General features: G+C 51.3%; 215 protein-coding genes, 4 tRNA genes, 1 rRNA gene, 1 other RNA gene, 2 pseudogenes and 1 riboswitch (1 of these 224 cut by a window edge). Of the genes and pseudogenes, 120 read left to right on the top strand and 103 right to left on the bottom strand.

The genetic code is table 11. From position 1 onward, the window contains the following. The 5 genes from A9180_RS16065 to dsbI all read left to right on the top strand — a co-directional run. Positions 1-497, top strand: partial view of a DUF1190 family protein gene (locus A9180_RS16065; protein ID WP_000831534.1) — the 3' portion only. 175 nt of this gene lie to the left of the window's left edge; only the last 497 of its 672 coding nucleotides appear in the window; its start codon lies off the left edge, out of view; it ends in the stop codon at positions 495-497. Positions 498-502: 5 nt separating this feature from the next. Further along, on the top strand, positions 503-1,663 hold the full coding sequence (locus A9180_RS16060; protein WP_000442852.1) for a glutathionylspermidine synthase family protein: 1,161 nt from the start codon (positions 503-505) through the stop codon (positions 1,661-1,663). A 485-nt stretch (positions 1,664-2,148) separates the two neighbouring features. Continuing rightward, positions 2,149-3,945: an aryl-sulfate sulfotransferase gene (locus A9180_RS16055; RefSeq protein WP_064529626.1), complete on the top strand. Its 1,797-nt coding sequence runs from the start codon at positions 2,149-2,151 to the stop codon at positions 3,943-3,945. Positions 3,946-3,963: 18 nt separating this feature from the next. Further along, a complete protein-coding gene (locus A9180_RS16050) occupies positions 3,964-4,632 on the top strand; it encodes a thiol:disulfide interchange protein DsbA/DsbL (RefSeq protein WP_064529625.1) in 669 nt (222 codons plus the stop codon). Between the two features lie 14 nt (positions 4,633-4,646). After that, positions 4,647-5,318: a protein-disulfide oxidoreductase DsbI gene (gene dsbI, locus A9180_RS16045; RefSeq protein WP_064529624.1), complete on the top strand. Its 672-nt coding sequence runs from the start codon at positions 4,647-4,649 to the stop codon at positions 5,316-5,318. Between the two features lie 47 nt (positions 5,319-5,365). On the opposite strand, the gene ygiD is transcribed toward dsbI, so the two are convergent. Continuing rightward, positions 5,366-6,154 carry a 4,5-DOPA dioxygenase extradiol gene (gene ygiD / locus A9180_RS16040; protein WP_064529623.1) on the bottom strand — a complete coding sequence of 263 codons (789 nt, stop codon included), beginning with the start codon at positions 6,152-6,154 and terminating at the stop codon, positions 5,366-5,368. Between the two features lie 142 nt (positions 6,155-6,296). Between ygiD and zupT the strand changes: the two genes are divergently transcribed. Further along, positions 6,297-7,070 carry a zinc transporter ZupT gene (zupT, locus tag A9180_RS16035; RefSeq protein ID WP_001295627.1) on the top strand — a complete coding sequence of 258 codons (774 nt, stop codon included), beginning with the start codon at positions 6,297-6,299 and terminating at the stop codon, positions 7,068-7,070. Positions 7,071-7,127: 57 nt separating this feature from the next. Here the strand turns inward: zupT and yqiD are convergent, their stop codons facing one another. Both yqiD and ribB read right to left on the bottom strand, forming a co-directional pair. Next, a complete protein-coding gene (yqiD, locus tag A9180_RS24555) occupies positions 7,128-7,298 on the bottom strand; it encodes a protein YqiD (protein WP_064529622.1) in 171 nt (56 codons plus the stop codon). Positions 7,299-7,561: 263 nt separating this feature from the next. Then, a complete protein-coding gene (gene ribB / locus A9180_RS16025; RefSeq protein WP_064529621.1) occupies positions 7,562-8,215 on the bottom strand; it encodes a 3,4-dihydroxy-2-butanone-4-phosphate synthase in 654 nt (217 codons plus the stop codon). Positions 8,216-8,318: 103 nt separating this feature from the next. Further along, positions 8,319-8,467: riboswitch (FMN riboswitch) on the bottom strand. Between the two features lie 121 nt (positions 8,468-8,588). Between ribB and ubiK the strand changes: the two genes are divergently transcribed. Beyond that, on the top strand, positions 8,589-8,888 hold the full coding sequence (gene ubiK / locus A9180_RS16020) for a ubiquinone biosynthesis accessory factor UbiK (protein ID WP_064529620.1): 300 nt from the start codon (positions 8,589-8,591) through the stop codon (positions 8,886-8,888). A gap of 34 nt (positions 8,889-8,922) precedes the next feature. On the opposite strand, the gene glgS is transcribed toward ubiK, so the two are convergent. Further along, positions 8,923-9,123, bottom strand: coding sequence for a cell surface composition regulator GlgS (gene glgS, locus A9180_RS16015; RefSeq protein ID WP_064529619.1), 201 nt, complete (start codon positions 9,121-9,123; stop codon positions 8,923-8,925). A gap of 266 nt (positions 9,124-9,389) precedes the next feature. Here glgS and A9180_RS16010 point away from each other — a divergent pair, with 266 nt between their 5' ends. The 4 genes from A9180_RS16010 (at position 9,390) to A9180_RS24325 (ending at position 12,371) form a co-directional block, all read left to right on the top strand. Beyond that, complete coding sequence (locus tag A9180_RS16010; protein ID WP_064529618.1) at positions 9,390-10,019, top strand: OB-fold-containig protein; 630 nt, start codon at positions 9,390-9,392, stop codon at positions 10,017-10,019. Between the two features lie 26 nt (positions 10,020-10,045). Then, positions 10,046-11,698, top strand: coding sequence for a flotillin family protein (locus tag A9180_RS16005; protein ID WP_064529617.1), 1,653 nt, complete (start codon positions 10,046-10,048; stop codon positions 11,696-11,698). 238 nt (positions 11,699-11,936) lie between these two features. Then, positions 11,937-11,996, top strand: a complete 60-nt coding sequence (locus A9180_RS24330) for a type I toxin-antitoxin system Ibs family toxin (RefSeq protein WP_001387081.1) — start codon at positions 11,937-11,939, stop codon at positions 11,994-11,996. Positions 11,997-12,311: 315 nt separating this feature from the next. After that, a complete protein-coding gene (locus A9180_RS24325; RefSeq protein ID WP_072272163.1) occupies positions 12,312-12,371 on the top strand; it encodes a type I toxin-antitoxin system Ibs family toxin in 60 nt (19 codons plus the stop codon). 119 nt (positions 12,372-12,490) lie between these two features. Here A9180_RS24325 and hldE read toward each other — a convergent pair whose 3' ends face one another. The 3 genes from hldE to ygiF are packed head-to-tail and all read right to left on the bottom strand — an operon-like array spanning position 12,491 to position 18,136. After that, a complete protein-coding gene (gene hldE, locus A9180_RS15995; RefSeq protein WP_064529616.1) occupies positions 12,491-13,924 on the bottom strand; it encodes a bifunctional D-glycero-beta-D-manno-heptose-7-phosphate kinase/D-glycero-beta-D-manno-heptose 1-phosphate adenylyltransferase HldE in 1,434 nt (477 codons plus the stop codon). A gap of 47 nt (positions 13,925-13,971) precedes the next feature. Continuing rightward, positions 13,972-16,812: a bifunctional [glutamate--ammonia ligase]-adenylyl-L-tyrosine phosphorylase/[glutamate--ammonia-ligase] adenylyltransferase gene (gene glnE / locus A9180_RS15990; protein WP_064529615.1), complete on the bottom strand. Its 2,841-nt coding sequence runs from the start codon at positions 16,810-16,812 to the stop codon at positions 13,972-13,974. A gap of 22 nt (positions 16,813-16,834) precedes the next feature. Next, positions 16,835-18,136, bottom strand: a complete 1,302-nt coding sequence (ygiF, locus tag A9180_RS15985) for an inorganic triphosphatase (RefSeq protein ID WP_064529614.1) — start codon at positions 18,134-18,136, stop codon at positions 16,835-16,837. Positions 18,137-18,378: 242 nt separating this feature from the next. On the opposite strand from ygiF, the gene A9180_RS15975 reads away from it, so the two are divergent. Together A9180_RS15975 and cca are read left to right on the top strand one after the other, a co-directional pair. Next, positions 18,379-18,999 carry a TIGR04211 family SH3 domain-containing protein gene (locus A9180_RS15975; RefSeq protein WP_001125317.1) on the top strand — a complete coding sequence of 207 codons (621 nt, stop codon included), beginning with the start codon at positions 18,379-18,381 and terminating at the stop codon, positions 18,997-18,999. A 63-nt stretch (positions 19,000-19,062) separates the two neighbouring features. Further along, entirely contained in the window at positions 19,063-20,301 is a 1,239-nt protein-coding gene (cca, locus tag A9180_RS15970) for a fused tRNA nucleotidyltransferase/2',3'-cyclic phosphodiesterase/2' nucleotidase/phosphatase Cca (protein ID WP_064529613.1), read from the top strand. A 182-nt stretch (positions 20,302-20,483) separates the two neighbouring features. On the opposite strand, the gene bacA is transcribed toward cca, so the two are convergent. Both bacA and folB read right to left on the bottom strand, forming a co-directional pair. After that, positions 20,484-21,305 carry an undecaprenyl-diphosphate phosphatase gene (gene bacA, locus A9180_RS15965; protein WP_064529612.1) on the bottom strand — a complete coding sequence of 274 codons (822 nt, stop codon included), beginning with the start codon at positions 21,303-21,305 and terminating at the stop codon, positions 20,484-20,486. 90 nt (positions 21,306-21,395) lie between these two features. Next, positions 21,396-21,764: a bifunctional dihydroneopterin aldolase/7,8-dihydroneopterin epimerase gene (folB, locus tag A9180_RS15960; protein WP_010347879.1), complete on the bottom strand. Its 369-nt coding sequence runs from the start codon at positions 21,762-21,764 to the stop codon at positions 21,396-21,398. A gap of 105 nt (positions 21,765-21,869) precedes the next feature. Here folB and plsY point away from each other — a divergent pair, with 105 nt between their 5' ends. After that, positions 21,870-22,487: a glycerol-3-phosphate 1-O-acyltransferase PlsY gene (gene plsY, locus A9180_RS15955; RefSeq protein WP_064529611.1), complete on the top strand. Its 618-nt coding sequence runs from the start codon at positions 21,870-21,872 to the stop codon at positions 22,485-22,487. A gap of 12 nt (positions 22,488-22,499) precedes the next feature. On the opposite strand, the gene ttdR is transcribed toward plsY, so the two are convergent. Continuing rightward, complete coding sequence (ttdR, locus tag A9180_RS15950) at positions 22,500-23,432, bottom strand: L-tartrate utilization transcriptional activator TtdR (RefSeq protein WP_064529861.1); 933 nt, start codon at positions 23,430-23,432, stop codon at positions 22,500-22,502. Positions 23,433-23,638: 206 nt separating this feature from the next. Here ttdR and ttdA point away from each other — a divergent pair, with 206 nt between their 5' ends. From ttdA to ttdT, 3 genes are read left to right on the top strand one after another with little or no spacing between them, the layout of a single operon-like run. Next, a complete protein-coding gene (gene ttdA / locus A9180_RS15945) occupies positions 23,639-24,550 on the top strand; it encodes a L(+)-tartrate dehydratase subunit alpha (protein ID WP_074399597.1) in 912 nt (303 codons plus the stop codon). Beyond that, positions 24,547-25,152, top strand: coding sequence for a L(+)-tartrate dehydratase subunit beta (gene ttdB, locus A9180_RS15940; protein ID WP_064529610.1), 606 nt, complete (start codon positions 24,547-24,549; stop codon positions 25,150-25,152). The genes ttdA and ttdB overlap by 4 nt, the downstream gene beginning before the upstream one ends. A gap of 48 nt (positions 25,153-25,200) precedes the next feature. Beyond that, on the top strand, positions 25,201-26,664 hold the full coding sequence (gene ttdT, locus A9180_RS15935; RefSeq protein WP_064529609.1) for an L-tartrate/succinate antiporter: 1,464 nt from the start codon (positions 25,201-25,203) through the stop codon (positions 26,662-26,664). Between the two features lie 41 nt (positions 26,665-26,705). On the opposite strand, the gene tsaD is transcribed toward ttdT, so the two are convergent. Further along, a complete protein-coding gene (gene tsaD, locus A9180_RS15930) occupies positions 26,706-27,719 on the bottom strand; it encodes a tRNA (adenosine(37)-N6)-threonylcarbamoyltransferase complex transferase subunit TsaD (RefSeq protein ID WP_064529608.1) in 1,014 nt (337 codons plus the stop codon). Between the two features lie 237 nt (positions 27,720-27,956). On the opposite strand from tsaD, the gene rpsU reads away from it, so the two are divergent. The 3 genes from rpsU (at position 27,957) to rpoD (ending at position 32,063) form a co-directional block, all read left to right on the top strand. After that, positions 27,957-28,172 (top strand): 30S ribosomal protein S21, encoded by a 216-nt coding sequence (gene rpsU / locus A9180_RS15925; RefSeq protein ID WP_001144069.1) that lies wholly within the window; start codon positions 27,957-27,959, stop codon positions 28,170-28,172. 110 nt (positions 28,173-28,282) lie between these two features. Further along, on the top strand, positions 28,283-30,028 hold the full coding sequence (gene dnaG, locus A9180_RS15920) for a DNA primase (protein ID WP_064529607.1): 1,746 nt from the start codon (positions 28,283-28,285) through the stop codon (positions 30,026-30,028). 193 nt (positions 30,029-30,221) lie between these two features. After that, entirely contained in the window at positions 30,222-32,063 is a 1,842-nt protein-coding gene (gene rpoD / locus A9180_RS15915) for an RNA polymerase sigma factor RpoD (protein ID WP_064529606.1), read from the top strand. A gap of 80 nt (positions 32,064-32,143) precedes the next feature. Here the strand turns inward: rpoD and mug are convergent, their stop codons facing one another. Further along, positions 32,144-32,650, bottom strand: a complete 507-nt coding sequence (gene mug, locus A9180_RS15910; RefSeq protein WP_064529605.1) for a G/U mismatch-specific DNA glycosylase — start codon at positions 32,648-32,650, stop codon at positions 32,144-32,146. Positions 32,651-32,775: 125 nt separating this feature from the next. On the opposite strand from mug, the gene A9180_RS15905 reads away from it, so the two are divergent. Further along, positions 32,776-32,851: transfer RNA gene (locus A9180_RS15905), tRNA-Ile, on the top strand. 53 nt (positions 32,852-32,904) lie between these two features. Here A9180_RS15905 and nfeF read toward each other — a convergent pair. After that, positions 32,905-33,669 carry an NADPH-dependent ferric chelate reductase NfeF gene (gene nfeF / locus A9180_RS15900; protein WP_064529604.1) on the bottom strand — a complete coding sequence of 255 codons (765 nt, stop codon included), beginning with the start codon at positions 33,667-33,669 and terminating at the stop codon, positions 32,905-32,907. 276 nt (positions 33,670-33,945) lie between these two features. On the opposite strand from nfeF, the gene nfeR reads away from it, so the two are divergent. Next, entirely contained in the window at positions 33,946-34,569 is a 624-nt protein-coding gene (gene nfeR / locus A9180_RS15895) for a DNA-binding transcriptional regulator NfeR (RefSeq protein WP_064529603.1), read from the top strand. Positions 34,570-34,689: 120 nt separating this feature from the next. On the opposite strand, the gene aer is transcribed toward nfeR, so the two are convergent. Then, the gene (gene aer / locus A9180_RS15890; RefSeq protein ID WP_064529602.1) at positions 34,690-36,210 is read right to left on the bottom strand and encodes an aerotaxis sensor receptor Aer; all 1,521 of its coding nucleotides are present in this window, start codon (positions 36,208-36,210) and stop codon (positions 34,690-34,692) included. A 417-nt stretch (positions 36,211-36,627) separates the two neighbouring features. Here aer and ygjG point away from each other — a divergent pair, with 417 nt between their 5' ends. Continuing rightward, complete coding sequence (gene ygjG, locus A9180_RS15885; protein WP_064529859.1) at positions 36,628-38,007, top strand: putrescine aminotransferase; 1,380 nt, start codon at positions 36,628-36,630, stop codon at positions 38,005-38,007. 44 nt (positions 38,008-38,051) lie between these two features. On the opposite strand, the gene A9180_RS15880 is transcribed toward ygjG, so the two are convergent. Continuing rightward, a complete protein-coding gene (locus tag A9180_RS15880) occupies positions 38,052-38,384 on the bottom strand; it encodes a tRNA-binding protein (RefSeq protein WP_000450588.1) in 333 nt (110 codons plus the stop codon). Between the two features lie 218 nt (positions 38,385-38,602). Here A9180_RS15880 and ebgR point away from each other — a divergent pair, with 218 nt between their 5' ends. From ebgR to fadH, 7 genes are all read left to right on the top strand, one after another. Beyond that, complete coding sequence (gene ebgR / locus A9180_RS15875; RefSeq protein WP_064529601.1) at positions 38,603-39,586, top strand: transcriptional regulator EbgR; 984 nt, start codon at positions 38,603-38,605, stop codon at positions 39,584-39,586. Between the two features lie 183 nt (positions 39,587-39,769). Next, positions 39,770-42,862, top strand: coding sequence for a beta-galactosidase subunit alpha (ebgA, locus tag A9180_RS15870; RefSeq protein ID WP_064529600.1), 3,093 nt, complete (start codon positions 39,770-39,772; stop codon positions 42,860-42,862). Next, positions 42,859-43,308: a beta-galactosidase subunit beta gene (locus tag A9180_RS15865; RefSeq protein ID WP_001219943.1), complete on the top strand. Its 450-nt coding sequence runs from the start codon at positions 42,859-42,861 to the stop codon at positions 43,306-43,308. Before ebgA ends, A9180_RS15865 begins: the two co-directional genes overlap by 4 nt. A gap of 62 nt (positions 43,309-43,370) precedes the next feature. Further along, a complete protein-coding gene (locus tag A9180_RS15860; RefSeq protein ID WP_064529599.1) occupies positions 43,371-44,804 on the top strand; it encodes an amino acid permease in 1,434 nt (477 codons plus the stop codon). Between the two features lie 142 nt (positions 44,805-44,946). Beyond that, positions 44,947-46,017, top strand: a complete 1,071-nt coding sequence (ygjJ, locus tag A9180_RS15855) for a protein YgjJ (RefSeq protein ID WP_064529598.1) — start codon at positions 44,947-44,949, stop codon at positions 46,015-46,017. A gap of 16 nt (positions 46,018-46,033) precedes the next feature. After that, positions 46,034-48,385: an alpha-glucosidase gene (ygjK, locus tag A9180_RS15850; protein ID WP_064529597.1), complete on the top strand. Its 2,352-nt coding sequence runs from the start codon at positions 46,034-46,036 to the stop codon at positions 48,383-48,385. 225 nt (positions 48,386-48,610) lie between these two features. Beyond that, the gene (gene fadH, locus A9180_RS15845; protein WP_064529596.1) at positions 48,611-50,629 is read left to right on the top strand and encodes an NADPH-dependent 2,4-dienoyl-CoA reductase; all 2,019 of its coding nucleotides are present in this window, start codon (positions 48,611-48,613) and stop codon (positions 50,627-50,629) included. A 105-nt stretch (positions 50,630-50,734) separates the two neighbouring features. On the opposite strand, the gene rlmG is transcribed toward fadH, so the two are convergent. Next, positions 50,735-51,871 carry a 23S rRNA (guanine(1835)-N(2))-methyltransferase RlmG gene (gene rlmG / locus A9180_RS15840; protein ID WP_064529595.1) on the bottom strand — a complete coding sequence of 379 codons (1,137 nt, stop codon included), beginning with the start codon at positions 51,869-51,871 and terminating at the stop codon, positions 50,735-50,737. An 84-nt stretch (positions 51,872-51,955) separates the two neighbouring features. On the opposite strand from rlmG, the gene A9180_RS15835 reads away from it, so the two are divergent. The 5 genes from A9180_RS15835 to sstT all read left to right on the top strand — a co-directional run bounded on the left by A9180_RS15835 (position 51,956) and on the right by sstT (position 57,543). Then, positions 51,956-52,459 (top strand): M48 family metallopeptidase, encoded by a 504-nt coding sequence (locus A9180_RS15835; protein WP_064529594.1) that lies wholly within the window; start codon positions 51,956-51,958, stop codon positions 52,457-52,459. 76 nt (positions 52,460-52,535) lie between these two features. After that, the gene (locus A9180_RS15830; RefSeq protein WP_064529593.1) at positions 52,536-53,228 is read left to right on the top strand and encodes a vancomycin high temperature exclusion protein; all 693 of its coding nucleotides are present in this window, start codon (positions 52,536-52,538) and stop codon (positions 53,226-53,228) included. A 78-nt stretch (positions 53,229-53,306) separates the two neighbouring features. Further along, a complete protein-coding gene (locus A9180_RS15825; RefSeq protein ID WP_064529858.1) occupies positions 53,307-54,293 on the top strand; it encodes a Gfo/Idh/MocA family protein in 987 nt (328 codons plus the stop codon). Positions 54,294-54,752: 459 nt separating this feature from the next. Continuing rightward, positions 54,753-55,718 (top strand): TerC family membrane protein Alx, encoded by a 966-nt coding sequence (gene alx / locus A9180_RS15820; RefSeq protein WP_064529592.1) that lies wholly within the window; start codon positions 54,753-54,755, stop codon positions 55,716-55,718. A 580-nt stretch (positions 55,719-56,298) separates the two neighbouring features. After that, positions 56,299-57,543, top strand: a complete 1,245-nt coding sequence (sstT, locus tag A9180_RS15815; protein ID WP_064529591.1) for a serine/threonine transporter SstT — start codon at positions 56,299-56,301, stop codon at positions 57,541-57,543. A gap of 3 nt (positions 57,544-57,546) precedes the next feature. Here the strand turns inward: sstT and A9180_RS15810 are convergent, their stop codons facing one another. From A9180_RS15810 to uxaC, 3 genes are all read right to left on the bottom strand, one after another. Next, positions 57,547-58,098, bottom strand: a complete 552-nt coding sequence (locus A9180_RS15810; protein WP_064529590.1) for a YgjV family protein — start codon at positions 58,096-58,098, stop codon at positions 57,547-57,549. A gap of 82 nt (positions 58,099-58,180) precedes the next feature. Further along, entirely contained in the window at positions 58,181-59,668 is a 1,488-nt protein-coding gene (gene uxaA / locus A9180_RS15805) for an altronate dehydratase (protein ID WP_064529589.1), read from the bottom strand. 14 nt (positions 59,669-59,682) lie between these two features. After that, positions 59,683-61,095, bottom strand: a complete 1,413-nt coding sequence (gene uxaC / locus A9180_RS15800; protein ID WP_000187442.1) for a glucuronate isomerase — start codon at positions 61,093-61,095, stop codon at positions 59,683-59,685. A 483-nt stretch (positions 61,096-61,578) separates the two neighbouring features. On the opposite strand from uxaC, the gene exuT reads away from it, so the two are divergent. The 11 genes from exuT (at position 61,579) to A9180_RS15745 (ending at position 69,205) form a co-directional block, all read left to right on the top strand. Continuing rightward, a complete protein-coding gene (gene exuT, locus A9180_RS15795) occupies positions 61,579-62,877 on the top strand; it encodes a hexuronate transporter ExuT (protein WP_064529588.1) in 1,299 nt (432 codons plus the stop codon). A 129-nt stretch (positions 62,878-63,006) separates the two neighbouring features. Continuing rightward, positions 63,007-63,783 (top strand): transcriptional regulator ExuR, encoded by a 777-nt coding sequence (gene exuR, locus A9180_RS15790; RefSeq protein WP_064529587.1) that lies wholly within the window; start codon positions 63,007-63,009, stop codon positions 63,781-63,783. A gap of 344 nt (positions 63,784-64,127) precedes the next feature. Continuing rightward, the gene (gene yqjA / locus A9180_RS15785; RefSeq protein WP_064529586.1) at positions 64,128-64,790 is read left to right on the top strand and encodes a DedA family general envelope maintenance protein YqjA; all 663 of its coding nucleotides are present in this window, start codon (positions 64,128-64,130) and stop codon (positions 64,788-64,790) included. A 3-nt stretch (positions 64,791-64,793) separates the two neighbouring features. Continuing rightward, on the top strand, positions 64,794-65,177 hold the full coding sequence (mzrA, locus tag A9180_RS15780) for an EnvZ/OmpR regulon moderator MzrA (protein ID WP_064529585.1): 384 nt from the start codon (positions 64,794-64,796) through the stop codon (positions 65,175-65,177). Positions 65,178-65,323: 146 nt separating this feature from the next. After that, positions 65,324-65,692, top strand: a complete 369-nt coding sequence (gene yqjC / locus A9180_RS15775; RefSeq protein WP_064529584.1) for a DUF1090 family protein YqjC — start codon at positions 65,324-65,326, stop codon at positions 65,690-65,692. A gap of 37 nt (positions 65,693-65,729) precedes the next feature. Continuing rightward, positions 65,730-66,035: a YqjD family protein gene (locus tag A9180_RS15770; protein WP_064529583.1), complete on the top strand. Its 306-nt coding sequence runs from the start codon at positions 65,730-65,732 to the stop codon at positions 66,033-66,035. Between the two features lie 2 nt (positions 66,036-66,037). Then, positions 66,038-66,442: a phage holin family protein gene (locus tag A9180_RS15765; RefSeq protein ID WP_064529582.1), complete on the top strand. Its 405-nt coding sequence runs from the start codon at positions 66,038-66,040 to the stop codon at positions 66,440-66,442. After that, positions 66,432-66,731: a YqjK-like family protein gene (locus A9180_RS15760; protein WP_064529581.1), complete on the top strand. Its 300-nt coding sequence runs from the start codon at positions 66,432-66,434 to the stop codon at positions 66,729-66,731. Before A9180_RS15765 ends, A9180_RS15760 begins: the two co-directional genes overlap by 11 nt. A 186-nt stretch (positions 66,732-66,917) precedes the next feature. Beyond that, on the top strand, positions 66,918-67,310 hold the full coding sequence (locus A9180_RS15755) for a DoxX family protein (RefSeq protein WP_064529580.1): 393 nt from the start codon (positions 66,918-66,920) through the stop codon (positions 67,308-67,310). Between the two features lie 247 nt (positions 67,311-67,557). Next, entirely contained in the window at positions 67,558-68,544 is a 987-nt protein-coding gene (gene yqjG, locus A9180_RS15750) for a glutathionyl-hydroquinone reductase YqjG (RefSeq protein ID WP_064529579.1), read from the top strand. A gap of 292 nt (positions 68,545-68,836) precedes the next feature. Beyond that, positions 68,837-69,205 carry a DUF805 domain-containing protein gene (locus A9180_RS15745; RefSeq protein WP_064529578.1) on the top strand — a complete coding sequence of 123 codons (369 nt, stop codon included), beginning with the start codon at positions 68,837-68,839 and terminating at the stop codon, positions 69,203-69,205. A 208-nt stretch (positions 69,206-69,413) separates the two neighbouring features. On the opposite strand, the gene yhaJ is transcribed toward A9180_RS15745, so the two are convergent. After that, a complete protein-coding gene (gene yhaJ, locus A9180_RS15740) occupies positions 69,414-70,310 on the bottom strand; it encodes a DNA-binding transcriptional regulator YhaJ (RefSeq protein ID WP_001041008.1) in 897 nt (298 codons plus the stop codon). Positions 70,311-70,414: 104 nt separating this feature from the next. Here yhaJ and A9180_RS15735 point away from each other — a divergent pair, with 104 nt between their 5' ends. Both A9180_RS15735 and yhaL read left to right on the top strand, forming a co-directional pair. After that, positions 70,415-71,116, top strand: coding sequence for a pirin family protein (locus tag A9180_RS15735; RefSeq protein WP_064529577.1), 702 nt, complete (start codon positions 70,415-70,417; stop codon positions 71,114-71,116). A 21-nt stretch (positions 71,117-71,137) separates the two neighbouring features. Further along, a complete protein-coding gene (gene yhaL / locus A9180_RS15730; RefSeq protein ID WP_074399591.1) occupies positions 71,138-71,302 on the top strand; it encodes a protein YhaL in 165 nt (54 codons plus the stop codon). 140 nt (positions 71,303-71,442) lie between these two features. Here yhaL and cyuA read toward each other — a convergent pair whose 3' ends face one another. The 9 genes from cyuA to tdcA all read right to left on the bottom strand — a co-directional run bounded on the left by cyuA (position 71,443) and on the right by tdcA (position 83,167). Next, positions 71,443-72,753, bottom strand: coding sequence for a cysteine desulfidase (gene cyuA / locus A9180_RS15725; RefSeq protein WP_064529575.1), 1,311 nt, complete (start codon positions 72,751-72,753; stop codon positions 71,443-71,445). A 27-nt stretch (positions 72,754-72,780) separates the two neighbouring features. After that, positions 72,781-74,112: an amino acid permease gene (locus tag A9180_RS15720; RefSeq protein WP_064529574.1), complete on the bottom strand. Its 1,332-nt coding sequence runs from the start codon at positions 74,110-74,112 to the stop codon at positions 72,781-72,783. 278 nt (positions 74,113-74,390) lie between these two features. Further along, positions 74,391-75,755 (bottom strand): L-serine ammonia-lyase, encoded by a 1,365-nt coding sequence (tdcG, locus tag A9180_RS15715; protein ID WP_064529573.1) that lies wholly within the window; start codon positions 75,753-75,755, stop codon positions 74,391-74,393. Between the two features lie 69 nt (positions 75,756-75,824). After that, complete coding sequence (locus tag A9180_RS15710) at positions 75,825-76,214, bottom strand: enamine/imine deaminase (RefSeq protein WP_064529572.1); 390 nt, start codon at positions 76,212-76,214, stop codon at positions 75,825-75,827. A 13-nt stretch (positions 76,215-76,227) separates the two neighbouring features. Beyond that, entirely contained in the window at positions 76,228-78,522 is a 2,295-nt protein-coding gene (tdcE, locus tag A9180_RS15705; RefSeq protein ID WP_064529571.1) for a 2-ketobutyrate formate-lyase/pyruvate formate-lyase, read from the bottom strand. A 33-nt stretch (positions 78,523-78,555) separates the two neighbouring features. Continuing rightward, positions 78,556-79,764, bottom strand: a complete 1,209-nt coding sequence (gene tdcD, locus A9180_RS15700; protein WP_064529570.1) for a propionate kinase — start codon at positions 79,762-79,764, stop codon at positions 78,556-78,558. Between the two features lie 25 nt (positions 79,765-79,789). Next, complete coding sequence (tdcC, locus tag A9180_RS15695) at positions 79,790-81,121, bottom strand: threonine/serine transporter TdcC (protein WP_064529569.1); 1,332 nt, start codon at positions 81,119-81,121, stop codon at positions 79,790-79,792. A 21-nt stretch (positions 81,122-81,142) separates the two neighbouring features. Further along, complete coding sequence (tdcB, locus tag A9180_RS15690; RefSeq protein WP_064529568.1) at positions 81,143-82,132, bottom strand: bifunctional threonine ammonia-lyase/L-serine ammonia-lyase TdcB; 990 nt, start codon at positions 82,130-82,132, stop codon at positions 81,143-81,145. A 96-nt stretch (positions 82,133-82,228) separates the two neighbouring features. Beyond that, complete coding sequence (gene tdcA / locus A9180_RS15685; protein WP_064529857.1) at positions 82,229-83,167, bottom strand: transcriptional regulator TdcA; 939 nt, start codon at positions 83,165-83,167, stop codon at positions 82,229-82,231. 314 nt (positions 83,168-83,481) lie between these two features. On the opposite strand from tdcA, the gene tdcR reads away from it, so the two are divergent. Then, entirely contained in the window at positions 83,482-83,700 is a 219-nt protein-coding gene (tdcR, locus tag A9180_RS15680) for a transcriptional activator TdcR (protein WP_064529567.1), read from the top strand. Between the two features lie 370 nt (positions 83,701-84,070). On the opposite strand, the gene rnpB is transcribed toward tdcR, so the two are convergent. The 5 genes from rnpB to garP all read right to left on the bottom strand — a co-directional run bounded on the left by rnpB (position 84,071) and on the right by garP (position 88,762). Beyond that, positions 84,071-84,447: RNase P RNA component class A (gene rnpB, locus A9180_RS15675), an RNA gene on the bottom strand. A gap of 32 nt (positions 84,448-84,479) precedes the next feature. Beyond that, entirely contained in the window at positions 84,480-85,625 is a 1,146-nt protein-coding gene (garK, locus tag A9180_RS15670) for a glycerate 2-kinase (RefSeq protein ID WP_064529566.1), read from the bottom strand. 96 nt (positions 85,626-85,721) lie between these two features. Continuing rightward, positions 85,722-86,612, bottom strand: coding sequence for a 2-hydroxy-3-oxopropionate reductase (garR, locus tag A9180_RS15665; RefSeq protein WP_001303675.1), 891 nt, complete (start codon positions 86,610-86,612; stop codon positions 85,722-85,724). A gap of 29 nt (positions 86,613-86,641) precedes the next feature. After that, complete coding sequence (garL, locus tag A9180_RS15660) at positions 86,642-87,412, bottom strand: 2-dehydro-3-deoxyglucarate aldolase (protein ID WP_064529565.1); 771 nt, start codon at positions 87,410-87,412, stop codon at positions 86,642-86,644. 15 nt (positions 87,413-87,427) lie between these two features. After that, positions 87,428-88,762 (bottom strand): galactarate/glucarate/glycerate transporter GarP, encoded by a 1,335-nt coding sequence (garP, locus tag A9180_RS15655; protein ID WP_064529564.1) that lies wholly within the window; start codon positions 88,760-88,762, stop codon positions 87,428-87,430. 375 nt (positions 88,763-89,137) lie between these two features. Between garP and garD the strand changes: the two genes are divergently transcribed. Continuing rightward, complete coding sequence (gene garD / locus A9180_RS15650) at positions 89,138-90,709, top strand: galactarate dehydratase (protein ID WP_064529563.1); 1,572 nt, start codon at positions 89,138-89,140, stop codon at positions 90,707-90,709. Between the two features lie 62 nt (positions 90,710-90,771). On the opposite strand, the gene agaR is transcribed toward garD, so the two are convergent. Next, on the bottom strand, positions 90,772-91,596 hold the full coding sequence (gene agaR / locus A9180_RS15645) for an aga operon transcriptional regulator AgaR (RefSeq protein WP_064529562.1): 825 nt from the start codon (positions 91,594-91,596) through the stop codon (positions 90,772-90,774). A gap of 248 nt (positions 91,597-91,844) precedes the next feature. On the opposite strand from agaR, the gene kbaZ reads away from it, so the two are divergent. The 16 genes and pseudogenes from kbaZ to A9180_RS15565 all read left to right on the top strand — a co-directional run bounded on the left by kbaZ (position 91,845) and on the right by A9180_RS15565 (position 107,031). Then, positions 91,845-93,125 (top strand): tagatose-bisphosphate aldolase subunit KbaZ, encoded by a 1,281-nt coding sequence (gene kbaZ, locus A9180_RS15640; protein ID WP_064529561.1) that lies wholly within the window; start codon positions 91,845-91,847, stop codon positions 93,123-93,125. 22 nt (positions 93,126-93,147) lie between these two features. After that, positions 93,148-93,621 carry a PTS N-acetylgalactosamine transporter subunit IIB gene (agaV, locus tag A9180_RS15635; protein ID WP_064529560.1) on the top strand — a complete coding sequence of 158 codons (474 nt, stop codon included), beginning with the start codon at positions 93,148-93,150 and terminating at the stop codon, positions 93,619-93,621. 10 nt (positions 93,622-93,631) lie between these two features. Next, positions 93,632-94,411, top strand: a complete 780-nt coding sequence (gene agaW, locus A9180_RS15630; protein ID WP_000406209.1) for a PTS N-acetylgalactosamine transporter subunit IIC — start codon at positions 93,632-93,634, stop codon at positions 94,409-94,411. Beyond that, on the top strand, positions 94,401-95,279 hold the full coding sequence (agaE, locus tag A9180_RS15625; RefSeq protein WP_001298758.1) for a PTS N-acetylgalactosamine transporter subunit IID: 879 nt from the start codon (positions 94,401-94,403) through the stop codon (positions 95,277-95,279). The genes agaW and agaE overlap by 11 nt, the downstream gene beginning before the upstream one ends. 17 nt (positions 95,280-95,296) lie before the next feature. Then, positions 95,297-95,731: a PTS galactosamine/N-acetylgalactosamine transporter subunit IIA gene (gene agaF / locus A9180_RS15620; protein ID WP_000948829.1), complete on the top strand. Its 435-nt coding sequence runs from the start codon at positions 95,297-95,299 to the stop codon at positions 95,729-95,731. Positions 95,732-95,769: 38 nt separating this feature from the next. Continuing rightward, positions 95,770-96,195: pseudogene (locus tag A9180_RS15615) on the top strand (amidohydrolase family protein); the annotation flags it as partial. Between the two features lie 350 nt (positions 96,196-96,545). Continuing rightward, positions 96,546-97,700 carry an AgaS family sugar isomerase gene (locus A9180_RS15610; protein ID WP_064529558.1) on the top strand — a complete coding sequence of 385 codons (1,155 nt, stop codon included), beginning with the start codon at positions 96,546-96,548 and terminating at the stop codon, positions 97,698-97,700. Positions 97,701-97,712: 12 nt separating this feature from the next. After that, entirely contained in the window at positions 97,713-98,573 is an 861-nt protein-coding gene (gene kbaY / locus A9180_RS15605; protein ID WP_064529557.1) for a tagatose-bisphosphate aldolase subunit KbaY, read from the top strand. Between the two features lie 167 nt (positions 98,574-98,740). Further along, on the top strand, positions 98,741-99,217 hold the full coding sequence (gene agaB / locus A9180_RS15600; RefSeq protein WP_064529556.1) for a PTS galactosamine transporter subunit IIB: 477 nt from the start codon (positions 98,741-98,743) through the stop codon (positions 99,215-99,217). Positions 99,218-99,255: 38 nt separating this feature from the next. Beyond that, positions 99,256-100,059, top strand: a complete 804-nt coding sequence (agaC, locus tag A9180_RS15595) for a PTS galactosamine transporter subunit IIC (RefSeq protein WP_064529555.1) — start codon at positions 99,256-99,258, stop codon at positions 100,057-100,059. Next, the gene (gene agaD / locus A9180_RS15590) at positions 100,049-100,840 is read left to right on the top strand and encodes a PTS galactosamine transporter subunit IID (RefSeq protein WP_000534360.1); all 792 of its coding nucleotides are present in this window, start codon (positions 100,049-100,051) and stop codon (positions 100,838-100,840) included. The genes agaC and agaD overlap by 11 nt, the downstream gene beginning before the upstream one ends. Continuing rightward, positions 100,841-101,605 (top strand): galactosamine-6-phosphate isomerase, encoded by a 765-nt coding sequence (locus A9180_RS15585; RefSeq protein ID WP_074399588.1) that lies wholly within the window; start codon positions 100,841-100,843, stop codon positions 101,603-101,605. A gap of 413 nt (positions 101,606-102,018) precedes the next feature. Continuing rightward, on the top strand, positions 102,019-102,603 hold the full coding sequence (locus A9180_RS15580) for a fimbrial protein (protein WP_064529553.1): 585 nt from the start codon (positions 102,019-102,021) through the stop codon (positions 102,601-102,603). 81 nt (positions 102,604-102,684) lie between these two features. Further along, positions 102,685-103,377, top strand: a complete 693-nt coding sequence (locus A9180_RS15575; protein ID WP_064529856.1) for a molecular chaperone — start codon at positions 102,685-102,687, stop codon at positions 103,375-103,377. A gap of 31 nt (positions 103,378-103,408) precedes the next feature. Then, entirely contained in the window at positions 103,409-105,928 is a 2,520-nt protein-coding gene (locus A9180_RS15570) for a fimbria/pilus outer membrane usher protein (RefSeq protein ID WP_064529552.1), read from the top strand. A 10-nt stretch (positions 105,929-105,938) separates the two neighbouring features. After that, positions 105,939-107,031 (top strand): annotated as a pseudogene (locus tag A9180_RS15565) (fimbrial protein). Positions 107,032-107,073: 42 nt separating this feature from the next. On the opposite strand, the gene rsmI reads toward A9180_RS15565, so the two are convergent. Further along, entirely contained in the window at positions 107,074-107,934 is an 861-nt protein-coding gene (gene rsmI / locus A9180_RS15560) for a 16S rRNA (cytidine(1402)-2'-O)-methyltransferase (protein WP_064529551.1), read from the bottom strand. A gap of 64 nt (positions 107,935-107,998) precedes the next feature. Between rsmI and lpoA the strand changes: the two genes are divergently transcribed. From lpoA to dolP, 4 genes are read left to right on the top strand one after another with little or no spacing between them, the layout of a single operon-like run. Further along, positions 107,999-110,035 carry a penicillin-binding protein activator LpoA gene (gene lpoA / locus A9180_RS15555; RefSeq protein ID WP_064529550.1) on the top strand — a complete coding sequence of 679 codons (2,037 nt, stop codon included), beginning with the start codon at positions 107,999-108,001 and terminating at the stop codon, positions 110,033-110,035. Next, positions 109,993-110,388, top strand: a complete 396-nt coding sequence (locus tag A9180_RS15550; protein ID WP_064529549.1) for a YraN family protein — start codon at positions 109,993-109,995, stop codon at positions 110,386-110,388. Before lpoA ends, A9180_RS15550 begins: the two co-directional genes overlap by 43 nt. Before the next feature lie 19 nt (positions 110,389-110,407). Next, complete coding sequence (gene diaA / locus A9180_RS15545) at positions 110,408-110,998, top strand: DnaA initiator-associating protein DiaA (protein WP_001158034.1); 591 nt, start codon at positions 110,408-110,410, stop codon at positions 110,996-110,998. Positions 110,999-111,007: 9 nt separating this feature from the next. Then, a complete protein-coding gene (dolP, locus tag A9180_RS15540) occupies positions 111,008-111,583 on the top strand; it encodes a division/outer membrane stress-associated lipid-binding lipoprotein (RefSeq protein ID WP_000646033.1) in 576 nt (191 codons plus the stop codon). Between the two features lie 204 nt (positions 111,584-111,787). Here the strand turns inward: dolP and A9180_RS15535 are convergent, their stop codons facing one another. From A9180_RS15535 to A9180_RS15525, 3 genes are all read right to left on the bottom strand, one after another. Next, on the bottom strand, positions 111,788-112,828 hold the full coding sequence (locus tag A9180_RS15535; protein ID WP_064529548.1) for a permease: 1,041 nt from the start codon (positions 112,826-112,828) through the stop codon (positions 111,788-111,790). Between the two features lie 72 nt (positions 112,829-112,900). Further along, entirely contained in the window at positions 112,901-113,536 is a 636-nt protein-coding gene (locus A9180_RS15530) for an NAD(P)H-binding protein (protein WP_064529547.1), read from the bottom strand. A gap of 42 nt (positions 113,537-113,578) precedes the next feature. After that, positions 113,579-114,001 (bottom strand): YhbP family protein, encoded by a 423-nt coding sequence (locus A9180_RS15525; RefSeq protein WP_064529546.1) that lies wholly within the window; start codon positions 113,999-114,001, stop codon positions 113,579-113,581. A gap of 50 nt (positions 114,002-114,051) precedes the next feature. Between A9180_RS15525 and yhbQ the strand changes: the two genes are divergently transcribed. Beyond that, on the top strand, positions 114,052-114,354 hold the full coding sequence (gene yhbQ, locus A9180_RS15520) for a DNA damage response exodeoxyribonuclease YhbQ (RefSeq protein ID WP_064529545.1): 303 nt from the start codon (positions 114,052-114,054) through the stop codon (positions 114,352-114,354). On the opposite strand, the gene A9180_RS15515 is transcribed toward yhbQ, so the two are convergent. Together A9180_RS15515 and A9180_RS15510 are read right to left on the bottom strand one after the other, a co-directional pair. Next, positions 114,341-114,844, bottom strand: a complete 504-nt coding sequence (locus tag A9180_RS15515) for a GNAT family N-acetyltransferase (protein WP_000908553.1) — start codon at positions 114,842-114,844, stop codon at positions 114,341-114,343. The genes yhbQ and A9180_RS15515 overlap by 14 nt on opposite strands. Further along, on the bottom strand, positions 114,838-115,362 hold the full coding sequence (locus A9180_RS15510; RefSeq protein WP_064529544.1) for an SCP2 domain-containing protein: 525 nt from the start codon (positions 115,360-115,362) through the stop codon (positions 114,838-114,840). The genes A9180_RS15515 and A9180_RS15510 overlap by 7 nt, the downstream gene beginning before the upstream one ends. Before the next feature lie 208 nt (positions 115,363-115,570). On the opposite strand from A9180_RS15510, the gene A9180_RS15505 reads away from it, so the two are divergent. From A9180_RS15505 to A9180_RS15495, 3 genes are all read left to right on the top strand, one after another. Beyond that, entirely contained in the window at positions 115,571-116,566 is a 996-nt protein-coding gene (locus A9180_RS15505) for a peptidase U32 family protein (protein WP_064529543.1), read from the top strand. Between the two features lie 8 nt (positions 116,567-116,574). Next, positions 116,575-117,453, top strand: a complete 879-nt coding sequence (locus tag A9180_RS15500) for a U32 family peptidase (RefSeq protein ID WP_064529855.1) — start codon at positions 116,575-116,577, stop codon at positions 117,451-117,453. Positions 117,454-117,736: 283 nt separating this feature from the next. Next, entirely contained in the window at positions 117,737-118,744 is a 1,008-nt protein-coding gene (locus A9180_RS15495; protein ID WP_064529542.1) for a luciferase-like monooxygenase, read from the top strand. A 117-nt stretch (positions 118,745-118,861) separates the two neighbouring features. Here the strand turns inward: A9180_RS15495 and mtr are convergent, their stop codons facing one another. The 12 genes from mtr to A9180_RS15435 form a co-directional block, all read right to left on the bottom strand. Next, positions 118,862-120,106 carry a tryptophan permease gene (mtr, locus tag A9180_RS15490; RefSeq protein ID WP_064529541.1) on the bottom strand — a complete coding sequence of 415 codons (1,245 nt, stop codon included), beginning with the start codon at positions 120,104-120,106 and terminating at the stop codon, positions 118,862-118,864. 153 nt (positions 120,107-120,259) lie between these two features. Further along, positions 120,260-122,149 (bottom strand): ATP-dependent RNA helicase DeaD, encoded by a 1,890-nt coding sequence (gene deaD / locus A9180_RS15480; protein ID WP_064529539.1) that lies wholly within the window; start codon positions 122,147-122,149, stop codon positions 120,260-120,262. Beyond that, positions 122,142-122,222 carry a protein YrbN gene (yrbN, locus tag A9180_RS23290; RefSeq protein ID WP_010723222.1) on the bottom strand — a complete coding sequence of 27 codons (81 nt, stop codon included), beginning with the start codon at positions 122,220-122,222 and terminating at the stop codon, positions 122,142-122,144. Before yrbN ends, deaD begins: the two co-directional genes overlap by 8 nt. A 106-nt stretch (positions 122,223-122,328) precedes the next feature. Next, entirely contained in the window at positions 122,329-123,213 is an 885-nt protein-coding gene (gene nlpI, locus A9180_RS15475) for a lipoprotein NlpI (protein WP_064529538.1), read from the bottom strand. Positions 123,214-123,321: 108 nt separating this feature from the next. Next, on the bottom strand, positions 123,322-125,457 hold the full coding sequence (gene pnp, locus A9180_RS15470; protein ID WP_064529854.1) for a polyribonucleotide nucleotidyltransferase: 2,136 nt from the start codon (positions 125,455-125,457) through the stop codon (positions 123,322-123,324). Positions 125,458-125,701: 244 nt separating this feature from the next. After that, positions 125,702-125,971 carry a 30S ribosomal protein S15 gene (rpsO, locus tag A9180_RS15465; RefSeq protein ID WP_000059470.1) on the bottom strand — a complete coding sequence of 90 codons (270 nt, stop codon included), beginning with the start codon at positions 125,969-125,971 and terminating at the stop codon, positions 125,702-125,704. A 149-nt stretch (positions 125,972-126,120) separates the two neighbouring features. Beyond that, the gene (gene truB, locus A9180_RS15460) at positions 126,121-127,065 is read right to left on the bottom strand and encodes a tRNA pseudouridine(55) synthase TruB (protein ID WP_000089698.1); all 945 of its coding nucleotides are present in this window, start codon (positions 127,063-127,065) and stop codon (positions 126,121-126,123) included. Then, positions 127,065-127,466, bottom strand: a complete 402-nt coding sequence (rbfA, locus tag A9180_RS15455; protein ID WP_001040205.1) for a 30S ribosome-binding factor RbfA — start codon at positions 127,464-127,466, stop codon at positions 127,065-127,067. The genes truB and rbfA overlap by 1 nt, the downstream gene beginning before the upstream one ends. A gap of 162 nt (positions 127,467-127,628) precedes the next feature. Then, positions 127,629-130,301 (bottom strand): translation initiation factor IF-2, encoded by a 2,673-nt coding sequence (infB, locus tag A9180_RS15450; protein ID WP_064529537.1) that lies wholly within the window; start codon positions 130,299-130,301, stop codon positions 127,629-127,631. A gap of 24 nt (positions 130,302-130,325) precedes the next feature. After that, complete coding sequence (gene nusA / locus A9180_RS15445; RefSeq protein ID WP_064529536.1) at positions 130,326-131,813, bottom strand: transcription termination factor NusA; 1,488 nt, start codon at positions 131,811-131,813, stop codon at positions 130,326-130,328. A gap of 27 nt (positions 131,814-131,840) precedes the next feature. After that, positions 131,841-132,293, bottom strand: coding sequence for a ribosome maturation factor RimP (rimP, locus tag A9180_RS15440; RefSeq protein WP_064529853.1), 453 nt, complete (start codon positions 132,291-132,293; stop codon positions 131,841-131,843). A 206-nt stretch (positions 132,294-132,499) separates the two neighbouring features. Then, a tRNA-Met gene (locus A9180_RS15435) sits at positions 132,500-132,576 on the bottom strand. 347 nt (positions 132,577-132,923) lie between these two features. Here A9180_RS15435 and argG point away from each other — a divergent pair. Continuing rightward, complete coding sequence (gene argG, locus A9180_RS15430; protein ID WP_064529535.1) at positions 132,924-134,267, top strand: argininosuccinate synthase; 1,344 nt, start codon at positions 132,924-132,926, stop codon at positions 134,265-134,267. A 362-nt stretch (positions 134,268-134,629) separates the two neighbouring features. On the opposite strand, the gene A9180_RS15420 is transcribed toward argG, so the two are convergent. The 6 genes from A9180_RS15420 to rlmE form a co-directional block, all read right to left on the bottom strand. Further along, positions 134,630-134,716: transfer RNA gene (locus A9180_RS15420), tRNA-Leu, on the bottom strand. A gap of 14 nt (positions 134,717-134,730) precedes the next feature. Continuing rightward, positions 134,731-135,063 (bottom strand): preprotein translocase subunit SecG, encoded by a 333-nt coding sequence (gene secG / locus A9180_RS15415; RefSeq protein WP_001517162.1) that lies wholly within the window; start codon positions 135,061-135,063, stop codon positions 134,731-134,733. Positions 135,064-135,290: 227 nt separating this feature from the next. Next, a complete protein-coding gene (glmM, locus tag A9180_RS15410) occupies positions 135,291-136,628 on the bottom strand; it encodes a phosphoglucosamine mutase (RefSeq protein ID WP_064529533.1) in 1,338 nt (445 codons plus the stop codon). Continuing rightward, positions 136,621-137,469: a dihydropteroate synthase gene (gene folP / locus A9180_RS15405; protein WP_064529532.1), complete on the bottom strand. Its 849-nt coding sequence runs from the start codon at positions 137,467-137,469 to the stop codon at positions 136,621-136,623. Before folP ends, glmM begins: the two co-directional genes overlap by 8 nt. A gap of 89 nt (positions 137,470-137,558) precedes the next feature. Next, on the bottom strand, positions 137,559-139,493 hold the full coding sequence (ftsH, locus tag A9180_RS15400) for an ATP-dependent zinc metalloprotease FtsH (protein ID WP_064529531.1): 1,935 nt from the start codon (positions 139,491-139,493) through the stop codon (positions 137,559-137,561). Positions 139,494-139,592: 99 nt separating this feature from the next. Next, a complete protein-coding gene (gene rlmE / locus A9180_RS15395; RefSeq protein ID WP_000145975.1) occupies positions 139,593-140,222 on the bottom strand; it encodes a 23S rRNA (uridine(2552)-2'-O)-methyltransferase RlmE in 630 nt (209 codons plus the stop codon). 126 nt (positions 140,223-140,348) lie between these two features. Here rlmE and yhbY point away from each other — a divergent pair, with 126 nt between their 5' ends. Next, the gene (gene yhbY / locus A9180_RS15390; RefSeq protein WP_001054420.1) at positions 140,349-140,642 is read left to right on the top strand and encodes a ribosome assembly RNA-binding protein YhbY; all 294 of its coding nucleotides are present in this window, start codon (positions 140,349-140,351) and stop codon (positions 140,640-140,642) included. A gap of 155 nt (positions 140,643-140,797) precedes the next feature. Here the strand turns inward: yhbY and greA are convergent, their stop codons facing one another. Further along, entirely contained in the window at positions 140,798-141,274 is a 477-nt protein-coding gene (gene greA / locus A9180_RS15385) for a transcription elongation factor GreA (protein WP_064529530.1), read from the bottom strand. Positions 141,275-141,521: 247 nt separating this feature from the next. On the opposite strand from greA, the gene dacB reads away from it, so the two are divergent. Continuing rightward, positions 141,522-142,955 (top strand): serine-type D-Ala-D-Ala carboxypeptidase, encoded by a 1,434-nt coding sequence (gene dacB, locus A9180_RS15380; RefSeq protein ID WP_064529529.1) that lies wholly within the window; start codon positions 141,522-141,524, stop codon positions 142,953-142,955. Between the two features lie 216 nt (positions 142,956-143,171). Here dacB and cgtA read toward each other — a convergent pair whose 3' ends face one another. The 4 genes from cgtA to rplU all read right to left on the bottom strand — a co-directional run bounded on the left by cgtA (position 143,172) and on the right by rplU (position 146,041). Further along, positions 143,172-144,344, bottom strand: a complete 1,173-nt coding sequence (cgtA, locus tag A9180_RS15375) for an Obg family GTPase CgtA (protein ID WP_000673561.1) — start codon at positions 144,342-144,344, stop codon at positions 143,172-143,174. Positions 144,345-144,359: 15 nt separating this feature from the next. Next, entirely contained in the window at positions 144,360-145,325 is a 966-nt protein-coding gene (locus tag A9180_RS15370) for a DMT family transporter (RefSeq protein WP_064529528.1), read from the bottom strand. Between the two features lie 126 nt (positions 145,326-145,451). Further along, the gene (gene rpmA, locus A9180_RS15365; RefSeq protein ID WP_000940596.1) at positions 145,452-145,709 is read right to left on the bottom strand and encodes a 50S ribosomal protein L27; all 258 of its coding nucleotides are present in this window, start codon (positions 145,707-145,709) and stop codon (positions 145,452-145,454) included. A gap of 20 nt (positions 145,710-145,729) precedes the next feature. After that, positions 145,730-146,041 (bottom strand): 50S ribosomal protein L21, encoded by a 312-nt coding sequence (rplU, locus tag A9180_RS15360; RefSeq protein ID WP_000271401.1) that lies wholly within the window; start codon positions 146,039-146,041, stop codon positions 145,730-145,732. Between the two features lie 258 nt (positions 146,042-146,299). On the opposite strand from rplU, the gene ispB reads away from it, so the two are divergent. Together ispB and sfsB are read left to right on the top strand one after the other, a co-directional pair. After that, positions 146,300-147,271, top strand: a complete 972-nt coding sequence (gene ispB, locus A9180_RS15355) for an octaprenyl diphosphate synthase (RefSeq protein WP_064529527.1) — start codon at positions 146,300-146,302, stop codon at positions 147,269-147,271. Between the two features lie 224 nt (positions 147,272-147,495). Then, positions 147,496-147,774, top strand: coding sequence for a DNA-binding transcriptional regulator SfsB (gene sfsB / locus A9180_RS15350; RefSeq protein ID WP_064529526.1), 279 nt, complete (start codon positions 147,496-147,498; stop codon positions 147,772-147,774). Positions 147,775-147,821: 47 nt separating this feature from the next. Here the strand turns inward: sfsB and murA are convergent, their stop codons facing one another. The 7 genes from murA to mlaF form a co-directional block, all read right to left on the bottom strand. Then, complete coding sequence (murA, locus tag A9180_RS15345; protein ID WP_064529525.1) at positions 147,822-149,081, bottom strand: UDP-N-acetylglucosamine 1-carboxyvinyltransferase; 1,260 nt, start codon at positions 149,079-149,081, stop codon at positions 147,822-147,824. 54 nt (positions 149,082-149,135) lie between these two features. Further along, complete coding sequence (gene ibaG / locus A9180_RS15340; RefSeq protein WP_010379217.1) at positions 149,136-149,390, bottom strand: BolA family iron metabolism protein IbaG; 255 nt, start codon at positions 149,388-149,390, stop codon at positions 149,136-149,138. 159 nt (positions 149,391-149,549) lie between these two features. Further along, positions 149,550-149,843 carry a lipid asymmetry maintenance protein MlaB gene (gene mlaB / locus A9180_RS15335; RefSeq protein WP_064529524.1) on the bottom strand — a complete coding sequence of 98 codons (294 nt, stop codon included), beginning with the start codon at positions 149,841-149,843 and terminating at the stop codon, positions 149,550-149,552. Further along, entirely contained in the window at positions 149,843-150,478 is a 636-nt protein-coding gene (gene mlaC, locus A9180_RS15330) for a phospholipid-binding protein MlaC (protein WP_064529523.1), read from the bottom strand. The genes mlaB and mlaC overlap by 1 nt, the downstream gene beginning before the upstream one ends. 18 nt (positions 150,479-150,496) lie before the next feature. Beyond that, the gene (mlaD, locus tag A9180_RS15325; protein WP_032185236.1) at positions 150,497-151,048 is read right to left on the bottom strand and encodes an outer membrane lipid asymmetry maintenance protein MlaD; all 552 of its coding nucleotides are present in this window, start codon (positions 151,046-151,048) and stop codon (positions 150,497-150,499) included. A 4-nt stretch (positions 151,049-151,052) separates the two neighbouring features. After that, entirely contained in the window at positions 151,053-151,835 is a 783-nt protein-coding gene (gene mlaE / locus A9180_RS15320; protein WP_000925795.1) for a lipid asymmetry maintenance ABC transporter permease subunit MlaE, read from the bottom strand. Positions 151,836-151,842: 7 nt separating this feature from the next. Further along, positions 151,843-152,652 carry a phospholipid ABC transporter ATP-binding protein MlaF gene (mlaF, locus tag A9180_RS15315; protein WP_064529522.1) on the bottom strand — a complete coding sequence of 270 codons (810 nt, stop codon included), beginning with the start codon at positions 152,650-152,652 and terminating at the stop codon, positions 151,843-151,845. Between the two features lie 208 nt (positions 152,653-152,860). Here mlaF and A9180_RS15310 point away from each other — a divergent pair, with 208 nt between their 5' ends. The 12 genes from A9180_RS15310 (at position 152,861) to yrbL (ending at position 161,679) form a co-directional block, all read left to right on the top strand. Beyond that, positions 152,861-153,838 (top strand): calcium/sodium antiporter, encoded by a 978-nt coding sequence (locus A9180_RS15310; protein WP_064529521.1) that lies wholly within the window; start codon positions 152,861-152,863, stop codon positions 153,836-153,838. 13 nt (positions 153,839-153,851) lie between these two features. After that, the gene (gene kdsD / locus A9180_RS15305; protein ID WP_064529520.1) at positions 153,852-154,838 is read left to right on the top strand and encodes an arabinose-5-phosphate isomerase KdsD; all 987 of its coding nucleotides are present in this window, start codon (positions 153,852-153,854) and stop codon (positions 154,836-154,838) included. A gap of 20 nt (positions 154,839-154,858) precedes the next feature. Then, on the top strand, positions 154,859-155,425 hold the full coding sequence (kdsC, locus tag A9180_RS15300) for a 3-deoxy-manno-octulosonate-8-phosphatase KdsC (RefSeq protein WP_064529519.1): 567 nt from the start codon (positions 154,859-154,861) through the stop codon (positions 155,423-155,425). Further along, positions 155,422-155,997 (top strand): LPS export ABC transporter periplasmic protein LptC, encoded by a 576-nt coding sequence (gene lptC / locus A9180_RS15295; protein ID WP_064529518.1) that lies wholly within the window; start codon positions 155,422-155,424, stop codon positions 155,995-155,997. Before kdsC ends, lptC begins: the two co-directional genes overlap by 4 nt. Beyond that, the gene (gene lptA / locus A9180_RS15290) at positions 155,966-156,523 is read left to right on the top strand and encodes a lipopolysaccharide ABC transporter substrate-binding protein LptA (protein WP_064529517.1); all 558 of its coding nucleotides are present in this window, start codon (positions 155,966-155,968) and stop codon (positions 156,521-156,523) included. Before lptC ends, lptA begins: the two co-directional genes overlap by 32 nt. A 6-nt stretch (positions 156,524-156,529) precedes the next feature. Then, on the top strand, positions 156,530-157,255 hold the full coding sequence (lptB, locus tag A9180_RS15285) for an LPS export ABC transporter ATP-binding protein (RefSeq protein WP_000224099.1): 726 nt from the start codon (positions 156,530-156,532) through the stop codon (positions 157,253-157,255). Between the two features lie 47 nt (positions 157,256-157,302). Then, positions 157,303-158,736: an RNA polymerase factor sigma-54 gene (gene rpoN, locus A9180_RS15280; protein WP_064529516.1), complete on the top strand. Its 1,434-nt coding sequence runs from the start codon at positions 157,303-157,305 to the stop codon at positions 158,734-158,736. A 22-nt stretch (positions 158,737-158,758) separates the two neighbouring features. After that, complete coding sequence (hpf, locus tag A9180_RS15275; RefSeq protein WP_001176602.1) at positions 158,759-159,046, top strand: ribosome hibernation promoting factor; 288 nt, start codon at positions 158,759-158,761, stop codon at positions 159,044-159,046. A 117-nt stretch (positions 159,047-159,163) separates the two neighbouring features. Further along, complete coding sequence (ptsN, locus tag A9180_RS15270) at positions 159,164-159,655, top strand: PTS IIA-like nitrogen regulatory protein PtsN (protein WP_064529515.1); 492 nt, start codon at positions 159,164-159,166, stop codon at positions 159,653-159,655. A gap of 45 nt (positions 159,656-159,700) precedes the next feature. After that, on the top strand, positions 159,701-160,555 hold the full coding sequence (gene rapZ, locus A9180_RS15265; RefSeq protein WP_000243741.1) for an RNase adapter RapZ: 855 nt from the start codon (positions 159,701-159,703) through the stop codon (positions 160,553-160,555). Beyond that, positions 160,552-160,824 carry a PTS phosphocarrier protein NPr gene (gene npr, locus A9180_RS15260; protein ID WP_000216792.1) on the top strand — a complete coding sequence of 91 codons (273 nt, stop codon included), beginning with the start codon at positions 160,552-160,554 and terminating at the stop codon, positions 160,822-160,824. The genes rapZ and npr overlap by 4 nt, the downstream gene beginning before the upstream one ends. Positions 160,825-161,046: 222 nt before the next feature. Next, positions 161,047-161,679, top strand: coding sequence for a PhoP regulatory network protein YrbL (yrbL, locus tag A9180_RS15255; protein WP_064529514.1), 633 nt, complete (start codon positions 161,047-161,049; stop codon positions 161,677-161,679). Here yrbL and mtgA read toward each other — a convergent pair. From mtgA to A9180_RS15235, 4 genes are all read right to left on the bottom strand, one after another. Further along, entirely contained in the window at positions 161,676-162,404 is a 729-nt protein-coding gene (mtgA, locus tag A9180_RS15250; RefSeq protein ID WP_064529513.1) for a monofunctional biosynthetic peptidoglycan transglycosylase, read from the bottom strand. The two genes, yrbL and mtgA, sit on opposite strands and share 4 nt — an antisense overlap. Next, positions 162,401-163,054, bottom strand: a complete 654-nt coding sequence (gene elbB / locus A9180_RS15245) for an isoprenoid biosynthesis glyoxalase ElbB (protein WP_064529512.1) — start codon at positions 163,052-163,054, stop codon at positions 162,401-162,403. The genes mtgA and elbB overlap by 4 nt, the downstream gene beginning before the upstream one ends. Before the next feature lie 229 nt (positions 163,055-163,283). Beyond that, on the bottom strand, positions 163,284-165,620 hold the full coding sequence (arcB, locus tag A9180_RS15240) for an aerobic respiration two-component sensor histidine kinase ArcB (protein ID WP_064529511.1): 2,337 nt from the start codon (positions 165,618-165,620) through the stop codon (positions 163,284-163,286). A 95-nt stretch (positions 165,621-165,715) separates the two neighbouring features. Further along, complete coding sequence (locus A9180_RS15235) at positions 165,716-166,645, bottom strand: TIGR01212 family radical SAM protein (RefSeq protein WP_064529852.1); 930 nt, start codon at positions 166,643-166,645, stop codon at positions 165,716-165,718. A gap of 675 nt (positions 166,646-167,320) precedes the next feature. Between A9180_RS15235 and gltB the strand changes: the two genes are divergently transcribed. The 3 genes from gltB (at position 167,321) to A9180_RS15220 (ending at position 174,509) form a co-directional block, all read left to right on the top strand. Continuing rightward, positions 167,321-171,781 (top strand): glutamate synthase large subunit, encoded by a 4,461-nt coding sequence (gltB, locus tag A9180_RS15230; RefSeq protein WP_064529851.1) that lies wholly within the window; start codon positions 167,321-167,323, stop codon positions 171,779-171,781. 12 nt (positions 171,782-171,793) lie between these two features. Then, positions 171,794-173,212 carry a glutamate synthase subunit GltD gene (gltD, locus tag A9180_RS15225; RefSeq protein WP_064529510.1) on the top strand — a complete coding sequence of 473 codons (1,419 nt, stop codon included), beginning with the start codon at positions 171,794-171,796 and terminating at the stop codon, positions 173,210-173,212. A 184-nt stretch (positions 173,213-173,396) separates the two neighbouring features. Beyond that, positions 173,397-174,509 (top strand): YhcG family protein, encoded by a 1,113-nt coding sequence (locus tag A9180_RS15220; RefSeq protein WP_064529509.1) that lies wholly within the window; start codon positions 173,397-173,399, stop codon positions 174,507-174,509. Between the two features lie 59 nt (positions 174,510-174,568). Here A9180_RS15220 and nanQ read toward each other — a convergent pair whose 3' ends face one another. The 6 genes from nanQ to nanR all read right to left on the bottom strand — a co-directional run bounded on the left by nanQ (position 174,569) and on the right by nanR (position 180,043). Continuing rightward, the gene (gene nanQ, locus A9180_RS15215; protein WP_064529508.1) at positions 174,569-175,033 is read right to left on the bottom strand and encodes an N-acetylneuraminate anomerase; all 465 of its coding nucleotides are present in this window, start codon (positions 175,031-175,033) and stop codon (positions 174,569-174,571) included. Next, positions 175,030-175,905, bottom strand: a complete 876-nt coding sequence (gene nanK / locus A9180_RS15210; protein ID WP_064529507.1) for an N-acetylmannosamine kinase — start codon at positions 175,903-175,905, stop codon at positions 175,030-175,032. The genes nanQ and nanK overlap by 4 nt, the downstream gene beginning before the upstream one ends. Then, positions 175,902-176,591: an N-acetylmannosamine-6-phosphate 2-epimerase gene (locus tag A9180_RS15205; protein WP_064529506.1), complete on the bottom strand. Its 690-nt coding sequence runs from the start codon at positions 176,589-176,591 to the stop codon at positions 175,902-175,904. The genes nanK and A9180_RS15205 overlap by 4 nt, the downstream gene beginning before the upstream one ends. A 46-nt stretch (positions 176,592-176,637) precedes the next feature. After that, the gene (nanT, locus tag A9180_RS15200) at positions 176,638-178,128 is read right to left on the bottom strand and encodes a sialic acid transporter NanT (protein ID WP_064529505.1); all 1,491 of its coding nucleotides are present in this window, start codon (positions 178,126-178,128) and stop codon (positions 176,638-176,640) included. Between the two features lie 108 nt (positions 178,129-178,236). After that, a complete protein-coding gene (gene nanA, locus A9180_RS15195) occupies positions 178,237-179,130 on the bottom strand; it encodes an N-acetylneuraminate lyase (RefSeq protein WP_064529504.1) in 894 nt (297 codons plus the stop codon). 121 nt (positions 179,131-179,251) lie between these two features. Continuing rightward, complete coding sequence (gene nanR, locus A9180_RS15190; protein ID WP_064529503.1) at positions 179,252-180,043, bottom strand: transcriptional regulator NanR; 792 nt, start codon at positions 180,041-180,043, stop codon at positions 179,252-179,254. A gap of 379 nt (positions 180,044-180,422) precedes the next feature. Here nanR and dcuC point away from each other — a divergent pair, with 379 nt between their 5' ends. Then, a complete protein-coding gene (dcuC, locus tag A9180_RS15180) occupies positions 180,423-181,790 on the top strand; it encodes an anaerobic C4-dicarboxylate transporter DcuC (protein ID WP_064529501.1) in 1,368 nt (455 codons plus the stop codon). 43 nt (positions 181,791-181,833) lie between these two features. On the opposite strand, the gene sspB is transcribed toward dcuC, so the two are convergent. The 6 genes from sspB to zapE all read right to left on the bottom strand — a co-directional run bounded on the left by sspB (position 181,834) and on the right by zapE (position 186,377). Beyond that, the gene (gene sspB / locus A9180_RS15175) at positions 181,834-182,331 is read right to left on the bottom strand and encodes a ClpXP protease specificity-enhancing factor (protein WP_064529500.1); all 498 of its coding nucleotides are present in this window, start codon (positions 182,329-182,331) and stop codon (positions 181,834-181,836) included. A gap of 5 nt (positions 182,332-182,336) precedes the next feature. Next, positions 182,337-182,975: a stringent starvation protein SspA gene (sspA, locus tag A9180_RS15170; RefSeq protein WP_000257293.1), complete on the bottom strand. Its 639-nt coding sequence runs from the start codon at positions 182,973-182,975 to the stop codon at positions 182,337-182,339. A 268-nt stretch (positions 182,976-183,243) separates the two neighbouring features. After that, complete coding sequence (locus A9180_RS15165; RefSeq protein ID WP_064529499.1) at positions 183,244-184,038, bottom strand: DUF695 domain-containing protein; 795 nt, start codon at positions 184,036-184,038, stop codon at positions 183,244-183,246. A gap of 155 nt (positions 184,039-184,193) precedes the next feature. Beyond that, positions 184,194-184,586: a 30S ribosomal protein S9 gene (gene rpsI, locus A9180_RS15160; RefSeq protein ID WP_000829818.1), complete on the bottom strand. Its 393-nt coding sequence runs from the start codon at positions 184,584-184,586 to the stop codon at positions 184,194-184,196. A gap of 15 nt (positions 184,587-184,601) precedes the next feature. Further along, positions 184,602-185,030 (bottom strand): 50S ribosomal protein L13, encoded by a 429-nt coding sequence (gene rplM / locus A9180_RS15155; RefSeq protein ID WP_001517180.1) that lies wholly within the window; start codon positions 185,028-185,030, stop codon positions 184,602-184,604. Between the two features lie 219 nt (positions 185,031-185,249). Further along, entirely contained in the window at positions 185,250-186,377 is a 1,128-nt protein-coding gene (gene zapE / locus A9180_RS15150) for a cell division protein ZapE (protein WP_064529498.1), read from the bottom strand. Between the two features lie 193 nt (positions 186,378-186,570). On the opposite strand from zapE, the gene zapG reads away from it, so the two are divergent. The 3 genes from zapG (at position 186,571) to degS (ending at position 189,648) form a co-directional block, all read left to right on the top strand. Then, a complete protein-coding gene (gene zapG / locus A9180_RS15145; protein ID WP_010345273.1) occupies positions 186,571-186,969 on the top strand; it encodes a Z-ring associated protein ZapG in 399 nt (132 codons plus the stop codon). 154 nt (positions 186,970-187,123) lie between these two features. Further along, the gene (gene degQ, locus A9180_RS15140; protein ID WP_064529497.1) at positions 187,124-188,491 is read left to right on the top strand and encodes a serine endoprotease DegQ; all 1,368 of its coding nucleotides are present in this window, start codon (positions 187,124-187,126) and stop codon (positions 188,489-188,491) included. Positions 188,492-188,580: 89 nt separating this feature from the next. Further along, positions 188,581-189,648, top strand: a complete 1,068-nt coding sequence (degS, locus tag A9180_RS15135; protein WP_064529496.1) for an outer membrane-stress sensor serine endopeptidase DegS — start codon at positions 188,581-188,583, stop codon at positions 189,646-189,648. A gap of 64 nt (positions 189,649-189,712) precedes the next feature. Here degS and mdh read toward each other — a convergent pair whose 3' ends face one another. Beyond that, positions 189,713-190,651, bottom strand: a complete 939-nt coding sequence (gene mdh, locus A9180_RS15130; protein ID WP_064529495.1) for a malate dehydrogenase — start codon at positions 190,649-190,651, stop codon at positions 189,713-189,715. Between the two features lie 434 nt (positions 190,652-191,085). On the opposite strand from mdh, the gene argR reads away from it, so the two are divergent. Continuing rightward, the gene (argR, locus tag A9180_RS15125) at positions 191,086-191,556 is read left to right on the top strand and encodes a transcriptional regulator ArgR (protein WP_064529494.1); all 471 of its coding nucleotides are present in this window, start codon (positions 191,086-191,088) and stop codon (positions 191,554-191,556) included. Positions 191,557-191,925: 369 nt separating this feature from the next. Beyond that, positions 191,926-192,189, top strand: a complete 264-nt coding sequence (gene yhcN, locus A9180_RS15120) for a peroxide/acid stress response protein YhcN (protein ID WP_064529493.1) — start codon at positions 191,926-191,928, stop codon at positions 192,187-192,189. 55 nt (positions 192,190-192,244) lie between these two features. Here the strand turns inward: yhcN and A9180_RS15115 are convergent, their stop codons facing one another. The 4 genes from A9180_RS15115 to aaeX form a co-directional block, all read right to left on the bottom strand. Beyond that, positions 192,245-192,517 carry a hypothetical protein gene (locus A9180_RS15115; RefSeq protein WP_064529492.1) on the bottom strand — a complete coding sequence of 91 codons (273 nt, stop codon included), beginning with the start codon at positions 192,515-192,517 and terminating at the stop codon, positions 192,245-192,247. A 91-nt stretch (positions 192,518-192,608) separates the two neighbouring features. Then, positions 192,609-194,576, bottom strand: coding sequence for a p-hydroxybenzoic acid efflux pump subunit AaeB (gene aaeB / locus A9180_RS15110; protein ID WP_064529491.1), 1,968 nt, complete (start codon positions 194,574-194,576; stop codon positions 192,609-192,611). 5 nt (positions 194,577-194,581) lie between these two features. Further along, the gene (gene aaeA, locus A9180_RS15105) at positions 194,582-195,514 is read right to left on the bottom strand and encodes a p-hydroxybenzoic acid efflux pump subunit AaeA (RefSeq protein ID WP_064529490.1); all 933 of its coding nucleotides are present in this window, start codon (positions 195,512-195,514) and stop codon (positions 194,582-194,584) included. Positions 195,515-195,521: 7 nt separating this feature from the next. Beyond that, a complete protein-coding gene (gene aaeX / locus A9180_RS15100; protein ID WP_000051841.1) occupies positions 195,522-195,725 on the bottom strand; it encodes a p-hydroxybenzoic acid efflux pump operon protein AaeX in 204 nt (67 codons plus the stop codon). Positions 195,726-195,907: 182 nt separating this feature from the next. Between aaeX and aaeR the strand changes: the two genes are divergently transcribed. Next, positions 195,908-196,837 (top strand): HTH-type transcriptional activator AaeR, encoded by a 930-nt coding sequence (gene aaeR / locus A9180_RS15095; protein ID WP_064529489.1) that lies wholly within the window; start codon positions 195,908-195,910, stop codon positions 196,835-196,837. A gap of 73 nt (positions 196,838-196,910) precedes the next feature. On the opposite strand, the gene tldD is transcribed toward aaeR, so the two are convergent. The 8 genes from tldD to csrD form a co-directional block, all read right to left on the bottom strand. Continuing rightward, entirely contained in the window at positions 196,911-198,356 is a 1,446-nt protein-coding gene (tldD, locus tag A9180_RS15090; RefSeq protein WP_064529488.1) for a metalloprotease TldD, read from the bottom strand. Between the two features lie 156 nt (positions 198,357-198,512). Then, entirely contained in the window at positions 198,513-202,313 is a 3,801-nt protein-coding gene (gene yhdP / locus A9180_RS15085) for an AsmA2 domain-containing protein YhdP (protein ID WP_064529487.1), read from the bottom strand. A gap of 67 nt (positions 202,314-202,380) precedes the next feature. Then, positions 202,381-203,850 (bottom strand): ribonuclease G, encoded by a 1,470-nt coding sequence (rng, locus tag A9180_RS15080; protein ID WP_064529486.1) that lies wholly within the window; start codon positions 203,848-203,850, stop codon positions 202,381-202,383. Then, positions 203,840-204,433, bottom strand: a complete 594-nt coding sequence (yhdE, locus tag A9180_RS15075; RefSeq protein WP_064529485.1) for a nucleoside triphosphate pyrophosphatase YhdE — start codon at positions 204,431-204,433, stop codon at positions 203,840-203,842. The genes rng and yhdE overlap by 11 nt, the downstream gene beginning before the upstream one ends. 8 nt (positions 204,434-204,441) lie before the next feature. Beyond that, positions 204,442-204,930 carry a rod shape-determining protein MreD gene (gene mreD / locus A9180_RS15070; RefSeq protein WP_064529484.1) on the bottom strand — a complete coding sequence of 163 codons (489 nt, stop codon included), beginning with the start codon at positions 204,928-204,930 and terminating at the stop codon, positions 204,442-204,444. Further along, complete coding sequence (gene mreC, locus A9180_RS15065; RefSeq protein WP_064529483.1) at positions 204,930-206,000, bottom strand: rod shape-determining protein MreC; 1,071 nt, start codon at positions 205,998-206,000, stop codon at positions 204,930-204,932. The genes mreD and mreC overlap by 1 nt, the downstream gene beginning before the upstream one ends. A gap of 65 nt (positions 206,001-206,065) precedes the next feature. Beyond that, positions 206,066-207,109: a rod shape-determining protein MreB gene (gene mreB, locus A9180_RS15060; protein WP_000913396.1), complete on the bottom strand. Its 1,044-nt coding sequence runs from the start codon at positions 207,107-207,109 to the stop codon at positions 206,066-206,068. 305 nt (positions 207,110-207,414) lie between these two features. Continuing rightward, positions 207,415-209,355 carry an RNase E specificity factor CsrD gene (gene csrD / locus A9180_RS15055; protein ID WP_064529482.1) on the bottom strand — a complete coding sequence of 647 codons (1,941 nt, stop codon included), beginning with the start codon at positions 209,353-209,355 and terminating at the stop codon, positions 207,415-207,417. Positions 209,356-209,506: 151 nt separating this feature from the next. Between csrD and A9180_RS15050 the strand changes: the two genes are divergently transcribed. The 12 genes from A9180_RS15050 (at position 209,507) to A9180_RS14995 (ending at position 219,942) form a co-directional block, all read left to right on the top strand. Beyond that, a complete protein-coding gene (locus A9180_RS15050) occupies positions 209,507-210,481 on the top strand; it encodes an MDR family oxidoreductase (protein ID WP_064529481.1) in 975 nt (324 codons plus the stop codon). A gap of 97 nt (positions 210,482-210,578) precedes the next feature. Then, positions 210,579-211,583 (top strand): protein-methionine-sulfoxide reductase catalytic subunit MsrP, encoded by a 1,005-nt coding sequence (gene msrP, locus A9180_RS15045; RefSeq protein WP_064529480.1) that lies wholly within the window; start codon positions 210,579-210,581, stop codon positions 211,581-211,583. Beyond that, complete coding sequence (gene msrQ / locus A9180_RS15040) at positions 211,584-212,183, top strand: protein-methionine-sulfoxide reductase heme-binding subunit MsrQ (protein ID WP_064529479.1); 600 nt, start codon at positions 211,584-211,586, stop codon at positions 212,181-212,183. A 395-nt stretch (positions 212,184-212,578) separates the two neighbouring features. Beyond that, entirely contained in the window at positions 212,579-213,049 is a 471-nt protein-coding gene (gene accB, locus A9180_RS15035) for an acetyl-CoA carboxylase biotin carboxyl carrier protein (RefSeq protein WP_000354618.1), read from the top strand. A 10-nt stretch (positions 213,050-213,059) separates the two neighbouring features. After that, on the top strand, positions 213,060-214,409 hold the full coding sequence (accC, locus tag A9180_RS15030) for an acetyl-CoA carboxylase biotin carboxylase subunit (protein WP_000884622.1): 1,350 nt from the start codon (positions 213,060-213,062) through the stop codon (positions 214,407-214,409). 108 nt (positions 214,410-214,517) lie between these two features. Beyond that, on the top strand, positions 214,518-214,760 hold the full coding sequence (locus A9180_RS15025; protein WP_000381171.1) for a YhdT family protein: 243 nt from the start codon (positions 214,518-214,520) through the stop codon (positions 214,758-214,760). Then, positions 214,750-216,201 carry a sodium/pantothenate symporter gene (gene panF, locus A9180_RS15020; protein ID WP_001175714.1) on the top strand — a complete coding sequence of 484 codons (1,452 nt, stop codon included), beginning with the start codon at positions 214,750-214,752 and terminating at the stop codon, positions 216,199-216,201. Before A9180_RS15025 ends, panF begins: the two co-directional genes overlap by 11 nt. 11 nt (positions 216,202-216,212) lie before the next feature. Continuing rightward, positions 216,213-217,094 (top strand): 50S ribosomal protein L11 methyltransferase, encoded by an 882-nt coding sequence (gene prmA / locus A9180_RS15015; RefSeq protein ID WP_064529478.1) that lies wholly within the window; start codon positions 216,213-216,215, stop codon positions 217,092-217,094. A 328-nt stretch (positions 217,095-217,422) separates the two neighbouring features. After that, positions 217,423-218,388, top strand: coding sequence for a tRNA dihydrouridine synthase DusB (gene dusB, locus A9180_RS15010; protein ID WP_032345182.1), 966 nt, complete (start codon positions 217,423-217,425; stop codon positions 218,386-218,388). Between the two features lie 25 nt (positions 218,389-218,413). Then, entirely contained in the window at positions 218,414-218,710 is a 297-nt protein-coding gene (gene fis / locus A9180_RS15005; protein ID WP_000462905.1) for a DNA-binding transcriptional regulator Fis, read from the top strand. 84 nt (positions 218,711-218,794) lie between these two features. Beyond that, on the top strand, positions 218,795-219,679 hold the full coding sequence (yhdJ, locus tag A9180_RS15000) for an adenine-specific DNA-methyltransferase (protein ID WP_064529477.1): 885 nt from the start codon (positions 218,795-218,797) through the stop codon (positions 219,677-219,679). 83 nt (positions 219,680-219,762) lie between these two features. Beyond that, the gene (locus A9180_RS14995; protein ID WP_064529476.1) at positions 219,763-219,942 is read left to right on the top strand and encodes a DUF2556 family protein; all 180 of its coding nucleotides are present in this window, start codon (positions 219,763-219,765) and stop codon (positions 219,940-219,942) included. Positions 219,943-219,944: 2 nt separating this feature from the next. On the opposite strand, the gene envR is transcribed toward A9180_RS14995, so the two are convergent. Further along, on the bottom strand, positions 219,945-220,607 hold the full coding sequence (gene envR, locus A9180_RS14990) for an acrEF/envCD operon transcriptional regulator (protein ID WP_064529475.1): 663 nt from the start codon (positions 220,605-220,607) through the stop codon (positions 219,945-219,947). Positions 220,608-221,005: 398 nt separating this feature from the next. On the opposite strand from envR, the gene acrE reads away from it, so the two are divergent. The 7 genes from acrE to A9180_RS14950 all read left to right on the top strand — a co-directional run bounded on the left by acrE (position 221,006) and on the right by A9180_RS14950 (position 230,323). Further along, a complete protein-coding gene (gene acrE / locus A9180_RS14985) occupies positions 221,006-222,163 on the top strand; it encodes a multidrug efflux RND transporter periplasmic adaptor subunit AcrE (protein ID WP_064529474.1) in 1,158 nt (385 codons plus the stop codon). 11 nt (positions 222,164-222,174) lie between these two features. Beyond that, positions 222,175-225,279: a multidrug efflux RND transporter permease subunit AcrF gene (gene acrF / locus A9180_RS14980; protein ID WP_064529473.1), complete on the top strand. Its 3,105-nt coding sequence runs from the start codon at positions 222,175-222,177 to the stop codon at positions 225,277-225,279. Positions 225,280-225,529: 250 nt separating this feature from the next. Next, positions 225,530-225,751, top strand: a complete 222-nt coding sequence (locus tag A9180_RS14975) for a membrane protein (RefSeq protein ID WP_000825639.1) — start codon at positions 225,530-225,532, stop codon at positions 225,749-225,751. Positions 225,752-226,169: 418 nt separating this feature from the next. Then, complete coding sequence (locus A9180_RS14965; protein ID WP_064529471.1) at positions 226,170-227,195, top strand: amino acid ABC transporter substrate-binding protein; 1,026 nt, start codon at positions 226,170-226,172, stop codon at positions 227,193-227,195. A gap of 67 nt (positions 227,196-227,262) precedes the next feature. Continuing rightward, positions 227,263-228,444 (top strand): amino acid ABC transporter permease, encoded by a 1,182-nt coding sequence (locus A9180_RS14960; protein WP_064529850.1) that lies wholly within the window; start codon positions 227,263-227,265, stop codon positions 228,442-228,444. A 9-nt stretch (positions 228,445-228,453) separates the two neighbouring features. Then, positions 228,454-229,557, top strand: a complete 1,104-nt coding sequence (locus A9180_RS14955; protein WP_064529470.1) for an amino acid ABC transporter permease — start codon at positions 228,454-228,456, stop codon at positions 229,555-229,557. A gap of 7 nt (positions 229,558-229,564) precedes the next feature. After that, positions 229,565-230,323, top strand: coding sequence for an amino acid ABC transporter ATP-binding protein (locus tag A9180_RS14950; RefSeq protein ID WP_064529469.1), 759 nt, complete (start codon positions 229,565-229,567; stop codon positions 230,321-230,323). 63 nt (positions 230,324-230,386) lie between these two features. Here A9180_RS14950 and rrf read toward each other — a convergent pair. Both rrf and A9180_RS14940 read right to left on the bottom strand, forming a co-directional pair. Further along, positions 230,387-230,502: ribosomal RNA gene (gene rrf, locus A9180_RS14945) — 5S ribosomal RNA — on the bottom strand. A gap of 39 nt (positions 230,503-230,541) precedes the next feature. Then, positions 230,542-230,617: transfer RNA gene (locus A9180_RS14940), tRNA-Thr, on the bottom strand. Between the last annotated feature and the right edge of the window lie 69 nt (positions 230,618-230,686).

The raw sequence follows: 230,686 nt of genomic DNA, 5'->3' as shown, positions 1-230,686 counted from the left end.
GCAAAAGCGCCGAATGTACCACCGCGTACAACAATGCGCTAAAAGAAGCAGAACGTACTGCGCCGAAATACGCCACTCGTGAAGACTGTATTGCCGAATTTGGCGAAGGTCAGTGCCAGCAAGCACCTGCCCAGGCGGGTATGGCACCAGAAAACCAGGCGCAGGCCCAGCAATCCAGCGGAAGTTTCTGGATGCCGCTGATGGCTGGTTACATGATGGGGCGCCTGATGGGCGGCGGCGCGGGCTTTGCGCAACAGCCGCTGTTCTCCTCGAAAAATCCAGCCAGCCCGGCTTACGGCAAATACACTGATGCCACCGGTAAAAACTATGGCGCTGCCCAGCCAGGCCGCACCATGACCGTACCTAAGACGGCAATGGCGCCGAAACCAGCCACCACTACCACCGTTACCCGCGGCGGCTTTGGTGAATCTGTTGCTAAACAAAGCACTATGCAGCGTAGCGCAACCGGTACCTCTTCTCGCTCAATGGGTGGCTGATACCGATGGAAAGAGTCAGTATTACCGAGCGCCCGGACTGGCGCGAAAAAGCCCACGAATACGGTTTCAATTTTCATACCATGTACGGTGAGCCGTACTGGTGTGAAGATGCCTACTACAAGCTGACCCTCGCCCAGGTTGAAAAACTCGAGGAAGTCACCGCCGAACTGCACCAGATGTGCCTGAAAGTGGTGGAAAAAGTGATCGCCAGCGATGAGCTGATGACCAAATTCCGCATTCCAAAGCACACGTGGAGTTTTGTGCGTCAGTCATGGCTGACGCACCAGCCGTCGCTTTATTCGCGCCTTGATCTGGCGTGGGATGGCACTGGCGAACCTAAGCTTCTGGAAAATAACGCTGATACGCCAACGTCACTATACGAAGCAGCGTTCTTTCAGTGGATCTGGCTGGAAGATCAGCTTAACGCGGGCAACCTGCCGGAAGGCAGCGACCAGTTTAACAGTCTGCAAGAAAAGCTGATCGATCGCTTTGTCGAGCTGCGTGAACAGTATGGCTTCCAGCTGCTGCATCTCACCTGCTGTCGCGATACGGTAGAAGATCGTGGCACCATTCAGTATTTGCAGGACTGCGCTACCGAAGCTGAAATCGCCACCGAGTTCCTCTACATCGACGATATCGGTTTAGGCGAAAAAGGCCAGTTTACGGATTTACAGGATCAGGTGATTGCCAACCTGTTCAAGTTGTATCCGTGGGAATTTATGCTGCGCGAAATGTTCTCCACCAAGCTGGAAGATGCTGGCGTACGCTGGCTGGAACCGGCGTGGAAGAGCATTATCTCCAACAAAGCGCTTCTGCCGCTGTTGTGGGAGATGTTTCCGAATCACCCTAACCTGCTGCCCGCTTATTTTGCGGAGGATGATCATCCGCAAATGGAAAAATATGTGGTTAAGCCGATCTTCTCACGTGAAGGCGCAAACGTGTCGATCATTGAGAACGGCAAAACCATTGAAGCGGCGGAAGGTCCATATGGCGAAGAAGGAATGATTGTTCAACAATTCCATCCGCTACCGAAGTTTGGCGACAGCTATATGCTGATTGGTAGTTGGCTGGTGAATGATCAACCTGCCGGAATTGGCATTCGTGAAGATCGCGCGTTAATCACTCAGGATATGTCACGCTTTTATCCGCATATTTTTGTAGAGTAATACTGTGCAATATTGCCCCGTTCACCGGGGCAATTTATTATAACCCGCTATTTATAATCCCCATCAATATATAAACCCATACATCTCCAACCTTTATTTAACATTAATAACCAATTTAATGCCAAATTGTCATATGCAAACGATACTGTAATTAAATTAACCAATAAAATCACATGATAACATGTTGTTTTATAAGTTTATTTATAGCCATCATTGCATCAAAAATAGATTTAATAATTAAAAAACAATGTCGCAGGGATCACACTACACAATATTGAATATTGTTATTGATATATTGCCACCCTAGTATCGACTAAAAGAAAATATTTGTTACAGAGAAATACAAAAAATCTAAAACCAGTAAAAAAACATTTATAAAAATTATTAGTAGTACATTTTAATTCATTAAATGAATTTATTAGCACCATCTCAACTGTCGATATTCATCATTATTATATATTTGCGTTATATAAGGAGATATATCCATGTTTGATAAATATAGAAAAACTCTGGTAGCCGGAGCTGTGGCGATAACTCTGGGTTTGTCAGCATCGGGGGTGATGGCAGCAGGTTTTAAACCTGCGCCACCTGCCGGGCAACTCGGGGCAGTCATCGTTGATCCCTACGGCAATGCGCCTCTGACCGCTGTGGTTGATTTAGATAGCCATGTCATTTCTGACGTCAAAGTTACCGTCCACGGGAAAGGCGAAAAAGGCGTTGAAATCAGCTATCACGTGGGTCAGGAGTCACTGAAAACTTACGATGGTGTACCGATTTTTGGTCTTTACCAGAAATTTGCTAACAAAGTGACCGTCGAGTGGAAAGAAAACGGCAAGGCCATGAAAGATGATTACGTGGTGCAGACTTCCGCCATCGTCAATAATTACATGGATAACCGCTCCATCTCCGATCTACAGCAAACCAAAGTTGTTAAAGTCGCGCCAGGTTTTGAAGACCGCCTCTATTTGGTTAATACCCATACCTTTACTGCGCAAGGTTCCGACCTCCACTGGCACGGTGAGAAAGATAAAAATGCCGGGATCCTCGATGCGGGTCCAGCAACCGGCGCACTGCCTTTTGATATCGCGCCCTTTACTTTCATTGTCGATACCGAAGGTGAATACCGCTGGTGGCTGGATCAAGACACCTTCTACGATGGCCGTGACCGCAATATCAACAAACGTGGTTATCTGATGGGTATCCGCGAAACGCCACGCGGCACCTTTACCGCAGTACAAGGCCAGCACTGGTACGAGTTCGACATGATGGGTCAGGTGCTGGAAGATCATAAGCTGCCGCGCGGATTCGCTGACGCCACCCATGAATCCATTGAGACGCCAAATGGCACGGTTCTGTTGCGCGTAGGTAAGAGCAACTACCGTCGCGATGACGGCATACACGTCACCACCATTCGTGACCATATCCTCGAAGTCGATAAATCTGGTCGCGTTGTCGATGTATGGGATCTGACGAAGATCCTCGATCCGAAACGTGATGCACTGCTCGGTGCACTGGATGCAGGCGCAGTTTGCGTTAACGTTGACCTTGCTCACGCCGGACAGCAGGCAAAACTGGAGCCAGATACACCGTTTGGCGACGCGCTGGGTGTAGGGCCAGGTCGTAACTGGGCGCACGTCAACTCCATCGCCTATGATGCAAAAGATGACTCAATCATTCTCTCCTCTCGCCACCAGGGCGTTGTGAAAATTGGTCGTGATAAACAAGTGAAGTGGATCCTTGCGCCCTCTAAAGGCTGGGAAAAACCGCTGGCCAGCAAGCTGCTGAAACCGGTTGATGCTAACGGTAAACCTATTACTTGTAACGAAAACGGTCTGTGTGAAAACTCGGACTTCGATTTTACCTACACCCAGCATACCGCATGGATTTCCAGTAAAGGTACGCTCACTATCTTTGATAATGGCGACGGTCGCCATCTGGAACAGCCAGCCTTACCAACCATGAAATATTCCCGCTTTGTGGAATATAAGATTGATGAGAAGAAAGGCACCGTTCAGCAAGTTTGGGAATACGGTAAAGAACGTGGCTACGATTTCTATAGTCCAATTACCTCCATCATCGAATACCAGGCCGACCGCAACACCATGTTCGGTTTCGGCGGTTCTATTCATCTGTTCGATGTCGGTCAGCCGACCGTCGGTAAGTTGAACGAAATCGACTACAAAACCAAAGAAGTGAAAGTAGAAATCGACGTGCTGTCTGATAAACCCAACCAGACTCACTATCGTGCGCTGTTAGTCCGTCCAGAGCAGATGTTTAAATAATTAGGAAGGGAATAAAAAATGTCGAAATTAGGGATCTCATCACTGTTTAAAAGCGTACTGCTTACTGCGGCTCTGGCGGTTTCATTTACTGCTTCTGCATTTACCGAAGGCACGGATTATATGGTCCTGGAAAAACCTATTCCGAATGCCGACAAAACACTGATTAAGGTATTCAGCTACGCCTGCCCGTTCTGTTACAAGTACGACAAAGCGGTTACCGGTCCGGTATCAGAAAAAGTGAAAGATGTCGTTGCTTTCACGCCGTTCCATCTGGAAACCAAAGGTGAATACGGCAAGCAGGCAAGCGAAGTCTTTGCTGTATTGATCAATAAAGATAAAGCCGCTGGTATTTCATTATTTGATGCTAACTCTCAGTTTAAGAAAGCCAAGTTTGCTTATTACGCGGCTTATCACGACAAAAAAGAACGCTGGTCTGACGGTAAAGATCCAGCTGCTTTTATCAAAACTGGCCTGGATGCCGCAGGTATGAGTCAGGCGGATTTTGAAGCTGCACTGAAAGAGCCAGCGGTACAGGAAACACTGGAAAAATGGAAAGCCTCTTATGAAGTTGCCAAAATCCAGGGTGTTCCGGCCTATGTTGTTAATGGTAAGTACTTGATCTACACCAAGAGCATCAAATCCATCGACGCTATGGCAGATCTTATCCATGAGTTAGCCAGTAAATAACAGGGAAACCAGCTATGGGTATTAAGGGAATGTGGAAAGACCTTCGCACATCACCAGTCGACACACTGGTCAGATGGCAGGAACAACGCTTTTTGTGGTTGTTAATGGCCGTTGCGATGGGCGCGTTAATTATCCTGGCGCACTCTTTCTTCCAGATCTATCTCTATATGGCGCCCTGCGAGCAATGTGTATACATTCGCTACGCCATGTTTGTGATGGTTATTGGAGGATTGGTTGCGGCGATCAACCCGAAGAACATCGTCCTTAAGCTGATTGGCTGCGTGATGGCATTTTACGGCAGCATTATGGGACTGAAGTTTTCGCTCAAACTGAACGATATCCACCATGCGGTACATAACCCGGATCCCGATTCACTGTTTGGCGTACAGGGTTGCTCTACCGATCCAACTTTCCCCTTTAACCTGCCGCTGGCACAGTGGGCGCCAAACTGGTTCAAACCGACCGGGGATTGCGGCTATGATGCACCAATCGTTCCCGATGGTGTCACACTGAGTAGTATGCAGCAGTGGTTTGTGGAGATGTATCAGCAATCTGAAGGCTGGTATCTGCTACCGCCGTGGCACTTTATGAACATGGCTCAGGCCTGTATGTTGGCTTTTGGTCTTTGCTTGCTGCTGCTGCTGGTGATGAGCGGCGCATGGGGACTCAAGCTGCTGAAAAAGTAAGGTAGTGCAAACCGAAGCCAGAAATTGGCTTCGGTTTTTTTCATCTATTAACCTACCTGCACCGATAGCATACTTAAACTGCCCATTTCTATACCATCGACCGGAATGGTAATCGGTTCCTGACCATCCCATGCACCTAAGACATACAACAGTGGCAGATAGTGATCCGGCGTTGGGTTCGATAACGCGCCGCCTTCATGGTCGAGATAATTCACCAATGGATGCTGTTCTACCGGCCCTTGCCACGTCAGATTCGCTTTCACATATTCATTAAACGACGTCGCCCACGGATACGGTGAACTATCACCGTGCCACTTCACCGTACGCAGGTTATGCACCACGTTACCGCTGGCGACCAGCATTATCCCTTCATCTCGCAGCGCCGCCAGTTTACGCCCCATCTCAAAGTGCCAGGCGGCGGGTTTGGTGCTATCAATACTTAACTGCACCATCGGGATATCCGCTTGCGGATACATCTTAATCAGTACGCCCCACGAGCCGTGGTCAAAGCCCCAGGCTTCTTTATCCAGCGTGACAGGTACTGGCGCTAACAGCTCAACCAACTGTTGTGCTAAAGCCGGTGAGCCAGGTGCCGGATAATGGGTGTCGTACAGCGCCTGCGGAAAGCCGCCAAAGTCATGAATCGTTGGTGGCGCTTCCATTGCAGTCACCCCCGTCCCCCGGGTAAACCAGTGAGCCGAAACCACAACAATCGCTTTCGGACGTGGCAATGTCATCCCCAACTTCTGCCAGCTACGGGTATACAAATTATCTTCCAGCACGTTCATCGGACTACCGTGACCTAAAAACAATGCTGGCATACGTGTTGAAGACATGATGATATCCTTAACTAAAGGTGTCATTTTGATATCCTCACAATACGCTTGTTCGGCGGAGTAAGAACCCGGATAACCATGATGATGATCATCAGTTATTTTGACGATCCGCCTGAAGGTGAAGATTTATAAGGAGTTGTCGATGTCAGTACCTCTCATTCTGACCATACTGGCGGGGGCAGCCACGTTTATTGGCGCGTTTCTCGGCGTTCTCGGGCAAAAACCCTCGAACCGACTGCTGGCGTTTTCGCTAGGATTTGCGGCGGGGATCATGTTGCTTATCTCATTGATGGAGATGCTCCCTGCCGCATTAGCCGCCGAAGGAATGTCCCCCGTTCTGGGCTACGGGATGTTTATCTTTGGTCTGCTGGGCTATTTCGGTCTGGACCGCATGTTGCCGCATGCGCATCCGCAGGATTTAATGCAAAAATCGGTGCAACCGTTGCCCAAATCGATCAAGCGCACTGCTATTCTGCTCACTCTTGGAATCAGTCTGCATAACTTCCCGGAAGGGATAGCGACCTTTGTCACAGCGAGCAGCAACCTGGAACTGGGCTTTGGCATCGCACTGGCCGTAGCGTTGCACAATATTCCTGAAGGTCTGGCGGTTGCGGGCCCGGTTTACGCGGCAACGGGGTCGAAACGCACCGCGATTCTGTGGGCGGGGATTTCTGGGCTGGCGGAAATTCTCGGCGGCGTTCTGGCGTGGTTAATCCTTGGTAGCATGATTTCCCCGGTGGTCATGGCGGCAATCATGGCGGCGGTTGCAGGAATTATGGTGGCGCTCTCCGTGGACGAATTAATGCCGCTCGCCAAAGAGATTGATCCCAATAATAATCCCAGCTATGGCGTACTGTGTGGGATGTCAGTAATGGGATTTAGTTTAGTGCTGTTACAAACGGCGGGAATTGGTTAAAAGAAATCTCAGATGTTGTCCAGCACATGGACAACATCTGCGGACATCGCAAAGGCCCTATTCCAGCTTTTTAGCCGTCTCTTCTCTCGTACTGTTTAAGTATTTGTTCCGCGCTTCCAGCAGTGCGTCTCTGTCCTGACGAAAAGCCCGACAATAACGTTTCAGATGCAGGAAATATCCCACTACAACCAGCGCAATTAATACAATCCAGTACCAGGCGATAAACATCCTTTTTACCCTTAATATTTAACAATACCAAACATTTAGCGCATAAATTTCACATATCCATTTTCGGATATTTTTATATGGTCGCATAATAACGTAACATTTATATGATTTTGATCATAATGAAAAAGATTGGCTGATATTAGTGAAATTTTTTCATATATAGAGAGTTAAGAATTACACCAGTCGGTGTGAAGACAAAATAAAACCGAAGCCTGCTACAGCTTCGGTTTCTTTGATTATTGCGCCAGTTTAAGCTACTGCTTTCAGCTAGCTTTACGCTCATGCGCCTGACGGTATGCAACCAGATCCTCAATAGTGACCAGCGCCATATTGTGTTTGTTGGCAAACTCAATGCACTCTGGCGCGCGGGCCATGGTGCCATCGTCATTAGTCAGTTCACACAGCACACCTGCAGGTTTAAAGCCTGCCAGCGTCATCAGATCAATAGTCGCTTCGGTATGACCACCACGAGTCAGTACACCACCCGCCTGCGCGCGCAGTGGGAAAACGTGGCCAGGACGATTCAAGTCTGAAGGTTTAGCACCATCAGCAATAGCCGCGCGAACAGTCGTGATACGGTCAGCGGCAGAAACACCGGTAGTCACACCTTCTGCAGCTTCAATGGTCACGGTAAAACCAGTGCCATAAGCGCTGGTATTATTTTCGACCATCATTGGCAGATCGAGTTGTTTACGGCGTTCATCGGTGATGCACAAGCAAACAATACCGCTACCGTGGCGAATGGTCAGCGCCATCTGCTCAACGGTCATGGTTTCTGCCGGGAAGATCATATCGCCTTCGTTTTCACGGTCTTCATCATCAAGCACCATCACACCGCGTCCTTCACGCAGCGCAACCAGTGCATTTTCAACACGTTCGAAAGGCGTACCAAAAGAGGAAAGTAGCGTCTGATTCATGGTAAAAAAACCTCACTAAAATTATGGTTACCAGAATCAGGGCAGTCTTAGGAGTGGCGGCATATAGCCAAAATAACGTGAGCGGGTCCATGCCCGACAGAATCGTTACTCTCTCCCATCCGGACTCTAACCGTCGGCCCCGGAATTACACCGGATCTGCTGTCCTTTGAGTTTGCACCCAAAGCGCTCGCGGGCTTTCAACTGAGTTGATTTACCGCCGGTGGGGAATTTCGCCCCGCCCTGAGAATAAGCGGATTCACTATAGCGCTAATGATTAGCGGCAGCAACGCACAGGTTCACATAATTCTGGTTTATGACTTACCCTTATCGCACTACAATGGCACTAAACACCTATCAGTACAGGGAAACTACAATGATTGACCCGAAAAAAATTGAGCAAATTGCTCGCCAGGTTCACGAATCAATGCCTAAAGGAATCAGGGAGTTCGGGGAAGATGTGGAGAAAAAAATCCGCCAAACCCTACAAGCACAGCTGACTCGCCTCGATTTGGTAAGCCGCGAAGAATTCGATGTGCAGACGCAGGTCCTGTTACGGACTCGTGAGAAACTGGCGTTACTGGAGCAGCGCATCAGTGAACTGGAAGCTCGTAGTAATCCGGCAGCAGAAGTTCAATCTCCTCCCGCGATCCCGCCAGTTGATAAAGCAGAATAAAGCGACACCAAAACGGGCCTGACGGCCCGTAATATCAATGTTCGAGTTCCAGTTCTCTTGACTGTGTCATTTGCTGGCAATACCAGGCATAACGAGCGCAAAACCAGGTTCTGTGTTCTTCATCCATATTACCAGTGACGGCCAGAATATCGACCGGTCGACCTTCAGCATGCATTCTGGCAAAACTACGCGCCAGGAAATCGAAATTATTTAAAGAATTAAGACCATGATCCATAAGCACATCCTCCGGTTATCGCATACCTTTTAAGGCCATATGCTTTTTCTGATTTCAGTATTCCTTAATCAGTGTAGTGCCTTTAAACATAACGTGCGTAAATATATTGTTTTGGATCACACTTTTTATTGAAAATAATTACAACGTTAATGGACTTTCTCTTTTAAAATTTTACTACCGCATGTTATTATTAGCAAAGATAAATGTAAGGAAGAAAATCATACCACAATAAACAATGCGTCACTGAATGGACGATGGAGTGACAGATGATTTTATTTGCCGACTATAACACACCTTATCTTTTCGCTATTTCCTTTGTACTTTTGATCGGCCTGTTAGAAATTATTGCTATTATATGTGGTCACATGCTCTCCGGTGCTCTTGATGCACATCTTGATCATTACGATTCCATAACCACAGGTAATATTAGTCAGGCACTTCATTATCTTAATATTGGAAGGCTACCAGCCCTCGTCATCGTCTGCCTGTTGGCCGGTTTGTTTGGCCTTATCGGCATTCTTCTACAGCATGCCTGCGTGACGGTCTGGCAAGCACCGCTCTCAAACCTGTTCGTGGTTCCGGTTTGTTTACTGCTCACTGTTATTGCAGTGCATTATATCGGTAAGGCAATCGCCCCCTGGATTCCTCGCGATCATAGTTCTGCTATTACAGAAGAAGAATATATTGGCTGCATGGCATTAATTACCGGTCATCAGGCAATATCCGGCAGACCCTGTGAAGGAAAACTTACCGATCAATTTGGTCAAATACACTATTTATTACTGGAACCTGAAGAAGGAAAAAACTTCACTAAAGGTGACAAAGTATTGATTATTTGCCGACTTTCTGCAACACGGTATTTGGCAGAAAAAAATCCCTGGCCAAATATATTGTAAACATTTAATCAAAAGGAAATTTAATAATGGATGATATTGTTAACTTAGTACCGTCATGGATGTTTATGGCGATTGTTGCCGTATGCGTTCTGTTTATTATCGGTATTATTTTCGCGCGGCTTTATCGTCGGGCATCTGCCGAGCAGGCATTTGTTCGTACCGGGTTAGGCGGGCAAAAAGTGGTAATGAGCGGCGGCGCAATCGTAATGCCGATCTTCCACGAAATCATTCCTATCAATATGAATACGCTCAAGCTGGAAGTCAGCCGTTCTACTATTGATAGCCTGATTACGAAAGATCGTATGCGTGTTGATGTTGTAGTGGCTTTCTTTGTACGGGTAAAACCGTCAGTAGAAGGCATCGCCACTGCGGCCCAGACGCTGGGGCAACGTACTCTATCGCCAGAAGATTTACGTATGCTGGTAGAGGATAAATTCGTCGATGCCCTACGCGCCACCGCTGCGCAAATGACCATGCATGAGTTACAGGATACCCGCGAGAACTTCGTGCAGGGTGTACAAAATACCGTGGCAGAAGACTTGTCGAAAAACGGACTGGAACTGGAAAGTGTTTCACTCACCAACTTTAACCAGACTTCGAAAGAGCATTTTAACCCGAACAACGCCTTTGACGCCGAAGGTCTGACCAAACTGACTCAGGAGACGGAACGCCGTCGTCGCGAGCGTAACGAAGTTGAACAGGATGTAGAAGTTGCGGTGCGAGAGAAAAATCGAGACGCTCTTTCGCGGAAGCTGGAGATTGAACAGCAAGAAGCGTTTATGACGCTTGAGCAGGAACAACAGGTTAAAACCCGTACCGCTGAACAAAATGCGAAAATTGCTGCTTTTGAGGCTGAACGTCGTCGTGAGGCAGAGCAGACGCGAATTCTGGCTGAACGACAAATTCAGGAAACGGAAATCGACCGCGAGCAGGCTGTACGCTCAAGAAAAGTTGAGGCTGAACGCGAGGTTCGCATTAAAGAGATCGAACAGCAACAGGTCACCGAAATCGCCAACCAGACGAAATCGATCGCCATTGCTGCAAAATCGGAACAACAATCGCAGGCGGAAGCGCGTGCAAACCTCGCACTTGCAGAAGCGGTAAGCGCCCAGCAGAACGTAGAAACCACGCGCCAGACAGCAGAAGCCGATCGAGCCAAACAGGTAGCGCTGATTGCCGCAGCGCAGGACGCAGAAACCAAAGCGGTCGAGCTGACCGTACGGGCAAAGGCAGAGAAAGAAGCGGCAGAAATGCAGGCGGCAGCTATTGTTGAGTTAGCTGAAGCTACGCGTAAAAAAGGTCTGGCGGAAGCAGAAGCGCAGCGCGCGCTGAACGACGCTATCAACGTACTTTCTGACGAGCAAACCAGCCTTAAATTCAAACTGGCGCTATTACAGTCGTTACCTGCGGTAATAGAGAAATCCGTTGAACCAATGAAGTCAATCGACGGCATTAAGATTATTCAGGTCGATGGATTGAACCGTGGTGGGGATGCGGCATCAGGCAGCGTTGTTGGCGGAAACCTGGCAGAACAGGCATTGTCTGCCGCCCTTTCTTACCGCACACAGGCACCGCTGATTGACTCCTTGCTCAATGAAATTGGCGTTTCAGGCGGCTCGCTGGCAGCATTGACTTCACCCTTAACCTCAACAACTCCTGTCGCAGAAAACGCAGAATAAATTTTCATCTATGAACATCCCCGGCCCAAAAAGCCGGGGATTTTTTATATCTGCGTTCCGTTAAAAAGTGCAAATGATCAGGTTGTTACAGCGTTTTGCGAGTCGACTCGGGGAAGAGAAAACTGCATCAGGGAAAGCGTTGCGCGGGGTCCGGCGCTAATCAACAATCGGGGAGTCAGCAAGGGGCTGAAACGGGAAAGCCCCTCCCGAAGAAGGGGCCTTACAGAAGGAAAGGGTTATGATGAAGCTTGTCATCATACTGATTGTGTTGTTACTCGTAAGTTTCGCAGCTTATTAACAGCCAATCAGAGGGGGGAGAAATCCTCCCTCACCCTTATTCCTTTACTTTAGGTTGAAAAAACAACAGCGTCAAGAAGGTTTCATTAACACACATCCCTGGCTCAAAAGCCGGGGATTTTTTATATCTGCGCTCCGCTAAAAAGTGCAAATACTCAGGTTGTTACAGCGTTTTGCGAGTCGACTCGGGGAAGAGAAAACTGCATCAGGGAAAGCGTTGCGCGGGGACTGGCGCTAATCAACAATCGGGGAGTCAGCAAGGGGCTGAAACGGGAAAGCCCCTCCCGAAGAAGGGGCCTTACAGAAGGAAAGGGTTATGATGAAGTTAGTCATCATACTGGTTGTGTTGTTACTCGTAAGTTTCCAGGCTTATTAACAACCAATTCAGAGGGGGAGAAATCCTCCCTTACCCTTGTTCCTTTACTCTAGGTTGAAAAAACAACAGCGTCAATAGACCCGCCTGGTATGAAGCGAAATCTGTGAACCGCTTTCCGGTTAGCCTTTTTTATCCTGTTGGATCTTCTTAATAATGTTGGTCGTTGAGCAACCATCTTCAAAGTTGAGCACCAGCACTTCACCGCCGTTGGCCCAAACTTCTTTACTCCCGGCAATCTCGTCCGGTTTATAGTCGCCGCCTTTCACCAGCAGATCTGGCAAGATCCCGGCGATCAGACGCTGCGGCGTGTCTTCTTCAAACGACACCACCCAGTCGACCGCTTCCAGTGCGCCCAGTACAATCATGCGTTGTTCAAGCGGGTTAACCGGGCGGGACTCCCCTTTCAGCCGCCTGGTGGATGCGTCACTGTTCACGGCGACAATTAAGCGGTCACCCAGTTTACGGGCGTTTGCCAGATAAGAGACGTGCCCGGCGTGGAGAATGTCGAAGACGCCGTTGGTCATCACCACTTTTTCGCCACGTTTACGCGCCGCCGCTACGGCCAGCTTCAGTTCCTCTTCGGTCATCACGCCAAAGCCAGTGTCTGCGCGCCCGCGCACTGCGTTTTCCAGCTCGATGGGAGAAACCGTAGAAGTCCCCAGTTTGCCGACGACTACTCCTGCCGCCGCATTGGCGAAGAAGCAGGCTTCTTCCAGCGAATTACCCGCTGCCAGCGTCGCCGCAAGCACACCAATCACCGTGTCGCCTGCACCGGTAACGTCATAGACTTCCTGCGCCTGGGTTGGCATATGCAGCGGCGCTTTACCCGGTTGCAGCAACGTCATCCCCTGCTCGGAACGGGTTACCAACAGCGCAGAGAGTTCGTAGTCGGCGATCAGTTTCATGCCGCGTTCAACAATCTCTTCTTCAGTTTTACATTTACCGGCAACAGCTTCAAATTCCAAGAGATTCGGCGTTAACAGCGTAGCGCCGCGGTAGCGTTCAAAATCGGTGCCTTTTGGATCAATCAGCACCGGAACACCCGCTTTACGCGCCAGTTGGATCATCTGCTGTACGCTTGCCAACGCACCTTTCGCATAGTCAGAAAGCACCAGCGCGCCAATCGTACCGAGGGCCTGATTAATCCGCTCATGCAGCGGCTGCGGATCAACGCCTTCGAAACCTTCTTCGAAATCCAGGCGAATCAACTGTTGGTTACGAGAAAGCACCCGCAGTTTGGTGATGGTTGGATGCGTCGGCACAGAAACGAAGTCGCATTTTACGTTCACGTCGGCCAGCGATTTACTGAGCGCGCGCGCCGCATCATCAATACCTGTCAGCCCCACCAGGCGTGCGTTTGCACCGAGAGAAGCGATGTTCATCGCCACGTTGGCTGCGCCGCCCGGACGTTCTTCAATGGTATTGACTTTAACCACGGGCACTGGCGCTTCCGGCGATATACGGCTGGTGGGACCGTACCAGTAACGATCCAGCATCACATCACCAACCACCATCACTCCTGCACGTTCAAACTCTGGCAGCGTTACTTTCATTCCTGTCTCCTGAGAGATTCAAAATTTGCGCGCGATAATACCATATTTCATTCCTCCACCAGCCACTTCTGCCAGCTTGCCCGCACCAGTTCACGCTCCGCGGTGAAGCAATCCTCCGGCACATGGCCCGGCAGCTCTTGTAATGCCAGATGATGAAGTTCATCGCGCAGCGTAGTATAAGCACGGGTCAGCGCCATCGCTTCCTGCTCTTCCATAATGTCGTTTTGCGCCAGCAGTTCCAGAATGCGCACGTTGTCTGACCAGCGCGTTAACTTCGGTTTTTCATGAGCGTAGCGCAACACCAGATATTGGGTAATAAATTCGATATCGGTAATTCCGCCTTCATCTGCTTTGATATCAAAGCGATCGCGATGTTTATTGCCGAGATGGGCGCGCATTTTCTCACGCATTTCCCGCACTTCTGTCTGTAAGGTTTTGCCTTCACGCGGCAGCGTCATAATCTCCCGGCGTACCGCGTCAAATTGCGCGGTCAATTGTGGATCACCATATACCACGCGAGCACGCACCAGCGCCTGATGCTCCCACGTCCAGGCCTCGTTTTTCTGATAATCGGCAAACGCTTCTGCGGAAGTCACCAGCATTCCCGCGGCCCCGGACGGACGCAATCGCGCATCCACTTCATACAAAATGCCGGAAGACGTGCGCGTACTAAACAGGTGCATAATGCGTTGCGCCAGACGCAGATAAAACTGCCGCCCGTCGATTTCCCGCTCGCCGTCGGTCATCGCATCCATCGGGCAGTCATGGAGGAAGATCAGGTCAAGATCAGAACTATATCCCAGTTCCCAGCCGCCCAGCTTACCGTAACCAACCACCGCAAAGCCGCGACCTTCACGTTCGTTCAGGTGAGTCGGTTTTCCGTAGCGAGCAACCATTTGTCCCCACGCTTGCTGGACCACAGCATCTATCATTGCCTCCGCCAGCCAGGTTAAGTGATCGCTCACTTTCATTACTGGCAGCGTACCGGCAATATCCGCCGCCGCAATACGTAACAGTTGTGCCTGTTTAAACTGACGCAGCGCCTCAAGTTGTTGTTCTTCATCATCTTCCGGCACGCGCAGCAAATACTGGCGCAATTCGTCGCGATAGGCATCCGTCGCTGTTGGCTGGTAGAGGGTGTTCGGATCGAGCAGTTCATCCAGCAATAATGGATAGCGCGCCAGCTGGCTGGCAATCATCGGCGATGCGGCACACAGTGAAATCAAATGCTTAAGCGCCGCAGGGAATTCACTAAGCAGTTCAAGATAGGTCGTACGGGTGACAATCCCCATCAGCAAGGCGGTAATGCGCGACAGCGTGACGACGGCATCGTTACGCGCACATACGTCACTTAGCAAATGAGGCATCAGATGGTCGAGCACCTGACGACCGCGCGGGCCAATGGTGCGCTTATCCAGTTCTTTGCGGAAATCGGCAATCAGCGTCAGCACCTGTTTGCGATCATCTTCACTAAGATGCGCCAGCACTGGCGTGGTGTCATCTTCCTGCAACGCATCCTGCCACAGCTCACGCCACTGCTCTGACAGAGTCTCTTCCTGGGTTTCGCTTTCGTCGTCACCAATCAGTTCGTTAAATACCCGACGCACATTGGCCATATGTCCGGTCAGCGCCCCGGTCAATTGCGGCCAGTCAGCAAAGTCCATCGCCCACGCCAGCCGCGCACGATTAAGCTCATCAGCCGGAAGCGTCTGGGTTTGTTCGTCATTAATGCTTTGCAGCAGGTTTTCCAGACGCCGCAGGAACAGATACGCCACTCGCAATTGTTCGGCATCATTCTCAGAGAGCAGATGCAATGCCGCAATGGCGTTGAGGGTAGGAAGTAATGAACGCGATTGCAGCGACGGCTCGCGCCCACCGCGAATAAGCTGGAACACCTGGACGATAAACTCAATTTCGCGAATACCGCCCGCGCCCAGTTTGATGTTGTCAGTGAGGCCGCGGCGACGCACTTCACGGGCAATCATCCCTTTCATGTTGCGCAGAGACTGAATCACGCTGAAATCGATGTAACGACGAAAAACAAACGGGCGCAGCATCGAACGCAATTCGTTAGCATAAGCACCGTCGCTATCGCCCATAATCCGCGCCTTGACCATCGCATAACGCTCCCAGTCGCGCCCCTGCTCCTGGTAATAATCCTCCAGCGCGGCGAAGCTCAACACCAGCGGGCCACTTTCGCCAAACGGACGCAGGCGCATATCCACGCGATAGACAAAGCCATCTTGCGTCGGTTGATCCAGCACTTTAATCAGCCGCTGCCCCATGCGGGTAAAAAACTGGCCGTTATCCAGTTCGCGGCGTCCGCCCTGAGTACAGCCATGTTCCGGCCAGGCAAAAATCAGGTCGATATCCGAGGAGAAATTCAGTTCCCCGCCGCCCAGCTTACCCATGCCTAAAATCAACAGCGGTTGCGCTTCGCCCTTCGCATTACATGGCGTTCCCCACTCACGACAGCAGGCGTCATACAGCCAGTCACGCGCCGCAACAATCAGCGTCTCAGCGAGATGACTAAGCTGCTGCAAAATGCTCTCTTCCGCGACCAGCGTCAGCGTTTGCGCCCAGGCGATGCGCACCATAATGCGCCGACGGAACAGCCGCAGTTCACGCATTAACCCAGCCTCGTCACTCACATTACTGAGCGCCGCCTGCAACCACTCGCCGTAATATTGCCATTCATCGGCTTGTGGCGGCTCGCTTTCCAGCTCCGTCAGCCACTCTGGATGCGCAATTACGCTATCCTGCACAAAATCACTGAAAGTAAGTACTGACTTCGCCTGTACACCAAGTGATTCCTCGGCTAAAGGCGCTGGCAGCCGCTCAACAACGGTCTGCCAGTACTGCTGTAATGGTGAAGAGAGCGGCTTCATAAGCGATTTTATCCTTGCCAGATTAACGTTTTCCGCTATGCAACCAGAACGGTTCCTGATTGTTTGCCTCATTGCGGAAATGTTCAATTTCAATGCGTTGCCCGGTCGCAATAGCGTGACGCAGCCCCTGCCAGTTCTCCAGCCAGGCTTGCGCGACGAGAGGATCGTAGTAACCCGCCAGCAGCAGTATTGAGTCAATACCACGTGTCAGGCGCGGTAACTGATCAGGGTAGCGATCGCCCAACGGCTGGCAAAAAACGCTCTTCAATTCAGCGGAATGGCGAGAGAGATGGATATCGGCAAAGCGTTTGAAGGAATCGCTGATTTTACCCTGCGCTTTGGCATCTAAAAACGGCTGCCAGGCTTTAGTCACCAGCCATTCGGTCAACGCCAGTTTCGCCATTGCCGTTTCAGTAGAATAGACCGCCGTCACGGCAGAAACCGCAGAAGCAATGGTCGCTTCGCATTGGGTCAGCAAATCACGTAAGTGAGTGCTCGCTTTACGTGGCACGATACCGCCGAACAGCATCAGCGTATGGCGAACCAGGCCGATGGCTGCCAGCACCTGCTCTTTCGCCGCCTCGTTGCCGCGTATCCACAACTCTTCATGGTACTGCCATTGCGATAACGCCAGTTCCATTGCCGCTTCCAGCCCCTGCTCTACATCTGCTTTTGCCGCAACATGCAGAATAGTGGTTGGTTTGATTTCACGCACCGGATTGCCCTGCGCCAGATGATAGCCACGCGCCGCCTTGCTCAGGCTGCCCTGGCGTAAACCAGTTTGCGATACCAGTTGGTTTGCCAGTTTCAGCACCGCGCGTGTTTCGCCACTGAGTAATTCCAGTTCCAGCTCGCAGATAGGTTCAACAAACTCACCTGCTTTTACTTCCCCCTGGTCGAGGGCGATTTCAATCTGACTGCCATCCACTTCAACCAGCCATTTTTCGCGGTAAAAATCGGTGCTGAACAGCGGCTGCACGCGTGACGCGAGATCGGCAGGTAACTCACCGTTTGGCCAGACTTCCGTTGGTAACTGCGCCAGATCGAGCGTCGGTTCACTCAACGCCACATTATATTCCGGGCGCTGGTGCAATCCGCCCGTTACCCGTCCGGCAACTTTCATGGTCATCTCATAGCGACCGTTTTCGCCACGAATACGCAGGCCCATATCGTGCCCACGCAGCCAGTTATCCGGCGTTTCGTAGTAAATATTCAGCAACTGCACGGGATCATGATGCTCGCCGCCCAGCGTATTGAGATGGTCACGCAACGCCTCAACGGCACTGTGATTAACAATAAACTTTAATTCGATTTCCTGAGCCATGGCCTCTACTTATCCGGTTATGTCACATAAGTGACGATGAACGGCGAACTAAATGCGATCTTTTTTGTCAGTAGATAGTATTTTGCGCCAAATTGCCATGCAACGAGCATTTTGACGGGCGTAAAAGTTTGAGACGGTGGCAAGACCTGACACAGAGGATTCCGATTGATAGCGAATGCTTTGCGTAGCGACACTGATGCCACTACTATCGTTCCACTTTCCATGACAATAACGACAGCCTGATGCCAAAATTACGCCTGATCGCACTAACTTTACTCGCACTTAGCGCCACTGCCGTCTCTCACGCGGAAGAAAAACGCTATGTTTCTGACGAACTGAACACCTGGGTTCGCAGTGGTCCGGGAGATCATTATCGCCTCGTGGGCACAGTGAACGCCGGTGAGGAAGTGACATTATTACAAACTGACGCCAACACCAATTATGCCCAGGTAAAAGACAGCTCTGGTCGAACCGCCTGGATCCCGTTGAAACAACTGAGCACTGAGCCAAGCCTGCGCTCCCGCGTGCCAGATCTGGAAAATCAGGTCAGAACTCTGACCGATAAGCTCACCAATATCGATAACACCTGGAATCAGCGCACCGCAGAAATGCAGCAAAAAGTGGCGCAGAGCGACAGTGTGATTAACGGGTTAAAAGAAGAAAATCAGAAGCTGAAAAACGAACTGATTGTCGCGCAGAAAAAGGTCGATGCCGCCAGCGTGCAGCTAGACGACAAACAGCGCACCATCATCATGCAATGGTTTATGTATGGCGGTGGCGTGCTGGGGCTTGGCTTGCTGCTCGGACTGGTATTACCGCACCTGATCCCAACGCGTAAACGCAAAGATCGCTGGATGAACTAAATCGCCTTCTTCGTTGCACTGTCTTATTATTAGGAATTGTGTATTTGACGAAGGGAAGATGGCGTGAAGATTTATCTGGTCGGTGGTGCGGTACGGGATGCATTGTTAGGGCTACCGGTCAAAGACAGAGATTGGGTAGTTGTCGGCAGCACGCCACAGGAGATGCTCGACGCGGGCTACCAGCAGGTAGGTCGCGATTTTCCTGTTTTTCTGCATCCGCAAACACATGAAGAGTATGCGCTGGCACGTACCGAACGGAAATCCGGCTCCGGTTATACCGGTTTTACCTGCTATGCCGCGCCGGATGTCACGCTGGAAGATGATCTCAAGCGTCGCGATCTGACCATTAATGCGCTGGCCCAGGACGATGACGGCAAGATTATCGACCCGTACAACGGTCTGGGCGATCTGCAAAATCGTCTGTTGCGCCATGTTTCCCCCGCCTTTGGCGAAGATCCGCTACGCGTATTGCGCGTAGCGCGTTTTGCTGCGCGTTATGCCCACCTCGGTTTTCGAATTGCCGATGAAACGATGACGTTGATGCGTGAGATGACTCACGTAGGCGAACTCGAACACCTGACGCCCGAACGCGTGTGGAAAGAGACTGAAAGCGCCCTCACCACACGCAACCCGCAAGTTTTCTTCCAGGTATTGCGTGATTGCGGCGCATTACGCGTTTTATTCCCGGAGATCGACGCATTGTTTGGTGTCCCCGCTCCGGCGAAATGGCACCCGGAAATCGACACTGGTATTCACACCTTAATGACGCTATCGATGGCGGCGATGCTGAGTCCGCAAGTAGATATCCGTTTCGCGACTTTATGCCACGATCTCGGTAAAGGGCTAACGCCGCCGGAGCTTTGGCCTCGTCATCACGGCCATGGCCCGGCGGGTGTAAAGTTAGTGGAACAATTGTGCCAGCGTCTGCGTGTGCCTAATGAAATTCGTGACTTAGCCAAACTGGTGGCTGAGTTTCACGATCTCATCCACACCTTCCCAATGCTGAACCCGAAAACCATCGTCAAATTATTTGATTCCATCGATGCCTGGCGTAAACCGCAGCGTGTAGAGCAACTGGCGCTGACCAGCGAGGCTGACGTGCGCGGCAGAACCGGTTTTGAATCAGCGGACTATCCGCAAGGACGCTGGTTACGTGAAGCCTGGGAAGTGGCGCAATCAGTGCCGACAAAAGCCGTCGTTGAAGCGGGATTTAAAGGCGTGGAGATCCGCGAAGAGCTGACCCGCCGCAGGATTGCGGCGGTAGCCAGCTGGAAGGAACAACGTTGCCCAAAGCCTGAGTAAGTATTGGGCATTTTGCCGGAGGCGGCGTAAACGCCTTATCCAGCCTAAATGTCAACGACGGTTGTAGGCCTGATAAGACGCGCGAGCGTCGCATCAGGCGTTGATTGCCGGATGCGGCGTGAACGCCTTATCCGGCCTACGCGATCGTGGACAATTCCCGGCATCCGACACTATTCTTCACATCAAAAGAACACTACGTACACCGCGGCCGCCACAATAAAACGATAAATGGCGAACGGGATAAACGAAATGCGCTTAATCAATTGCAGGAAGGTTTTAATTGCTATCAGCGCCACTACGAAAGCAGTGATAAACCCAACAGCAAACATCGGGATATCGCCGGTGGTCAGGAAGCCCCAGCTTTTGTAGAGATCGAGCGCCGTTGCGCCCATCATCATCGGCACCGCCAGCAGGAACGAGAACTCAGAAGCTGCGTAACGACTCACGCCCATCAGCATCCCACCAGAAATGGTCGCCCCGGAGCGAGAGAACCCCGGCCACAGCGCCAGACACTGGAAGCAGCCAATCATAAACGCCTGACGATACGTCATATCATCCAGACCCGGCGCGCGTGGCTCTTTCGGCTTCAGGCATTCGGCGGCAATCAGCAACAAACCGCCGACAACCAGCGCATACATGACATTTATCGGGTTAAACAATGATTTAATCATGTCATGGAACAACAGTCCCAACACCACCGCGGGGATCATCCCCAGCAAAATGTGGATCAGCGTTAAACGACCTTTGCTTTCTCCTTCGTGCTGCAACGGACGGCCAAAGTGAATGCCAATCAGGCCAAACAGACGCCGCCAGAACATCACTACCACAGCCAGAATCGAACCTAACTGGATAACGACTTCAAAGGTTTTTGCCGTGTCGCCTTCAAACCCCAACAAATGGCCCACAATAATCATGTGGCCCGTACTGGATACTGGCAAAAACTCTGTCAATCCTTCGACCACACCCAGGATTGCCGCCACCAGCAGCGAGTGCATATCGCTCATCAATAAACCCCTAAATTATAAAAATATACCGCTTGTCCGAACTACTGCAGTATGACCAGGTTATAACCGTTTGGTTTAACAGCTGTAAAATTAATTATTTTCTTTCAGATTATTGCCACGCTCGATGATGACGCCGACATTCGCCGCTCGTGCCACCGCGCCTGGCTTGCTAAGTTTGATGCGAACCCACGGCGAATTAAAGCGAGTTAACAGCAATTCCGCCACCTCCTCCGCCACGCGTTCCACCAGCGCAAAGCGCGCGCCCTCGACGTGGCTGACTACCGTTTCTGCGATGTCGGCGTAGCTAAGGCAATCTGCCACATCATCGCTTTTCGCCGCTTTGCGGTTATCCCACGCCATTTCGATATCGAACACCAGTTTCTGTTCGATGGTCTGTTCCCAGTCGTAAACACCAATAGTGGTGATTACCGAAAGTTGCTCTATAAATACAATATCCATCACGACCTGCTCGCTTTTTGGCTACCCCGGATACCACTTCCGGCGAAATGTGCGTATTATCCACAGATTCATCGTTGAACACGAATTTTCAAAACGGAACAGCTTATGAGTGCAATCGCGCCTGGAATGATCCTCATCGCGTACCTCTGCGGCTCCATTTCCAGTGCCATTCTGGTTTGCCGCCTTTGTGGCTTGCCCGACCCGCGAACCAGCGGCTCCGGCAATCCTGGCGCGACCAACGTTTTACGCATGGGTGGCAAAGGAGCAGCCGTAGCAGTGCTGATCTTTGACGTTCTAAAAGGTATGTTGCCTGTCTGGGGGGCATATGAATTAGGCGTCAGCCCCTTTTGGCTGGGATTAATTGCGATTGCCGCCTGTCTTGGACACATCTGGCCCATTTTCTTCGGTTTTAAAGGGGGAAAAGGCGTTGCCACCGCTTTTGGCGCTATTGCTCCGATCGGCTGGGATTTAACGGGTGTGATGGCGGGGACCTGGCTGCTTACCGTACTATTGAGTGGATATTCTTCGCTGGGGGCGATTGTCAGCGCACTGATTGCCCCGTTTTACGTCTGGTGGTTTAAGCCACAGTTCACCTTTCCGGTTTCTATGCTCTCTTGCCTGATCCTGCTGCGTCATCATGACAACATCCAGCGTCTGTGGCGTCGCCAGGAGACAAAAATCTGGACGAAATTCAAAAGAAAGCGCGAAAAAGATCCCGAGTGATTTCCGGCAGGTTTACAAAACCTGATAGCCTTCGGCGGGCTTGCCTAGCCGTTGCTGGCACCACGCTGCCAGAAACTCTACGCAAACGCGCAACTTCATGCTGCGATAGAGCGGCTCCCGATAAACAGCCCAGATATTGGCGCTTTGTGCATACTCCGGCAATACTCGCACCAGTTTACCACTCTCCAGAAACGGCAAAACATCCCACTCGGAACGCAGCATGATCCCTTTGCCCTCCAGCGCCCATTGCAGCACAATCTCGCCGCTATTGGAGGAAAGATGCCCGCTAACCTTCACCGATTTTTTCTCCTGACCGTTCCCCAACTCCCATATTCCGTGGGTCATATCGCGCTCTTTGGTCACCAGACAGTCATGACGACTTAATTCCTGTAATGATTGTGGCGGGGGATATTTTTGCAGATACTCAGGTGCAGCGCATAATATTCTTTTATTTTTCGTTAACAGATGCGCGATATAATAATCAGGGATTTCATCATTAATACGAATATCCAGATCAATATTATCCTGCACTAAATCAATTTGCCGATCGAACAATTCAAAATGCACCTGTAATTCAGGGTAATTGCGCATCAGTTCGGTAATGGCTGGCGCAATATAACTGCGCCCAAATCCAAAGCTGCAACCAATACGAATCATCCCCTCCGGGCGCGTTTTGATTTGCGTGACGTCATCGACCAGTCGCTGATATTGGGTGAGGATTTCCAGCGCATGTTCGTAACAACGTTGGCCGCTCTCAGTCAGTGCCACGCCACGTGCCGAGCGGTTCAGCAGCGTGGTTGCCAGCGTATTTTCAAGGATTTGGATCCGTTTAGTGACAAATGCGGGCGTCTGCCCAAGCGTTGCCGCTGCGGCGCTAAAGCTCCCGCTGTGGACGATTTCTACCAGTACCTGCAAGTCTTTGGCTAAAGGCCAGCTATTTAGCATCGTTAAATATCCGCAGTTTTGATAAACGCAGTGTATTTCGCAAAACATTGCCATTCCCTGCTCTGGCGCAATATTCATTCTTATTTTCGTGTTGATTAACGAACTGTTAATTACATATTCACGGCAGCAAAAAATATAAACCCACATTTTTAGTGGTAGTTTGTGGCGGTGAATTTTTCCAGACAAATAGAAAAACTGGAGTTGCCATGATGAGCGAATGTAATAAACAACAGGCAGTGAATAAGTTGACGGAGATTGTCACTAACTTTACCGCCATGATTTCTACCCGAATGCCCGATGACGTGGTGGATAAACTAAAACAGCTAAGAGATGCCGAAACGTCGTCGATGGGGAAAATCATCTACCACACGATGTTCGATAACATGCAAAAAGCGATCGACCTGAATCGTCCGGCCTGCCAGGACACCGGTGAAATCATGTTTTTCGTCAAGGTCGGTTCCCGTTTCCCGCTGCTTGGCGAGCTGCAAAGCATTCTTAAGCAAGCCGTGGAAGAGGCGACCATCAAAGCGCCACTGCGCCACAACGCGGTGGAAATTTTTGACGAAGTGAATACCGGCAAAAATACCGGCAGCGGCGTACCGTGGGTCACCTGGGATATTGTCCCTGACGGTGACGACGCGGAAATCGAAGTTTATATGGCTGGCGGTGGCTGCACGCTGCCTGGCCGCTCGAAAGTATTAATGCCTTCGGAAGGCTACGAAGGCGTGGTGAAATTCGTCTTCGAAAATATCTCCACTCTCGCCGTAAACGCCTGTCCGCCGGTACTGGTAGGTGTGGGCATCGCCACTTCGGTGGAAACCGCCGCTGTACTCTCGCGTAAAGCCATTTTGCGCCCAATAGGCAGCCGCCACCCCAATCCGAAAGCGGCAGAGCTGGAGCTACGCCTGGAGGAAGGACTCAACCGTCTGGGGATTGGCCCACAAGGGCTGACTGGCAACAGTTCAGTAATGGGCGTGCATATCGAATCTGCCGCTCGCCATCCGTCTACCATCGGCGTTGCTGTCTCTACCGGCTGCTGGGCGCATCGTCGCGGCACGCTGCTGGTTCATGCCGATCTCTCCTTTGAAAATCTGTCTCACACCCGGAGCGCGTTATGAAAAAGATCCTGACAACCCCGATCAAAGCTGAAGATCTGCAAGATATTCGCGTCGGCGATGTGATCTACCTGACCGGTACGCTGGTGACCTGCCGCGACGTTTGTCACCGCCGCTTGATCGAACTCAAACGCCCGATCCCTTACGATCTCAACGGCAAAGCGATTTTCCACGCAGGCCCCATCGTGCGTAAAAACGGTGACAAATGGGAGATGGTGTCCGTCGGCCCGACAACCAGTATGCGAATGGAAAGTTTTGAACGTGAGTTCATCGAGCAGACTGGCGTGAAACTGGTGGTCGGCAAAGGCGGAATGGGGCCGCTGACCGAAGAAGGCTGCCAGAAATTCAAGGCGCTGCATGTGATTTTCCCGGCAGGCTGCGCGGTACTGGCAGCAACGCAGGTGGAAGAGATTGAAGAGGTGCACTGGACAGAACTCGGGATGCCAGAGTCGCTGTGGGTCTGCCGGGTCAAAGAGTTTGGCCCACTGATTGTCTCTATCGATACCCACGGCAACAACCTGATAGCCGAAAACAAAAAGCTGTTCGCCGAACGCCGCGGCCCCATCGTGGAAGAAATCTGCGAGCACGTCCACTACATCAAATAACTCTCACGGAGAGGTTCGCCCCCTCTCCTTTTTCGCAGGCATAACACGATGAAACCTTCCACTGAATGGTGGCGATACCTTGCGCCACTGGCGGTCATCGCCATTATTGCTCTACTTCCGGTTCCTGCAGGGCTGGAGAGTCATACCTGGCTCTACTTTGCGGTTTTTACCGGCGTGATCGTTGGGCTTATCCTCGAACCCGTACCAGGTGCCGTGGTGGCGATGGTGGGTATCTCCATCATTGCCATTCTCTCGCCGTGGCTGCTGTTTAGCCCGGACCAACTCGCCCAGCCAGGCTTTAAGTTCACCGCTAAATCCCTCTCCTGGGCGGTTTCCGGTTTTTCTAATTCGGTTATCTGGCTGATTTTCGCCGCCTTTATGTTTGGTACGGGCTATGAAAAAACCGGACTTGGACGTCGCATCGCGCTGATTCTGGTAAAAAAGATGGGGCATCGCACGCTGTTTCTCGGTTATGCGGTGATGTTCTCCGAGTTGATCCTTGCGCCTGTAACACCGTCCAACTCGGCGCGTGGTGCGGGGATTATCTATCCCATCATCCGTAACCTGCCGCCGCTCTATCAATCACAACCAAACGACAGCAGCTCGCGCAGCATTGGCTCGTACATCATGTGGATGGGGATTGTTGCCGACTGCGTGACCAGCGCCATTTTTCTGACGGCGATGGCGCCTAACCTGCTGTTAATTGGACTGATGAAAAGCGCATCTCACGCCACGCTGAGTTGGGGCGACTGGTTTCTCGGCATGTTGCCGCTCAGTATATTACTGGTCCTGCTGGTTCCCTGGCTGGCTTATGTGCTGTATCCGCCAGTACTGAAGTCAGGCGATCAGGTGCCTCGCTGGGCAGAGACGGAACTACAGGCAATGGGCCCGCTCTGTTCGCGTGAAAAACGGATGCTGGGGCTAATGGTGGGCGCACTGGTGCTGTGGATTTTCGGCGGTGATTATATCGATGCCGCGATGGTCGGTTACAGCGTGGTGGCACTGATGCTGCTTCTGCGCATTATCTGCTGGGACGACATTGTCAGTAATAAAGCCGCGTGGAATGTTTTTTTCTGGCTGGCCTCGCTTATCACCCTCGCCACCGGACTCAATAACACTGGTTTTATTAGTTGGTTTGGCAAACTGTTAGCAGGCGGCTTAAGCGGTTATTCACCAACGATGGTGATGGTGGTGTTAATTGTGGTGTTTTATCTGCTGCGCTACTTCTTTGCCAGCGCCACGGCGTATACCTCCGCTCTCGCGCCGATGATGATTGCCGCCGCGCTGGCGATGCCGGAAATTCCGCTACCGGTGTTCTGCCTGATGGTTGGCGCAGCAATTGGTTTGGGGAGCATTCTTACGCCATACGCCACCGGACCCAGCCCGATTTACTACGGCAGTGGTTATCTGCCAACGGGGGATTACTGGCGACTGGGGGCGATTTTTGGGCTGATCTTCCTCGTGTTGCTGGTGATTATCGGCTTACTGTGGATGCCCGTGGTGTTGCTTTAAGTAAGGGCGGTGCCGGAAGAGACTCTCCGGCACCTGATATTTTACGCAGCCGGTAACTCTGCCAGCGGCCAGCGCGGACGCACGCTAACGCCGAGATCCGCCGTCGTGCCTGCTTTAAACCGTACCATTCCGGCATAGGCGATCATCGCGCCGTTATCGGTACAAAATTCCGGACGCGCGTAGAACACTTCGCCGCGACGCTTTTTCATCATTTCCGCCAGTTTCGCCCGCAGCGTGCGGTTAGCACTCACGCCGCCTGCCATTACCAGTCGCTTGAAGCCCGTCTGATCCAATGCCCGTTTGCACTTAATCATCAGTGTATCGACCACCGCATCTTCAAAAGCTCGGGCAATATCGGCACGCGTCTGGTCGTCGGTGCCGTTGTCACGAATCGTGTTCGCGGCGAAGGTTTTCAGGCCAGAGAAACTAAAATCCAGCCCCGGACGGTCGGTCATCGGGCGCGGGAAGACAAAGCGCCCGGCTGTACCCTGAGCGGCCATTTTTGACAGTAACGGCCCGCCCGGATAATCCAGCCCCAGCAGTTTCGCGGTTTTATCAAACGCTTCCCCGGCGGCATCATCGATAGACTCACCGAGCAACTCGTACTGACCAATGCCGGTTACGCTGATTAACTGCGTATGACCGCCGGAAACCAGCAATGCGACAAACGGAAATTCCGGTGGGTTATCTTCCAGCATCGGCGCTAACAGATGCCCTTCCATATGGTGTACCGGGATCGCCGGAACGTTCCAGGCAAACGCCAGAGAACGCCCTACCGTTGCGCCAACCAGCAGCGCGCCGACTAATCCTGGGCCTGCGGTATAGGCCACGGCGTCAATGTCTTTTGCCGTTAAACCGGATTCTTTCAGCGCCGCCTGGATCAACGGTACGGTTTTACGTACGTGATCGCGGGAGGCAAGTTCAGGCACCACGCCGCCGTAGTCAGCGTGCAATTTCACCTGACTATACAATTGGTTGGCTAACAAACCTTTTTCATCGTCGTAAATGGCGATGCCGGTTTCATCGCAGGAAGTTTCAATACCCAGTACACGCATGACTTGTTTTACCTCGCTTTATTACCGCGCAGTGTAGGACCAATGCGGGTTGATGTAAAACTTTGTTCGCCCCTGGAGAAAGCCTCGTGTATACTCCTCACCCTTATAAAAGTCCCTTTCAAAAAAGGCCGCGGTGCTTTACAAAGCAGCAGCAATTGCAGTAAAATTCCGCACCATTTTGAAATAAGCTGGCGTTGATGCCAGCGGCAAACCGAATTAATCAAAGGTGAGAGGCACATGCCGGTAATTAAAGTACGTGAAAACGAGCCGTTCGACGTAGCTCTGCGTCGCTTCAAGCGTTCCTGCGAAAAAGCAGGTGTTCTGGCGGAAGTTCGTCGTCGTGAGTTCTATGAAAAACCGACTACCGAACGTAAGCGCGCTAAAGCTTCTGCAGTGAAACGTCACGCGAAGAAACTGGCTCGCGAAAACGCACGCCGCACTCGTCTGTACTAATTCCCTGAGAGCGTTGCTCTCCGATCAGACCGAGTTGTAGTTGTAAGGCCGTGCTTCCGAAAGGAATGCGCGGCTTATTTTCGTTTATGAATTGCTAAAAATCGGGGCCTATGGCTGGACGAATCCCACGCGTATTCATTAATGATCTGCTGGCACGCACCGACATCGTCGATCTGATCGATGCCCGTGTGAAGCTGAAAAAGCAGGGCAAGAATTTCCACGCGTGTTGTCCATTCCACAACGAGAAAACCCCGTCATTCACCGTTAACGGTGAGAAACAGTTTTACCACTGCTTTGGATGTGGCGCGCACGGCAACGCGATCGATTTCCTGATGAACTACGACAAGCTCGAGTTCGTCGAAACGGTCGAAGAGCTGGCGGCAATGCACAATCTTGAAGTGCCATTTGAAGCAGGCAGCGGCCCCAGCCAGATCGAGCGCCATCAACGGCAAACGCTTTATCAGTTGATGGACGGTCTGAATACGTTTTACCAACAATCTTTACAGCAACCTGTTGCCATGTCTGCGCGCCAGTATCTGGAAAAACGCGGATTAAGCCACGAGGTCATCGCCCGTTTTGCGATTGGTTTTGCGCCCCCCGGCTGGGACAACGTCCTGAAACGGTTTGGCGGCAATCCAGAAAATCGCCAGTCATTGATTGATGCGGGCATGTTGGTAACTAACGATCAGGGCCGTAGTTACGATCGTTTCCGCGAGCGGGTAATGTTCCCTATTCGCGATAAACGCGGTCGGGTAATTGGTTTTGGCGGGCGCGTGCTGGGCAACGATACCCCCAAATACCTGAACTCGCCGGAAACCGATATTTTCCATAAAGGCCGCCAGCTTTACGGTCTTTATGAAGCGCAGCAGGATAACGCTGAACCCCAACGTTTACTTGTGGTCGAAGGCTATATGGACGTGGTGGCGCTGGCGCAATACGGTATTAATTACGCCGTTGCGTCGCTGGGTACGTCAACCACTGCCGATCACATTCAACTGTTGTTCCGCGCAACCAACAATGTCATTTGCTGTTATGACGGTGACCGCGCAGGTCGCGATGCTGCCTGGCGAGCGTTGGAAACGGCGTTGCCTTACATGACAGACGGCCGTCAGCTACGTTTTATGTTTTTGCCTGATGGTGAAGACCCTGACACGCTGGTGCGCAAAGAAGGTAAAGAGGCGTTTGAAGCGCGGATGGAGCAGGCAATGCCGCTCTCCGCATTTCTGTTTAACACTCTGATGCCGCAAGTTGATCTGAGCACCCCAGACGGGCGCGCGCGTTTGAGTACTTTGGCGCTGCCATTGATTTCGCAGGTACCAGGCGAAACGCTGCGAATATATCTTCGTCAGGAATTAGGCAACAAATTAGGCATACTTGATGACAGCCAGCTTGAACGATTAATGCCGAAAGCAGCAGAGAGCGGCGTTTCTCGTCCTGTTCCGCAGCTAAAACGCACGACCATGCGTATACTTATAGGGTTGCTGGTGCAAAATCCAGAATTAGCGACGTTAGTCCCGCCGCTTGAGAATCTGGCTGAAAATAAGCTTCCCGGACTTGGCTTATTCAGAGAACTGGTCAACACTTGTCTATCCCAGCCAGGTCTGACCACCGGGCAACTTTTAGAGCACTATCGTGGTACAAATAATGCTGCCACCCTTGAAAAACTGTCGATGTGGGACGATATAGCAGATAAGAATATTGCTGAACAAACCTTCACCGACTCACTCAACCATATGTTTGATTCGCTGCTTGAACTGCGTCAGGAAGAGTTAATCGCTCGTGAGCGCACGCATGGTTTAAGCAACGAAGAACGCCTGGAACTCTGGACATTGAACCAGGAACTGGCGAAAAAGTGATTTAACGGCTTAAGTGCCGAATAGCGATCGGGAAGCCCCCGACAGCCGCACTGAGAGGCAGCGGCAAAATATAAGTACGCCCTCGTAATTATCGTTGGCGGTAAACAGCCATTGGATTTCAGCGTTAACGCCTGAAGGACATCTGGTCAATCGCCCAACACCAACCTCATGAAATAAGTGTGGATACCGTCTTATGGAGCAAAACCCGCAGTCACAGCTGAAACTTCTTGTCACCCGTGGTAAGGAGCAAGGCTATCTGACCTATGCCGAGGTCAATGACCATCTGCCGGAAGATATCGTCGATTCCGATCAGATCGAAGACATCATCCAAATGATCAATGACATGGGCATTCAGGTGATGGAAGAAGCGCCGGATGCCGATGACCTGATGCTGGCTGAAAACACAGCAGACGAAGATGCTGCCGAAGCCGCCGCGCAGGTGCTTTCCAGCGTGGAATCTGAAATCGGGCGTACGACTGACCCGGTACGCATGTACATGCGTGAAATGGGCACCGTTGAACTGTTGACCCGCGAAGGCGAAATTGACATCGCTAAACGCATCGAAGATGGGATCAACCAGGTTCAATGCTCCGTTGCTGAATATCCGGAAGCGATCACCTATCTGCTGGAACAGTACGATCGTGTTGAAGCAGAAGAAGCGCGTCTGTCCGATCTGATCACCGGCTTTGTTGACCCGAACGCAGAAGAAGATCTGGCGCCAACCGCCACTCACGTCGGTTCTGAGCTTTCCCAGGAAGATCTGGACGATGACGAAGATGAAGACGAAGAAGATGGTGACGACGATACCGCCGACGATGACAACAGCATCGACCCGGAACTGGCTCGCGAAAAATTTGCTGAACTGCGCGCCCAGTACGTTGTAACGCGTGACACCATCAAAGCGAAAGGTCGCAGTCACGCAGCCGCCCAGGAAGAGATCCTGAAACTGTCTGAAGTGTTCAAACAGTTCCGCCTGGTGCCGAAGCAGTTTGACTACCTGGTCAACAGCATGCGCGTCATGATGGACCGCGTTCGTACGCAAGAACGTCTGATCATGAAGCTCTGCGTTGAGCAGTGCAAAATGCCGAAGAAAAACTTTATCACTCTGTTTACCGGCAATGAAACCAGCGATACCTGGTTCAACGCGGCAATTGCGATGAATAAGCCGTGGTCAGAAAAACTGCACGATGTCTCTGAAGAAGTGCATCGCGCCCTGCAGAAACTGCAACAGATTGAAGAAGAAACCGGCCTGACCATCGAGCAGGTTAAAGATATTAACCGTCGCATGTCCATCGGTGAAGCGAAAGCCCGCCGTGCGAAGAAAGAGATGGTTGAAGCGAACTTACGTCTGGTTATTTCTATCGCCAAGAAATATACCAACCGCGGTCTGCAGTTCCTGGATCTGATTCAGGAAGGCAACATCGGTCTGATGAAAGCGGTTGATAAGTTCGAATACCGCCGTGGTTACAAGTTCTCCACCTACGCAACCTGGTGGATCCGTCAGGCGATCACCCGCTCTATCGCGGATCAGGCGCGCACCATCCGTATTCCGGTGCATATGATTGAGACTATCAACAAACTCAACCGTATTTCTCGCCAGATGCTGCAAGAGATGGGCCGCGAGCCGACGCCGGAAGAGTTGGCTGAACGTATGCTGATGCCGGAAGACAAGATCCGCAAAGTGCTGAAGATCGCCAAAGAGCCAATCTCTATGGAAACGCCGATCGGTGATGATGAAGATTCGCATCTGGGGGATTTCATTGAGGACACCACCCTCGAGCTGCCGCTGGATTCTGCGACCACCGAAAGCCTGCGTGCAGCAACGCACGACGTGCTGGCTGGCCTGACCGCGCGTGAAGCGAAAGTTCTGCGTATGCGTTTTGGTATCGACATGAACACCGACCACACGCTGGAAGAAGTGGGTAAACAGTTCGACGTTACCCGCGAACGTATCCGTCAGATCGAAGCGAAGGCGCTGCGTAAACTGCGCCATCCGAGCCGCTCTGAAGTGCTGCGTAGCTTCCTGGACGATTAATCGGTAGGCCGGATAAGGCGTTACGCCGCATCCGGCAGTTGTCCCTTTGCACAAACGCCACCTTTTCGGTGGCGTTTTTTTTATCGCCCGCGCACCACCAGCGCCTGATCCAGTTCGCGATACGCCTCAACCAGCTTCTCAAGGGAAACGCGACTTAAACCGCTGGGATTCGGCAGCACCCAAATCTGTGTCGGACCAATGGTGAGCGTTTGCTTCCCCCACTGCGCACCGCGCTGGCTGAATCCTTGTTCATATGCTTGTTTGCCCAGAATCGCCAACGCCTGCGGCTGATAATCTTCAATTTTTTCAATCAGCTTGCGTCCGCCTGCATGCAACTCCTGCTTTGTCACCTCATTTGCTTGTACCGTTGGCCTGTCAACCAATTTGGTTACTCCACAACGATAATCCAGCAAATGCTGTGCCTCCTGAGGCTTCAACTGACGGTCGGTAAACCCGGCCTGATAAATTACCTTCCAGAAGCGATTCGCCGGATGGGCAAAAGGAAAGCCAGTATCCGCAGATGAAAGCCCCGGATTAATGCCGCAAAACACCACGCGCAACCCTGGTGCAATAATATCTTCAACCATATTAACTCCTGAACAACACAACCCGCGGGAAGTATAACGAATTGAAAACACATTGTTTATAAAAACAGCAGCCGCGCGGTAATGGCTGGATTGCGACGCGGAGTTACTTTATAATCCGCTACCATGGCCCCTTAGCTCAGTGGTTAGAGCAGGCGACTCATAATCGCTTGGTCGCTGGTTCAAGTCCAGCAGGGGCCACCACATACAGCAAAGGCTGACGAGAAATCGTCAGCCTTTTTCTTTTCATATATCAATTACTTTGCGTGCCAGTAAGCCGCTGCGCGTACCCGCTGTGGGTCATACTGTTCCGCTTCAAAGCGGCGGCTTAAATTCTTAACTACTTTGCCTTCGCCGGTTATCCAGATGAAGTAATCATCGGCAGGGATTTGCAGCTGCGCCAGACGCGCGTCTACCGCCCGCTCATCATGTGCCAGCCATTCGATATTAAAACCATCAAGGTGCACGAGATAATCCTGACAGGCGTTATCCTGCACGCTGACCAGCGCGGTAACTTGCGGTTTAACGGCAAGTTTACTCAACGTTTCCAGGCGGCGGCGCAGTGCGGGCATTCCGGATTCATCACAGACATACACTTGATACGCGTAATCCTCTGGCACCACCAGCGAACCGCGCGGCCCGGCTACCGTGAGCTTGTCACCCGGTTGCGCCTGCATCGCCCAGCCGCTGGCGACCCCGCCATCGTGAATAAAGAAATCGATCGCCAGTTCATGGCGTTGCTCGTCATACAGCGGCGTATAGTCGCGCGAAGGTGGACGCGGTCCTTCCGGCCAGACGATCCCCTCTTCTGTTACCGTTGGCGGAACAAAGTGAGCGCCAGGTTGAGGAAAGAAGAGTTTGCTGTGATCGTCAAAACCGCGCGACGTAAAACCGTCCAGCGCCTCGCCGCCAAGGACAATGCGCTGAAAACCGGCGCTAATGCGCTCAACGCGCAGTACAGTCAGTTCACGGAAGCGCAGATCATTGCGAACGCGCTGCGGGTAGCGGGGGGAATTATTCATTGTTATCGCCTTCGTGATGGTAATCAGATATATCTAAATGAAATTTGCAAATGATAATGATTGTTAATCATGATAAATGCAAGCGATTTGTAGAACTGATATATCTGAAGTGTGTGAAGACATTCCGCGTCGTAGCAAGGCTGCCGGATGCGGCATGAATGCTTTATCCGGCCTGGATGTTGAGTACATCTGCGTTTAAAAATCATTTTTGTACTTGCAGAAATGTTTATATTAGATATAAATTAGATATATCTAATTAAGCAAAAGGAGGCTGATATGAGCCATCATCACGAAGGGTGTTGTAAACATGAAGGCCAGCCACGCCATGAAGGCTGCTGCAAAGGTGAGAAGTCAGAACACGAGCGCTGCGAGCATGGACATCATCATGAACATGGTCAATGCTGCGGTGGTCGCCACGGTCGCGGCGGCGGTCGTCGGCAACGTTTCTTTGGTCACGGTGAATTGCGTCTGGTAATTCTGGATATTCTCTCGCGCGATGACAGCCACGGTTACGAGTTGATTAAAGCGATTGAGAATCTGACCCAGGGGAATTACACCCCAAGCCCGGGCGTCATCTACCCGACGCTGGATTTTCTCCAGGAGCAGTCGCTGATTACCATCCGCGAAGAGGAAGGCGGCAAGAAGCAGATTGCGCTGACCGAACAGGGCGCGCAGTGGCTGGAAGAAAACCGCGAACAAGTCGAGATGATTGAAGAGCGAATCAAAGCGCGCTGTGTTGGCGCGGCATTGCGCCAGAACCCGCAAATGAAGCGAGCGCTGGATAATTTTAAAGCGGTGCTGGACTTACGCGTCAACCAGAGCGATATCAGCGACGCGCAGATAAAAAAGATCATTGCGGTGATCGACCGCGCCGCTTTTGACATTACCCAGCTGGATTAATCACCGATTGCCGGATGCGGCGTGAACGCCTTATCCAGCCTACACCCACCCGTAGGCCTGATAAGATGCGCCAGCATCGCATCAGGCATTGTGTACCAACCGCTATATCCGGTATACCGATTAATGCAGCACCGTCACCGCGTCTTCCAGTCGGCTGGCGCGGTGTTTCACCATCGCCGACACCTGTGCACTCTCTTCCACTAGCTCGGCATTTTTCTGGGTAATCAGGTTAAGCTCATCCACCGCCCGGGTCAGGCTGGAAAGCCCATCGGCCTGTTCCAGTGTTGAATGGCTAATCTGGGCAATCAACTGGGTGACATTTTTCACCTGGGCCACAATATCGTCCATCGTACGTCCGGCAGCGTGCACCTGCTGCGAGCCGGATTGCACCTTATCAGCACTGGCATCGATCAACTTGCGAATATCGTTGGCAGCATTGGCGCTACGGCTGGCTAAATGACGCACTTCCCCTGCCACCACTGCAAAACCTTTGCCTTGTTCTCCGGCACGCGCCGCTTCCACCGCCGCATTCAGGGCGAGAATATTAGTCTGAAACGCTATATCGTTAATTAGCGAAGTAATGGTGCCAATGCGCTGGGTACTGTCGGCAATATCATCCATCGTCTTGATCACCATGGTCATCGCTTCCCCGCCCTGCACCGCCGCATTACTGGCGGTGATAGAAAGTTTATCAGCAGCCGAAGCTGTAGCTGAGTTCTGTTTCACCGACGCTGCCATCTGGTTCATGGTCGCTACCGTTTGCTGGACATTATCTACTGTCTGCTGAGTATGCTCGTTCAGTTCATCAGTGCCTTTCGCCAGCGTCTCGCTGCCGTTTCTGACACTGGACACCTGGCTTGAAACATCGTTAATTAGCCAACGGCACATCAGACCTAGCTGCCCTACCGCGCGTAATGTCAGCCCCAGCTCATCGCTGCGATTCAAATGCTCAACACTATTACGCTCGCCGGTCGCCACCTTCAGCGCCTGGCTGGCGACATTTTCTATCGGGCGTACAATTTGCCATTCAAAACAGGCATTTCCCAACAACATCACTAACGCACAGAGGAAATACGTCACCACCGGGGCTGCAACAAACCAAAGCATGGCCGCCAGCACGAAAAACAGCAGCGTCATCACTCCACGCGTTCGCCAGCGAAGCGGTAATGAAGGCAATTTTCCCAACCAACCGTTACGTACCACCAGCCCTTTATGGATACGTTTATTGGTACGTCCGGCGTTTAGCGCCTTGTACAGCGGCTCTACCGCCGCGATCTCTTCATCCGTCGCCCGCGTGCGAATCGACATATAGCCACTGATTTTGCCCTCACGCACCATCGGCACTGCATTCGCCCGTATCCAATAATGGTCGCCATTTTTGCGGCGATTTTTCACAATACCACTCCAGGGTTCCCCTTTTTTCAGGGTGTACCACATATCAGCAAACGCCGCTTTTGGCATATCCGGGTGACGCACCATGTTGTGCGGCTGGCCCTGTAACTCCTGCAAGGTATAGCCACTCACTTGCACGAAAGAATCATTGGCGTGGGTGATATAGCTTTGCAGATCGGTAGTGGACATCAGGGTAGTATCGTCAGCCAGCGGGGTATTTTGCTGGGTGACATACGGATGAGAAGACATAATCGCGTCCTGTGCAGGTTATATGGTTGTTAACTTCTTGTCGGAAGTTATGTCGGCCCAGGCGCGGTTATCTTTAGCACTTTAATTTGATTTAGATCGCAATTTGCGATTAAAGCACAAGCTCTAATTCCTTGATTTAAAATGCTTTCACTCTGTTATTATCCGAAAACGTTAATTATCTTGCCCAAAAATCAGGCTATTATTGCCCTGAAAGAGTGCATTTGCGCAGCGAACGCAAAATCTATCCCAGATAAAATCGTGCAAAATAACAACAAAAGTTAACTAGCAGCATTAAATGTTACACAAATGATAGTGCAATTTGTGTTTATCCCGATTTTCGCGATCGCAGCCGGAGTGGCGCAATCCCTGCAATACTTAAATCGGTATCATGTGATACGCGAGCCTCCGGAGCATATTTTGAACAGGTTACCTTCGAGCGCATCGGCTTTAGCGTGCAGCGCCCACGCCCTGAATCTCATTGAGAAGCGAACGCTGGATCATGAGGAGATGAAAGCACTTAACCGGGAGGTGATTGAATACTTCAAAGAGCATGTCAATCCGGGGTTTTTAGAGTATCGCAAATCTGTTACCGCCGGCGGGGATTACGGAGCCGTAGAGTGGCAAGCGGGAGGTTTAAATACGCTTGTCGACACCCAGGGACAGGAGTTTATCGACTGCCTGGGAGGTTTTGGAATTTTCAACGTGGGGCACCGTAATCCAGTTGTGGTTTCCGCCGTACAGAATCAACTTGCGAAACAGCCCTTGCATAGTCAGGAATTGCTCGACCCATTACGGGCGATGCTGGCGAAAACCCTTGCTGCGCTAACGCCCGGTAAACTGAAATACAGCTTCTTCTGTAATAGCGGCACCGAGTCCGTTGAAGCGGCGCTGAAACTGGCGAAGGCTTATCAGTCGCCGCGCGGCAAGTTTACTTTTATTGCCACCAGCGGCGCGTTCCACGGTAAATCGCTCGGCGCACTGTCGGCCACGGCGAAATCGACCTTCCGCAAACCGTTTATGCCGCTGCTGCCAGGTTTCCGTCATGTGCCGTTTGGCAATATCGAAGCCATGCGCACGGCCCTTAGCGAGTGCAAAAAAACCGGTGATGATGTGGCTGCGGTGATCCTTGAGCCGATTCAGGGCGAAGGTGGCGTAATTCTGCCGCCGCCGGGCTATCTCACTGCCGTGCGTAAGTTGTGCGATGAGTTCGGCGCACTGATGATCCTTGATGAAGTACAAACAGGAATGGGGCGGACGGGCAAGATGTTCGCCTGCGAGCATGAGAACGTTCAGCCGGATATTCTGTGCCTGGCGAAAGCCCTCGGTGGCGGCGTGATGCCGATTGGCGCAACCATTGCTACCGAAGAGGTGTTCTCAGTCCTGTTCGACAACCCGTTCCTGCACACCACCACCTTTGGCGGCAATCCGCTGGCCTGTGCGGCGGCGCTGGCGACCATCAATGTGTTGCTGGAACAGAACCTACCGGCCCAGGCAGAGCAAAAAGGCGATATGTTGCTGGACGGTTTCCGCCAGCTGGCACGGGAATATCCCGATCTGGTGCAGGAAGCGCGTGGTAAAGGGATGTTGATGGCGATTGAGTTTGTTGATAACGAAATCGGCTACAACTTTGCCAGCGAGATGTTCCGCCAGCGTGTGCTGGTTGCCGGAACGCTCAACAACGCCAAAACGATCCGCATTGAACCGCCACTGACGCTGACCGTTGAACAGTGTGAAGTGGTGATCAAAGCGGCGCGTAAGGCGCTGGCGGCCATGCGCGTGAGTGTGGAAGAAGCGTAATACCGATGTCGGATGGCGATGCAACATCGCCATCCGATATTTTCTTATACGATTCGCACGCCCGCAGGCATCATGCGTTCCGGCGTTAACAGCACGCTTTCACTGCCGTCATCGGTTTCCGCACACAGCAGCATGCATTCCGAGGTTTCACCGCGCATTTTCGCTTTTTGCAGATTGCACAGCACCACCACCGTTTTCCCCATCAGCTCTTCTTCGCTGTAGTACGGCACCAGGCTGGTCACGGTTTGCAGCGTTTTTTCACCGACATCTACCTGTACGATATACAGCTTGTCGGCGTTTTCATGGCGTTTCACTTCCACAATCTTTCCGACGCGCATTTCCAGACGCGCGAAATCGGCGTAAGCCACGGTTTCCATTGTTGTCCCTCCTCAAGTAAAATTTTACTAAACTATAGCAAAAGTTTTTCTCAATCCTGTAGGCTAAAAATGGAGAATGCAGGCGTGATCACATTCGTACGTCGCTGTGTTACCGTTACAGCGTCAAAGAAACGCGCTTTATTTACTGAAAACAGGTGACCCGATAAGCACTTCCTCTACAATGGAAGCGCACATCAGGGAAAGTAAAAAAGGTAAACATGGCAACACTAAAAGACATCGCAATCGAAGCTGGCGTATCCCTGGCGACAGTATCCAGGGTCTTAAATGACGATCCGACATTGAATGTGAAAGAAGAGACGAAACATCGCATTCTCGAGATCGCCGAAAAGTTGGAGTACAAGACCAGTAGCGCCCGTAAACTACAGACAGGCGCAGTCAACCAACACCATATTCTGGCTATCTACAGCTACCAACAGGAGCTGGAGATCAACGATCCTTACTATCTGGCGATCCGCCACGGCATTGAAACCCAGTGCGAAAAGCTGGCGATTGAACTGACCAACTGTTATGAACACAACGGCTTGCCAGACATTAAAAACGTCACCGGCATTTTGATTGTTGGCAAACCCACGCCCGCACTGCGCGCCGCCGCCAGCGCGTTGACCGACAATATCTGTTTTATCGACTTTCACGAACCCGGCAGCGGTTACGATGCGGTGGATATCGATCTGGCACGCATCAGTAAAGAAATCATCGATTTCTATATCGATCAGGGCGTTAATCGTATTGGTTTTGTTGGTGGCGAAGACTTGCCTGGCAAGGCGGATATTCGCGAGGTCGCCTTTGTGGAATACGGTCGACTGAAACAAGTGGTACGCGAAGAAGACATCTGGCGCGGCGGTTTTTCAAGTTCGTCGGGCTATGAACTGGCAAAGCAAATGCTGGCGCGGGAAGACTACCCGAAGGCGTTGTTTGTCGCTTCCGATTCCATTGCTATTGGCGTACTGCGGGCAATTCATGAACGTGGCCTGAACATCCCAGAAGATATTTCGCTTATCAGCGTTAACGACATCCCCACCGCGCGATTTACCTTTCCGCCGCTCTCAACCGTGCGCATCCATTCCGAAATGATGGGAAGCCAGGGCGTCAACCTGTTGTATGAAAAGGCTCGCGATGGTCGTGCGCTGCCGCTGTTAGTCTTCGTTCCCAGCAAATTAAAACTGCGCGGTACAACCCGCTAAATCCCCTTACACACTGTCCGGCAATCGTTTTTACCGGACAGTGCTGCCGTTTATTTTCGTGATCCAGTTAAAGTAAATGCATTTATTCGCTATTTTTTAGTAAAAATTTTACTAAACTCCCCAGCAATTACACAAACTACCATCACCATGAATGGTTCCGATTTCTCTCTACCGGGAGGCCCTATGAATCGCTGGGAAAACATTCAGCTCACCCACGAAAACCGACTTGCGCCGCGTGCGTACTTTTTTTCTTATGATTCTGTTGCGCAGGCGCGTACCTTTGCCCGCGAAACCAGCAGCCTGTTTCTGCCCTTAAGCGGCCAGTGGAATTTCCACTTTTTTGATCATCCGCTGCAAGTGCCAGAAGCTTTCACTTCCGAGTTAATGGCTAACTGGGGATACATCACCGTCCCCGCCATGTGGCAAATGGAAGGCCACGGCAAACTGCAATATACCGACGAAGGTTTTCCGTTCCCCATCGATGTGCCTTTTGTCCCCAGCGATAACCCAACCGGTGCCTATCAACGCATTTTCACCCTCAGCGACGGCTGGCAAGGCAAGCAGACGCTGATTAAATTTGACGGCGTCGAAACCTATTTTGAAGTCTACGTTAACGGTCAGTATGTTGGTTTCAGCAAGGGCAGCCGTCTGACCGCAGAGTTTGACATCAGTGCGATGGTAAAAACCGGCGACAACCTGTTGTGTGTGCGCGTGATGCAGTGGGCGGATTCCACCTACGTGGAAGACCAGGATATGTGGTGGTCGGCGGGGATCTTCCGCGATGTTTATCTGGTCGGAAAACAATTAACGCATATTAACGATTTCACCGTACGCACCGATTTTGACGAAGCCTATTGCGATGCCACGCTGTCCTGCGAAGTGGTGCTGGAAAATCTCGCTGCCTCCCCTGCCGTAACGACGCTGGAATATACTCTGTTCGATGGCGAGCGTGTGGTGCACAGCGGCGCCATTGATCATCTGGCAATTGAAAAACTGACCAGCGCCAGCTTTGCTTTTACTGTCGAACAGCCGCAGCAATGGTCCGCAGAATCCCCTTATCTTTACCATCTGGTCATGACGCTGAAAGACGCCGACGGCAACGTTCTGGAAGTGGTGCCGCAACGCGTTGGCTTCCGTGATATCAAAGTGCGCGACGGTCTGTTCTGGATCAATAACCGTTATGTGATGCTGCACGGCGTCAACCGTCACGACAACGATCATCGCAAAGGCCGCGCCGTTGGGATGGATCGCGTCGAGAAAGATCTTCAGTTGATGAAGCAGCACAACATCAACTCCGTGCGTACTGCTCACTACCCGAACGATCCGCGTTTTTACGAACTGTGTGATATCTACGGCCTGTTTGTGATGGCGGAAACCGACGTCGAATCGCACGGCTTTGCTAACGTCGGCGATATCAGCCGCATTACCGACGATCCGCAGTGGGAAAAGGTCTACGTCGAGCGCATCGTTCGGCATATTCACGCGCAGAAAAACCATCCGTCGATCATCATCTGGTCGCTGGGCAACGAGTCCGGCTATGGCTGTAACATCCGCGCGATGTACCACGCAGCGAAGGCGCTGGATGACACGCGCCTGGTACACTACGAAGAAGATCGCGATGCCGAAGTGGTCGATATTATTTCCACCATGTACACCCGCGTGCCGCTGATGAATGAGTTTGGTGAATACCCGCATCCGAAGCCGCGCATCATCTGCGAATACGCCCATGCGATGGGGAATGGACCTGGCGGGCTGACGGAATATCAGAACGTCTTCTATAAGCACGATTGCATTCAGGGGCATTATGTCTGGGAGTGGTGCGACCACGGGATCCAGGCGCAGGATGACAACGGCAACGTCTGGTATAAATTCGGCGGCGATTACGGCGACTATCCCAACAACTATAACTTCTGTCTTGATGGTTTGATCTATTCCGATCAAACGCCGGGACCCGGTCTGAAAGAGTACAAACAAGTTATTGCGCCAGTAAAAATCCACGCGCTGGATCTGACTCGCGGCGAACTGAAAGTAGAAAATAAACTGTGGTTTACCACGCTTGATGACTACACCCTGCACGTAGAGGTGCGCGCCGAAGGTGAAACGCTCGCGACGCAGCAGATTAAGCTGCGCGACGTTGCGCCGAACAGCGAAGCGCCATTGCACATTACGCTGCCGCAACTGGACGCCCGCGAAGCATTCCTCAATATTACGGTGACCAAAGATTCCCGCACCCGCTACAGCGACGCCGGACACCCTATCGCCACTTATCAGTTCCCGCTGAGGGAAAACACCGCACAGCCAGTTCCTTTCGCACCGAACAACGCTCGTCCGCTGATGCTGGAAGACGATCGTTTGAGCTGCACCGTTCGCGGCTACAACTTCGCGATCACCTTTTCAAAAATGAGTGGCAAACCGACATCCTGGCAGGTGAATGGCGAATCGCTGCTGACTCGCGAGCCTAAGATCAACTTCTTCAAGCCGATGATCGACAACCACAAGCAGGAGTACGAAGGGCTGTGGCAGCCGAATCATTTGCAGATTATGCAGGAACATCTGCGCGACTTTGCCGTTGAACAGAGCGATGGCGAGGTGTTGATCATCAGCCACACGGTTATTGCTCCTCCGGTGTTTGACTTCGGGATGCGCTGCACCTACATCTGGCGCATCGCTGCCGATGGCCAGGTTAACGTGGCGCTTTCCGGCGAGCGTTACGGCGACTATCCACACATCATTCCGTGCATCGGTTTCACCATGGGGATTAACGGCGAATACGACCAGGTGGCGTATTACGGACGTGGACCGGGCGAAAACTACGCCGACAGCCAGCAGGCTAACATCATTGATATCTGGCGCAGCAACGTCGATGCCATGTTCGAGAACTATCCCTTCCCGCAGAACAACGGCAACCGTCAGCATGTCCGCTGGGCGGCGCTGACAAACCGCCACGGCAACGGCCTACTGGTGGTTCCGCAGCGCCCAATTAACTTCAGCGCCTGGCACTACACCCAGGAAAACATCCACGCAGCCCAGCACTGCAACGAGCTGCAGCGCAGTGATGACATCACCCTGAATCTTGACCACCAGCTGTCTGGACTCGGCTCCAACTCCTGGGGCAGCGAGGTGCTGGACTCCTGGCGCGTCTGGTTCCGTGACTTCAGCTACGGCTTTACGTTGCTGCCGGTTTCTGGCGGAGAAGCCACCGCGCAAAGCCTGGCGTCGTATGAGTTCGGCGCAGGGTTCTTTTCCACGAATTTGCACAGCGAGAATAAGCAATGAGGATCATCGATAACTTAGAACAGTTCCGCCAGATTTACGCTTCTGGCAAGAAGTGGCAACGCTGCGTTGAAGCGATTGAAAATATCGACAACATTCAGCCGGGCGTCGCCCACTCCATCGGTGACTCATTGACCTACCGTGTAGAAAATGACTCCGCGACCGATGCGTTATTTACCGGGCATCGTCGTTATTTTGAAGTGCATTACTACCTGCAAGGGCAGCAAAAGATTGAATATGCGCCGAAAGAGACGTTACAGGTAGTAGAATATTATCGCGATGAAACTGACCGCGAATATTTAAAAGGCTGCGGAGAAACCGTAGAGGTCCACGAAGGGCAAATCGTTATTTGCGATATCCATGAAGCATATCGGTTTATCTGCAATAACGCGGTCAAAAAAGTGGTTCTCAAAGTCACCATCGAAGATGGTTATTTCCATAACAAATAACAACTACGGCGGCAAAAGGAGTTTGCCGCCACCGCTACCCTACTCATTTTCGGAGATGTGTTATGTCTGATACCAAACGTAATACAATCGGCAAATTCGGCTTGCTCTCGCTGACTTTTGCCGCCGTTTACAGCTTTAACAACGTCATCAATAATAATATTGAGCTTGGACTGGCCTCAGCGCCGATGTTTTTCCTCGCGACGATTTTTTATTTTATTCCCTTCTGTCTAATCATCGCAGAATTTGTCTCGTTAAATAAAAACTCGGAAGCCGGTGTCTACGCGTGGGTAAAAAGTTCGCTGGGCGGACGTTGGGCATTTATTACTGCCTATACCTACTGGTTCGTAAACCTGTTCTTTTTCACCTCGTTGTTGCCGCGCGTTATTGCTTATGCTTCGTATGCCTTCCTCGGCTACGAATATATTATGACGCCGGTTGCCACCACCATTATCAGTATGGTGCTGTTCGCCTTCTCCACCTGGGTTTCTACCAACGGGGCGAAAATGCTGGGGCCAATCACCTCCGTCACTTCAACGCTGATGCTGCTGTTAACGCTCTCCTACATTTTACTGGCAGGTACGGCGCTGGTTGGCGGCGTACAGCCTGCTGACCCCATCACCGTTGACGCGATGATCCCGAACTTCAACTGGGCGTTCCTCGGCGTTACCACCTGGATCTTTATGGCCGCAGGCGGCGCAGAGTCCGTCGCAGTGTACGTTAACGACGTCAAAGGCGGGTCGAAATCGTTCGTTAAAGTGATCATCCTCGCCGGGATTTTCATCGGCGTACTGTACTCCGTCTCCTCGGTGCTGATTAACGTCTTCGTCAGCAGCAAAGAGTTGAAATTTACCGGCGGATCGGTACAGGTATTCCACGGCATGGCGGCGTATTTTGGTCTGCCGGAAGCGTTGATGAATCGCTTTGTCGGTCTGGTGTCCTTTACCGCGATGTTCGGTTCCCTGCTGATGTGGACCGCAACGCCGGTGAAAATTTTCTTCTCCGAAATCCCGGAAGGCATCTTTGGTAAGAAAACCGTCGAACTCAACGAAAACGGCGTTCCTGCGCGCGCAGCGTGGATCCAGTTCCTGATCGTAATTCCGCTGATGATTATCCCGATGCTCGGCTCCAATACCGTGCAGGATCTGATGAATACTATTATTAATATGACTGCCGCAGCGTCCATGCTTCCGCCGTTATTCATCATGCTGGCGTATCTGAATTTACGTGCCAAATTAGATCACCTGCCACGCGATTTCCGTATGGGCTCCCGCCGAGCCGGTATTATCATTGTTTCAATGCTGATTGCGATATTTACCGTAGGGTTTGTTGCTTCGACATTCCCGACTGGCGCGAATATTATGACTATCATCTTTTATAACGTCGGCGGTATTGTTATCTTCCTCGGCTTTGCGTGGTGGAAATACAGTAAATATATAAAAGGATTAACGGCTGAAGAGCGTCATGTTGAAGCGACGCCAGCCAACAATGTTGATTAAGCAGACTAATAAAAAATGAGCAGGCATTTTCTCTCTTCCTGGATGGGGAGAGGGAAAATAGTTTCTGCCTTTATGTTTTTTATAATTATTTATTACAACGATAAAAGGCTGTACTTTTTTCTTTAGCTCATGGATTAATATTATGAAATTTATAAGTACGCCATGCAGAGCATTACTTGCTCTGCCGTTTTGCTACGCGTTTTCTGCTGCAGGTGAAGAAGCACGTCCGGCAGAACATGACGACACAAAAACGCCCGCCATTACCTCAACATCTTCTCCTTCATTTCGTTTTTACGGCGAATTGGGGGTTGGTGGATATATGGATTTAGAGGGCGAGAATAAACATAAATACAGCGACGGCACTTATATCGAAGGCGGTCTGGAGATGAAATATGGCTCCTGGTTCGGCCTGATTTACGGCGAAGGCTGGACCGTGCAGGCCGACCACGACGGCAATGCCTGGGTGCCTGACCATAGCTGGGGCGGTTTTGAAGGTGGGATTAACCGTTTCTATGGCGGTTATCGTACCAACGATGGCACCGAAATCATGCTCAGTCTGCGCCAGGATTCCTCGCTGGATGACCTGCAATGGTGGGGCGACTTCACCCCCGATCTGGGCTACGTCATTCCCAATACCCGCGACATTATGACTGCGCTGAAGGTACAGAACTTAACCGGCAACTTTCGTTATAGCGTCACCGCCACACCTGCCGGACATCATGACGAAAGCAAAGCCTGGCTGCATTTTGGCAAATACGATCGCTACGACGACAAATACACCTATCCGGCAATGATGAACGGTTACATCCAGTATGACCTTGCCGAAGGCATCACCTGGATGAACGGTCTGGAAATCACCGACGGCACCGGGCAACTCTATCTCACTGGCCTGCTTACCCCTAACTTCGCAGCCCGCGCCTGGCACCATACCGGACGCGCCGACGGACTGGACGTACCGGGAAGTGAAAGCGGAATGATGGTGAGCGCCATGTATGAAGCGTTAAAGGGCGTTTATCTCTCCACCGCTTACACCTACGCCAAACATCGCCCTGACCACGCTGACGATGAAACCACCTCTTTCATGCAGTTTGGTGTCTGGTACGAATACGGCGGCGGACGTTTCGCAACGGCTTTTGACAGCCGCTTCTACATGAAAAATGCCTCTAACGATCCCAGCGACCAAATCTTCCTGATGCAATATTTCTACTGGTAATAAGGACTGTAATTTCATGAAAATCAAAACTATTTTAACGCCAGTAGCCTGTGCTCTGCTGATGAGTTTTTCCGCCCATGCCGCTAACGCCGACAATTATAAAAACGTGATTAACCGTACCGGCGCACCGCAATACATGAAGGATTACGATTACGACGACCACCAGCGTTACAACCCATTTTTTGATCTCGGTGCCTGGCATGGTCATCTGTTGCCAGACGGTCCGAACACCATGGGCGGTTTTCCGGGCGTTGCGCTGCTGACGGAAGAGTACATCAACTTTATGGCGACCAATTTCGACCGCCTGACCGTCTTGCAGGATGGCAAGAAAGTCGACTTCACGCTGGAGGCATACAGTATTCCCGGCGCGCTGGTGCAAAAACTGACAGCAAAAGATGTGCAGGTCGAAATGACTCTGCGCTTCGCCACGCCGCGCACGTCACTACTGGAAACCAAAATCACCAGCAATAAACCACTGGATCTGGTGTGGGACGGTGAACTGCTGGAAAAACTGGAAGCCAAAGAAGGGAAACCGCTTTCCGATAAAACCATTGCTGGCGAGTATCCTGACTATCAGCGCAAAATCAGCGCCACCCGTGATGGTCTGAAAGTTACCTTTGGCAAAGTGCGCGCCACCTGGGATCTGCTGACCTCCGGCGAATCGGAATATCAGGTGCATAAATCCCTGCCAGTGCAGACTGAAATCAACGGCAACCGCTTTACCAGTAAGGCGCATATCAACGGTTCGACGACGCTCTATACCACCTATTCCCATCTGCTGACAGCACAAGAAGTTAGCAAAGAACAGATGCAAATCCGCGATATTCTGGCGCGTCCGGCGTTTTATCTCACTGCCTCGCAGCAACGCTGGGAAGAGTACCTGAAGAAAGGGTTAACCAATCCAGATGCGACGCCAGAACAGACGCGCGTCGCGGTAAAAGCAATCGAGACGCTCAACGGTAACTGGCGCTCACCGGGCGGTGCGGTGAAATATAACACCGTCACGCCGTCGGTGACCGGGCGCTGGTTCTCCGGCAATCAGACCTGGCCGTGGGATACCTGGAAGCAGGCGTTTGCGATGGCGCATTTCAATCCGGACATCGCCAAAGAGAATATCCGCGCGGTCTTCTCCTGGCAGATCCAACCTGGCGACACCGTGCGTCCGCAGGATGTGGGCTTTGTCCCCGACCTGATAGCGTGGAACCTTAGCCCAGAGCGCGGAGGCGATGGCGGCAACTGGAACGAACGTAACACCAAGCCCAGCCTTGCCGCCTGGTCGGTGATGGAAGTGTATAACGTCACCCAGGATAAAACCTGGCTGGCAGAGATGTACCCGAAACTGGTGGCCTATCACGACTGGTGGTTACGTAACCGCGATCACAACGGTAACGGCGTGCCGGAATATGGCGCGACCCGCGATAAAGCCCACAACACTGAGAACGGCGAGATGCTGTTTACGGTGAAAAAAGGCGACAAAGAAGAGACGCAGTCTGGCCTGAATAACTACGCCCGTGTGGTAGAGAAAGGCCAGTATGATAGTCTGGAAATCCCGGCACAGGTTGCTGCGTCGTGGGAATCGGGTCGTGATGACGCCGCCGTCTTTGGTTTTATCGACAAAGAACAGCTGGATAAATATGTCGCAAGCGGCGGTAAACGTAGCGACTGGACGGTGAAATTCGCCGAGAACCGCAGCCAGGACGGAACGTTGCTGGGCTACTCGCTACTGCAGGAGTCAGTGGATCAGGCCAGCTATATGTACAGCGATAATCATTATCTGGCCGAGATGGCAACCATTCTCGGTAAGCCGGAAGAGGCCAAACGCTATCGCCAGTTGGCGCAGCAGCTCGCGGACTACATCAACACCTGCATGTTCGACCCGACCACGCAGTTCTACTATGACGTGCGCATTGAAGATAAACCGCTGACGAACGGCTGCGCGGGAAAACCGATTGTCGAGCGTGGTAAAGGGCCGGAAGGCTGGTCGCCGCTGTTTAACGGTGCGGCAACGCAGGCCAACGCCGACGCGGTGGTGAAGGTGATGCTGGACACCAAAGAGTTCAACACCTTTGTTCCGCTGGGAACGGCGGCGTTAACGAACCCGGCCTTTGGTGCGGACATTTACTGGCGCGGGCGCGTATGGGTGGATCAGTTCTGGTTTGGCCTGAAAGGGATGGAGCGTTACGGGTATCGCGATGATGCCCTGAAGCTCGCGGATATGTTCTTCCAGCACGCCAAAGGATTAACCGCCGATGGTCCGATTCAGGAGAATTACAATCCGCTGACCGGCGCACAGCAAGGTGCACCAAATTTCTCCTGGAGTGCCGCGCATTTGTATATGTTGTATAACGATTTTTTCCGTAAGCAGTAATTAGCAACGGCTGGCGGATGCGGCGTAAACGCCTTATCCGCCCTACATGTACGCTCCCCCTGGCCGGATAAGACGCGCCAAGCGTCGCATCCGGCGTTGCCACCGGGCGTATTCTTTTTGAATCCCATCACAAACCCCGCATTCCCCTTTTCCCTTTTCCCCGGCGACGGCTAAATTATAACTCATCCGACCACATAACAATTATTTTACATACTGGACAATTTTATGAGCTATCCGTCGCTGTTCGCCCCGCTTGATTTAGGCTTCACCACGTTAAAAAATCGTGTGCTGATGGGCTCAATGCACACCGGGCTGGAGGAATACCCGGACGGTGCCGAGCGGCTGGCAGCGTTTTATGCCGAACGCGCCCGTCACGGCGTGGCGCTGATTGTCAGCGGCGGCATTGCACCAGATTTAACAGGCGTTGGCATGGAAGGTGGTGCAATGCTCAACGACGTCAGCCAGATCCCACACCATCGCACGATTACCGAAGCGGTACATCAGGAAGGCGGCAAAATCGCCCTGCAAATTTTGCATACCGGGCGCTACAGCTACCAGCCGCATCTGGTGGCACCGTCCGCACTGCAGGCCCCCATCAACCGCTTTGTTCCCCATGAGTTAAGCCATGAAGAAATCCTGCAACTGATCGACAATTTCGCCCACTGCGCACAACTGGCGCGGGAGGCGGGATACGATGGCGTAGAGGTGATGGGTTCCGAAGGGTATTTGATCAACGAATTTCTGACGCTGCGCACCAACCAGCGTAGCGACCAGTGGGGCGGCGAATACCCTAACCGGATGCGATTTGCCGTTGAAGTAGTGCGTGCGGTGCGCGAACGCGTCGGCAACGACTTCATTATTATCTACCGTTTGTCGATGCTCGACCTGGTAGAAGGCGGCGGTACTTTTGCCGAAACGGTGGAACTGGCGCAGGCCATCGAAGCGGCTGGCGCAACCATTATCAACACCGGAATTGGCTGGCATGAAGCGCGTATTCCGACCATCGCCACACCAGTACCGCGCGGCGCCTTTAGCTGGGTCACACGTAAACTGAAAGGTCACGTCTCGCTGCCGTTAGTGACCACCAACCGCATTAACGATCCGCAGGTTGCCGACGATATTCTCGCGCGCGGCGATGCGGACATGGTATCGATGGCGCGACCGTTTCTTGCTGATGCCGAGCTGCTGTCAAAAGCGCAATCGGGGCGAGCTGATGAGATCAACACCTGCATTGGCTGCAACCAGGCCTGTCTGGATCAGATCTTTGTTGGCAAAGTCACATCGTGTCTGGTCAATCCTCGCGCCTGTCATGAAACCAAAATGCCGTTCCTTCCTGCCGTGCAGAAAAAAAATCTGGCGGTTGTTGGTGCCGGTCCGGCGGGGCTGGCGTTTGCCATTAACGCGGCGGCGCGTGGGCATCAGGTAACGTTGTTTGATGCGCATAGCGAGATCGGCGGGCAGTTTAATATCGCCAAACAGATCCCCGGCAAAGAGGAGTTTTACGAAACGCTGCGTTACTACCGCCGAATGATCGAAGTAACGGGCGTAGCGCTCAAACTCAATCACACCGTGACGGCGGATCAGTTACAGACGTTCGATGAAACGATCCTCGCCAGCGGGATCGTGCCACGCATTCCACCTATCGACGGGATCGATCATCCGAAGGTACTGAGTTATCTCGACGTACTGCGCGACAAAGCGCCGGTGGGCAACAAAGTCGCCATCATCGGTTGTGGCGGGATTGGTTTTGATACGGCGATGTATCTCAGTCAACCTGGTGAATCCACCAGCCAGAATATCGCCGAGTTCTGTAATGAGTGGGGGATCGACAGCAGCCTGCAACAGGCTGGTGGCTTAAGCCAGCAGGGAATGCAGATCCCTCGTAGCCCACGGCAGATTGTGATGCTCCAGCGCAAAGCCAGCAAACCAGGACAAGGGTTGGGCAAAACCACCGGCTGGATCCATCGCACCACCCTGCTCTCGCGCGGCGTGAAGATGATCCCTGGCGTAAGTTACCAGAAGATCGACGATGAAGGGCTGCATGTGGTGATCAACGGCGAAATGCAGGTATTAGCAGTGGATCATGTGGTGATCTGCGCGGGGCAAGAGCCAAACCGCACGCTGGCGCAACCGCTGATTGATAGCGGGAAAACCGTGCATTTAATTGGCGGCTGCGATGTGGCTATGGAGCTGGACGCACGACGGGCAATTGCCCAGGGAACACGGCTTGCGTTAGAAATTTAAATCGTTATTTGACGTGCCGGATGCGACGCTTGCCGCGTCTTATCCGGCTGCTGATCGTAGGCCGGATAAGGCGTTCACGCCGCATCCGGCAGGTAGCTCCCAATCTTACCGACGACGCCCCAGCTTCACCGCTTTCAGCACCACAAATTTATTATTCGTGGCAATAGTGGTGCAGTTGCCGAAAATCTTCTTCAGTTTATGGAAGTAATCCAGATGGCGGTTGGCAACGATATACAGCTCGCCGTTGATTTTCAGGCAGCGGCGAGCGTGGTGGAACATCTCCCAGGCGACGTTATCGGTCAGCGCATGTTGCTGATGAAACGGCGGGTTGCAGAGCACAGCATTAAAGCGGAAAGGCTCCACGCCGGAGAGCGCGTTGTTGATCATAAATTCGCAGCGATCCAGTGCCTCAGGCATGTTGGTTTCAACATTCAAACGACTGGAAGCAACGGCCATTGGCGATTCATCGACAAACACCACTTTCGCCTGCGGGTTTTTATCGAGCAGCGTCAGGCCAATGACGCCGTTACCACAGCCGAGATCGACAATCTCACCTTCGAGATTTTCCGGCAGATGCTGCATAAAGAAGCGCGCGCCGATATCAAGCCCAGTACGGGAGAAGACATTCGCGTGGTTGTGGATGGTCCAGTCGGTACCTTCCAGTTTCCAGCTAACGGTCTGCGGCGCATCGGCCAGCTGCGGTTCATTGAAAGTGCAGTTAATCAGACGCGCTTTCTTCCATGCCAGCGTGGTGGTGGTCGGGCCGAGCACTTTTTCGAACAGTTCCAGCGTGGACGTGTGAATGTCACGGGCTTTGGCACCGGCAATAATGCGTGTTTGTGGCGTTACCACTTTGCGCAACGCACGCAGTTGCTGCTCAAGCAATGCCAGCGTTTTCGGTATTTTGATCAGCACTACGCCCGGCTGTTGCGGGTAGTCGGCGGTGCTGTCGAGAAACTTCACGCTCAACTCATCAATCCCGTTGAGGCGTAAATTCTCACGCGTCGCCAGTTCGCTGATGTATGAGTCGCCGATGCTGTACGGCTTATGTTCCGCCAGCGCGCAGCTTAACGCGCCAAAAGCATCATTCAGGATTAACACCGGGCCGCGGATTTCTGTATCGTCCAACTGTTGCAGCAAATATTCATCCGCCGCTTCCCACGCCTGTAGCGGGTTAACGTCATCCGTCGCCGGAAAACGTTGTAGTGTCAGTGAACGGAAACCGTTGTCTAAGTGGCTCATCGGCCCTCCTGAATGATAAAATTTCGACGTTGCCCCTGAAAAGGGTGCGTGAGTATACCCTTTTTCTCTTTTTCGTGGGCGGTTATGAGCAATCTTACTTATCTTCAGGGTTATCCCGAGCACCTGCTTTCCCAGGTGCGCACGCTGATTAATGAACAGCGTCTGGGCGATGTGCTGGCAAAACGCTATCCGGGAACGCACGACTACGCTACCGATAAAGCCCTCTGGCAATATACTCAGGATCTGAAAAATCAGTTTCTGCGCAATGCCCCGCCGATCAATAAAGTGATTTATGACAATAAGATCCACGTGCTGAAAAACGCGCTCGGGTTACATACCGCTGTTTCGCGTGTGCAGGGCGGCAAGCTGAAAGCAAAAGCAGAGATCCGCGTCGCCACCGTATTTCGCAATGCGCCGGAACCGTTTTTGCGCATGATCGTGGTGCACGAACTGGCGCATCTGAAAGAGAAAGAACATAACAAAGCGTTCTACCAGTTGTGCTGCCATATGGAACCGCAGTACCACCAGCTTGAGTTCGACACTCGCCTGTGGCTGACGCAGCTTACGCTTGAGCAGGCCAAAATCTGAAAATGATCTCAGGCGCTATCTTTTCCTCCTTTAGCGCCTAAAATCGACCTCCCCTCTATCGTTAAGGATAACGACCATGCTGCGCGCATTTGCTCGCCTTCTTCGCCGCATTTGTTTTTCTCGCCGGACTCTCAAAATTGCCTGTTTTCTGTTGCTTGTGGCAGGCGCAACGATTTTTTTCGCCGATCGGGCAATGGTCAACGCCAGCCAACAACTCACCTGGAGTGACATCAACGCTATTCCGGCACGTAACGTGGGTTTATTGTTGGGAGCAAAACCGGGTAATCGCTACTTTACCCGACGTATTGATACCGCCGCAGAGTTGTACCACGCAGGAAAAGTGAAATGGCTGCTGGTCAGTGGCGATAACGGACGTAAAAATTACGATGAAGCATCAGGTATGCAGCAGGCGTTGATCGCTAAGGGCGTACCGGCAAAAGCCATCTTCTGCGACTATGCCGGATTCTCAACGCTTGATTCAGTGGTGCGTGCCAATAAAGTGTTTGGTGAAAACCATATCACCATTATCTCGCAGGAATTTCATAACCAACGCGCCATCTGGCTGGCAAAGCAATACGGCATTGACGCCATCGGGTTTAACGCACCAGACCTGGAAAAAGGACACGGAAAGATGGTCCGTCTGCGGGAAAAACTTGCCAGAGTCAGCGCGGTAATTGATGCGAAAATCCTCCATCGCCAGCCGAAATACCTGGGGCCGTCGGTCATGATTGGTCCGTTTAGTGAGCATGGCTGTCCGGCGCAGAAATAATGCGTATCCGCGCACGTCGAAGATGAAAAAGGCGTGCTACATTGACGGCAGAATCCCTTTATGGAGTATCCACGCGTTATGATACGTTTCGCCGTGATTGGTACGAACTGGATCACTCACCAGTTCGTCGAGGCCGCCCATGAGAGCGGTAAATACAAGTTAACCGCCGTATATTCCCGCAGCCTTGAACAGGCCCAGCACTTCGCCAATGAGTTTTCTGTCGAGCATCTGTTTACTTCGCTGGAAGCAATGGCGGAAAGTGACGCTATTGACGCGGTGTATATTGCCAGCCCGAACGCCCTGCATTTTTCCCAGACACAGCTTTTCCTCAGTCACAAAATGCATGTGATTTGCGAGAAACCACTGGCGTCGAATCTGGCGGAAGTGGATGCAGCCATTGCCTGCGCGCGGGAAAATCAGGTGGTGCTGTTTGAGGCATTTAAAACCGCCAGCCTGCCGAACTTTCATTTGTTACGCCAGGCGCTGCCGAAAGTCGGCAAACTGCGGAAAGTCTTTTTCAACTACTGTCAGTATTCCTCGCGGTATCAGCGTTACCTGAACGGCGAAAATCCCAATACCTTCAATCCGGCCTTCTCTAACGGTTCGATTATGGATATCGGCTTTTACTGCCTGGCGTCAGCAGTGGCGTTATTTGGTGAGCCGAAAAGCGTGCAGGCAACGGCGAGTTTGTTGGAGAGCGGCGTGGATGCCCACGGCGTGGTGGTGATGGATTACGGTGATTTCAGCGTTACGTTGCAGCACTCAAAAGTCAGCGATTCTGTCCTGGCAAGTGAGATTCAGGGCGAAGCGGGATCGCTGGTGATTGAAAAACTTTCCGAATGCCAGAAGGTTTGCTTTGTGCCGCGCGGCAGCCAGATGCAGGATCTCACCCAGCCACAGCATATTAATACCATGCTTTACGAAGCAGAACTGTTTGCTGAACTGGTGGATGAGCATCTGATTAATCATCCAGGACTGGCGATCAGTCGCATCACCGCGAAACTGCTGACCGAGATCCGCCGCCAGACTGGGGTGATTTTTCCGGCAGATAGCGTAAAACTATAATTGTTACCGTAAAGCAGTGTAAAAGGCATGTAACAGACCATTGACTGGCTGAATGGTCTGTCATACTTTGTTACCTGCAAAGGGGAGTAACTTCATTGCCGGTCGATCGTCATTACGATGTGTGAAAAACCACATCCGGTCACCGGGCAACCCGAAAGGAATATGCAGACATATTCCTTTGAGACTGATGACAAACGTCAAGTTGCCTGATGCGCTACGCTTATCAGGCCTACATTATTCTTGCTATCTATTGAATTTGCATGATTTTGTAGGCTGGATAAGGCGATTACGCCGCATCCGGCATAAACAAAGGCACTTTGTCACCAATCTGAAAGGAATACGCAGATGTATTCCTTTTTTGTTGTAAGTGAGACCTTGCCGGAAGGCGAGGTCTATGCATAAAAAGCAGCGGCTGACGTCTTCCGACGTTGGCCGTTTTTTTATGTGTAAGGAACTTCTATGAATACTGTCGGCACGCCGTTGCTATGGGGCGGATTCGCTGTTGTTGTCGCCATTATGCTGGCTATCGACCTGTTGTTGCAGGGGCGTCGTGGTGCGCATGCCATGACCATGAAACAGGCTGCGGCCTGGTCGCTGGTCTGGGTGACGCTGTCGTTACTGTTTAACGCCGCTTTCTGGTGGTATCTGGCGCAGACACAGGGGCGCGAAGTCGCTGACCCGCAGGCGCTGGCCTTCCTCACAGGTTATCTGATTGAGAAATCGCTGGCGGTCGATAACGTCTTTGTCTGGTTAATGTTGTTCAGCTATTTCTCTGTTCCTGCGGCATTACAGCGCCGCGTGCTGGTGTATGGTGTGCTCGGGGCGATTGTTCTGCGTACCATCATGATCTTCACCGGTAGCTGGCTGATTTCGCAGTTCGACTGGATCCTGTATATCTTCGGTGCATTCCTGCTGTTTACCGGCGTGAAGATGGCGCTGGCTCATGAAGATGAATCAGGGATTGGCGACAAGCCGCTGGTGCGCTGGCTGCGCGGCCATTTGCGCATGACCGATACCATCGACAACGAGCATTTCTTTGTGCGTAAGAATGGCTTGTTGTATGCCACGCCGCTGATGCTGGTGTTGATTCTGGTGGAGTTGAGCGACGTGATCTTCGCCGTGGATAGCATTCCGGCTATCTTCGCTGTTACCACCGATCCGTTTATTGTGCTGACCTCAAACCTGTTTGCGATCCTCGGCCTGCGTGCGATGTATTTCCTGCTGGCGGGCGTAGCGGAACGTTTCTCGATGCTCAAATATGGTCTGGCGGTGATTCTGGTGTTTATCGGTATCAAGATGCTGATTGTCGACTTCTACCATATTCCGATCGCCGTCTCGCTGGGCGTGGTGTTTGGTATTCTGGTGATGACGTTTATTATCAACGCCTGGGTGAATTATCGGCGTGATAAACAGCGGGTAGAATAATTCGCATTAAAACGCATACACCACCAGGTCAGGCACAACTATGTGATGTTCTCTTCTGGTTGCGCTCCTTTTCAGTGCAATGCCATATAAAGTCACTGCCGCAAGGAGCGCGCAGGGGGAGGACAATCGCCTCCTCCCCCTGCACCCCCGGGCTCTGGCGAACAAAATCGCCGCTGCGCGGTGCCCTCAGCTTATCCCTTCCGGCTATCGGGTACGGGCGCGAGGTAACATCCCTGTAAAACGCGCCCTCAGCCCACATCCATGTGGGCTGCCCCGGCCTCCAGGAAACGCTTCGGCGACTTTGACGCCACCAACACCGGTGCGGTTTATCAGTCTGCAACAAACACAACTAAACCTAATCAAGGATCAGGAGATGCCAGTTTGCTTTACCCACGAACATGTCAAACAAATGTAACCATTAAGTTGCAAAATATGACATCCCTTTAAAATCCAGCATTTTTCGCTTCCCGAAGCTGTAACTTTCCTTATACTCGACCTTGCAAACACTTTGTTACATCCTGAAAGATGCGTCGACAGAACGCACCAGGGATGTGCGTTAACACAACGAAAGGATCGAAAAATGACTACGCAACGTTCACCGGGGCTATTCCGGCGTCTGGCTCATGGCAGCCTGGTTAAACAAATCCTGGTCGGCCTTGTTCTGGGGATTCTCCTGGCATGGATCTCAAAACCGGCGGCAGAAGCTGTTGGTCTGTTAGGCACTTTGTTCGTCGGTGCACTGAAAGCCGTAGCGCCAATTCTGGTGCTGATGCTGGTAATGGCTTCCATCGCTAACCACCAGCACGGGCAGAAAACCAATATCCGCCCTATTCTGTTCCTCTATCTGTTGGGTACTTTCTCTGCCGCACTGGCTGCAGTTGTCTTCAGCTTCGCCTTCCCTTCTACCCTGCATTTATCCAGTAGCGCGGGCGATATTTCCCCGCCGTCAGGCATTGTGGAAGTGATGCGTGGGCTGGTAATGAGCATGGTTTCCAACCCCATCGACGCCCTGCTAAAAGGTAATTACATCGGGATTCTGGTGTGGGCCATTGGTCTTGGTTTCGCGCTGCGTCACGGTAACGAAACCACCAAAAACCTGGTCAACGATATGTCGAATGCCGTTACCTTTATGGTGAAACTGGTGATTCGTTTCGCACCAATCGGTATTTTTGGTCTGGTTTCTTCTACGCTGGCAACCACCGGTTTCTCCACACTGTGGGGCTACGCGCAACTGCTGTTGGTGCTGGTTGGCTGTATGTTGCTGGTGGCGCTGGTGGTTAACCCACTGCTGGTATGGTGGAAAATTCGTCGTAACCCGTTCCCGCTAGTGCTACTGTGCCTGCGCGAAAGCGGTGTATACGCCTTCTTCACCCGTAGCTCTGCGGCGAACATTCCGGTGAATATGGCGCTGTGTGAAAAGCTGAATCTGGATCGTGATACCTATTCCGTTTCTATTCCGCTGGGGGCGACGATCAATATGGCAGGTGCAGCCATTACCATTACGGTGTTGACGCTGGCTGCGGTTAATACGCTGGGTATTCCGGTGGATCTGCCCACCGCGCTGCTGTTGAGCGTAGTTGCTTCTCTGTGCGCCTGTGGTGCTTCCGGCGTGGCAGGTGGTTCTCTGCTGCTGATCCCGCTGGCCTGTAATATGTTCGGTATTCCGAACGATATCGCCATGCAGGTGGTTGCCGTCGGCTTTATCATCGGTGTGTTGCAGGACTCCTGCGAAACCGCGCTGAACTCTTCAACTGACGTGCTGTTCACTGCCGCTGCTTGCCAGGCGGAAGATGCACGTCTGGCAAATAGTGCCCTGCGTAACTAATACTTAGCCCCTTTCGTCAACGGCGGAAGGGGTTTTCTCCACTTTAAACGGATCAATCCCCCTTCTCTGCATCCGCCAGAAACGAATGATGTTCAGGCCATTCATCAGCAGAAAACTGCCTTCAATCATCGTGCCACCAATCGACCCAGCCCAGATGTTATGCGTTAACCAGCAACAAGTAGAAAACCACATCACGCAGCGCATGGTCAGCCCTTTACAGCGAAATAGCGCCCAGGTACTGACAATCGTGCCAATGACCGGCAGCAGCTCCATGGGATGATGGAACTTCGCCAGACCAACACCTCCCGTCAGCACGATGAAGATCGCCATTATCCATAAGCTACGGGTACGCAGAGTAATTAACGTACGGATAGCATTGAGGATTGAGCTGGCCCCAGCCGGGAAGATACCCATCAGGAAAAAATGTACGCCAATAAATATGCTATAGATGGAAAGCTGAATTTTGAAGCGACGTTCATCGCGGTTGAAGAAGGTGGTGATCCCAATCAGAAAGGCGATGACACCCACGCCCTGGGCCAGCCAATACGCGGTCATGATAAATCCTTAGCAGGTATGGAAAAGCAAACGGCGCTTCACATTATGAAACGCCGTTTATTATTCACAACTTATTTCGACTTTATAGCGTTACGCCGCTTTTAAAGATCGCCAGTTCACGGAAGTCGTTACGCTCGTTGCAGGTTTGCTTACCGTTAGCAAACTCAACGATGGTATCGATAAATTCTTCCAGCAACTGCGGCATCGCTTTACCGTGGATTAGCTGACCCGCGTCAAAGTCGATCCAGTGTTTTTTCTTCGCGGCCAGTTCACTGTTGGTGGCGATTTTCACCGTCGGTACAAATCCGCCGTACGGCGTGCCGCGGCCGGTACTAAACAGCACCATGTGGCAGCCTGCGCCCGCCAGTGCGCTGGTCGCTACAGCATCGTTACCCGGCGCGCTTAACAGGTTCAGGCCCGGCGTTTTCAAACGTTCGCCGTAACGCAGCACGTCAACCACCTGACTGGAGCCCGCTTTTTGCGTACAACCGAGAGATTTATCTTCCAGCGTGGTGATACCACCCGCTTTGTTCCCCGGTGATGGGTTTTCGTAAATCGGCTGGTCATGGGCAATAAAGTACTGTTTGAAGTCGTTGACCATAGTGACCAGTTTTTCAAACGTTGCTTCGTCACGGCAATGGTCCATCAGCAACTGCTCTGCACCGAACATCTCCGGTACTTCGGTCAGCACGGTAGTGCCGCCGTTAGCAATGACGTAATCAGAGAAGCGCCCCAGCATTGGGTTAGCAGTAATACCGGAAAGACCGTCGGAACCGCCGCACTCCAGACCAAACTTCAGTTCGCTGAGTTTGCCCGGCTCACGCTTGTCGTTGCGCATCACGTTATACAACTGATGCAGATGTTCGATCCCCGCTTCAATTTCATCATCCTGCTGTTGGCAGATCATGAAATGAACGCGATCAGGATCAATATCACCCAGCGTTTCACGGAACGCGGCAACCTGATTGTTTTCACAACCCAGACCAATGACCAACACTGCGCCTGCGTTCGGATGACGCACCATGTTTTGCAGCATGGTGCGGGTATTAATGTGATCGTCGCCCAGCTGCGAGCAGCCGTAGGTGTGGCTGAAGAGGAACACGCCGTCAGTACCTTCAGCGTTGTTCGTCTCTTTTAGAAAACGATTCTGGATCTGTCGCGCGATGCCGTTGACGCAGCCCACGGTCGGCAGGATCCACAACTCGTTACGCACCCCAACATCGCCATTCGCGCGACGATAGATCTGCACTTCACGATCTGCCGCTTGCGCAGGCAGATCGTGAAAATCAGGTTGATAGCGATACTGATCCAGATCGCTCAGATTCGTGCGCGTATTGTGGGCATGAACGTGTTCACCTGCGGCAATATCCGCCAATGCATAACCAATCGGCAGGCCATATTTAATGACGTTGGCCCCTTTTTCGATATCCGTTAACGCAAATTTATGTCCACGAGCGACATCCTGGCGCAGCGTAACGGTCTGGTTATCGACACTGATTTCTGTGCCTTCAGCCAAATCCGCTAAAGCGACCGCGACGTTATCCAGCGCATGGATCTTGATGTATTGCATATCAACCCCAGACCTTAGTTCAGTTCAATGGCGAAGTAGTCACGCGCATTGTTAAAGCAAATATTTTTCACCATCTCGCCCAGCAGGTTGATGTCCGCCGGTGCTTCGCCCGCTTCCACCCAGCGACCGATCATCTGGCACAGAATGCGGCGGAAGTATTCGTGACGGGTGTATGACAGGAAGCTACGGCTGTCAGTCAGCATACCGACAAAACGACTCAACAGACCAAGCTGTGCCAGTTGGGTCATCTGACGCTCCATACCGTCTTTCTGATCGTTAAACCACCAGCCGGAACCGAACTGCATTTTGCCTGGCATACCTTCGCCCTGGAAGTTGCCGATCATGGTACCCAGCACTTCGTTATCGCGTGGGTTCAGGCAGTAGAGAATGGTTTTCGGCAGCAGGTTTTCTTCGTTCTGTTTGCTCAGAAGCTTAGACAGTTCTTCCGCCATCGGACGGTCGTTGATGGAGTCAAAACCTACATCCGGCCCCAGCAGTTTGAACTGGCGCAGGTTGTTATTACGCAGCGCGCCGATATGGTACTGCTGTACCCAGCCGCGGCGTGCGTATTCGGCGCCCAGGAATACCAGCACCGCAGTTTTGAACTGTGCTACTTCGTGCTCGCTCAGAGTTTCACCTGCCAGACGACGTGCCAGGATGCTGTCCAGTTCTGCTTCGTTCGCTTCAGCAAACATCACCACATCCAGCGCGTGGTCGGACACTTTACAACCGTGAGCGGCGAAGTGATCCAGACGTTTGGTCAGCGCAGTTTGCAGATCAGCAAAGCGGCGAATGTCGGTATCGGAGACTTCACCCAACTTCGCCATATAGTCGTTAAAGGTCGCCTGTTCAATGTTGAAGGCTTTATCCGGACGCCAGCTCGGCAGCACTTTAATGGTGAAAGAGCCGTCTTTGGCGATCTCAGCGTGATGCTCCAGAGAATCGATCGGGTCATCGGTGGTGCCGACCATTTTCACGTTCATCTGCTGCATGATGCCGCGCGCAGAGAAGTTATCCTGCGCCAGCAGTTCGTTACATTCGTTCCAGATTTCATCCGCAGTTGACGGAGACAGCAGTTTGCCAGTGATACCGAATGGACGACGCAGTTCGAGGTGCGTCCAGTGGTATAACGGGTTGCCGATAGTGTGCGGAACGGTCGCCGCCCATGCGTCAAATTTTTCGCGGTCAGAGGCATCACCGGTACACAGGCGTTCAGCTACGCCATTGGTGCGCATTGCACGCCATTTGTAGTGATCGCCTTTTAGCCAGATGTCATACAAATTCTTAAAGCGATAGTCTTCTGCGATCTGCTGCGGCGGCAAATGGCAGTGGTAGTCGAAAATCGGCTGGTCTTTTGCGTAGTCGTGATACAGACGGCGGGCAAATTCAGTATCTAACAGGAAATCTTCAGTCATAAACGGAGTCATTATCGTCTTCCTCTCAACGAGTGAGCTAGCTTGCTTAAGGTGCGATGCTGACAAAGTTATCACACCAATTTCCAGAGCCAGAGGATATTTTCGTGAGTTAGATCAATAAACGTAGTTAAAAAAATTACTCTCAAAGTGGTAAATCCCTCTGCAAGCCGCGCCAGTTCTGGCTTCGCTCTCATCCAATAATGCCCCTACAAATATTCCCACATTTGTGATGGCTCTCACCTTTTAAAGTTGTATGACAAGTTATCTTTCTGCCGTCGCGAATCATAAGTCGACGGAATGCAAATTACCGATTCATTCATTTGTTAGATGAATTGGGTTGACCGGTACGGAAGCCGAATTAGCACGAAACTTTCATGGCAGCGTTCGGGGTGTACCGGTTTTTTTTTCGGTCATCCGGTCGTAATTAGCATCCTCTGCCCCAGGCAGGATGATGACCGCGCTTATTGCGGATATAACAAAACGATGAGGTTTTACATGCGTAAAATTAAAGGGTTACGTTGGTACATGATCGCACTGGTGACGCTCGGTACCGTGCTCGGTTACCTGACGCGTAACACTGTGGCGGCAGCTGCACCAACTCTGATGGAAGAGTTAAACATCTCCACCCAACAGTATTCCTACATCATCGCAGCCTATTCTGCTGCATATACGGTCATGCAACCTGTAGCGGGTTATGTACTGGATGTTCTGGGGACGAAAATCGGTTACGCAATGTTTGCCGTGTTGTGGGCGGTATTCTGTGGCGCAACCGCACTGGCTGGTAGCTGGGGCGGTCTGGCGATTGCCCGTGGTGCGGTAGGTGCAGCGGAAGCAGCGATGATCCCGGCGGGTCTGAAAGCCAGCTCCGAATGGTTCCCGGCGAAAGAGCGTTCCATCGCGGTAGGTTACTTTAACGTAGGTTCTTCTATTGGTGCGATGATTGCGCCGCCGCTGGTGGTATGGGCAATCGTGATGCACAGCTGGCAGATGGCATTTATCATCTCCGGTGCACTGAGCTTTATCTGGGCGATGGCATGGCTGATTTTCTATAAACATCCACGCGACCAGAAGCATCTGACCGATGAAGAACGCGACTACATTATTAATGGTCAGGAAGCCCAGCACCAGGTTGGCACGGCGAAGAAAATGTCCGTTGGTCAGATCCTGCGTAACCGTCAGTTCTGGGGTATCGCGCTGCCGCGTTTCCTGGCAGAACCGGCCTGGGGTACTTTCAACGCGTGGATCCCGCTGTTCATGTTTAAAGTTTACGGCTTTAACCTGAAAGAGATCGCGATGTTCGCCTGGATGCCAATGCTGTTTGCTGACCTTGGTTGTATCCTCGGTGGTTACCTGCCGCCGCTGTTCCAGCGTTGGTTTGGTGTGAACCTGATCGTTTCCCGTAAGATGGTGGTAACGCTGGGTGCGGTACTGATGATTGGCCCGGGTATGATCGGTCTGTTCACCAACCCGTATGTAGCAATTATGCTGCTGTGTATCGGTGGTTTTGCTCACCAGGCACTGTCTGGCGCACTGATTACCCTCTCTTCTGACGTGTTCGGTCGTAACGAAGTGGCAACGGCAAACGGTCTGACCGGGATGTCCGCATGGCTGGCAAGTACGCTGTTTGCGCTGGTTGTTGGTGCTCTGGCTGACACCATCGGCTTCAGCCCGCTGTTCGCAGTACTGGCAGTGTTCGACCTGCTGGGCGCACTGGTTATCTGGACTGTATTGCAGAACAAACCGGCGATTGAGGTGGCGCAGGAAACACATAACGATCCCGCCCCACAACATTAACGCTTAGTGTAAGTTTTAGTTTCCCTTCAAAGCCGCCTTCTCAGGCGGCTTTTTCACCACTGCGAGTAGAGCTAAACTCGCAAAAGTGGTATAACAAATATAGTCTGCCGTATCATGCCTGGAGCGCATATGGAAATCACTGAACCACGCCGTTTGTACCAACAGCTCGCCGCTGACCTGAAAGAGCGCATTGAGCAGGGCGTTTATCTGGTGGGTGATAAACTGCCCGCCGAACGTTTTATTTCTGATGAAAAAAACGTCAGCCGTACTGTGGTTCGTGAAGCCATCATCATGCTTGAAGTCGAGGGCTATGTAGAAGTGCGCAAAGGCTCGGGAATTCATGTGGTTTCCAACCAGCCTCGCCATCAGCAGGCGGCGGACGCGAATATGGAATTTGCCAATTACGGTCCGTTTGAACTGCTACAGGCACGTCAACTTATCGAAAGCAATATTGCCGAGTTTGCTGCAACCCAGGTAACGAAACAGGACATCATGAAACTGATGGCCATCCAGGAGCAGGCGCGCGGCGAACAATGCTTCCGTGATTCCGAGTGGGATTTGCAGTTTCATATTCAGGTCGCATTAGCGACGCAAAACTCTGCACTGGCTGCCATCGTTGAGAAAATGTGGACCCAGCGTAGTCATAACCCGTACTGGAAAAAATTACACGAGCACATTGATTCCCGTACCGTCGATAACTGGTGCGACGACCACGATCAGATTCTCAAGGCGTTGATACGTAAAGATCCTCATGCCGCCAAACTTGCAATGTGGCAGCATCTGGAAAATACCAAAATTATGTTGTTTAACGAAACCAGTGACGATTTCGAGTTCAATGCCGACCGCTATTTGTTCGCCGAGAATCCTGTCGTACATCTGGATACTGTGGCCAACAGCAGCAAATAAACTTCCGCTTCTGACAGGCGCAGCAACGCGCCTGTTCGCTTCATCGGTAAGCAAAAAGTATAAAGTGTCAGCCTGTGTAAATCCTCTCGCCACCCTCCTCCGCAATCAGCAAAATCAGACTCCACGGACATGTAATTTTGATAACGAACAACGTTGACCTTTGTTACAATTAGATTCAATTTGAATTTATGCTATTAGATGTTTTCTTATCTCACGTTTTAACAGGGAATAGTTCAGGCCGTATTGGTGTCTCGACCCGCAATACATACAACAACAGCAATAACCTGACGGGTGTGCATCATTTAAAACCGGCGTGGCGTTAACCGATTCACCAGGAATAATGAATGGAACTTTTGACCCAATTGCTGCAAGCCCTGTGGGCGCAGGATTTTGAAACCCTGGCCAATCCATCGATGATTGGCATGTTGTATTTTGTCTTGTTTGTGATTTTGTTCCTCGAAAACGGCTTGCTTCCAGCGGCCTTTTTACCAGGCGACAGTTTGCTGGTGTTGGTCGGTGTATTGATTGCCAAAGGCGCAATGGGTTACCCGCAAACCATTATGCTGCTAACTGTTGCTGCCAGCCTCGGTTGTTGGGTCAGCTACATACAGGGGCGATGGCTGGGCAATACCCGCACCGTACAAAACTGGCTATCCCATTTACCCGCGCACTACCACCAACGCGCGCACCATCTTTTTCATAAACACGGTTTATCTGCGCTGTTAATTGGTCGCTTTATCGCATTTGTCAGAACATTACTGCCGACCATTGCCGGACTGTCTGGGCTGAATAACGCCCGTTTTCAGTTCTTCAACTGGATGAGCGGTTTGCTGTGGGTATTGATCCTGACAACCTTAGGTTACATGCTCGGCAAGACGCCGGTATTTTTGAAGTATGAGGACCAGCTGATGTCATGCCTGATGCTGCTCCCGGTAGTGCTGCTGGTGTTCGGCCTGGCAGGTTCTCTGGTTGTGTTATGGAAAAAGAAATATGGAAATCGGGGGTAAAGGATGCAAATACCTCGCATGTCGCTTCGCCAGCTAACCTGGTTCGGCGCTGCTATACTGCTGGCTGGCACGCTGCTGCTGGCCTGGTCTGCGGTTCGTCAACAAGAATCCACGCTGGCGATCCGTGCCGTTCATCAAGGAACGACGATGCCGGACGGCTTTTCCATCTGGCATCACCTTGACGCTCATGGCATTCCTTTCAAAAGCATCACCCCTAAGAATGACACTCTGTTGATTACGTTTGATTCCAGCGATCAAAGTGCCGCCGCCAAAGCGGTCCTCGACAGAACATTGCCTCATGGCTACATCATTGCGCAGCAGGACGATAATAATCAGGCCATGCAATGGCTGACCCGGCTGCGAGACAACTCTCATCGTTTCGGATAACTTCCTGTTATCCGAAACATATCACTCACTTTGGTGATTTCACTGTAACTGTCTATGATTAATAAGGCGGTGGTTAATACCACCGCCTCGTTGTCTGGACAATCGTTCCTCTGTAATGGGTCCGAGTCACAATGGAAGGTTCAAGAATGAAATACCGCATCGCTTTAGCTGTTTCTCTTTTTGCTCTTAGTGTCAGTAGTTATGCCACTACCCTTTGTCAGGAAAAGGAGCAAAATATCCTTAAGGAGATCAGCTATGCCGAAAAACATCAAAACCAGAATCGTATCAACGGCCTGAACAAAGCCCTTAGTGAAGTGCGGGCGAATTGTTCAGATAACCAGTTGCGTGCCGATCATCAAAAGAAAATCGCGAAGCAGAAAGATGAAGTGGCGGAACGCAAACATGATTTAGCCGAGGCGAAACAAAAAGGCGATGCGGATAAGATTGCTAAACGCGAACAGAAACTGGCAGAAGCGCAGGAAGAGCTGAAAAAGCTGGAAGCGCGCGACTACTAACTCACAATAGTCACTACTTACTCACCTGGAGAAAACTATGTCGAAAGAACACACTACGGAACATCTACGTGCTGAGTTGAAATCCCTGTCCGATACGCTGGAAGAGGTGCTCAGTTCATCTGGCGAGAAGTCGAAAGAAGAGTTGAGTAAGATTCGTAGCAAAGCGGAACAAGCACTGAAACAGAGTCGCTATCGTCTGGGTGAAACCGGTGATGCGATTGCCAAACAAACCCGTGTAGCGGCAGCGCGTGCCGATGAGTATGTGCGTGAAAATCCGTGGGCGGGGGTTGGCATTGGCGCAGCCATCGGCGTGGTGCTGGGTGTTCTGCTGTCGCGTCGTTAATTATGGCAGACACACATCACGCACAAGGGCCCGGTAAAAGCGTTCTGGGCATCGGGCAGCGAATTGTCACCATCATAGTCGAAATGGTGGAGACGCGTCTGCGGCTGGCGGTAGTTGAGCTGGAAGAAGAAAAAGCCAATATCTTTCAGCTTTTACTGATGCTCGGCCTGACGATGCTTTTCGCTGCATTTGGTCTTATGAGCCTGATGGTGCTGATTATCTGGGCAGTTGATCCGCAATATCGCCTGAATGCAATGATTGCCACCACTGTGGTGTTGCTGCTTCTGGCACTCATCGGCGGTATCTGGACGTTACGTAAATCGCGTAAATCCACCTTACTGCGCCACACGCGCCATGAGCTGGCAAACGATCGACAACTTCTCGAGGAGGAGTCCCGTGAGCGGTAAAGTCGAACGTGAACGACGTAAGGCGCAACTGCTTAGTCAGATCCAGCAACAGCGGCTGAATCTTTCCGCCAGCCGTCGTGACTGGCTGGAGGCAACTGGTGCCTATGATCGCCGCTGGAATATGCTGTTAAGCCTGCGCTCCTGGGCGCTGGTTGGCAGCAGCGTGATGGCTATCTGGACTATTCGTCATCCGAATATGCTGGTTCGCTGGGCCAGGCGCGGTTTTGGTGTATGGAGTGCATGGCGTCTGGTTAAAACCACCATCAATCAGCAACAGCTTCGCGGTTAACTTCCTCTCTGGCCGGAACTCTTCCGGCCTTATCCCTCAAATTTTTTGAAGATTTTTGACAGTTTTCCTTGCTAACAATCACCACTCACCACGTTTATCATTCTCTCCATCGACAGCAATGACGCTAATACCGCGCATTTGCACAAAAAAACAATCAGCAGCCTGAGCGGCGCAGTGGAGAGTAAGATGAAAAAATTAGAAGATGTTGGTGTACTGGTAGCGCGTATTTTAATGCCGATTCTGTTTATTTCTGCAGGCTGGGGAAAAATTACTGGCTATGCAGGAACTCAACAATATATGGAAGCAATGGGCGTTCCGGGCTTTATGCTGCCGCTGGTGATTCTGCTTGAGTTTGGTGGCGGTCTGGCAATCCTGTTTGGTTTCCTGACTCGCACCACCGCGCTGTTTACCGCGGGCTTTACACTGTTGACGGCGTTTTTATTTCACAGCAACTTTGCCGAAGGCATGAACTCACTGATGTTTATGAAAAACCTGACCATTTCAGGCGGATTCCTGCTGCTGGCGATTACAGGTCCGGGTGCATTCAGCATCGACCGCCTGTTGAATAAAAAGTGGTAAGCACACGCTATACTTAACAATTAACAAACGAGGGGGAAACTCCTCGTTTGACTGATGGCAAACGTGGAATTGCCCGATGCGCAAGCTTATCGGGCCTACATTTTGAGCGCGACTGGCTGTATCTGTATTGTTTTGTAGGTCGGGTAAGATGCGTCAGCATCGCGTCCGACAATCAAAAATATGCACTTTGCCAGCAATCTGAAACGAGGAGAAACACTCCTCGTTTTTGCTATTGGAGGAGAGAAAAATGGGTCAACTGATTGACGGCGTCTGGCATGACACCTGGTACGACACCAAATCCACTGGCGGTAAATTTCAACGTTCAGCTTCCGCATTTCGTAACTGGCTGACTGCCGATGGCGCGCCAGGCCCAACCGGCAAAGGTGGTTTTGCCGCAGAGAAAGATCGCTATCATCTCTATGTTTCCCTCGCCTGCCCGTGGGCGCACCGCACTCTGATCATGCGTAAACTCAAAGGACTGGAACCGTTTATTTCCGTATCCGTGGTGAACCCGCTGATGCTGGAAAACGGCTGGACCTTTGATGACAGTTTCCCAGGGGCAACCGGCGATACGCTCTACCAACATGAATTCCTGTACCAGCTTTATCTCCATGCCGATCCACACTACAGCGGGCGTGTTACTGTCCCCGTGCTATGGGACAAAAAGAATCACACCATTGTCAGCAACGAATCAGCGGAAATCATCCGCATGTTCAATACCGCGTTTGATGCGCTGGGCGCAAAAGCGGGGGACTATTACCCTCCAACTCTGCAAACTAAAATTGACGAACTTAACGGCTGGATATACGACACCGTAAATAATGGCGTCTATAAAGCTGGTTTTGCCACCAGCCAGGAAGCCTACGACGAGGCGGTGGTAAAAGTGTTTGAATCGCTGGCGCGACTGGAACAGATTTTAGGGCAGCATCGTTATCTGACAGGTAACCAGCTAACCGAAGCCGATATTCGCCTTTGGACCACACTGGTCCGTTTTGATCCGGTGTATGTCACCCACTTCAAGTGCGATAAGCACCGTATCAGCGATTACCTGAACCTGTATGGCTTCCTGCGCGATATCTATCAGATGCCGGGAATTGCTGAAACCGTCAATTTCGACCACATCCGTAATCACTACTTCCGCAGCCATAAGACCATCAACCCAACGGGAATTATTTCGATTGGTCCGTGGCAGGATCTCGATGAACCACACGGGCGAGATGTTCGCTTCGGTTAAACAAAGGCACCCTACGTGGTGCCTCTGGTTGTTGGCTAAGTGCGTGTTGTTATGTCGGATGTAGCGTAAACGCCTTATCCTCCCCACAAAACATAGTATATTCAACATATTGCAGAGACTGCGTAGGTCAGATAAGCGTAGCGCATCTGGCGATTTTGCGCTTGCCATCAGTCTGAAGTTCCGTTCATTGCGCCTTATTAATTCACCACAGTGATATTTACTGTAATTTCATTCATGTCTATTCTTAATTTGCTGCTTTAAAAACAAGTGATTGAGCAAAATTGAGGCAAAAATGGACTGGTATCTGAAAGTACTAAAAAATTATGTCGGTTTCCGGGGGCGTGCGCGGCGCAAAGAGTACTGGATGTTTATTCTGGTCAACATCATCTTTACGTTCGTGCTGGGACTACTGGATAAAATGTTAGGCTGGCAACGCGCCGGTGGCGAAGGCATCCTGACGACTATCTATGGCATTCTGGTGTTTTTACCGTGGTGGGCAGTTCAGTTTCGTCGCCTGCACGACACCGACCGTTCGGCGTGGTGGGTGCTACTGTTCTTAATTCCGGTTATCGGTTGGCTGATTATCATCATCTTTAACTGCCAGCCGGGGACGCCAGGCGAAAACCGCTTTGGACCCGATCCGAAACTGGAGCAGGAATAATAATTAAGCACCTTGTATAAAGGTGCTTCAGATTGTTGACAAAGTGCGCTTTGTTTATGCCGGATGCGGCGTAAACGCCTTATCCAGCCTACAAAATCGTCCAAATTCAATATATTGCAGCGACTGCGTAGGCCTGATAAGCGTAGCGCATCAGGCAGTTTTGCGTTTGTCTGCAGCCAGAAGTACCTTGTAAAAGGTGCTTAATCGTTTATTTTCCGGCGAATAATTTTGGAATTTCCCGCAGACACCAGGATTTCGCTTCCCCCATACTGTCGCGACGCCAGGCCATAATAATATCGATTTCGCTGGTCGATTCCGGACTGACGACACGCAGCCGCCCTTCAGCAATATCTTTTTCCACCATCGGATACGGCATTGTTGCCACGCCAAGCCCCGCCAGTAACGCCTGGCGTTTATCTTCAATAGTGCTCACCGTTAAGCGCGGCTGTTTGTCCAGTAGCTGTACGGTCAATACCGGGCGCTCACGAGCGGTATCCGCCACCGCAATACCACGATATTTCACGCGCGTCACTTCAGAGAGCGGTTCCGGCTCCTGATGAATCGGGTGATCCGGCGCAGCCACGTAGACGTTCATCAAGGTGTAAAGCTTACGAGAGTTGATTTCCGACGAAGAACGAAAATGCATATCCGGCGCGATAACAATATCTGCTCGCCCCTGTTCCAGCCGCTCCCACGCCCCCGCCAGCACCTCAGTAATGATTGCCAGTTGGGTATTGGCTTTCGCCGCCAGTTTGTCGATCAACGGGAAAAAGGCAGGCGTAGGCACCAGCGCCTCGGTCACAATAGTAAGATGTGTTTCCCAACCACGCGCGAGGGCTTCGGCGTCGGTGGTCAGTTTATCTGCCGCCTCCAGCAGAACGCGTCCCCGCTCCAGCAACATTCTCCCGACATTAGTGAATTTGGTGCGATGGCCCGAGCGGTCAAACAGCACCACATCCAGCTCTTCTTCCAGTTTTTGCATGGTGTAACTAAGCGCAGAAGGCACGCGTCCCAGCTCATCGGCCGCCGCCGCAAAACTACCGCGGCGATCAATAGCATCCATAACCCTTAGTGCTTCCAGCGTTAACGCCCTTTCTTTGGCCATTTCGTTCTCATTCAGGAAATTTGAACATACCGGGCAGAATATCTGGCTAACAATGTAGCGTCCAGCCCCTTACCATAAAAGGAAGTAAAGAGAGGTCAAGAATTATGATTACTACCCGAACTGCCAGGCAGTGTGGACAAGCAGACTACGGATGGTTGCAGGCCCGGTATACTTTTTCCTTTGGACACTACTTCGACCCTACATTGTTAGGCTATGCCTCCCTGCGTGTACTTAACCAGGAAGTGCTGGCTCCAGGTGCCGCCTTTCAGCCGCGAACCTACCCAAAAGTCGATATTTTGAATGTGATTCTGGATGGAGAAGCGGAATACCGCGACAGTGAAGGCAATCATGTTCAGGCCCGCGCCGGTGAAGCCTTATTGCTTTCTACTCAGCCGGGCGTGAGTTATAGCGAACATAATATCAGCAAGGACAAACCGTTAACGCGAATGCAGCTCTGGCTGGATGCCTGCCCGCAACGGGAGAATCCGTTGATTCAAAAACTGGCGCTTAATATGGGCAAGCAGCAATTAATCGCCTCGCCGGATGGCGCGAACGGTAGTCTGCAACTGCGCCAGCAGGTGTGGCTGCATCATATCGTGCTCGACAAAGGCGAAAGTGCGAATTTCCAGTTGCATGGGCCACGCGCGTATTTGCAGTCTATTCACGGTCAATTTCATGCGATTACGCATCACGAAGAGAAAGCAGCGCTGACCTGCGGTGATGGGGCGTTTATTCGTGACGAGGCTAACATTACGCTGGTTGCCGATTCCCCACTGCGCGCTTTGCTGATAGATTTACCTGTCTAGTTTTTTTACAGGGAGAAGATGATGAGTAAAAAATCGGCGAAGAAACGTCAACCAGTGAAGTCCGTTGCAGCGAAAGAAACCACCCGCGCTACCAAAAATTTTGGTTATGAAGAGATGTTGAGTGAGCTGGAGGCGATAGTAGCCGACGCCGAAATACGGTTAGCCGAGGATGAAGCTACCGCGTAAAAACAGGTTGCCGGATGCGGCGTAAACGCCTTATCCGGCCTACAAAACCCAGCAACATCAACAAATTGCACAATTCGTAGGCCGGATAAGATGCGCCAGCATCGCATCCGGCATCAGGTACGATATCCGAAACCCAGCGCTTACCTGGCCTTGCTCGCCATAATCTCGATAATCTGCCGATCCGTTTGCTGCATCGAATGGCTTGCCAGCGCGCACAAGTTGGCAATCGACTGCTCAACATCATGCGCCACAATCCCTTCATTGCCGGTCACGGCGGTATCATCCAGCGCCATTAACACCGCTTTCCACGCTGCCGAGGCACTGGTCGAAACCTTCATCGCGCAACTGTTCGACGCGCCATCGCAAATCATACCGCTGACATCGCCGATCATACTGCTGATCGCCATCGAGATCGTTTCATAACGACCATCCACCAGCCATGCCATCCCGGCCGCAGCCCCCATTGCTGCCGTTGTTGCAGCACACAGCGCAGACAAACGCGGCAACTGGTTATGGATGTAAATCGCGCTCAAATGCGAAAGCATCAGCGCCCGCGCCAGACGCTCATCATCCGCCCCGAAGTGTTCTGCGACCACCACCACGGGCATTGTTGCGGTGATCCCCTGGTTGCCAGAACCGGAGTTACTCATCGCCGGAAGCGTTGCGCCGCCCATACGCGCATCAGATGCCGCGCTGGTACGAATCACAATTGATGAGGAGAGATCTTTCGCCAGCAAACCGCGTGCACACTGTTTTTCCAGCGTCGCGCCAATATGCAGCCCCCAGTTTCCACTCAAGCCTTCCTGCGATAATGCGCAGTTTAGCTTCGCAGAATCGAGAATAAAGCGGATCGCCTCAAACGGGACTTCATTGACGAACTTCAGGATCTCGGCGAGCGTTGTTCTGGAGAGCACCGCCAGCGGTGACTCTTTCTCACCCTCTGCCACGCACGCCTGCTGGGTAAACACCACGCCATTGTGCGTCTCAATATGCACAATGTTGGTATGCCCACCGACGATGGTGACGCACGCCCACTGCTCGCCGTTCCAGACTTTGGCGCGGGAGAAGAGGATTTCATCGCAAGGTTCCTGAATCTTGACCGAGACTTTCCCCGCCGCCAACAACGCTTTAGCATCGGCAATCGCCTGCGCTGTTGCGTCTTTCAGCACTTCCAGCCCAGCTTTGGCATTCCCACCTAACGCGCCCAGTGCTGCCGCAATCGGCAGCCCCACCATTCCCGTACCGGGAACGGTGACGCCCAGACCGTTCTTCATCAGATTTGGCGAAACCCAGGCTTCTACACGTTCAACCGGACCTTCCAGTTCTGCCGCAGCAACCGCCGCCGCCAGCGCCAGTGAAATCGGTTCAGTACATCCCAGCGCCGGTTTTACTTCCTCCTGAACTGCAAGGATGTAACGCTGCCATAACGGATTTAAAGTCGAATCAAACATAATAAAAACCTTAAAATTTCAGGTAAATCATGAAAATGCCAGGAACGGAGAAACGCAAAGCAACAAACCGGTGACGATAATCAGGTACAGAGAGGCACCTTTGTATTTGTGCAACGCAGGGACTTTGTAAACCAACCACGCTGGGATCAAGCATCCTACCATGCCGAAAATCGGGCTACAGATAGAGGTAAAGCTCAACACTGGCGCATTCAGTACGATGGCGCTCCAGGCCAGTAAAATGGCGAAAATCATGATGCCGCGCTGAACGAGAGTCTCGTTAATCTTCTCGGCTGGCATCTTGCGGCGCAGGATGTTCATTACGATCCCTTGCGTTGCTTCGCGAAAGCCTAAATAGACGCCAAAGAACGCTGTCATTACGGCAAAGATATTGAGGATGACGCTGACCACTTTTACCCATGCTGCACCGTCGCCGCTAATAAACTGAGCCGCAATCGCCAGCGCAGAAATATTCTGCTCGTAGGCTTTTACTGCTTCGTCATGTCCCATCGCCAGAGTGAACGACACAGCGTAGAAAAAGACGGTGACAAACAGGATCCCAAACGCAATGTTCATCGCCCGCAACGCTTTATGTCGCGCTACTTCGATCGATTTTTCTCGCGAGCGGTAGGAAATCACCATCGGGCTTAACGTCTGGATAAACAGAATCGAGGTCAGTGTAAACGGCAGCGTGATAATGGCGTTTTTCACCAGCAGCCCCAGCGGCGGCAGTGAACCGACGTTATACAGATGCCACATCCCGACCATCGATACCCCCAGCGCCGCGACCACCAGCAGTTTGGTCAGCACCATGCCGGTCGAAATTTTGAATAACAGTTTCTCGCCGCGTGAAGAGATCGCAACCAGAATACAAATCAGTACCAGGCCATAAAACGGACTATCAGACAGCAATCCTTCCGTCACGCCAAAAGTATGTAAATAGGAGGCGCTATCGTTAGTGATGGCGGTGGAGTAAACAAACATCCAAATAACCAGCATCACAAAGTAAAGTGCACCTAACAAAATGCCCCAGTTTTTACCCAAATAACCACTAATGACACTCGGGTAATCTTTACACTCTGGAGATTCCGCCAGCGTATTAATAAACAATCGCTGAAACAGATACATTGCCGGGTAGCCAATCACTGATGAGAGCAAAAATACCCACAATCCCATCAATCCGACCTGCACCGGGAGAAAAACAATCCCCGCACCAATCGCCATCCCGATACTCATAATCACCCAGCCGGTGTCGGTACTGTCGAATTTGATTGCTTCACGCCATTCACTTTCGCTCATTCCAGCACGACCCGCCGGGGTCGAAGCGTCTACAATGACGCCTTTATTCGTTGCAATTTCCATAATTTCTCGCTCAATATTTTGTAGGGCTTTTTATTTTTTTCGAGCCGCATCAAGGCGATATGCGGTCTACGTTTTTTTGCAGGCGAGTTATTAGAATAAAGAAATAATACGCGTGAGGTCAGAGAAAATCTTCACAATCAAGACTTTGAAATAGCAGTTATGGATAATAATTTTCTATAAAATCCACAAAAGAGAAATAGTTATTCTCTATTTGCGGCAGATCACAATAAAAAAGGGTGCACATTTTGTGCACCCAAGGATGAAAGCTGACAGCAATGTCAGCCGCAGACCACTTTAATAGCCAGTCCTCCGCGTGAAGTTTCGCGGTATTTATCGTTCATATCTTTGCCGGTTTCATACATCGTCTCGATCACTTTATCGAGCGAAACACGCGGTGCAGAGGTACGCCGCATCGCCATCCGCGCAGCGTTCACGGCTTTAACAGCATTAATAGCATTGCGTTCAATACACGGAATTTGCACCTGCCCGGCAACCGGATCGCAGGTCAATCCCAGGTTGTGTTCCATAGCGATTTCCGCCGCATTACACACCTGCGCCGGGCTGCCACCCAGCAGTTCGGTTAACCCTGCCGCCGCCATTGAACAGGCCACGCCAATTTCACCCTGACAGCCCACTTCCGCACCGGAAATGGAGGCATTCATTTTATACAGTGCGCCGATAGCACCAGCCGCCAGCAAAAAACGGGCGATGGAGCGCTCATTGAGCGGGCGGCGGAATTTATCGTAATAGGCCAGCACCGCAGGAATAATGCCGCAAGCGCCGTTAGTTGGCGCGGTCACAACACGTCCGCCAGCGGCGTTTTCTTCGCTGACTGCCAGAGCAAACATATTGATCCAGTCGATGACGTTCATCGGATCGTTAGAGATATTGTCGCTGGAAACCAGTAAACGCCGCAGCGCCACCGCCCGCCGTGGCACATTGAGCGGGCCTGGCAGCACACCTTCGGTATTCATACCGCGTTCAATACCGTCATGCATCACCTGCCAGATCTGCGAAAAACCAGCATCAATTTCGGCTTTGCTACGTAGCGCCAACTCGTTTTGCAGCATCAAACCGGAAATAGATAACCCATTGTAATCACACATTTTTAGCAGTTCGCCTGCCGAATGGAAATCGTAAGGGACGAGCGTTTCAACATCCAGTGACAGGCCAAATTGTTCTTCTTCGACAATAAACCCGCCACCGACTGAATAATAGGTTTTGCTTAACAGTTCTTCCTGCTCTTTCCACGCGGTAATACGCATCCCATTCTCATGACGGGGCAACATTTCCGCATGGAAAATAATGTTCTTTGCCACAGGGAAATCAACGACATGCGCGCCCGATGCCACCGGCAACCTTCCACTGCGCGTCACTAATTCAATAAATGCAGGAATCTCATCAATAACAACGTTCTGCGGACTATTTCCTGCCAGTCCCATGATGATAGCGATATCCGTGGCGTGACCTTTGCCCGTCAGTGACAACGATCCATAAAGATCGACCACAATGTGGCTCGTCGCGGTTAATAAGCCGCTCTTCTCCAGTCGATCAATAAAACTTTTTCCGGCATTCATTGGCCCCACGGTATGAGAACTGGAGGGACCAATCCCAATTTTGAAAATATCGAATGCACTAATCATATCCACACCCTCGGATTGCCGTTCGTGAAGAGGAGCGGAGCGACCCTGCGATCGCCCCGCTCAGGAGCTTTATGCGTTGCGTACCGCAATAGCTTCAATTTCCAGCTTCACATCTTTCGGCAAACGCGCTACCTGCACGCAGCTGCGTGTCGGGTAGGTCGCCTGATGCTCGTCAAAAAACTGCTTGTAGACTTCATTGATGGTACCAAAGTCATTAAGGTCGGTAATGAACACCGTCATCTTCACGATATCGCCAACGGTCAGCCCGGCAGCAACCACAATCGCTTTGACGTTTTCCAGACTTAAACGCGCCTGATCTTTTACGTCCGCAGGGATCTCCCCGGTCTGCGGGCAAACCGGAATTTGTCCGGAGGTGAAGACCATGCTGCCTAAATCAACGCCCTGAACATACGGGCCGATTGCGCCTGGCGCACGTTGCGTTTCGATAATCTTTTTCATACATCCTCCGGCATCAAAGCGCCTGGGTAAAGGTACGTGAAATCACATCCTGCTGCTGTTCACGGGTTAGTGCGTTGAAGCGCACGGCGTAGCCAGAGACACGGATTGTCAGGTTGGGGTATTTTTCCGGGTGCTCAATGGCATCCAGCAACATTTCCCGATTCATAACGTTAACGTTGAGATGTTGACCGCCTTCGATATCCGCTTCGTGATGAAAATATCCATCCAGCAGACCAACAAGGTTGGTTTTGCGTACCGGATCTTCTTTACCCAGCGCCGCCGGGACGATCGAGAAAGTGTACGAAATACCGTCTTTGGCGTAAGTGAACGGCAACTTAGCAACGGAGGTCAGCGAAGCTACGGCCCCTTTGCGGTCACGACCGTGCATTGGGTTAGCGCCCGGCGCAAACGGCATACCCGCGCGGCGACCGTCCGGTGTGTTCCCGGTTTTCTGCCCGTACACCACGTTAGAGGTGATGGTCAGAATCGACTGAGTCGGTACGGCGTTACGATAGGTTGGCAGGGCTTTAATTTTCTTCATAAAGCGTTCAACCAGGTCGCAGGCAATGCTGTCGACGCGTTCGTCGTTGTTGCCGTACTGCGGATATTCGCCGTCGATTTCAAAGTCGACCGCCAGGCCGTTTTCGTCACGAATCGGTTTCACGCGAGCATATTTAATTGCCGAAAGTGAATCCGTCGCCACCGACAGGCCCGCAATACCACATGCCATCGTGCGATAAACATCACGATCATGCAGCGCCATCAGTGAGGCTTCATAGCTGTACTTGTCATGCATGTAGTGGATGATGTTCAGCGCGCTGATGTACTGCACTGCCAGCCAGTCCATGAAATGGTCGAGGCTGTTCATGACTTTGTCGTAGTCAAGAACGTCGTCCATCAGTGGTGCTGTTTTCGGGCCGACCTGAATCTTCAGCTTCTCATCCACCCCGCCGTTGATTGCGTACAGCAATGTTTTCGCCAGGTTGGCACGCGCGCCGAAGAACTGCATCTGCTTACCAATCACCATTGGGCTGACGCAGCAGGCAATCGCGTAATCGTCGCTGTTGAAGTCAGTACGCATCAGATCGTCGTTTTCATACTGCAATGAAGAAGTGACGATGGAGACTTGTGCCGCATATTTTTTGAAGGCAATCGGCAATGCTTCCGACCACAGAATGGTCAGGTTAGGTTCCGGTGCTGGCCCCATAGTGTGCAGTGTATGCAGATAGCGGAAGGAGTTTTTGGTCACCAATGTACGACCGTCCAGCCCCATCCCGCCGATGACTTCTGTTGCCCAGATAGGGTCGCCGGAGAACAGCGAATCAAATTCCGGCGTACGCAGGAAGCGCACCATGCGGATCTTCATGATGAAGTGGTCGATCAGTTCCTGCGCCTGCTGCTCGTTGAGCACACCGGCTTTGAAGTCACGTTCAATGTAGATATCGAGGAACGATGCCGTACGGCCCAGCGACATCGCGCCGCCGTTTTGCGATTTCACCGCCGCCAGGTAAGCGAAGTAGAGCCACTGCACCGCTTCCTGCGCATTCTGTGCCGGACGAGAGATGTCGAAGCCGTATTTCGCCGCCATTTCCTGGATCTGCAACAGCGCATGACGATGTTCTGCCAGCTCTTCACGCAGACGGATGGTGGCTTCCAGATCTTGCCCTTTTTCCAGACGAGACTGGAGATCGGCAAATTGCAGTTCGCGTTCACGGACCAGATAACTGATGCCGTACAACGCCACGCGGCGATAGTCACCGATAATACGTCCACGACCATAACCGTCCGGCAGACCAGTCAGTACGCCAGATTTACGGCAGCGCAGCATATCCGGTGAGTAAACATCAAATACGCCCTGGTTATGGGTTTTACGCAGATCGGTAAACACGTATTCAAATTCGCTGTCCATTTCACGGCCATAGGCATGAAATGAACTTTTGATCATGTTGATGCCGCCGAACGGATGCAGCGCACGTTTCAGTGGCGCATCTGTTTGCAGGCCAACAATTTTTTCCAGCGGCTGGTTGATATAACCTGCATCATGAGCAGTAATGGTGGTGGCAATATTGGTATCGAAATCAACCGGCGCGTGGGTCGCGTTTTCGATACGAATACCTTCCATCACCTTTTCCCACAATGCCGTGGTGGCTGGCGTGGCTTCGGCAAGGAAAGATTCATCCCCTTCATACGGTGTATAGTTATGTTGAATAAAATCGCGGACATTAATTTCGTTTTTCCAGTCCGTACCTTTAAAGCCAAGCCATGCGTCGGCGTACAGCTTATCGCTGGTATCAATATCTACCTTCATGAAAAATAATCTCTCTACAATACTTCAACTAAATTATGCAAATTCTGCGGGTGCTTTAACTTTGCCTAAATGAATCGCATCTAGCGCAATCATTTTTTCTTCATTAGTCGGAATAACGGCGCAAATTACACGCGCATTTTCACTGGACACAATTCTTTCACCGTAAGAGTTAGATCGATTATTCATTTCTGCATCAATCTCTACGCCTAATACAGTCAAATGCTCCATGACCAGACGACGAATTAAACTTGAATTTTCACCTATTCCGCCGGTAAATATAATTCCATCCAGACGATGTAATGAGGCAGCGTGTCCGGCAATATGACGGGCAATTCGGTGAACAAAGGTTTTAATTGCCAGTTGCGCACGTTCATGACCTTCATGCCAGGCTTTTTCCAGTACTCGCAGGTCGGAAGAAAGACCGGAAATACCCAGTAATCCCGATTCTTTATTCACCACGCGTTCCAGGTCACCAAGACTCTGGTTGGTTTGACTGGCCACCCAGGACATCGCACCGAAGTCGACATCGCCACTGCGCGTCCCCATCATTAGCCCTTCCAGCGGCGTCATCCCCATTGATGTGTCCACGCTCTGGCCGTTACGAACCGCGCAAATAGACGCGCCATTGCCCAGATGCGCCACCACCAGGCCTGAGTCATCTTCCGCAAGATTAAGCAGAGAATGCGCACGCTGGGAAACATAGCGGTGAGACGTGCCGTGGAAACCATAGCGGCGCACGCCCAGCTCTTCGTAATATTTCCACGGCAGGCCGTATAAAAACGCTTCCGGGGCCATTGTCTGGTGGAAACTGGTATCAAATACCGCTACCTGAGTTACGCCAGGAAATAATTGCTGGGCAGATTCTATACCACTTAAATTGGCGTAATTATGCAGCGGCGCCAGTGGAGAAACGCGACGGATATTATCAATGACTTCATCGGTAATAATAGCAGACTCGGTAAAAATACTGCCGCCGTGGGCGATGCGGTGGCCAATTAAGGCCACACTGTCATTTAAATTCCGTTTTTCCAGTTCAAATGCAATTGCCTTCAATGCACCTTCGTAGCTGTGGTGAGCCAGCGGTGCTGGCTCTCCTCCATTTACGGATAAGAATGCATTTTCCGAATTAATACCGTCGGCAATACCTGACATTAATACTTCACAGTTCGAGGGATCCAACACGGAAAACTTAATTGAAGACGAACCGCAGTTAATAACCAAAACAACCGGAAATTCATTCATCTCTTTTCTCATCCTGAGTTACGGATTAAAACAGTTTGTATACGATGTTCAGGATGGTCAGCAGACCAATCACGGTAACAAACACGTTATCCAGACGACCACGGTATTTCGCCAGCGACGGCGCTTTACGGATGGCATACATCGGCAACAGGCACAGCAGTGAAGCGATAATCGGCGCGCCCATGGCTTCAATCAGGTCCAGAATGTTCGGGTTGGCGTAAGCAACTACCCAGGTGGAACCCATGATGAAGATCATGCTGATGGTGTTCAGTTTGCCCAAAGAAACTTTCGTCTTATCGCCTTTGTAGCCGAACTTCAGTACCAGACCGTTCAGACCTTCTAGCGTCCCCAGATAGTGACCGAAGAAAGATTTGAAGATAGCAACCAGTGCGATGATAGAAGCGGCATATTCCAGTACGGTGGCGAAAGTCGATTTCTCACCGGACATGGAAGCAAAGTGGTTAGCCAGATAAGAAAGCACCGGAATGTTCTGCGCTTTTGCTTCCGCCATGTTTGCCGGAGACAGCGTAAACAGGCAGCTGAAGGCAAAGAACATGACCACGGCAACCATCAGCATACTGGCACGGGAGATGATCTGTGAGCATTTCTGCTCAGTGAAGTCGCGTCCGAAGTCTTTCTCATACTCTTCACGCTTAGAAACCACAAAGGAAGAGACGATTGGCGAGAAGTTAAAGGAGAAGACCATGATAGAAATCCCCAGCCAGACGGTGATCAAGATACCGTCATGACCGGTTAACGTCAGCGCACTGAGGTCAACTTGATCAATAACAGCAGAGTTCCAGTAAGGGATCAGCGACAGAGAAATCAGTACCAGGCTGGCGATAAATGGCCATACCAGGTAGCTCATCACTTTAACCATCAGATCCTTACCAAACCAAATGACGAACGCCATCAACAGCAGCAGGAACAGCGCCACGAAGCCGCGGTTCAACGCCGCAAAGCCAAGCTGGTTTTCCCAGAACGTCATAAAGGTATTGGTAATAGTGACGCCATAAATCCACAACAGTGGGCAAATCGCGAAGAAGTACAGGAACGTGATGACCACGCCACCTGTTTTACCAAAATGCTCTTCCACCGTTTCCGTAATGTTGCCGGAAGGGTTAGAGCCAGAAAGACACAGACGCGCCAGCGCCCGGTGGCAATAAAACGCGATTGGGTATGCCAATACCAACATCAGAAGAATCGGGATCAGTCCGCCAAAACCTGCGCGGATAGGGAAGAACAGCACGCCGGCACCAATGGCAGTACCGAACAAACCCAACGTCCATGTGGTATCTGATTTACGCCAGGACGATTGTTTTGTCTGGCTGGATACAATGCTATCTGAAGTACTCATATCCTATCCTCAACGAGATGATTAAGCGTCAACGAAACCGGTAATTTGAGAGACGCGAGAAAGATCGATATTACCGCCGGAAATAATGCTAACGGTTTTTCTGTTTTGAATATATTGGTCTAATTTACCGCTTAACAAAGCAGCACATGCCAGAGCGCCTGCGCCTTCGGTGACGACTTTATTGCGCTGAATTAAGGCAATCATGCTATTTCTGATTTCGTCTTCGCTAACCAGCACGATGTCATCGACTAATTCACGAACGATTTCATAAGTTAAATTACCCGGGCGGGCGACATCACAACCATCCGCCAGGGTGCCGGTAGTTCGGTGCGTGGTTATTTCTCCCGAGTGGAAAGAAGCCGCCATGCCGTGAACGTTTTCTGATTGCACACCAATAACACGAATTGTCGGGTTAATAGATTTAATCGCTACCGCAATACCAGCAATTAAACCGCCACCGCCAATTGGCACAATCACATTATCGACATCATAGAGATCTTCCATAATTTCCAGGCCAATCGTTCCCTGACCGGCAATAACTTTCGGATTATCATAAGGTGGGATAAAAATACGGCCTTCAGTTTCGACAATTTCGCTAACTTTGGCGATGGTGTCGTTAAAGTTGTCGCCGTGCAGAACAACTTCAGCGGAGTAGTCACATGTCGCCGCGACTTTAGATTTTGGCGCGCCTTTCGGCATGACCACTTTCCCGTCGATACCCAGCATTGCGCAGGAGAGCGAAACCCCTTGCGCATGGTTGCCCGCAGAACAGGCCACCACACCTTTGCGTCTTTCAGCATCGGTTAAGGAGCTTAATTTATTAAATGCGCCACGAATTTTAAATGAACCAGTACGCTGCATGTTTTCAAACTTAAGGAATATTTCACCTTTGCAACGCTCACTAAAATAATTGGATCGAGGCATGCCTGTTTTATAAATTCGCCCAGCCAGTCGTTGTTTTGCTTCGATAATGTCATTAATAGCAACCGGGAGATCGTATGTAATATGCATTATAAACCTCTTAACCTGAATTAAATATGTAGGTAACCGTAACCGACACCCGCAAAAAGACAGGTGGATTATTTATGTTTGAGAAAAAACAAATAACTAACCAACTTCTATTAATTGCCTTCGTCTACACCCATTATAAGATGAATACTCTTTGGCTAATTCCACCAAAACCGATGCTGCTTTTTTAATACGATAATTTTTTGACCATACCGCGGCATATCGCGCCACGGGCAACGTTTCTTCAACCGGAATAGTAATAAATTGATTAGAACCAAAAGGTGAAGTCATATCACAAGGAATCACGGTTAAGAAATCAGCATTGAGAACAAGATTATAAATTGTCACGACTGAGTCGGTTTTAACGATGTTTTCAATACTGATGCCATTTCTTTGTAACGTGGTGAGAAGTTCGCTGTAGTATCCCATATTAGTTTGCGGCAACACCCACTGTTCGTTTTTCAACGACTCCAGCGTGGTAGTGCCGGTGCATGTTCGGGACTTGCTGGCCACCAGCACAAACTCGGACTCGAACAGCGGCTCAACATGCAAATCCTGAAGCTTCATTTCTGCGCTTAACGTACCAATCGCAAAATCAAGTCGTCCGTCGCGGATAGCAGGTAAGAACGAGGACAACTGTGCTTCATACATTGAGACTTGCGCTCTCGGGAACACCTCTTTGAACTTGTTGATCATCCCGGACATAAAGGTAAAGCCAATTAGTGAAGGAAAACCAAATGAGACTTCCACAACAGCTTCAGAGGACATACCGCTTATCTCATTAACCATATTTTTCATTTCACGGGTAATGGATTCGGAACGTGAGAGCAACAATTGACCGGCAGGCGTCAGCGTTACACCGGTATTTTTCCGTACCACTAATTCCACGCCAAAATAATCTTCAATATCGTTAATGATTTTACTTACAGCAGGTTGAGTCAAACCTAATTCTTTTGCAGCCGAGCCAATAGAGCCACTTCTGATGACTTCCTGAAAGACTACCAGGTGCTGCGTTTTAGGAAGAAGAATAGTACTCATATCGACCTGCATTAATTACCTCATTGACGGTATGAAGTGTATCAAAATGGACTGAATGGGATATGTGCGACCACTCACAAATTAACTTTCAATTGCTTTCCAGGCATCTACTTAAATCAATATAAATCTTTAATATCAATGAGTTAACATAATAAAATCAGCGTAAAGCCTGACTTTTATCAAAAAACAAAGGGGGGGATAACCATATTTTATGGCGATAACAACACGCTTTATATGGCTTATTAAAAAATGTCCTGCGACGATATTTCAAGCAAATATCGTGTATTTCTCAGGCGAATTTTAAGTTAAATTTAATGAGCAAGTTATCAAATTTTATTATAAACAAATCATATTTACAGGTAAAAAATGCGCCGCGTCACATTTTTTCGCGGAGTTTGTTGGTTGCAAAACATTTATTTTATCAATATTTTAAAAAATCGAATACAGATATTGATCATCTCGAACAATTGATTAACGTCAATTTTTACCATCATAACAGGACGTCATTTTGTGAATGCAATCGTTTCCCATGATTTCTGCTGGCCTCATAATGCACGGATAGCATTTTGTGTTGATGATCACAAAACTAATAATTCATATTTGAAGGTAAGTAATCTGGGGAGAAAACAAGGGTGACGAAAAAAGAGTATTTATACTGAAAAAAGGAAACTGACCGATAAGCCGCTTTCTTTTGGGTATAGCGTCGTGGACAGTCATTCATCTTACCGCTCGCTCCAAAAGCAAAAACCTGCCAGTTTGCACTGGTGGGTTTTCGTTAAATCAGGTGAAACTGACCGATAAGCCGCTTTCTTTTGGGTATAGCGTCGTGGACAGTCATTCATCTTACTGCTCGCTCCAAAAGCAAAAACCTGCCAGTTTGCACTGGCAGGTTTCTGTTAAATCAGGTGAAACTGACCGATAAGCCGGGTTCTGTCGTGGACAGTCATTCATCTAGGCCAGCAATCGCTCACTGGCTCAAGCAGCCTACCCGGGTTCAGTACGGGCCGTACCTTATGAACCCCTATTTGGCCTTGCTCCGGGTGGAGTTTACCGTGCCACGGACTGTTACCAGCCGCGCGGTGCGCTCTTACCGCACCCTTTCACCCTTACCTGATCCCACTCGCGTGGGCCATCGGCGGTTTGCTCTCTGTTGCACTGGTCGTGGGTTTCCCCCCCAGGCGTTACCTGGCACCCTGCCCTATGGAGCCCGGACTTTCCTCCCCTCCGCCCGTCTCCCCCGAAGAGGACGACGACGAAGCGGCGACTGTCTGGTCAGCTTCGGCGCGCAGTATAGAGGGTTTACACGCCCTTGTCACCCCGAGTTGCGCATTCCAATCGCCAGTGTTGCAGCAATATTGCGCGAAGCCCGGTAAATATTGTCATAAGCCCCGCGGAAAGCTTCATCCAGCGTAACAATACTGTTTAACACGCTGAATACGGCATCGATACCATGCTGGTGCACAACGCCGACATCCTTCGTAAGGCTACCCGCAATACCAATTACCGGTTTATTGTATTTCTTCGCCACATTAGCCACCCCAATCGGTACTTTGCCATGGATGCTCTGGCTATCAATGCGCCCTTCTCCGGTGATAACCAGCGTGCAATCATGAATATGTTCTTCCAGATTGAGCGCCGTAGTCACAATCTCAATGCCGCTCTTTAGCTCTGCGCCGAGAAAAGCCATCAGCGCCGCGCCCATTCCGCCCGCCGCACCTGCGCCGGGGACGTCTTTCACATCAACATGCAGCGATTTTTTGATGACATCAGCATAGTGAGAGAGATTCTTGTCCAGCTCGGCAATCGTGGCTTCATTCGCCCCTTTTTGCGGGCCAAAGATCCGCGAAGCGCCACTGTCGCCCACCAGCGGATTGGTGACATCGCAGGCGACGCGAATCGTACAATTCTTTAAACGTGGATCGAGTCCAGTGATATCAATGGTATTCAGAGTATTAAGACTGCCGCCACCAAAGCCGATTTCATTGCCATTGGCATCGCTTAACTTCGCTCCCAGCGCCTGCATCATCCCTGCACCGCCATCGTTGGTGGCGCTGCCACCAATACCGATAATGATACTTGTTGCACCGCTCTCCAGCGCCTGCAGGATTAACTCCCCTGTACCGCGTGAAGTGGTTACCAGCGGATCACGCTTTTCCGGTGGCACCAGCGCCAGCCCACTGGCCGCCGCCATTTCGATAAACGCAGTTTTGCCGTCGCCGGAGATCCCCCAACTGGCATTCACTTTCTCGCCCAGCGGCCCTGTGACCAGGGCGTGACGTTCAGCCCCCTGGGTGGCAGCAATCATTGCTTCCACCGTTCCTTCGCCACCGTCGGCAACAGGAACAGAAACGTACTGTGCATCAGGAAAAATTTCCCGAAATCCTTTTTCTATCGCCTGCGCAACCTCGCTGGCTGATAAACTTTCTTTATAAGAGTCTGGGGCGATTACGATTTTCATACCTTTGCCTGTTACCACATGACGCCGGGGGGCGTTTCTCTTATTCGGCCTGGATTCCAGGCCCGGATAGCAATAAGCCATCCGGGCACGACGTCATTAGCGAGTAACTTCGACTTTCGCCAGTTTTTCGTAGTAGCACGCAAGAGCGCTATGGTCTGCTGTTCCCAGACCATCGGCACGCAGCGCTTGCATCATCTCCATAACTGCAGCCGTCAGCGGCAGTTGCGCGCCAACGCCGTGGGAGGTATCCAGTGCATTTGCCAGATCCTTAATATGCAGATCAATACGGAAACCTGGCTTGAAGTTGCGGTCCATCACCATTGGTGCTTTCGCGTCCAGTACGGTACTGCCCGCCAGTCCACCACGAATTGCCTGATAAACCAGATCCGGGTTAACGCCCGCTTTGGTTGCCAGCGTCAACGCTTCTGACATCGCGGCAATATTCAGCGCCACAATGACCTGATTTGCCAGTTTGGTGACATTGCCTGCGCCGATCTCCCCGGTATGTACCACAGACCCCGCCATCGCTTTCATTAAGTCATAGTATTTGTCGAAAATAGCCTTATCGCCACCCACCATCACTGACAGAGTGCCATCAATCGCTTTCGGCTCACCACCGCTAACCGGAGCATCCAGCATATCAATGCCTTTCGCTTTCAGCGCTTCGCTGATTTCACGGCTTGCCAACGGTGCGATAGAACTCATATCGATCAATACCGTGCCTGGCTTCGCGCCTTCAATAATGCCATTTTCACCCAGCGCCACCTCTTTCACATGAGGAGAGTTTGGCAGCATGGTGATGATGACGTCGCACTGTTCAGCGATCGCTTTAGCCGTAGAAGCTGTTTCTGCACCTGCAGCAATCACGTCAGCAATAGCTTCTGGGTTACGGTCAGCAACCACCAGCGAGTAACCTGCTTTCAGAAGGTTTTTACTCATTGGTTTACCCATAATCCCCAGGCCAATAAAACCAACTTTCATAGTCATATCAATCATCTCTCTTGTTGCGGTGGTGGTTATTTTTTAAAGGTATCGGCCAGTTTCTGGGTGGCAGAGCGGAACACGCCGAGATCGCTACCAACGGCCACAAACGTAGCGCCCCATTCCAGATAACGACGCGCATCGGCTTCGACCGGTGCGAGGATACCGCTGGGTTTGCCGTGCGCTTTGGCACGGTTAAAAATATGCTGAATCGCTTTTTGTACATCCGGGTGCGAGGCATTGCCGAGATGGCCTAATGCCGCAGCCAGATCGCTGGGGCCGACGAAGATGCCGTCTACGCCTTCGGTAGCGGCAATGGCATCGACGTTATCTACGCCCTGCTGACTTTCAATCTGGACCAGAATCGTGATGTTCTTGTTCGACTGAGCGAAATAATCCGCCACGGTGCCAAACATATTGGCACGGTGAGAAACGGAGACGCCGCGAATACCTTCTGGTGGATAACGAGTAGATGCCACCGCCTGCACCGCTTCCTCTTCTGTTTCGACAAACGGGATCAGGAAGTTATAGAAACCGATATCCAGAAGACGCTTAATAATCACAGGCTCGTTGGTCGGCACTCGCACCACTGGCGCACTGGAGCTGCCTTTCAGGGCCATTAACTGCGGAATGAACGTGGAAATATCGTTTGGCGCATGTTCGCCATCCAGCACCAGCCAGTCAAACCCAGCCAAACCAAGAACTTCAGTGCTAATCGGGTTAGAGAGTGCTGACCAGCAACCAATTTGTACCTGTTTCGCGGCCAAAGCGGCTTTGAACTTATTGGGGAAAATATCGTTATTCATCGCTTATACCTTTGCTTATTTCTGCAATTCCATACGTTTAATGTCGCCAACCACGAAGAGGTAGCAGACCATCGCCATCAGCGCCGAACATCCCACGAAGACCAGTGCCGCATTGAAGGAGTGCAGTTCACTTACCAGGTAGCCAATCACCAGTGGAGTGACAATGGAGGCAACATTGCCAAAGACGTTAAATACGCCGCCGCAGAGGCCAACAATCTCTTTCGGCGCAGTGTCAGAAATCACCGGCCAGCCCAGCGCGCCAAATCCTTTGCCAAAGAAGGCCAGCGCCATCAGCATGACCACCAGCGTGGTGTTGTTGGTGTAGTTACATAAGATGATGGTGGAAGCCAGCAACATTCCGAGCACAATCGGTAACTTACGTGCCAGGGTCAGTGACAAACCGCGTTTGATCAGATAATCCGAGAAGACACCACCGAGCACGCCGCCAGCAAAACCACACAGTGCCGGAATCGAGGCGACCAGGCCCACTTTCAGAATCGACATGCCTTTTTCCTGTACCAGATAAATCGGGAACCAGGTAAGGAAGAACCAGGTGATGGTGTTGATAAAATATTGTCCGAAAAATACACCCAGCATCATGCGGCTGGAGAGCAATTGCTTGATGTAATGCAGTTTGGGACCGCTTGCCACCGCACTGCCCGGCTTTTTGTGGTCCATATCAACCACCGCGCCATTTTCCGAGATAAACTTCAGCTCTTCCGCTGACATGCGTGGATGGTCTGTCGGGTTATGAATCAACTTGATCCACAGCGCCGTCAGCACAAAACCAATCACCCCCATAACGGTAAAGACATGCTCCCAGCCCCAGGCGAACGTCAGCCAGCCAAGCAGCGGCGAAAAGAGCGCCAGCGAGAAATATTGCGCCGAGTTAAAGATGGCGGAGGCTGTGCCACGTTCTTTCGTCGGGAACCAGGCAGCGACAATACGGGCGTTTGCCGGGAATGACGGCGCTTCCGAGAACCCTAGCATAAAGCGCATAAAGAACATGGAGATCCCTGCCCAGGCCAGCGGAAACATATCGACAAAGCCTTGCAGGAAGGTGAACAGCGACCAGAAAAAGAGGCTGTATGTGTAAACTTTCTTCGAGCCAAACTTATCAAGCAGCCAGCCGCCGGGGATTTGCATCAGCAGGTAGGCCCAGCCAAAAGCGGAGAAGATGTACCCCATCGAAACCGCACTCAATTGCAACTCTTTTGCCACTTCAGTACCAGCAATCGACAGCGTTGCACGATCGGCGTAGTTAACGGCGGTAACAATAAAAATAATCAGTAATATTAAATAGCGGGTATGCACGCCTTTCTTTTTTTCGTCAACGGTGTCCAGAATCATTTTATTAACCTCGGGTACTTATGCTGATTTTTATTATTATGCGGAAGGTATTATTTATGAGTTTCATTTATGCCGTAATGACAATGAACTCGGGAATCAGTATAAGCAGCGCGAGAATAATAATCATTGTGCAAATGCTAATTTAATTAATTCAATTTAAATATTATTTTGAGCATATGCACATAAGGCTGCGCGCTAAAGCACAGATTTGCGCTTTGCCTTGCCGGGCGGCATTGCAATCCCTGAAATGATTGACATTGATCACATTTCTGCATTTAAACTCCTGACATTCTTATTTCACCCAATGAAGTCATTTATTTTTAAATGAGATTGAGTTCTCATTTTTATATCCCCCTGGCTGGAGAATATTGCACAATGGCCAACATCGAAATCAGACAAGAAACGCCGACTGCGTTTTATATAAAAGTACACAACACAGATAATGTGGCAATTATTGTTAATGATAATGGCCTGAAAGCAGGAACGCGTTTTCCGGACGGACTGGAATTAATTGAACATATTCCCCAGGGGCATAAAGTTGCATTGGTGGACATCCCTGCTGATGGTGAAATTATCCGTTATGGCGAAGTGATTGGTTACGCCGTGCGCGCGATCCCTCGCGGAAGCTGGATCGACGAATCAATGGTAGTACTGCCGGAAGCACCGCCGTTACATACTCTGCCCCTGGCAACCAAAGTCCCGGCCCCCTTACCGCCGCTGGAAGGTTATACCTTTGAAGGCTATCGCAATGCCGATGGCAGTGTGGGTACCAAAAACCTGCTCGGCATTACCACCAGCGTCCACTGTGTGGCAGGCGTGGTGGATTACGTAGTAAAAATCATTGAGCGCGACCTGCTACCGAGATACCCGAACGTCGATGGCGTAGTGGGGCTGAATCACCTGTACGGTTGTGGCGTGGCGATTAATGCACCGGCGGCTGTGGTGCCAATACGTACCATTCACAATATTTCGCTCAATCCGAATTTTGGCGGCGAGGTGATGGTGATTGGCCTGGGCTGTGAAAAGTTACAGCCTGAACGTTTACTGACTGGAACGGATGATGTGCAAGCTATTCCTGTAGAAAGCGCCAGCGTTGTCAGCTTGCAGGATGAAAAACATGTCGGCTTTCAATCAATGGTCGAGGATATTTTGCAGGTCGCCGAACGCCATCTAAAAAAACTGAATCAACGTCAGCGAGAAACCTGTCCGGCTTCAGAACTGGTTGTCGGCATGCAATGCGGCGGCAGCGATGCATTTTCTGGCGTAACGGCAAACCCGGCAGTTGGATATGCGTCGGATCTACTGGTGCGCTGCGGTGCAACGGTGATGTTCTCGGAAGTAACGGAAGTGCGTGACGCAATTCATCTGCTAACACCGCGCGCCGTTAACGAAGAGGTCGGCAAACGACTGCTGGAAGAAATGGAGTGGTACGATAACTATCTCAATATGGGGAAAACCGACCGTAGCGCCAACCCTTCTCCCGGCAATAAAAAAGGCGGTCTGGCAAATGTGGTGGAAAAAGCGCTCGGCTCCATTGCGAAATCAGGCAAAAGCGCAATTGTTGAAGTATTGTCACCCGGCCAACGCCCAACAAAACGTGGATTAATTTACGCCGCGACGCCAGCCAGCGATTTTGTCTGTGGCACGCAACAGGTGGCTTCAGGTATTACCGTGCAAGTGTTTACGACAGGGCGCGGAACGCCGTATGGCCTGATGGCGGTACCGGTCATTAAGATGGCGACGCGTACCGAACTGGCGAATCGCTGGTACGACTTAATGGATATCAACGCAGGCACTATTGCCACTGGCGAAGAGACGATTGAGGATGTGGGCTGGAAGCTGTTCCACTTTATTCTCGACGTCGCCAGCGGGAAGAAGAAGACATTCTCGGATCAGTGGGGGCTGCATAACCAGCTGGCGGTGTTTAACCCGGCACCGGTGACTTGATATACTCGTCATACTTCAAGTTGTACTATGCCCGATAACGCTTGTTTATCGGGCATAGTGAATCACAGCGAAGACGCGTGCTCCCCGACCAGAATCACTTCAACCCCAGCCTTTCGCAGCCCCTCCAGGCTATCCGCAGGAATGCCTTCATCGACAATGATCATGTCGATCCGCTGAGTATCAATGATCTTATGCAAGCTGGATCGATTAAACTTACTGGAATCAGTGACCACGATGATCCGCTCCGCAACTTCGCACATCCGACGATTTAAACGAGCTTCATCTTCATTATGCGTGCTGACGCCGCGCTCCAGATCAATAGCATCTACACCGAGAAACAGCATGTCGAAGTGGTAATTTTGCAGCGATTGTTCAGCCTGATCGCCGTAAAAAGATTGCGACTGGCGGCGCAGATGTCCGCCGGTCATCAGGAGTTCAACGCCTTCCGCTTCCAGCAAGGCATTGGCCACGTTCATACCGTTGGTCATTGCAATCACGTCGGTGTGCTTGCGCATCAGACGGGCAATCTCAAAGGTGGTGGTTCCGGAGTCGAGGATCACGCGATGCCCCGGCTGAATCAACTCAACGGCAGCTTTCGCAACGCTGCGTTTCATCGCCGTGTTGAGCGCACTTTTATCTTCCACCGATGGTTCGACTGACGGCGTCGTACTATCGCAGATCAATGCGCCACCATAGGCACGCACAGCGATCCCCTGTTTTTCAAGAAACGCCAGATCGTTGCGGATGGTCACAGTAGATACACCATATAATGCCGATAGATCATTAACTTGCACACTTCCTTGTTGGCGCAGGCGTTGAATGATCTGCTCTCGTCGCTCACTGGTGCCTGTCACTCGCTTCTCGCCTGAAGCGTCGGTATTACTCATAGTAAGTCCTTTCGTAAAACTTTCGTTTCATTTCGTTTTGCCTATTAACGCCTTTCTATTAAGCAAATGCAAGCCCACATTGCCCCCTGCCGCAAGCTACTCTCGCTCCAGAACCTTTCATTATGTTTCTTTTGTGAATCAGATCAGAAAACCATTATCTTTCGTTTTATTTTTATCTCACCATGCCGCAGTATCAATTGAAACAAAACGAAAGATTAAAGTTGCAGTAATCTGAACTGGAGAGGAAAGTGAAACATCTGACAGAAATGGTGAGACAGCACAAAGAGGGCAAAACAAATGGGATTTATGCCGTTTGTTCCGCGCATCCGCTGGTGCTGGAAGCCGCAATCCGCTACGCCTGCGCTAACCAAACGCCATTATTGATTGAAGCAACGTCCAATCAGGTGGACCAGTTCGGCGGTTATACCGGAATGACGCCCGCCGATTTTCGCGGCTTTGTTTGCCGGCTTGCCGACTCGTTGAATTTCCCGCAGGACGCGTTGATTCTGGGTGGCGACCATCTGGGGCCAAACCGCTGGCAAAACCTGCCTGCCGTTCAGGCGATGGCCAATGCTGATGATTTGATTAAAAGCTACGTCGCTGCGGGATTCAAAAAAATACATCTCGATTGCAGCATGTCCTGTCAGGACGATCCGGTTCCCTTAACCGATGGCATTGTTGCCGAACGCGCCACCCGCCTGGCGAAAGTGGCGGAAGAAACCTGTCGTGAACATTTTGGCGAGGCCGATCTGGTGTATGTCATTGGCACCGAAGTTCCGGTGCCTGGCGGCGCACATGAAACCTTAAGCGAACTGGCGGTTACCACGCCCGATGCCGCCCGCGCCACGCTGGAAGCCCATCGTCACGCCTTTGAAAAACAAGGGCTGAATGCCATCTGGCCGCGCATCATTGCCCTGGTGGTACAACCCGGCGTCGAATTCGATCACACCAACGTTATTGATTATCAGCCCGCCAAAGCGACCGCCTTAAGCCAGATGGTCGAAAGCTACGAAACGCTGATTTTCGAAGCCCACTCTACGGATTATCAAACGCCGCAATCGTTACGTCAGTTGGTTATTGACCACTTTGCCATTCTGAAAGTCGGCCCAGCGCTGACCTTCGCCCTGCGTGAAGCCCTGTTCTCTCTGGCTGCGATTGAAGAAGAACTGGTGCCAGCGAAAGCCTGTTCCGGTCTACGTCAGGTACTGGAAAACGTGATGCTCGACCGCCCGGAATACTGGCAAAGCCACTACCACGGTGACGGCAACGCGCGGCGCCTGGCACGTGGTTACAGCTACTCGGATCGCGTGCGCTACTACTGGCCGGACAGCCAGATTGATGACGCTTTCGCCCATCTGGTCCGGAACCTGGCGGACGCGCCAATTCCGCTGCCGCTCATCAGCCAGTATCTGCCATTGCAGTACGTGAAAGTTCGCTCCGGTGAGTTACAGCCCACGCCACGGGCGTTAATTATCAACCACATTCAGGACATCCTGGCGCAGTACCACGCAGCCTGTGAAGGCCAATAACCAAAACAAAGAGGAACACGCTATGCCAAATATTGTTTTAAGCCGGATTGATGAACGCTTGATTCACGGTCAGGTCGGCGTTCAGTGGGTCGGATTTGCGGGGGCAAATCTGGTGCTGGTAGCCAATGATGAAGTTGCCGAAGATCCAGTACAACAAAACCTGATGGAAATGGTGCTGGCAGAAGGGATCGCCGTACGTTTCTGGTCGCTGCAAAAAGTCATCGACAACATCCACCGCGCCGCCGATCGGCAGAAAATCCTGCTGGTTTGTAAAACACCGGCCGATTTCCTGACGCTGGTTAAAGGTGGCGTCCCGGTTAGCCGCATTAACGTTGGCAATATGCACTACGCCAATGGCAAAAAGCAAATCGCCAAAACAGTTTCTGTAGATGCAGGCGATATCGCAGCATTTAACGACCTGAAAGCCGCTGGGGTGGAATGCTTCGTTCAGGGCGTCCCGACAGAACCTGCTGTGGACCTCTTTAAATTACTTTGAGGGATTCATCATGGAAATCAGTCTGTTGCAGGCATTCGCGTTGGGCATTATCGCCTTTATCGCTGGCCTGGATATGTTTAACGGCTTAACTCATATGCACCGCCCGGTCGTTCTCGGCCCGTTGGTTGGGCTGGTACTTGGCGATTTGCATACTGGTATTTTAACCGGCGGTACTCTGGAACTGGTGTGGATGGGACTGGCTCCGCTGGCGGGCGCACAGCCGCCTAACGTGATTATCGGTACTATCGTCGGCACGGCGTTTGCTATTACCACCGGTGTGAAACCCGATGTCGCGGTCGGCGTCGCCGTACCTTTCGCGGTTGCGGTACAGATGGGGATTACGTTCCTGTTCTCAGTGATGTCTGGCGTGATGTCGCGATGCGATCGAATGGCGGAGAACGCCGATACGCGCGGCATTGAGCGCGTGAACTATCTGGCGCTGTTGGCGCTCGGCATCTTCTATTTTCTCTGCGCTTTCCTGCCTATCTACTTCGGCGCGGAACATGCAAAAACCATCATTGATGTCCTGCCGCAACGGTTAATCGACGGCCTCGGCGTCGCGGGCGGCATCATGCCAGCAATCGGTTTTGCCGTGCTGCTGAAAATCATGATGAAAAACGTCTACATCCCCTACTTCATCCTGGGTTTCGTTGCCGCCGCCTGGCTCAAGCTGCCGGTGCTGGCTATTGCTGCCGCCGCGCTGGCGATGGCGCTGATCGACCTGCTGCGTAAATCTCCTGAACCGACTCAACCTGCGGCACAGAAAGAGGAATTTGAAGATGGCATCTAATCAAACGACCCTGCCGAACGTCAGTGAAAACGAAGAAACATTGCTGACGGGCGTCAATGAAAACGTATATGAAGATCAGAGCATTGGCGCAGAGCTGACGAAAAAAGATATCAACCGCGTCGCCTGGCGTTCCATGCTGTTACAGGCTTCTTTCAACTACGAACGTATGCAGGCTTCCGGCTGGCTGTACGGTCTGCTGCCTGCACTGAAAAAGATCCATACCAATAAACGCGACCTGGCGCGCGCCATGAAAGGCCATATGGGCTTCTTCAATACCCATCCGTTTCTGGTGACGTTTGTTATTGGCATTATCCTCGCGATGGAACGCTCAAAACAGGACGTGAACAGTATTCAGAGCACCAAGATTGCCGTTGGTGCGCCGCTCGGCGGGATTGGCGATGCGATGTTCTGGCTGACGCTGCTGCCGATTTGTGGCGGGATTGGCGCAAGCCTGGCGCTGCAAGGCTCTATTCTCGGCGCAGTCGTATTTATTGTTTTGTTCAACGTGGTGCATCTCGGTTTGCGTTTTGGTCTTGCGCATTACGCGTATCGAATGGGCGTCGCAGCAATTCCGTTGATTAAAGCGAATACCAAAAAAGTCGGTCATGCTGCGTCTATCGTTGGGATGACGGTGATCGGCGCGCTGGTGGCAACCTATGTTCGCTTAAGCACCACGCTGGAAATCACGGCGGGCGACGCAGTGGTTAAGCTACAGACTGACGTTATCGACAAACTGATGCCTGCCTTCTTACCGCTGGTCTATACCCTGACCATGTTCTGGTTAGTTCGTCGCGGCTGGAGTCCGCTGCGCCTGATTGCGGTGACCGTGGTTCTCGGCATCGTCGGTAAATTTTGCCATTTCCTTTAAATACAATGAGGTATTAGATGTTAAGTATTATTTTGACAGGGCATGGCGGATTTGCCAGCGGCATGGAAAAAGCAATGAAGCAAATCCTCGGTGAGCAATCGCAGTTTATCGCCATCGATTTTCCAGAAACCTCAAGCACCGCACTGCTTACATCGCAGCTTGAAGAGGCCATCGCCCAACTGGATTGTGAAGACGGCATTGTTTTTCTGACGGATTTGCTGGGCGGTACACCGTTTCGCGTGGCCTCAACGCTGGCAATGCAAAAACCGGGCTGTGAAGTGATCACGGGGACTAATTTGCAACTGTTACTGGAGATGGTGCTGGAGCGCGAAGGGTTGAGTAGCGAAGAATTCCGTGTGCAGGCGCTGGAGTGCGGGCATCGCGGGCTGACCAGTCTGGTGGACGAGCTGGGCCGCTGCCATGAAGAATGCCCGGTCGAGGAAGGAATATGACGCAAGTTCTGCGCGCCAGAAGGCTGCTGACCGAAGAGGGCTGGCTGGAACTGATAGCCGATGGTCATCATGTTCATCCGGCGGCGATGTCGCTGTGTTGTTGCTGTGCAAAAGAGAGAATCGTGCTGATAACTGACGCTATGCAGGCTGCCGGGATGCCGGATGGTCGCTATACGTTATGTGGTGAAGAAGTGCAGATGCACGGCGGTATTGTGCGTACCGCATCTGACGGGCTGGCGGGCAGTACGCTGTCTGTCGATGCGGCGGTGCGTAATATGGTCGAGCTGACGGGCGTTTTGCCAGAAGAGGCGATTCATATGGCATCGCTGCATCCGGCGCGAATGCTGGGGATAGATGATGTTTTAGGCTCGCTTAAAGCGGGGAAACGCGCCAGCGTGCTGGCGCTGGATAGTGGGCTACATGTGCAACAAGTTTGGGTTCAGGGTCAATTAGCTTCGTTTTGATGGTTTGCTCCTTTATTGGGCCTTCACTTCCCCCGTAAGGCCTTTCTTTTTCTTTCGTTTTGATCTGTGCAGCGGTGTCGGATGCGACGCTAACGCGTCTTATCCGACCTACGGTACGCCGCATCCGGCAATCGGTGCACATAGCGACGTCATCACGCAATCCTTTAATCTTCCCTTATCTTTTCTTTCAACGATCACAAATTTCGTTTTATTTCTTTTTTCTTCATTGAACTTTCAATTTCTTTTCTATAAATTTTAATCAACGAAACAAATCATCAAATGAAACGAAACGAAAGGCAAGAGAAAGCTACCACGCCAGACGTCAAGTTCATCAGACTAAGGATTGAGTTATGTCAGAAAATTACACCCCTGCTGCCGCGAACACCGGCACATGGACTGAAGAAGAGATCCGTCATCAGCCTCGCGCGTGGATCCGTTCGCTTACCAACATCGACGCGTTACGTTCCGCACTCAATAACTTCCTTGAACCGTTACTGCGCAAAGAGGATCTGCGGGTAATCCTGACCGGCGCCGGAACCTCGGCATTTATCGGTGACATCATCGCGCCGTGGCTCGCCAGCCATACCGGCAAAAACTTCAGCGCCGTACCGACCACCGATCTGGTTACCAATCCAATGGACTACCTGAATCCAGCGCATCCGCTGCTGTTGATCTCCTTCGGTCGATCCGGCAATAGCCCGGAAAGCGTCGCCGCCGTGGAACTGGCGAATCAGTTTGTACCAGAGTGCTATCACCTGCCGATCACCTGCAATGAAGCGGGCGCTCTCTATCAAAACGCGATCAACAGCGACAACGCGTTTGCCCTGCTGATGCCCGCAGAAACGCACGATCGCGGCTTTGCGATGACCAGCAGTATTACTACCATGATGGCCAGCTGCCTCGCGGTTTTCGCACCTGAGACGATCAACAGCCAGAGCTTCCGCGATGTGGCGGATCGTTGCCAGGCGATCCTGACCTCGCTGGGCGATTTCAGTGAAGGTGTGTTTGGTTACGCGCCGTGGAAACGGATCGTTTATCTCGGCAGCGGTGGCTTACAGGGCGCGGCACGCGAGTCGGCGCTGAAAGTGCTGGAACTGACGGCAGGTAAACTGGCCGCCTTTTATGATTCCCCGACCGGATTCCGTCATGGCCCGAAATCGCTGGTCGACGACGAAACGCTGGTAGTGGTGTTTGTCTCCAGCCACCCTTACACCCGTCAGTACGATCTTGACCTGCTGGCAGAACTCCGCCGTGACAACCAGGCAATGCGCGTAATCGCCATCGCTGCGGAAAGCAACGACGTTATCGCCGCTGGCCCACATATTATCCTGCCGCCGTCCCGTCACTTTATCGACGTTGAACAGGCATTTTGCTTCCTGATGTACGCCCAGACGTTCGCACTGATGCAGTCGCTGCACCTGGGCAATACGCCGGACTCCCCATCCGCCAGCGGCACGGTTAACCGCGTGGTGCAAGGCGTTGTTATTCACCCGTGGCAGGCATAAGAGGATCGCACAATGAGCATTATCTCCACCAAATATCTGTTACTGGACGCCCAGGCCAATGGCTACGCGGTACCTGCATTTAACATCCATAACGCTGAGACTATCCAGGCGATCCTCGAAGTGTGCAGTGAAATGCGATCGCCGGTGATCCTCGCCGGGACGCCGGGGACTTTTAAACATATCGCCCTGGAAGAGATCTACGCCCTGTGTAGCGCCTATTCCACGACCTACAACATGCCGCTGGCGCTACATCTCGACCATCACGAATCACTCGATGATATTCGCCGTAAAGTACACGCAGGTGTGCGCAGTGCGATGATCGACGGCAGCCACTTCCCGTTTGCTGAAAATGTGAAGCTGGTGAAATCGGTTGTCGACTTCTGCCACTCGCAGGATTGCAGCGTGGAAGCGGAACTGGGCCGTCTGGGCGGCGTGGAAGATGACATGAGCGTTGACGCCGAAAGCGCGTTCCTGACCGATCCACAAGAAGCCAGACGCTTTGTTGAACTAACCGGCGTCGACAGCCTGGCAGTGGCGATTGGAACGGCGCACGGGTTATACAGCAAAACGCCGAAGATTGATTTTCAACGGCTGGCGGAAATTCGTGAAGTGGTGGATGTTCCTCTGGTGCTGCATGGTGCCAGCGATGTTCCTGATGAATTTGTCCGCCGCACTATTGAGCTTGGTGTAACAAAAGTGAACGTTGCCACGGAATTAAAAATAGCTTTCGCTGGCGCGGTTAAAACCTGGTTTGTGGAAAATCCGCAGGGTAATGATCCTCGTTATTATATGCGCGTCGGTATGGACGCCATGAAAGAAGTTGTCAGAAATAAAATTAATGTCTGTGGTTCAGCGAATCGAATTTCCGCGTAATCATTAATTTTATACGATTTTTCAGAATGCACTGCCCAATTAATATTGGGTTGTGCCTTAATGGCAAAGGAGATAACTAAACATTAATAAATACATCAGTACAATGTCTCAACAATAATATATTTAAAAAAATTATATTATTCAACTTTTATGGTGAGGATTACACAATGAGCAGTCCAAATATTCTCTTAACCCGTATTGATAACCGTCTGGTTCACGGCCAGGTTGGCGTGACCTGGACATCTACTATTGGCGCGAACCTGCTGGTGGTCGTGGACGATGTTGTCGCTAATGATGATATTCAACAAAAATTGATGGGCATTACTGCGGAAACTTACGGCTTTGGCATTCGTTTCTTTACTATCGAAAAAACCATTAACGTCATCGCCAAAGCTGCGCCACACCAGAAAATCTTCCTGATTTGCCGTACGCCGCAAACGGTACGTAAATTGGTAGAAGGTGGCATTGACCTTAAAGAGGTTAACGTCGGCAATATGCATTTCTCGGATGGGAAAAAGCAAATCAGCAGTAAAGTTTATGTCGATGATCAGGATCTCGCGGACTTACATTTTATTAAACAACGCGGCGTAAATGTTTTTATTCAGGACGTCCTCGGCGATCAAAAAGAACAAATCCCTGACTAAATCTAAAATCGCCTTAATATTGGTTTGAGGTAATAAAAATGCATGAAATAACCCTAATTCAGGGGCTATCCCTGGCGGCGTTAGTTTTCGTTCTGGGGATTGATTTTTGGCTGGAAGCCTTATTTTTATTCCGCCCGATAATCGTTTGTACCCTTACTGGCGCTATTCTCGGTGATATTCAGACTGGCTTAATTACCGGTGGTCTGACTGAGCTGGCTTTCGCCGGATTAACCCCTGCCGGTGGCGTTCAGCCGCCTAACCCTATTATGGCAGGCCTGATGACTACCGTCATTGCGTGGTCTACCGGTGTGGATGCCAAAACGGCGATTGGTCTGGGCCTGCCGTTTAGTTTGTTAATGCAGTACGTCATTCTGTTCTTCTATTCGGCATTCTCATTATTTATGACCAAAGCCGATAAATGCGCGAAAGAGGCGGATACGGCGGCGTTTTCCCGACTTAACTGGACAACGATGCTAATTGTCGCTTTAGCGTATGCGGTGATTGCTTTCCTCTGTACTTACCTGGCGCAAGGCGCGATGCAGACGCTGGTGAAAGCGATGCCCACCTGGTTGACCCACGGCTTTGAAGTGGCTGGCGGGATTCTGCCTGCCGTCGGTTTTGGCTTGCTGCTGCGCGTGATGTTCAAAGCGCAATATATCCCTTATCTGATCGCCGGTTTCCTATTTGTTTGCTACATCCAGGTTAGCAACCTGTTGCCGGTTGCCGTACTGGGCGCAGGCTTTGCGGTTTATGAGTTTTTCAATGCGAAATCCCGGCAGCAAGCGCAACTACAGCCCGTTGCCAGTAAAAATGAAGAAGAGGACTACAGCAATGGGATCTGAAATCAGTAAAAAAGATATCACCCGTCTGGGCTTTCGTTCGTCGCTGCTACAAGCGAGCTTTAACTACGAAAGGATGCAGGCGGGCGGCTTTACCTGGGCAATGCTGCCGCTCCTGAAAAAGATTTATAAAGACGACAAACCGGGCTTAAGCGCGGCGATGAAAGATAACCTCGAATTTATTAACACTCACCCAAATCTGGTCGGATTCCTGATGGGATTGTTAATTTCGATGGAGGAGAAAGGCGAAAACCGCGACACCATTAAAGGTCTGAAAGTGGCTCTGTTTGGCCCAATCGCCGGGATTGGCGATGCGATTTTCTGGTTTACCTTGTTGCCGATTATGGCGGGGATCTGTTCTTCATTCGCCAGTCAGGGGAATTTGCTGGGGCCGATTCTGTTCTTCGCCGTTTATCTGCTTATCTTTTTCCTGCGCGTCGGCTGGACCCACGTCGGTTATTCGGTCGGCGTGAAGGCGATCGATAAAGTGCGAGAGAACTCGCAGATGATCGCCCGTTCGGCAACCATACTCGGGATTACGGTAATTGGCGGGCTGATCGCTTCGTATGTGCATATTAACGTGGTGACGTCGTTTGCTATAGACAGTACCCACAGCGTCGCCCTGCAACAGGATTTCTTCGATAAAGTCTTCCCGAATATTTTGCCGATGGCTTATACCCTGCTGATGTATTACTTCCTGCGAGTGAAAAAAGCGCATCCGGTGCTGTTAATCGGTGTGACTTTTGTGCTTTCCATCGTTTGTTCCGCCTTCGGCATTTTATAAATAAAACGAGGCACTGCATTTGACGGTGCCTCTGTATTCAAGGAGTTTCTTCCTGTGCAAATCCTTCAGCAAGTTGAAAACTATACGGCGTTAAGTGAACGCGCCAGCGAATATTTATTGGACGTGATCCGCAACAAACCGAATGCCGTGATCTGCCTGGCGACCGGAGCCACGCCATTACTGACGTATCGATATCTGGTAGAAAAAATCCACCAGCAGCGCGTTGATGTCAGCCAACTCACCTTCGTAAAGCTCGACGAATGGGTGGATCTCCCTTTAACCATGCCCGGTACCTGCGAAACCTTCCTTCAGCAGCATATCGTGCAACCGCTGGGGCTACGCGAAGACCAGCTCATCAGCTTTCGCTCCGAAGATATTAACGAGACAGAGTGTGAGCGGGTGACGAATCTGATTGCTCGCAAAGGCGGCCTGGATTTGTGCGTTCTCGGACTGGGGAAAAACGGTCATCTGGGGCTAAACGAACCGGGGGAAAGCCTGCAACCGGCCTGTCACATCAGCCAACTTGATGCCAAAACACAGCAACATGAGATGTTAAGAACCGCTGGCCGCCCCGTTACCCGCGGGATCACCTTAGGTCTGAAAGATATTCTCAATGCCCGCGAAGTTTTGCTTCTGGTAACTGGCGAAGGAAAGCAGGATGCGACAAAACGCTTTCTTACTGCCACTGTCTCTACCGCGATTCCTGCTTCGTTTTTGTGGCTGCATCGTAACTTTATTTGCTTAATAGATAGAAACAAAGCATAGCCCCTTTCTTTATCAGGAAATAACGACTGACACGCCAAAACCAATACTTAAATTTAACTTATGTAGCTGAATTATTTGCATTTAATTAACTTTAACATAATTTCACTCAAAAAAATGAGATTGTGTTCAATGTTTAATTTATTAGATAAACACGTTACGTCGTTCAATAATCAGAACGAAAACCGCCAATAAAAACAGCCAAATTATCAAATTCATATAGCCACACACGAATAAAAATATCATTAATTTCCATGTATAATATAGAAACATTAATTATTTGAATATAAATATTATCTTAAATATGTTCATAAATAATGTTTAACAAAATGCTTCTGGCTGTATAATCTTTCAGATGCTGAACATATATTCACATTAAATATCATTAAGTACTTATTACAAGGATACGGTAATAAATGAACAAATTAGCAAAATCGGCTGTTGCGGGCCTGCTTGCGCTTTGCGCAGGAAACGCCATGGCAACGGACGGCGAGATCGTTTTTGACGGCGAGATTTTAAAATCCGTTTGTGAAATCAATGATTCCGACAAAACAATCGAAGTTGCTCTCGGCCACTACAGTGCTGAACAGTTCCGTTCTATTGGCGATAATAGCCCCAAAATTCCTTTCACCATTCCCCTGATGAATTGCCCGACCACGGGTTGGGAACATGAAAACGGAAAAACGGAAGCTTCTTTCCGTTTGTGGCTTGAAACACGAGACAATGGCACCGTCGCGGGTTACCCGAACCTGGCAAAAGTTGGCTCCTTTGCGGGAACTGCGGCAACAGGTGTGGGTATCCGAATTGACGATGCGCAAAGCGGAGCCATTATGCCTCTGAATGCCATGGGGAGTAGTAACACGGTTTATCAGATTCCTGCGGACTCCAATGGTGTCGTCAATGTTGACCTGCTCGCCTACTACGTCTCCACAGTTGATCATGCGGATATCACACCGGGGGAAGCAGACGCTGTCGTCAACGTAACACTGGATTACCGTTAATACGCCGCGGCGTTGTCTGTACCTCCTTTCAGATAACGCCTTTTTCCTTCCTCTCTTGTCGTCTCAGGTTGAAAAATGACTATGTCGAAACGAATCTTCGCGGTGATATCTACCTTACTGTGTAGCCTCTGGATTGGTCAGGCGCTGGCTGGTGGTATTGTTTTACAGCGAACACGAGTCATTTATGACGCCAGCCGCAAAGAGGCCGCGTTACCTGTCGCGAATAAAGGCGCGGAAATACCTTACTTACTGCAATCATGGGTAGATAATATCGAAGGTACAAGCCGCGCTCCCTTTATCGTTACTCCACCGCTGTTTCGTCTTGAAGCTGGCGATGACTCATCACTTCGGATTATTAAAACAGTTGACAACCTGCCTGATAATAAAGAGTCGCTGTTCTATATTAATGTCCGCGCCATCCCGGCAAAGAAGAAATCAGATACCGCTAATGCTAACGAACTGACGCTGGTATTTAAAACACGGATCAAACTATTTTATCGCCCCGCACACCTTAAGGGGTTGGTCAACAATGCGTGGAAATCGCTGGAATTTAAACGCAGTGGTCATTCACTCAATATATATAACCCCACTGAATATTACGTCGTGTTTGCCGGGCTAGCGGTCGGTAAAACCGATCTCACTGACAAGATTGAATATATTGCCCCTGGCGAGCATAAACAGTTGCCTCTCCCTTCAGATGCTGGGAATAACGTAAAATGGGCCGCCATTAATGATTATGGCGGCAATTCCGGGACGGAAACCCGTCCTCTTTAATAATAAATATAAAAGTACGGGTTAGCAGGGAATGCCAAAACAACAATATCAGGATCGTAGACCAACGCCGAAACGATTGGCTCTCATTATTCAACGCATTTTATCTGTGGTACTCGCTGGCAGCGGTGTGCTTTGCGCTACGGCTAACGCCGAAGAGTATTATTTCGAACCCAGTATGCTGGAAACAACAAAAAGCGGCATGCAGACAACAGACCTGTCACGCTTTTCAAAAAAATACGCTCAACTGCCTGGCACTTACCTGGTTGATATCTGGCTGAATAAAAAGAAAGTTTCACAGAAAAAAATGACGTTTGTCGCCAATGCAGAGCAACGGCTGGAACCCCAATTTACGGTGGGGCAACTGCGCGAGCTCGGCGTTAAGGTGGATGAAATTCCAGAGCTGGCCGAAAAAGAGGATGAGAGCGTAATCACTTCGCTCAAACAGATTATACCCGGTACAGTCGCTGATTTTGATTTCAATCATCAGCGCCTCAATTTAAGCATTCCCCAAATAGCGATTTACCGCGATGCCAGGGGTTACGTGCCCCCTTCCCGTTGGGACGATGGAATGCCCACGTTGTTTAGCAGCTACTCCTTTACCGGCTCCGAAAATCGTTATCGCCAGGGTAATCGAAACCAACGACAATATCTGAACATGCAAAACGGGGCCAATTTTGGCCCCTGGCGGCTACGCAACTACTCGACCTGGACGCGCAACGAACAGACATCAAACTGGAATACCATCAGTAGCTACTTACAACGTGATATCAAGGCACTGAAGTCCCAATTAATTCTGGGAGAAAGCGCCACCAGCGGCAGTATATTTTCCAGCTACACCTTTACCGGCGTACAACTCGCTTCCGACGATAATATGCTGCCAAACAGTCAGCGTGGGTTTGCTCCAACGGTACGCGGTATCGCGAACAGCAGTGCAATCGTTACCATCAGGCAAAACGGTTATGTTATTTATCAAAGCAACGTTCCTGCGGGTGCCTTTGAAATCAACGATCTCTACCCGTCTTCTAACAGCGGCGATTTAGAAGTCACCATTGAGGAAAGCGACGGTACGCAGCGGCGTTTTATCCAGCCTTACTCTTCGTTGCCCATGATGCAGCGGCCTGGGCGATTAAAATATAGCGTCACTGCCGGGCGCTTTCGCGATGATGCAAACAGCGACAGTAAAGAACCAGAATTTACAGAAGCCACGGCAATCTACGGCCTCAATAACACCCTCACACTGTATGGCGGCCTGCTCGGTTCTGAAGATTATTATGCGCTGGGGGTCGGTATTGGCAGCACCCTCGGCGTTCTGGGCGCGTTGTCGATGGATATCAACAGGGCTGATACACAATTTGATAACCAGCATACTTTTCGTGGTTATCAATGGCGTACGCAGTACATCAAAGATATCCCGGAAACCAGCACCAATATTGCCGTCAGCTACTATCGCTATACCAGCGATGGCTACTTTAGTTTTGATGAAGCCAATTCCCGCAATTGGGATTACAGCGGTCGTCAAAAAAGTGAAATTCAGTTCAGTATCAGCCAGACGATATTTGACGGGATGAGCCTGTACGCTACGGGTTCACAACAAGACTACTGGGGCAATAACGAGAAAAACAGAAATGTTTCTGTCGGGGTCTCCGGCCAGCAATGGGGAATTGGCTACAGCCTGAATTATCAATACAGCCGCTACACAGATGAAGACAATGACCGCGCGCTCTCCCTGAATCTGAGTATTCCACTGGAACAGTGGTTATCGCGCAGCCGGGTTTCATATCAGATGACCAGCCAGAAAGATCGTCCAACACAGCATGAAATGCGCCTTGATGGCTCACTGCTGGATGATGGTCGCCTGAGCTATAGCGTGCAACAAAGTCTCGATGACGATAACAACCATAACAGTAGCCTGAACGCCAGTTACCGCTCCCCTTATGGAACCTTCAGTGCCGGATACGATTACGGGAATGAGAGTAGCCAATACAACTATGGCGTCACCGGCGGCCTGGTTGTCCATTCTCATGGCGTGACACTTTCGCAATATCTGGGCAACGCTTTCGCTCTTATTGATGCTAACGGTGCTTCTGGTGTGCGGATGCAAAACTATCCGGGAATTGCTACCGATCCCTTCGGTTATGCCGTCGTTCCCTATCTCACCACGTATCAGGAAAACCGCCTCTCGGTCGATACCACACAATTGCCCGATAACGTCGATCTTGAGCAAACAACCCAGGTTGTGGTGCCCAACAGGGGGGCAATGGTAGCGGCACATTTCAGCGCTAATATAGGTTATCGGGTACTGGTGACCGTCAACGATCGAAGCGGCAAGCCGTTACCTTTTGGCGCACTGGCCAGCAACGATGAGACGGGGCAACAAAGCATCGTGGATGAGGGCGGCGTATTGTATCTGTCAGGAGTGTCAAGCAAATCACAAAACTGGACCGTACGCTGGGGAAATCAGGCTAGTCAGCAGTGCCAGTTTGCGTTTAGTACGCCAGATTTAGACAAACCAACATCCTCCGTTTTACAAGGCACAGCACAGTGCAATTAAGGATAAAAAAATGAAAAGATGGACTGTGATTGCCGGGCTTATGTTACTCCCCGCCACCGGCGCTTATGCCGCTTCCGGGCCTTGTGGTGCTGACAGTACCAGCGGTACGGTGAATTATTCCAGTATGGTTGATGACGTTACCGTGAATCAGGCGGATAACGTGACTGGACAAGAGTTCGACTCTTCGTCGCTTAGTAGCACTAGCTGGCAATACGCCTGTTCCTGCCCGGCGGGAAAGGCCGTTAAACTCGTCTATATGGTCAGTCCAGTACTCGCCACCAATGGTCATCAGACAGGTTATTACAAACTCAATGACAGTCTGGATATTAAAACCACATTAAAGGCAAATGATATTCCCGGACTGGCAAGCGACCAAATAGTCTCAGTTAACAATTGGTCTACGCAGATAAAAGATCCAGCATTATATTCAGCCTCAACGGGCACGGGTGTTTGCCAGGGTGACACGTCTCGCAATGGGCCGATTAATATCGGGGCAAATACAACCTTTACCCTGTACGTAACCAAACCCTTTCTCGGCTCAATAACCATTCCGAAAACCGATATCGCCGTGATTAAAGGCGCATGGCTCGATGGTATGGGATCGCCCACTTCAGGCAACTTTCATGATTTAGTCACGTTGTCTATTCAGGGTAACCTCACCGCGCCGCAGTCGTGCAAAATTAACCAGGGAGACGTCATAAAGGTTAATTTGGGATTCATTAATGGTCAGAAATTTACGACCCGCAATACCATGCCAGACGGTTTTACTCCGGTAAACTTTGATATCTCCTATGACTGTGGCGATACATCGACCATTAAAAATACATTGCAGATGCGAATTGACGGCACATCTGGCGTAGTAGACCAGTACAACCTGGTCGCCAGACGCAGAAGTTCAGACAATGTGCCTGATGTCGGTATTCGTATTGAACACATCGGCAGTGGGGCGACGAATATTCCCTTCCAGAACGGAATTCTTCCTGTTGATGCCTCCGGGCGTGGCAGCGTCAATATGCGCGCCTGGCCGGTGAATCTGGTGGGGGGGGGAACTTGAAACGGGAAAATTTCAGGGCACGGCAACCATTACCGTAATTGTGCGATAAAGCAACGCGTTGCGGCTTCATTAGCGCAACGCGTTAGTACACTTACTCCTGCTGCTCCAGCGCATACTTATACAGCGCATTTTTCTTCACGCCGTGGATTTCTGCCGCCAGGGCTGCCGCTTTCTTCAACGGCAGTTCTTTTTGCAGCAACGCCAGTGTGCGCAATGCTTCAGCGGGGAGATCATCTTCCTGCGCTTTATGTCCTTCGACAATCAGCACCATTTCGCCTTTGCGACGGTTTTCATCTTCCTTCACCCACGCCAGCAGTTCACCCACCGGCGCGCCGTGAATAGATTCCCAGGTTTTGGTCAGCTCGCGCGCCAGCACCACGTAGCGAGATTCGCCCAATACCGCGACGATATCTTCCAGGCTATCTAACAAACGGTGTGTTGATTCATAAAAAATCAGCGTGCGCGGCTCGGCTTCGATGGCTTTTAGCGCGTCGCGACGGCCTTTTGATTTGGCAGGCAGGAAGCCTTCATAGCAGAAACGGTCCGAAGGCAGACCGGCGGCGCTCAGTGCGGCGATAGCGGCACACGGCCCCGGCAGCGGGACAACGCGGATACCCGCTTCACGACAGGTGCGCACCAGATGGTAGCCAGGGTCGTTAATTAGTGGCGTTCCGGCATCGGACACCAATGCAATGTTTTGCCCCTCTTTTAGCTTTGCCACCAGCGTTTCGGCTTTTTGTTGTTCATTATGGTCGTGCAAAGCGAACAACCGGGCGTTAATCCCAAAATGTTGCAACAGTAAACCGGTATGACGGGTATCCTCGGCAGCAATCAGATCAACGGCCTGCAATATCTCAAGCGCACGCTGGGTGATATCCGCCAGATTACCGATTGGCGTAGGTACAATATAGAGCTGGCCTTGAGAATTATCCGCCGATTGGTGTTGTTTCATTGTGTCGTCCGTATTGCCGATTTAATATTGAGCATTGCGTAAAAAAAATATCACTGGATACATTATGGTACCCTCAACATTTTCTCGTTTGAAAGCCGCGCGTTGTCTGCCTGTTGTTCTGGCAGCCCTGATTTTCGCCGGTTGTGGCACCCATGCCCCCGATCAGTCCACTGCCTACATGCAGGGAACGGCGCAGGCCGATTCTGCCTTTTATCTACAACAGATGCAGCAAAGCTCTGATGATACCAGGATCAACTGGCAATTACTCGCCATTCGTGCACTAGTGAAAGAAGGCAAAACCGGGCAAGCGGTGGAGTTGTTTAATCAGCTGCCGCAAGAACTAAACGATACCCAGCGTCGCGAGAAAACGCTGCTGGCGGTAGAAATCAAGCTGGCGCAAAAAGATTTTACTGGCGCACAGACCTTGTTGGCAAAAATCACGCCGACCGATTTAGAACAAAACCAGCAAGCGCGCTACTGGCAGGCGAGAATCGATGCCAGCCAGGGACGTCCTTCCATTGAATTACTGCGTGCGTTAGTCGCCCAGGAACCTCTGCTCGGTGCGAAGGAAAAGCAACAGAATATTGACGCTACCTGGCAGGCGCTATCGTCCATGACCCAACAGCAGGCGAATACGCTGGTAATCAACGCCGACGAAAATATCCTGCAAGGCTGGCTGGATCTGCAGCGCGTCTGGTTTGATAACCGTAACGATCCCAACATGATGAAAGCAGGGATCGCCGACTGGCAGAAACGTTACCCGAACAATCCGGGCGCGAAAATGCTGCCAACGCAGTTGGTAAACGTAAAAGCGTTCAAACCAGCGTCAACCAATAAAATCGCCCTGCTACTGCCGTTGAATGGTCAGGCCGCAGTGTTTGGTCGCACTATTCAGCAAGGCTTTGAAGCAGCGAAAAACATTGGCACTCAGCCAGTAGCGGCTCAGGTAGCTACCGCGCCTGCCGCTGACGTAACAGAGCAACCCCAGCCACAAACTGTGGATGGCGTTGCCAGCCCGGCACAAGCCTCGGTTAGCGATCTGACAGGTGAAGAAACCGCAGCACAGCCGGTACCTGTAAGCGCCCCAGCGGCAAGCACTGCAGCGGTAAGCGCGCCAGCGAATCCATCCGCAGAGCTGAAAATCTACGATACCTCATCACAACCACTTAGCCAGATCCTCAATCAGGTTCAGCAGGATGGCGCGAGCATTGTGGTCGGTCCGCTGCTGAAAAATAACGTTGAGGAGTTGCTGAAGAGCAACACTCCACTGAACGTACTGGCGCTGAATCAGCCGGAAAATATCGAAAACCGCGCTAATATCTGTTACTTCGCACTATCGCCGGAAGATGAAGCACGCGATGCGGCTCGTCATATTCGTGACCAGGGGAAACAGGCGCCGCTGGTGCTGATCCCACGCAGTTCGCTTGGCGATCGCATAGCAAACGCCTTCGCACAAGAGTGGCAGAAACTGGGTGGCGGCACCGTTCTGCAACAAAAATTTGGCTCCACCAGCGAATTACGTGCGGGCGTGAACGGCGGTTCCGGCATCGCCTTAACGGGTAGCCCAATTACCCCCAGAGCGACAACCGATTCTGGCATGACCACAAACAATCCGACGCTGCAAACCGCGCCAACCGATGACCAGTTCACTAATAATGGTGGTCGTGTCGATGCGGTCTATATTGTGGCAACGCCGGGTGAAATCGCTTTCGTCAAACCGATGATCGCCATGCGTAACGGCAGCCATAGCGGCGCAACGCTGTACGCCAGTTCCCGCAGTGCACAAGGCTCCGCTGGCCCTGATTTCCGACTTGAGATGGAAGGATTACAGTACAGCGAGATCCCGATGCTGGCAGGCGCTAATCTACCGTTAATGCAGCAGGCACTAAGCGCAGTGAATAACGATTATTCGCTGGCTCGCATGTATGCAATGGGTGTTGATGCATGGTCGCTGGCAAATCATTTCTCACAAATGCGCCAGGTTCAGGGTTTTGAAATCAACGGTAATACCGGAAGTCTGACGGCTAACCCGGATTGCGTGATTAACAGGAAGTTATCATGGCTACAGTACCAACAAGGTCAGGTAGTCCCCGCCAGTTAACCACCAAACAGACCGGCGATGCGTGGGAAGCACAAGCGCGTCGCTGGCTGGAAGGCAAAGGACTACGGTTTGTCGCCGCTAACGTGAACGAGCGTGGCGGCGAGATCGATCTGATAATGCGTGAAGGCCAGACCACCGTTTTTGTCGAAGTGCGCTACCGCCGCTCTGCCCTTTACGGCGGCGCAGCAGCCAGTGTGACCCGCAGCAAACAACACAAATTATTACAGACTGCCCGCTTGTGGCTTGCGCGTCATAATGGGAGTTTTGATACTGTGGATTGCCGGTTCGATGTGGTAGCCTTCACCGGGAATGAGGTTGAGTGGATTAAGGATGCCTTTAATGACCACTCATAATTAAGGTTTAAGGATTAGCGTGCAAGAAAGAATTAAAGCTTGCTTCACTGAAAGCATTCAAACTCAAATTGCGGCGGCAGAGGCGCTTCCGGATGCCATCTCCCGTGCAGCCATGACGCTGGTTCAGTCTCTGCTCAATGGCAACAAAATCCTCTGTTGTGGTAATGGAACCTCCGCTGCCAACGCACAGCATTTTGCTGCCAGCATGATCAACCGTTTCGAAACGGAGCGGCCCAGCTTACCTGCCATTGCACTAAATACTGATAATGTTGTCTTAACGGCGATTGCCAACGATCGCTTGCATGATGAAGTGTATGCAAAACAGGTACGGGCGCTGGGGCATGCGGGAGACGTGTTGTTAGCCATTTCTACTCGCGGTAACAGCCGCGATATCGTTAAAGCTGTTGAAGCCGCCGTTACGCGTGATATGACCATTGTGGCATTGACCGGCTATGATGGCGGTGAACTTGCTGGTTTGTTAGGGCCACAGGATGTAGAAATTCGCATCCCCTCGCATCGCAGTGCTCGCATTCAGGAAATGCATATGCTGACGGTAAATTGCTTGTGCGATCTGATCGATAACACGCTTTTCCCTCACCAGGATGATTAAGGAGAATACATGAAGGCATTATCGCCAATCGCAGTCCTTATTTCCGCGCTGCTGTTGCAAGGTTGCGTTGCTGCGGCTGTAGTCGGCACCGCTGCTGTCGGCACCAAAGCCGCGACCGACCCTCGCAGTGTCGGCACCCAGGTGGACGATGGTACCCTGGAAGTGCGCGTGAACAGCGCATTGTCGAAAGACGAACAGATTAAGAAAGAAGCGCGCATTAATGTAACGGCCTATCAGGGCAAAGTGCTGCTGGTTGGGCAGTCACCAAACGCTGAACTTTCGGCTCGCGCCAAACAGATTGCTATGGGCGTAGACGGTGCCAACGAAGTGTATAACGAGATTCGTCAGGGCCAGCCGATTGGTCTGGGCGAAGCATCTAATGATACGTGGATCACCACCAAAGTACGTTCGCAGCTTTTAACCAGCGACCTGGTGAAATCGTCCAACGTGAAAGTGACCACCGAAAACGGTGAAGTATTCCTGATGGGGCTGGTGACTGAACGTGAAGCGAAAGCAGCGGCAGATATTGCCAGCCGGGTGAGCGGCGTGAAGCGTGTGACCACGGCGTTTACGTTTATTAAATAGCTGTCACTTGTAATGCCTGATGCGACGCTTGTCGCGTCTTATCAGGCCCACAACGATGCAAACCGTAGGTCGGATAAGGTGTTTACGCCGCATCCGACTGCCGTTGCCTGATGCGACGCTTGCTGTGTCTTATCAGGCCTACAACGATGCAAACCGTAGGTCGGATAAGGCGCTCGCGCCGCATCCGACATGTTTTCCCTCGAATCAGACCAACAGCGCCAGCCCACCGACAATCACACCAGACACCACTACCATCGCCCCTGTCAGCCATAAGGCTTTCGCCGGAAACGCTTTGCGCAGCATAATCAGCGACGGCAAACTTACTGCCGGAAGCGTCATCAACAATGCCAGCGCCGGAGCGGTTCCCATGCCTGCCAGCATCATCGTTTGTACAATAGGAATTTCTGCTGCCGTGGGAATGACAAACAAGCATCCCGCAACCGCCATCGCCACTACCCACATCAGGCTGTTATCGACAGCACCATCGGCATGGGGGAATAACCAGACGCGAGCAGCACCCAACACCAGTACTGCAAGGATATAAACCGGGATCGTACTCCAGAAAAGCGTCCATAGCGCCCTGCCCCAGCGAGTAAAAAATCCGCCCTGCACTTCCGGCATGTCAATTTCGAGCGGCGCCTGCGTTTGTGGTATCTCACGTACCCATTTTTGTACCAGTGTCGCAATCAGCAACACCATCGCCAGCCCAGCAACCAGACGAATCGCGGCAAAGCCCCAGCCAAGGACAAACCCCATAAACACCAGCGTCGCCGGGTTTAACAACGGATTCCCCATCCAGAATGCCAGCGCGCCACCCATCGACACCTGCTGGCGCCGCATCCCCGCCGCGACCGGAGCCGCACAGCAGGTACACATCATACCCGGCAGCGAAAACAGCGTTCCCAACAATGTACCGCAAAAACGCGATTGCCCCAACGTACGCAGCAGCCAGTTACGAGGGATTAGCACCTGAATCAACGAGCCGAGGATCACCCCCAGCACCGCCGCTTTCCATACCGCGAGGAAATAGATCACCGCGTAATCCCATGCCGCCTGCCACGGATTAGCATGCGCCTGTGAGAGGATAGATTTACCGATGCTGTGAGTTTCGGCGGCGGTAAACGCCTTGCCATAGTAAGGTTGCCATTTCACATACCAAAGTCCGGCAATGACAACGAGAAAGAAAAGCGCGGGTTTCCACCACTGAATGGGCGTTGCCGCCTGAGATGAAGACTGACCAGCCATAGCATTCCCCAGGAATAAGTCATGATAATTGAGCGCGTGAATATTACGCTCACTATCAATTCTTGGGAATAATTATTCAGCTCTTTTGCGTAGTTCTGAAGAGGTTAAAATAGTCACCCCTTCATGTTCAGGCCGCATCGCTTCTGCCAGCATTACCCGCGCCACATCCCGTGCATCAATGGATTTCCAGTTACCGGGTAGCAAACGGAACAACGGCGCAAAAAGCGTTTCGTTCATCCGCTGTTTGCTACGATCGCCCAGCAACATCGACGGACGCGCAATGGTCAATTTCGGCCAGTTCTGAGCAATTAAGGCTTCTTCCATCTCCCCTTTGACGCGGTTATAGAAAAACGGCGAGTGGGCATTTGCCCCCATGGCACTGACCACCAGCATATGCTGTGCGCCCAGTCGCCGCCCGGTTAATGCGGTGTCCACGACCAGCGTGTAATCGGCATGAATAAACGCCTCTTTGCTCCCCGCCTCCCGTCGTGTAGTGCCGAGACAACAAAAAACAATGTCGATGGGATCAGTGACCTGCGCCAGCGCGTCGGTCAGTTGCGGATCATGGGGATTAAACACCCCTGGCATATCGCCCAACGGGCGTCGCGTCGGCGCGGCAATGGCGTTAACTTTCGGTTCGTTAATCAACATCCGCAGCAGGTGACCGCCCACTAGCCCCGTTGCGCCTGTAATTAAAACCTGACTCATATTGCCTCCGGCCCTGTATATGTACTCATGTTTAACTATAGGTTACCGTTGCCAGACCAGTTTTTTACCAAAGCCCAGCGTGTTGTCGGTGAATTTTATTTCATCGAGTCGAATTTCCCATACCGGCGCCGACAGCATTCTGGCAACCGGAAAACGACGGTTATATGCCTTGCGTGCGAGGTCGCTTTCCTCACCTTCCAGCCTGCGGATCTCGCCTTTAAACTGCACGCCACGGATTAATGCCACCGTTTTCGGCTGACCGTTTACCGTTCCGGCAACTGCCGCCTGCGGCCCGCTCATCTGCGCATGGCGCGTTTTTTCTTCCGTCAAAATGTAGAAGGCGACTTTCTGCGCATCAAAAAGATAAAAGGCATTGGCGCACCAGAGTTCCCCTTCCTGCTGCACACACCAGGTGACAACATGTTGTTTTGCCAACCAACGGCTGATGGCGGTGAGTGTTTCCATTTCTGTTCTCTTTTATACTGTTGGCCTGACCATAACATGTGACACAGACGATGACACCCTGGTTCCTCTATTTGATCCGCACCGCTGACAATAAGCTTTATACCGGGATCACCACGGATGTCGAACGCCGCTATCAGCAACATCAGAGCGGCAAAGGGGCGAAGGCACTGCGTGGGAAAGGTGAACTGACGCTGGCGTTTTCCGCGCCAGTGGGCGACCGTTCGCTGGCACTACGGGTAGAATATCGCGTTAAGCAACTGACCAAACGACAGAAAGAGTGTCTGGTAGCGGACGGCGCAGGGTTTGCAGAGTTGTTAAAGAGCCTGCAAACCCCGGAGATTAAAAGCGATTAAAGTGGTCGTGATACTCAACCAGTCCGGTTACGCCGTTCAGCGCATCATCCGCTAAACGATGTACCTGGAAGGCGCTTTCAGTGCCCGGCCAGCGGCAACGCAAATCATGATGCGCAGCCAGCTCAAAGCCGAAACGGCTGTACAGCGCCGGATCGCCCAGCGTCACCACTGCGGCATAGCCAAACTCATTAAGCGAATCGAGCCCTTCATAGACCAACTGGCGTGCCAGCCCCTGCCCACGGTATTTTTCATCTACCGCCAGCGGTGCCATGCCGACCCATTGCAGGTCTTCGCCCTGCACATCAACCGGACTAAATGCCACATAGCCAATGACCTGACCTTCGTCATCTGTCGCCACCAGCCCCAGTGTCAGAAAGCCATCTTCACGCAGATCGTGAACCAGCTTCGCTTCCGCATCGCTTTCGAATGAACGACGCAGCAGGGCATCAATACCCGGCGCATCAATGGGAATTTCTACTCGAATTAGCATGGTTCACCTACCGATGTCTGTTTGGTTTCAGGCGTGTTTTTCATTCCTGCCTCAACAAAATCCGCCAGTTGCAGCAGCATCATGCGTAAGGCTTTCGGCATCTGCTCCAGTTCAATGGCGTCCATCAGGTTTTTCACATACAGCCCCAGCTCCGTATCGCCTTCAATCATCAGCCGACGCTGGAAGAAGAGCGTGTCTGGATCCTGTTTACGCGCCGCAATCATCAGCAGATCGCTGGCGTCGGCACTAAAACTCACATCAGCTTGCGCGTTCTGGCTAACGACCAGTTTGCCATTCACCACTGAGGTAAACCATTGCAGGTCAATATCACGCACATGAATACTTAACCAGCGGCCTTCAAGGAACTCCAGCTCACCATCGTCCAGCGCCTGACGGAATTGCCAGCTTAAGACCTGCTCAAGAACCTGGCGTTTAAGCGCAAATGGCGTCAGTTTTACCGGTACACTCAACAGAGATGGCCCCAAATGCACAATGCGGGAACGCAGTTTATCCAACACGAGTTTTACTCCCTGCTTCAACAATCATCCTATTTTGCCATATTGGAAAAATAACATAGCGGTATAAATCAACAATTCCATATGAAATTGCTGCTACCACCAATACAACTTTAACTGCCTTAAATCAAAAATTGTCGCAGCAAGGTTAACTAAAATCCCAGTTCGTTAACATTTTTGCGCTTTGATAGCGCAACCTTCAGGAAAAATTATGGAGCTGCTCTGCCCTGCCGGAAATCTCCCGGCGCTTAAGGCGGCCATCGAAAACGGCGCAGATGCTGTTTATATCGGGCTAAAAGATGATACTAATGCCCGTCACTTCGCCGGCCTTAACTTTACCGAAAAAAAATTGCAGGAAGCGGTGAGTTTTGTCCATCAACATCGCCGCAAACTTCACATCGCGATTAATACTTTTGCGCATCCGGACGGTTACGCCCGTTGGCAGCGCGCCGTGGATATGGCGGCGCAGCTGGGTGCCGACGCACTGATCCTCGCCGACCTCGCCATGCTGGAGTACGCCGCCGAGCGTTATCCACATATTGAGCGTCACGTATCGGTGCAGGCTTCGGCGACCAATGAAGAGGCGATCAACTTTTATCATCGCCATTTTGACGTTGCCCGCGTGGTGCTGCCACGCGTGTTGTCGATTCATCAGGTGAAACAACTGGCCCGGGTTACCCCTGTACCGCTGGAAGTGTTCGCTTTCGGCAGCCTGTGCATTATGTCGGAAGGCCGTTGCTATCTGTCGTCGTATCTGACGGGCGAATCACCCAACACCGTAGGTGCATGTTCTCCGGCTCGCTTCGTGCGCTGGCAGCAAACGCAGCAGGGGCTGGAATCCCGTCTTAATGAAGTGCTGATCGACCGTTATCAGGATGGCGAAAACGCAGGTTATCCAACGCTGTGTAAAGGGCGTTATCTGGTGGACGGCGCTCGCTATCACGCGCTGGAAGAACCAACCAGTCTCAATACCCTGGAACTGCTGCCTGAGCTAATGGCGGCGAATATTGCTTCGGTGAAAATTGAAGGCCGCCAGCGTAGCCCGGCGTATGTCAGCCAGGTGGCGAAAGTCTGGCGTCAGGCTATCGACCGTTGTAAGGCCGATCCGCAAAACTTCGTACCGCAAAGCGCGTGGATGGAGACGCTCGGATCGATGTCCGAAGGCACGCAAACCACGCTTGGCGCGTATCACCGTAAATGGCAGTGAGAAAAGCAATGAAATATTCCTTAGGGCCGGTACTGTGGTACTGGCCAAAAGAAACGCTGGAAGAATTTTATCAGCAGGCCGCCGCCAGCAGCGCCGACGTGATTTATCTTGGTGAAGCGGTATGCAGCAAGCGCCGGGCAACCAAAGTTGGCGACTGGCTGGAGATGGCAAAATCGCTCGCAGGGAGTGGCAAGCAGATTGTGCTCTCCACGCTGGCGCTGGTGCAGGCGTCCTCTGAACTGGGCGAACTGAAACGCTATGTTGAGAACGGTGAGTTTCTGATTGAAGCCAGCGATCTCGGCGTGGTGAATATGTGCGCTGAACGCAAACTGCCGTTCGTCGCCGGACATGCGCTGAACTGCTACAACGCAGTGACGCTAAAAATATTGCTCAAACAGGGCATGATGCGCTGGTGTATGCCGGTGGAACTTTCCCGCGACTGGCTGGTGAATCTACTTAATCAGTGCGATGAACTGGGCATTCGCAACCAGTTTGAAGTGGAAGTCCTGAGCTACGGTCATCTGCCGCTGGCCTACTCCGCCCGCTGCTTCACCGCGCGTTCGGAAGACCGCCCGAAAGATGAGTGTGAAACCTGCTGCATTAAGTATCCGAACGGGCGCAACGTGCTGTCGCAGGAGAACCAGCAAGTGTTTGTTCTCAACGGTATTCAGACCATGAGCGGCTACGTGTACAACCTCGGTAACGAGCTGACGTCAATGCAGGGACTGGTTGATGTGGTCCGCCTGTCACCACAGGGTACTGAAACTTTCGCTATGCTCGACGCCTTCCGCGCCAATGAAAATGGCGCTTCGCCACTGCCATTGACGGCAAACAGCGATTGTAACGGCTACTGGCGGCGACTGGCTGGGCTGGAGCTGCAAGCGTAAGTAAATATGCTCGTCATAATTCGAGTTGCATGTGCTGCGTCTGCGGGTTATTCGGCCCATCCATGGGCCTCACCCCTTACGGGGCCGCTGCAAGCAGCGTTCAAATCCGCTCCATGCGGATTTGTCGTTCACCCCAGTCACTTACTTATGTAAGCTCCTGGGGATTCAGTCTCTTGTCGCCTTCCTGCAACTCGAATTATTTAGAGCATAGCTCACTTTGTTAACAACTTTAACTACTCTTTAATGCAGTATTAAAGATTAATCGGTAACAAAGTGAGCTGTTATGACTGATAAAACCATTCCGTTTTCGCTACTCGATCTGGCCCCCATCCCCGAAGGTTCATCGGCGCGAGAAGCATTCTCCCACTCTCTCGATCTTGCCCGTCTGGCTGAAAAACGCGGCTATCATCGCTACTGGCTGGCGGAACACCACAATATGACCGGCATTGCCAGTGCTGCAACATCAGTATTGATTGGCTATCTGGCGGCGAATACCACCACGCTGCATCTGGGTTCCGGCGGCGTGATGTTACCAAACCACTCACCGTTGGTGATCGCCGAACAGTTCGGCACGCTCAATACGCTCTATCCGGGGCGAATCGATTTGGGGCTGGGTCGCGCGCCAGGTAGCGATCAGCGTACCATGATGGCGCTACGTCGTCATATGAGCGGCGATATTGACAATTTCCCACGCGATGTCGCGGAGCTGGTGGACTGGTTTGATGCCCGCGATCCCAATCCACATGTGCGCCCGGTGCCTGGCTATGGCGAGAAAATCCCGGTGTGGTTGTTAGGCTCCAGCCTTTACAGCGCACAACTGGCGGCGCAGCTCGGCCTGCCGTTTGCATTTGCCTCACACTTCGCGCCGGATATGCTGTTCCAGGCACTACAACTTTATCGCAGCAACTTCAAACCGTCGGCACGACTGGAGAAACCGTACGTGATGGTGTGCATCAATATTATCGCCGCCGACAGCAACCGCGACGCTGAATTTCTGTTTACCTCGATGCAGCAAGCCTTTGTGAAGCTGCGCCGTGGCGAAACCGGGCAACTGCCTCCGCCGATTCAGAATATGGATCAGTTCTGGTCACCGTCCGAGCAGTATGGCGTGCAACAAGCGCTGAGTATGTCGCTGGTGGGTGATAAAGCAAAAGTCCGTCATGGCTTGCAGTCGCTCCTGCGCGAAACCGACGCCGATGAGATTATGGTTAACGGGCAGATTTTCGATCACCAGGCGCGACTGCATTCGTTTGAGCTGGCGATGGATGTGAAGGAAGAGTTGTTGGGATAGTGTGTTTTAACGCGGGAAGCCTTATCCGAGCTGGCAACGCTGTCCTACGTAGGCCTGATAAGCGAAGCGCATCAGGCATTGTGTAGGCAGCAGAAATGTCGGATAAGGCACCGCTGATTACTGATACACCGGCAGCAAATTAAAGCTCGATAAAATATGGATCAATGCGTTGCCAACGCCAAACACCAGAATCAGCACGATCATCGGCTTGCCGCCCCAGACGCGGAATTTCGGACTACCAAAGCGTTTACGTGATGCGCGGGCCAGCAGCGCCGGAACAATTGCCGCCCAGATGGTAGCCGCTAAACCGGCATAACCAATGGCGTACAGGAATCCGTTCGGGAACAGCAGGCCACCAACGACAGGCGGGGCAAAGGTCAACAGGGCTGTTTTAAAGCGGCCCAGAGCCGAGTCGTCGAAACCAAACAAATCCGCCAGATAGTCGAACAGACCCAGCGTTACACCGAGGAACGAACTCGCTACCGCAAAGTTTGAGAACACCACCAGCAGCAGATCCAGACTACGGCTGTTCAGTACACCGCTTAACGCCTGTACCAGCACATCAATATTGCCGCCCTTCTCTGCGATGCCGATAAATTCCGGACGCGGGATGTTACCCATCGTCGCCAGCAACCAGATGGTATACAGCGCCAGCGCCATCAGCGTACCGTACACCAGGCATTTCACGATGGTTTTCGGATCTTTGCCGTAATACTTCATCAGGCTCGGCACGTTACCATGATAGCCAAACGACGCCAGGCAGAACGGCAGAGTCATCAGCAGATACGGTGCATAGGACGCATTGCTTTCCGCGACGTTGAACAAGGTAGCGGGCTGCACATGTCCCAGCAGGCTACCAAAAGTGAGGAAGAAGGTAATGACTTTCGCCCCCAGCACAATCGCTGTCATGCGGCTGACGGCTTTGGTGCTCAACCACACCACAAACGCCACCAACAGTGCAAAACCAAATCCCGCCGCCCGTGCCGGAACATTCAGCGACATCTCCGCGAAGGTGTGATGCAGAATCGAACCACTAGCAGAAATATAGGCGTAGGTCAGGATATAGAGCACAAAGGCAATGGAAATACCGTTGACCACATTCCAGCCTTTACCGAGCAAGTCTTTAGTGATGGTGTCAAAGCTCGAACCGATTCGATAATTCAGGTTAGCTTCCAGAATCATCAAGCCGGAATGCAGCATACAGAACCAGGTGAAGATCAGCGCCGCCATTGACCAGAAAAACCACGCGCCGGACATGACCACAGGCAGAGAAAACATCCCTGCGCCAATAATGGTGCCGCCGATAATCACCACGCCGCCAAGCAGCGACGGTGACGTTTGGGTGGTGGTTAGTGTTGCCATGAGGGCTTCTCTCCAGTGAAAAATAGTGCGACTGCGTTGTTATGCACTGCACTGTACCAGTACATGAGTACAAAAGACAGAAAAAAAGCCCCGATTGTTAAAATCGGGGCTGTATATATTATTTTACAGATTGTGTTCGCTAATCAGCGATGATTACGCATCACCACCGAAACGGCGACGACCGGTAGAATCATCACGACGCGGTGCGCGGCCTTCACGACGTTCGCCGCTGAAACGACGACCATCACCACGGCCACCTTCACGGCGTTCACCGCTGAAGCTACGACCGCCTTCACGGCGCTCACCACCGGCACCACGACCACCGCCACGACGCTCACCGCCAGTATGCGGCTGTGCATCGCCCAGCAACTGCATGTTCATCGGCTTGTTAAGGATGCGGGTACGCGTAAAGTGTTGCAGCACTTCACCCGGCATACCTTTCGGCAGTTCGATGGTGGAGTGAGAAGCAAACAGCTTGATGTTACCGATGTAACGGCTGCTGATGTCGCCTTCGTTAGCAATCGCGCCAACGATATGACGAACTTCAACACCATCATCACGACCCACTTCAATGCGGTACAGCTGCATATCGCCAACATCACGACGTTCACGACGCGGACGATCTTCACGGTCGCCACGCGGGCCACGGTCGTTACGATCGCGCGGACCACGGTCATCACGGTCACGGAATTCACGTTTCGGACGCATCGGCGCATCTGGCGGCACGATCAGGGTACGTTCGCCCTGTGCCATTTTCAGCAGTGCGGCTGCCAGAGTTTCGAGATCCAGCTCTTCACCTTCTGCAATCGGCTGAATTTTACTCAGCAGTGCACGGTATTGATCCAGATCGCTGCTTTCCAGCTGCTGCTGTACTTTAGCGGCAAATTTTTCCAGACGACGTTTGCCCAGCAGTTCTGCGTTCGGCAGTTCTACTTCCGGAATGGTCAGCTTCATGGTGCGTTCAATGTTGCGCAGCAGACGACGCTCGCGGTTCTCAACGAACAGCAGCGCGCGGCCAGCACGCCCCGCACGACCAGTACGACCGATACGGTGAACGTAAGACTCAGAATCCATCGGGATATCGTAGTTTACTACCAGGCTGATACGCTCAACGTCCAGGCCACGGGCCGCAACGTCGGTCGCAATCAGGATGTCCAGACGACCATCTTTCAGGCGTTCCAGTGTCTGCTCACGCAGCGCCTGGTTCATGTCACCGTTCAGCGCGGCGCTGTTGTAGCCGTTACGCTCAAGGGCTTCAGCCACTTCCAGAGTCGCGTTTTTGGTACGAACGAAGATAATCGCCGCATCAAAATCTTCCGCTTCCAGGAAACGTACCAGCGCTTCGTTTTTACGCATGCCCCACACAGTCCAGTAGCTCTGGCTGATGTCAGGACGGGTAGTCACGCTGGACTGAATGCGCACTTCCTGCGGCTCTTTCATAAAGCGGCGGGTAATGCGACGAATCGCTTCTGGCATGGTTGCAGAGAACAGAGCGGTCTGATGACCTTCCGGGATCTGCGCCATAATGGTTTCAACGTCTTCGATGAAGCCCATGCGCAGCATTTCGTCAGCTTCATCCAGAACCAGACCGCTCAGTTTAGAGAGATCCAGAGTGCCACGTTTCAGGTGGTCCAGCAGACGGCCCGGAGTACCGACAACAATCTGCGGCCCCTGACGCAGGGCGCGTAATTGCACGTCATAACGCTGGCCGCCGTACAGGGCAACTACGTTTACGCCGCGCATGTGTTTAGAGAAATCCGTCATTGCTTCAGCAACCTGTACCGCCAGTTCGCGGGTCGGTGCCAGCACCAGAATCTGTGGTGCTTTCAGCTCAGGATCAAGATTTTGCAGCAGAGGTAAAGAGAATGCTGCAGTTTTTCCGCTCCCCGTCTGGGCCATACCCAGAACGTCGCGGCCATTCAGCAGATGTGGAATACACTCCGCCTGAATTGGAGATGGTTTTTCGTAACCCAGATCGTTAAGGGCTTCAAGGATAGGAGCCTTCAGGCCCAGATCTGCAAAAGTGGTTTCGAATTCAGCCATGTAGTACGTGTGCCTCAAAATTAATGGCGGCCAGTCTACATAACTCATCATGAAATTGATCAGCAATTTTCATTGAAAAGTGTGAACCGGCTCAAAGTAGGTGTATTAACGAACAACAACGCCCTCACCCGTTAAGGTGATGGCAATCAAATAAGATTACGGGCTGATGTGTACGTCAGCTATTGCTGGTCCGATTCTGCCAGGTCATCTTGGTCCTGGCCCAGGAGCGATAATTCCAACAATGCGTATCGGTGCTCAACAAAGTTATGAACGTTGTTGGCAACCGCCAGTTTGAACAGTGCCGTAGCGCTGTCCAAATCCCCCAGACTTAGGTAGTACTTACCTAAATAGAAGTTGGTTTCACTGAGATGCTCAGCGAGCGAGGTGTTATCCGTTGCGTCCGCCTTGAGCCTATCCATTAACGTTTGTTCGCTAATGTTGCCCAGGTAGAACTCGACAATGTTCCATCCCCACTGTTCCTTGTCCGATTTTTCGAAGTGCTGTTTCAACACTTCTTTAGCCTGCTTCTCATCGAGCTTCTGCTCGGCGAGATAAAGCCACAGACTACGGAAAGGATCATTAGGATCGTCTTGATAAAACGCCAGCAGATCATCTTGCGCTAACTTGTCACGACCGCCGTAATATAATGCGATCCCGCGATTCAAGTGCGCGTAGTTGTAAGTTGGATCAAGCTCAAGTACAGAATCAAACGCTTCATAGGCAGCATCAAAATTGCCTGCCTGCGTTAAATATATGCCTAAGTAATTGAATACTTCAGGCATATCCGGTCGGATTGCCAGCGCTTGCGAAAAATCGTTACGCGCTAATGCCCTCAGACCGAGACTATCATACAACACTCCGCGCTCATATAAAAGCTGTGCGCGTTCGTCATCGGTTAAAGCCCGACTGGCAAGGATTTGTTCCATACGTGCCAGAATCACTTCCTGCTGTAAAGTCGGTTGCAATGGTACCGCGAGGACTTCACTTTTACGCCAGGAAATATTACTGCATCCTGCAAGCGTAAGTGCTGTCGCAACGAAACACCAGCGCAAAAAAGGCTTCATTTCCCACTCCCGAAGACCACGGTTGAATGAACGTCCTGTTCCCGGTTGCTAACAAGGCGTCCTGCCCGGTTAAAAGCCCCCCGCCGCAGCGGAGGGCAAATGGCAACCTTACTCGCCCTGTTCAGCAGCCGGAGCTTCCGGTGCTGCAGCAGGTTGAGACTGCTCAGTCGCTTCTTTAATGCTCAGACGGATACGGCCCTGGCGATCAACTTCCAGAACTTTCACCGGTACTTCCTGACCCATCTGCAGGTAATCGGTCACTTTCTCAACACGCTTATCGGCGATTTGAGATATATGGACCAGACCTTCTTTACCGCCACCAATGGCAACAAATGCGCCAAAGTCAACGATACGGGTCACTTTACCATTGTAGACGCGGCCCACTTCGATTTCTGCAGTGATCTCTTCGATACGACGAATAGCGTGTTTCGCTTTCTCGCCATCGGTAGCTGCAATCTTCACAGTACCGTCATCTTCGATTTCGATGGTGGTGCCAGTTTCTTCGGTCAGAGCACGGATTACAGAACCACCTTTACCGATAACGTCTTTGATCTTGTCCGGGTTGATCTTGATGGTATGGATACGCGGTGCGAACTCAGAGATATCGCCGCGCGGCGCGTTGATCGCCTGTTCCATTACGCCCAGGATGTGCAGACGTGCACCTTTAGCCTGATTCAGCGCAACCTGCATGATCTCTTTGGTGATACCTTCAATTTTGATATCCATCTGCAGTGCAGAGATACCGTCGCGAGAACCCGCAACTTTGAAGTCCATATCGCCCAGGTGATCTTCGTCGCCCAGAATGTCAGACAGTACAACGTAGTTGTCGCCTTCTTTCACCAGACCCATTGCGATACCCGCAACAGCGGCTTTGATCGGCACACCTGCGTCCATCAGCGCCAGAGACGCGCCGCACACGGAAGCCATAGACGAAGAACCGTTGGATTCGGTGATTTCAGACACGACACGTACGGTGTACGGGAATTTGTCCATATCCGGCATTACTGCCAGCACGCCGCGCTTCGCCAGACGACCGTGACCAATTTCACGACGCTTCGGAGAACCGACCATGCCGGTTTCTCCTACGGAGTACGGAGGGAAGTTGTAGTGGAACAAGAAGGTGTCAGTACGTTCGCCCATCAGTTCATCAAGAACCTGCGCGTCACGTGCAGTGCCCAGCGTTGCGGTAACCAGCGCCTGCGTTTCACCACGGGTGAACAGCGCAGAACCGTGAGTACGCGGCAGCACGCCAGTACGCACATCCAGACCACGGATCATATCTTTTTCACGACCGTCGATACGCGGTTCGCCTGCCAGTACGCGGCTACGAACAACGTTTTTCTCGATAGCGTGCAGAATTTCACCCAGTTCGTTTTCGTCCAGGGTTTCATCTTCAGCAAGCAGCGTAGCGATGGTTTCAGATTTGATGACATCAACCTGCGCATAACGCTCTTGCTTGTCGGTGATGCGATATGCATCGCTCAGACGAGCTTCAGCCAGCGCAGCAACGCGCGCGTTCAGCGCTTCGTTTACCGGCTCCGGCTGCCAGTCCCAACGCGGTTTACCGGCTTCTTTCACCAGTTCATTGATGTTCTGAATAACAACCTGCTGCTGTTCATGGCCGAACACCACTGCGCCCAACATGACGTCTTCGCTCAACAGTTCTGCTTCAGATTCAACCATCAGCACGGCAGCTTCAGTACCGGCAACAACCAGATCCAGTTTGCTCTCTTTCAGTTCGTCCTGAGTCGGGTTCAGTACGTACTGGTCATTGATGTAACCTACGCGGGCAGCACCAATCGGACCATTGAACGGAATACCAGACAGAGACAGCGCCGCAGAAGCACCAATCATCGCAACGATATCCGGGTTAACCTGCGGGTTAACAGAAACCACGGTGGCGATAACCTGAACTTCGTTGACAAAACCTTCCGGGAACAGCGGGCGAATCGGGCGGTCAATCAGACGCGCGATCAGCGTTTCGCCTTCGCTTGGGCGGCCTTCACGGCGGAAGAAGCTACCCGGGATACGACCAGCAGCGTAGGTACGCTCCTGATAGTTAACGGTCAGCGGGAAGAAGTCCTGACCTGGTTTGGCTTTTTTCTGGCCGACAACGGTAACGAATACCGCGGTGTCATCCATGCTAACCATAACAGCGGCAGTGGCTTGACGCGCCATCATGCCGGTTTCCAGAGTCACGGTGTGTTGACCGTACTGGAATTTACGAACGATCGGATTAAGCAATGTAATACCCTTTTCTTTCTTAGACAGCACCTTACGGTACTGGTGTTAATACCCGATCTTCTGCGCATCCTCGCGACTAATGACAACCCTAACCCAGCCAAATGTGGGTAAAGCCTCTCATTAGCCGCGCGAACCTCTGCAACGGAAGATCATTCATAGCAACAATACATTAGTTTCCAGTGAATTGCTGCCGTCAGTTTGAAAAAAGGGGCCACTCAGGCCCCTTTTCTGAAACTCGCAAGAATTAGCGACGCAGACCCAGGCGCTCGATGAGCTGGGTGTAACGTGCTACGTCTTTACGTTTCAGGTAGTCGAGCAGTTTACGACGCTGAGAAACCATGCGCAGCAGACCACGACGGCTGTGGTGATCTTTTTTGTGCTCTGCAAAGTGACCCTGCAGGTGGTTGATCTGGGCAGTCAGCAGTGCTACCTGAACTTCGGTAGAACCGGTGTCGTTTTCACCACGACCAAACTCAGAAACGATTTTAGCTGTTGCTTCAGTACTTAGAGACATTTTAAAACTCCAAAGTATAAAAAAATGAAAGGACGCCGATCTCTAATTCAGCGATCCCAGTGTACGCTACGCAAAGTGTTAAACAATTTACGCGACGTTAAGCGGCAGTATTCTACTCGTAGCGACCTGTTATCGCAAGATGGTTAACATTACGCCGGGTATTCAACCACCAGCCGACGAGGCGCGACGCGGCCTTCATCGTCAATTTCGCCCATACCGATAAACTTGCCGTTTTCACCTTCGGTAACACGAACCAGTCCTTCCAGCGGCGCACCGGATGTACGAACCGGGTTACCATTTTTGAAGTAAACAGAAGATGTTAGCGGAAGATTCACCACCGGATAGTCCGAAGCTGGACTGTCCATTGGCATCAGTAAGGGATCAAGTAACTCCGCAGCCGGAATATCCTGCTGTTCGGCTTGCTCAACAAGTTCACGCAGGTGCTCCAGGGTAACCATCCGTTCAACCGGATATTTACTTACCGCCAGACGGCGCAGATAAATCACATGCGCGCCACAGCCGAGTTTTTCACCCAGGTCATCAATGATGGTACGGATATAAGTGCCTTTTGAGCAGTGAATTTCCAGCTCCAGCTCATTGCCTTCATGGCGAATAAACAGCAATTCATAAACGGTAATCGGACGCGCTTCACGCGGAACTTCAATGCCCTGACGCGCGTATTCGTACAGTTTTTTACCCTGGTATTTCAGTGCTGAATACATCGATGGGATCTGTTCGATGTCGCCACGGAAGGTATCCAGTGCCGCCGCCAGTTGCTCTGCGCTAAAGGTTACCGGACGCTCCTCAACGATTTGTCCGTCGGCGTCAGAAGTATCAGTACGCTGCCCAAGCCGCGCAATGACCCGATAGCGTTTGTCGGAGTCCAGCAGATACTGGGAAAACTTCGTCGCTTCCCCGAGGCAAATCGGCAACATGCCGGTCGCCAGCGGGTCCAGTGCACCGGTATGTCCGGCACGGTTAGCGTTATAAATGCGTTTCACTTTTTGCAGCGCATCGTTGCTGGACATGCCCTGCGGTTTATCCAGCAACAAAACGCCATTAATGTCGCGACCGCGACGACGAGGACGACTCATTAGTCCTCCTTGCTGTCGTCCGGGTTAACACGACGCTCTTCGTCATGTTTGACCACGCTGGTCACCAGGTTTGACATACGCATCCCTTCAACCAGTGAGTTGTCGTAGAAGAAGGTCAGTTCCGGCACGATACGCAGGCGCATCGCTTTACCCAGCAGGCTGCGGATGAAACCAGAAGCTTCCTGCAACGCTTTGATGCCCGCTTTAACCGCGTCTTCATCTTTGTCGTTGAGGAACGTCACATATACTTTGGCATACGCCAGGTCGCGAGACATTTCGACACCAGAAACGGTGGTCATCATGCCCAGACGAGGGTCTTTAATTTCGCGCTGCAGGATGAGAGCGATCTCTTTTTGCATTTCCTGCGCTACGCGCTGTGGGCGACCAAATTCTTTCGCCATAATAAATTCTCCTGACAAAAAAGGGGCCATAAGCCCCTTTTTAAAATTAATTTCAGGTGGAAGGGCTGTTCACGTAGGCCTGATAAGACGCGCCAGCGTCGCATCAGGCAACGGCTGCCGGATGTGGCGCAAACGCCTTATCCGGCCTACACCCAATCAACCTTAGGCAATCGTACGCTGAATCTCGATGATTTCGAACACTTCGATCACATCGCCTGTGCGGACGTCGTTGTAGTTCTTAACGCCGATACCACATTCCATACCGTTACGGACTTCGTTGACGTCATCTTTGAAGCGGCGCAGGGACTCCAGCTCGCCTTCGTAGATAACCACGTTGTCGCGCAGAACGCGGATCGGGTTGTGACGTTTAACCACACCTTCGGTAACCATACAGCCTGCGATAGCACCAAATTTCGGTGATTTAAACACGTCACGAACTTCTGCCAGACCGATAATCTGTTGTTTCAGTTCCGGAGAGAGCATACCGCTCATCGCCGCTTTCACTTCATCGATCAGGTTATAGATGACGGAGTAGTAACGCAGATCCAGGCTTTCCGCTTCAATCACTTTACGCGCAGAGGCATCAGCACGAACGTTAAAGCCAACCAGAATAGCGTTGGATGCCGCTGCCAGGGTCGCGTCGGTTTCGGTAATACCACCTACGCCAGAACCGATGATCTTCACTTTAACTTCGTCAGTAGACAGTTTCAGCAAGGAGTCGGAGATCGCTTCCACAGAGCCCTGAACGTCTGCCTTCAGTACGATGTTCACTTCATGAACTTCGCCTTCAGTCATGTTGGCAAACATGTTCTCGAGTTTAGATTTCTGCTGACGCGCCAGTTTAACTTCGCGGAATTTGCCCTGACGGTACAGTGCAACTTCACGTGCTTTCTTCTCGTCACGTACAACGGTAACTTCATCACCCGCAGCTGGAACACCGGACAAGCCGAGGATTTCCACCGGAATAGACGGACCTGCTTCCAGCACTTCCTGACCCAGTTCGTTACGCATCGCACGAACACGGCCGTATTCGAAGCCACACAGAACGATATCGCCCTTGTGCAGAGTGCCTTCGCGTACCAGTACAGTAGCAACCGGACCACGACCTTTATCGAGGAAGGATTCGATAACCGCACCGCTCGCCATCCCGTTACGTACGGCTTTCAGTTCCAGGACTTCAGCCTGCAGCAGGATAGCATCCAGCAGTTCATCAATACCGGTACCCGCTTTTGCAGATACGTGTACAAACTGGCTTTCACCGCCCCACTCTTCTGGCAGGATGCCGTACTGAGAGAGTTCGTTCTTAACGCGATCCGGATCGGCTTCTGGCTTATCGATTTTGTTCACAGCAACCACTACCGGAACACCCGCCGCTTTCGCGTGCTGGATAGCTTCGATAGTCTGCGGCATTACGCCGTCGTCTGCTGCAACAACCAGGACTACGATGTCCGTTGCCTGCGCACCACGTGCACGCATTGAAGTAAACGCGGCGTGCCCCGGGGTATCCAGGAAGGTGATCATGCCGTTTTCAGTTTCAACGTGGTATGCACCGATGTGCTGGGTAATGCCGCCCGCTTCGCCAGAGGCCACTTTCGTTGAACGAATGTAGTCCAGCAGAGAGGTTTTACCGTGGTCAACGTGACCCATGATGGTCACAACCGGCGCACGCGGTTCAGCCGCAGCGCCAGTATCACGGTCGCTCATTACCGCTTCTTCCAGTTCGTTTTCACGACGCAGGATAACTTTGTGGCCCATCTCTTCGGCTACCAGCTGTGCGGTTTCCTGGTCGATAACCTGGTTGATGGTTGCCATTGCGCCCAGTTTCATCATCGCTTTGATGACCTGAGAGCCTTTAACCGCCATCTTGTTCGCCAGTTCGCCTACAGTAATGGTTTCGCCAATCACTACATCACGGTTAACAGCCTGAGCTGGTTTCTGGAAGCTCTGCTGCAGCGAAGAACCTTTACGTTTTCCGCCTTTACCGCCACGTACTGCTGCACGCGCTTCTTCGCGGTCAGCTTTTGATTCAGCGTGTTTATTGCCTTTCTTCGGACGAGCTGCTTTCGCGTTACGACCACGGCCGCGGCCGCCTTCGACTTCACGATCGCTTTCGTCTTCTGCCTGGCGAGCATGTTGAGAGGTAGTAACGTGATAATCGCTGGAATCTTCAGTTGGTTCCGCGTTATCAGTCCATTTATTTTCTTCCGCCATACGACGTGCTTCTTCAGCAACGCGACGTGCTTCTTCTTCGAGTTTACGACGCGCTTCTTCTTCTGCTTTACGCTTGAGCTCTGCAGCTTCCTGCTCACGGCGGGCTTTTTCAGCCTGGGCGGTTTTAGTCATATCGTCTTGTTGATTGCTCACTTTGTCTTTTTCCGCAGCTTCACGTTTCGCTTGTTCAGCGGCTTCACGTTTAGCTTGTTCTGCGGCCTCACGTTCAGCTTTTTGTTGCGCCTCGCGTTTGGCCGATTCTTCTGCCTCACGACGGGCTTGCTCTTCCGCTTCACGCTGCGCTTGCTCTTCCGCCGCAAGGCGTTCGGCCTCTTGCGGGTCACGTTTCACAAAGGTGCGTTTCTTGCGGACTTCGATTTGTACCGATTTGCTTTTTCCACCGGTACCTGGAATGTTAAGGGTGCTGCGTGTTTTACGCTGCAGCGTTAATTTGTCCGGCCCTGAATTTTTCTGGTTCAGGTGGTCAATTAAAGCCTGTTTCTCTTGTGCGGACACAGAGTCGTCAGCAGACTTCCGGATACCTGCATCAGCAAATTGCTGTACCAGGCGTTCCACGGAGGTCTGTCGCTCTGCGGCCAGCGTTTTAATCGTTACATCTGTCATGCTGTTCCTTCCTGCTACAGTTTATTACGCTTCGTCACCGAACCAGCAAATATTACGGGCAGCCATAATCAGTGCTCCGGCTTTTTCGTCGGTCAACCCTTCGATATCAGCCAGATCATCAATGCCCTGTTCGGCGAGATCTTCCAGCGTACAAACGCCACGGGCGGCCAGTTTGAATGCCAAATCACGATCCATCCCTTCAAGGTTCAGCAGATCGTCAGCCGGTTTGTTATCACCGAGGCTTTCTTCCTGGGCCTGTGCAATGGTGGCCAGTGCATTTTTAGCACGCTCACGCAGTGCTTCAACGGTAGGCTCATCAAGGCCTTCGATTTCCAACAGCTCTTTCATCGGCACATAGGCCAGTTCTTCCAGCGTTGAGAAACCTTCTTCTACCAGGACAGTAGCGAAGTCTTCGTCAATGTCGAGATAACGGGTGAAGGTGTCAATCGCTGCGTGCGCTTCCGCCTGATGCTTAGCCTGCAGGTCGTCAACGGTCATCACGTTGAGTTCCCAACCACTGAGCTGCGAAGCCAGACGCACGTTCTGACCGTTACGACCAATAGCCTGCGCCAGGTTACCGGCTTCAACGGCGATATCCATGGTGTGTTTATCTTCATCCACCACGATAGAAGCAACGTCTGCCGGTGCCATTGCGTTAATCACGAACTGCGCCGGGTTATCATCCCACAGGACGATATCGATACGCTCGCCGCCCAGTTCGGTAGAAACCGCCTGAACACGCGCGCCACGCATACCTACGCAAGCACCTACCGGATCGATACGTTTATCGTTGGTTTTCACTGCGATTTTCGCACGAGAACCCGGATCGCGAGCCGCTGCTTTAATTTCAATCACTTCTTCGCCGATTTCCGGTACTTCAATACGGAACAGTTCGATCAGCATTTCCGGCTTGGAACGAGTCACGAACAGTTGCGCGCCACGCGCTTCCGGGCGAACAGAATAGAGCACGCCACGAACGCGGTCGCCAGGGCGGAAGTTTTCACGCGGCAGCATATCTTCACGCAGGATCACAGCTTCAGCATTATTGCCCAGATCCAGAGAAATGTTATCGCGGTTTACTTTTTTCACCACGCCGGTGATGATTTCACCTTCGTGTTCACGGAACTGATCAACCACCATCGCACGTTCGGCTTCACGCACTTTCTGCACGATAACCTGTTTTGCCGTCTGGGTGGTGATACGGTCAAAGGTAACAGACTCAATCTGATCTTCAACGTAATCACCCAGGTTCAGGCTTTCATCTTCATAACGTGCGGCTTCAAGGGTGATTTCCTTGGTCGGCTGGGTGACTTCATCAACAACTAACCAGCGACGGAAGGTGTCAAAATCACCGCTTTTGCGATCGATCTGTACGCGGACGTCGATCTCTTGTTCGTATTTTTTCTTGGTTGCTGTAGCCAGCGCGCTTTCCAACGCTTCGAAAATTTTCTCGCGAGGTAGCGCCTTTTCATTGGAGACGGCTTCAACTACAGCCAAAATTTCTTTGTTCATCGCGGGCTTTTCACCTCATCCAGACTATTAAAAGTGGGGAACCAGGTTCGCCTTCTGGATATTACTCAGCGCGAACACTTCATCTTTACCTTCGACGGTAACTGTGATCATTTCACCGTCTACCGCTTTGATAACGCCCTGCCATTTACGACGATTTTGTACCGCCATACGGAGAACCAGAGTCACCTCTTCTCCGGCAAAACGGGCGTAGTGTTCAGCCGTGAACAGTGGGCGATCGAGCCCCGGTGAGGAGACTTCCAGGTTATAAGCAACGGTGATGGGATCTTCAACATCCAGCACAGCACTTACCTGGTGGCTCACATCAGCACAATCATCAACATTGATGCCATCTTCACTATCAATATAGATGCGCAGTGTGGATGTGCGACCGCGAATAAACTCGATGCCAACCAGTTCAAAACCCAAGGCCTCAACTGGCGCAGTAATCATCTCTGTTAATTTTTGCTCTAATGTGGACAAGCCCACCCCCAAGACATAAAAAAAGGGCCTAAAGCCCAGTTATTCTGTAGTCAGATAACAAAAAACCCCGATAAATCGGGGCTTTATATAACTGAACCCTATAACCGCAACTGCGGTCTGGAGCACTTTCCAGAAGGATTTTTTCAAATCCCACTACGAAGGCCGAAGTCTTCACAGTATATTTGAAAAAGAACTCTAAGGGAAAGTGGTTGCGGGGGCCGGATTTGAACCGACGACCTTCGGGTTATGAGCCCGACGAGCTACCAGGCTGCTCCACCCCGCGCCTGAAACGTGGCAAATTCTACTCGTTTTGGGTAAAAAATGCAAATACTGCTGGGATTTGGTGTACCGAGACGGGACGTAAAATCTGCGTGCATTATAGTGATCCACGCCACATTTTGTCAACATTTATTGCTACCCACGTGAATGGATATCCAGTTAATTTCCATCTGTTGAATACTTTCCCCCTCCACTTACCTTTCTTAAGCGCATTATTTTACAAAAAACACACTAAACTCTTCCTGTCTCAGATAAAAGATGATTAAATGAAAACTCATTTATTTTGCATAAAAATTCAATTAGAGCGGAAATCCAGGCTCATCATCAGTTAATCAAGCAGGGTGTTATTTTATGACGACGATTCTCAAGCATCTCCCGGTAGGTCAACGTATTGGTATCGCTTTTTCTGGCGGTCTGGACACCAGTGCCGCACTGCTGTGGATGCGAAAAAAGGGAGCGGTTCCTTATGCATATACTGCAAACCTGGGCCAGCCAGACGAAGAGGATTATGATGCGATCCCTCGTCGTGCCATGGAATACGGCGCGGAGAACGCACGTCTGATCGACTGCCGCAAGCAGTTGGTCGCCGAAGGTATTGCCGCGATTCAGTGTGGCGCTTTCCATAACACCACCGGCGGTCTGACCTATTTCAACACCACTCCGCTGGGTCGCGCCGTGACCGGCACCATGCTGGTTGCTGCCATGAAAGAAGATGGCGTAAACATTTGGGGAGATGGTAGCACCTATAAAGGCAACGATATCGAGCGTTTCTATCGCTACGGCCTGTTAACCAATGCGGAACTACAGATTTACAAACCGTGGCTCGATACCAACTTTATTGATGAGTTAGGCGGCCGTCATGAAATGTCTGAATTTATGATTGCCTGCGGTTTCAACTATAAAATGTCGGTTGAAAAAGCCTACTCCACCGATTCCAATATGCTCGGCGCAACGCACGAAGCGAAAGATCTGGAATACCTCAACTCCAGCGTAAAAATCGTCAACCCGATTATGGGCGTGAAATTCTGGGATGAGAGCGTGAAGATCCCGGCAGAAGAAGTCACGGTGCGTTTTGAGCAAGGTCATCCGGTGGCGCTTAACGGCAAGACATTTAGCGACGATGTCGAAATGATGCTGGAAGCTAACCGCATCGGTGGCCGCCATGGCCTGGGCATGAGCGACCAGATCGAAAACCGTATCATCGAAGCGAAAAGCCGCGGCATCTATGAAGCCCCGGGGATGGCACTCCTGCACATTGCGTATGAACGTCTGCTGACCGGTATTCACAACGAAGACACCATCGAGCAGTATCACGCGCATGGTCGTCAGTTGGGTCGTTTGTTGTACCAGGGGCGCTGGTTTGACTCCCAGGCTCTGATGTTACGTGACTCCCTGCAACGCTGGGTTGCCAGCCAGATAACTGGTGAAGTGACGCTGGAACTGCGTCGCGGTAACGACTACTCGATCCTCAACACCGTCTCTGACAACCTGACCTATAAAGCAGAGCGTTTGACCATGGAGAAAGGCGACTCTATGTTTACGGCTGAAGATCGTATTGGTCAACTGACCATGCGTAACCTGGATATTACCGATACCCGCGAGAAGTTGTTCGGTTATGCCAAAACAGGCCTGCTCTCATCTTCTGCCACTTCAGGTGTGCCGCAGGTTGAGAATCTGGAAAATAAAGGGAAGTAATTACTTTTCTGTTCCCTGCAAGAAGCCGCGTTAGCGGCTTGAGACTGAGGACAAACGCAAAACTGCCTGATGCGCTACGCTTATCAGGCCTACGTGAGTTATGCAATATATTGAATTTGCATGATTTTCTAGGCCGGATAAGGCGTTCACGCCGCATCCGGCATGAACAAAGCGCACTTTGTCAACAATCTGAAGCCGCGTTAGCGGCTTTTTGTGTATAAAAATCAGGCCTAATAAGGTGTGATTGCATTTTGAGTTCTGGTTATTCGCGTCCCTGTAAAGGCAAGGAGGCACGCATCCTGCTCAATTGCTTTCTACAGACGAAAAAAAAGACGCTTTTTAGCGTCTTTCTTTCGGAATATTGGTACTGAGGATGGGACTCGAACCCACAAGCCCGTTAGGGCACTACCACCTCAAGGTAGCGTGTCTACCAATTCCACCACCTCAGCACGGATACTACTTTTTAGTTCGGGATATCGCTGGTCGGCTTAGCCGGAGCAGCTGGCTGAGTTTGTTCGGTTTTCGCCGGAGCACTCAGGTTTTCCCACTCGCTACCTTTATTGGTTTTATTGCTGTTGATGTTACCCAGCACCAGACTGATGATGAAGAACAACGTTGCCAGCACAGCCGTCATACGGGTCATGAAGTTGCCAGAACCACTTGAACCAAACAGCGTAGCGGAAGCGCCTGCTCCGAAGGAGGCTCCCATATCAGCGCCTTTACCTTGCTGCAGCATAATAAGACCTACAAGGCCAATTGCTACAATAAGGAAAACTACCAAAAGAGCTTCGTACATAATCAACCTGTTCCTTGCGGAGTTGCCGCGTACCAATGCTTCAACCAATAAAGCGGGAGAATTTAATCTTTCCCACTGAAGCGGGTGTGAATACTAACCAAAGCGAATGACCTTCGCAAGGGCAATTTTATCGCATTGTATCAACTGCGGAAAAAAACAGCAAAACCGATGTGCTTAAGAAGAACAAAGGCGACAATCGCCGCCTTTTTAGCCAGTTAGCTATCAAATCAAACCGCTTTTACCGCGTCAGCGATGCGATGCGCAAATTCGGTTACCTGCGTTTCGTCTTCACCTTCTACCATCACGCGAATTAACGGCTCGGTGCCAGATTTACGCAGCAACACGCGTCCACGGTTGCCCAGCGCCGCTTCAACTTCGGCTGTCACGGCTTTGACTGACTCATGCTCAAGCGGATCGCCGCTACCTGCGGTGTAACGCACGTTAACCAGAATCTGCGGGAACATTTTCATGCCGCTGCAAAGGTCGTGCAGGCTCATATGGTTACGCGCCATCGCCGCCAGGACCTGCAAACCAGCAACAATGCCATCACCGGTGGTGGTTTTATCCAGTAGGATCACGTGGCCAGAGTTCTCGGCACCGATGCGCCAGCCTTTCTCCTGCATTTTTTCCAGTACGTAGCGATCGCCCACTTTTGCACGAGCAAATGGAATGCCTAACTGTTTCAGCGCCAGTTCCAGCCCCATGTTGCTCATCAATGTACCCACCACGCCACCACGCAGCTGGCCCTGACGCAGACCTTCGCGCGCGATGATATACATAATCTGGTCGCCATCGACTTTATTGCCTTCATGGTCAACCATAATCACGCGATCCCCGTCGCCGTCGAGAGCAATACCGAGATCCGCTTTCTCCGCCAGTACACGTGCCTGTAGCGCGCGAACGTCGGTAGCCCCCACTTCGGCATTGATGTTTACACCGTTCGGCTCACAACCGATGGCGATAACGTTCGCTCCCAGTTCGCGCAGCACGTTCGGCGCAATGTGATAAGTCGCACCGTTTGCGCAATCCACCACAATCTTCAGTTCACTGAGGCTAAGTTCGTTCGGAAATGTGGCTTTGCAAAATTCGATATAGCGACCCGCAGCGTCAACGATACGGCTGGCTTTACCCAGTTCTGCCGAATCAACGCAGCTGATCTCTTTCTCCATTTCCGCTTCGATGGCCTCTTCTACCGCATCCGGTAGTTTGGTACCGTCGATAGAGAAGAATTTAATGCCATTATCGTAGAACGGGTTATGCGATGCAGATATCACAATCCCAGCCTCTGCGCGGAAAGTCCGCGTCAGATAAGCCACGGCCGGTGTTGGCATTGGGCCGGTAAAGAGCGCAGAAAGACCGGCAGCCGCCAGACCTGCTTCCAGTGCTGACTCCAGCATATAACCAGAAATACGCGTGTCTTTACCAATAATGATCTTACGGGAGCCGTGGCGCGCCAGCACTTTACCCGCAGCCCACCCCAGCTTAAGCACAAAATCAGGCGTGATCGGCGCATCCCCAACACGACCACGAATCCCATCGGTACCGAAATATTTACGATTACTCATAGCGTTTGTTTTCCTTTGCAGACAGAGTGGCTTCCACCACTCGCATCGCTTCTACGGTTTCTTTGACGTCATGAACACGAATAATGTGCGCGCCTTGCATTGCGGCAATTACCGCACAGGCCAGACTACCGCTCAGGCGCTCGGACGGTCCCACGTTCAACAGCTGTCCAATCATCGATTTTCGTGACATACCCACCAACAGCGGCAGGTTGAAATGATGAAATTCAGCCAGACGCGCCAGTAATGCATAGTTGTGATGGAGATTTTTACCGAAACCGAATCCGGGGTCGAGCAACAATTTCTCTTTTGCGATACCAGCCTGTTCGCAGCGTGCTATTTGCTCAACAAAGTAGCGATTTACCTCGGCAAAGACATCGTCATACTTCGGTGCTTCCTGCATGGTCTTTGGATTTCCCTGCATATGCATCAGGCAAACTGGCAAACCTGTTTCAGCAGCAGCTTCCAGGGCGCCGGGTTCGGAAAGGGAGCGGATATCATTAATGATGTGAGCGCCTGCTTTCGCTGACTCACGGATAACTTCCGGTTTGGATGTATCCACTGAGATCCAAACTTCAAATCGTCGTGCAATTGCCTCAACGACTGGAATAACACGCTGCAACTCTTCTTCAACGCTCACTTCCGCAGCCCCTGGACGTGTGGACTCGCCGCCAACGTCAATGATCGTTGCGCCAGCATTGATCATCAGATTCGCATGTTTCACCGCATCAATCAGCGAGTTATGCGTGCCGCCATCGGAGAAGGAATCAGGCGTGACGTTGAGGATCCCCATTACGTGAGGATGGCTAAGGTCCAGTGAAGTGCCCTGGGCAAAGAGTTTCATGGTGTTATCCCTGGTATGAATTGATAAGAAAAAACCCCGGAGCACGCCCCGGGGTTTTCGTTACAAATACAGTCATCTAATGCGGGAACTTACTTGTCGCCTAACTGCTCTGACATGGTGTTACCCGGGTTCGGCGTACGCGGTTCATCAACCGGACGCGGAGCCTTTGGGCTACCATTGTCGCCAGAGTTGTTAGAAGCGCCAGGTTCTTCCCAGCCAGCTGGCGGACGTACATCGCGACGAGCCATCAGATCGTCAATCTGTGGTGCGTCGATGGTTTCATATTTCATGAGCGCATCTTTCATCGCATGCAGAATATCCAGGTTGTCGTTCAACAACTGACGCGCACGATTGTAATTACGCTCAATCAGTAACTTCACTTCCTGGTCGATGATACGCGCAGTTTCATCGGACATATGTTTCGCTTTCGCCACGCTACGACCGAGGAACACTTCACCTTCTTCTTCCGCGTACAGCAGCGGACCAAGTTTTTCGGAGAAGCCCCACTGGGTCACCATGTTACGCGCCAGGTTGGTCGCAACTTTAATATCGTTGGACGCCCCGGTAGAAACATGTTCCGGCCCGTAGATAATCTCTTCCGCCAGACGGCCGCCATAGAGAGTACTGATCTGACTTTCCAGCTTCTGACGGCTGGCGCTGATTGCGTCGCCTTCAGGCAGGAAGAAGGTCACACCCAACGCACGTCCGCGCGGGATAATCGTCACTTTATGTACCGGATCGTGTTCTGGCACCAGTCGACCGATAATCGCATGGCCTGCTTCGTGGTATGCGGTCGATTCTTTCTGCGCTTCCGTCATCACCATGGAGCGACGTTCCGCACCCATCATGATTTTGTCTTTCGCTTTTTCGAACTCAACCATCGATACAACGCGTTTATTGCCACGGGCAGCGAACAGTGCAGCTTCGTTCACCAGGTTCGCCAGGTCAGCACCGGAGAAGCCAGGTGTACCACGGGCAATGATTGCCGCGTCGATATCTGGCGCCAATGGTACGCGACGCATGTGAACTTTCAGGATCTGCTCACGACCGCGAACATCAGGCAGACCAACCACAACCTGACGGTCGAAACGGCCAGGACGCAGCAGCGCCGGGTCCAGAACGTCCGGACGGTTAGTCGCGGCGATAACAATGATACCTTCGTTACCTTCGAAGCCATCCATCTCAACCAGCATCTGGTTCAGGGTCTGTTCACGTTCATCGTGACCACCGCCCAAACCTGCACCACGCTGGCGGCCTACGGCGTCGATTTCATCGATGAAGATGATACACGGTGCCGCTTTCTTCGCCTGTTCGAACATGTCACGCACACGGGATGCACCAACACCGACGAACATTTCTACGAAGTCAGAACCGGAGATAGTAAAGAACGGAACTTTCGCTTCGCCTGCAATCGCTTTCGCCAGCAGCGTTTTACCGGTACCCGGAGGACCGACCATCAGGACGCCTTTCGGGATCTTACCGCCAAGTTTCTGGAAGCGGCTCGGCTCACGCAGATACTCAACCAGTTCGGCAACTTCTTCTTTTGCTTCGTCGCAACCCGCAACGTCAGCAAAGGTCGTTTTGATCTGATCTTCCGTCAGCATGCGCGCTTTGCTCTTACCGAACGACATGGCACCTTTGCCACCGCCGCCCTGCATTTGACGCATGAAGAAGATCCAGACACCAATCAGCAACAGCATCGGGAACCAGGAGATGAAGATAGAAGCCAGCAGGCTTGGCTCTTCAGGCGGTTCACCGACAACCTTGACGTTCTTGGTCAGCAGGTTATCCAGTAACTTCGGATCCTGAACCGGAATGTAAGTGGTATAACGGTTACTATCTTTCTTGGTAACGTTGATTTCACGTCCGTTGATACGCGCTTCACGAACCTGGTCGTTATTGACCTCTTGTAGGAAGGTAGAGTAATCCACCTTACGTCCATTAGACTCGCTGGGCCCAAAGCTCTGGAATACTGACATCAGCACAACGGCAATGACCAGCCAGAGTATTAGGTTTTTCGCCATGTCACTCAAGGGATTAACCTCTTATTACAACTGTGTTAAAAACAGCGTCAGGATACTCTATATCCAGCAGCTTTCAAACTTTCGTCTGAAATCTCCTGGTTAGGGTTTACGCCCGGTCGCTACAATATACACTTCCCGCGAACGTGCACGAGAAGAGTCCGGCTTACGAACTTTGACCTTCGTAAACAGGGAGCGAATTTCCCTTAGATACTCATCGAAACCTTCGCCCTGGAACACCTTCACTACAAAACTGCCGCCTGGCGCCAACACATCACGACACATTTCTAGCGCCAGTTCCACCAGATACATGGCACGGGGGATATCCACCGCCGGTGTTCCGCTCATGTTTGGTGCCATATCGGACATGACAACCTGGACTTTACTGTCGCCTACGCGTTCCAGCAGTGCTTTCATCACCAGTTCATCACGAAAATCGCCCTGAAGAAAGTCCACACCAACGATAGGATCCATAGGTAAAAGATCGCAAGCGATGATGCGTCCTTTGCCGCCAATTTGGGTGACCACATATTGTGACCAACCGCCAGGCGCGGCACCAAGGTCGACAACCGTCATTCCCGGTTTAAAGAGTTTGTCACTTTGCTGTATTTCATCAAGTTTAAACCAGGCACGGGAACGTAACCCCTTTTTCTGTGCCTGTTGAACATATTTATCGCTAAAGTGTTCCTGAAGCCAGCGACTGGAGCTGGCAGAACGCTTCTTACCTGTCATTTAACTTTCCCATTGGGATAACTCATCGTAACCAATTGCGTAAATTTTTACGCGCCTATTTGGTGATATATGGGAGATGGCGGTAGAATGACCCGTTTTCAATCCCAACGTAAGCAAAAAAATACGATGAATCTGAGTACTAAACAAAAACAGCACCTGAAAGGTCTGGCACATCCGCTCAAGCCAGTTGTTCTGCTTGGCAGTAATGGTTTGACCGAAGGGGTGCTGGCCGAGATTGAACAAGCGTTAGAGCACCATGAACTCATCAAGGTGAAAATCGCCACTGAAGATCGCGAAACTAAAACCTTGATCGTGGAAGCTATCGTGCGCGAAACCGGCGCCTGTAATGTACAGGTCATCGGTAAAACGCTGGTGCTTTATCGTCCAACTAAAGAACGTAAAATCTCGCTGCCACGCTAAGATTATCCTAAAGTTACACACATTTGCTGTGTAAAACGAGGGATTTTCCGCAAGCAGGAGAGCAAAATGCCACGCTCTGTTCGTTGATAAAAGGCCGCATAGCGGCCTTTTTCCTTTCTTTACAATACATCAACATTTTGAGTATTGGGTAATTCTTACAGGTATTCCACCTTAATTACTTCAAATTCTACATCGCCGCCCGGCGTTTTGATGACCACAACATCATCTTCTTCTTTGCCAATCAGTCCACGAGCGATCGGCGAGTTAACAGAAATCAGGTTCTGTTTAAAGTCAGCTTCGTCATCGCCTACGATGCGATAGGTCTGTTCTTCATCAGAATCCAGATTCAACACCGTTACGGTGGCGCCAAAAATCACGCGACCATTGTTTGGCATTTTGGTGACATCAATTACCTGCGCGTTCGACAGCTTGGCTTCGATATCTTTGATACGGCCTTCGCAAAAACCCTGCTGCTCACGCGCAGCGTGGTATTCGGCGTTTTCTTTCAGGTCGCCATGTTCACGCGCTTCCGCGATAGCAGCAATGATTTCAGGACGGCGCACAGATTTCAGAAAATCCAGCTCTTCGCGTAATTTTTCAGCGCCGCGTAAGGTCATCGGAATAGCTTGCATTTGTTATACCTCTTGAATATTCCTGATGGGGCGAGTCTCCACTCGCCCCGGCTGTTCGGCATGCCCGGCACAACTCCTCGTCGGGACCAGAAGCAAAAAAATACCGACCCAGGAACAGGTCCCAGGCCAGCAATAATTCACATTTTGATAGTCATTTTACCCTGAAGTTCCCGAAGGGTCATCGTTTACTTTATAGGGCGTTGCGCCGTAGTATGACGGCTCGATTCCAGGTTGTTAGCGCGAGATTATGCGATTTTCCAGATTTATCATCGGATTGACCAGCTGTATAGCGTTCAGTGTTCAGGCCGCGAATGTAGATGAGTACATTACTCAACTTCCCGCTGGCGCCAACCTTGCCCTGATGGTGCAAAGAGTCGGCGCGTCTGCCCCCACGATTGATTACCACAGTCAGCAGATGGCGCTACCCGCCAGTACGCAAAAAGTAATCACTGCGCTGGCGGCGTTGATTCAACTCGGCCCCGATTTTCGTTTCACCACTACGCTTGAAACCAAAGGCAATGTGGAAAACGGAGTGCTTAAAGGCGATTTAGTGGCGCGATTTGGTGCCGATCCGACGCTAAAACGTCAGGATATTCGCAATATGGTCGCGACTCTGAAAAAATCTGGTGTCACACAAATCGATGGCAATGTACTCATAGACACGTCCATTTTTGCCAGCCATGATAAAGCCCCTGGCTGGCCCTGGAATGATATGACACAATGCTTTAGCGCCCCGCCTGCCGCCGCCATTGTTGACCGCAATTGCTTCTCCGTCTCGCTCTACAGTGCTCCAAAACCTGGTGATATGGCTTTTATACGCGTGGCATCTTATTACCCCGTTACGATGTTCAGCCAGGTACGCACTCTCCCCCGTGGCTCTGCCGAAGCGCAATATTGCGAGCTGGATGTGGTACCAGGCGACCTTAACCGCTTTACGTTAACCGGATGCCTGCCACAACGTTCAGAGCCGCTACCTTTGGCTTTTGCCGTACAGGATGGTGCCAGCTACGCCGGAGCGATTCTGAAAGATGAGTTAAAACAGGCAGGCATTACCTATTCCGGCACGCTACTACGACAAACGCAGGTTAACGCCCCTGGAACCGTGGTTGCCAGTAAACAGTCGGCCCCTTTGCACGATCTGCTTAAGATTATGCTGAAAAAGTCCGACAACATGATCGCCGATACCGTCTTTCGCATGATTGGTCATGCGCACTTTAATGTTCCGGGGACATGGCGGGCAGGCTCCGATGCCGTACGCCAGATCCTGCGCAAGCAAGCGGGTGTCGATATTGGCAACACGATTATTGCCGACGGCTCAGGGCTTTCACGGCATAACCTGATTGCGCCAGCCACCATGATGCAGGTGCTGCAATACATTGCCCAACACGACCACGAGCTTAACTTTATCTCAATGCTACCTTTGGCAGGCTACGATGGTTCGTTGCAGTACCGTGCAGGTCTGCATCAGGCGGGCGTAGATGGTAAAGTTTCAGCGAAAACAGGTTCGTTGCAGGGCGTGTATAACCTGGCGGGATTCATCACCACAGCAAGTGGGCAACGAATGGCGTTCGTACAATATCTTTCTGGTTATGCAGTTGAACCAGCAGATCAGCGTAATCGCCGTATTCCGTTAGTGCGTTTTGAAAGCCGTTTGTATAAAGATATTTACCAGAACAATTAGTCTAAAGAGAAACCCCGGCGAAGTGCCGGGGTTTCAGATTATTGACAAAGTGCGCTTTGTTTATGCCGGATGCGGCGTAAGCGTCTTATCCAGCCGACAAAATTGTGCGAATTCAATACATTGCAATTCTCTTATAGGCCTGATAAGCGTAGCGCAACCGGCAATTTGGCATTTGTCATCATCCCAAACCACGGCGCAGTGCCGTGGTTTTACTGATTAACGCTTGTAAATGAACTCAACGCCTTCTTCGTCGTCTTCGTCCCAGTCGTCATCCCAGTCTTCATCATCCTCTTCAGCAATCTCTTCAAGCTGCTGACGGTGATAATCATCCCACATGAATTCGACTTTCTCTGGCTGTTTCGCTTCTTCGGCCTGCACGACTGGGTTTTCAATGATAAAGGTCATCACATCCCAGCAGAGATCTTTCACGCCCAGTCCGCTCGCCGCAGAGATCAGATAATATTTATCTTCCCAGCCCAGCGCCTCAGCGATCGCTTTCGCTTTCTCTTCGGCTTCTGCTTTATCCAGCAGGTCGATCTTGTTGAAGACTAACCAGCGTGGTTTCGCCGCCAGATCCTGACTGTATTTTTCCAGCTCACTGATAATAATGCGCGCGTTCTCAACCGGATCGGTGCCATCAATCGGATCGATATCGATGAGGTGCAACAATACGCGACAACGTTCCAGGTGCTTAAGGAAGCGAATGCCCAGACCTGCGCCTTCAGCAGCGCCTTCAATCAGCCCTGGGATATCAGCAACAACGAAGCTCTTCTCGTTGTCCATACGTACCACGCCCAGGCTTGGTACGAGCGTGGTAAACGGATAGTCCGCCACTTTCGGTTTTGCCGCAGACACCGCGCGAATAAAGGTCGATTTACCGGCGTTTGGCATCCCCAGCATCCCGACATCTGCCAGTAGCATCAGCTCCAGAAGCAGCTCACGTTTATCACCCGGCGTACCATTGGTTTTCTGCCGTGGTGTACGGTTAACAGAAGATTTAAAACGAGTATTGCCCAGACCGTGCCAGCCGCCCTTGGCAACCAGCAGACGCTGACCGTGTTTGGTCATATCGCCCATGGTTTCACCGGTACCCTGGTCGATAACGCGCGTACCTACCGGCACTTTAATCGTTACGTCTTTACCGCGCTTACCGGTACAATCGCGGCTTGCGCCGTTCTGACCGCGCTCTGCACGGAAAGATTTTTCAAAACGATAATCGATAAGCGTGTTCAGGTTCTCGTCGGCTTCCATCCATACGTCACCACCGTCACCACCGTCGCCGCCATCCGGGCCGCCTTTCGGAATATATTTTTCGCGGCGGAAGCTCACACAACCATTACCGCCATCACCTGCAACGACCAGAATCGATGCTTCATCAACAAACTTCATTTTATTCTCCGTAAATCATTCGCCTGCGCGGGGTTGCGATACCACCGTTGTATGCTTACGTAATCCGCCCCAAATACGATGACCAATGGCGGAATACATCGCGCCCGCAACCACGACAAACGCACCGAGATAACCCAAAAGGTTTAACTTCGGTCTGGCGAAGAAATCGGGCCAGGCCAGTGATAAAAGATCTGAAAAAAACAGCGTAAACAGTGGAGTAAGCGTAATGATCGCGCTCACCTGCGCTGCCTGCCAGCGTGCCATCGCTTCCGCCAGGGCGCCATATCCTACCAAGGTATTCAGTCCGCAAAAAATTAAACATGCGAGCTGCCAATGACTAAGCTGCGCTATTACCCCAGGCTTCGCCAGCGGGAAGAGCGCTATTGTACATAAAGCGTACAGCAAAAAAAGAATCTGCGGTGAAGCCAGTCGACGCAATAAAACCTTTTGCGCCACGCCATAACTTACCCAGACCGTCGCCGCTCCGACACCAAAGATAACTCCCCAGGTGTAATCAGTGAGCTTGGTGAAAATCTCGACCAGACTGTTATTAAAAAACATCACCAGCCCGCTCAGGAGCATCAATGCTCCCACCACCTGGGTGCTGCGCATTTTCTCTTTCAGGATAAATACGCTGGCAACCATCATGCCTACTGGCGAGAGTTGCCCAATCACCTGCGAGGCGGTCGGAGTCAGGTATTGTAAGGATGAGCTGAACAGGATGAAGTTCCCAAACAGCCCGGCAGTTGCTACAGCCAGCAAAATCAGCCAGCGCGGCTTACGAAACACGCGTAATGGCGGCAGCCTCTTCTTCACCGCAAGAATTGCACCAAGACCTATACTCGCCATTAAGAAACGGTAAAACACGATCGTCGGAGGCTCCATCACCTCCAGCACCTGCTTCATTGCGATTGGCAATGCCCCCCAGCAAATTGCTGTAGTGAGTGCCAAAAGAATACCAATGCCTGCCTGCTGCTTCATACCGTATTCCCTACAAAGCACATTTGCGGATTAACGCCGCACCATGCGCATTTTTACCGGTTATCGAATGTAAAAAGCCCCGCAACACGTTGCGGGGCTTTCATCCGTTACCGGGACGCGAAAAACTTATTCAGCTTCGATGCTGATAAACTTACGGTTTTTCGGGCCTTTAACTTCGAATTTCACTTTACCGTCTGCTTTAGCAAACAGAGTGTGGTCGCGACCGCAACCTACGTTAGTACCAGCGTGGAATTTGGTACCACGTTGACGAACGATGATGCTACCCGCCAGAACGGATTCGCCACCGAAACGCTTAACGCCCAGGCGTTTAGCTTCTGAATCGCGACCGTTACGTGTGGAGCCGCCAGCCTTTTTATGTGCCATTTGAAATCTCTCCTCAGGTCTTAGGCGCTGATGCCAGTAATTTTCACATCAGTGAACCACTGACGATGGCCCTGCTGCTTACGATAGTGTTTACGACGGCGAAACTTAACGATTTTAACTTTCTCGCCACGACCGTGAGCAACAACTTCAGCTTTGATTACGCCGCCATCAACGAAAGGAACGCCGATTTTGACTTCTTCACCGTTTGCGATCATCAGCACTTCAGCGAACTCAACAGTTTCGCCAGTTGCGATGTCCAGCTTTTCCAGGCGAACGGTCTGACCTTCGCTTACTCGGTGTTGTTTACCACCACTTTGGAAAACCGCGTACATATAAAACTCCGCTTCCGCGCACACCTTTTCAATGATTCAGAGTGCGCTATAAATATTCACAATAGGGCGCGAATATTACGCAAAACGCACGCCTTTGACAAGTGCTACAGTCAATACACGAAGAAAAAAAACACAACTTGTACGGTAACGTTTATCTGTGCCATTTTTTCAGTACAATCACTCTATATTCCTAACCATAAACCCTAAGTTGCCTCTGTTCACAGTAAGGTAATCGGGGCGAAAAGCCCGGCTTTTGCGATGAATTTAGAAAAAATCAATGAGTTAACCGCGCAAGATATGGCGGGTGTTAATGCAGCAATTCTCGAGCAGCTTAATTCCGACGTCCAACTGATCAATCAGTTAGGCTATTACATCGTCAGCGGCGGCGGTAAACGTATTCGTCCGATGATTGCTGTACTGGCTGCACGAGCTGTTGGCTATGAGGGGAATGCACATGTCACCATTGCTGCCCTAATTGAGTTTATCCACACGGCGACCCTGCTACACGACGACGTTGTGGATGAATCAGATATGCGTCGAGGTAAAGCTACCGCCAACGCCGCCTTTGGTAACGCTGCCAGCGTGCTGGTAGGCGATTTTATTTATACCCGTGCGTTCCAGATGATGACCAGCCTCGGCTCACTCAAAGTGCTGGAAGTGATGTCAGAAGCCGTAAACGTCATCGCGGAAGGTGAAGTTCTGCAACTGATGAACGTTAATGATCCGGACATCACCGAAGAGAACTACATGCGCGTTATTTACAGCAAAACCGCACGTCTGTTCGAGGCTGCTGCTCAGTGTTCCGGTATTCTGGCAGGCTGTACGCCTGAAGAGGAAAAAGGCCTGCAGGATTATGGTCGTTATCTTGGCACGGCCTTCCAGCTAATCGACGATCTACTTGATTACAATGCTGATGGCGAACAGTTGGGTAAAAACGTTGGGGATGACCTGAACGAAGGAAAACCAACGCTGCCGCTGTTGCATGCGATGCATCATGGCACACCAGAACAGGCACAGATGATCCGTAACGCCATCGAACAAGGGAACGGCCGACATCTGCTGGAACCGGTTCTGGAAGCAATGAACGCTTGCGGCTCTCTGGAATGGACGCGTCAGCGTGCAGAAGAAGAAGCAGACAAAGCCATTGCTGCATTGCAAGTGTTACCAGATACCCCGTGGCGAGAGGCGTTAATCGGCCTCGCACACATCGCTGTTCAACGCGATCGTTAATCTCCCCTGTTATCCCGCGCACCGCGCGGGATAATTCCAGTAAACTCCAAAAAAACTTCATTACGCGAAAATTCTCCTCAAATACAGACGTCTCATCTTGATATATTCTGAATATTCACACTTCTTACAGGAACTTTTTAGAACAATGCGCCATCAGGAGTATAGTGATACTCGACAGAACGCATGTTCTGAATGAAAGCGACTAACTTAAGGAGTGAGGAAAGATGGAGAATAATTTCATTGACTGGCATCCCGCCGATATCATTGCGGGTTTGCGGAAAAGAGGAACGTCAATGGCGGCGGAATCTCGCAGAAATGGTTTGAGCTCCTCGACACTGGCGAATGCATTATCGCGTCCCTGGCCGAAAGGAGAGATGATTATTGCGAAAGCATTAGGAACTGATCCCTGGGTTATCTGGCCATCACGCTATCATGACCCGCTGACCCATGAGTTTATCGACAGATCGCAGTTGATGCGCAGCTACACCAAACCGCAAAAATGAGTAGCCTGGCGGTAGCCCCGCGAACGGGGCTGCCGGCTATCAGACGATTACTCGCCTTTCACACGCTCAATGTTAGCACCAAGCGCGCGAAGTTTGTCTTCAATGCGTTCGTAGCCACGATCGATGTGATAAATACGATCAACAACCGTTGTACCTTCTGCAATGCAGCCAGCCAGCACCAGACTTGCTGAAGCACGCAGATCGGTTGCCATTACCTGGGCGCCAGAAAGTTTTTCAACACCGTGACAAATAACGGTATTGCTTTCAATTTCGGCATGCGCGCCCATACGACTCAGCTCAGGGACGTGCATAAAGCGGTTTTCAAAGACCGTTTCGGTGATAAATCCGGTTCCTTCTGCCACCAGGTTCAGCAGCGTGAACTGGGCCTGCATATCGGTAGGAAACGCCGGATGCGGCGCGGTACGTACGTTAACGGCCTTTGGACGTTTGCCGTGCATATCCAGGCTAATCCAGTCTTCACCCACTTCAATGTCCGCCCCGGCGTCACGCAGTTTCGCCAGCACAGCGTCAAGGGTATCTGGTTGGGCATTACGGCAGATGATTTTGCCGCGAGAGATTGCCGCAGCAACCAGGAAAGTACCGGTTTCAATTCGATCCGGCAGGACGCGGTAGACGCCGCCACCTAAGCGATCCACCCCTTCGATAACAATACGATCGGTACCCTGGCCGCTAATTTTCGCGCCCAGCGTAACCAGGAAGTTCGCAGTATCGACGATTTCCGGTTCACGCGCCGCGTTTTCAATAATCGTGGTGCCTTCTGCCAGGGTTGCTGCACACATGATGGTCACGGTTGCACCAACACTGACTTTATCCATCACGATGTGCGCGCCTTTCAGACGGCCATCGACGGAAGCTTTAACATAACCTTCTTCCAGTTTGATGGTCGCGCCTAATTGCTCAAGGCCGGAAATATGTAAATCAACCGGACGAGCACCAATCGTACAACCACCAGGCAGAGAAACCTGTCCCTGACCAAAACGAGCCACCAGTGGCCCAAGCGCCCAGATAGAGGCACGCATGGTTTTAACCAGATCGTAAGGCGCGCAGAAGACATTAACGTCGCGGGCATCAATATGCACAGAACCATTACGTTCTACTTTGGCGCCAAGCTGACTAAGCAGCTTCATTGATGTATCGACGTCTTTCAGTTTCGGGACGTTCTGGATCTCCACCGGTTCTTCCGCCAGCAGTGCAGCGAAAAGGATAGGCAGAGCAGCATTTTTAGCGCCGGAAATTGTGACTTCGCCCTGGAGCTTCGTTGGCCCCTGAACACGAAATTTATCCATTTAGTATGTTCTCAGTTAACAATTCATATCCGCTACCGGCGTATCGCCCATAGCTCAAAAGCCGTTCAGTTTGCGATCGCGCGCCCACTCCGCAGGGGTATACGCTTTGATCGACACAGCATGAATGCGGTTATCCGCAATATACTCCATCAGCGGACCGTAAACCGTCTGCTGTTTTTTAACCCGGCTCATGCCATCAAACATCTCACCCACGGCAATAACCTGAAAGTGGCTGCCATCGCCGGAAACGTGGACTTCCTGGAGGGAAAGAGCGTTCATCAGCACGCTCTGAATTTCATTATTTTCCATGGGATCTTCATTCATCAGTTAATAAACCAGCGAAACATCTTAGAGCAAAGTTGCGCTGTCATAAATAAGCAAAAAGCCTTGCTGATTAATCAGACAAGGCTCGGCTTACTGGTAGGTTTGCCGGACAGGCGGGTAACGCCTTATCCAGCCTGAAAAAAATTAACGAGGCAGGACATCAGACGGCAAATTATACAATTTTGCCAGGGTATACACCTTGTCGTTTACCCCCTGAAGCGTCACGCTATTGCCCTGCTTTTTCGCCAAATCGATCAGATGGAGCAGCAGCGCCAGTCCACCTGTATCAACGCGGGATACGCGACTAAGATCGATGCGGGTAATCCCCCTCACCACTTCGTCACGCATTTCCCAAAGCGGCAGCAGTACGTCCTGATCCAACTCTCCGGTTAATACCAGAGTGTCGTCCGTCTGCATCCAGCTCAGTGACTCGCTCATTATTTTTTCTCTTCCAGCGTAATTTTCTGCTGAGAAATCGATTTCAGTTGCGCGGTCAGACCGTCAATGCCTTTGGTACGAAGCAGCGTTCCCCACTCATTTTGTTTCGTGGTGATCATGCTGACGCCTTCGGCAATCATGTCGTAAGCCTGCCACTTGCCAGTCTGAGAGTTTTTACGCCACTGGAAATCCAGGCGTACTGGCGGACGACCATTCGGGTCAATAATGGTGACGCGGATAGGTACAATGGTTTTATCACCCAACGGCTGTTCCGGCGCAATCTGATAGGTCTGACCGTGATACATCGCCAGTGCCTGACCGTAAGCCTGCTTCAGATACTCATGGAAAGCGGCAAAGTAGGCTTCACGCTGGGCTGGGGTCGCGCTTTTGTAGTACTGACCCAGTACCAGCGCACCGGCGTATTTTATCTGTACGTACGGTAGCAGCTCTTGATCGACGATGGTACGCAGATAATCCGGGTTAGCCCGAATTTGCGATTGTTCATTCTTCAGGCGATCGAACGTTTTCTGCGCCGCCTCGTCCATCAGTTTATACGGATTGGTCTGATCTGCCGCGGTTGCCGCACTCAGCGATGCAATCATTAGCAAAGCGACCATCATTAGACGTTTAAACATGCGTCGGTTCTCCTGAAATTATTTCGTTGTACCCACAGGTTCAGTGGTTTCATTATTACCTGGCGCAGCGGCTGGCGCATCGCCACTATTCTTATTGTCATCACCTTTACTGCCGTAAAGGAACTGACCAATGAGATCTTCCAGAACCATCGCAGATTTGGTGTCCTGAATCGTATCGCCATCCTTCAGGATAGCAGTACCCAGCTCAGGGTCTTCAAAACCGACGTTTAATGCCAGATATTGTTCCCCAAGCAGACCGGAAGTACGAATGCTCAACGAACTGGTATCAGGAATGTGGTTATAACGTTGTTCAATTTCCAGCGTCACGCGCGGTAGATAGGTTTTTGGGTCCAGCGTAATATCCGCAACCCGGCCTACAACAACGCCACCAATACTAACCGGAGAGCGCGCTTTCAGGCCGCCGATATTATCGAACGTCGCATAAAGCGTGTAGGTCGGTTCAGTTCGCATTGACGTCACGTTTGCCGCCTTCAGGCAAACAAACAGCGCCGCCAACAGTGCTGCTAATAAAAAGATACCCACCCAAATTTCATTTTTTTTCGTTTGCATGAACTCAATTCCCAAACATCAATGCGGTCAGCACAAAATCCAGCCCCAGTACGGCCAGAGACGAGTGGACAACGGTACGAGTGGTTGCCCGGCTAATCCCGGCAGAGGTCGGGATGGCGTCATAACCGTTAAACAGCGAAATCCACGTCACCGTAATGGCGAACACCACGCTCTTAATCAGACAGTTGACCAGATCCATACGCCAGTCGACGGCGTTTTGCATTGCCGACCAGAAGAACCCACTATCAATGCCTTTCCAACTGACACCAACCAGCGATCCGCCCCAGATCCCCACGGCGACGAAAATTACCGTCAGCAGCGGTAGTGAAATTACCCCGGCCCAGAAACGCGGGGAAATGACGCGGCGCAGTGGATCCACCGCCATCATCTCCATGCTGGAGAGCTGTTCTGTGGCACGCATCAAACCGATTTCTGCGGTTAACGCCGAACCAGCACGTCCGGCAAACAGCAGTGCTGCAACCACCGGCCCCAGTTCGCGCAGCAGCGACAAGGCCACCAGCATCCCCAAACTGGTTTCCGCACTATAAGTGGTTAGCACCAGATAACCTTGCAGACCCAGCACCATTCCAATGAACACGCCAGAAACCACAATAATCAGCATCGACAGGACGCCGACATTATAGAGCTGACGCACCAACAGCGGCGCATGTTTGCGAAATTCCGGTTTGCCGACCAGCGCATTGAATAACATTAACCCGGCCCGCCCGAACGTTCTCAGGGTTTTAATCCCTTTATGTCCGAGCGACGCCAGCGCATTTAACAGCATGAGTGGCTTAACTCCCTGGTAAAAGATCAGCGTGATAATCGCCGGCAGGATAGCGGAACGGAACTGGCCCGTCAGCAATCCCGTCCAGAAACTGACGTACGCGAGGATCAGGATTCGCCTGCAACGCCTGGGCGCTACCATGAGCGACAATTTTTTTGTCCGCCAGGATCCAGGCGTGATCCGCAATACTTAAGACTTCCGGCACATCGTGAGAAACCACCACACAGGTTACGCCCAGCGCGCTGTTCAGCTCGGAAATCAGCTTCACCAGTACGCCCATAGTGATGGGATCTTGCCCAACAAACGGTTCATCAAACATGATGAGATCCGGCTCCAGCGCAATTGCACGCGCCAGCGCCGCACGACGCGCCATCCCGCCTGAAAGCTCCGATGGCATAAGTTTAGCCGCTCCGCGTAGCCCCACGGCTTCCAGCTTCATCATCACAGTGCTATGCAGCAACGGCGCAGGAAGGTGAGTATGCTCGCGCAGTGGATAAGCGACGTTGTCAAAAACGTTCATATCGGTGAACAGCGCTCCGGACTGAAACAACATGCTCATCCGTTTACGCACGGTATACAGGCGCGAACGAGACATCGCCGGAATATTCTCACCATCAAAAAGGATCTCGCCGTGATCTGGCGCGATTTGCCCCCCAATCAGACGGAGTAGCGTCGTTTTACCGATGCCCGATGGCCCCATGATTGCCGTGATCTTTCCTCGCGGCACGGTCAGGGAAATATTATCGAAGATGCAGCGATTGCCACGCGTAAAACTGACATCGCGCATATCGACTAAATTCGCCACAGACTGCTCCATAATTCACCCTTCGTCTTGCGTTGATTTTCTAAGCATGGCGCTCAATTTAACCTTGAACCCAACATATTTACAGAATATTACCCGCGGTGGTTAGCGAAAGCTGGCATTTGTTTTACTTTTTAGCTGCATAAAGTCAAAATTAAGAATCCGTCTCGGCTTTCTGAAAATCTTCAGCGACCGGCGAGTATACCTGAAGAAAGGACGTTAGATGCTTTTAGCTACGGCACTGTTAATTGTTGGTTTACTTTTGGTCGTTTACAGTGCCGACCGTCTGGTATTTGCCGCCTCTATACTTTGCCGCTCTTTTGGCATCCAGCCACTGATCATTGGCATGACCGTAGTCAGTATTGGCACGTCACTTCCAGAAATAATCGTTTCGCTTGCCGCGTCGCTGCATGAACAACGAGATCTAGCCGTCGGCACAGCACTCGGCTCAAACATAATCAATATTTTACTGATCCTCGGTCTGGCTGCGCTGGTGCGCCCTTTTACCGTCCATTCCGATGTTCTGCGCCGTGAATTACCATTAATGTTATTAGTCAGTGTGGTGGCCGGTTCCGTACTCTATGACGGACAACTTGGTCGCAGCGATGGTATCTTTCTCCTCTTTCTGGCTGTGCTATGGCTGCTGTTCATTGTTAAACTTGCACGTCAGGCAGAACGTCAGGGAACTGACAGCCTGACCAGAGAACAGCTTGCAGAGTTACCGCGCGAAGGTGGTTTGCCTGTCGCGTTTTTATGGCTCGGCATTGCATTGATTATCATGCCGGTAGCAACGCGGATGGTGATTGATAACGCCACTGTACTGGCGAATTACTTTGCCATCAGCGAGTTGACTATTGGTCTGACGGCAATCGCTATCGGCACTAGTTTGCCGGAACTGGCAACCGCGATAGCCGGTTTTCGCAAAGGTGAAAACGACATCGCTGTCGGTAATATCATTGGCGCAAACATTTTTAATATTGTCATCGTGCTGGGTTTACCCGCGCTGATAACGCCCGGGGAGGTTAACCCACTAGCATACAGTCGTGACTGCAGCGTGATGCTGTTGGTCAGCATTATTTTTGCGTTGCTATGCTGGCGGCGCACCCCGCAACCAGGCCGTGGCATTGGGGTATTATTAACAGGCGGATTTGTCGTATGGCTGGCGATGTTGTACTGGTTATCGCCAATACTCGTTGAATAACTGGAAACGCATTATGTCGCACGTAGAGTTGCAACCGGGTTTTGACTTTCAGCAAGCAGGTAAAGAAGTCCTGGCGATTGAACGTGAATGCCTGGCAGAGCTTGATCAATACATCAATCAGAATTTCACGCTCGCCTGTGAAAAGATGTTCTGGTGTAAAGGTAAAGTCGTGGTCATGGGAATGGGTAAATCGGGACACATTGGGCGCAAAATGGCAGCAACCTTTGCCAGCACCGGTACTCCGTCATTTTTCGTCCATCCCGGTGAGGCCGCACATGGCGATTTAGGCATGGTCACCCCGCAGGACGTGGTTATTGCGATTTCTAACTCAGGTGAATCCAGCGAAATCACGGCCTTAATCCCGGTACTCAAACGCCTGCATGTGCCGTTAATTTGCATCACCGGTCGTCCGGAGAGCAGCATGGCACGCGCAGCAGACGTGCATCTGTGTGTTAAAGTAGCGAAGGAAGCCTGTCCGTTAGGGCTGGCGCCAACCAGCAGCACTACCGCGACGCTGGTCATGGGAGATGCGCTCGCCGTCGCCTTGTTGAAAGCGCGCGGCTTTACCGCCGAGGATTTTGCACTTTCGCATCCAGGCGGCGCACTAGGTCGTAAACTTCTGCTGCGCGTCAGCGATATTATGCATACGGGCGACGAGATCCCGCATGTCAAGAAAACGGCCAGCCTGCGCGATGCGCTGCTGGAAGTCACCCGCAAAAATCTTGGTATGACCGTCATTTGCGATGACAATATGATGATTGAAGGCATCTTTACCGACGGTGATTTACGCCGTGTCTTCGATATGGGCGTGGATGTCCGTCAGTTAGGTATTGCCGATGTGATGACGCCGGGGGGAATTCGTGTACGTCCTGGCATTCTGGCCGTTGAGGCGCTGAACTTAATGCAATCCCGCCATATCACTTCCGTAATGGTTGCCGATGGCGACTATTTACTCGGTGTGTTACATATGCACGATTTATTGCGTGCTGGCGTAGTGTAAAGATTCAAGGATAAACAACAATGAGTAAAGCAGGTGCGTCGCTTGCGACCTGTTACGGCCCTGTTAGCGCCGATGTGATGGCAAAAGCAGAGAACATTCGTCTGCTGATCCTCGACGTTGATGGCGTATTGTCAGATGGCCTGATTTATATGGGTAACAATGGCGAAGAGCTGAAAGCGTTCAACGTTCGTGACGGTTATGGTATCCGCTGTGCGCTCACCTCTGATATTGAAGTCGCCATCATTACTGGACGAAAGGCTAAACTGGTAGAAGATCGGTGTGCAACATTAGGGATCACCCATCTGTATCAGGGGCAATCAAACAAGCTTATCGCCTTTGGCGATCTGCTGGAAAAACTGGCGATCGCGCCAGAAAACGTGGCTTACGTTGGTGATGATCTTATCGACTGGCCAGTAATGGAAAAAGTGGGCTTAAGCGTGGCCGTAGCCGATGCGCATCCGCTATTGATTCCGCGCGCTGATTACGTGACGCGCATTGCTGGCGGTCGCGGCGCGGTTCGTGAAGTTTGCGACTTATTACTTCTGGCGCAGGGCAAACTGGATGAAGCCAAAGGGCAATCGATATGAGTAAAGCCAGACGTTGGGTTATCATTGTGCTATCACTGGCGGTTCTGGTGATGATCGGCGTTAACATGACCGAGAAAGACGATACCGCCCAGGTGGTCGTCAACAACAATGATCCCACCTATAAAAGCGAGCATACGGACACGCTCGTCTATAACCCAGAAGGAGCCTTAAGCTATCGATTGATTGCTCAACACGTTGAATATTATTCCGATCAGGCCGTTTCGTGGTTTACGCAACCAGTACTTACCACGTTTGATAAGGATAAAATCCCGACATGGTCGGTTAAAGCAGATAAAGCCAAGCTAACCAATGACCGGATGCTCTATTTATATGGACACGTTGAAGTCAACGCACTCGTGCCAGACTCTCAACTTCGCAGAATCACGACGGATAACGCGCAGATCAATCTGGTGACGCAGGATGTTACCTCTGAAGACCTCGTCACGTTATACGGAACAACATTTAACTCCAGCGGTCTGAAAATGCGCGGCAACTTACGCAGCAAGAATGCCGAGCTGATTGAAAAGGTTAGAACATCTTATGAAATTCAAAACAAACAAACTCAGCCTTAATCTTGTGCTTGCCAGCTCACTTCTGGCCGCCAGCATTCCGGCATTTGCCGTTACCGGAGATACTGACCAACCGATCCACATTGAGTCGGACCAGCAATCTCTTGATATGCAAGGCAACGTGGTCACTTTCACCGGTAATGTCGTCGTGACTCAAGGCACCATTAAAATTAATGCCGATAAAGTGGTCGTTACCCGTCCGGGTGGTGAACAAGGCAAGGAAGTGATCGACGGTTACGGCAACCCGGCCACCTTCTATCAAATGCAGGATAACGGCAAGCCAGTCGAAGGCCATGCATCCCAGATGCATTACGAACTGGCGAAAGATTTCGTCGTGCTCACCGGTAATGCTTATCTGCAACAGGTCGATAGCAATATTAAGGGCGATAAGATCACTTACCTGGTGAAAGAGCAGAAAATGCAGGCTTTCAGTGACAAAGGTAAGCGTGTGACCACCGTTCTGGTGCCGTCACAGTTGCAGGACAAAAACAACAAAGGCCAGACCCCGGCGCAGAAGAAGGGTAATTAATTCGTTATGGCAACTTTAACTGCAAAGAACCTTGCAAAAGCCTATAAAGGCCGCCGCGTGGTGGAAGACGTCAGCCTGACCGTCAACTCCGGGGAGATTGTCGGTTTGCTGGGGCCAAACGGTGCCGGTAAGACGACGACTTTCTACATGGTCGTTGGCATTGTGCCGCGCGATGCGGGCAACATTATTATTGATGACGACGATATCAGCCTGCTGCCACTGCATGCGCGCGCGCGTCGTGGTATCGGCTATTTGCCGCAGGAAGCCTCTATTTTCCGTCGCCTCAGCGTTTACGATAACCTGATGGCGGTACTGCAAATTCGTGATGACTTATCCGCTGAACAGCGTGAAGATCGCGCGAACGAGTTGATGGAAGAGTTCCACATTGAGCATTTACGCGACAGCATGGGGCAATCACTCTCCGGTGGTGAACGCCGTCGTGTAGAAATTGCGCGCGCACTGGCTGCGAATCCGAAATTTATCCTCCTCGATGAACCGTTTGCTGGGGTTGACCCGATCTCGGTTATCGACATCAAACGTATCATTGAACACCTGCGCGATAGCGGCCTGGGCGTGCTTATCACCGACCATAACGTGCGTGAAACGCTAGCTGTTTGTGAACGCGCTTATATCGTCAGTCAGGGGCATTTAATCGCTCATGGCACGCCGACAGAAATCTTACAAGACGAACACGTTAAGCGTGTATACCTTGGGGAAGACTTCAGACTCTGATAGGGTAGAAGCTCGCGACGTTTTAGCAGGAGAGTACGATTCTGAACATGAAGCAAGGTTTGCAACTCAGGCTTAGTCAGCAACTGGCGATGACGCCTCAGCTACAACAGGCAATTCGTCTGTTGCAGCTGTCCACGCTGGAACTTCAACAGGAGTTGCAGCAGGCGCTGGAGAGTAATCCACTGCTTGAGCAAATCGACACTCATGATGAAATCGATACTCGTGAAACGCCGGACAGCGAAACGCTGGACACCGCCGACGCGCTCGAGCAAAAAGAGATGCCGGAAGAACTGCCGCTCGATGCCAGTTGGGACACCATCTACACCGCCGGTACGCCCTCTGGCACCAGCGGTGACTACATCGACGATGAATTGCCGGTCTATCAGGGCGAAACAACGCAGACCTTGCAAGATTACCTGATGTGGCAGGTTGAGCTGACACCGTTTTCTGACACCGATCGCGCTATCGCCACCTCCATCGTCGATGCCGTTGATGACACCGGTTATCTGACCGTCCCGCTGGAAGATATTCTCGAAAGCATGGGCGATGAAGAGATCGACATCGATGAAATTGAAGCTGTCCTCAAACGAATCCAACGCTTTGACCCGGTCGGCGTGGCGGCAAAAGATCTGCGCGACTGCCTGTTGATCCAACTCTCCCAATTCGACAAAAACACGCCGTGGCTGGAAGAGGCCCGACTGATCATTAGCGATCATCTTGATCTGCTGGCGAATCACGACTTCCGTACGTTAATGCGCGTCACACGTCTGAAAGAAGATGTGCTGAAAGAAGCCGTCAATCTGATCCAGTCACTCGATCCACGTCCCGGTCAGTCGATCCAGACCGGTGAACCGGAATATGTCATCCCTGATGTGCTGGTGCGTAAGCATAACGGCCACTGGACGGTTGAACTCAACAGCGACAGTATTCCACGTCTGCAAATCAACCAGCATTATGCCTCGATGTGTAACAGCACACGCAACGATGGTGACAACCAGTTTATCCGCAGCAATCTGCAGGATGCCAAATGGTTGATAAAAAGTCTGGAGAGCCGTAACGATACACTGCTGCGCGTCAGTCGCTGTATTGTTGAACAACAGCAAGCCTTCTTTGAGCAAGGCGAAGAATATATGAAACCGATGGTGCTGGCTGATATCGCCCAGGCCGTCGAAATGCATGAATCGACGATATCTCGCGTGACCACGCAAAAATACCTGCATAGTCCACGAGGCATTTTTGAACTGAAGTATTTCTTTTCCAGCCACGTCAATACCGAAGGGGGTGGCGAAGCATCTTCCACGGCGATTCGTGCGCTGGTGAAGAAATTAATCGCGGCGGAAAACCCAGCGAAACCGTTGAGCGACAGCAAGTTAACCTCTTTGTTGTCGGAACAAGGTATCATGGTGGCACGCCGCACTGTTGCGAAGTACCGAGAGTCTTTATCCATTCCGCCGTCAAACCAGCGTAAACAGCTCGTTTGACCCAACCGATAAGGAAGACACTATGCAGCTCAACATTACCGGAAATAACGTCGAGATCACCGAGGCCCTGCGCGAATTTGTCACCTCAAAGTTTGCCAAACTTGAGCAATATTTTGACCGAATCAACCAGGTTTATGTTGTTCTGAAAGTGGAGAAAGTCACCCACACCTCAGATGCAACACTGCATGTTAACGGTGGCGAAATTCATGCCAGCGCGGAAGGTCAGGACATGTACGCCGCCATTGATGGCTTAATTGATAAGTTGGCACGTCAGCTAACCAAGCATAAAGACAAATTGAAACAACACTAATTGTCCGGGCAATTAGCAAGTGCATGGCGGCCTGTTGTATGGCACAACAGGCCATTTGTACGGTTAATGCTCCGAATCTGTCCCACTGTTTGAGTGGGCAGATTCTTAGGTGAAATTATGACAAATAATGATACAACTCTACAGCTTAACAGTGTTCTTAACAGGGAATGTACGCGAAGTCGCGTCCACTGTCAGAGCAAAAAACGCGCCCTGGAAATCATCAGCGAACTGGCGGCAAAACAACTTAGCCTGCCGCCACAGGTGGTTTTTGAAGCTATTCTGACGCGGGAAAAAATGGGCAGTACCGGTATTGGTAATGGCATTGCCATTCCGCACGGCAAACTGGAAGAAGATACCCTACGCGCTGTTGGCGTTTTCGTTCAGCTAGAAACACCCATTGCTTTCGATGCCATCGACAACCAGCCGGTAGACTTACTTTTTGCCCTGTTGGTACCCGCAGACCAAACCAAAACGCACCTGCATACTCTTTCGCTGGTCGCGAAACGTCTGGCGGACAAAACTATCTGCCGCCGTTTACGTGCAGCCCAGAGCGATGAAGAGCTGTATCAAATCATTACGGATACCGAAGGTACTCCGGATGAAACGTAGTCATTCTGTAATGTCTCTTTTAGACGTTGTGAGGAGAAACAGTACATGGTACTGATGATCGTCAGCGGACGTTCAGGGTCAGGCAAATCTGTCGCCCTGCGTGCGCTGGAAGATATGGGTTTTTACTGCGTGGATAACCTTCCCGTGGTGCTGTTACCCGATCTGGCTCGGACTCTGGCCGATCGCGAAATTTCTGCCGCCGTCAGCATTGATGTTCGCAATATGCCAGAGTCGCCAGAAATATTCGAACAGGCGATGAGCAATCTGCCTGATGCTTTCTCACCGCAACTCCTGTTTCTCGATGCCGATCGCAACACGCTGATTCGTCGTTACAGCGATACTCGTCGCCTGCATCCGCTTTCCAGCAAAAACCTGTCGCTGGAAAGTGCTATCGACAAAGAAAGCGATCTTCTGGAGCCGCTGCGTTCGCGCGCTGATCTGATTGTCGATACATCTGAAATGTCCGTTCACGAACTGGCAGAAATGTTGCGTACCCGTCTGCTGGGTAAACGCGAGCGTGAACTGACAATGGTCTTTGAGTCCTTCGGCTTCAAGCACGGTATTCCTATCGATGCGGATTACGTCTTTGACGTACGTTTCCTGCCGAACCCGCACTGGGATCCGAAACTGCGTCCGATGACGGGCCTTGATAAACCTGTCGCCGCGTTCCTCGACAGACACACAGAAGTACACAATTTTATCTACCAGACGCGTAGCTATCTTGAGCTATGGTTACCTATGCTGGAAACCAACAACCGTAGCTACCTGACGGTCGCTATTGGTTGTACTGGCGGGAAACACCGTTCGGTGTATATTGCAGAACAGTTGGCAGACTACTTCCGCTCACGCGGTAAAAACGTCCAGTCACGCCATCGCACGCTGGAAAAACGTAAACCATGACCGTCAAACAAACCGTTGAAATCACTAACAAGCTGGGCATGCATGCCCGGCCTGCTATGAAACTGTTTGAATTAATGCAGGGTTTTGACGCCGAAGTGCTTTTACGTAATGATGAAGGCACCGAGGCTGAAGCCAACAGCGTTATTGCGCTGTTGATGCTGGATTCTGCCAAAGGACGACAGATAGAAGTCGAAGCGACCGGCCCGCAGGAAGTCGAGGCACTGGCCGCCGTCATCGCCCTCTTTAACTCAGGTTTTGACGAAGATTAATCTTCGTCATTCTGACGCCTGATTCCCTCAGACATGCACCTTCCGCCCTGACGGGCGAAAAAAGCACAAGCCCCAACTGGCTCCATTTCTCGCAAATTGTACATTTCGTGCGCTTTCCTGTACGCATAAAACCTTAAGAAAACCTTAAAAAGTGTTGTTTAGGTTTTGTTTAAGTTAAGTCCTCATACTGGAGGCAGTCAGAAAAAACCTCCAGGAGATGGCATGATTCGCTTATCTGAACAAAGTCCCCTGGGCACCGGAAGACATCGGAAATGTTATGCGCATCCGGAAGATGCCCAACGCTGTATTAAGATTGTCCACCACCGTGGCGACGGTGGTGATAAAGAGATCCGCCGTGAGTTAAAGTACTATGCGCATCTTGGCCGTCGTTTGAAAGACTGGAGCGGTATTCCGCGCTATCACGGTACAGTTGAGACTGATTGCGGAACCGGTTATGTCTACGATGTCATTGCCGATTTCGATGGCAAACCGTCTATTACACTGAGCGAATTTGCTAAACAATGCCATTACGAAGAAGATATCGCGCAACTGCGTCAGTTGTTGAAACAGTTAAAGCGTTATTTGCAGGATAATCACATCGTGACGATGTCGCTGAAGCCGCAGAATATCCTCTGCCACCGCATCAGTGAGTCAGAAATTATCCCCGTCGTCTGTGACAACATTGGTGAAAGCACGTTGATTCCACTGGCGACGTGGTCGAAGTGGTGTTGTTTGCGTAAACAACAGCGGCTGTGGCGACGTTTTATCGCTCAACCAGCGTTATCTGTTGCTCTGCAAAAAGAGGCGCAACCTCGAGAAAGCAAAAAGCTCGCCCTCTCCTCACGCGAAGCTTAATACAACTGGTATTGCTGCATAAACGACTCACCGCCCAACTGATGCATCTGTCGTAAAATCCACGCCTGACGGCTACGCACGTAGCCTGACGGTGCGGAAGCTTTAAAGCGTAGTGGGCTCGGTAACACTGCCGCCAGTAACGCCGCTTCCGACTGAGTGAGTTTACTGGCTGGTTTATGAAAATAACGTTGTGCCGCAGCTTCAACACCAAACACACCGTCGCCAAATTCAGCGATATTCAGGTAAACCGTCAGGATGCGCTTTTTGCTCCAGACCGTTTCTATCCCCAGTGTTAATCCGGCTTCCAGCCCTTTTCGTACCCAGCTACGCCCATCCCACAAAAAGAGATTTTTGGCTGTCTGCTGCGAAATTGTTGATGCGCCGCGAATGCGGTTTTCATTGCGCTCGTTGTGCGCCAGGGCTTTCTCAATGGAAGCGACATCAAAACCCCAGTGCTCGGGGAATTTCTGATCTTCTGCGGCAATCACCGCCAGCCCCATCCACGGCGAGATTTGATCCATACTGACCCAATCAGAATGCGCCATGTAACGGAAGTTACCGTGCAGCCAGGCACTTAGCTGTCGCTCGACCATCACCGCAGAAAACGGGACCGGCGCTATGCTAAACAGCGCTATCCCCCCGCCCCAAAACACAACGAGGACACTCAATAACCGCAGAATGAAACGGCGAACGAAACCGAACGCCGTTACGCGGCGTTTGCTCATTCCGCCAGAACCAGCACGCGGGAAACCAGCTTATCAATGCCGCTTGCTGCTTCCGCAATGCTCTGTGCCAACATATACGCAGGCGTGGTGACAATCTTATTGTCTTCATCAACGACAATATCATCTACCGGACACGGCACATGTTCCGCGCCCATCTCTTCCAGTACTTCAGCGGTATCGATATCTGTACCGATGGTCAAACGCAGCGGGAAATTGAAAATTTTCGGCAACATTGCCGGGGCAATGCACATAAAGCCAAGCGGTTTCCCGGCCTGATGCATTGCTTGCGCCAGCGCCTTTAACTCACGGTCTACGCTGCATTCACTGCCAAGACTAGCAAAATTACTTAAATTCTTTGCCGCGCCAAATCCGCCTGGCACAATTAACGCATCCAGTTCGGCGGCATCAGCCTGGGCCAGAGGACGGATCTCACCACGCGTAATACGTGCCGCTTCAATCAACACATTGCGCGTTTCCGCCATTGCTTCACCGGTTAAATGGTTGATGACATCAACCTGCTGCTTATCTGGAGCAAAACAAACTGCCTGTGCGCCGCTGCGTGATATCGCTAATAACGTCAATACCGCTTCATGAATTTCAGAACCGTCATAGACGCCGCATCCGCTCAGAACTACGCCAATTTTCTTCATTGTGATCATCCTTTCGCAATTAACTGAAACACATTAATTTTTTTAATAAAAACGCTACGCATCACACATTTAACTGATTCATGTAACAAATCATTTAAGATTTGCTATCTTAACTGCATACGGCCTGAAAAACAGTGCTGTGCCTTTGTTACTTATCATAAAAATTTACGGCGCAGCCAAGATTTCCCTGGTGTTGGCGCAGTATTCGCGCACCCCGGTTTAGCCGGGGTCATTTTTTAGCGGCTTTTGCCACCCACGCTTTCAGCACTTCTACGTCGTGACGCCACTCTTCTTTCATCTCTTCAATCCATTCACCAACATTATCTTCCCACGCAGGAAGGTCTGGTGACTGAATTTGCTGGCCAAGCTGTTGTAGATGGCGTAATCCCACTGAACCCGCTGCGCCTTTGATTTTATGCCCTTCCTCAACGATGCCTTTTTTGTCCTGTGCCGTCAGATTCGACTCCAGTACGCTGACATAGCCCGGCATCATCTTCTCAAACACGGCCAATCCGTCAGTGATCAGCTTCGGTCCTACAAGTTCGAGATACTGTTCCAACATGGGAATATCGAGCAATGCTTCTGATTTACCACTCTCTTCTGTCGTCACCGTGCTCTCCTCATCATCCTGGGTATCCCAGAATTTCTTGATCATCGCGGTTAGCGCCGGTACTGACAGTGGCTTACTCAGCACATCATCCATTCCAGCATTAAGGTACTCTTGTTTATCTTTCAGCACGTTGGCGGTTAAGGCCACCAGCGGTGGTAAATCTTCACGCGGATAACGCTTCGTCAGTTCGCGTGATATATCCAGCCCGGTCATATCTGGTAACTGAATATCCAGCAATACAAGGTCGTATTCGCCTGGCTTAAACATCTCCAGTGCTGCCTTACCAGACATTGCCACATCAACGCTGTTGCCCAGTTTTTCCAGCACAGAACGGGCAACGATGACGTTCAGCTCAATGTCTTCTACCAACAACACATTCAGCGCAGGTAAAGGCATATCATCTTCGTCAAATGCGTCATCCACTTCTTCCGCTACCGACGGCGCGTGGATCGTCAGGGTAAAGGTCGAGCCTTTACCTTGTTCGCTGGTAACAGTGATATCACCACCCATATTTTTCGCCAGCCGACGAGAAACCGCCAGACCAATACCAGTACCGGTTGCAGGTTTGCCACCATGGCTGTCTTTCACCTGGTAATACATGGCGAAAATTTTATCCAGTTCATTCTGTGGAATACCGATACCGGAGTCTTCCACTTCAAAATGCAGCATGTCGCCGTCGTCATAACGTACGCGAACAGTCACCTGGCCCTTCTGGGTGAATTTCACGGCGTTACTGATTAAGTTCCACAGGATCTGGCGTAAGCGAGTCCCGTCGGTAATGACCTGATGCGGCAACGGCAGTGTTGGTTCAAGAACAAAACGCAAACCTTTTTGTTGCGCCTGCAGTGCGGAGAGATTTTCCAGATCGGCCAGGAAGCTGGTGAAATCAACCGGCTGGTTATCGAGCTGAACTTTACGTCGCTCCATCTTATCCATATCAATAATATCGTTGAAGATATTGCCCAGAGTGATGGCGGAAACATGGATAGTTTTGAGATATTTTTCCTGCTCGGCGGTGAGTTCTGTATCCAGCAGAATTCGGCTTAGGCCGACGATACCGTTCAGCGGCGTACGCAACTCATGACTGATGGTGGAGATAAAAGTTGTTTTATCGCGGCTGGCGCGTTCGAGCGCATCCTGATAACGCTTACGCTCGGTAATGTCGCGGCCAAACCCCATTAAGCCGTGGCGTTTACCCACGCGGTCGTAGTACGGCACTTTACGGATTTCAAAGCAGGCTTTGCGTCCGTCCGGATAATCCAGCCACTGTTCATAGGTCAGTGACACATTATGACGGAACACTTTCTCGTCGGTTTCAATGACTTTCGCTGCGGCTTCCGGCGAGTAAACGTCCGCAGGTTTCAAATGCACCAGCTGTTTTTCGCTTTTTCCGGTCAGCAGTTCCATCGCACGGTTACAGCCGGAAAACTCTTTATCTTCGTTACGGTAAAAAACCAGATCGGGTGAAGCATCAAGGAAGGAACGTAAGAACGAGGATTGTTGCTCGAGCTGAATTTGCGTCTCTTCGCGCTCTTTGATTTCAATTTTCAGCTGACCGAAGGTTTCCTGCAATTCGGCTTCTGCTTTTTCGCGAACGGCAATTTCCTGATTAAGCTGGGTAATATTATCTTTCAGCTGTACGTTGAGGCTTAGATCGCGCTCGCGCATCTCCTCCAGCTTTTGCACCAGGCGTGACAGGCGTTGCCGCGACTCCTCGAGTTGCTCAACGACTACCGAAAGAAAGTAGACCGCCCATGGCGTAATCAACAAACCAAAGAAAATTGAGCGGATAACATCAATACTTTCGACCTGGCCATGCAGCACCATGGTCACCGCCATTTGTACCACGATGGCAAGTACGACGAGGGCCAATGCCAGCAGCATTGAGAAGCGCACCAGACCTAACTTCATCATCAGGTCAACATAGTACTGCGCCAGCAGACGAATTTGCTTCATTAGGGGATTCCTTCACATCAATCTGCCACAATAATACCCAATTCTGACAGTTACGTTATAAATTGTGTAAGAAATGCGGATTCCCCCTCATCGGCCTACGCCGTTGGAGGTAGCCACGGACGCCCCAGCGCCGATCCCTGTACGCCATGTTCAGTAAGATAACGATCCAACTCGACCATTCCCGTCCAGCGATTTTCACACCACAGAGGGGCCAGCAGCGTCGGGCGACGGGCGCTGGCGGAAATGCGATGGTAGATAACTTCCGGTGGCGTATGGCGAATCATTTCTCCGGCAGTGAGCGTGTAATCCTCCAGTTCAATACCGTTCAAACGCCCCGCTTCCCAGGCTTTCGCCATAATGCTGCCTTTCACAATATGCAACGGATGCAGCTTTATACCGTCTACGCCGGTTTCAACCACTCGCTCCAGCGTTTGCAAACATTCAGCCTGCCCTTCACCAGGCAGGCCGACAATTAAGTGAGAGCACACCTTCAGCCCGCGCTGACGTGCCAGCTGGGTCGTACGCTGATAACAGGCAAAATCATGGCCACGATTGATGCGATGCAGCGTTTTGTCGTGCGCGGTTTGCAGCCCCAGCTCCAGCCACACTTCGTAGCCTTGGTCCTTATATTCGCAAAGCAGATCCAGCACCGCATCCGGCACGCAGTCCGGGCGCGTACCCACACACAAACCGACAATATTGGCCTGGCTCACCGCCTGTTGATACATAGATCGCAGCACCTGAACTTCCGCAAAAGTGCTGGTATACGCCTGAAAGTAGGCAAGATAGCGTTTCGCACGGTTAACCAGATTCGCCTGATGCGCCAGCTGTTCGGCAATGGAGCGGTGTTGCTGCGCTTCGTCGGCAAACGAAGCAACATTACAGAATGTGCATCCACCGCGCCCGATGGTTCCGTCACGATTCGGGCAGCTAAAACCGCCATGCAGCGTCAGTTTATGCACCTTTTGCCCGTAACGACGGGTAAGATCCCCACCAAACATATTGACTAATTTCTGTAACTGCATAATCTGATAGACCGCGCCTTGAAAAGAGGCCAAAGCCTGCCATTTTTAGCTCAATTCGGCGATGACCTGGATCAATCGTCCCGACCTACTTATATCAAATGCATAATAAATCACAATTACTGAAATTTAATGCAATAACACATAAATTACTTTTGCTTATCTTGCGTCGGATTTTTTTATCCGCTGATGGATTTTAAACAAAAACAGTAGCATGAAATGCCTTTCCCTCTAAAGGCAGTATAAAACACTGGCTCAAGCGTCAATTCAAGGCAGGATAAGGGTTAACACGCCGCTATAGTAGTCAGGCACTCAACGTTTTCCTTTTTCCCATCCCATTAATTAAGAATGATAAATTTATTTTAATTTCAATAAATTAACAAAGAATTTTGCGCTAAAGCACATTTCTATACCAATAAGCTTGCCATTTGACCTGTATCCGCTTTCCCGATAAGTTGGAAATCCGCTGGAAGCTTTCTGGATGAGCAGCCTGCTCATCATATTTATGCAGTAATTGAGATCCCCTCTTCACCGTATTAACCGATGCGAAAAGGACAAAAAAGGGGGCGAATGCGAGGTAAGCGTATGAAACGCAAGCCCCGTCGCCACGCTCTTTCTGTGCCCGTGCGCAGCGGTTCGGTAGTGGGGTTCCCGCAGAGCCTGGGGGAGGTTCACGATATGTTGTACGATAAATCCCTTGAGAGGGATAACTGTGGTTTCGGCCTGATCGCCCACATAGAAGGCGAACCTAGCCACAAGGTAGTGCGTACTGCAATACACGCACTGGCCCGTATGCAGCACCGTGGCGCGATTCTCGCTGATGGTAAAACCGGTGACGGTTGCGGCCTGCTGTTACAAAAACCGGATCGCTTTTTTCGCATTGTTGCGCAGGAGCGCGGCTGGCGTTTAGCGAAAAACTACGCCGTCGGGATGATCTTCCTGAATAAAGATCCTGAACTCGCCGCCGCCGCACGCCGCATCGTTGAAGAAGAGCTACAACGCGAAACCTTGTCGATTGTTGGTTGGCGTGATGTCCCTACCAACGAAGGCGTGCTGGGTGAAATCGCCCTCTCCTCTCTGCCACGTATTGAGCAAATTTTCGTTAACGCCCCGGCTGGCTGGCGTCCGCGCGATATGGAGCGCCGTCTGTTTATCGCCCGCCGCCGCATTGAAAAGCGCCTCGAAGCCGACAAAGACTTCTACGTCTGTAGCCTGTCGAATCTGGTGAACATCTATAAGGGTCTGTGTATGCCGGCGGATCTGCCGCGCTTCTACTTGGATCTTGCGGACCTGCGCCTGGAATCAGCCATCTGCCTGTTCCACCAGCGCTTCTCCACTAACACCGTACCGCGCTGGCCGCTGGCGCAACCGTTCCGCTACCTGGCGCATAACGGCGAAATTAACACCATTACCGGTAACCGCCAGTGGGCGCGAGCCCGTACTTATAAATTCCAGACGCCGCTGATCCCTGATTTGCACGACGCTGCGCCGTTCGTCAACGAAACCGGTTCTGACTCCAGTTCCATGGATAACATGCTGGAACTGTTGCTGGCTGGCGGGATGGATATCATCCGCGCTATGCGTCTGTTAGTGCCACCAGCCTGGCAGAACAACCCGGATATGGACCCGGAACTGCGCGCGTTCTTCGATTTTAACTCCATGCATATGGAACCGTGGGATGGCCCGGCGGGCATCGTGATGTCCGATGGTCGTTTCGCTGCCTGTAACCTCGACCGTAACGGTCTGCGTCCGGCGCGCTACGTCATCACCAAAGATAAGCTGATCACCTGCGCCTCGGAAGTGGGTATCTGGGATTACCAGCCTGACGAAGTGGTCGAAAAAGGCCGCGTTGGCCCAGGCGAACTGATGGTGATCGACACCCGCGGTGGGCGCATTCTGCACTCGGCAGAAACCGACGACGATCTGAAAAGCCGCCACCCTTATAAAGAGTGGATGGAGAAAAACGTCCGCCGCCTGGTGCCGTTTGAAGATTTACCCGATGAAGAAGTGGGTAGCCGTGAACTGGACGATGACACGCTTGCCAGCTACCAGAAACAGTTTAACTACAGCGCGGAAGAACTGGACTCCGTAATCCGTGTGCTGGGCGAAAACGGCCAGGAAGCAGTAGGTTCGATGGGCGATGACACCCCATTCGCCGTGCTCTCCAGCCAGCCGCGCATTATTTACGACTACTTCCGTCAGCAGTTTGCCCAGGTAACAAACCCGCCAATCGACCCGTTGCGTGAAGCGCATGTTATGTCACTCGCCACCAGCATCGGTCGTGAAATGAACGTCTTCTGCGAAGCAGAAGGCCAGGCGCACCGTTTAAGCTTTAAATCGCCGATCCTGCTCTACTCCGATTTCAAACAGCTCACGACCATGAAAGAGGAGCACTATCGCGCAGATACGCTGGACATCACCTTTGATGTAACCAAAACCACGCTCGAGGCGACGGTCAAAGAGCTGTGCGACAAAGCCGAAAAAATGGTACGTAGCGGCACCGTATTGCTGGTGCTTTCCGACCGGAATATCGCTAAAGACCGCCTGCCGGTTCCGGCCCCGATGGCGGTTGGCGCAATCCAGACCCGTCTGGTCGATCAAAGCCTGCGTTGCGATGCCAACATCATCGTCGAAACCGCCAGCGCCCGCGATCCGCACCACTTCGCCGTACTGCTGGGCTTCGGCGCGACGGCTATATATCCGTATCTTGCCTATGAAACGCTGGGCCGCTTGATCGACACTCAGGCGATTGCCAAAAATTATCGTAACGTGATGCTGAACTACCGTAATGGCATCAACAAAGGCTTGTACAAAATCATGTCCAAAATGGGCATCTCCACCATCGCCTCTTACCGCTGCTCGAAACTGTTTGAAGCGGTCGGTCTGCACGATGATGTAGTGGGCCAGTGCTTCCAGGGCGCGGTTAGCCGTATCGGCGGGGCAAGCTTTGAAGACTTCCAGCAGGACCTGCTGAACCTTTCGAAACGAGCCTGGCTGGCGCGTAAGCCCATCAGTCAGGGCGGCCTGCTGAAATACGTCTACGGCGGCGAATATCACGCCTACAACCCGGACGTAGTGCGCACGCTGCAACAGGCGGTCCAGAGCGGCGAGTACAGCGACTATCAGGAATACGCAAAGCTGGTTAACGAACGTCCGGCAACGACGCTGCGCGACTTGCTGGCGATTACTCCGGGTGAAAACACGGTCAGCATTGATAACGTTGAACCTGCAAGCGAACTGTTTAAACGCTTCGATACCGCTGCAATGTCTATCGGCGCATTAAGCCCGGAAGCCCACGAGGCGCTGGCGGAAGCAATGAACAGCATTGGCGGCAACTCTAACTCCGGTGAAGGTGGTGAAGATCCGGCGCGCTACGGCACCAACAAAGTCTCGCGCATCAAGCAGGTCGCTTCTGGTCGCTTCGGCGTCACTCCGGCGTACCTGGTCAATGCCGACGTCATTCAGATTAAAGTCGCTCAGGGTGCGAAGCCCGGCGAAGGCGGTCAGTTGCCGGGTGATAAAGTCACTCCTTACATCGCCAAACTGCGCTATTCGGTGCCGGGCGTGACGTTGATCTCCCCGCCGCCGCACCACGATATCTACTCTATCGAGGACTTAGCGCAGTTGATTTTCGACCTGAAACAGGTCAACCCGAAAGCGATGATCTCCGTAAAACTGGTGTCCGAACCGGGCGTCGGCACCATCGCGACTGGCGTGGCAAAAGCCTATGCAGATTTAATTACCATCGCAGGCTATGACGGTGGCACCGGCGCAAGCCCGCTGTCGTCAGTGAAATATGCAGGCTGCCCGTGGGAACTCGGTCTGGTGGAAACCCAGCAGGCGCTGGTTGCCAACGGTCTACGTCATAAAATTCGTTTGCAGGTTGATGGCGGTCTGAAAACGGGCGTTGATATCATTAAAGCAGCAATTCTTGGCGCGGAAAGCTTTGGCTTCGGTACCGGTCCGATGGTCGCGCTCGGTTGTAAATACCTGCGAATTTGCCACCTGAACAACTGCGCAACGGGTGTGGCAACTCAGGACGACAAACTGCGTAAGAACCACTATCACGGCCTGCCGTTCAAGGTGACCAATTACTTTGAGTTTATCGCCCGTGAAACCCGCGAGCTGATGGCACAACTGGGCGTAACACGTCTGGTGGATCTGATTGGTCGCACCGACCTGCTGAAAGAGCTGGACGGTTTCACCGCCAAACAGCAGAAACTGGCGCTGTCGAAGCTGCTGGAGACCGCCGAGCCGCATCCAGGTAAGGCGCTCTACTGTACTGAAAACAACCCACCGTTTGATAACGGTCTGCTGAACGCGCAGTTGCTGCAACAGGCGAAACCTTTTGTCGATGAGCGCCAGAGCAAAACCTTCTGGTTCGATATTCGCAACACCGACCGTTCCGTGGGCGCATCGCTCTCAGGCTATATCGCCCAGACGCACGGCGATCAGGGGCTGGCTGCCGATCCTATCAAAGCGTACTTCAATGGCACCGCAGGCCAGAGCTTCGGTGTGTGGAACGCGGGCGGCGTGGAGTTGTATCTGACGGGCGATGCTAACGACTATGTCGGTAAAGGCATGGCGGGCGGCTTAATCGCCATTCGTCCGCCGGTTGGTTCAGCATTCCGCAGCCATGAAGCGAGCATTATCGGCAACACCTGCCTGTACGGCGCCACTGGCGGTCGTCTGTATGCTGCAGGCCGCGCGGGTGAACGTTTCGGCGTGCGTAACTCCGGTGCGATTACCGTGGTAGAAGGTATTGGCGACAACGGTTGTGAATATATGACGGGTGGTATCGTCTGCATTCTGGGTAAAACCGGCGTTAACTTTGGCGCGGGCATGACCGGCGGCTTCGCTTACGTTCTCGACGAAAGTGGCGATTTCCGCAAACGCGTTAACCCGGAACTGGTGGAGGTCCTAAGCGTTGATGATTTAGCTATCCATGAAGAGCATCTGCGTGGTCTTATCACCGAGCATGTGCAGCATACTGGTTCTCAGCGTGGTGAAGAGATTCTGGCAAACTGGTCAACCTTCGCCACTAAATTCGCGCTGGTTAAACCGAAGTCCAGTGATGTAAAAGCACTGCTGGGTCACCGTAGTCGTAGCGCAGCAGAGTTGCGCGTGCAGGCGCAGTAAGGGGTAGCAACAATGAGTCAGAATGTTTATCAATTTATCGACCTGCAGCGCGTTGATCCGCCAAAGAAACCGCTGAAGATCCGCAAAATTGAGTTTGTTGAAATTTACGAGCCGTTTTCCGAAGGCCAGGCCAAAGCGCAGGCTGACCGCTGCCTGTCATGCGGCAACCCATACTGCGAGTGGAAATGCCCGGTACATAACTACATCCCAAACTGGCTGAAGCTCGCCAACGAGGGGCGGATTTTTGAAGCGGCAGAACTGTCGCACCAGACCAACACCCTGCCGGAAGTGTGTGGGCGCGTCTGCCCGCAGGACCGTCTGTGCGAAGGTTCCTGTACCCTGAACGATGAATTCGGCGCGGTGACTATCGGCAACATCGAACGCTATATCAATGATAAAGCGTTCGAAATGGGCTGGCGTCCGGATATGTCCGGCGTGAAGCAAACCGGTAAAAAAGTGGCAATTATCGGCGCAGGCCCGGCTGGTCTGGCGTGTGCGGATGTACTGACGCGCAACGGAGTGAAAGCCGTTGTCTTCGACCGCCATCCAGAAATTGGCGGCCTGTTGACCTTCGGTATTCCGGCCTTCAAGCTGGAAAAAGAGGTGATGACGCGCCGCCGTGAAATCTTCACTGGCATGGGTATTGAGTTCAAACTCAATACCGAAGTGGGCCGTGACGTACAACTGGACGATCTACTGAATGATTACGATGCCGTATTCCTCGGCGTTGGGACTTATCAGTCAATGCGTGGCGGGCTGGAGAATGAAGACGCCGACGGCGTATACGCGGCACTGCCGTTCCTCATCGCCAACACCAAACAGTTAATGGGCTTTGGCGAAACCAGCGACGAACCGTTCGTCAGCATGGAAGGCAAACGCGTGGTGGTACTTGGCGGTGGCGACACTGCGATGGACTGCGTGCGCACGTCTGTACGCCAGGGAGCGAAGCACGTCACCTGCGCTTATCGTCGTGACGAAGAGAACATGCCAGGTTCCCGCCGCGAAGTAAAAAATGCGCGGGAAGAAGGTGTTGAGTTCAAGTTTAACGTCCAGCCGCTGGGCATTGAAGTAAATGGCAACGGCAAAGTCAGCGGCGTAAAAATGGTGCGTACCGAAATGGGCGAACCAGACGCTAAAGGCCGTCGCCGCGCGGAGATCGTGGCAGGTTCCGAACATATCGTTCCGGCAGATGCGGTAATCATGGCGTTTGGTTTCCGCCCACATAGCATGGAATGGCTGGCAGAACACAGCGTCGAGCTGGACTCTCAAGGGCGCATTATCGCTCCGGAAGGCAGCGATAATGCCTTCCAGACCAGCAACCCGAAAATCTTTGCTGGCGGCGATATCGTCCGTGGTTCCGACCTGGTGGTGACCGCCATTGCCGAAGGCCGTAAGGCGGCTGACGGCATTATGAACTGGCTGGAAGTTTAATCCCTGCCCCAGCGCCGTCTCCTAAGAAAAGAGTACGGCGCTGAAATCCTCCTTTCTTGCTGGAAAGTGCCTCGCATAATCTGAAGAAAACCAATGTAATACGCATATCTGGATTGTTACCGACAGATGCCCGGCGTATAGCTGATTCCATTATTCAACACAGCGCCATATAAAGGGAAAGATAATGGAATCGCTCTCATTTCAAACCACAGCAGGCTACCAGCAAATCCACGACGGCATTATTCATCTGGTCGATAGCGCCCGGACAGAAACGATACGTAGCGTAAACGCGTTAATGACCGCTACATACTGGGAAATTGGCAGACGAATTGTCGAATTTGAACAAGGTGGTGAGGCACGGGCCGCGTATGGTACGCAGTTAATCAAGCGGCTATCAAAGGATTTAAGTCTAAGGTATAAGCGTGGGTTCTCCACCAGGAATTTATGGCAGTTTAAGAATTTTTATATTTGTTTTCAACGAATTGAAATTGTGCAGACACTGTCTGCACAATTCACCCCCACAATTCTCCAGACTGTGTCTGGAGAATCTTGCCATTTAGCACAACTCACCAAATCCTTCCCCCTACCTTGGTCCACTTACGTCCGTTTGCTTTCTGTTAAAAACGCTGACGCCCGCAGTTTTTATGAAAAAGAGACGCTCCGCTGTGGCTGGTCTGCTCGTCAGCTCGAACGACAAATTGCGACCCAGTTTTATGAGCGGACATTACTATCACATGACAAATCAGCCATGCTGCAACAACACGCTCCTGCCGAGACGCATATTCTTCCGCAGCAGGCGATACGCGATCCCTTTGTGCTCGAATTTCTGGAATTAAAAGATGAATACTCAGAATCTGATTTTGAGGAGGCTCTGATCAACCACCTGATGGATTTCATGCTGGAACTTGGGGATGATTTTGCCTTTGTTGGTCGACAGCGAAGGTTACGCATTGATGACAACTGGTTTCGGGTCGATCTGTTGTTTTTCCACCGCCGTTTACGCTGCCTGCTAATCGTCGATCTAAAAGTGGGCAAATTCAGCTATAGCGATGCCGGACAGATGAATATGTATCTCAACTATGCCAAAGAGCACTGGACGCTACCGGATGAAAATCCGCCCATCGGTCTGGTTCTCTGTGCAGAGAAAGGAGCCGGAGAAGCGCATTATGCACTGGCGGGTTTGCCTAACACCGTTCTGGCAAGTGAATATAAGATACAGCTACCTGATGAGAAACGACTCGCGGATGAACTCGTTCGAACACAGGCGGCGCTAGAGGAAGGTTATAGACGCCGTTAATTTCAGCAATTTCGAATTCTCCAGACTATGTCTGGAGAATCTTTAAAACGAACTAAGTTTTAAGCCATTAACTCAGCCTTAACCTTCACTACCACCTTTTTAATCTCACCAGGCTCGCTAACAACACATCCCGGTTTATGCGGTTCTCCTGGCATAAACACGGCGAACATTCCCGGTTTCAGGATGATAGCTTGCTCGTTCTCAATGGCGCTGCAAAGCTGGTAATCATCTTCATGGTGAAATTCTTCACACTGACGCGCAGAACCTGCCATGCCAAAAAGAATCCGCTCCTCGCCGCTTAACAATAACTGGATATCTATATATTGCTCGTGCAATTCGGCTTTTTTCTCAACGGGCGATTGAGTGTTAAAAGTCATGACATTCATAAAGATATTGTCGCCCTGCAATTCGTAACGACCCGGCGCTTTTTCCTGCGGCCTGGCGGCTAATGCCAGCGTTAACGCGTCCAGTAGTGCTGGATGTAAACCGGCAGACGGTAACGACTGTACTTCACCCATCATCATAATTTTTCTCCCTGGGCCAACAGCGCAGCCCCAAGTAAACCTGCATCATGGCGGTAGTGCGCCGCCAGTAAATCAACGTGAAATGCCGCTGGCTCCTGTGCCAGATACGTTTCCACCAGCGCCAGGTATCCTTCTGCCAACCCGACGCTGCCACCGACCACCACACACTGGCAATCAGTTGTGGCTTTAATATCGGCTATCAACCTTGCCAGCACGCGTGCGGAGCGGTGAATCAGTTGCTGCGCCTGACCGTCGCCCTGCCCGGCGCGCCTGAAGATAGTTTTCGCATCCGCGCCCGCCAGGTCGCCCTGCGCCGCCGCTGCAATGCCACGACCAGAAGCAATAGCTTCCACGCAACCTATGCGTCCACAGCCACAGGCCGGACCGTGTGGATCGGCCAGCGTATGCCCGATATGCCCCGCCAGACCGCCAGGGCCGGTTAGCAGATTGCCGCCACTGACCACTCCGCCGCCAACGCCAGTGGAAACGGTGATAAACACCATATCGGTTATATCGCCTTCCAGCGCCTGATACTCCGCCCATGCTGCAGCCTGCGCATCGTTAATGGCAATGATCGGCAAATCGGTAAGTTGTTCCAACGTTTTGACTAACGGAAAGTGTAGCAATCCACCGAGATTATGCGGATTCAGCGCCAACAGGCTGCCGTCGCGAATAATTCCGGTTGAAGCGATGGCAACTTGTTGCGCATGAGCTTGTAACGGTGCGATTAACGCGGCTAAGGCATCACCCAGCGCCTGCGGAGTCTGGCTGGCAGGTGTCGGTAGCTCACGACGATCGCGGATCTGCCCGTCAGCGCCAATCAGCGCAGCGGCAAGTTTAGTACCGCCGATATCAATCGCCAGTGTGGTCATAGCACCGCCTTTTTCATCGCTGTGTTGTACCACTGGCAAATGTGTTCAAGACGCGTAATGGCTGAACCGACCGTCACCGCCCATGCGCCGCGGCGCATGGCGTCTGCAGCCTGGGATGGCGTGTTGTAACGTCCTTCGGCAATCACCCGACATCCGGCGTCGCTTAATGTCTTCACCAGTGCCAGGTCTGGCTCTTCCGGTGTTTCAGGCGTGGTGTAACCCGAAAGCGTGGTGCCAATAATTTCGGCACCGAGTTTTTGGCAAGCCAGGCCGTCCTCCGGCGTGGAACAGTCGGTCATCGCCAGTAAACCGTGATGGTGAATACGTGCCAGCAGCGTTTCAACAGGAACCGGGCGCGGGCGATCGGTGCCATCAATAGCGATGATATCAGCCCCCGCCTGCGCCAACGCATCAACATCTTCAATATAGGCGGTGATGCGTACCGGCGAATCCTCCAGATCGCGTTTCACAATCCCGATAATCGGCACACTCACCACCGCACGCGTAGCTTTCAGATTCGCCACACCTTCAATGCGAATGGCAACCGCACCAGCCTGCTCTGCCGCTAATGCCATGGCAGCGACGATTTCAGGTTTATCGAGCGGGCTGTCCGGAACCGGCTGGCAGGAGACAATCAGGCCACCGTTGGCGGCGATTTTTTGATCCAGTTGTGCAAGTAACGACATACTTCTTCCCTTAGCAAAAGGCCCGGCACATGGCCGGGCAACAGGATTAACTTTTGGTTTTGACTAAATCGTTTTTGGCACCGCCAAACGGCACGGCACCGCTGAATGGTTTGCCGTCGATAGCGTCATGAGTACGCAACGCTTCCGGGCGCAACCAACGCTGAACGCGAGAAGGCATATCCAGCCCAATCAGCAGGATCACCACGAACGTCAGGCTGAACGAGAGCGATCCCAGTGCAGTACCCAGATCCAGACGTTGAGCGATCAACGCACCAAGGATTGGGGCCAGTGCGCCGCCAAGCGCGCCAACGTTGTAGGTAAAGCCCAGGCCCGCTGCACGCTGGTCAGTATCGAAATAACCGCCAATCAGTTTCGGTAAGATCCCGGAAATACCCTGACCAAGCATTTGCTGGAAGAACAGTAACAGACCAAGCACCCAGACGTTTGCGCCGCCAATCGCAAATACCGGAATAATCAGCAGCTGTGAGGCCAGCAGGCTGCAAACGTAGGCTTTGCGCGTTCCCAGCCAGTCGCCGAGGAAGCCGCCGACGCAGCAGCCAACCGCCGCACCAAAGCCGCTAAAGAACAACACATTGGCGACTGTATGCGGGTTATAAGCCAGATCGGTTTTAAGATACGTTGGCAGTAGCGCCTGAATCGGCCATGAGTAGAGGAAGGCAAATAACACAACCACCATCAGCATCACGCCCGTTGGCCAGCGTTTGCCCGTGCTTTGCACCATAAAGCTGATAAAGATTGCGGCGCATAGCAAACCAAGAACAGCGACGATTGCGGCATTTTGCAGATTACCGGCAAAGCAGAACCACAGCGCAGTGGCCGCTGCCAGCGTCATCACGATATTGGCGATACGATGTTCACCACGGTAGAGAATATCCACCATCGTTCGCACCGGTGCTTTGCCTCCGTGTTTCTCTTTCCAGTCTTCCGCTTCCGGGATGTTTTTCCGCAGCCAGAGAGCAAAGATGATCGGTAAGATGCCGATAAAGAACAGTGCACGCCAGCCCCAGACCGGAACGACCAGACTATAGACCTGGGCGGCAACCACAGCCCCCACCGAGAAGCCGGAAATCAGAAAACCACTGGCTTTGTTACGCAGATGTTTTGGCCAGCTTTCAATCACATAGGTGGCGCTGGAACCGTACTCACCCGCCATCCCCATGCCGATGACCAGACGCGCGATAAACATAGTGATGTAGCCAGGCGCAAAGCCGCAGGCCAGCGTCCCGATCGAGAAGAGAACGATACTGGTGACCATTGCCAGACGACGCCCGTAGCGGTCGCCCATAGCGCCAAGCATCAGGCCGCCGAACCAGCGAGAGATGAAAGCTGCGGAGATCAGGCTTGCCGCCTGTACCGTTGTCAGCCCGAATTCACCTTGTACTTCAGTGAGTACCAGGGCAATTAAAACGAAATCAAAACCATCAAGCAGATATCCCAACCAGGCAGCGGAAAATGCCCGCCATTGTGCACGATTGAGATGGCGATACCACGGGATATTCTGGGTTGTAGTACTCATTGTGAGTCTCCCGCGGTGGGCAATGCCCACACGCTTTGGTATGAAAATTGTAGGGTACAGATGCGCTTATTTCCCCTCACCCGGTAGGGGCGAGCAAGGGGAAAGAACTCACCCGCGTTCTTGCATCAACTGCTGGGCAAGCGCCTTCAGTTCTGGCAGATATTTTTCATCTACCGGACCAAACGGTTTACGGCACAGCGGTACAGACACCACATCCATATAATGCAAGACAGTTTTCAGGCCGCGGAATACGCCAGTTTTGATCAGCAAATCAATGACTTTATTACATTCTGTTTGCAGCTTCTGTGCGGTCTGGATATCGCCTTCTTTCAGCGCCTTCACGATACCCTGATAACGCCAGCCCATGATGTTGTAAGTACTGCCGATACCGCCGTCTGCGCCCGCCAGCAGGCCGGAAGCGAAGATTTCGTCGTAACCGTTATAGAGCACCAGATCCGGATGTTCGCGACGGATCTGCTCCATCTGATAGAGATCGCCAGAGGTCTGTTTCAGCGCACCTACACCAGGCAGCGTAACCAGTGTGTTGATTTGATCCAGGGTCAGTTTTACCCCGCTCAGTGCCGGAATGTTGTACACCACCATCGGCAAACCATCCGCCGAATCAATGATTGCCCGATAGTGATCGCAGTGTTCTTCAAAGCTGAAAGGATAGTAGAACGGCGTAACAGCGGAGACGGCATCGAAGCCATAACGTTTGGCTGAAACCGCAAGTTGCTGACTTTCAGCAGTGCTGACGCAACCTACATGAGCGATTAATTTAATCTTACCTTTCGCCTCTTCGGCGACAATTTCCATTACCTGTTCACGCTCTGAAAGGCTTTGGACAAAGGCTTCACCGGTCGAGCCACCCACATATAAACCGTCGATGCCCTGCTTAATATTGAACTGAACCAGGCGACGCAGACTCGCTTTATCCAGTGCTTGTTGTTGGTCAAAAGGAGTCAGGAGTGCAGCCATTACGCCACGTAAATTCGTTGCCATAAATACCTCTGAAGTGATGCTTGTCTGATGAACGATATACCTTTATACCTGTTATACCAGATCAAATAAGCAACACATCATACAGAACGCTTATAATGCGATCTGCTTCACTAAAGTGGCATTATTTCTTTTTGTGAGTAGCTTGGCCGAAGGCATGCCAGGTGGCAGAAACGCTGTTGAGATGTGATTGCAACGCGCGATCGGCTTCGTCAGGATCGTGGCGGCGGATCGCGTCAACGATCGCAATATGTTGTTGATAGCTGACGTTGTTATGCTCGTGCAATGCCTGATCGGCGACTGTTGGGCGCGCGGCGATCAACCAGTCAAGCAAGGCAACGTGGATCGCCTTAAAGATCGGATTACCCGGGATCTCCGCCAGTACACGGTGGAAATCAACGTCTGAGCGGATGAATGCGGCATTGTTATCCAGCGACTGACTGTTGATTTCCAGGGCTTTTGCCAGCAAATCGATTTGTTCATCGGTGGCATGTTCAGCCGCATAGCGCACCAGGCTGGACTCAAAGAACAGACGTAACTGTTCGAAATGGGCTATCCCTCCAGGATGAGAAAGGAAATCTTTCGCCATACCGGACAACTCGCCGATGATAGTGTCCGCAGAAGGACGCGAGACGCGAGCGCGCTCACCGTTGTTTATTTGCACCAGACCTTTACGCTTTAACGCCGCCAGCGCTTCACGCACCGAAGGACGCCCGACGTTAAAGAACGCCATGAGTTCGCGCTCAGACGGCAACTGCTCACCTTCGCCAAACTCGCGGCGGCGGATCATCTGCTCCAGTTCTTCTTCCACCATTTCGGAGAGTTTTTTACGCGCCAGCGGACGGCTACGCAAGTTGCGACCAATTACAGGTGAAGAATCTTCGTTTTGCGAATCAAATGCGTTCATAAGGCCCATTCTTTAAGGTCAGCGTGATTAACATCATCAATGACATCCTATCACAGGATTGAAAGTAGGGTGAAATGAAGGGGTTTACTCTTTGTACACCATCATTATCGTAATTAATTTAATAATTAACCTTTGCGAAAATAAATATAACGCAGATAAAAACACCCCAACCAAATTATTTACAAGAATATTTGCGGATATTATGAATATTATGAATGTGTTCTTGATAAATAATCACAAAGGCATAATTTATAATGAAAAATCTGATTTCTTACAATTAAAAAAATCGACATCAACACCATAAATAGCCTTGCAAAAAATATAACATCATTGTTTTCAATCTGCCGTTAATGGGATTGACCATTTTCTTTTGACACGGAGTTCAACAATGTTCGGCATAATTATTTCTGTCATCGTGTTAATAACGATGGGCTATTTGATCCTTAAAAATTACAAGCCACAGGTGGTGCTGGCCGCAGCGGGTATCTTTCTGATGATTTGTGGTGTCTGGTTAGGGTTTGGTGGTGTACTCGATCCCGCCAAAAGCAGCGGCTACTTAATCGTCGATATTTATAATGAAATCCTGCGCATGCTGTCCAACCGCATTGCCGGGTTGGGGTTGTCGATTATGGCGGTGGGCGGTTATGCCCGCTACATGGAACGCACAGGAGCCAGTCGGGCGATGGTGAGCTTGTTAAGCCGCCCGTTAAAACTCATTCGCTCACCGTATCTTATTCTGTCGGCCACTTACGTCATCGGCCAAATCATGGCGCAGTTTATTACCAGTGCCTCCGGTCTGGGTATGTTGCTGATGGTCACATTATTTCCAACGCTGGTAAGTCTGGGAGTAAGTCGCCTCTCTGCGGTAGCAGTTATCGCGACCACCATGTCTATTGAATGGGGGATTCTGGAAACGAACTCTATTTTTGCCGCCCAGATAGCAGGAATGAAAATTGCCACTTATTTCTTCCACTATCAGCTGCCGGTCGCCTCTTGTGTCATTCTCTCAGTGGCAATCTCCCACTTTTTCGTGCAACGCGCTTTTGACAAAAAAGATAAAAATATCAATCAAGAACAGGCGGAGCAAAAAGCTCTCGACCATGTTCCGCCGCTCTATTACGCCATTTTACCGGTAATGCCGTTAATCCTGATGCTCGGTTCGCTGCTTCTTGCTCACCTGGGATTGATGAAGTCAGAACTGCATCTGGTGGTGGTGATGTTATTAAGTTTGACGATGACGATGTTTGTCGAGTTCTTCCGCAAACATAACTTGCGCGAAACAATGGATGATGTGCAGGCGTTTTTTGACGGCATGGGTACGCAGTTTGCAAACGTGGTAACGCTGGTGGTCGCCGGTGAAATATTTGCGAAGGGATTAACGACGATTGGCACCGTTGATGCGGTTATCAAAGGAGCGGAGCATTCTGGCCTTGGTGGCATTGGCGTGATGATTATTATGGCTCTGGTTATTGCCATTTGTGCCATTGTGATGGGCTCCGGCAATGCGCCATTTATGTCATTTGCCAGCCTTATTCCGAATATCGCTGCTGGACTGCACGTACCTGCGGTAGTGATGATTATGCCGATGCACTTTGCCACAACGCTGGCGCGTGCGGTTTCGCCGATTACTGCGGTAGTGGTAGTAACTTCAGGAATAGCAGGCGTTTCGCCCTTTGAAGTGGTGAAGCGGACCGCGATCCCAATGGCAGTCGGATTCCTGGTGAATATGATCGCCACAATTACGCTTTTTTATTAAGACATTAAAACGACAAAACAGGCCACCAGGGCCTGTTTTTATTTTACTTCACAACGCGTAATGCCGGGCGACCACCACGCGGTGGTTGCGGCGGTTCATCATCAGGATGATTATCATCATCGCGATCTGGCTTATCGCCATCAATGACCGACATAACGGTTTCATTATCTGCCGATACATCTTCATCATTCATGATGCTGGCATCTTCGTCGTAGGCAGCTTCAGGCTCAAACATTGTGCCGGCGCCATTTTCACGGGCGTAGATAGCCAGCACGGCAGCCAGCGGTACCGAAACTTGACGCGGGATACCACCAAAGCGCGCGTTAAAGCGCACTTCATCATTCGCCAGTTCCAGGTTACCGACCGCACGCGGAGCAATGTTGAGTACGATTTGCCCGTCACGCGCATATTCCATAGGAACCTGCACGCCAGGGAGCGTCACATCCACCACCAGGTGCGGCGTGAGCTGGTTATCCAGCAACCACTCATAGAATGCACGCAGCAGATAGGGACGACGTGGTGTTAGCTGTGACAAATCCATACAGATTAACTCCGGCCCAGACGCATTTCACGTTCAGCTTCAGTTAAGGAAGCAAGGAAAGAGTCACGCTCAAAGACGCGGGTCATATAGCCTTTCAGCTCTTTCGCACCCGGGCCGCTGAACTCGATGCCCAGTTGCGGCAGACGCCACAGCAGCGGGGCAAGGTAGCAATCGACCAGGCTGAACTCATCGCTCAGGAAGTACGGCTTCTGACCGAAGACCGGCGCGATGGCCAGCAGTTCTTCGCGCAGTTGCTTACGTGCGGCATCCGCTTCAGAAGCTGAACCGTTGATGATGGTGTTCATCAGCGTGTACCAGTCTTTTTCGATGCGGTGCATGTACAGGCGGCTTTCACCGCGAGCTACCGGGTAAACAGGCATCAGTGGCGGATGCGGGAAACGCTCATCCAGGTATTCCATAATGATGCGAGATTCCCACAGGGTCAGCTCACGATCCACCAGGGTCGGAACGCTCTGATTCGGGTTGAGGTCAATCAGATCCTGAGGCGGATTGTCCTTTTCCACGTGTTCGATCTCGAAACTTACACCTTTTTCAGCCAGCACGATGCGGACCTGATGGCTATAGATGTCAGTAGGACCGGAAAACAGCGTCATTACCGAACGTTTGTTGGCAGCGACAGCCATGAAAACCTCCAGGTATAGTCAGAATTTTTACTGCTACCAGCCACCAGGTGGCCAGTCAGAAGTTGTGTTACCCAGTAAGGAACGACTCTCTTTGTTCGAAAAACAAACAAAAAATGAGCAATACCCGACATTTGGGCAGAAAATTGGATGATAGTTTACCAGATTTTGCGACCTTTGTGGTGAGTCGATGCCGGAAATGGGGAAAAAGAGATGTTCCTTAGTCTGAAATGCTTGACTTAATCCCCACCAGAAATGTTGTCTACCTCTTTTACACCGTTGCTATCGGTGCGCCCCAGCCATCAAAACTACCGCCATGCTTTTCAGCCAAATTGGTAAGCTGGCATGTGATATCGGTCATATGCCATTGTTCCGGAGCATCAGTGTTAGTAAATGACGCCATATACCCTTGCTGTTGGTCGTTCCGCCGAATACTTACCAGCGTAATGCCATATGGCAATATCGCCACGTCCTCCGCAAAGGCACGGGCAGCATCTTCTGTCGGCAATGTCGCGTAGTAATCAATGGTGCGAGGGAGAGTCAAATCGTCACCATGTTCCAGCAGCCCACGGCATACGCGGGAATCATGTATCCAGTTCCAGTCATATTTCGACGGGTACAGGAACTGGCGATAGTAATTCCCGTTATCGTTTTTACTCATACTATAGCTGCAAGAGGCTTCCGGGCCACCCGCGAGCAATTTATCCAGCGTTTTTTCCCAGTCCAGTTCTTTTTCCGACAGGAAAACAAAATCGCGCCATCCCTCTTGTGTTACCACCCCCACCAGCCAAATCGGTAATGTCTTGCCCCTCTCCTCAAGCCAGTCCTCTATACGATTTAAACGTTGTGTTTCATCAGGCTGCGGTAAACCGTTTTCATAACAATGGGTATAACGCACGCGAAAGAACCAGGTATGGTTAAGTCGATCAAATTTTTCGTCCTGAATGGCGCCGATATCAACACGGATGCCAGTGACACGGTCATCCACCGTTGTGATAAAGAACTCCCATTTATCCGACAACGTTAAAGATTCTTTCTTGTTAAACAATGCATTAAATAATCCCATCGCGATATCCTTTTCTACAGTACGTGGAAAATACTATTAAAAGGAGAATAATGCTGAAGAGAGAGGGAAAAGAGGCTGGAATCGGACTTTAGCCATAAAAAAACCCGCCGAAGCGGGTTTTTTCGCAAATTGTCTTCTGCGTGAGCAGAAACCAATTAACGTTTGGAGAACTGCGGACGACGACGTGCTTTACGCAGACCGACTTTCTTACGTTCAACCTGACGAGCGTCACGAGTAACGAAGCCAGCTTTACGCAGTTCAGAACGCAGGGATTCGTCGTACTCCATCAGAGCGCGGGTGATACCGTGACGGATCGCACCAGCCTGACCAGAGATACCACCACCTTTAACAGTGATGTACAGATCCAGTTTCTCAACCATGTCGACCAGTTCCAGCGGCTGACGAACTACCATGCGGGCAGTTTCACGACCGAAGTACTGTTCCAGAGAACGTTGGTTGATAACGATTTTGCCGTTGCCCGGTTTGATGAACACGCGAGCTGCGGAGCTTTTGCGGCGACCAGTGCCGTAGTATTGATTTTCAGCCATTGCCTATAATCCCGATTAGATGTCAAGAACTTGCGGTTGCTGTGCCGCGTGGTTGTGCTCGTTACCTGCGTAAACTTTCAGTTTACGGAACATAGCACGACCCAGTGGGCCTTTTGGCAACATGCCTTTAACCGCGATCTCAATCACACGCTCAGGACGGCGAGCAATCATCTCTTCAAAGGTCGCTTGTTTGATACCACCGATGTGACCGGTGTGATGATAGTACACTTTGTCAGTACGCTTGTTGCCGGTTACAGCAACTTTGTCAGCGTTCAGAACGATGATGTAATCACCAGTATCTACGTGCGGAGTGTATTCCGCTTTGTGCTTACCGCGCAGGCGCAGAGCCAGTTCGGAAGCCAGACGGCCCAGAGTTTTACCGGTCGCGTCAACAACATACCAGTCGCGTTTTACGGTTTCTGGTTTAGCTGTAAAAGTTTTCATTAAAAGCTTACCCAATAAATAGTTACACGTTGGTGAACACCCAAACGTCTTCAATTGTTGAGGTTCACACGACAAAGTCCGGCAAACCTACCCCTTCGAATAGCCTATGCCAGCACACAAAAAGTTTCGGGAAAAAAAACTTTCTTGTAACGTGGGGTCGCAGGATTATAGAGAAGTCGGGGTCAAAGATCGACCCCTTTTTGTGATTTATGGCAGGTTTTAACCCGCCAAATGCTCGCGCTTCAAATACTCTTCGCTCTGCATCTCTTGTAGACGTGACAGGCAACGCTGGAACTCAAACTTCAGCCGCTCGCCCTGATAAATTTCATACAAAGGCACTTCTGCGCTCACCACTAATTTGACATGGCGCTCGTAGAACTCATCCACCAGCGCAATAAAACGTCGTGCTTCGCTCTCCATCAACCGCGTCATGACCGGCACATCAAACAACATCACAGTGTGAAACAGGCGTGAAAGCGCAATATAGTCATGCTGGCTACGGGCATCAACGCACAAGGTAGTAAAAGAGACGGCCAGCGTCTGATTCTCAGCGCCGATTGTCGCCAGCGGGCGATGGTTGATTTCTAACGTCGGTGAATTTTCTCGTTTCGCTCCAGCCAGCGCCAACCAAAGTTTATCCATTTGCGCCCGGGTTTCATCATTGAGCGGCGATAGCCACAAATGCGCCTGGGTAAGCGTTCGTAGTCGATAATCGACGCCTGCATCGACATTCATTACATCGCAATGCTGTTTAATGGCGTCGATAGCCGGTAGAAAACGCGCACGTTGCAGGCCATTACGATAAAGCTCATCAGGCGGAATATTTGACGTTGCGATCAGCGTTATTCCGCGAGCGAACAGGGCTTTCATCAGGCCGCCCAGCAGCATGGCATCGGTAATATCCGAAACAAAAAATTCATCAAAGCAGAGGACATCGGTTTCGGCTTTGAAGCGATCGGCAATAATTTCCAGCGGGTCGGTCTGCCCCTGTAATGCAGTCAGTTCTTCATGCACGCGCAGCATAAAACGGTGAAAGTGCAGACGCTGTTTCCGCTCACCCGGCAAGCTTTGATAGAAAAGGTCCATCAGCCAGGTTTTCCCGCGTCCTACACCGCCCCACATATATAAGCCACGCACCGGCGCACAGCTTGCCTCTTCGCGCTTCCCCCACAGTTTACCGACTCGCGCCATTAACCCACTCGCCCTCGCAGTAGGCGGCGTGCTGTTGATTAACTCCTGGTAGATAATCTCCAGCCGACTGACGGCCTCTTTTTGTACGTCGTCAGGTTGATGGCTGCCCTCATTGAGCGCCTTCAGGTATTGCGATGTCGGGGTAACGCTTTGCATGATGTTCTTGTTATTCCTTGAATAATCGGTGTGCCGTTGTTCACGGTTGACGAAAAAAAGGCCGTTCTACACTACGCGATATGCAGTCGGGATTCCACTTCTGTGGAATTAACGGTTATAGTGGCATAATCAGCCGCAGGCATGGAGCCTGAAGCCAACACCCTACGGAAACAAAAGACAACGGGAGATGTTCATGACCTGGGAATATGCGCTAATTGGGTTAGTCGTCGGCATCATTATTGGTGCTGTGGCCATGCGTTTTGGTAATCGTAAACTACGCCAGCAACAGGCGTTGCAGTACGAACTGGAAAAGAATAAAGCTGAACTGGACGAGTATCGCGAAGAGCTGGTTAACCACTTTGCCCGCAGCGCGGAATTACTGGATACCATGGCGCATGACTATCGCCAGCTGTATCAACACATGGCGAAAAGCTCCAGCAGCCTGCTGCCGGAACTGTCTGCTGAAGCCAACCCGTTCCGCAATCGTCTGGCGGAGTCCGAAGCCAGCAACGATCAGGCTCCGGTGCAGATGCCGCGCGACTATTCTGAAGGCGCATCTGGCCTGCTGCGCACTGGCGCAAAGCGCGACTAATTTATTTTGCGGGCGCAGCCATTGCGCCCTCCTCTTCTCTCCCTCCCCGACTATCATTTAATCTGGTGTCTCATTGTTAGCCGTCTGAAAATTCAATAACATCAAACTGTTTTGAATCTCTTTTTCTTATCATTCAGGTACGAGAGCAGGAATAATGAAAAAACAAACCCAGCTGTTGAGTGCATTAGCGTTAAGTGTCGGGTTAACTCTCTCGGCGCCGTTTCAGGCTGTCGCGTCGATTCCCGGCCAGGTTGCCGGTCAGGCGCCATTGCCCAGCCTGGCCCCGATGCTGGAAAAAGTGCTTCCCGCAGTGGTAAGCGTGCGAGTTGAAGGGACTGCCAGCCAGGGACAGAAAATCCCGGAAGAATTCAAAAAATTTTTTGGCGATGATTTACCGGATCAACCTGCGCAACCCTTTGAAGGTTTAGGCTCCGGTGTCATCATCAATGCCAATAAAGGTTATGTGCTAACCAACAATCACGTCATCAATCAGGCGCAGAAAATAAGTATCCAGCTCAATGACGGACGCGAGTTTGATGCGAAACTGATTGGCAGCGACGACCAGAGCGATATCGCTCTGCTACAAATTCAGAATCCGAGTAAATTAACGCAAATCGTCATTGCCGACTCCGACAAACTGCGCGTCGGTGATTTTGCCGTCGCGGTCGGTAACCCGTTTGGCCTTGGGCAAACCGCGACTTCAGGTATTGTTTCCGCATTAGGTCGCAGCGGGTTAAATCTCGAAGGTCTGGAAAATTTTATCCAGACCGATGCTTCCATTAACCGTGGCAACTCCGGCGGTGCGCTGTTAAACCTTAACGGCGAGTTGATTGGTATTAACACCGCAATTCTTGCCCCTGGCGGCGGTAGCGTCGGGATTGGCTTTGCTATCCCCAGCAATATGGCGCGTACTCTGGCGCAGCAACTTATCGACTTTGGTGAAATTAAACGTGGTCTGTTAGGTATTAAAGGTACAGAGATGAGTGCCGATATCGCCAAAGCGTTTAATTTAGATGTGCAACGTGGCGCGTTTGTCAGCGAAGTACTGCCTGGTTCGGGCTCGGCGAAAGCTGGCGTGAAAGCAGGCGATATTATTACCAGCCTCAACGGTAAACCACTCAATAGCTTCGCCGAGTTGCGTTCCCGCATCGCCACCACTGAACCTGGTACTACAGTGAAGCTTGGTCTGTTACGTAACGGCAAGCCGCTGGACGTGGAAGTGACGCTTGATACCAGTACATCTTCTTCAGCCAGTGCAGAGATGATTACACCAGCGCTGGAAGGCGCAACGTTGAGCGACAGTCAGCTAAAAGATGGTGGAAAAGGCATTAAGATCGACGAAGTTGTCAAAGACAGCCCCGCCGCTCAGGCAGGTTTACAGAAAGATGATGTAATTATTGGCGTGAACCGCAATCGTGTGAACTCGATTGCTGAGATGCGCAAAGTGCTGGCAACCAAACCGGCTATTATTGCCCTGCAAATCATGCGCGGTAATGAGAGTATTTACCTGCTAATGCGTTAATGTCATAAACCGGGCATCAGGCTTACGTGTGATGTCCGGTTAACTCGTGATATGCTGCTGCCGTTCCCTTTTTTAATGACGCCTCCATCATGTTTGTGAAGCTCTTACGTTCCGTTGCGATTGGATTAATTGTCGGCGCTATTTTGCTGGTTGCCATGCCTTCGCTGCGCAGCATTAACCCGCTTTCCACACCGCAATTCGACAGTGCCGATGAGACGCCTGCCAGTTATAATCTGGCGGTCCGCCGCGCCGCGCCTGCGGTGGTAAATGTCTATAACCGTGGATTGAACACATCCTCACACAACCAGCTTGAGATCCGTACGCTAGGGTCAGGTGTGATCATGGACCAACGTGGTTATATCATTACCAATAAACACGTAATCAACGACGCCGACCAGATTATCGTCGCCTTACAGGATGGCCGTGTTTTTGAAGCGTTGCTGGTTGGCTCTGATTCACTGACCGATCTGGCGGTGCTCAAAATTAATGCCACTGGCGGTTTACCCACCATTCCAATCAATTCTCGTCGCATACCGCACATTGGCGATGTAGTGCTGGCGATCGGTAACCCGTACAACCTCGGACAAACAATTACCCAGGGAATTATCAGCGCCACGGGTCGCATCGGCCTGAACCCTACCGGGCGGCAAAACTTTCTGCAAACCGATGCTTCCATTAACCACGGCAACTCCGGCGGTGCGCTGGTGAACTCACTGGGTGAACTGATGGGCATCAACACATTGTCGTTTGATAAGAGTAACGATGGCGAAACCCCAGAAGGCATCGGTTTTGCGATTCCCTTCCAGTTAGCAACCAAAATTATGGATAAGCTAATCCGCGATGGGCGCGTTATCCGTGGCTATATCGGTATTGGCGGCCGCGAAATCGCACCATTACACGCGCAGGGTGGCGGTATCGATCAGCTGCAAGGGATTGTGGTTAATGAAGTGTCACCTGATGGCCCGGCGGCGAATGCCGGTATCCAGGTCAACGATCTGATTATCTCGGTGGATAACAAGCCTGCAATCTCCGCTCTGGAGACAATGGATCAAGTGGCAGAAATTCGACCAGGTTCGGTGATTCCGGTGGTGGTGATGCGCGACGATAAAAAACTGACATTGCAGGTCACTATTCAGGAATATCCGGCGACCAATTAAGGCCGTCATTAAAAAAACAAAAAACCGGAGACTGTGCTCCGGTTTTTTATTATTCGCTAATCAATTACTTATTAACGAACTCTTCGCCCAGGGCGATATCTTTCTTCAGCGTATCCAGCATTCCTTCCAGCGCGTTCTGTTCAAATGCGCTCAGAGTACCGATAGATTTACGCTCTTCCACGCCATTTTTACCCAGCAGAAGCGGTTGAGAGAAGAAACGAGCATACTGGCCGTCACCTTCAACGTAGGCGCATTCAACTACACCTTTTTCGCCTTGCAGCGCACGAACCAGAGACAGGCCGAAGCGTGCAGCTGCCTGGCCCATGGACAGGGTTGCAGACCCGCCACCGGCCTTCGCTTCAACCACTTCCGTACCCGCGTTCTGGATACGTTTGGTCAGATCAGCAACTTCCTGCTCGGTAAAGCTTACGCCAGGAACTTGAGACAGCAGCGGCAGAATGGTAACGCCAGAGTGACCGCCAATAACCGGAACTTCAACTTCGCCCGGCTGTTTGCCTTTCAGTTCAGCGACAAACGTATTGGAACGAATGATATCCAGCGTGGTGACGCCGAACAGTTTGTTCTTGTCATACACACCCGCTTTCTTCAGCACTTCCGCAGCGATAGCTACCGTGGTGTTTACCGGGTTTGTAATGATACCGATGCACGCTTTCGGGCAGGTTGTCGCAATTTGCTGTACCAGATTCTTCACGATACCGGCGTTAACGTTAAACAGATCGGAACGATCCATACCAGGTTTACGCGCTACACCTGCGGAGATGAGAACCACATCAGCGCCTTCCAGTGCAGGGGTCGCATCTTCACCAGAAAAACCTTTTATTTTCACAGCAGTAGGGATATGGCTCAGGTCGACGGCCACACCGGGAGTGACTGGAGCGATATCATACAGGGAGAGTTCTGAACCTGAAGGCAGTTGGGTTTTTAACAGTAATGCAAGCGCCTGGCCAATACCGCCAGCAGCGCCGAGGACTGCGACTTTCATCCTAAACTCCTTATTATATTGATAAACTAAGACATGTTGCTCCGCTGCCGCGACCTTAATCCACAAATTAACAGTTTACAATGACCACTTCTCAAGAATGTGTAGTCACGCAAATTTGGCGTTTATGCATTTAATTGACGTAATCAGGAACCTAACTTACGTAATTAACAGCCGCTTATGCATTAGAGCAACATTCCAACAGGTGGTGACAATATACCCTACCGCTCAGCCAAAACAACATCAATTTGATAACAATTAATTTACTTTTAAGCAGAATTTACACGCCGTGACGCAGGCATGTTTCTCAATCACGAAATTTGATAAAATCCCGCTCTTTCATAACATTATTTCAGCCTTCTCCAGGGCAGACTGTTTGCATAAAAATTCATCTGTATGCACAATAATGTTGTATCAACCACCATATCGGGTGACTTATGCGAAGCTCGTCTAAGCAAGAAGAATTAGTTAAAGCGTTTAAAGCGTTACTTAAAGAAGAGAAATTTAGCTCCCAGGGTGAAATCGTCGCCGCATTGCAGGAGCAAGGCTTTGACAATATTAATCAGTCTAAAGTCTCGCGAATGTTGACCAAATTTGGTGCTGTACGTACCCGCAATGCAAAAATGGAAATGGTTTACTGCCTGCCAGCTGAACTGGGCGTACCTACCACTTCCAGCCCATTGAAGAACCTGGTGCTGGATATCGACTACAACGATGCTGTTGTTGTAATACATACCAGCCCTGGCGCGGCGCAGTTGATTGCGCGTCTGCTGGACTCTCTGGGCAAAGCAGAAGGTATTCTTGGCACCATCGCAGGTGATGACACCATCTTTACCACCCCTGCTAAAGGTTTCACCGTCAAAGACCTGTACGAAGCGATTTTAGAGCTGTTCGACCAGGAGCTTTAATCTCTGCCCCGTCGCGCTTTGCGACGGGGAAAATGTTGCTATCTCCTCTCGATCCCCCGTTTCTTTCTGCCTGACACTTAACAAATAGTGCCTTTTAGCATGACATTTCATTCACAAAATGAATGTATAGAGCAAATAACGCATACTCCGCAAAAAACTCATATCCAATTGATACAAAACACTTTTCCATAAAGAATGGTACTTTTTTTTAATTCTTTTAAGTTATAAAAATAATATTTTTTAACACTTAGTATCCACACCAAACAGTTAGCCAGGTATTAATTAGCTCGATAATTAGTGTATACTTAATTCTGTGATGCGGGTCACGAAACAAAGACCCAGCTAAAAGATTATGTCGAGGTAAAAATCATGAAAATCAAAACCACTGTTGCTGCATTAAGTGTGCTCTCTGTTCTCTCTTTCGGTGCTTTCGCTGCCGACTCCATTGATGCTTCTCAAGCACAAAATCGTGAAGCCATCGGCACCGTGTCCGTCAGCGGTGTAGCATCTTCTCCAATGGATATGCGTGAAATGCTGAATAAAAAAGCGGAAGAGAAAGGCGCGACTGCTTACCAGATTACCGAAGCGCGTAGCGGCGATACCTGGCACGCCACAGCTGAACTGTACAAATAAACCCTCATCGTCTTGTCCGACGATATTGCCCCCCGGTTCGGGGGCTTTTTTTGCGCTAGTGACGAACATTAAAACGCAAATGCCCTTCCAGCTCTTCCTCCGCCTCATCAAACAGCAGTATTAACGCGCCAAAACGCCGACGCGTTTTCTCCCCCAAATGAACAAATTCAATCTCCAGCGGTAGCGGCAGAACATCATTCATTAATACGTCCCACAAAGAGTCGAGGTCGCGCACCTTATCTTTATCCAGACCAAAGGTGTGCCTAAAGTCGCGATAAAAGTCCTCCTGACTCTCAATCTCATCAAAATCAAAACTATAGATATTCATCTCTTGCCACCGTCACGTTTCGCGGAAAGTTCTGCCGATCATCGCTAAGTATAGCCATGAAAAAACCGACGCTTTTGGCGTCGGTTTTGACTTAACTATCGGTCAACGCATGCTGATACTTATGGAGCATGCCCGTAAGCCGATGCACCGGTTCCGTGACCTGCGGCGGCGCTTGCCAGATGCGTAGCTTTTCCTGGTAGATTTCCAGTTCTTCCAGCAACTGACCGAAGTAGCGACGGCGTTTGTCATCGCTGCGGACAGAAATCACATGGTCCGCTGTGCGGCGCATTTGTCGGTGAAATGCCGATAAATCATCATTCACGGGTATCGGCGCATCACGCAATCGCTGGTGAGCGATAATCATCGTTAACGCCAGGCGAAACTTCGGCAAATCGCCGGGAAATTTATTCATCAGCAAAAACAACTGCTGATAAAGCGCAGGCAGATGGTTCTCTTTACGCCGGGCGACATTGGTGGTCATCGCGGAAACAGCGGCAGAAACAAACTGATTAAGCAGCACGCGCCCGGTCCTGTCGCGCGATTTATCCCGCACCAGCAGAATGACGATGAACGCCAGCACACAGCCCACAATTTGCCCCAGCGCACTATCGAGAAACTGACTGAACTGAAAGGTCATCGGGTTATCCAACACGATAATATTAATGGTACTGGCCAGCGCCCCCATCGATCCCAACCGCCGTTTCTGCACTTCAATACCAAGGAAGAATCCCAACACCGCCAGGCTAAGGCACAGCAGCAACATACTCTGTTGGGTATTGGGGATAATCACCAAAAAATAGAGCAGCCCTAACGGTAGCGCCGCTACCGTGCCATAGATAAAGTCGATCGCCACCATGCGTGGATTAGGTAAACGCATTGCCAACGATGTTACGACGGCAATCATCACCATTGCGCCACTGCCGGAGGTCCATCCGGTCCACAGCCAGAACAAAGTACCCAGCATGCAGGACAGCGTGGTTCGCCAGAAGTTGACCATCGCATGATGACGCTCGGCGGATTCTACTTTTACTTCCGGCTCGCCTTGCAGGATCTCTTCTTCGGTCGCGTTGATTTTTGTGTTACTGATAACGCCTCGCTTGAGCAACTGATAACGCGTTGCCGCCGCTACCCAGCTATAAATAGTAATGGGTGTTTCGCGTTCCCCGGTCCAGGCAATCACTCGTCGCAGGCGTTTTAGCTGCTTATGGACGTCCTGTGCTGTTTCTACCGGCGTGTCAAAAAATTCGCGGAAGGTATCGGTGATCAACTCCGGGCGTGTGTTCTGAATGAGATAAGTTTCGCAGGACTGGGTTATCAGCGTCAGCGACAACGTATTGATCGCTTTTAAACGCCGATTGGCGCGCGCCCAGCGGGAAGATTCCATATTCAGGTTACTGCGCATCCCTTGCAGCGCCGTGGTGCGGCGAACCAGGTCGCCCCAGGCCTTATCAACAATCTCGCCATCACCATGTTTGATGCACAATTGCATTAGTTGATATTGCGCCACCAGCAAACTTTCCAGCTCTCGATCCACTTCTTGTTTGATCGATCGTGGAGAAAAGAGCAGATCCGCCACAATAGCACACACAATACCAATGACGATTTCACTACAACGTTCAACGGCAAACTGCGGCGTTAGCAGCGGTTCTGGCTGAATAGTGATCACAATGATCAGCGCAGTATAACCGGCAAGCCCCCACGCATAGGAGTTCTCTACACGTACCAGCGAGGAGATCCAGGTACAAAAACCAGCCCAGATACAGCACACCAGAATCATCAACAATGGCGCACGGATCATCGCAATAATGATCACCAGTCCGGCAATACAGCCTATAAATGTGCCGATGATGCGCAAAAAGCCGCGATAGCGGATGGCACCAGAGTACGGTTCGCCACCGGCGGCAAAGGCCGGACCAGCGGCAACAATCGCCGCAGTCAGTACAGCCCAGCGTGGTGTTTCAAGCTGAAAATGAAAGCCAACAAACAGCGCCAGCACAATGGCGGTCGCCAGTTTTACCGCGAAGCGAATATGTTGGTTAGCAATGGAGAAAATACCCATCGTGATTAACCAAACTCACGCAGGCGATGGGCCATTTTACGGAAGAATGAATCCTGGCTTTCGTCGCGATCTTGTTTGCCAGTGACGACCACGGTGGCGGTAGTCCCCGCAGGCCAGATATTGTCTTGCTGGTTGTCGAGGCGAATACGTACCGGCACACGTTGCGCCAGGCGCACCCATTCAAGGTTGGAATCGATGGTCGCCATACCTTTATCATCACGCGTGCTGCTGGCGTTTGTTACCCCAGCGGCGATGCTATCGACAGTCCCTTTCAGAACGGTGTTGCTGCCAAGCGGCGTGATTTCTGCGCGATACCCGGAACGTACTCCTTCCAGCTTAGTTTCTTCCATATAGGCCAGCACATAGAAGGAGTTCTGTTTCACCAGCGCGACAGCCGTTGAACCACGCGTAATAAATTCACCGGTATAGACGTTGAGATTGGTCACCCAGCCATCCGCTGGCGCGCGGATCACTGTACGTTCAAGATCCAGTTTTGCCAGATCGCGGGTTGCCTGAGCTTTCGCTAACTGATGCAAAACCGTTTGCAGCACGTTATTGGCCTGGTCAATCTCTTCACGTGACATCGCCTGTATGCCGAGACGGTTGCGACGTCCAGCCTCCTGGCGTTTTTCCTGTGCCAGCACCTGATAATAGGCAACATCGGCTTCCGCTTCTTCGAGGGCCTTTTGATAGCGCGGCTGGTCGATGGTGAACAGTACCTGTCCTTTTTTCACCAGCTGATTATCATGAACATTCACCTGGGTAATGAGTCCAGAAACGTCAGGCGCGATCGCGACGACGTCGGCGCTAAAGCGTGCGTCACGCGTCCACGGGGATTCAGTGTAATAGACCCAGGCATTAAAAATTGCGATGAAGGCCAGAATGACTAATACGACCGTGATGGCCGTACGGGAGAATTTTCTTATAAGTGTTTTCACTTCAACCTCAAACGAACAGTCGCGATATCAAATAAAACAAACAGCAATAGAGCGCGGTGTTGAACAGCGCCGGATGCCAGACAAAATCGTAGATACCTGTTGGCACAAGGACCCGGCGCACCAGCCAGAAAATCGCCAGTGATAAAAGCAATTCGAAAAATATCGGTGGGAAGGACAGCCCAAACACCACGATAACGGGAAACAGACTCATGTTGACCTTGGTTGTATAGAGAGAGCAGGTGTTGTTATTTTCAGCATCTGTCGCCGCAGAGAAGGGCATGGAAAGCCGGGCGAGAGCAACATTGCTGTAGATTGATATTTAATATATTAGCGTAACTGTTATGCTGTTATCTATATTATGTGATCTAAATCACTTTTAAGTCAGAGTGAATAATGGAACGACTAAAACGCATGTCGGTTTTCGCCAAAGTGGTTGAATTTGGTTCGTTTACCGCCGCCGCCAGACAGCTTCAAATGAGCGTTTCATCCATCAGTCAGACGGTGTCAAAACTGGAAGATGAGTTGCAGGTAAAGCTGTTAAACCGCAGCACACGCAGCATTGGCCTGACCGAAGCCGGTAGAATTTACTACCAGGGCTGTCGTCGGATGCTCCATGAAGTGCGGGATGTTCATGAGCAGTTGTACGCCTTCAATAACACGCCTATCGGGACGCTGCGCATTGGCTGTTCTTCAACTATGGCTCAAAATGTTCTCGCCGGGCTGACGGCAAAAATGTTGAAAGAGTACCCAGGTTTAAGCGTCAATCTGGTTACCGGAATTCCAGCACCCGACCTGATTGCCGACGGTCTGGATGTGGTGATCCGCGTCGGGGCGTTGCAGGATTCCAGCCTGTTTTCCCGCCGTCTGGGGGCGATGCCGATGGTGGTGTGCGCTGCTAAAAGCTATCTCACTCAGTATGGCGTACCGGAAAAACCCGCCGACTTAAGTAGTCATTCGTGGCTGGAATACAGCGTGCGTCCGGACAATGAATTTGAACTGATCGCGCCAGAAGGGATCTCGACTCGCCTTATCCCGCAGGGACGGTTTGTTACTAACGATCCGATGACGCTGGTGCGCTGGTTAACGGCAGGCGCCGGGATCGCGTATGTGCCGCTGATGTGGGTGATCAATGAGATCAATCGTGGGGAGCTGGAAATCCTGCTGCCGCGTTATCAGTCGGATCCACGCCCGGTTTATGCCTTGTATACCGAAAAAGATAAGCTGCCACTGAAGGTGCAGGTCGTGATCAACTCACTGACGGATTATTTTGTCGAGGTCAGCAAGTTGTTTCAGGAGATGCACGGGCGCGGGAAAGAGCATTAATTCATGTGCGTAGGCCGGTAAGCACCGCATCCGGCAACCAATGCCTGATGCAACGCTTATCGGCCTGGATAGATTACGCGGTACCGCCAACGGTCAGGTTATCAACTTTCAGCGTCGGCTGACCCACGCCAACTGGCAAACTCTGCCCTTCTTTACCGCAAACACCCACGCCGTTATCCAGTTTCAGATCGTTGCCCACCATCGAAATCTGCTGCATGGTTTCGATACCGGAACCAATCAACGTTGCACCTTTCACCGGCTTCGTTACTTTACCGTTTTCAATCAGATACGCTTCTGAGGTGGAGAAGACAAATTTGCCGGAGGTGATATCCACCTGTCCGCCGCCGAAGTTCGGCGCATAGATGCCATACTCAACGGATTCAATGATTTCCTGCGGCGTCGATTTACCCGGCAACATATAGGTGTTGGTCATACGCGGCATGGGCAGGTGAGCGTAGGATTCACGACGACCATTACCAGTCGGCGTCATCCCCATTAAGCGCGCGTTGAGTTTATCCTGCATGTAGCCTTTCAGGATCCCGTTCTCAATCAGCACGTTGTACTGGCCTGGCGTACCTTCGTCATCAATCGCCACTGAACCACGGCGATCAACCATCGTGCCATCATCCACTACCGTACACAGTTCAGATGCGACCAGTTCGCCGACCTGGCCACTGAAGACCGAAGTGCCACGGCGGTTAAAGTCGCCTTCCAGACCGTGGCCCACCGCTTCATGCAACAGCACACCTGGCCAGCCTGCGCCGAGAACCACCGGCATGGTGCCCGCAGGTGCAGCAACGGCAGAAAGGTTGACCAGCGCCATGCGCACGGCTTCTTTCGCCCATGCATCCGCACGGACTTCACCGTCGAGATCGGCAAGGAAGAACTCATAACCAAAACGACCGCCGCCGCCACTGGCACCGCGTTCGCGTTTACCGTCTTCTTCGACCAGAACGCTCACGGAAAGGCGCACCAGTGGGCGCACATCTGCCGCCAGGGTGCCGTCAGTCGCTGCAACCAAAATTAATTCATAGACGCCACTGAGGCTGGCAGTCACTTCCTGTACGCGCTTGTCGGCTTCGCGGGCAACTTTATCGACCCGGCGTAAAATATCCAGTTTATCCTCGCGACTCATGCTTTGCAGCGGATCAAGCGAGGTATACAGCGGGCTATGCTCTACCGCGCCCAGCGTCTGTACTTTGCCATCGCCACTGTCACGGACAATGGTACGCGCCGCTTGTGCGCTCTGTTCCAGCGCCAACAGGCTGATTTGGTCAGCGTAAGCAAAACCGGTTTTTTCACCGCTGATTGCACGCACGCCAACGCCCTGATCGATGTTGTAAGAACCATCTTTGATAATGCGGTCTTCTAAAACCCAGGATTCGTGATAGCTCGACTGAAAATAGAGATCGCCATAATCAAGGCGACGTTCGGTCAGTTGACCGAGGATCGCGAACAAGTCCTGATGTTTCAGGCCGTTCGCCGCTAGCAATTGTTCACTTACCAGGTTCAGACTCATCGTTTTTGCTACTCGTTAGTTACTGCGGTAGAGGATTTTTTACGGCTGCCGGATGCGGCGTGAACGCCTTATCCGGCCTACGGTTATGTTCCGGCTCGTTGGCCTTATGGCAACGATTATCTTATGAGATTGGGGCAATTACGCGCCATCGTCAAATCATTGCGCTTTTTCTTTACGCGGTTGGCGCAATACTTCGTTGATTTGCGGATCGTCCAGCGGACCCGAAATGTGATAGCGCAAAATGGAGACTTTGCTCCACAGCGGCCCCAGCACTTTACTGGCGGCAAACACTGCCGCGCCAACAATGGGGTTAACCGCAAAGGCCGCTGCCACACCCACCGTTGCAGAAATTTCTGGTGCGACAACCGCCTCCATATTCAGATCGCGACGTACCAGATTCACCGACCCTTTCATGGCGATATCCGCTTCCAGGCCATCCACCAGCGTGTCGTCAGTGTGCATAACACCGTCTTTAATCCACGCCGTGCTACGGATGGAGTCAAAATAGAAACCTTGGCCAAAGGTATCCCTGAAATCAAAGCGCAGCTTACGCATCAGAGCATCGACGCTCAATAAGCGCAGCAATTGCCCGGCGTGTCCGGTGCTGATGTCGGTAATTTCACCTTTGCCCAGTTGAGTATGGATGATGCCATTCAACGTTGCCTCATCCGGCTGCCACGGTGCTTTACGCCAGTGTAAATCGTAATCCACATTAAATGACGACTGGCGTATTGGCGTCGTGACACCAAAAAATTCAGCAGCGGCATCAATTTTCTGCCCGCGTAGTTTTCCTTTCAGCGAGGTGCGTTCGTTACCCGGATTGTTGACCCACTCGCCATCGGCAGAAAGCCGTGAAAAGCCGGTATCAATAAGCCCGTTAGCCAGCGTTAATGTATCGCCAGAAATGGTGATATCGCTGTCGATGCGACCGAGTTTTTGCCCCCAGAACCAACATTCTGCGCAACGTATTTGCGCATCCGGCCAGCCACGGAAGCTAATGTGCTCCGTTGTCGGGAAAGGTGACGACGGCGTGGAGTCACCACTGGTTTTCGCCACGCTGGGGTTGTAATAGAGATATTTAATAGTCGCCAGCCACGGCGCGTTATTGCGCATTGCCAGCGTAGCGTTGATTTCACGTCCTTGCGCCTCGATCTGAGTGCCATTTGCCATCGGTTGCGAAACAATACTCAGGTTATTCCATTGCTGATTTCCCAACGACAACGCTGGCGTACGCAACGTAATGTGCTGGGGAAAACTCACCGCACTACCGACTTTATTCGTCGCGCCTTTCTGGAAAAGTGCCAGCCACTCGGCACCATCCATCGGTGGCATATTTAACTCAACACCACTTTGTTCCGGTAACGGTGGAAGCGTTTTACTGTCTGCCGCCCAGATAGCGCGATCGAGCGTCAGCTTTTGACCGAGCAACCAGCGGCTGTTGAAATGGTTATCCGCGCCAGCCTGTCCGGTTAATTCAAAGCTATTGAGGTTGCCATCGACCTTAATGTTAACCGGCAGCGGTTCGCCAGCGGGTTTGGCTAACGGCGAAGGTAAGTGACTACTCACATTCTTCAGATCACCGTTTAGTTCTACGTTATACGTTGCGCCAGCATGATAAGGCAGTTCAATGCCCACTTTACCATCCCAGGCCACGCTGCCGCTTAACGCTTCGTTCACCGCTTCAGGCAGAACGCCGGTTTTCGCCGGTTGCCAGTTACCGTTGAGATTCACCGCAACCTGGTAGGCTTTTGCCCCTTCTTTGGTAGAAAAATCTACGTTCAGTGGCTGATTAAACCAGCTTGCTGTCAGTGGTTCGCTTTGCAGATCGCCATTGATAAAGCTGAATTTGCCGCTCAAATTTTTCAGTGTGCTATCAAGTGGTTTGATAAACAGACTGTTATTACGCAGCGTCACGTCGCCTTTCGCTGTAACCAGTTCGCCGTTCAGTGGAATATCGAGATGTAAGCGAGCATTCACATCGCCGTCGAGCTGGAGTTCTTGCAGGGTTGCCCCCAGAGAGTCTTTCAGCGGCGTCTCATCAAAGTAAGGACCAACAGCTTTGCCCGGACCTTTAATGTCAGCATCAATCAGCAATTTTTCTTTCGAGTAGTCAGGGATCACTGCGGTGAGATTACTCGCGCGCACGCCGCCCAGATTGACGCCATCGGTTTTCATCCATAAACCGTCGTTTATGAAGTCCAGTTCAATATCAAGATTAGTTAACGCTGGCCAGTCTGGCTGGAAGGCAAACTTCGCGTTACGCAGCGGCACCAGCACCTCAAACTGACCTTCGTTGTGTTTGTAGGGGAAAAGATGCGGATTGCCGCCATAAACCAGCGTCGCGTTATCCGCTTCACCGCCCTGAATTGCGCCACTTAAGTAATCGACTAACTCTTTCCCCATCAGATTTTCCGGGAAATAGCGCCACGCCTGTGAACCATCATCGGTACTGATACCAGCCAGAATGCCCAGCCAGGGTTCATCATTAGCCGGTTGCAGGTAGCGGAAACCACCGCGTGCATGGACGGCTGTGGCTTTAACATCAATGTTGCGGCCATCAAGCTGGAAACCTTTGTCATTATTCAGCCAGCTTAGGGTCGCCTTACCGTCAGCAATTTCCAACGGTGCGCGGAAAACGGTTTCGTAAGGCATCTTTGCCTTTTTCATCGACACGGTAAGCAAACCATTCTCGACGCTACCGGAAAGCGTCCCGGAGAAGTGTTCCGCACCTGGCAATAATTTCCATTGTTTCCAGGCCAGATCGCTCCACGATGCCTGAAAACGGGTCTTTTCAGCCGCCTGAAGCGGGATATCCAGCGCCAGCGTGTTAATTTTGCCGCGCGGTTGTGTTGACCGCCAGATGTCTCCCAGCGCAGGAGAAAGCTTCACTGCCAGCGGACGTACGCCTTCCAGCCCCGCCAGTTCCAGATTGCTGGCACGGATCCGCAGTTCATCACTGCGTGTATTATTCTTTCCACCAACGTCCTGTTCCGGCATCCAGGCAAGCGTCAATGCCCCACTCGGCCAGCGTTTGCCATCCATCGTGATACGGGTATCGGGAATAGAAAACTGCCAGCCAGGATGTTCACGCGTAATGTGTGCGGTGAGATTATCGACCGACAGTGAATGCATTTGCTTCTCGCCCAACCAGCTGGCACCGCCCTGTTTCAGCCAGACGTCGCCGCCGGTCACATCGCCTTTGTCGATCGTCATCCAGCCTTCAAGGGAGAATTGCGCCGTTTCCAGTGCAATGTTGTCCTGCATCCATTTGCCCAGCCACGGCTTCAGGTCAATATCATCAGCCTGTAGCCAGACGCGACCGTTACTTAACAACCCTTCATCATCACGCAAATCCATGCGAACTTGCATCACGCCGTGCTGCCCGGTCAGGCTGGAGAGACTTACCTGGCCTTCCGCGCGGTGACGACGCGGGTCATTAAGCCAGGTGAGTTGTGGGATCGCCAGTTCCGCGCGTTGACCGGATGGCGTCAGAAAGCTGACTTCACTATCGCGGAGATCGAAGTGATCGAATTGATGGAGAAAAAGATCGCTGATACGGCTGGCTTCAAGGCTGTCGTTGCCGCCGCTACTTGTGATGGGCGTATTGGTGCGAAAACGTAATTGCCAGAAAGTAAGATCGCGAAACTGCCAGCGCATATGCAGCAGGCTCTGCCAGACATCCAGCGCGAGAGTGAAGCGCTTGACGGAAAACTCGCCACCATCTTTCAGCTCCGCACGAATGTCGTGAGCTTCAAGCGTGGGGCCAAAATTCTGCCAGCTGGCGGAAAGCTGACTGGCTTCCACCGGCATGCCGGTAGCGGATTCAATTTTCTTGAGGATTTCTGGACGCCAGGCATCAAGGTGCGGCAAAGCAATACGCAGGCCGCTGACCAGCAGCGCGGTGATCACAACGAGCGCGGCTCCAGTAAGCAGTAAAATCCCCGGCAATCGCCTCACCCGTCACTCCTTGTCTGCTAAAAATGTGACTCAAAAAACCTTTGCCGGATGGCGGCCCAGCATTTGTTTACATCATGACGACGTCAAACTGCTCCTGGTTGTAGAGCGGTTCGATTTGTACTTTAACCTGCTTACCCACAAAAATTTCTACTTCTGCCAGCGAGTGCGACTCTTCGCCTTTCAACGCTTCAGCAACCGCTGGAGAAGCATAGACCAGGAAACGGTCGGAGTCGTAAGCATGGTGTACGCGAACAATCTCACGCATAATTTCATAGCATACCGTTTCCACGGTTTTCACCGTTCCGCGGCCGTGGCAAGTTGGGCATTCGTTACACAGTACATGTTCAATGCTTTCGCGGGTGCGTTTACGCGTCATTTCCACCAGCCCCAGCGCCGAAAAGCCGTTAACGCTGGTTTTCACCCGGTCTTTGCTCAACGCCTGCTCCAGCGAATGCAGTACCCGACGACGGTGATCTTCATTATTCATGTCGATGAAATCAATAATGATAATCCCGCCCAGGTTACGCAACCGTAGCTGGCGAGCAATGGCCTGCGTCGCCTCAATATTGGTATTGAAGATGGTGTCGTCCAGATTGCGATGACCGACAAACGCCCCAGTATTGATATCCACGGTGGTCATCGCTTCGGTCTGGTCGATAATCAGATAACCGCCAGACTTCAACTCAACTTTGCGTTCCAGCGCCCGCTGAATCTCGTTTTCGACATCAAAGAGATCGAAAATCGGCTGGCGCCCCGTGTAATGCTCCAGCTTGCTGGTCATCTCGGGGATGTATTCCGAAGTGAACTCAAGTAATGCTTCGTAAGTCAGGCGTGAGTCAACGCGAATGCGATCCAGCTCGGCATCGGCAAAATCACGCAGCACACGCTGCGCCAGCGCCAGTTCACCGTACAGTTGATAACGCGTCTGTGGGCGCTTTTTACGCTCCATAACTTTGGTCCAGACACGCTTCAGATAAGCGGCATCGGAGGCGAGTTCAGCTTCGCCTACGCCTTCTGCCGCAGTACGGATGATAAATCCGCCCTGCTCGTCGCAATACTCGGCGACCACTTTTTTCAGGCGATCACGTTCGGATTCACTTTCGATGCGTTGGGAAACCCCTACGTGGGACGCTCCTGGCATAAATACCAGGTAACGGGAAGGCAGCGTGATGTCCGTGGTCAGGCGCGCGCCTTTAGTACCCAGCGGATCTTTCACCACCTGAACCATCAGATCTTGCCCCTGCCGAACCAGTTCCGAGATGTCGCGCACCGTGAACTGCTTTTGTTCTTCCCCCGCCACACATTCGGTGTGCGGCATGATGTCAGAAGCGTGTAGAAACGCAGCTTTATCCAGCCCAATATCTACAAAAGCCGCCTGCATACCCGGAAGTACGCGACTTACACGACCCTTGTAGATATTGCCTACTATTCCGCGTCGCGCCTCACGTTCAATATGAATTTCCTGCAGAATACCGCCATCAATATACGCCACTCGTGTTTCCGAAGGCGTTACGTTTACCAACAATTCAGCCGTCATGTTTATCCCTTTTCTCACGCAGTGCGTTAAAATTACTCAATAATTCACACGTTTCAACCAGCGGTAAGCCGACTACGGCGTGATAGCTGCCATTTATCTTCCTGACAAAACAACCACCAAGCCCCTGAATACCGTATGCACCTGCTTTATCTAACGGTTCACCGCTGGCGACATAGCCCGCGATATCTTCATCTGTTAACGTTCTGAAAGTCACATCGGTCACCACCAGACAATCGAGAATGTACTGACTGTCGGCCAGCGCCACAGCTGTCATTACCTGATGGGTCTGCCCCGATAATTTGCGCAACATCTGTACCGCATGACCTGCATCGCGCGGTTTCTCCAGTACTTCGCCGTTCAGAATCACGATGGTATCTGCACCCAGCACCGGAAGATCCTGCGCGGCTTGCGCGACGCCCGCCTGAGCTTTCTCGCGCGCCAGACGCACAACGTATTGCTGCGCGCTCTCCTGCGGAAAACGTTGCTCCTCAATGCCCGTAACGATACGTTCAAAGGAAACGCCAAGTTGCGCAAGTAACTCCTGCCGACGCGGAGAACCGGAAGCTAAATACAGAGAAGTCATAGAAACCTTTATTGCACTGCAAACTGCTGACGAGTTTTGCGCATCAGCATGAAAATCCACGGCCAGAGCACGCCATTGACTACACTACTCCAGAACACTTCCGGTCTGAAAGAGACGTTGATCACTAAAAACTCTGCCCAGAAAACAATAATATCCACAACCAACGAAAGCAACATGACGACCAGCGCCTGCTGCCACAATGCCAGATTACGGAAAAGCTGGAATTTCAGCGCGACCAGATAAGCAATGATACTCATCGACAACGCCCGTACACCGAGCGTGGAGCCACTGATCAGATCCAGTATGGCACCCATCAAAAAACCTGTGCCCACATTTACGCGATGGGGCAAGGCGAGGCTCCAATACAATAAGATGAGCAAAACCCAGTTAGGCCGGAAAACAATAAGATTATCCGGCCAGGGCATAATTTGCAGTAATAACGCAATGAGGAAAGAGAGCCAGATAACCCAGCGCCCCTGGCTACGATAACTCGCCACTATTGCCCTCCTGGCGTACGCGCAGGTGGTTGAGTACCACTTTGCGGCGGCGTAGCCCTTTGTGGAGAGCGGTCAGCGGCGGTACCCGTTGCAGGTTGCTGCGGGCCTGGCTGGGTAATACCCGTTGCCGGTTCAGGCAGTTTTGGCCCCATTGCATCTGGCGAAGGCAACACCTGCGGCATCATTTGCATCAGGCGTTCATTAGCAACGCGATGCACCTCTTCCGGCGTCATCGGGTTGGCCCCGTTACGATCCGCCCCCCACAACAGAAGCAGATAACGTAAACGTTGCAGTCCCGCAGTCGGACGCGCCTGAATCACGGTATATGCGCGCTGGGTATCGAGTTTCACGGAAGAGACAACCGCCACCGGATAACCTTCCGGGAAACGACCGCCCAGACCTGAAGTCACCAGTACATCACCAACACGAATATCAGTATTCGCTGGCAAGTGCTCAAGCTGTAAATCATCCGTACACCCATTACCCGCCGCGATAACGCGGATATCGTTACGCAGCACCTGAATCGGCAGCGCATGGGTCGCGTCGCAGATCAGCAGTACGCGGCTGGTCATTTTTGCGACCGCCACCACCTGGCCGACCACACCTTTATCGCTAATGACTGGCTGGCCTTCGTAAACACCGTTGACACTGCCTTTGTCGATAACAACCTGATCGCTGTACGGATCGTTAACAGTGGAGATAACCTGGGTCACCATCTTCTGCTCGTCCTGACGCAGCGGAGAACCCAGAAGCTCACGCAAGCGCGCGTTCTCCTGTTTATATTGTCCCAACATCAGCAGATCGCTGTTTTTCAGCAGCAACTCCTGACGTAACGCCCGGTTTTCAAGTTCTAGTTGGTCACGCGAGGCCAGCGTCTGCGATACGCCATCCAGCAATTCACGAGGAGCATTGGAAATAAAGTAGAAAGGACTGACAGCGGTATCCATATAGGTACGGATTTGACTGAAAGTCCCCAGGCGGCTGTCGGCAATAATAATGCCGAGCGCCACCAGCACCGCCAGAATAAGGCGAATCTGTAGCGACGGGCCACGGCTAAAAATTGGCTTCATAAGTTATGCGTATTCTCGTATCAGACCAGGCAGGATGAACAGACGCTTCCCCTGCCTGCATCCGATTACTCTTCGCTGAACAGGTCGCCGCCGTGCATGTCGATCATTTCCAGCGCCTTGCCGCCACCGCGCGCCACACAGGTCAGCGGATCTTCAGCAACAACGACTGGAATGCCGGTTTCTTCCATTAATAAACGGTCAAGGTTACGCAGCAATGCGCCACCGCCAGTGAGCACCATTCCACGCTCAGAAATGTCGGAAGCCAGTTCCGGCGGACACTGCTCCAGCGCAACCATCACTGCGCTAACGATGCCGGTCAGCGGCTCTTGCAGCGCTTCGAGAATTTCGTTGGAGTTCAGCGTAAAGCCACGTGGAACGCCTTCAGCCAGGTTACGACCACGAACTTCAATTTCACGCACTTCATCGCCCGGATAAGCCGAACCGATTTCGTGTTTAATACGCTCTGCTGTCGCTTCACCGATCAAGGAACCGTAGTTACGACGAACATAGTTGATAATGGCTTCGTCAAAGCGGTCGCCGCCGATGCGTACAGAAGAGGAGTAAACCACGCCATTCAACGAGATTACGGCAACTTCAGTAGTACCACCGCCGATATCAACCACCATGGAACCAGTCGCTTCAGAAACCGGCAGACCGGCGCCAATTGCCGCAGCCATCGGCTCTTCAATCAGGAACACTTCACGGGCGCCTGCGCCCTGCGCGGATTCACGGATTGCGCGGCGTTCAACCTGGGTTGCGCCAACCGGCACACAGACCAGAACGCGCGGGCTTGGGCGCATAAAGCTGTTGCTGTGCACTTGCTTAATGAAGTGCTGGAGCATTTTTTCAGTCACGAAGAAGTCAGCGATTACGCCATCTTTCATGGGGCGAATAGCAGCAATATTGCCCGGCGTACGGCCCAGCATCTGCTTCGCATCATGACCAACTGCAGCCACGCTTTTTGGTGAACCGGCACGATCCTGACGAATGGCCACAACGGAAGGCTCATTCAATACGATGCCTTGTCCTTTTACATAAATGAGGGTATTCGCAGTACCCAAGTCAATGGACAAGTCATTGGAAAACATGCCACGAAATTTTTTCAACATACTAAGGGATAATCCTGAAAGCTGGGGCGGAAAAGAAAATCCGCTTACTTTACCAACCACACGCAGCAGCGACAAGGCGCAAAAATCATCTGCTACGGTGAAAATTAGTGCAGTTCGTTTCCTTTGTTACAAATCTCTGCCTGAGTCCAGATAAGGCTAAATGCGTCAACAGCATTCCTCGCCTGTTTGCAACTGCGTAAGGTCATTCATCTGCATATGTGCTGCAACAATCTGGCGAGCAGATAAGCACACTCCCACGAGACGCAGCGCGCGTTATTCTACGTGAAAACGGATCAAACGGCAGGTTAAACCGAGTATCTTTGTGAATATTTTTTCACGTTAGTATCAAGTGGCTGTGAGGACGCGAAAAAATCCCCCTGACCACCCAAAACCCCGCGCTGAATCAGGGTCTGCCACTCGCTTCGCGAACGTACGCCAGTCGCGTAAACCTGGGTGTTGGTCCCGGAACAGGCTTCTACCATGCTCTGAACCAACAATTGGTTTTCCGTTCGCTTCTCAATATTTCTTACCAGCCCCGGATGAAGCTTGAGTAATTCGACATTAAGTTCTTTGATCCAACTGGTACTTACCAGCGTCAATCCAGCCTGGTTAACGGCGACTCGAACCCCTAAAGCATTCACCAAACGAATGACAGGTTGCAAGCGACCGATATGTTGACCAACATCAGCCTCTGCAAGTTCAATAATTATGCGTTTTCGTTGCGATTTTTCACACTGCATCAACGTATCGCGCAGCCAACGCTGGAAACGCGGGCGGATCAACGACTCAACGGTCACCTGAATCGCCAGATTTTCTTGCGGCCAATAGCGTAACAGCGGAATGAGACGACTGATTTGCAGGCGGTCATACTCTTCCGATAAACCAAACTGCAACACCATCGGCATATATTCCGCCGAGCTTACCTCTTCATTACCATCAAAGATGCGACACATAATTTCGCGATGATGAACCTGCCCCTCCCGGGTGACCGCAGGTTTTTGATAAAGCCGCGGACCGCCACGACTCAACATTTGTTCGATTAGCGTACGCCAGCGAACGTTGCCGCGCCCTTTTTCTGGTAATGAGTCATCGTAAATCGCCCAGCTATTACCACCCTGTAATCCCGCATTACGCGTGGCGGATTCGGCATGTTCCATCACCTGTTCTGTTTCCTGGCCACTACGCCAGGCACAGATGCCGATATGAATCATATCTTCACGATCGAGCATTTTATTGCTCGGCAAGGTATCAATCGCTTTGATCAACTGCCCGGCAATGCTCTCCGCCTCTTTTAATGTCCGGTGCGGCAACAGCGCGGCAAAATCGCTACGGTGATAGCGCGCCAGCAGTGCGCCTGGATAGCGCATCATAAATGTCGACAGTAGATTTGTCAGAGCAAAGAGCTGTTCTTCGGCCTGGCTGTGTCCCCACGTGTCGCTCAACATATTGAAATCAGGCAGACGGATCATCATCACGATCCCGTGAGTCCCTACCTTCTCTTGATCTTCCAGTAAGGTAGCCAACTGGTTGTCGAAAAAGAGACGGTTATTGAGGCCGGTTTTGATGTCCTGCGCGGCGTAAGAGCGAATCAGCGTATCAAGACGGCTGTGCTGTTCTCGCGCATTCTGAATTTCTGAAAGCAGCATATCCAGCGCACTGCTGGTCCCTGGCGGCCATTCATAGATGGAGCCAAGCACATTCGGCCCACGCTCCCCGTTTAAGATGCGCGCCGAGCGGGTTTCCAGTAGTTCTTGCCCGGCAAGTTGCCGCTGCAGCCAGCGTACTGCAAGGAAAAGCATAATAATGATAAAACCAATTGCACCAGTGAGCGGCGCGGTGGTCATCAGCGAGTGAAAATAGTTTCCCATCGGGTCCTGATAAACCAGACGTAGCGACATCCCCGGATGTTTAACTAACGGAACAGTCAGTTCGCGAAACAGATCGCTGGTGCCAACAGGGCGGTAACTCCCCTGACGGGAAAGGGTATAAACCTGTTTGTTATCATGCAACAGGTCCACGCGAACGATATCTGCCAACATCATCAGTTCACTGATTTGTGGCCTCAGCGAGCTGAAATCAGACGACACCAGATGCGTATCGATAGCCGTCGCCACCGCCTGAACGCGATGACTAAACTTATACTGAATCGCGTTATAGAAACTTAACGAGCAGCCCATCAGAGTCACAAAGATCGTTAGCCCAGTGAGCAGCGTGACAAAGGCTGAAAATTTCGTCGTTAATCTCATCCTTGTGTTAACTCCGATAGTGAGGAAGCGGGCATACTAGCAAATCAGATTTATCTCGCAATTTATTGCGCTTCATCGGCTTTGCTTTTCAATTAGCGAGTATAGTCTTCAGAAATTATTTTCCAATCCATCATGCACATGAGGACCTCTTATGCAGGCGTTACTTTTAGAACAGCAGGACGGCAAAACCCTCGCATCTGTACAGACTCTGGACGCAAGTCGCCTGCCGGAAGGCAATGTAACGGTCGATATCCACTGGTCGAGCCTGAATTATAAAGATGCGCTGGCAATAACCGGTAAAGGAAAAATAATCCGCAATTTTCCGATGATTCCTGGCATCGACTTCGCCGGAACCGTACGCACCAGCGAAGATCCCCGTTTTCATACTGGTCAGGAAGTGTTACTCACGGGCTGGGGTGTTGGTGAAAATCATTGGGGCGGACTGGCAGAACAAGCGCGCGTGAAAGGCGACTGGTTGGTTGCCATGCCGCAAGGTCTGGATGCGCGTAAAGCGATGATTATTGGTACTGCCGGGTTTACAGCCATGCTGTGCGTGCTGGCACTGGAAGATGCCGGTATTCGCCCGCAAGATGGCGAGATTGTGGTGACGGGCGCTAGTGGCGGCGTCGGCAGCACCGCCGTGGCGCTGTTGCATAAGCTGGGATATCAGGTGGTTGCCGTTTCTGGTCGCGAAAGCACCCATGAGTATCTGAAAAGTTTAGGCGCCAGCCGAATTCTGCCGCGTGATGAATTTGCTGAATCCCGCCCACTGGAAAAACAGCTTTGGGCCGGCGCTGTTGACACCGTGGGCGACAAAGTGCTGGCTAAAGTGCTGGCGCAAATGAACTACGGCGGCTGTGTGGCAGCGTGTGGTCTGGCTGGCGGTTTTACCCTGCCAACCACCGTCATGCCGTTTATCCTGCGTAACGTTCGCTTGCAGGGCGTGGATTCGGTGATGACCCCAGCAGAGCGCCGTACGCAAGCCTGGCAACGTCTGGTTGCCGATTTACCGGAATCATTCTACTCACAGGCTGCAAAAGAGATTTCCCTGGCTGATGCGCCAAAATTTGCCGAGGCCATTATTAACAATCAGATCCAGGGCCGTACGCTGGTAAAAATTAACTAAGCGTTAGTATAAAATAATTTACATATCGTTAACGAATTTTAGCAGCACTTTGACATTCTCCCTGCCATAGTAATCATGAGCATACCGGGAGTCTGTTATGAAAAAAATTCGTCAACTTACAGAAGCCGATGTCACTGCTGAATCGGCTTTTTTTATGCAACGTCGGCAAGTTCTGAAAGCATTAGGCATCAGCGCTGCCGCCCTCTCTTTACCAAACGCCGCCCACGCGGATTTGCTTGGCTGGTTCAAAGGGAACGATCGCCCGCCCGCACCTGCAGGAAAATCCCTGGAGTTCAGCAAACCTGCTGCCTGGCAAAATAACCTGCCACTGACACCGGAAAATAAAGTTTCCGGCTACAACAATTTCTATGAGTTTGGGCTGGATAAAGCGGATCCAGCAGCGAATGCTGGCAGCCTGAAAACCGATCCGTGGACGTTGAAAATCAGTGGTGAAGTCAGTAAACCGTTAACCCTCGACCACGATGCGCTAACCCGTCGATTCCCGTTAGAAGAGCGGATTTACCGGATGCGCTGCGTGGAAGCGTGGTCGATGGTGGTGCCGTGGATTGGTTTTCCGCTGCATAAATTGTTGGCGCTGGCAGAGCCGAACAGCAACGCGAAGTACGTCGCTTTCGAAACAATTTATGCACCGGAACAAATGCCCGGCCAGCAGGACAGGTTTATCGGCGGCGGTCTGAAATATCCCTATGTAGAAGGATTACGTCTCGACGAGGCAATGCATCCGCTCACACTGATGACCGTCGGCGTCTATGGCAAGGCGTTGCCGCCGCAAAACGGCGCGCCGGTACGCCTGATTGTGCCATGGAAATATGGCTTTAAAGGCATCAAGTCGATAGTGAGTATAAAGTTGACCCGTGAACGCCCACCAACCACCTGGAATCTTTCGGCCCCCAACGAATACGGCTTTTACGCCAACGTCAACCCGCATGTTGATCACCCTCGCTGGTCGCAGGCCACTGAGCGATTTATCGGTTCAGGCGGCATCCTGGATGTGCAACGCCAGCCGACACTGTTATTTAACGGCTACGCCGATGAAGTAGCGTCACTATATCGCGGGCTGGATCTACGGGAGAACTTCTAAGTGCGTTTGACTGCAAAACAGATTACCTGGCTGAAAATTTGCCTGCATCTTGCCGGATTTTTGCCGTTTGTCTGGCTGGTTTGGGCAATCAATCATGGCGGGTTAAGTGCCGACCCGGTGAAAGATATTCAGCATTTTACCGGTCGGACTGCGCTGAAATTTTTATTGGCGACGTTGTTAATTACTCCGCTGGCGCGCTACGCTAAACAGCCATTATTGATTCGCACCCGCCGCCTGTTAGGTTTATGGTGTTTCGCCTGGGCGACGCTGCACTTAACCAGTTATGCATTGCTGGAACTTGGCGTGAACAACCTGGCGTTATTAGGTCAGGAATTAATCACCCGGCCTTATTTAACCCTGGGTATTATCAGTTGGTTGATTTTGCTTGCTTTAGCATTCACTTCCACACAAGCGATACAGCGAAAACTAGGCAAACACTGGCAACAATTGCATAACTTCGTCTATCTTGTCGCGATCCTGGCCCCCATACATTATCTGTGGTCAGTGAAGATTATCTCACCGCAGCCGATCATCTACGCCGGGCTGGCATTACTGCTTTTAGCCTTACGTTATAAGAAGTTCCGTCAATGGAGGCGCTAATTACGTGAACTGTGCGGCTTATTGCAAATTACGCGACGTTGAAAGTTATTTACATGTTAGCTGTTGATTATCTTCCCTGATAAGACCAGTATTTAGCTGCCATTTGCTACGAAATCGTTATAATGTGCGACCTCGTTCTACCTTAGGCAGTTTTTAAGCTGCTGAAAAGGTGACAATGGCGCAACGAAGGTATATTTTGTTTTTTGCCGGAGGATAGCAGCAGATCGCTGCACAATGTCCGTCAAGTATCACATTGACACTCTGGGGCAAAATAGACCGGCGTCCCGGCCTGCTGAAATTTACCGCTATGCATACAGCTGTCGGGGCATACGCTTTACAGACGGCGGTGAAACGCCTGTCACAATCACACTAAACAAAGAGTACGGAACCCACTCATGGATATTCGTAAGATTAAAAAACTGATCGAGCTGGTTGAAGAATCAGGCATCTCTGAACTGGAAATTTCTGAAGGCGAAGAGTCAGTACGCATCAGCCGTGCAGCACCTGCCGCAAGTTTCCCGATGATGCAACAAGCTTACGCTGCACCAATGATGCAGCAGCCAGCTCAATCTAACGCAGCCGCTCCGGCGACCGTTCCTTCCATGGAAGCGCCAGCAGCAGCGGAAATCAGTGGTCACATCGTACGTTCCCCAATGGTTGGTACTTTCTACCGCACCCCAAGCCCGGACGCGAAAGCGTTCATCGAAGTGGGTCAGAAAGTGAACGTGGGCGATACCCTGTGCATCGTTGAAGCCATGAAAATGATGAACCAGATCGAAGCAGACAAATCCGGTACTGTGAAAGCAATTCTGGTCGAAAGTGGACAACCGGTAGAATTTGACGAGCCGCTGGTCGTCATCGAGTAACGAGGCGAACATGCTGGATAAAATTGTTATTGCCAACCGCGGCGAGATTGCATTGCGTATTCTTCGTGCCTGTAAAGAACTGGGCATCAAGACTGTCGCTGTGCACTCCAGCGCGGATCGCGATCTAAAACACGTATTACTGGCAGATGAAACGGTCTGTATCGGCCCTGCTCCGTCAGTAAAAAGTTATCTGAACATCCCGGCAATCATCAGCGCCGCTGAAATCACCGGCGCAGTAGCAATCCATCCGGGTTACGGCTTCCTCTCCGAGAACGCCAACTTTGCCGAGCAGGTTGAACGCTCCGGCTTTATCTTCATCGGCCCGAAAGCCGACACCATTCGCCTGATGGGCGACAAAGTGTCGGCAATCGCCGCGATGAAAAAAGCAGGCGTTCCTTGCGTACCGGGTTCTGACGGCCCGCTGGGCGACGATATGGATAAAAACCGTGCCATTGCTAAACGCATTGGTTACCCGGTGATTATCAAAGCCTCCGGCGGCGGCGGCGGTCGTGGTATGCGCGTAGTACGCGGCGACGCTGAACTGGCACAATCTATCTCCATGACTCGTGCGGAAGCGAAAGCTGCTTTCAGCAACGATATGGTTTACATGGAGAAATACCTGGAAAATCCTCGCCACGTCGAGATCCAGGTACTGGCTGATGGCCAGGGCAACGCAATCTATCTGGCGGAACGTGACTGCTCCATGCAGCGTCGTCACCAGAAAGTGGTCGAAGAAGCACCGGCACCGGGCATTACCCCGGAACTGCGCCGCTACATCGGCGAACGTTGTGCTAAAGCGTGTGTTGATATCGGCTATCGCGGTGCTGGTACGTTTGAGTTCCTGTTCGAAAACGGCGAGTTCTATTTCATCGAAATGAACACCCGTATTCAGGTAGAGCACCCGGTTACTGAAATGATCACCGGTGTTGACCTGATCAAAGAACAGCTGCGTATCGCTGCCGGTCAGCCGCTGTCTATCAAGCAAGAAGAAGTTCACGTTCGCGGCCATGCGGTGGAATGCCGTATCAACGCCGAAGATCCGAATACCTTCTTGCCAAGCCCGGGCAAAATCACCCGTTTCCACGCGCCAGGCGGTTTTGGTGTGCGTTGGGAGTCTCATATCTACGCGGGATACACCGTGCCGCCGTACTATGACTCAATGATCGGTAAACTGATTTGCTACGGTGAAAACCGCGACGTGGCGATTGCGCGCATGAAGAATGCATTGCAAGAGCTGATCATCGACGGTATTAAAACCAACGTTGATCTGCAGATCCGTATCATGAACGACGAGAACTTCCAGCATGGTGGAACTAACATCCACTATCTGGAGAAAAAACTCGGTCTTCAGGAAAAATAAGACAGCAAAAGCGTCAAAAGGCCGGAATTTCCGGCCTTTTTTATTTCTGGGGATCGACAAGCCCCATAAGGTACAATCCCCGCTTTCTTCACCCATCAGGGACAAAAAATGGACACTCGTTTTGTTCAGGCCCATAAAGAGGCGCGCTGGGCGCTGGGGCTGACCCTTTTGTATCTGGCGGTATGGTTAGTAGCCGCTTACTTACCAGGCGTGACCCCCGGTTTTACCGGCTTTCCGCGCTGGTTTGAGATGGCCTGCATCCTGACGCCGCTGCTATTTATTGGACTGTGCTGGGCGATGGTGAAATTTATCTATCGCGATATCCCACTGGAGGATGACGATGCAGCTTGAAGTGATTCTACCGCTGGTCGCCTATCTGGTGGTGGTGTTCGGAATTTCGGTTTACGCGATGCGTAAACGGAGCACAGGCACCTTCCTCAATGAGTATTTCCTCGGCAGCCGCTCCATGGGCGGCATCGTGCTGGCGATGACGCTCACCGCGACCTATATCAGCGCCAGTTCGTTTATCGGCGGGCCAGGTGCTGCTTATAAATACGGGCTGGGCTGGGTATTACTGGCGATGATCCAGCTACCTGCAGTCTGGCTTTCGCTCGGTATTCTCGGCAAGAAGTTCGCGATTCTCGCGCGCCGCTACAATGCGGTAACACTGAACGACATGCTGTTTGCCCGCTACCAGAGCCGTCTACTGGTATGGCTGGCGAGCCTGAGTTTGCTGGTCGCGTTCGTTGGTGCGATGACAGTGCAGTTTATCGGCGGTGCGCGTCTGCTGGAAACCGCTGCGGGTATTCCTTATGAAACCGGCCTGCTGATTTTCGGTATTAGTATTGCGTTGTATACCGCCTTTGGCGGCTTTCGCGCCAGTGTACTGAACGACACTATGCAAGGACTGGTGATGCTGATTGGCACCATTGTGCTGCTTATTGGCGTGGTGCATGCCGCAGGCGGTTTAAGCAATGCGGTAGAGACGCTACAAACTATCGATCCGCAACTGGTAACACCACAAGGCGCTGACGATATTCTGTCGCCTGCCTTTATGACCTCATTCTGGGTGCTGGTGTGCTTTGGTGTTATTGGCCTGCCGCATACCGCGGTGCGCTGTATTTCTTATAAAGACAGCAAAGCAGTACATCGGGGGATCATCATCGGGACGATTGTAGTCGCAATCCTGATGTTCGGTATGCACCTGGCCGGAGCCTTAGGTCGGGCGGTGATCCCCGATCTTACCGTACCGGATTTGGTGATCCCGACATTGATGGTAAAAGTGCTGCCACCGTTTGCTGCCGGGATCTTCCTTGCTGCACCGATGGCCGCGATCATGTCGACGATCAACGCCCAATTGCTGCAAAGTTCCGCTACGATCATTAAAGATCTCTATCTGAATATTCGTCCGGATCAAATGCAAAACGAGACGCGTCTGAAGCGGATGTCGGCAGTGATCACGTTGGTCCTCGGCGCGTTACTGCTGCTTGCTGCCTGGAAGCCGCCAGAAATGATCATCTGGCTAAATTTGTTGGCCTTCGGTGGGCTGGAGGCTGTCTTCCTGTGGCCGCTGGTGCTGGGTCTTTACTGGGAACGCGCCAACGCCAAAGGTGCGCTGAGTGCAATGATCGTTGGCGGTGTGCTGTATGCAGTACTTGCGACCCTGAATATTCAGTACCTGGGCTTCCACCCTATCGTGCCCTCGTTACTGCTAAGTTTGCTGGCTTTCCTGGTCGGAAACCGTTTCGGTACTTCCGTCCCGCAAGCTACCGTTTTGACTACTGATAAATAAAGAGTTTTGCCATGCCTTGGATCCAACTGAAACTGAACACCACCGGCGCGAACGCAGAAGATCTTAGCGATGCGCTGATGGAAGCGGGTGCCGTGTCCATTACTTTTCAGGATACCCACGATACGCCGGTGTTTGAGCCTCTGCCGGGCGAAACGCGCCTGTGGGGCGACACCGATGTGATTGGTCTGTTCGATGCTGAAACCGACATGAATGAAGTCGTGGCGATTCTGGAGAATCATCCGCTGCTCGGCGCAGGCTTCGCACATAAAATCGAACAACTGGAAGACAAAGACTGGGAGCGCGAATGGATGGATAATTTCCACCCAATGCGCTTTGGTGAACGTCTGTGGATCTGCCCAAGCTGGCGTGATGTGCCAGACGAAAACGCCGTCAACGTGATGTTAGACCCAGGCCTGGCGTTTGGTACGGGTACCCATCCAACCACTTCTTTGTGCCTGCAATGGCTCGATAGCCTCGATTTAACCGGTAAAACGGTGATCGACTTTGGCTGTGGTTCCGGCATTCTGGCTATCGCAGCACTGAAACTGGGCGCAGCAAAAGCGATTGGTATTGATATCGATCCGCAGGCGATTCAGGCCAGCCGCGACAACGCCGAACGTAATGGCGTTTCTGACCGTCTGGAACTCTACTTACCCAAAGATCAGCCAGAAGCGATGAAAGCCGACGTGGTGGTCGCTAATATCCTGGCAGGCCCATTACGTGAACTGGCACCGTTAATCAGCGTCCTGCCGGTTTCAGGCGGTTTGCTGGGCCTCTCTGGCATTCTTGCAAGCCAGGCAGAGAGCGTCTGCGAAGCTTACGCGGATTGCTTCGTTCTGGACCCGGTCGTGGAAAAAGAAGAGTGGTGTCGCATTACTGGTCGTAAGAATTAACCGCCAGAATGCGGCATAGTGATGTAGAGTAAACTGCGAGCAACGTCACAAAAGGCACGTAATTTTGCTGATTATTTAGGCAAATTTGCGTGCCAAAATTTTCATTCATAAAGAAAAATTGAGAACTTACTCAAATTTCTTTGAGTGCGAATTTTAATCAGTTATTTCTAATGTGATGATTTTTATGATTAATTATTCCTCTGAGTTCATTTTAAATGCAATTCTTTGATCCATCTCAGAGGATTGGTCAAAGTTTGGCCTTTCATCTCGTGCAAAAAATGCGTAATATACGCCGCCTTGCAGTCACAGTATGGTCATTTCTTAACTCATGCGCATCGGACAATATCAGCTCAGAAATCGCCTGATCGCAGCGCCCATGGCTGGCATTACAGACAGACCTTTTCGGACGTTGTGCTACGAGATGGGAGCCGGATTGACAGTATCCGAGATGATGTCTTCTAACCCACAGGTTTGGGAAAGCGACAAATCTCGTTTACGGATGGTGCACATTGATGAACCCGGTATTCGCACCGTGCAAATTGCCGGTAGCGATCCGAAAGAAATGGCGGATGCAGCACGTATTAACGTGGAAAGCGGTGCCCAGATTATTGATATCAATATGGGTTGCCCGGCTAAAAAAGTGAATCGCAAGCTCGCAGGTTCAGCCCTCTTGCAGTACCCGGATGTCGTTAAATCGATCCTTACCGAGGTCGTCAATGCAGTGGACGTTCCTGTCACCCTGAAGATTCGCACTGGTTGGGCGCCGGAACATCGTAACTGCGAAGAGATTGCCCAACTGGCTGAAGACTGTGGCATTCAGGCTCTGACCATTCATGGCCGTACACGCGCCTGTTTGTTCAATGGAGAAGCTGAATACGACAGTATTCGGGCAGTTAAGCAGAAAGTTTCCATTCCGGTTATCGCGAATGGCGACATTACTGACCCGCTTAAAGCCAGAGCTGTGCTCGACTATACAGGGGCGGATGCTCTGATGATAGGCCGCGCAGCTCAGGGAAGACCCTGGATCTTTCGGGAAATCCAGCATTATCTGGACACTGGGGAGTTGCTGCCCCCGCTGCCTTTGGCAGAGGTTAAGCGCTTGCTTTGCGCGCACGTTCGGGAACTGCATGACTTTTATGGTCCGGCAAAAGGGTACCGAATTGCACGTAAACACGTTTCCTGGTATCTCCAGGAACACGCTCCAAATGACCAGTTTCGGCGCACATTCAACGCCATTGAGGATACCAGCGAACAGCTGGAGGCGTTGGAGGCATACTTCGAAAATTTTGCGTAAACAGAAATAAAGAGCTGACAGAACTATGTTCGAACAACGCGTAAATTCTGACGTACTGACCGTTTCTACCGTTAACTCTCAGGATCAGGTAACCCAAAAACCCCTGCGTGACTCGGTTAAACAGGCACTGAAGAACTATTTTGCTCAACTGAACGGTCAGGATGTTAATGACCTCTATGAGCTGGTACTGGCTGAAGTAGAACAGCCCCTGTTGGACATGGTGATGCAATACACCCGTGGTAACCAGACCCGTGCTGCGCTGATGATGGGCATCAACCGTGGTACGCTGCGTAAAAAATTGAAAAAGTACGGCATGAACTAATTCAGGTTAGCTAATTGCTTGATTAAAAGGCGCTACTCGGCATGGGGAAGCGCCTTTTTTATAGGTGTCACAAAGGGAGTGACCATGAGAACAGGATGTGAACCCACCAGGTTTGGCGACAATACAAAGACCATTATCCATGGTGATGCATTAGCTGAACTTAAAAAGATACCCGCAGAAAGTGTCGATCTAATTTTTGCCGACCCGCCTTATAACATCGGCAAAAATTTCGATGGCCTGATCGAAGCGTGGAAAGAAGATCTGTTTATTAACTGGCTATTTGAAGTGATTACAGAGTGCCACCGCGTTCTGAAAAAACAGGGCAGCATGTACATCATGAACAGCACGGAAAACATGCCCTTTATCGATCTCCAGTGCCGCAAGCTTTTTACCATCAAAAGCCGCATCGTCTGGTCATATGACAGTTCCGGAGTACAGGCAAAGAAACACTACGGTTCCATGTATGAACCCATCCTGATGATGGTGAAAGATGCCAGAAACTACACATTCAACAGCGACGCTATTCTGGTAGAGGCTAAAACCGGATCGCAGCGCGCGTTGATCGATTACCGCAAAAATCCCCCGCAGCCTTACAATCATCAAAAAGTACCAGGTAACGTCTGGGATTTTCCACGCGTACGTTATTTGATGGATGAATATGAAAACCATCCGACGCAAAAGCCTGAAGCTTTACTGAAGCGCATTATTCTCGCCTCTTCTAACCCTGGCGATGTCATTCTCGATCCGTTTGCTGGTAGCTTCACCACCGGTGCCGTCGCCGTCGCGACCGGGCGAAAATTCATTGGCATTGAGATTAACAGCGAGTACATCAAGATAGGACTACGCCGGCTGGATGTCGCGTCACATTACTCCATGGAAGAGCTGGCGAAAGTGAAAAAAAGAAAAACCGGCAACCTGTCAAAACGAAGCCGGTTAAGCGAAGTTGACCCCGATCTCATTGCAAAGTAAAGGAAGTGTAAGCCTGGTTTTCAGATTATTCATTTCGTGTATATTTCCTGCCAGACTTGGTTAAACATGCACAGGCTCAGGTAATGATTCGCAAGTATTGGTGGCTCGTCGTTTTCGCTGTCTCCGTTTTTCTGCTTGATACCTTACTGATGCAGTGGATTGAACTGCTGGCAACAGAAACAGACAAATGTCGCAATATGAACTCGGTTAATCCGCTAAAACTGGTTAACTGTGACGAGCTGGATTTTTACAATAGGATGTAACTTTATACGATATCTAATTCATTTGTTTTATGAATTAATTTCGTTATGTTTTCATCTGGGATAAACATTCTTAATACATTATCGACTAATGCGGGTGCTTGTTTATAAAGATCGTAACCCGCCATATTCATTAACCAGTTTTGAACAATACCGCTGAAGGCGCCATCAATAATAATCATCACAACATCTAAATCGAGGTTATTTGCTACACAACCTTGTTGCTGACATGCTTGCAATACTTCGCGCAGAATCTGTGGATTAAAGCCCATCTTTTCACGTATTACTGCCTCGGCCAGCATTTCATCACTAAATTCACATTTGTGATATAAGATTTGCAGTAATGCCTGTTGGCGGGGAATTTCGGCAATATATTGCAAGCCAACAATCAGTTTTTCACGCAATTGCTGGTACGGGCTATGGCCTGGCCCTGCAGCCAGTCGCTCCTGGATTAACTCCCGCAATGATGGCTGTTGCAACCACATCTCATTAAACAGTTGGGTCTTGTTTTCGAAGTGCCAGTAGATAGCGCCACGCGTGACGTTAGCGGCGTCGGCGATGTCATTGAGCGTCGTCTTGCTTACGCCATGCTGCGCAAACTGGGCGATGGCGGTTTCAATCAGTTCTTGCCGGGTCTTCAGAGCTTCGGCTTTAGTTCTTTTTGCCATTGTTAATTATTCAGGAAATAAATATATTCGACACGGAGTGAGAAAATAGCGAAGGGTAATCTATCACCTAATGCGTATTTATACGAGAGGCTAAATTTGTCTGTCATAAATCATCAAATAGCTCAAACTTATCATTTAGCTATAATGCATTCATTTAACAAATATATATTTCATTTTAAGTGAAAGTAATTCATCTCATTTCAATTAACGGCAAAACAAAACATTAGAATATTAATCTTTTTTTGTGTTTATGTGCCCTGGAACGCCAGTATTCATAACTATTCCTTACATCACCGGACGATAATTTGTAGGATAGAGAACTGTATTTTTATTTCTGCGAGTTAACGCGTTGCCTTTTTCAGGCTAATAACGCGCTTTTGGTTTTTTGAGGAATAGTAATGACAAAACATGCCAGGTTTTTCCTCCTGCCCTCCTTTATCATGATCTCCGCAGCGTTAATTGCGGGCTGTAACGATAAGGGAGAAGAGAAAGCTCACGTCGGTGAACCGCAGGTTACCGTTCATGTTGTGAATACGGCTCCGTTAGAAGTTAAAACTGAATTACCAGGCCGTACTAATGCTTTCCGTATTGCCGAAGTTCGCCCGCAGGTTAGCGGGATCGTACTGAATCGTAATTTCACTGAAGGCAGCGATGTGCAGGCAGGCCAGTCCCTGTACCAGATCGATCCAGCGACCTATCAAGCAAGTTATGACAGCGCGAAAGGCGAACTGGCGAAAAGCGAAGCTGCCGCTTCCATCGCGCATTTGACGGTAAAACGTTATGTTCCGCTTGTGGGTACGAAATACATCAGCCAGCAGGAATACGACCAGGCCATTGCCGATGCTCGTCAGGCCGATGCTACCGTCATAGCCGCAAAAGCCACAGTCGAAAGCGCCCGCATCAATCTCGCTTATACCAAAGTGACTGCGCCAATTAGCGGACGTATCGGCAAATCTTCGGTGACCGAAGGTGCTCTCGTCACTAACGGGCAAACGACCGAACTGGCGACTGTCCAGCAACTCGATCCTATCTATGTCGATGTGACCCAATCCAGCAACGACTTCATGAGACTGAAGCAGTCCGTAGAGCAAGGTAGTTTGCATAAGGAAAACGCCGCCAGCAACGTAGAGCTGGTCATGGAAAACGGTCAAACCTATCCCCTGAAAGGCACTCTGCAATTCTCTGATGTGACCGTTGATGAAAGCACCGGTTCCATTACCCTGCGCGCAGTTTTCCCTAACCCGCAACACACGCTTCTGCCAGGTATGTTTGTGCGCGCACGGATTGATGAAGGTGTACAACCTGACGCCATTCTTATCCCGCAACAAGGCGTTAGCCGTACACCGCGTGGTGACGCTACCGTGCTGATTGTTAATGATAAAAGCCAGGTTGAGGCACGTCCTGTTGTCGCCAGCCAGGCCATTGGCGATAAATGGCTGATTAGCGAAGGGCTTAAAGCGGGTGATCAGGTCATTGTCAGCGGCCTGCAAAAAGCGCGTCCGGGAGAGCAGGTTAAAGCCACTACCGATACCCCCGCAGATACTGCGTCGAAGTAAGGCAATCTGATATGGCAAACTTTTTTATTCGACGACCAATATTTGCATGGGTGCTGGCCATTATTCTGATGATGGCGGGCGTACTGGCGATCCTACAATTGCCCGTCGCCCAGTATCCAACCATTGCCCCACCTGCGGTTTCTGTGTCGGCAAACTATCCGGGCGCTGATGCGCAAACCGTGCAGGATACGGTGACACAGGTTATCGAACAGAATATGAACGGCATCGATAATCTGATGTATATGTCCTCCACCAGCGATTCAGCCGGTAGCGTGACAATTACTCTCACCTTCCAGTCAGGGACCGACCCAGACATTGCGCAAGTGCAGGTGCAAAACAAACTTCAACTCGCCACACCGTTGCTGCCGCAAGAAGTCCAGCAACAGGGGATTAGTGTCGAGAAATCGAGTAGCAGCTTTTTGATGGTGGCTGGATTTGTTTCTGATAACCCAAGTACCACACAAGACGATATTTCTGACTACATCGCCTCTAACGTCAAAGATACCATTAGCCGTCTGAATGGCGTCGGCGACGTGCAACTGTTCGGCGCTCAGTACGCTATGCGTATCTGGCTCGATGCCGATCTGCTGAACAAATATAAACTCACATCGGTTGATGTCATTAACCAGTTGAAGGTGCAGAACGACCAAATTGCTGCCGGTCAGTTAGGCGGTACGCCGGCATTACCGGGACAGCAGCTAAACGCGTCGATTATTGCCCAGACACGGTTAAAAGATCCGGAAGAGTTCGGCAAAGTCACCCTACGCGTTAACAGCGACGGTTCGGTGGTACGGCTAAAAGATGTCGCACGGATTGAACTCGGTGGTGAAAACTATAACGTTATCGCCCGTATCAACGGCAAACCCGCGGCTGGCCTCGGCATTAAACTGGCAACGGGTGCTAACGCACTCGATACCGCAAAAGCCATTAAGGCCAAACTGGCAGAATTGCAGCCGTTCTTCCCACAGGGAATGAAGGTTCTCTACCCTTATGACACCACGCCTTTCGTCCAGCTTTCTATCCAGGAGGTGGTGAAAACGCTGTTCGAAGCCATTGTCCTGGTATTCCTGGTGATGTATCTGTTCTTGCAGAATATGCGGGCTACATTGATCCCCACCATTGCTGTACCTGTCGTTCTGTTAGGAACGTTTGCCATACTCGCCGCTTTTGGTTACTCCATCAACACGCTAACGATGTTCGGGATGGTGCTTGCCATCGGGCTTCTTGTTGATGATGCGATAGTCGTTGTGGAGAACGTCGAGCGCGTAATGATGGAGGATAAACTCCCCCCCAGAGAAGCGACGGAAAAATCGATGTCGCAAATCCAGGACGCGCTGGTAGGTATCGCGATGGTACTGTCGGCGGTATTTATTCCGATGGCATTCTTCGGTGGCTCAACAGGGGCAATTTATCGCCAGTTCTCCATCACTATTGTTTCAGCAATGGCGCTTTCAGTGCTGGTTGCGCTGATTCTCACCCCCGCGTTATGTGCAACATTACTGAAACCAGTCTCTGCCGAGCATCACGAAAATAAGGGAGGTTTCTTCGGCTGGTTTAACACCACTTTCGATCATAGCGTTAATCACTACACCAGTAGCGTTGGCAAAATCCTCGGTTCCACAGGGCGATATTTACTGATCTATGCGCTGATTGTCGCCGGAATGGTTGTACTGTTTTTACGCCTCCCTTCTTCTTTCTTGCCGGAAGAAGATCAGGGTGTCTTCCTGACCATGATCCAACTGCCGGCTGGCGCGACGCAAGAGCGGACACAAAAAGTACTGGATGAAGTGACGGATTACTATCTGAAGAACGAGAAGGCGAACGTTGAAAGTGTCTTTACAGTCAATGGGTTTAGCTTCAGTGGTCAGGCGCAAAACGCCGGGATGGCCTTTGTCAGCCTTAAACCGTGGGAAGAGCGCAGTGGCGAAGAAAATAGCGCGGAAGCGGTAATCCAACGTGCCAAAATGGAGCTGGGTAAAATCCGCGACGGTTTTGTCATTCCATTCAATATGCCAGCCATTGTTGAACTGGGTACGGCAACGGGTTTCGACTTTGAGTTAATCGATCAGGCGGGTCTCGGCCACGATGCCTTAACCCATGCTCGCAACCAGTTGCTTGGCATGGCGGCGCAACATCCTGAAAGCTTAGTCAGTGTGCGCCCTAATGGCCTGGAAGATACCGCGCAGTTCAAACTTGAAGTTGACCAGGAAAAAGCACAGGCATTAGGCGTTTCGCTTTCTGACATTAACCAGACCATTTCTACGGCGTTGGGCGGGACTTATGTCAACGACTTCATCGACCGTGGCCGCGTGAAAAAAGTATATGTTCAGGCGGATGCCAAGTTCCGCATGCTGCCAGAAGATGTCGATAAACTTTATGTCCGCAGCGCCAACGGCGAAATGGTGCCATTCTCCACCTTTACCACTTCACATTGGGTATATGGTTCTCCGCGTCTGGAACGCTACAACGGTCTACCTTCCATGGAGATTCAAGGGGAAGCCGCGCCAGGCACCAGTTCCGGCGATGCGATGTCGCTAATGGAAAGCCTCGCCTCACAACTACCTAGCGGAATCGGTTATGACTGGACGGGTATGTCATATCAAGAACGCTTGTCAGGCAACCAGGCCCCTGCTCTGGTAGCCATTTCATTCGTGGTCGTTTTTCTGTGTCTTGCGGCGCTCTATGAAAGCTGGTCAATTCCTGTCTCGGTTATGTTGGTCGTGCCGTTAGGGATTGTCGGCGTGCTGCTGGCTGCGACACTCTTTAATCAGAAAAATGACGTTTATTTTATGGTGGGCTTGTTAACGACAATTGGCTTATCGGCTAAAAACGCTATTTTGATTGTTGAGTTCGCCAAAGACCTGATGGAGAAAGAGGGGAAAGGTGTTATTGAAGCGACGCTGATGGCCGTACGTATGCGTCTTCGTCCTATACTGATGACATCTCTCGCCTTTATTCTCGGCGTATTACCGCTGGCTATCAGTAATGGTGCGGGAAGCGGTGCGCAGAACGCGGTAGGGATTGGAGTCATGGGTGGCATGATTTCCGCAACATTACTGGCTATCTTCTTCGTCCCCGTGTTCTTTGTGGTGATCCGCCGTTGCTTCAATGGGTAAAATTAAGGCACAAAGGCGTCTTCGGACGCCTTTTAATTTGCAGTTAAAACTATAAAAATTAATGAGTTAATAATTCATTGAGTTTTGAATTGAGTGCATTCATTCTTTCTCCCTTCATTATTTTTACAATTCACATAATTTGTCATTATTCATCTCGCAAGAATTATAACTCCTGGTGATAAAATGGCATTCAGCACGTTAATAAGAAAGTTAGCTTATTAAGCGGTAGCGTTATTACTGAGGTAACACCATGAAAAGATTAATTCCTGTCGCATTGCTCACCGCATTGCTGGCGGGCTGCGCTCACGATTCCCCCTGCGTTCCGGTTTATGACGATCAGGGCCGTCTGGTTCACACTAATACCTGTATGAAAGGTACAACTCAGGATAACTGGGAAACTGCCGGAGCTATTGCTGGCGGGGCGGCGGCTGTCGCGGGCCTGACGATGGGGATCATCGCACTGTCGAAATAACTAAACAGGGCGCGAGCTTCTGCGCCCTGTTTAACGGCACAAAATCTCTCCGTAAGATAAAATACAACTATATTCTTATAGCTTATTCCCTTTTAATTTAGCATTTTATTTCGAACCATTGAAATAACACTTCCATTAAATTTCACACCTCATTTAAAAAACATGCTCACACTAACAATCATTATCCTGCTTAGTAAAATGTGAATAAATATTTTGCGCTAAAATGTGGCGTATGTTTCATTTTCGCACCATGGCGGGGCGATGTTTTTATTATTTCCTGTCTACACTCAGCTTATTGCGACGCGGAATCGTGCGCAAAAGCTGGCACTACTTTTGCTTATAAAAGGATGGCCACAGACAGGTAAAAGACGTTTCCCAAACGTCCTATAACGATAATTTTCGCCTCACAGGAAGCATTATGAAAAAGATGATGATAGCCACACTGGCTGCCGCCAGCGTGCTGCTTGCCGTTGCAAATCAGGCGCATGCTGGCGCGACACTTGATGCCGTAAAGAATAAAAGGTTTGTTCAATGTGGGATCAGTGACGGATTACCTGGTTTCTCTTATGCCGATGCAGACGGTAAGTTTTCAGGTATTGATGTAGATGTTTGTCGTGGTGTTGCCGCTGCTGTATTTGGCGACGACACGAAAGTGAAATATACCCCACTCACCGCAAAAGAACGCTTCACCGCTTTACAGTCAGGGGAAGTGGATTTGCTCTCCCGTAATACGACCTGGACTTCATCCCGCGACGCAGGAATGGGAATGGCATTTACTGGCGTCACTTATTACGATGGCATCGGTTTCCTGACGCACGATAAAGCGGGGCTAAAAAGCGCGAAAGAGCTGGATGGTGCAACGGTCTGTATTCAGGCGGGGACTGATACCGAACTCAACGTTGCCGATTACTTCAAGGCGAACAATATGAAGTACACGCCAGTAACCTTCGATCGCTCTGACGAATCAGCGAAAGCACTGGAATCTGGCCGCTGCGATACGCTGGCCTCGGATCAGTCGCAACTGTATGCTCTGCGGATCAAATTAAGTAATCCTGCCGAATGGATTGTCCTGCCAGAAGTTATCTCTAAAGAACCGCTTGGTCCGGTAGTCCGTCGTGGCGATGATGAATGGTTCTCTATTGTGCGCTGGACCCTGTTTGCCATGCTGAATGCTGAAGAGATGGGTATCAATTCCCAGAACGTTGATGAAAAAGCGGCAAATCCGGCTACGCCTGATATGGCGCATCTGCTAGGTAAAGAGGGTGATTACGGCAAGGATCTGAAGCTGGATAACAAATGGGCTTACAACATCATCAAACAGGTGGGTAACTACTCGGAAATTTTTGAGCGTAATGTCGGCTCTGAAAGTCCGCTGAAAATTAAACGTGGACAAAATAATCTCTGGAATAACGGCGGTATTCAGTACGCGCCGCCCGTGCGTTAAGTCGGTGTGAGGTAACGGGCGTCGCTACGGCGGCGCTCTCTTCAGCGTTATGGTTTCCGAGGTTTATATGCCCCATCGCCGCTCAACCGTTAAAGGATCGCTCTCCTTTACCAACCCTACGGTTCGCGCCTGGTTATTCCAGATCCTGGCCGTTGTTGTCGTCGTCGGCATTGTTGGTTGGTTATTTCACAACACCGTGACGAATCTGAACAATCGCGGCATTACATCAGGGTTTGCCTTTCTGGATCGCGGCGCAGGTTTCGGGATCGTCCAGCATTTGATCGATTACCAGCAGGGCGATACCTACGGACGCGTTTTTATTGTCGGCTTACTCAATACGCTACTGGTTTCGGCATTGTGTATTGTATTCGCTTCTGTCCTGGGCTTCTTTATCGGTCTGGCGCGACTTTCGGATAACTGGCTGCTACGAAAGCTTTCCACAATTTATATTGAGATCTTCCGTAATATTCCCCCGCTACTGCAAATCTTCTTCTGGTACTTTGCCGTGTTGCGCAATTTGCCCGGACCGCGACAGGCTGTGAGTGCGTTTGATCTCGCCTTTTTGAGCAATCGAGGGCTTTATATTCCATCACCGCAGCTGGGAGATGGATTTATTGCGTTTATCCTGACTGTTGTTATTGCTATAGCCATTTCTGTTGGACTATTCCGTTTTAATAAAACGCACCAGATAAAAACCGGACAATTGCGCCGAACCTGGCCGATCGCCGCTGTGTTGATCATTGGTTTGCCTTTACTGGCGCAATGGCTTTTTGGCGCGGCACTACACTGGGATGTTCCGGCGTTACAAGGCTTTAACTTCCGCGGCGGGATGGTGCTTATCCCTGAGCTGGCAGCCTTAACGTTGGCGCTTTCAGTTTATACCTCTGCATTTATCGCCGAGATTATTCGTGCCGGAATTCAGGCGGTGCCTTATGGTCAGCACGAAGCGGCGCGTTCGCTGGGATTACCCAACCCGGTTGCGCTACGCCAGGTGATCATTCCACAAGCGCTGCGGGTGATTATTCCACCACTTACCAGCCAGTATCTCAACATCGTCAAAAACTCCTCTCTTGCCGCCGCTATCGGCTATCCAGATATGGTTTCGCTGTTTGCTGGCACCGTGTTAAACCAGACTGGGCAAGCCATCGAGACGATTGCCATGACCATGTCGGTCTATCTGATTATCAGCCTGACTATCTCGCTGCTGATGAATATCTATAACCGCCGTATCGCGATCGTTGAACGCTAAGGAGTCATGATGACAAAAGTATTGCTGTCTCATCCCCCGCGCCCGGCGAGCCATAACTCTAGCCGCGCTATGCTGTGGGTGCGCAAAAATCTGTTCTCCAGCTGGAGCAATAGCCTGCTGACTATTGGCTGCCTGTGGCTGATGTGGGAACTGATTCCACCGCTGCTGAACTGGGCTTTTTTACAGGCAAACTGGGTTGGCTCAACGCGTACCGACTGCACAAAAGCTGGTGCCTGTTGGGTCTTCATCCACGAACGATTTGGTCAGTTTATGTATGGGCTTTACCCACACGACCAGCGCTGGCGAATTAACCTGGCATTACTGATTGGCCTTGTTTCTATTGCGCCAATGTTCTGGAAAATACTCCCGCATCGCGGGCGCTATATTGCGGTATGGGCGGTTATCTACCCGCTCATTGTCTGGTGGCTAATGTATGGCGGTTTTGTTGGTCTGGAGCGGGTTGAAACCCGGCAATGGGGCGGGCTGACACTAACGTTGATTATCGCCTCTGTTGGGATTGCTGGGGCGCTGCCGTGGGGGATCCTGTTGGCGTTAGGCCGTCGTTCCCATATGCCGATAGTGCGTATCTTGTCAGTCATTTTTATCGAATTCTGGCGTGGCGTACCGCTGATTACCGTGCTGTTTATGTCTTCGGTCATGCTGCCGCTCTTTATGGCGGAAGGCACCAGCATCGACAAACTGATTCGTGCGTTGGTCGGCGTTATCCTCTTTCAGTCAGCATATGTTGCAGAAGTCGTGCGAGGCGGATTGCAGGCATTGCCCAAAGGGCAATACGAAGCGGCAGAGTCGCTAGCGTTAGGTTACTGGAAAACCCAGGGGCTGGTTATTTTGCCACAGGCGTTGAAGCTGGTGATTCCTGGGTTGGTAAATACCATCATCGCACTTTTTAAAGATACCAGTCTGGTGATCATCATCGGGTTGTTCGATCTTTTCAGTAGCGTTCAGCAGGCAACCGTTGACCCCGCCTGGCTAGGTATGTCCACAGAAGGGTATGTGTTTGCCGCACTGATCTACTGGATCTTCTGTTTCAGCATGTCGCGCTATAGCCAGCATCTGGAAAAACGTTTTAACACCGGGCGTACACCGCATTGAGGACACTATGACCCAAATTTTACTGCAACCTGCTAACGCGATGATTACGCTGGAAAACGTCAATAAATGGTATGGACAATTCCATGTCTTAAAAGATATTAATCTGACAGTGGAAACCGGTGAACGCATCATTTTGTGTGGTCCTTCCGGTTCCGGGAAATCGACAACCATTCGCTGTATTAATCATCTGGAAGAACACCAACAGGGACGGATCGTGGTGGATGGCATCGAGCTTAACGAAGATATTCGCAATATTGAGCGCGTCAGGCAGGAAGTGGGAATGGTTTTTCAGCATTTCAATCTCTTCCCACATTTGACCGTTTTACAGAACTGTACCCTGGCACCGATTTGGGTGCGTAAGATGCCGAAGAAAGAGGCTGAAGCTCTGGCGATGCATTACCTTGAGCGAGTACGAATTGCCGAACATGCGCAGAAGTTTCCCGGGCAGATCTCCGGCGGCCAGCAGCAACGCGTCGCCATTGCACGGTCACTCTGCATGAAACCAAAGATCATGCTGTTTGATGAACCTACGTCGGCGCTCGATCCGGAGATGGTAAAAGAAGTGCTGGATACAATGATTGGGCTAGCGCAGTCAGGTATGACGATGCTGTGCGTAACGCATGAGATGGGATTTGCGCGGACTGTCGCTGATCGAGTGATTTTTATGGATCGCGGAGAAATCGTGGAGCAAGCTGCACCGGATGAATTTTTTGCGCATCCTAAATCGGAGCGTACGCGAGCATTTTTATCACAGGTTATCCATTAAGTTGTACATAGATTCAAAACGCAAAAAGGCCATCCTTTCGGATGGCCTTTCGCTTGATTTGATGTCTGGCAGTTCCCTACTCTCGCATGGGGAGGCCCCACACTACCATCGGCGCTACGGCGTTTCACTTCTGAGTTCGGCATGGGGTCAGGTGGGACCACCGCGCTACTGCCGCCAGACAAATTCTTTTCTAATCTGCCGAACTTTAACCTAAAAAGTGGTGCTGATACCCAGAGTCGAACTGGGGACCTCACCCTTACCAAGGGTGCGCTCTACCAACTGAGCCATATCAGCACGCTAAATTTGATGCCTGGCAGTTCCCTACTCTCGCATGGGGAGACCCCACACTACCATCGGCGCTAC

The sequence above is a fragment of the Escherichia sp. B1147 genome (assembly GCF_001660175.1).
In the GTDB taxonomy this organism is placed as follows: domain Bacteria; phylum Pseudomonadota; class Gammaproteobacteria; order Enterobacterales; family Enterobacteriaceae; genus Escherichia; species Escherichia whittamii.
This window is presented reverse-complemented; position numbering and strand designations above follow the sequence as displayed.

Excerpts from the sequence above, each read along its gene's own strand:
- A9180_RS16060 (WP_000442852.1), top strand. The coding sequence starts at position 503 with ATGGAAAGAGTCAGTATTACCGAGCGCCCGGACTGGCGCGAAAAAGCC.
- A9180_RS16055 (WP_064529626.1), top strand. The coding sequence starts at position 2,149 with ATGTTTGATAAATATAGAAAAACTCTGGTAGCCGGAGCTGTGGCGATA.
- A9180_RS16050 (WP_064529625.1), top strand. The coding sequence starts at position 3,964 with ATGTCGAAATTAGGGATCTCATCACTGTTTAAAAGCGTACTGCTTACT.
- dsbI (WP_064529624.1), top strand. The coding sequence starts at position 4,647 with ATGGGTATTAAGGGAATGTGGAAAGACCTTCGCACATCACCAGTCGAC.
- ygiD (WP_064529623.1), bottom strand. The coding sequence starts at position 6,154 with ATGTCTTCAACACGTATGCCAGCATTGTTTTTAGGTCACGGTAGTCCG.
- zupT (WP_001295627.1), top strand. The coding sequence starts at position 6,297 with ATGTCAGTACCTCTCATTCTGACCATACTGGCGGGGGCAGCCACGTTT.
- yqiD (WP_064529622.1), bottom strand. The coding sequence starts at position 7,298 with ATGTTTATCGCCTGGTACTGGATTGTATTAATTGCGCTGGTTGTAGTG.
- ribB (WP_064529621.1), bottom strand. The coding sequence starts at position 8,215 with ATGAATCAGACGCTACTTTCCTCTTTTGGTACGCCTTTCGAACGTGTT.
- ubiK (WP_064529620.1), top strand. The coding sequence starts at position 8,589 with ATGATTGACCCGAAAAAAATTGAGCAAATTGCTCGCCAGGTTCACGAA.
- glgS (WP_064529619.1), bottom strand. The coding sequence starts at position 9,123 with ATGGATCATGGTCTTAATTCTTTAAATAATTTCGATTTCCTGGCGCGT.
- A9180_RS16010 (WP_064529618.1), top strand. The coding sequence starts at position 9,390 with ATGATTTTATTTGCCGACTATAACACACCTTATCTTTTCGCTATTTCC.
- A9180_RS16005 (WP_064529617.1), top strand. The coding sequence starts at position 10,046 with ATGGATGATATTGTTAACTTAGTACCGTCATGGATGTTTATGGCGATT.
- hldE (WP_064529616.1), bottom strand. The coding sequence starts at position 13,924 with ATGAAAGTAACGCTGCCAGAGTTTGAACGTGCAGGAGTGATGGTGGTT.
- glnE (WP_064529615.1), bottom strand. The coding sequence starts at position 16,812 with ATGAAGCCGCTCTCTTCACCATTACAGCAGTACTGGCAGACCGTTGTT.
- ygiF (WP_064529614.1), bottom strand. The coding sequence starts at position 18,136 with ATGGCTCAGGAAATCGAATTAAAGTTTATTGTTAATCACAGTGCCGTT.
- A9180_RS15975 (WP_001125317.1), top strand. The coding sequence starts at position 18,379 with ATGCCAAAATTACGCCTGATCGCACTAACTTTACTCGCACTTAGCGCC.
- bacA (WP_064529612.1), bottom strand. The coding sequence starts at position 21,305 with ATGAGCGATATGCACTCGCTGCTGGTGGCGGCAATCCTGGGTGTGGTC.
- folB (WP_010347879.1), bottom strand. The coding sequence starts at position 21,764 with ATGGATATTGTATTTATAGAGCAACTTTCGGTAATCACCACTATTGGT.
- plsY (WP_064529611.1), top strand. The coding sequence starts at position 21,870 with ATGAGTGCAATCGCGCCTGGAATGATCCTCATCGCGTACCTCTGCGGC.
- ttdR (WP_064529861.1), bottom strand. The coding sequence starts at position 23,432 with ATGCTAAATAGCTGGCCTTTAGCCAAAGACTTGCAGGTACTGGTAGAA.
- ttdA (WP_074399597.1), top strand. The coding sequence starts at position 23,639 with ATGATGAGCGAATGTAATAAACAACAGGCAGTGAATAAGTTGACGGAG.
- ttdB (WP_064529610.1), top strand. The coding sequence starts at position 24,547 with ATGAAAAAGATCCTGACAACCCCGATCAAAGCTGAAGATCTGCAAGAT.
- ttdT (WP_064529609.1), top strand. The coding sequence starts at position 25,201 with ATGAAACCTTCCACTGAATGGTGGCGATACCTTGCGCCACTGGCGGTC.
- tsaD (WP_064529608.1), bottom strand. The coding sequence starts at position 27,719 with ATGCGTGTACTGGGTATTGAAACTTCCTGCGATGAAACCGGCATCGCC.
- rpsU (WP_001144069.1), top strand. The coding sequence starts at position 27,957 with ATGCCGGTAATTAAAGTACGTGAAAACGAGCCGTTCGACGTAGCTCTG.
- dnaG (WP_064529607.1), top strand. The coding sequence starts at position 28,283 with ATGGCTGGACGAATCCCACGCGTATTCATTAATGATCTGCTGGCACGC.
- rpoD (WP_064529606.1), top strand. The coding sequence starts at position 30,222 with ATGGAGCAAAACCCGCAGTCACAGCTGAAACTTCTTGTCACCCGTGGT.
- mug (WP_064529605.1), bottom strand. The coding sequence starts at position 32,650 with ATGGTTGAAGATATTATTGCACCAGGGTTGCGCGTGGTGTTTTGCGGC.
- nfeF (WP_064529604.1), bottom strand. The coding sequence starts at position 33,669 with ATGAATAATTCCCCCCGCTACCCGCAGCGCGTTCGCAATGATCTGCGC.
- nfeR (WP_064529603.1), top strand. The coding sequence starts at position 33,946 with ATGAGCCATCATCACGAAGGGTGTTGTAAACATGAAGGCCAGCCACGC.
- aer (WP_064529602.1), bottom strand. The coding sequence starts at position 36,210 with ATGTCTTCTCATCCGTATGTCACCCAGCAAAATACCCCGCTGGCTGAC.
- A9180_RS15880 (WP_000450588.1), bottom strand. The coding sequence starts at position 38,384 with ATGGAAACCGTGGCTTACGCCGATTTCGCGCGTCTGGAAATGCGCGTC.
- ebgR (WP_064529601.1), top strand. The coding sequence starts at position 38,603 with ATGGCAACACTAAAAGACATCGCAATCGAAGCTGGCGTATCCCTGGCG.
- ebgA (WP_064529600.1), top strand. The coding sequence starts at position 39,770 with ATGAATCGCTGGGAAAACATTCAGCTCACCCACGAAAACCGACTTGCG.
- A9180_RS15865 (WP_001219943.1), top strand. The coding sequence starts at position 42,859 with ATGAGGATCATCGATAACTTAGAACAGTTCCGCCAGATTTACGCTTCT.
- A9180_RS15860 (WP_064529599.1), top strand. The coding sequence starts at position 43,371 with ATGTCTGATACCAAACGTAATACAATCGGCAAATTCGGCTTGCTCTCG.
- ygjJ (WP_064529598.1), top strand. The coding sequence starts at position 44,947 with ATGAAATTTATAAGTACGCCATGCAGAGCATTACTTGCTCTGCCGTTT.
- ygjK (WP_064529597.1), top strand. The coding sequence starts at position 46,034 with ATGAAAATCAAAACTATTTTAACGCCAGTAGCCTGTGCTCTGCTGATG.
- fadH (WP_064529596.1), top strand. The coding sequence starts at position 48,611 with ATGAGCTATCCGTCGCTGTTCGCCCCGCTTGATTTAGGCTTCACCACG.
- rlmG (WP_064529595.1), bottom strand. The coding sequence starts at position 51,871 with ATGAGCCACTTAGACAACGGTTTCCGTTCACTGACACTACAACGTTTT.
- A9180_RS15835 (WP_064529594.1), top strand. The coding sequence starts at position 51,956 with ATGAGCAATCTTACTTATCTTCAGGGTTATCCCGAGCACCTGCTTTCC.
- A9180_RS15830 (WP_064529593.1), top strand. The coding sequence starts at position 52,536 with ATGCTGCGCGCATTTGCTCGCCTTCTTCGCCGCATTTGTTTTTCTCGC.
- A9180_RS15825 (WP_064529858.1), top strand. The coding sequence starts at position 53,307 with ATGATACGTTTCGCCGTGATTGGTACGAACTGGATCACTCACCAGTTC.
- alx (WP_064529592.1), top strand. The coding sequence starts at position 54,753 with ATGAATACTGTCGGCACGCCGTTGCTATGGGGCGGATTCGCTGTTGTT.
- sstT (WP_064529591.1), top strand. The coding sequence starts at position 56,299 with ATGACTACGCAACGTTCACCGGGGCTATTCCGGCGTCTGGCTCATGGC.
- A9180_RS15810 (WP_064529590.1), bottom strand. The coding sequence starts at position 58,098 with ATGACCGCGTATTGGCTGGCCCAGGGCGTGGGTGTCATCGCCTTTCTG.
- uxaA (WP_064529589.1), bottom strand. The coding sequence starts at position 59,668 with ATGCAATACATCAAGATCCATGCGCTGGATAACGTCGCGGTCGCTTTA.
- uxaC (WP_000187442.1), bottom strand. The coding sequence starts at position 61,095 with ATGACTCCGTTTATGACTGAAGATTTCCTGTTAGATACTGAATTTGCC.
- exuT (WP_064529588.1), top strand. The coding sequence starts at position 61,579 with ATGCGTAAAATTAAAGGGTTACGTTGGTACATGATCGCACTGGTGACG.
- exuR (WP_064529587.1), top strand. The coding sequence starts at position 63,007 with ATGGAAATCACTGAACCACGCCGTTTGTACCAACAGCTCGCCGCTGAC.
- yqjA (WP_064529586.1), top strand. The coding sequence starts at position 64,128 with ATGGAACTTTTGACCCAATTGCTGCAAGCCCTGTGGGCGCAGGATTTT.
- mzrA (WP_064529585.1), top strand. The coding sequence starts at position 64,794 with ATGCAAATACCTCGCATGTCGCTTCGCCAGCTAACCTGGTTCGGCGCT.
- yqjC (WP_064529584.1), top strand. The coding sequence starts at position 65,324 with ATGAAATACCGCATCGCTTTAGCTGTTTCTCTTTTTGCTCTTAGTGTC.
- A9180_RS15770 (WP_064529583.1), top strand. The coding sequence starts at position 65,730 with ATGTCGAAAGAACACACTACGGAACATCTACGTGCTGAGTTGAAATCC.
- A9180_RS15765 (WP_064529582.1), top strand. The coding sequence starts at position 66,038 with ATGGCAGACACACATCACGCACAAGGGCCCGGTAAAAGCGTTCTGGGC.
- A9180_RS15755 (WP_064529580.1), top strand. The coding sequence starts at position 66,918 with ATGAAAAAATTAGAAGATGTTGGTGTACTGGTAGCGCGTATTTTAATG.
- yqjG (WP_064529579.1), top strand. The coding sequence starts at position 67,558 with ATGGGTCAACTGATTGACGGCGTCTGGCATGACACCTGGTACGACACC.
- A9180_RS15745 (WP_064529578.1), top strand. The coding sequence starts at position 68,837 with ATGGACTGGTATCTGAAAGTACTAAAAAATTATGTCGGTTTCCGGGGG.
- yhaJ (WP_001041008.1), bottom strand. The coding sequence starts at position 70,310 with ATGGCCAAAGAAAGGGCGTTAACGCTGGAAGCACTAAGGGTTATGGAT.
- A9180_RS15735 (WP_064529577.1), top strand. The coding sequence starts at position 70,415 with ATGATTACTACCCGAACTGCCAGGCAGTGTGGACAAGCAGACTACGGA.
- yhaL (WP_074399591.1), top strand. The coding sequence starts at position 71,138 with ATGAGTAAAAAATCGGCGAAGAAACGTCAACCAGTGAAGTCCGTTGCA.
- cyuA (WP_064529575.1), bottom strand. The coding sequence starts at position 72,753 with ATGTTTGATTCGACTTTAAATCCGTTATGGCAGCGTTACATCCTTGCA.
- A9180_RS15720 (WP_064529574.1), bottom strand. The coding sequence starts at position 74,112 with ATGGAAATTGCAACGAATAAAGGCGTCATTGTAGACGCTTCGACCCCG.
- tdcG (WP_064529573.1), bottom strand. The coding sequence starts at position 75,755 with ATGATTAGTGCATTCGATATTTTCAAAATTGGGATTGGTCCCTCCAGT.
- A9180_RS15710 (WP_064529572.1), bottom strand. The coding sequence starts at position 76,214 with ATGAAAAAGATTATCGAAACGCAACGTGCGCCAGGCGCAATCGGCCCG.
- tdcE (WP_064529571.1), bottom strand. The coding sequence starts at position 78,522 with ATGAAGGTAGATATTGATACCAGCGATAAGCTGTACGCCGACGCATGG.
- tdcD (WP_064529570.1), bottom strand. The coding sequence starts at position 79,764 with ATGAATGAATTTCCGGTTGTTTTGGTTATTAACTGCGGTTCGTCTTCA.
- tdcC (WP_064529569.1), bottom strand. The coding sequence starts at position 81,121 with ATGAGTACTTCAGATAGCATTGTATCCAGCCAGACAAAACAATCGTCC.
- tdcB (WP_064529568.1), bottom strand. The coding sequence starts at position 82,132 with ATGCATATTACATACGATCTCCCGGTTGCTATTAATGACATTATCGAA.
- tdcA (WP_064529857.1), bottom strand. The coding sequence starts at position 83,167 with ATGAGTACTATTCTTCTTCCTAAAACGCAGCACCTGGTAGTCTTTCAG.
- tdcR (WP_064529567.1), top strand. The coding sequence starts at position 83,482 with ATGAGCAAGTTATCAAATTTTATTATAAACAAATCATATTTACAGGTA.
- garK (WP_064529566.1), bottom strand. The coding sequence starts at position 85,625 with ATGAAAATCGTAATCGCCCCAGACTCTTATAAAGAAAGTTTATCAGCC.
- garR (WP_001303675.1), bottom strand. The coding sequence starts at position 86,612 with ATGACTATGAAAGTTGGTTTTATTGGCCTGGGGATTATGGGTAAACCA.
- garL (WP_064529565.1), bottom strand. The coding sequence starts at position 87,412 with ATGAATAACGATATTTTCCCCAATAAGTTCAAAGCCGCTTTGGCCGCG.
- garP (WP_064529564.1), bottom strand. The coding sequence starts at position 88,762 with ATGATTCTGGACACCGTTGACGAAAAAAAGAAAGGCGTGCATACCCGC.
- garD (WP_064529563.1), top strand. The coding sequence starts at position 89,138 with ATGGCCAACATCGAAATCAGACAAGAAACGCCGACTGCGTTTTATATA.
- agaR (WP_064529562.1), bottom strand. The coding sequence starts at position 91,596 with ATGAGTAATACCGACGCTTCAGGCGAGAAGCGAGTGACAGGCACCAGT.
- agaV (WP_064529560.1), top strand. The coding sequence starts at position 93,148 with ATGCCAAATATTGTTTTAAGCCGGATTGATGAACGCTTGATTCACGGT.
- agaW (WP_000406209.1), top strand. The coding sequence starts at position 93,632 with ATGGAAATCAGTCTGTTGCAGGCATTCGCGTTGGGCATTATCGCCTTT.
- agaE (WP_001298758.1), top strand. The coding sequence starts at position 94,401 with ATGGCATCTAATCAAACGACCCTGCCGAACGTCAGTGAAAACGAAGAA.
- agaF (WP_000948829.1), top strand. The coding sequence starts at position 95,297 with ATGTTAAGTATTATTTTGACAGGGCATGGCGGATTTGCCAGCGGCATG.
- A9180_RS15610 (WP_064529558.1), top strand. The coding sequence starts at position 96,546 with ATGTCAGAAAATTACACCCCTGCTGCCGCGAACACCGGCACATGGACT.
- kbaY (WP_064529557.1), top strand. The coding sequence starts at position 97,713 with ATGAGCATTATCTCCACCAAATATCTGTTACTGGACGCCCAGGCCAAT.
- agaB (WP_064529556.1), top strand. The coding sequence starts at position 98,741 with ATGAGCAGTCCAAATATTCTCTTAACCCGTATTGATAACCGTCTGGTT.
- agaC (WP_064529555.1), top strand. The coding sequence starts at position 99,256 with ATGCATGAAATAACCCTAATTCAGGGGCTATCCCTGGCGGCGTTAGTT.
- agaD (WP_000534360.1), top strand. The coding sequence starts at position 100,049 with ATGGGATCTGAAATCAGTAAAAAAGATATCACCCGTCTGGGCTTTCGT.
- A9180_RS15580 (WP_064529553.1), top strand. The coding sequence starts at position 102,019 with ATGAACAAATTAGCAAAATCGGCTGTTGCGGGCCTGCTTGCGCTTTGC.
- A9180_RS15575 (WP_064529856.1), top strand. The coding sequence starts at position 102,685 with ATGTCGAAACGAATCTTCGCGGTGATATCTACCTTACTGTGTAGCCTC.
- A9180_RS15570 (WP_064529552.1), top strand. The coding sequence starts at position 103,409 with ATGCCAAAACAACAATATCAGGATCGTAGACCAACGCCGAAACGATTG.
- rsmI (WP_064529551.1), bottom strand. The coding sequence starts at position 107,934 with ATGAAACAACACCAATCGGCGGATAATTCTCAAGGCCAGCTCTATATT.
- lpoA (WP_064529550.1), top strand. The coding sequence starts at position 107,999 with ATGGTACCCTCAACATTTTCTCGTTTGAAAGCCGCGCGTTGTCTGCCT.
- A9180_RS15550 (WP_064529549.1), top strand. The coding sequence starts at position 109,993 with ATGGCTACAGTACCAACAAGGTCAGGTAGTCCCCGCCAGTTAACCACC.
- dolP (WP_000646033.1), top strand. The coding sequence starts at position 111,008 with ATGAAGGCATTATCGCCAATCGCAGTCCTTATTTCCGCGCTGCTGTTG.
- A9180_RS15535 (WP_064529548.1), bottom strand. The coding sequence starts at position 112,828 with ATGGCTGGTCAGTCTTCATCTCAGGCGGCAACGCCCATTCAGTGGTGG.
- A9180_RS15530 (WP_064529547.1), bottom strand. The coding sequence starts at position 113,536 with ATGAGTCAGGTTTTAATTACAGGCGCAACGGGGCTAGTGGGCGGTCAC.
- A9180_RS15525 (WP_064529546.1), bottom strand. The coding sequence starts at position 114,001 with ATGGAAACACTCACCGCCATCAGCCGTTGGTTGGCAAAACAACATGTT.
- yhbQ (WP_064529545.1), top strand. The coding sequence starts at position 114,052 with ATGACACCCTGGTTCCTCTATTTGATCCGCACCGCTGACAATAAGCTT.
- A9180_RS15515 (WP_000908553.1), bottom strand. The coding sequence starts at position 114,844 with ATGCTAATTCGAGTAGAAATTCCCATTGATGCGCCGGGTATTGATGCC.
- A9180_RS15505 (WP_064529543.1), top strand. The coding sequence starts at position 115,571 with ATGGAGCTGCTCTGCCCTGCCGGAAATCTCCCGGCGCTTAAGGCGGCC.
- A9180_RS15500 (WP_064529855.1), top strand. The coding sequence starts at position 116,575 with ATGAAATATTCCTTAGGGCCGGTACTGTGGTACTGGCCAAAAGAAACG.
- A9180_RS15495 (WP_064529542.1), top strand. The coding sequence starts at position 117,737 with ATGACTGATAAAACCATTCCGTTTTCGCTACTCGATCTGGCCCCCATC.
- mtr (WP_064529541.1), bottom strand. The coding sequence starts at position 120,106 with ATGGCAACACTAACCACCACCCAAACGTCACCGTCGCTGCTTGGCGGC.
- deaD (WP_064529539.1), bottom strand. The coding sequence starts at position 122,149 with ATGGCTGAATTCGAAACCACTTTTGCAGATCTGGGCCTGAAGGCTCCT.
- yrbN (WP_010723222.1), bottom strand. The coding sequence starts at position 122,222 with ATGAAAATTGCTGATCAATTTCATGATGAGTTATGTAGACTGGCCGCC.
- nlpI (WP_064529538.1), bottom strand. The coding sequence starts at position 123,213 with ATGAAGCCTTTTTTGCGCTGGTGTTTCGTTGCGACAGCACTTACGCTT.
- rpsO (WP_000059470.1), bottom strand. The coding sequence starts at position 125,971 with ATGTCTCTAAGTACTGAAGCAACAGCTAAAATCGTTTCTGAGTTTGGT.
- truB (WP_000089698.1), bottom strand. The coding sequence starts at position 127,065 with ATGAGTCGTCCTCGTCGTCGCGGTCGCGACATTAATGGCGTTTTGTTG.
- rbfA (WP_001040205.1), bottom strand. The coding sequence starts at position 127,466 with ATGGCGAAAGAATTTGGTCGCCCACAGCGCGTAGCGCAGGAAATGCAA.
- infB (WP_064529537.1), bottom strand. The coding sequence starts at position 130,301 with ATGACAGATGTAACGATTAAAACGCTGGCCGCAGAGCGACAGACCTCC.
- nusA (WP_064529536.1), bottom strand. The coding sequence starts at position 131,813 with ATGAACAAAGAAATTTTGGCTGTAGTTGAAGCCGTCTCCAATGAAAAG.
- argG (WP_064529535.1), top strand. The coding sequence starts at position 132,924 with ATGACGACGATTCTCAAGCATCTCCCGGTAGGTCAACGTATTGGTATC.
- secG (WP_001517162.1), bottom strand. The coding sequence starts at position 135,063 with ATGTACGAAGCTCTTTTGGTAGTTTTCCTTATTGTAGCAATTGGCCTT.
- glmM (WP_064529533.1), bottom strand. The coding sequence starts at position 136,628 with ATGAGTAATCGTAAATATTTCGGTACCGATGGGATTCGTGGTCGTGTT.
- folP (WP_064529532.1), bottom strand. The coding sequence starts at position 137,469 with ATGAAACTCTTTGCCCAGGGCACTTCACTGGACCTTAGCCATCCTCAC.
- ftsH (WP_064529531.1), bottom strand. The coding sequence starts at position 139,493 with ATGGCGAAAAACCTAATACTCTGGCTGGTCATTGCCGTTGTGCTGATG.
- rlmE (WP_000145975.1), bottom strand. The coding sequence starts at position 140,222 with ATGACAGGTAAGAAGCGTTCTGCCAGCTCCAGTCGCTGGCTTCAGGAA.
- yhbY (WP_001054420.1), top strand. The coding sequence starts at position 140,349 with ATGAATCTGAGTACTAAACAAAAACAGCACCTGAAAGGTCTGGCACAT.
- greA (WP_064529530.1), bottom strand. The coding sequence starts at position 141,274 with ATGCAAGCTATTCCGATGACCTTACGCGGCGCTGAAAAATTACGCGAA.
- dacB (WP_064529529.1), top strand. The coding sequence starts at position 141,522 with ATGCGATTTTCCAGATTTATCATCGGATTGACCAGCTGTATAGCGTTC.
- cgtA (WP_000673561.1), bottom strand. The coding sequence starts at position 144,344 with ATGAAGTTTGTTGATGAAGCATCGATTCTGGTCGTTGCAGGTGATGGC.
- A9180_RS15370 (WP_064529528.1), bottom strand. The coding sequence starts at position 145,325 with ATGAAGCAGCAGGCAGGCATTGGTATTCTTTTGGCACTCACTACAGCA.
- rpmA (WP_000940596.1), bottom strand. The coding sequence starts at position 145,709 with ATGGCACATAAAAAGGCTGGCGGCTCCACACGTAACGGTCGCGATTCA.
- rplU (WP_000271401.1), bottom strand. The coding sequence starts at position 146,041 with ATGTACGCGGTTTTCCAAAGTGGTGGTAAACAACACCGAGTAAGCGAA.
- ispB (WP_064529527.1), top strand. The coding sequence starts at position 146,300 with ATGAATTTAGAAAAAATCAATGAGTTAACCGCGCAAGATATGGCGGGT.
- sfsB (WP_064529526.1), top strand. The coding sequence starts at position 147,496 with ATGGAGAATAATTTCATTGACTGGCATCCCGCCGATATCATTGCGGGT.
- murA (WP_064529525.1), bottom strand. The coding sequence starts at position 149,081 with ATGGATAAATTTCGTGTTCAGGGGCCAACGAAGCTCCAGGGCGAAGTC.
- ibaG (WP_010379217.1), bottom strand. The coding sequence starts at position 149,390 with ATGGAAAATAATGAAATTCAGAGCGTGCTGATGAACGCTCTTTCCCTC.
- mlaB (WP_064529524.1), bottom strand. The coding sequence starts at position 149,843 with ATGAGCGAGTCACTGAGCTGGATGCAGACGGACGACACTCTGGTATTA.
- mlaC (WP_064529523.1), bottom strand. The coding sequence starts at position 150,478 with ATGTTTAAACGTCTAATGATGGTCGCTTTGCTAATGATTGCATCGCTG.
- mlaD (WP_032185236.1), bottom strand. The coding sequence starts at position 151,048 with ATGCAAACGAAAAAAAATGAAATTTGGGTGGGTATCTTTTTATTAGCA.
- mlaE (WP_000925795.1), bottom strand. The coding sequence starts at position 151,835 with ATGCTGTTAAATGCGCTGGCGTCGCTCGGACATAAAGGGATTAAAACC.
- mlaF (WP_064529522.1), bottom strand. The coding sequence starts at position 152,652 with ATGGAGCAGTCTGTGGCGAATTTAGTCGATATGCGCGATGTCAGTTTT.
- A9180_RS15310 (WP_064529521.1), top strand. The coding sequence starts at position 152,861 with ATGCTTTTAGCTACGGCACTGTTAATTGTTGGTTTACTTTTGGTCGTT.
- kdsD (WP_064529520.1), top strand. The coding sequence starts at position 153,852 with ATGTCGCACGTAGAGTTGCAACCGGGTTTTGACTTTCAGCAAGCAGGT.
- kdsC (WP_064529519.1), top strand. The coding sequence starts at position 154,859 with ATGAGTAAAGCAGGTGCGTCGCTTGCGACCTGTTACGGCCCTGTTAGC.
- lptC (WP_064529518.1), top strand. The coding sequence starts at position 155,422 with ATGAGTAAAGCCAGACGTTGGGTTATCATTGTGCTATCACTGGCGGTT.
- lptA (WP_064529517.1), top strand. The coding sequence starts at position 155,966 with ATGAAATTCAAAACAAACAAACTCAGCCTTAATCTTGTGCTTGCCAGC.
- lptB (WP_000224099.1), top strand. The coding sequence starts at position 156,530 with ATGGCAACTTTAACTGCAAAGAACCTTGCAAAAGCCTATAAAGGCCGC.
- rpoN (WP_064529516.1), top strand. The coding sequence starts at position 157,303 with ATGAAGCAAGGTTTGCAACTCAGGCTTAGTCAGCAACTGGCGATGACG.
- hpf (WP_001176602.1), top strand. The coding sequence starts at position 158,759 with ATGCAGCTCAACATTACCGGAAATAACGTCGAGATCACCGAGGCCCTG.
- ptsN (WP_064529515.1), top strand. The coding sequence starts at position 159,164 with ATGACAAATAATGATACAACTCTACAGCTTAACAGTGTTCTTAACAGG.
- rapZ (WP_000243741.1), top strand. The coding sequence starts at position 159,701 with ATGGTACTGATGATCGTCAGCGGACGTTCAGGGTCAGGCAAATCTGTC.
- npr (WP_000216792.1), top strand. The coding sequence starts at position 160,552 with ATGACCGTCAAACAAACCGTTGAAATCACTAACAAGCTGGGCATGCAT.
- yrbL (WP_064529514.1), top strand. The coding sequence starts at position 161,047 with ATGATTCGCTTATCTGAACAAAGTCCCCTGGGCACCGGAAGACATCGG.
- mtgA (WP_064529513.1), bottom strand. The coding sequence starts at position 162,404 with ATGAGCAAACGCCGCGTAACGGCGTTCGGTTTCGTTCGCCGTTTCATT.
- elbB (WP_064529512.1), bottom strand. The coding sequence starts at position 163,054 with ATGAAGAAAATTGGCGTAGTTCTGAGCGGATGCGGCGTCTATGACGGT.
- arcB (WP_064529511.1), bottom strand. The coding sequence starts at position 165,620 with ATGAAGCAAATTCGTCTGCTGGCGCAGTACTATGTTGACCTGATGATG.
- A9180_RS15235 (WP_064529852.1), bottom strand. The coding sequence starts at position 166,645 with ATGCAGTTACAGAAATTAGTCAATATGTTTGGTGGGGATCTTACCCGT.
- gltB (WP_064529851.1), top strand. The coding sequence starts at position 167,321 with ATGTTGTACGATAAATCCCTTGAGAGGGATAACTGTGGTTTCGGCCTG.
- gltD (WP_064529510.1), top strand. The coding sequence starts at position 171,794 with ATGAGTCAGAATGTTTATCAATTTATCGACCTGCAGCGCGTTGATCCG.
- A9180_RS15220 (WP_064529509.1), top strand. The coding sequence starts at position 173,397 with ATGGAATCGCTCTCATTTCAAACCACAGCAGGCTACCAGCAAATCCAC.
- nanQ (WP_064529508.1), bottom strand. The coding sequence starts at position 175,033 with ATGATGATGGGTGAAGTACAGTCGTTACCGTCTGCCGGTTTACATCCA.
- nanK (WP_064529507.1), bottom strand. The coding sequence starts at position 175,905 with ATGACCACACTGGCGATTGATATCGGCGGTACTAAACTTGCCGCTGCG.
- A9180_RS15205 (WP_064529506.1), bottom strand. The coding sequence starts at position 176,591 with ATGTCGTTACTTGCACAACTGGATCAAAAAATCGCCGCCAACGGTGGC.
- nanT (WP_064529505.1), bottom strand. The coding sequence starts at position 178,128 with ATGAGTACTACAACCCAGAATATCCCGTGGTATCGCCATCTCAATCGT.
- nanA (WP_064529504.1), bottom strand. The coding sequence starts at position 179,130 with ATGGCAACGAATTTACGTGGCGTAATGGCTGCACTCCTGACTCCTTTT.
- nanR (WP_064529503.1), bottom strand. The coding sequence starts at position 180,043 with ATGGGCCTTATGAACGCATTTGATTCGCAAAACGAAGATTCTTCACCT.
- dcuC (WP_064529501.1), top strand. The coding sequence starts at position 180,423 with ATGTTCGGCATAATTATTTCTGTCATCGTGTTAATAACGATGGGCTAT.
- sspB (WP_064529500.1), bottom strand. The coding sequence starts at position 182,331 with ATGGATTTGTCACAGCTAACACCACGTCGTCCCTATCTGCTGCGTGCA.
- sspA (WP_000257293.1), bottom strand. The coding sequence starts at position 182,975 with ATGGCTGTCGCTGCCAACAAACGTTCGGTAATGACGCTGTTTTCCGGT.
- A9180_RS15165 (WP_064529499.1), bottom strand. The coding sequence starts at position 184,038 with ATGGGATTATTTAATGCATTGTTTAACAAGAAAGAATCTTTAACGTTG.
- rpsI (WP_000829818.1), bottom strand. The coding sequence starts at position 184,586 with ATGGCTGAAAATCAATACTACGGCACTGGTCGCCGCAAAAGCTCCGCA.
- rplM (WP_001517180.1), bottom strand. The coding sequence starts at position 185,030 with ATGAAAACTTTTACAGCTAAACCAGAAACCGTAAAACGCGACTGGTAT.
- zapE (WP_064529498.1), bottom strand. The coding sequence starts at position 186,377 with ATGCAAAGCGTTACCCCGACATCGCAATACCTGAAGGCGCTCAATGAG.
- zapG (WP_010345273.1), top strand. The coding sequence starts at position 186,571 with ATGACCTGGGAATATGCGCTAATTGGGTTAGTCGTCGGCATCATTATT.
- degQ (WP_064529497.1), top strand. The coding sequence starts at position 187,124 with ATGAAAAAACAAACCCAGCTGTTGAGTGCATTAGCGTTAAGTGTCGGG.
- degS (WP_064529496.1), top strand. The coding sequence starts at position 188,581 with ATGTTTGTGAAGCTCTTACGTTCCGTTGCGATTGGATTAATTGTCGGC.
- mdh (WP_064529495.1), bottom strand. The coding sequence starts at position 190,651 with ATGAAAGTCGCAGTCCTCGGCGCTGCTGGCGGTATTGGCCAGGCGCTT.
- argR (WP_064529494.1), top strand. The coding sequence starts at position 191,086 with ATGCGAAGCTCGTCTAAGCAAGAAGAATTAGTTAAAGCGTTTAAAGCG.
- yhcN (WP_064529493.1), top strand. The coding sequence starts at position 191,926 with ATGAAAATCAAAACCACTGTTGCTGCATTAAGTGTGCTCTCTGTTCTC.
- A9180_RS15115 (WP_064529492.1), bottom strand. The coding sequence starts at position 192,517 with ATGAATATCTATAGTTTTGATTTTGATGAGATTGAGAGTCAGGAGGAC.
- aaeB (WP_064529491.1), bottom strand. The coding sequence starts at position 194,576 with ATGGGTATTTTCTCCATTGCTAACCAACATATTCGCTTCGCGGTAAAA.
- aaeX (WP_000051841.1), bottom strand. The coding sequence starts at position 195,725 with ATGAGTCTGTTTCCCGTTATCGTGGTGTTTGGGCTGTCCTTCCCACCG.
- aaeR (WP_064529489.1), top strand. The coding sequence starts at position 195,908 with ATGGAACGACTAAAACGCATGTCGGTTTTCGCCAAAGTGGTTGAATTT.
- tldD (WP_064529488.1), bottom strand. The coding sequence starts at position 198,356 with ATGAGTCTGAACCTGGTAAGTGAACAATTGCTAGCGGCGAACGGCCTG.
- rng (WP_064529486.1), bottom strand. The coding sequence starts at position 203,850 with ATGACGGCTGAATTGTTGGTAAACGTAACGCCTTCGGAAACACGAGTG.
- yhdE (WP_064529485.1), bottom strand. The coding sequence starts at position 204,433 with ATGACTTCTCTGTATTTAGCTTCCGGTTCTCCGCGTCGGCAGGAGTTA.
- mreC (WP_064529483.1), bottom strand. The coding sequence starts at position 206,000 with ATGAAGCCAATTTTTAGCCGTGGCCCGTCGCTACAGATTCGCCTTATT.
- mreB (WP_000913396.1), bottom strand. The coding sequence starts at position 207,109 with ATGTTGAAAAAATTTCGTGGCATGTTTTCCAATGACTTGTCCATTGAC.
- csrD (WP_064529482.1), bottom strand. The coding sequence starts at position 209,355 with ATGAGATTAACGACGAAATTTTCAGCCTTTGTCACGCTGCTCACTGGG.
- A9180_RS15050 (WP_064529481.1), top strand. The coding sequence starts at position 209,507 with ATGCAGGCGTTACTTTTAGAACAGCAGGACGGCAAAACCCTCGCATCT.
- msrP (WP_064529480.1), top strand. The coding sequence starts at position 210,579 with ATGAAAAAAATTCGTCAACTTACAGAAGCCGATGTCACTGCTGAATCG.
- accB (WP_000354618.1), top strand. The coding sequence starts at position 212,579 with ATGGATATTCGTAAGATTAAAAAACTGATCGAGCTGGTTGAAGAATCA.
- accC (WP_000884622.1), top strand. The coding sequence starts at position 213,060 with ATGCTGGATAAAATTGTTATTGCCAACCGCGGCGAGATTGCATTGCGT.
- A9180_RS15025 (WP_000381171.1), top strand. The coding sequence starts at position 214,518 with ATGGACACTCGTTTTGTTCAGGCCCATAAAGAGGCGCGCTGGGCGCTG.
- panF (WP_001175714.1), top strand. The coding sequence starts at position 214,750 with ATGCAGCTTGAAGTGATTCTACCGCTGGTCGCCTATCTGGTGGTGGTG.
- prmA (WP_064529478.1), top strand. The coding sequence starts at position 216,213 with ATGCCTTGGATCCAACTGAAACTGAACACCACCGGCGCGAACGCAGAA.
- dusB (WP_032345182.1), top strand. The coding sequence starts at position 217,423 with ATGCGCATCGGACAATATCAGCTCAGAAATCGCCTGATCGCAGCGCCC.
- fis (WP_000462905.1), top strand. The coding sequence starts at position 218,414 with ATGTTCGAACAACGCGTAAATTCTGACGTACTGACCGTTTCTACCGTT.
- yhdJ (WP_064529477.1), top strand. The coding sequence starts at position 218,795 with ATGAGAACAGGATGTGAACCCACCAGGTTTGGCGACAATACAAAGACC.
- A9180_RS14995 (WP_064529476.1), top strand. The coding sequence starts at position 219,763 with ATGATTCGCAAGTATTGGTGGCTCGTCGTTTTCGCTGTCTCCGTTTTT.
- envR (WP_064529475.1), bottom strand. The coding sequence starts at position 220,607 with ATGGCAAAAAGAACTAAAGCCGAAGCTCTGAAGACCCGGCAAGAACTG.
- acrE (WP_064529474.1), top strand. The coding sequence starts at position 221,006 with ATGACAAAACATGCCAGGTTTTTCCTCCTGCCCTCCTTTATCATGATC.
- acrF (WP_064529473.1), top strand. The coding sequence starts at position 222,175 with ATGGCAAACTTTTTTATTCGACGACCAATATTTGCATGGGTGCTGGCC.
- A9180_RS14975 (WP_000825639.1), top strand. The coding sequence starts at position 225,530 with ATGAAAAGATTAATTCCTGTCGCATTGCTCACCGCATTGCTGGCGGGC.
- A9180_RS14965 (WP_064529471.1), top strand. The coding sequence starts at position 226,170 with ATGAAAAAGATGATGATAGCCACACTGGCTGCCGCCAGCGTGCTGCTT.
- A9180_RS14960 (WP_064529850.1), top strand. The coding sequence starts at position 227,263 with ATGCCCCATCGCCGCTCAACCGTTAAAGGATCGCTCTCCTTTACCAAC.
- A9180_RS14955 (WP_064529470.1), top strand. The coding sequence starts at position 228,454 with ATGACAAAAGTATTGCTGTCTCATCCCCCGCGCCCGGCGAGCCATAAC.
- A9180_RS14950 (WP_064529469.1), top strand. The coding sequence starts at position 229,565 with ATGACCCAAATTTTACTGCAACCTGCTAACGCGATGATTACGCTGGAA.